Annotated in this window: 210 protein-coding genes, 3 tRNA genes, 1 pseudogene and 1 other annotated feature (2 of these 215 running past the window's edge); of the genes and pseudogenes, 78 read left to right on the top strand and 136 right to left on the bottom strand. The window is 71.8% G+C overall.

The genetic code is table 11. The features are described 5' to 3' along the window. The 3 genes from M4486_RS18325 to M4486_RS18315 form a co-directional block, all read right to left on the bottom strand. Positions 1–3140: the 5' portion of an alpha-mannosidase gene (locus M4486_RS18325; RefSeq protein WP_249478755.1), read on the bottom strand. 67 nt of this gene lie to the left of the window's left edge; the window shows 3140 of its 3207 coding nt (coding positions 1–3140); the start codon lies at positions 3138–3140; the stop codon falls past the left edge of the window. 81 nt (positions 3141–3221) lie between these two features. Further along, positions 3222–4076: a serine hydrolase domain-containing protein gene (locus tag M4486_RS18320; RefSeq protein ID WP_249478754.1), complete on the bottom strand. Its 855-nt coding sequence runs from the start codon at positions 4074–4076 to the stop codon at positions 3222–3224. Beyond that, the gene (locus tag M4486_RS18315) at positions 4073–4939 is read right to left on the bottom strand and encodes a serine hydrolase domain-containing protein (protein ID WP_249478753.1); all 867 of its coding nucleotides are present in this window, start codon (positions 4937–4939) and stop codon (positions 4073–4075) included. The genes M4486_RS18320 and M4486_RS18315 overlap by 4 nt, the downstream gene beginning before the upstream one ends. Positions 4940–5170: 231 nt before the next feature. Here M4486_RS18315 and M4486_RS18310 point away from each other — a divergent pair, with 231 nt between their 5' ends. The 13 genes from M4486_RS18310 to M4486_RS18250 all read left to right on the top strand — a co-directional run bounded on the left by M4486_RS18310 (position 5171) and on the right by M4486_RS18250 (position 18744). Next, positions 5171–5878 (top strand): L,D-transpeptidase family protein, encoded by a 708-nt coding sequence (locus M4486_RS18310; RefSeq protein ID WP_249478752.1) that lies wholly within the window; start codon positions 5171–5173, stop codon positions 5876–5878. A 160-nt stretch (positions 5879–6038) separates the two neighbouring features. Beyond that, positions 6039–6755 carry an FHA domain-containing protein gene (locus M4486_RS18305; RefSeq protein WP_249478751.1) on the top strand — a complete coding sequence of 239 codons (717 nt, stop codon included), beginning with the start codon at positions 6039–6041 and terminating at the stop codon, positions 6753–6755. 7 nt (positions 6756–6762) lie between these two features. After that, entirely contained in the window at positions 6763–7266 is a 504-nt protein-coding gene (locus tag M4486_RS18300) for an FHA domain-containing protein FhaB/FipA (RefSeq protein WP_200502629.1), read from the top strand. Continuing rightward, positions 7263–8570, top strand: a complete 1308-nt coding sequence (locus M4486_RS18295) for a Stp1/IreP family PP2C-type Ser/Thr phosphatase (protein WP_249478750.1) — start codon at positions 7263–7265, stop codon at positions 8568–8570. Before M4486_RS18300 ends, M4486_RS18295 begins: the two co-directional genes overlap by 4 nt. Further along, positions 8570–9991, top strand: coding sequence for an FtsW/RodA/SpoVE family cell cycle protein (locus M4486_RS18290; RefSeq protein ID WP_249478749.1), 1422 nt, complete (start codon positions 8570–8572; stop codon positions 9989–9991). Before M4486_RS18295 ends, M4486_RS18290 begins: the two co-directional genes overlap by 1 nt. Then, positions 9988–11433 (top strand): peptidoglycan D,D-transpeptidase FtsI family protein, encoded by a 1446-nt coding sequence (locus M4486_RS18285; RefSeq protein ID WP_239205375.1) that lies wholly within the window; start codon positions 9988–9990, stop codon positions 11431–11433. The genes M4486_RS18290 and M4486_RS18285 overlap by 4 nt, the downstream gene beginning before the upstream one ends. After that, positions 11430–12992, top strand: a complete 1563-nt coding sequence (locus M4486_RS18280; RefSeq protein ID WP_249478748.1) for a serine/threonine-protein kinase — start codon at positions 11430–11432, stop codon at positions 12990–12992. The genes M4486_RS18285 and M4486_RS18280 overlap by 4 nt, the downstream gene beginning before the upstream one ends. Then, positions 12989–15172 carry a Stk1 family PASTA domain-containing Ser/Thr kinase gene (pknB, locus tag M4486_RS18275; protein ID WP_283257945.1) on the top strand — a complete coding sequence of 728 codons (2184 nt, stop codon included), beginning with the start codon at positions 12989–12991 and terminating at the stop codon, positions 15170–15172. Before M4486_RS18280 ends, pknB begins: the two co-directional genes overlap by 4 nt. Continuing rightward, complete coding sequence (locus M4486_RS18270) at positions 15165–15818, top strand: anthranilate synthase component II (RefSeq protein WP_249478747.1); 654 nt, start codon at positions 15165–15167, stop codon at positions 15816–15818. Before pknB ends, M4486_RS18270 begins: the two co-directional genes overlap by 8 nt. Positions 15819–15993: 175 nt before the next feature. Next, positions 15994–16374, top strand: a complete 381-nt coding sequence (locus M4486_RS18265; protein WP_249478746.1) for a cell division protein CrgA — start codon at positions 15994–15996, stop codon at positions 16372–16374. Further along, positions 16371–17276, top strand: a complete 906-nt coding sequence (locus M4486_RS18260; protein WP_249478745.1) for an SGNH/GDSL hydrolase family protein — start codon at positions 16371–16373, stop codon at positions 17274–17276. Before M4486_RS18265 ends, M4486_RS18260 begins: the two co-directional genes overlap by 4 nt. 216 nt (positions 17277–17492) lie before the next feature. After that, on the top strand, positions 17493–18545 hold the full coding sequence (locus tag M4486_RS18255) for an LppM family (lipo)protein (RefSeq protein ID WP_249478744.1): 1053 nt from the start codon (positions 17493–17495) through the stop codon (positions 18543–18545). 126 nt (positions 18546–18671) lie between these two features. Then, a tRNA-Arg gene (locus tag M4486_RS18250) sits at positions 18672–18744 on the top strand. Here the strand turns inward: M4486_RS18250 and M4486_RS18245 are convergent. After that, positions 18710–19267: a hypothetical protein gene (locus M4486_RS18245; protein ID WP_249478743.1), complete on the bottom strand. Its 558-nt coding sequence runs from the start codon at positions 19265–19267 to the stop codon at positions 18710–18712. The two genes, M4486_RS18250 and M4486_RS18245, sit on opposite strands and share 35 nt — an antisense overlap. Before the next feature lie 299 nt (positions 19268–19566). Between M4486_RS18245 and M4486_RS18240 the strand changes: the two are divergent. After that, a pseudogene (locus M4486_RS18240) lies at positions 19567–20828 on the top strand (IS3 family transposase). Then, positions 19863–19997: a sequence feature (AL1L pseudoknot), on the top strand. (Overlaps the previous pseudogene by 135 nt.) Before the next feature lie 283 nt (positions 20829–21111). Here M4486_RS18240 and M4486_RS18235 read toward each other — a convergent pair. The 5 genes from M4486_RS18235 to M4486_RS18215 form a co-directional block, all read right to left on the bottom strand. Further along, positions 21112–22836, bottom strand: a complete 1725-nt coding sequence (locus tag M4486_RS18235) for a DUF2326 domain-containing protein (protein ID WP_249478742.1) — start codon at positions 22834–22836, stop codon at positions 21112–21114. Next, on the bottom strand, positions 22836–23066 hold the full coding sequence (locus M4486_RS18230; protein WP_249478741.1) for an ABC-three component system middle component 6: 231 nt from the start codon (positions 23064–23066) through the stop codon (positions 22836–22838). The genes M4486_RS18235 and M4486_RS18230 overlap by 1 nt, the downstream gene beginning before the upstream one ends. Beyond that, the gene (locus tag M4486_RS18225) at positions 23059–23847 is read right to left on the bottom strand and encodes an ABC-three component system protein (RefSeq protein WP_249478740.1); all 789 of its coding nucleotides are present in this window, start codon (positions 23845–23847) and stop codon (positions 23059–23061) included. The genes M4486_RS18230 and M4486_RS18225 overlap by 8 nt, the downstream gene beginning before the upstream one ends. Before the next feature lie 857 nt (positions 23848–24704). Next, on the bottom strand, positions 24705–25937 hold the full coding sequence (locus M4486_RS18220) for a Gfo/Idh/MocA family protein (protein WP_249478739.1): 1233 nt from the start codon (positions 25935–25937) through the stop codon (positions 24705–24707). Beyond that, positions 25927–26715: a ThuA domain-containing protein gene (locus M4486_RS18215; RefSeq protein WP_239205391.1), complete on the bottom strand. Its 789-nt coding sequence runs from the start codon at positions 26713–26715 to the stop codon at positions 25927–25929. Before M4486_RS18215 ends, M4486_RS18220 begins: the two co-directional genes overlap by 11 nt. Before the next feature lie 408 nt (positions 26716–27123). Between M4486_RS18215 and M4486_RS18210 the strand changes: the two genes are divergently transcribed. Continuing rightward, positions 27124–28278 carry an alpha/beta hydrolase gene (locus M4486_RS18210; protein ID WP_249478738.1) on the top strand — a complete coding sequence of 385 codons (1155 nt, stop codon included), beginning with the start codon at positions 27124–27126 and terminating at the stop codon, positions 28276–28278. A gap of 66 nt (positions 28279–28344) precedes the next feature. On the opposite strand, the gene M4486_RS18205 is transcribed toward M4486_RS18210, so the two are convergent. The 4 genes from M4486_RS18205 to M4486_RS18190 all read right to left on the bottom strand — a co-directional run bounded on the left by M4486_RS18205 (position 28345) and on the right by M4486_RS18190 (position 32292). Next, positions 28345–28812 (bottom strand): hypothetical protein, encoded by a 468-nt coding sequence (locus M4486_RS18205; protein WP_249478737.1) that lies wholly within the window; start codon positions 28810–28812, stop codon positions 28345–28347. Positions 28813–28928: 116 nt separating this feature from the next. Beyond that, positions 28929–30653 carry an FAD-binding oxidoreductase gene (locus M4486_RS18200; protein WP_249478736.1) on the bottom strand — a complete coding sequence of 575 codons (1725 nt, stop codon included), beginning with the start codon at positions 30651–30653 and terminating at the stop codon, positions 28929–28931. Further along, positions 30653–31510, bottom strand: coding sequence for a lysophospholipid acyltransferase family protein (locus tag M4486_RS18195; RefSeq protein WP_249478735.1), 858 nt, complete (start codon positions 31508–31510; stop codon positions 30653–30655). Before M4486_RS18195 ends, M4486_RS18200 begins: the two co-directional genes overlap by 1 nt. Before the next feature lie 2 nt (positions 31511–31512). Beyond that, positions 31513–32292 carry an SDR family NAD(P)-dependent oxidoreductase gene (locus M4486_RS18190; RefSeq protein WP_249478734.1) on the bottom strand — a complete coding sequence of 260 codons (780 nt, stop codon included), beginning with the start codon at positions 32290–32292 and terminating at the stop codon, positions 31513–31515. A 241-nt stretch (positions 32293–32533) separates the two neighbouring features. Between M4486_RS18190 and M4486_RS18185 the strand changes: the two genes are divergently transcribed. After that, entirely contained in the window at positions 32534–34777 is a 2244-nt protein-coding gene (locus M4486_RS18185) for an HAD-IB family hydrolase (protein WP_249478733.1), read from the top strand. Positions 34778–34801: 24 nt separating this feature from the next. Here M4486_RS18185 and M4486_RS18180 read toward each other — a convergent pair whose 3' ends face one another. The 6 genes from M4486_RS18180 to ppc all read right to left on the bottom strand — a co-directional run bounded on the left by M4486_RS18180 (position 34802) and on the right by ppc (position 42880). Continuing rightward, positions 34802–35611: an ABC transporter ATP-binding protein gene (locus tag M4486_RS18180; RefSeq protein ID WP_249478732.1), complete on the bottom strand. Its 810-nt coding sequence runs from the start codon at positions 35609–35611 to the stop codon at positions 34802–34804. 58 nt (positions 35612–35669) lie between these two features. Then, a complete protein-coding gene (locus tag M4486_RS18175; protein ID WP_429798310.1) occupies positions 35670–36728 on the bottom strand; it encodes a FecCD family ABC transporter permease in 1059 nt (352 codons plus the stop codon). After that, entirely contained in the window at positions 36725–37765 is a 1041-nt protein-coding gene (locus tag M4486_RS18170; protein ID WP_249478731.1) for a FecCD family ABC transporter permease, read from the bottom strand. Before M4486_RS18170 ends, M4486_RS18175 begins: the two co-directional genes overlap by 4 nt. After that, positions 37762–38823 (bottom strand): iron-siderophore ABC transporter substrate-binding protein, encoded by a 1062-nt coding sequence (locus M4486_RS18165; protein ID WP_249478730.1) that lies wholly within the window; start codon positions 38821–38823, stop codon positions 37762–37764. The genes M4486_RS18170 and M4486_RS18165 overlap by 4 nt, the downstream gene beginning before the upstream one ends. Before the next feature lie 304 nt (positions 38824–39127). Next, the gene (locus M4486_RS18160) at positions 39128–39913 is read right to left on the bottom strand and encodes a helix-turn-helix transcriptional regulator (RefSeq protein ID WP_249478729.1); all 786 of its coding nucleotides are present in this window, start codon (positions 39911–39913) and stop codon (positions 39128–39130) included. A gap of 138 nt (positions 39914–40051) precedes the next feature. After that, positions 40052–42880 (bottom strand): phosphoenolpyruvate carboxylase, encoded by a 2829-nt coding sequence (gene ppc / locus M4486_RS18155; protein WP_429798309.1) that lies wholly within the window; start codon positions 42878–42880, stop codon positions 40052–40054. A 615-nt stretch (positions 42881–43495) separates the two neighbouring features. Between ppc and M4486_RS18150 the strand changes: the two genes are divergently transcribed. Both M4486_RS18150 and M4486_RS18145 read left to right on the top strand, forming a co-directional pair. Further along, entirely contained in the window at positions 43496–43783 is a 288-nt protein-coding gene (locus M4486_RS18150) for a helix-turn-helix domain-containing protein (RefSeq protein ID WP_249478728.1), read from the top strand. Positions 43784–44227: 444 nt separating this feature from the next. Continuing rightward, the gene (locus M4486_RS18145) at positions 44228–44896 is read left to right on the top strand and encodes a type II toxin-antitoxin system HipA family toxin (protein WP_346731757.1); all 669 of its coding nucleotides are present in this window, start codon (positions 44228–44230) and stop codon (positions 44894–44896) included. A 326-nt stretch (positions 44897–45222) separates the two neighbouring features. On the opposite strand, the gene M4486_RS18140 is transcribed toward M4486_RS18145, so the two are convergent. Together M4486_RS18140 and M4486_RS18135 are read right to left on the bottom strand one after the other, a co-directional pair. Further along, a tRNA-Ser gene (locus M4486_RS18140) sits at positions 45223–45311 on the bottom strand. A gap of 162 nt (positions 45312–45473) precedes the next feature. After that, the gene (locus M4486_RS18135) at positions 45474–45965 is read right to left on the bottom strand and encodes a peroxiredoxin (RefSeq protein WP_249478727.1); all 492 of its coding nucleotides are present in this window, start codon (positions 45963–45965) and stop codon (positions 45474–45476) included. A 197-nt stretch (positions 45966–46162) separates the two neighbouring features. Between M4486_RS18135 and M4486_RS18130 the strand changes: the two genes are divergently transcribed. Beyond that, positions 46163–46885, top strand: a complete 723-nt coding sequence (locus M4486_RS18130) for an alpha-ketoglutarate-dependent dioxygenase AlkB family protein (RefSeq protein ID WP_249478726.1) — start codon at positions 46163–46165, stop codon at positions 46883–46885. A 77-nt stretch (positions 46886–46962) separates the two neighbouring features. On the opposite strand, the gene M4486_RS18125 is transcribed toward M4486_RS18130, so the two are convergent. Further along, entirely contained in the window at positions 46963–47289 is a 327-nt protein-coding gene (locus M4486_RS18125; protein WP_249478725.1) for an ArsR/SmtB family transcription factor, read from the bottom strand. A gap of 85 nt (positions 47290–47374) precedes the next feature. On the opposite strand from M4486_RS18125, the gene M4486_RS18120 reads away from it, so the two are divergent. Next, positions 47375–48640, top strand: a complete 1266-nt coding sequence (locus M4486_RS18120) for a sodium:proton exchanger (RefSeq protein WP_249478724.1) — start codon at positions 47375–47377, stop codon at positions 48638–48640. On the opposite strand, the gene M4486_RS18115 is transcribed toward M4486_RS18120, so the two are convergent. After that, the gene (locus tag M4486_RS18115; RefSeq protein WP_249478723.1) at positions 48603–50126 is read right to left on the bottom strand and encodes a lipase maturation factor family protein; all 1524 of its coding nucleotides are present in this window, start codon (positions 50124–50126) and stop codon (positions 48603–48605) included. The two genes, M4486_RS18120 and M4486_RS18115, sit on opposite strands and share 38 nt — an antisense overlap. A 117-nt stretch (positions 50127–50243) precedes the next feature. Then, a complete protein-coding gene (locus M4486_RS18110; protein WP_249478722.1) occupies positions 50244–50966 on the bottom strand; it encodes a M50 family metallopeptidase in 723 nt (240 codons plus the stop codon). A 278-nt stretch (positions 50967–51244) separates the two neighbouring features. On the opposite strand from M4486_RS18110, the gene M4486_RS18105 reads away from it, so the two are divergent. The 3 genes from M4486_RS18105 (at position 51245) to M4486_RS18095 (ending at position 57105) form a co-directional block, all read left to right on the top strand. Continuing rightward, entirely contained in the window at positions 51245–52786 is a 1542-nt protein-coding gene (locus tag M4486_RS18105) for a sodium:solute symporter family protein (protein ID WP_249478721.1), read from the top strand. 115 nt (positions 52787–52901) lie between these two features. Further along, positions 52902–55418 carry an excinuclease ABC subunit UvrA gene (locus M4486_RS18100; RefSeq protein ID WP_249478720.1) on the top strand — a complete coding sequence of 839 codons (2517 nt, stop codon included), beginning with the start codon at positions 52902–52904 and terminating at the stop codon, positions 55416–55418. A gap of 145 nt (positions 55419–55563) precedes the next feature. Next, entirely contained in the window at positions 55564–57105 is a 1542-nt protein-coding gene (locus M4486_RS18095) for a sugar porter family MFS transporter (protein ID WP_193636145.1), read from the top strand. Between the two features lie 105 nt (positions 57106–57210). Here the strand turns inward: M4486_RS18095 and M4486_RS18090 are convergent, their stop codons facing one another. The 9 genes from M4486_RS18090 to M4486_RS18050 form a co-directional block, all read right to left on the bottom strand. Continuing rightward, a complete protein-coding gene (locus M4486_RS18090; RefSeq protein ID WP_249478719.1) occupies positions 57211–58083 on the bottom strand; it encodes a Cof-type HAD-IIB family hydrolase in 873 nt (290 codons plus the stop codon). Positions 58084–58187: 104 nt separating this feature from the next. Next, a complete protein-coding gene (locus tag M4486_RS18085; RefSeq protein WP_249478718.1) occupies positions 58188–59147 on the bottom strand; it encodes a phosphoglycerate dehydrogenase in 960 nt (319 codons plus the stop codon). A 59-nt stretch (positions 59148–59206) separates the two neighbouring features. After that, the gene (locus M4486_RS18080) at positions 59207–59881 is read right to left on the bottom strand and encodes a GntR family transcriptional regulator (RefSeq protein WP_249478717.1); all 675 of its coding nucleotides are present in this window, start codon (positions 59879–59881) and stop codon (positions 59207–59209) included. A gap of 90 nt (positions 59882–59971) precedes the next feature. Then, entirely contained in the window at positions 59972–60844 is an 873-nt protein-coding gene (locus M4486_RS18075; protein ID WP_249478716.1) for a dihydrodipicolinate synthase family protein, read from the bottom strand. After that, a complete protein-coding gene (locus tag M4486_RS18070; protein ID WP_249478715.1) occupies positions 60841–61941 on the bottom strand; it encodes an Ldh family oxidoreductase in 1101 nt (366 codons plus the stop codon). The genes M4486_RS18075 and M4486_RS18070 overlap by 4 nt, the downstream gene beginning before the upstream one ends. Next, positions 61938–63281 (bottom strand): MFS transporter, encoded by a 1344-nt coding sequence (locus M4486_RS18065; RefSeq protein ID WP_249478714.1) that lies wholly within the window; start codon positions 63279–63281, stop codon positions 61938–61940. Before M4486_RS18065 ends, M4486_RS18070 begins: the two co-directional genes overlap by 4 nt. Before the next feature lie 153 nt (positions 63282–63434). Beyond that, entirely contained in the window at positions 63435–64250 is an 816-nt protein-coding gene (locus M4486_RS18060) for an amino acid ABC transporter ATP-binding protein (protein ID WP_249478713.1), read from the bottom strand. Further along, the gene (locus M4486_RS18055) at positions 64247–65812 is read right to left on the bottom strand and encodes an amino acid ABC transporter substrate-binding protein/permease (RefSeq protein ID WP_249478712.1); all 1566 of its coding nucleotides are present in this window, start codon (positions 65810–65812) and stop codon (positions 64247–64249) included. The genes M4486_RS18060 and M4486_RS18055 overlap by 4 nt, the downstream gene beginning before the upstream one ends. A gap of 172 nt (positions 65813–65984) precedes the next feature. Then, positions 65985–68525: an ATP-dependent DNA ligase gene (locus M4486_RS18050; RefSeq protein ID WP_249478711.1), complete on the bottom strand. Its 2541-nt coding sequence runs from the start codon at positions 68523–68525 to the stop codon at positions 65985–65987. 104 nt (positions 68526–68629) lie between these two features. Between M4486_RS18050 and ku the strand changes: the two genes are divergently transcribed. The 10 genes from ku to M4486_RS18000 all read left to right on the top strand — a co-directional run bounded on the left by ku (position 68630) and on the right by M4486_RS18000 (position 79223). Then, a complete protein-coding gene (ku, locus tag M4486_RS18045) occupies positions 68630–69619 on the top strand; it encodes a non-homologous end joining protein Ku (RefSeq protein ID WP_249478710.1) in 990 nt (329 codons plus the stop codon). Positions 69620–69894: 275 nt separating this feature from the next. Beyond that, the gene (locus M4486_RS18040) at positions 69895–70908 is read left to right on the top strand and encodes an ATP-grasp domain-containing protein (RefSeq protein WP_249478709.1); all 1014 of its coding nucleotides are present in this window, start codon (positions 69895–69897) and stop codon (positions 70906–70908) included. Further along, on the top strand, positions 70905–71816 hold the full coding sequence (locus M4486_RS18035; RefSeq protein ID WP_249478708.1) for a DUF1684 domain-containing protein: 912 nt from the start codon (positions 70905–70907) through the stop codon (positions 71814–71816). The genes M4486_RS18040 and M4486_RS18035 overlap by 4 nt, the downstream gene beginning before the upstream one ends. Positions 71817–71959: 143 nt before the next feature. Beyond that, positions 71960–73090, top strand: a complete 1131-nt coding sequence (locus tag M4486_RS18030; RefSeq protein WP_249478707.1) for an ABC transporter substrate-binding protein — start codon at positions 71960–71962, stop codon at positions 73088–73090. Beyond that, positions 73087–74175, top strand: coding sequence for a FecCD family ABC transporter permease (locus M4486_RS18025; RefSeq protein WP_249478706.1), 1089 nt, complete (start codon positions 73087–73089; stop codon positions 74173–74175). Before M4486_RS18030 ends, M4486_RS18025 begins: the two co-directional genes overlap by 4 nt. Continuing rightward, on the top strand, positions 74172–74984 hold the full coding sequence (locus M4486_RS18020; protein ID WP_249478705.1) for a heme ABC transporter ATP-binding protein: 813 nt from the start codon (positions 74172–74174) through the stop codon (positions 74982–74984). Before M4486_RS18025 ends, M4486_RS18020 begins: the two co-directional genes overlap by 4 nt. Next, positions 74981–76255, top strand: a complete 1275-nt coding sequence (locus tag M4486_RS18015; RefSeq protein WP_249478704.1) for an alpha/beta hydrolase — start codon at positions 74981–74983, stop codon at positions 76253–76255. Before M4486_RS18020 ends, M4486_RS18015 begins: the two co-directional genes overlap by 4 nt. Positions 76256–76378: 123 nt before the next feature. Further along, positions 76379–77002, top strand: coding sequence for a biotin transporter BioY (locus M4486_RS18010; RefSeq protein WP_249478703.1), 624 nt, complete (start codon positions 76379–76381; stop codon positions 77000–77002). Positions 77003–77235: 233 nt separating this feature from the next. Beyond that, complete coding sequence (locus M4486_RS18005; RefSeq protein ID WP_249478702.1) at positions 77236–78288, top strand: CobW family GTP-binding protein; 1053 nt, start codon at positions 77236–77238, stop codon at positions 78286–78288. Between the two features lie 83 nt (positions 78289–78371). After that, positions 78372–79223, top strand: coding sequence for a helix-turn-helix domain-containing protein (locus M4486_RS18000; protein WP_249478701.1), 852 nt, complete (start codon positions 78372–78374; stop codon positions 79221–79223). On the opposite strand, the gene M4486_RS17995 is transcribed toward M4486_RS18000, so the two are convergent. Further along, a complete protein-coding gene (locus M4486_RS17995) occupies positions 79133–80341 on the bottom strand; it encodes an MFS transporter (RefSeq protein WP_249478700.1) in 1209 nt (402 codons plus the stop codon). The genes M4486_RS18000 and M4486_RS17995 overlap by 91 nt on opposite strands. 143 nt (positions 80342–80484) lie before the next feature. Here M4486_RS17995 and M4486_RS17990 point away from each other — a divergent pair, with 143 nt between their 5' ends. From M4486_RS17990 to M4486_RS17965, 6 genes are all read left to right on the top strand, one after another. Further along, positions 80485–83817, top strand: coding sequence for a GH92 family glycosyl hydrolase (locus tag M4486_RS17990; RefSeq protein WP_249478699.1), 3333 nt, complete (start codon positions 80485–80487; stop codon positions 83815–83817). Between the two features lie 215 nt (positions 83818–84032). Next, the gene (locus M4486_RS17985) at positions 84033–84833 is read left to right on the top strand and encodes a hypothetical protein (RefSeq protein WP_249478698.1); all 801 of its coding nucleotides are present in this window, start codon (positions 84033–84035) and stop codon (positions 84831–84833) included. A 97-nt stretch (positions 84834–84930) separates the two neighbouring features. Further along, positions 84931–85794: a hypothetical protein gene (locus tag M4486_RS17980; protein ID WP_249478697.1), complete on the top strand. Its 864-nt coding sequence runs from the start codon at positions 84931–84933 to the stop codon at positions 85792–85794. Between the two features lie 301 nt (positions 85795–86095). After that, the gene (locus M4486_RS17975; protein ID WP_249478696.1) at positions 86096–87058 is read left to right on the top strand and encodes a hypothetical protein; all 963 of its coding nucleotides are present in this window, start codon (positions 86096–86098) and stop codon (positions 87056–87058) included. Positions 87059–87397: 339 nt separating this feature from the next. Continuing rightward, complete coding sequence (locus M4486_RS17970; protein ID WP_249478695.1) at positions 87398–88240, top strand: hypothetical protein; 843 nt, start codon at positions 87398–87400, stop codon at positions 88238–88240. Between the two features lie 321 nt (positions 88241–88561). Further along, positions 88562–89443 carry a hypothetical protein gene (locus tag M4486_RS17965; RefSeq protein WP_249478694.1) on the top strand — a complete coding sequence of 294 codons (882 nt, stop codon included), beginning with the start codon at positions 88562–88564 and terminating at the stop codon, positions 89441–89443. 164 nt (positions 89444–89607) lie between these two features. On the opposite strand, the gene M4486_RS17960 is transcribed toward M4486_RS17965, so the two are convergent. Beyond that, positions 89608–89695 (bottom strand) — tRNA-Ser (locus M4486_RS17960). Between the two features lie 169 nt (positions 89696–89864). Here M4486_RS17960 and M4486_RS17955 point away from each other — a divergent pair. The 3 genes from M4486_RS17955 (at position 89865) to M4486_RS17945 (ending at position 90805) form a co-directional block, all read left to right on the top strand. Continuing rightward, positions 89865–90224 (top strand): hypothetical protein, encoded by a 360-nt coding sequence (locus M4486_RS17955; RefSeq protein ID WP_249478693.1) that lies wholly within the window; start codon positions 89865–89867, stop codon positions 90222–90224. Between the two features lie 76 nt (positions 90225–90300). After that, positions 90301–90555, top strand: coding sequence for a hypothetical protein (locus tag M4486_RS17950; RefSeq protein WP_249478692.1), 255 nt, complete (start codon positions 90301–90303; stop codon positions 90553–90555). A gap of 13 nt (positions 90556–90568) precedes the next feature. Then, the gene (locus M4486_RS17945) at positions 90569–90805 is read left to right on the top strand and encodes a hypothetical protein (protein ID WP_249478691.1); all 237 of its coding nucleotides are present in this window, start codon (positions 90569–90571) and stop codon (positions 90803–90805) included. A 59-nt stretch (positions 90806–90864) separates the two neighbouring features. Here M4486_RS17945 and M4486_RS17940 read toward each other — a convergent pair whose 3' ends face one another. The 47 genes from M4486_RS17940 to M4486_RS17710 form a co-directional block, all read right to left on the bottom strand. Further along, entirely contained in the window at positions 90865–91233 is a 369-nt protein-coding gene (locus M4486_RS17940) for a hypothetical protein (RefSeq protein ID WP_249478690.1), read from the bottom strand. Further along, positions 91230–92180, bottom strand: a complete 951-nt coding sequence (locus tag M4486_RS17935; RefSeq protein ID WP_249478689.1) for a collagen-like protein — start codon at positions 92178–92180, stop codon at positions 91230–91232. The genes M4486_RS17940 and M4486_RS17935 overlap by 4 nt, the downstream gene beginning before the upstream one ends. After that, entirely contained in the window at positions 92173–92469 is a 297-nt protein-coding gene (locus tag M4486_RS17930) for a hypothetical protein (protein ID WP_249478688.1), read from the bottom strand. Before M4486_RS17930 ends, M4486_RS17935 begins: the two co-directional genes overlap by 8 nt. Before the next feature lie 39 nt (positions 92470–92508). Then, positions 92509–94206, bottom strand: a complete 1698-nt coding sequence (locus M4486_RS17925; protein ID WP_249478687.1) for a peptidoglycan-binding protein — start codon at positions 94204–94206, stop codon at positions 92509–92511. 82 nt (positions 94207–94288) lie between these two features. After that, positions 94289–95821, bottom strand: coding sequence for a hypothetical protein (locus M4486_RS17920; protein ID WP_249478686.1), 1533 nt, complete (start codon positions 95819–95821; stop codon positions 94289–94291). Continuing rightward, the gene (locus M4486_RS17915) at positions 95815–96921 is read right to left on the bottom strand and encodes a siphovirus ReqiPepy6 Gp37-like family protein (protein WP_249478685.1); all 1107 of its coding nucleotides are present in this window, start codon (positions 96919–96921) and stop codon (positions 95815–95817) included. The genes M4486_RS17920 and M4486_RS17915 overlap by 7 nt, the downstream gene beginning before the upstream one ends. A gap of 65 nt (positions 96922–96986) precedes the next feature. Further along, positions 96987–97892 (bottom strand): hypothetical protein, encoded by a 906-nt coding sequence (locus M4486_RS17910; protein ID WP_249478684.1) that lies wholly within the window; start codon positions 97890–97892, stop codon positions 96987–96989. A 12-nt stretch (positions 97893–97904) separates the two neighbouring features. Further along, entirely contained in the window at positions 97905–98711 is an 807-nt protein-coding gene (locus M4486_RS17905) for a hypothetical protein (RefSeq protein WP_249478683.1), read from the bottom strand. Further along, positions 98708–102427 carry a phage tail tape measure protein gene (locus tag M4486_RS17900; protein WP_249478682.1) on the bottom strand — a complete coding sequence of 1240 codons (3720 nt, stop codon included), beginning with the start codon at positions 102425–102427 and terminating at the stop codon, positions 98708–98710. Before M4486_RS17900 ends, M4486_RS17905 begins: the two co-directional genes overlap by 4 nt. A gap of 36 nt (positions 102428–102463) precedes the next feature. Continuing rightward, positions 102464–102622 carry a hypothetical protein gene (locus tag M4486_RS17895; protein WP_249478681.1) on the bottom strand — a complete coding sequence of 53 codons (159 nt, stop codon included), beginning with the start codon at positions 102620–102622 and terminating at the stop codon, positions 102464–102466. A 44-nt stretch (positions 102623–102666) separates the two neighbouring features. Next, a complete protein-coding gene (locus M4486_RS17890) occupies positions 102667–103161 on the bottom strand; it encodes a DUF7426 family protein (protein WP_249478680.1) in 495 nt (164 codons plus the stop codon). A gap of 76 nt (positions 103162–103237) precedes the next feature. Further along, positions 103238–103741 (bottom strand): phage tail tube protein, encoded by a 504-nt coding sequence (locus M4486_RS17885; RefSeq protein WP_249478679.1) that lies wholly within the window; start codon positions 103739–103741, stop codon positions 103238–103240. Between the two features lie 20 nt (positions 103742–103761). Then, a complete protein-coding gene (locus M4486_RS17880) occupies positions 103762–104196 on the bottom strand; it encodes a phage tail terminator protein (RefSeq protein ID WP_249478678.1) in 435 nt (144 codons plus the stop codon). Then, positions 104193–104537 (bottom strand): minor capsid protein, encoded by a 345-nt coding sequence (locus M4486_RS17875; protein WP_249478677.1) that lies wholly within the window; start codon positions 104535–104537, stop codon positions 104193–104195. Before M4486_RS17875 ends, M4486_RS17880 begins: the two co-directional genes overlap by 4 nt. 13 nt (positions 104538–104550) lie before the next feature. Further along, positions 104551–104871 carry a hypothetical protein gene (locus tag M4486_RS17870; RefSeq protein ID WP_249478676.1) on the bottom strand — a complete coding sequence of 107 codons (321 nt, stop codon included), beginning with the start codon at positions 104869–104871 and terminating at the stop codon, positions 104551–104553. Next, entirely contained in the window at positions 104868–105284 is a 417-nt protein-coding gene (locus M4486_RS17865; RefSeq protein ID WP_249478675.1) for a hypothetical protein, read from the bottom strand. Before M4486_RS17865 ends, M4486_RS17870 begins: the two co-directional genes overlap by 4 nt. A 125-nt stretch (positions 105285–105409) precedes the next feature. After that, entirely contained in the window at positions 105410–105724 is a 315-nt protein-coding gene (locus M4486_RS17860; RefSeq protein ID WP_249478674.1) for a hypothetical protein, read from the bottom strand. Further along, the gene (locus M4486_RS17855; protein WP_249478673.1) at positions 105721–106683 is read right to left on the bottom strand and encodes a major capsid protein; all 963 of its coding nucleotides are present in this window, start codon (positions 106681–106683) and stop codon (positions 105721–105723) included. Before M4486_RS17855 ends, M4486_RS17860 begins: the two co-directional genes overlap by 4 nt. A gap of 24 nt (positions 106684–106707) precedes the next feature. Then, positions 106708–107403, bottom strand: a complete 696-nt coding sequence (locus tag M4486_RS17850) for a hypothetical protein (protein ID WP_249478672.1) — start codon at positions 107401–107403, stop codon at positions 106708–106710. Between the two features lie 51 nt (positions 107404–107454). Beyond that, on the bottom strand, positions 107455–108546 hold the full coding sequence (locus M4486_RS17845) for a phage minor capsid protein (RefSeq protein ID WP_249478671.1): 1092 nt from the start codon (positions 108544–108546) through the stop codon (positions 107455–107457). A gap of 3 nt (positions 108547–108549) precedes the next feature. Beyond that, positions 108550–110139: a phage portal protein gene (locus M4486_RS17840; RefSeq protein ID WP_249478670.1), complete on the bottom strand. Its 1590-nt coding sequence runs from the start codon at positions 110137–110139 to the stop codon at positions 108550–108552. After that, the gene (locus M4486_RS17835) at positions 110126–111385 is read right to left on the bottom strand and encodes a PBSX family phage terminase large subunit (protein ID WP_249478669.1); all 1260 of its coding nucleotides are present in this window, start codon (positions 111383–111385) and stop codon (positions 110126–110128) included. The genes M4486_RS17840 and M4486_RS17835 overlap by 14 nt, the downstream gene beginning before the upstream one ends. Before the next feature lie 15 nt (positions 111386–111400). Beyond that, positions 111401–111895 (bottom strand): ParB/RepB/Spo0J family partition protein, encoded by a 495-nt coding sequence (locus M4486_RS17830; protein ID WP_249478668.1) that lies wholly within the window; start codon positions 111893–111895, stop codon positions 111401–111403. Further along, complete coding sequence (locus M4486_RS17825) at positions 111858–112178, bottom strand: hypothetical protein (RefSeq protein ID WP_249478667.1); 321 nt, start codon at positions 112176–112178, stop codon at positions 111858–111860. Before M4486_RS17825 ends, M4486_RS17830 begins: the two co-directional genes overlap by 38 nt. Continuing rightward, the gene (locus tag M4486_RS17820; RefSeq protein ID WP_249478666.1) at positions 112171–112557 is read right to left on the bottom strand and encodes a hypothetical protein; all 387 of its coding nucleotides are present in this window, start codon (positions 112555–112557) and stop codon (positions 112171–112173) included. Before M4486_RS17820 ends, M4486_RS17825 begins: the two co-directional genes overlap by 8 nt. 256 nt (positions 112558–112813) lie before the next feature. Then, positions 112814–113203: a hypothetical protein gene (locus tag M4486_RS17815; protein WP_249478665.1), complete on the bottom strand. Its 390-nt coding sequence runs from the start codon at positions 113201–113203 to the stop codon at positions 112814–112816. A gap of 128 nt (positions 113204–113331) precedes the next feature. Then, positions 113332–113610, bottom strand: coding sequence for a hypothetical protein (locus tag M4486_RS17810; protein WP_249478664.1), 279 nt, complete (start codon positions 113608–113610; stop codon positions 113332–113334). Next, positions 113610–113879 (bottom strand): hypothetical protein, encoded by a 270-nt coding sequence (locus M4486_RS17805; protein ID WP_249478663.1) that lies wholly within the window; start codon positions 113877–113879, stop codon positions 113610–113612. The genes M4486_RS17810 and M4486_RS17805 overlap by 1 nt, the downstream gene beginning before the upstream one ends. 23 nt (positions 113880–113902) lie before the next feature. After that, the gene (locus tag M4486_RS17800; RefSeq protein WP_249478662.1) at positions 113903–114370 is read right to left on the bottom strand and encodes a hypothetical protein; all 468 of its coding nucleotides are present in this window, start codon (positions 114368–114370) and stop codon (positions 113903–113905) included. Further along, positions 114367–114555, bottom strand: a complete 189-nt coding sequence (locus tag M4486_RS17795; RefSeq protein WP_249478661.1) for a hypothetical protein — start codon at positions 114553–114555, stop codon at positions 114367–114369. Before M4486_RS17795 ends, M4486_RS17800 begins: the two co-directional genes overlap by 4 nt. A 366-nt stretch (positions 114556–114921) precedes the next feature. After that, complete coding sequence (locus M4486_RS17790; RefSeq protein ID WP_249478660.1) at positions 114922–116022, bottom strand: hypothetical protein; 1101 nt, start codon at positions 116020–116022, stop codon at positions 114922–114924. Positions 116023–116128: 106 nt separating this feature from the next. Then, complete coding sequence (locus tag M4486_RS17785; RefSeq protein ID WP_249478659.1) at positions 116129–116311, bottom strand: hypothetical protein; 183 nt, start codon at positions 116309–116311, stop codon at positions 116129–116131. Continuing rightward, on the bottom strand, positions 116308–116598 hold the full coding sequence (locus M4486_RS17780; RefSeq protein ID WP_249478658.1) for a hypothetical protein: 291 nt from the start codon (positions 116596–116598) through the stop codon (positions 116308–116310). Before M4486_RS17780 ends, M4486_RS17785 begins: the two co-directional genes overlap by 4 nt. Further along, positions 116598–117035, bottom strand: coding sequence for a hypothetical protein (locus tag M4486_RS17775; RefSeq protein ID WP_249478657.1), 438 nt, complete (start codon positions 117033–117035; stop codon positions 116598–116600). The genes M4486_RS17780 and M4486_RS17775 overlap by 1 nt, the downstream gene beginning before the upstream one ends. Next, complete coding sequence (locus M4486_RS17770) at positions 117032–117217, bottom strand: hypothetical protein (protein ID WP_249478656.1); 186 nt, start codon at positions 117215–117217, stop codon at positions 117032–117034. The genes M4486_RS17775 and M4486_RS17770 overlap by 4 nt, the downstream gene beginning before the upstream one ends. A gap of 58 nt (positions 117218–117275) precedes the next feature. Continuing rightward, positions 117276–117464 (bottom strand): hypothetical protein, encoded by a 189-nt coding sequence (locus tag M4486_RS17765; RefSeq protein ID WP_249478655.1) that lies wholly within the window; start codon positions 117462–117464, stop codon positions 117276–117278. Further along, the gene (locus M4486_RS17760) at positions 117454–118020 is read right to left on the bottom strand and encodes a hypothetical protein (RefSeq protein WP_249478654.1); all 567 of its coding nucleotides are present in this window, start codon (positions 118018–118020) and stop codon (positions 117454–117456) included. The genes M4486_RS17765 and M4486_RS17760 overlap by 11 nt, the downstream gene beginning before the upstream one ends. After that, complete coding sequence (locus tag M4486_RS17755) at positions 118017–118526, bottom strand: hypothetical protein (RefSeq protein WP_249478653.1); 510 nt, start codon at positions 118524–118526, stop codon at positions 118017–118019. Before M4486_RS17755 ends, M4486_RS17760 begins: the two co-directional genes overlap by 4 nt. Next, complete coding sequence (locus M4486_RS17750; protein WP_249478652.1) at positions 118523–119479, bottom strand: hypothetical protein; 957 nt, start codon at positions 119477–119479, stop codon at positions 118523–118525. Before M4486_RS17750 ends, M4486_RS17755 begins: the two co-directional genes overlap by 4 nt. Beyond that, a complete protein-coding gene (locus M4486_RS17745) occupies positions 119476–119841 on the bottom strand; it encodes a hypothetical protein (RefSeq protein WP_249478651.1) in 366 nt (121 codons plus the stop codon). Before M4486_RS17745 ends, M4486_RS17750 begins: the two co-directional genes overlap by 4 nt. Before the next feature lie 92 nt (positions 119842–119933). After that, positions 119934–120359: an HNH endonuclease signature motif containing protein gene (locus tag M4486_RS17740; protein WP_249478650.1), complete on the bottom strand. Its 426-nt coding sequence runs from the start codon at positions 120357–120359 to the stop codon at positions 119934–119936. A gap of 55 nt (positions 120360–120414) precedes the next feature. After that, complete coding sequence (locus M4486_RS17735; RefSeq protein ID WP_249478649.1) at positions 120415–120966, bottom strand: single-stranded DNA-binding protein; 552 nt, start codon at positions 120964–120966, stop codon at positions 120415–120417. Then, complete coding sequence (locus M4486_RS17730; protein ID WP_249478648.1) at positions 120963–121325, bottom strand: HNH endonuclease; 363 nt, start codon at positions 121323–121325, stop codon at positions 120963–120965. The genes M4486_RS17735 and M4486_RS17730 overlap by 4 nt, the downstream gene beginning before the upstream one ends. Next, positions 121322–122128, bottom strand: coding sequence for a phage recombination protein Bet (gene bet / locus M4486_RS17725; RefSeq protein ID WP_249478647.1), 807 nt, complete (start codon positions 122126–122128; stop codon positions 121322–121324). Before bet ends, M4486_RS17730 begins: the two co-directional genes overlap by 4 nt. A 14-nt stretch (positions 122129–122142) precedes the next feature. Beyond that, positions 122143–123087 carry a YqaJ viral recombinase family nuclease gene (locus M4486_RS17720; protein WP_249478646.1) on the bottom strand — a complete coding sequence of 315 codons (945 nt, stop codon included), beginning with the start codon at positions 123085–123087 and terminating at the stop codon, positions 122143–122145. 99 nt (positions 123088–123186) lie between these two features. Continuing rightward, a complete protein-coding gene (locus tag M4486_RS17715) occupies positions 123187–123378 on the bottom strand; it encodes a helix-turn-helix domain-containing protein (RefSeq protein ID WP_249478645.1) in 192 nt (63 codons plus the stop codon). A gap of 57 nt (positions 123379–123435) precedes the next feature. After that, a complete protein-coding gene (locus M4486_RS17710) occupies positions 123436–123651 on the bottom strand; it encodes a hypothetical protein (RefSeq protein WP_249478644.1) in 216 nt (71 codons plus the stop codon). Positions 123652–123868: 217 nt separating this feature from the next. On the opposite strand from M4486_RS17710, the gene M4486_RS17705 reads away from it, so the two are divergent. Genes M4486_RS17705 through M4486_RS17695 form a run of 3 tightly spaced genes read left to right on the top strand, consistent with a single transcriptional unit; the run spans position 123869 to position 125824 of the window. Beyond that, a complete protein-coding gene (locus tag M4486_RS17705) occupies positions 123869–124288 on the top strand; it encodes a helix-turn-helix domain-containing protein (protein ID WP_249478643.1) in 420 nt (139 codons plus the stop codon). Next, on the top strand, positions 124230–124640 hold the full coding sequence (locus M4486_RS17700; protein WP_346731756.1) for an ImmA/IrrE family metallo-endopeptidase: 411 nt from the start codon (positions 124230–124232) through the stop codon (positions 124638–124640). Before M4486_RS17705 ends, M4486_RS17700 begins: the two co-directional genes overlap by 59 nt. Further along, positions 124637–125824 carry a tyrosine-type recombinase/integrase gene (locus tag M4486_RS17695; protein WP_249478641.1) on the top strand — a complete coding sequence of 396 codons (1188 nt, stop codon included), beginning with the start codon at positions 124637–124639 and terminating at the stop codon, positions 125822–125824. Before M4486_RS17700 ends, M4486_RS17695 begins: the two co-directional genes overlap by 4 nt. A gap of 197 nt (positions 125825–126021) precedes the next feature. On the opposite strand, the gene M4486_RS17690 is transcribed toward M4486_RS17695, so the two are convergent. Continuing rightward, the gene (locus M4486_RS17690; protein ID WP_249478640.1) at positions 126022–127404 is read right to left on the bottom strand and encodes an ABC transporter permease; all 1383 of its coding nucleotides are present in this window, start codon (positions 127402–127404) and stop codon (positions 126022–126024) included. A gap of 143 nt (positions 127405–127547) precedes the next feature. Here M4486_RS17690 and M4486_RS17685 point away from each other — a divergent pair, with 143 nt between their 5' ends. After that, positions 127548–128150: a TetR/AcrR family transcriptional regulator gene (locus tag M4486_RS17685; RefSeq protein WP_249478639.1), complete on the top strand. Its 603-nt coding sequence runs from the start codon at positions 127548–127550 to the stop codon at positions 128148–128150. A 111-nt stretch (positions 128151–128261) separates the two neighbouring features. On the opposite strand, the gene M4486_RS17680 is transcribed toward M4486_RS17685, so the two are convergent. Continuing rightward, positions 128262–129617: a glycoside hydrolase family 76 protein gene (locus tag M4486_RS17680; protein ID WP_249478638.1), complete on the bottom strand. Its 1356-nt coding sequence runs from the start codon at positions 129615–129617 to the stop codon at positions 128262–128264. A gap of 204 nt (positions 129618–129821) precedes the next feature. Here M4486_RS17680 and M4486_RS17675 point away from each other — a divergent pair, with 204 nt between their 5' ends. Then, positions 129822–130814, top strand: coding sequence for an NAD(P)H-quinone oxidoreductase (locus tag M4486_RS17675; protein WP_249478637.1), 993 nt, complete (start codon positions 129822–129824; stop codon positions 130812–130814). Positions 130815–130839: 25 nt separating this feature from the next. Next, positions 130840–133398, top strand: coding sequence for an excinuclease ABC subunit UvrA (locus tag M4486_RS17670; RefSeq protein WP_249478636.1), 2559 nt, complete (start codon positions 130840–130842; stop codon positions 133396–133398). A gap of 12 nt (positions 133399–133410) precedes the next feature. Here the strand turns inward: M4486_RS17670 and M4486_RS17665 are convergent, their stop codons facing one another. Together M4486_RS17665 and serS are read right to left on the bottom strand one after the other, a co-directional pair. Next, positions 133411–134298 carry an HAD family hydrolase gene (locus M4486_RS17665; protein ID WP_249478635.1) on the bottom strand — a complete coding sequence of 296 codons (888 nt, stop codon included), beginning with the start codon at positions 134296–134298 and terminating at the stop codon, positions 133411–133413. 121 nt (positions 134299–134419) lie between these two features. Further along, on the bottom strand, positions 134420–135682 hold the full coding sequence (gene serS / locus M4486_RS17660) for a serine--tRNA ligase (RefSeq protein WP_249478634.1): 1263 nt from the start codon (positions 135680–135682) through the stop codon (positions 134420–134422). A 389-nt stretch (positions 135683–136071) separates the two neighbouring features. On the opposite strand from serS, the gene M4486_RS17655 reads away from it, so the two are divergent. Together M4486_RS17655 and M4486_RS17650 are read left to right on the top strand one after the other, a co-directional pair. Beyond that, positions 136072–137601 carry an HNH endonuclease gene (locus tag M4486_RS17655; RefSeq protein WP_249478633.1) on the top strand — a complete coding sequence of 510 codons (1530 nt, stop codon included), beginning with the start codon at positions 136072–136074 and terminating at the stop codon, positions 137599–137601. A gap of 47 nt (positions 137602–137648) precedes the next feature. Then, positions 137649–138890 (top strand): diacylglycerol/lipid kinase family protein, encoded by a 1242-nt coding sequence (locus tag M4486_RS17650; protein WP_249478632.1) that lies wholly within the window; start codon positions 137649–137651, stop codon positions 138888–138890. Here the strand turns inward: M4486_RS17650 and pheA are convergent. The 4 genes from pheA to M4486_RS17630 form a co-directional block, all read right to left on the bottom strand. Beyond that, the gene (pheA, locus tag M4486_RS17645) at positions 138874–139833 is read right to left on the bottom strand and encodes a prephenate dehydratase (RefSeq protein ID WP_249478631.1); all 960 of its coding nucleotides are present in this window, start codon (positions 139831–139833) and stop codon (positions 138874–138876) included. The genes M4486_RS17650 and pheA overlap by 17 nt on opposite strands. 49 nt (positions 139834–139882) lie before the next feature. After that, entirely contained in the window at positions 139883–140455 is a 573-nt protein-coding gene (locus tag M4486_RS17640) for a GNAT family N-acetyltransferase (RefSeq protein ID WP_249478630.1), read from the bottom strand. Beyond that, complete coding sequence (locus M4486_RS17635; RefSeq protein ID WP_249478629.1) at positions 140452–141141, bottom strand: GNAT family N-acetyltransferase; 690 nt, start codon at positions 141139–141141, stop codon at positions 140452–140454. Before M4486_RS17635 ends, M4486_RS17640 begins: the two co-directional genes overlap by 4 nt. 67 nt (positions 141142–141208) lie before the next feature. Further along, entirely contained in the window at positions 141209–141508 is a 300-nt protein-coding gene (locus M4486_RS17630) for a Dabb family protein (protein ID WP_249478628.1), read from the bottom strand. A 249-nt stretch (positions 141509–141757) separates the two neighbouring features. On the opposite strand from M4486_RS17630, the gene M4486_RS17625 reads away from it, so the two are divergent. Together M4486_RS17625 and M4486_RS17620 are read left to right on the top strand one after the other, a co-directional pair. Beyond that, positions 141758–143959 carry a hypothetical protein gene (locus M4486_RS17625; protein ID WP_249478627.1) on the top strand — a complete coding sequence of 734 codons (2202 nt, stop codon included), beginning with the start codon at positions 141758–141760 and terminating at the stop codon, positions 143957–143959. Position 143960: 1 nt separating this feature from the next. Continuing rightward, on the top strand, positions 143961–146063 hold the full coding sequence (locus M4486_RS17620) for a hypothetical protein (RefSeq protein WP_249478626.1): 2103 nt from the start codon (positions 143961–143963) through the stop codon (positions 146061–146063). 65 nt (positions 146064–146128) lie between these two features. Here M4486_RS17620 and M4486_RS19890 read toward each other — a convergent pair whose 3' ends face one another. Genes M4486_RS19890 through M4486_RS17600 form a run of 4 tightly spaced genes read right to left on the bottom strand, consistent with a single transcriptional unit; the run spans position 146129 to position 149847 of the window. Beyond that, positions 146129–148018 (bottom strand): glycosyltransferase, encoded by a 1890-nt coding sequence (locus tag M4486_RS19890; protein WP_346731755.1) that lies wholly within the window; start codon positions 148016–148018, stop codon positions 146129–146131. Then, positions 148015–148845: a DUF5926 family protein gene (locus tag M4486_RS17610; protein WP_249478625.1), complete on the bottom strand. Its 831-nt coding sequence runs from the start codon at positions 148843–148845 to the stop codon at positions 148015–148017. Before M4486_RS17610 ends, M4486_RS19890 begins: the two co-directional genes overlap by 4 nt. Positions 148846–148855: 10 nt before the next feature. Then, positions 148856–149335 (bottom strand): DoxX family membrane protein, encoded by a 480-nt coding sequence (locus M4486_RS17605; protein ID WP_249478624.1) that lies wholly within the window; start codon positions 149333–149335, stop codon positions 148856–148858. Further along, on the bottom strand, positions 149332–149847 hold the full coding sequence (locus tag M4486_RS17600; RefSeq protein WP_249478623.1) for a DM13 domain-containing protein: 516 nt from the start codon (positions 149845–149847) through the stop codon (positions 149332–149334). Before M4486_RS17600 ends, M4486_RS17605 begins: the two co-directional genes overlap by 4 nt. Positions 149848–150048: 201 nt before the next feature. On the opposite strand from M4486_RS17600, the gene M4486_RS17595 reads away from it, so the two are divergent. Beyond that, positions 150049–150831 (top strand): response regulator transcription factor, encoded by a 783-nt coding sequence (locus M4486_RS17595; protein ID WP_346731754.1) that lies wholly within the window; start codon positions 150049–150051, stop codon positions 150829–150831. Beyond that, entirely contained in the window at positions 150825–151973 is a 1149-nt protein-coding gene (locus tag M4486_RS17590; protein WP_249478622.1) for a sensor histidine kinase, read from the top strand. Before M4486_RS17595 ends, M4486_RS17590 begins: the two co-directional genes overlap by 7 nt. 408 nt (positions 151974–152381) lie before the next feature. Here M4486_RS17590 and M4486_RS17585 read toward each other — a convergent pair whose 3' ends face one another. Next, positions 152382–152837 carry an Lrp/AsnC family transcriptional regulator gene (locus tag M4486_RS17585; protein WP_249478621.1) on the bottom strand — a complete coding sequence of 152 codons (456 nt, stop codon included), beginning with the start codon at positions 152835–152837 and terminating at the stop codon, positions 152382–152384. Between the two features lie 136 nt (positions 152838–152973). Here M4486_RS17585 and M4486_RS17580 point away from each other — a divergent pair, with 136 nt between their 5' ends. Together M4486_RS17580 and M4486_RS17575 are read left to right on the top strand one after the other, a co-directional pair. Then, positions 152974–154008 (top strand): ornithine cyclodeaminase, encoded by a 1035-nt coding sequence (locus M4486_RS17580; RefSeq protein ID WP_249478620.1) that lies wholly within the window; start codon positions 152974–152976, stop codon positions 154006–154008. Further along, positions 154005–155036, top strand: coding sequence for an arginine deiminase-related protein (locus tag M4486_RS17575; RefSeq protein ID WP_249478619.1), 1032 nt, complete (start codon positions 154005–154007; stop codon positions 155034–155036). Before M4486_RS17580 ends, M4486_RS17575 begins: the two co-directional genes overlap by 4 nt. Positions 155037–155052: 16 nt before the next feature. On the opposite strand, the gene M4486_RS17570 is transcribed toward M4486_RS17575, so the two are convergent. The 7 genes from M4486_RS17570 to M4486_RS17540 form a co-directional block, all read right to left on the bottom strand. After that, positions 155053–157209, bottom strand: a complete 2157-nt coding sequence (locus M4486_RS17570; RefSeq protein ID WP_249478618.1) for an iron ABC transporter permease — start codon at positions 157207–157209, stop codon at positions 155053–155055. 7 nt (positions 157210–157216) lie between these two features. Next, on the bottom strand, positions 157217–158302 hold the full coding sequence (locus M4486_RS17565; RefSeq protein WP_249478617.1) for an iron-siderophore ABC transporter substrate-binding protein: 1086 nt from the start codon (positions 158300–158302) through the stop codon (positions 157217–157219). 166 nt (positions 158303–158468) lie between these two features. Then, positions 158469–159374: an ABC transporter ATP-binding protein gene (locus M4486_RS17560; RefSeq protein ID WP_249478616.1), complete on the bottom strand. Its 906-nt coding sequence runs from the start codon at positions 159372–159374 to the stop codon at positions 158469–158471. Between the two features lie 135 nt (positions 159375–159509). After that, the gene (gene glsA / locus M4486_RS17555; RefSeq protein ID WP_249478615.1) at positions 159510–160487 is read right to left on the bottom strand and encodes a glutaminase A; all 978 of its coding nucleotides are present in this window, start codon (positions 160485–160487) and stop codon (positions 159510–159512) included. 115 nt (positions 160488–160602) lie between these two features. Further along, on the bottom strand, positions 160603–161442 hold the full coding sequence (locus M4486_RS17550) for a GNAT family N-acetyltransferase (protein WP_249478614.1): 840 nt from the start codon (positions 161440–161442) through the stop codon (positions 160603–160605). A gap of 11 nt (positions 161443–161453) precedes the next feature. After that, on the bottom strand, positions 161454–162782 hold the full coding sequence (locus M4486_RS17545) for a uracil-xanthine permease family protein (protein WP_249478613.1): 1329 nt from the start codon (positions 162780–162782) through the stop codon (positions 161454–161456). A 154-nt stretch (positions 162783–162936) separates the two neighbouring features. After that, positions 162937–164802 (bottom strand): DUF7937 domain-containing protein, encoded by a 1866-nt coding sequence (locus tag M4486_RS17540; protein ID WP_249478612.1) that lies wholly within the window; start codon positions 164800–164802, stop codon positions 162937–162939. Between the two features lie 221 nt (positions 164803–165023). Between M4486_RS17540 and argS the strand changes: the two genes are divergently transcribed. After that, complete coding sequence (gene argS / locus M4486_RS17535) at positions 165024–166763, top strand: arginine--tRNA ligase (protein WP_249478611.1); 1740 nt, start codon at positions 165024–165026, stop codon at positions 166761–166763. 151 nt (positions 166764–166914) lie between these two features. Further along, on the top strand, positions 166915–167619 hold the full coding sequence (locus M4486_RS17530) for a lysoplasmalogenase family protein (RefSeq protein WP_249478610.1): 705 nt from the start codon (positions 166915–166917) through the stop codon (positions 167617–167619). Between the two features lie 89 nt (positions 167620–167708). Here M4486_RS17530 and M4486_RS17525 read toward each other — a convergent pair whose 3' ends face one another. After that, positions 167709–168620 (bottom strand): alpha/beta hydrolase fold domain-containing protein, encoded by a 912-nt coding sequence (locus M4486_RS17525; RefSeq protein ID WP_249478609.1) that lies wholly within the window; start codon positions 168618–168620, stop codon positions 167709–167711. Between the two features lie 70 nt (positions 168621–168690). On the opposite strand from M4486_RS17525, the gene mtnN reads away from it, so the two are divergent. Next, complete coding sequence (mtnN, locus tag M4486_RS17520) at positions 168691–169470, top strand: 5'-methylthioadenosine/S-adenosylhomocysteine nucleosidase (protein ID WP_249478608.1); 780 nt, start codon at positions 168691–168693, stop codon at positions 169468–169470. A gap of 118 nt (positions 169471–169588) precedes the next feature. Here the strand turns inward: mtnN and M4486_RS17515 are convergent, their stop codons facing one another. Both M4486_RS17515 and M4486_RS17510 read right to left on the bottom strand, forming a co-directional pair. Further along, complete coding sequence (locus tag M4486_RS17515; protein WP_249478607.1) at positions 169589–171493, bottom strand: BCCT family transporter; 1905 nt, start codon at positions 171491–171493, stop codon at positions 169589–169591. 288 nt (positions 171494–171781) lie between these two features. Continuing rightward, positions 171782–172723, bottom strand: coding sequence for a phosphoglycerate dehydrogenase (locus tag M4486_RS17510; RefSeq protein ID WP_249478606.1), 942 nt, complete (start codon positions 172721–172723; stop codon positions 171782–171784). A 101-nt stretch (positions 172724–172824) separates the two neighbouring features. Here M4486_RS17510 and M4486_RS17505 point away from each other — a divergent pair, with 101 nt between their 5' ends. Further along, on the top strand, positions 172825–174654 hold the full coding sequence (locus M4486_RS17505) for an alpha/beta hydrolase (protein WP_249478605.1): 1830 nt from the start codon (positions 172825–172827) through the stop codon (positions 174652–174654). Between the two features lie 52 nt (positions 174655–174706). Here the strand turns inward: M4486_RS17505 and M4486_RS17500 are convergent, their stop codons facing one another. Both M4486_RS17500 and M4486_RS17495 read right to left on the bottom strand, forming a co-directional pair. After that, positions 174707–175465, bottom strand: a complete 759-nt coding sequence (locus M4486_RS17500; protein ID WP_249478604.1) for a class I SAM-dependent methyltransferase — start codon at positions 175463–175465, stop codon at positions 174707–174709. Continuing rightward, complete coding sequence (locus M4486_RS17495; RefSeq protein ID WP_249478603.1) at positions 175462–176316, bottom strand: sulfurtransferase; 855 nt, start codon at positions 176314–176316, stop codon at positions 175462–175464. Before M4486_RS17495 ends, M4486_RS17500 begins: the two co-directional genes overlap by 4 nt. A 36-nt stretch (positions 176317–176352) precedes the next feature. Here M4486_RS17495 and M4486_RS17490 point away from each other — a divergent pair, with 36 nt between their 5' ends. After that, positions 176353–177225 (top strand): NAD(P)-dependent oxidoreductase, encoded by an 873-nt coding sequence (locus M4486_RS17490; protein WP_249478602.1) that lies wholly within the window; start codon positions 176353–176355, stop codon positions 177223–177225. Here the strand turns inward: M4486_RS17490 and M4486_RS17485 are convergent. The 6 genes from M4486_RS17485 to M4486_RS17460 all read right to left on the bottom strand — a co-directional run bounded on the left by M4486_RS17485 (position 177210) and on the right by M4486_RS17460 (position 184730). Beyond that, positions 177210–178907, bottom strand: a complete 1698-nt coding sequence (locus M4486_RS17485) for an FAD-binding dehydrogenase (RefSeq protein ID WP_249478601.1) — start codon at positions 178905–178907, stop codon at positions 177210–177212. The genes M4486_RS17490 and M4486_RS17485 overlap by 16 nt on opposite strands. Further along, positions 178904–179212, bottom strand: coding sequence for a hypothetical protein (locus M4486_RS17480; RefSeq protein WP_249478600.1), 309 nt, complete (start codon positions 179210–179212; stop codon positions 178904–178906). Before M4486_RS17480 ends, M4486_RS17485 begins: the two co-directional genes overlap by 4 nt. Before the next feature lie 12 nt (positions 179213–179224). Further along, positions 179225–180529, bottom strand: a complete 1305-nt coding sequence (locus M4486_RS17475) for a TFIIB-type zinc ribbon-containing protein (RefSeq protein WP_249478599.1) — start codon at positions 180527–180529, stop codon at positions 179225–179227. Between the two features lie 166 nt (positions 180530–180695). Next, positions 180696–182003 carry an SPFH domain-containing protein gene (locus M4486_RS17470; protein ID WP_249478598.1) on the bottom strand — a complete coding sequence of 436 codons (1308 nt, stop codon included), beginning with the start codon at positions 182001–182003 and terminating at the stop codon, positions 180696–180698. 189 nt (positions 182004–182192) lie between these two features. Next, on the bottom strand, positions 182193–182792 hold the full coding sequence (locus M4486_RS17465; RefSeq protein WP_249478597.1) for a short chain dehydrogenase: 600 nt from the start codon (positions 182790–182792) through the stop codon (positions 182193–182195). A gap of 117 nt (positions 182793–182909) precedes the next feature. After that, positions 182910–184730, bottom strand: a complete 1821-nt coding sequence (locus M4486_RS17460; RefSeq protein WP_249478596.1) for an ABC transporter ATP-binding protein — start codon at positions 184728–184730, stop codon at positions 182910–182912. 111 nt (positions 184731–184841) lie between these two features. Here M4486_RS17460 and M4486_RS17455 point away from each other — a divergent pair, with 111 nt between their 5' ends. Beyond that, entirely contained in the window at positions 184842–185696 is an 855-nt protein-coding gene (locus tag M4486_RS17455; protein ID WP_249478595.1) for an arylamine N-acetyltransferase family protein, read from the top strand. 35 nt (positions 185697–185731) lie between these two features. On the opposite strand, the gene M4486_RS17450 is transcribed toward M4486_RS17455, so the two are convergent. Then, positions 185732–186412 carry a TetR/AcrR family transcriptional regulator gene (locus M4486_RS17450; RefSeq protein ID WP_429798308.1) on the bottom strand — a complete coding sequence of 227 codons (681 nt, stop codon included), beginning with the start codon at positions 186410–186412 and terminating at the stop codon, positions 185732–185734. 100 nt (positions 186413–186512) lie between these two features. On the opposite strand from M4486_RS17450, the gene M4486_RS17445 reads away from it, so the two are divergent. Together M4486_RS17445 and M4486_RS17440 are read left to right on the top strand one after the other, a co-directional pair. Further along, complete coding sequence (locus M4486_RS17445) at positions 186513–187340, top strand: sugar phosphate isomerase/epimerase family protein (RefSeq protein ID WP_249478594.1); 828 nt, start codon at positions 186513–186515, stop codon at positions 187338–187340. Further along, entirely contained in the window at positions 187337–188479 is a 1143-nt protein-coding gene (locus M4486_RS17440; RefSeq protein ID WP_249478593.1) for a Gfo/Idh/MocA family protein, read from the top strand. Before M4486_RS17445 ends, M4486_RS17440 begins: the two co-directional genes overlap by 4 nt. A 76-nt stretch (positions 188480–188555) precedes the next feature. Here M4486_RS17440 and M4486_RS17435 read toward each other — a convergent pair whose 3' ends face one another. The 6 genes from M4486_RS17435 to M4486_RS17410 all read right to left on the bottom strand — a co-directional run bounded on the left by M4486_RS17435 (position 188556) and on the right by M4486_RS17410 (position 194073). Continuing rightward, positions 188556–188930, bottom strand: coding sequence for a VOC family protein (locus M4486_RS17435; RefSeq protein ID WP_249478592.1), 375 nt, complete (start codon positions 188928–188930; stop codon positions 188556–188558). A 176-nt stretch (positions 188931–189106) separates the two neighbouring features. After that, entirely contained in the window at positions 189107–189793 is a 687-nt protein-coding gene (locus M4486_RS17430) for a response regulator transcription factor (RefSeq protein WP_249478591.1), read from the bottom strand. After that, a complete protein-coding gene (locus M4486_RS17425; protein WP_249478590.1) occupies positions 189786–190994 on the bottom strand; it encodes a sensor histidine kinase in 1209 nt (402 codons plus the stop codon). Before M4486_RS17425 ends, M4486_RS17430 begins: the two co-directional genes overlap by 8 nt. 57 nt (positions 190995–191051) lie before the next feature. Beyond that, positions 191052–191879: an ABC transporter permease gene (locus M4486_RS17420; protein ID WP_249478589.1), complete on the bottom strand. Its 828-nt coding sequence runs from the start codon at positions 191877–191879 to the stop codon at positions 191052–191054. A gap of 46 nt (positions 191880–191925) precedes the next feature. Next, positions 191926–192852 (bottom strand): ABC transporter ATP-binding protein, encoded by a 927-nt coding sequence (locus M4486_RS17415; protein WP_249478588.1) that lies wholly within the window; start codon positions 192850–192852, stop codon positions 191926–191928. Between the two features lie 90 nt (positions 192853–192942). Beyond that, complete coding sequence (locus tag M4486_RS17410; RefSeq protein ID WP_249478587.1) at positions 192943–194073, bottom strand: DUF998 domain-containing protein; 1131 nt, start codon at positions 194071–194073, stop codon at positions 192943–192945. A 41-nt stretch (positions 194074–194114) separates the two neighbouring features. On the opposite strand from M4486_RS17410, the gene M4486_RS17405 reads away from it, so the two are divergent. Next, positions 194115–195683 carry an amidohydrolase family protein gene (locus M4486_RS17405; protein ID WP_249478586.1) on the top strand — a complete coding sequence of 523 codons (1569 nt, stop codon included), beginning with the start codon at positions 194115–194117 and terminating at the stop codon, positions 195681–195683. A gap of 83 nt (positions 195684–195766) precedes the next feature. Here M4486_RS17405 and M4486_RS17400 read toward each other — a convergent pair whose 3' ends face one another. Continuing rightward, positions 195767–196243 carry an SRPBCC family protein gene (locus tag M4486_RS17400; protein ID WP_249478585.1) on the bottom strand — a complete coding sequence of 159 codons (477 nt, stop codon included), beginning with the start codon at positions 196241–196243 and terminating at the stop codon, positions 195767–195769. Positions 196244–196432: 189 nt separating this feature from the next. Between M4486_RS17400 and M4486_RS17395 the strand changes: the two genes are divergently transcribed. Continuing rightward, entirely contained in the window at positions 196433–196882 is a 450-nt protein-coding gene (locus M4486_RS17395; protein WP_249478584.1) for a hypothetical protein, read from the top strand. A gap of 34 nt (positions 196883–196916) precedes the next feature. On the opposite strand, the gene M4486_RS17390 is transcribed toward M4486_RS17395, so the two are convergent. Both M4486_RS17390 and M4486_RS17385 read right to left on the bottom strand, forming a co-directional pair. Then, the gene (locus M4486_RS17390; RefSeq protein ID WP_249478583.1) at positions 196917–198293 is read right to left on the bottom strand and encodes an MFS transporter; all 1377 of its coding nucleotides are present in this window, start codon (positions 198291–198293) and stop codon (positions 196917–196919) included. Beyond that, complete coding sequence (locus M4486_RS17385; RefSeq protein WP_249478582.1) at positions 198290–198733, bottom strand: MarR family winged helix-turn-helix transcriptional regulator; 444 nt, start codon at positions 198731–198733, stop codon at positions 198290–198292. The genes M4486_RS17390 and M4486_RS17385 overlap by 4 nt, the downstream gene beginning before the upstream one ends. A 121-nt stretch (positions 198734–198854) precedes the next feature. Here M4486_RS17385 and M4486_RS17380 point away from each other — a divergent pair, with 121 nt between their 5' ends. Beyond that, complete coding sequence (locus M4486_RS17380; RefSeq protein ID WP_249478581.1) at positions 198855–199463, top strand: cysteine hydrolase family protein; 609 nt, start codon at positions 198855–198857, stop codon at positions 199461–199463. A gap of 10 nt (positions 199464–199473) precedes the next feature. Here the strand turns inward: M4486_RS17380 and M4486_RS17375 are convergent, their stop codons facing one another. Further along, on the bottom strand, positions 199474–200424 hold the full coding sequence (locus M4486_RS17375; protein WP_249478580.1) for an amidohydrolase family protein: 951 nt from the start codon (positions 200422–200424) through the stop codon (positions 199474–199476). 43 nt (positions 200425–200467) lie between these two features. Continuing rightward, on the bottom strand, positions 200468–202612 hold the full coding sequence (locus M4486_RS17370; RefSeq protein ID WP_249478579.1) for a GxGYxYP domain-containing protein: 2145 nt from the start codon (positions 202610–202612) through the stop codon (positions 200468–200470). Between the two features lie 518 nt (positions 202613–203130). On the opposite strand from M4486_RS17370, the gene M4486_RS17365 reads away from it, so the two are divergent. Continuing rightward, positions 203131–203376 (top strand): hypothetical protein, encoded by a 246-nt coding sequence (locus tag M4486_RS17365; RefSeq protein ID WP_152351431.1) that lies wholly within the window; start codon positions 203131–203133, stop codon positions 203374–203376. Positions 203377–203404: 28 nt separating this feature from the next. On the opposite strand, the gene M4486_RS17360 is transcribed toward M4486_RS17365, so the two are convergent. Genes M4486_RS17360 through M4486_RS17350 form a run of 3 tightly spaced genes read right to left on the bottom strand, consistent with a single transcriptional unit; the run spans position 203405 to position 206490 of the window. Beyond that, complete coding sequence (locus M4486_RS17360) at positions 203405–204301, bottom strand: carbohydrate ABC transporter permease (protein WP_249478578.1); 897 nt, start codon at positions 204299–204301, stop codon at positions 203405–203407. Continuing rightward, the gene (locus M4486_RS17355; protein WP_249478577.1) at positions 204294–205208 is read right to left on the bottom strand and encodes a carbohydrate ABC transporter permease; all 915 of its coding nucleotides are present in this window, start codon (positions 205206–205208) and stop codon (positions 204294–204296) included. Before M4486_RS17355 ends, M4486_RS17360 begins: the two co-directional genes overlap by 8 nt. After that, positions 205198–206490 carry an ABC transporter substrate-binding protein gene (locus tag M4486_RS17350; protein WP_249478576.1) on the bottom strand — a complete coding sequence of 431 codons (1293 nt, stop codon included), beginning with the start codon at positions 206488–206490 and terminating at the stop codon, positions 205198–205200. The genes M4486_RS17355 and M4486_RS17350 overlap by 11 nt, the downstream gene beginning before the upstream one ends. Positions 206491–206839: 349 nt before the next feature. Here M4486_RS17350 and M4486_RS17345 point away from each other — a divergent pair, with 349 nt between their 5' ends. The 4 genes from M4486_RS17345 to M4486_RS17330 all read left to right on the top strand — a co-directional run bounded on the left by M4486_RS17345 (position 206840) and on the right by M4486_RS17330 (position 211568). Beyond that, positions 206840–207772: a serine protein kinase RIO gene (locus M4486_RS17345; RefSeq protein WP_249478575.1), complete on the top strand. Its 933-nt coding sequence runs from the start codon at positions 206840–206842 to the stop codon at positions 207770–207772. Positions 207773–207823: 51 nt separating this feature from the next. Beyond that, positions 207824–208231, top strand: a complete 408-nt coding sequence (locus tag M4486_RS17340) for an ArsR/SmtB family transcription factor (RefSeq protein ID WP_249478574.1) — start codon at positions 207824–207826, stop codon at positions 208229–208231. Continuing rightward, positions 208228–210123, top strand: a complete 1896-nt coding sequence (locus M4486_RS17335) for a heavy metal translocating P-type ATPase (RefSeq protein ID WP_249478573.1) — start codon at positions 208228–208230, stop codon at positions 210121–210123. Before M4486_RS17340 ends, M4486_RS17335 begins: the two co-directional genes overlap by 4 nt. A gap of 143 nt (positions 210124–210266) precedes the next feature. Continuing rightward, on the top strand, positions 210267–211568 hold the full coding sequence (locus M4486_RS17330; RefSeq protein ID WP_249478572.1) for an ABC transporter substrate-binding protein: 1302 nt from the start codon (positions 210267–210269) through the stop codon (positions 211566–211568). Positions 211569–211592: 24 nt separating this feature from the next. Here the strand turns inward: M4486_RS17330 and M4486_RS17325 are convergent, their stop codons facing one another. Beyond that, a complete protein-coding gene (locus M4486_RS17325) occupies positions 211593–212675 on the bottom strand; it encodes a hypothetical protein (protein ID WP_249478571.1) in 1083 nt (360 codons plus the stop codon). A gap of 64 nt (positions 212676–212739) precedes the next feature. Continuing rightward, positions 212740–213279 (bottom strand): TetR/AcrR family transcriptional regulator, encoded by a 540-nt coding sequence (locus M4486_RS17320; protein ID WP_246482953.1) that lies wholly within the window; start codon positions 213277–213279, stop codon positions 212740–212742. A 162-nt stretch (positions 213280–213441) separates the two neighbouring features. Here M4486_RS17320 and M4486_RS17315 point away from each other — a divergent pair, with 162 nt between their 5' ends. Beyond that, complete coding sequence (locus tag M4486_RS17315) at positions 213442–214977, top strand: MFS transporter (protein WP_249478570.1); 1536 nt, start codon at positions 213442–213444, stop codon at positions 214975–214977. On the opposite strand, the gene M4486_RS17310 is transcribed toward M4486_RS17315, so the two are convergent. Beyond that, complete coding sequence (locus M4486_RS17310; RefSeq protein WP_249478569.1) at positions 214940–215323, bottom strand: DoxX family protein; 384 nt, start codon at positions 215321–215323, stop codon at positions 214940–214942. The genes M4486_RS17315 and M4486_RS17310 overlap by 38 nt on opposite strands. Positions 215324–215415: 92 nt before the next feature. Continuing rightward, positions 215416–216099: a class I SAM-dependent methyltransferase gene (locus M4486_RS17305; RefSeq protein ID WP_249478568.1), complete on the bottom strand. Its 684-nt coding sequence runs from the start codon at positions 216097–216099 to the stop codon at positions 215416–215418. Between the two features lie 160 nt (positions 216100–216259). On the opposite strand from M4486_RS17305, the gene M4486_RS17300 reads away from it, so the two are divergent. Both M4486_RS17300 and M4486_RS17295 read left to right on the top strand, forming a co-directional pair. Continuing rightward, complete coding sequence (locus M4486_RS17300) at positions 216260–217621, top strand: glycoside hydrolase family 15 protein (RefSeq protein WP_249478567.1); 1362 nt, start codon at positions 216260–216262, stop codon at positions 217619–217621. A gap of 86 nt (positions 217622–217707) precedes the next feature. Continuing rightward, positions 217708–218601 (top strand): maleylpyruvate isomerase N-terminal domain-containing protein, encoded by an 894-nt coding sequence (locus M4486_RS17295; RefSeq protein WP_249478566.1) that lies wholly within the window; start codon positions 217708–217710, stop codon positions 218599–218601. 16 nt (positions 218602–218617) lie between these two features. Here the strand turns inward: M4486_RS17295 and M4486_RS17290 are convergent, their stop codons facing one another. Both M4486_RS17290 and M4486_RS17285 read right to left on the bottom strand, forming a co-directional pair. After that, a complete protein-coding gene (locus M4486_RS17290) occupies positions 218618–219430 on the bottom strand; it encodes an HAD family hydrolase (protein ID WP_249478565.1) in 813 nt (270 codons plus the stop codon). 19 nt (positions 219431–219449) lie between these two features. Continuing rightward, complete coding sequence (locus M4486_RS17285) at positions 219450–219974, bottom strand: DnaJ family domain-containing protein (protein ID WP_249478564.1); 525 nt, start codon at positions 219972–219974, stop codon at positions 219450–219452. Positions 219975–220219: 245 nt separating this feature from the next. Between M4486_RS17285 and M4486_RS17280 the strand changes: the two genes are divergently transcribed. Beyond that, complete coding sequence (locus tag M4486_RS17280; protein WP_249478563.1) at positions 220220–221143, top strand: phosphotransferase; 924 nt, start codon at positions 220220–220222, stop codon at positions 221141–221143. A gap of 11 nt (positions 221144–221154) precedes the next feature. On the opposite strand, the gene M4486_RS17275 is transcribed toward M4486_RS17280, so the two are convergent. Beyond that, positions 221155–221907 carry a YdcF family protein gene (locus tag M4486_RS17275; RefSeq protein WP_249478562.1) on the bottom strand — a complete coding sequence of 251 codons (753 nt, stop codon included), beginning with the start codon at positions 221905–221907 and terminating at the stop codon, positions 221155–221157. 97 nt (positions 221908–222004) lie between these two features. Further along, positions 222005–223129, bottom strand: a complete 1125-nt coding sequence (locus M4486_RS17270) for a GNAT family N-acetyltransferase (RefSeq protein WP_249478561.1) — start codon at positions 223127–223129, stop codon at positions 222005–222007. A gap of 185 nt (positions 223130–223314) precedes the next feature. Between M4486_RS17270 and M4486_RS17265 the strand changes: the two genes are divergently transcribed. Both M4486_RS17265 and M4486_RS17260 read left to right on the top strand, forming a co-directional pair. Beyond that, positions 223315–225585: an NADPH-dependent 2,4-dienoyl-CoA reductase gene (locus M4486_RS17265; protein ID WP_249478560.1), complete on the top strand. Its 2271-nt coding sequence runs from the start codon at positions 223315–223317 to the stop codon at positions 225583–225585. 130 nt (positions 225586–225715) lie between these two features. Beyond that, positions 225716–225899, top strand: the start of a protein-coding gene (locus tag M4486_RS17260; protein WP_249478559.1) for an HAD-IIB family hydrolase. The gene runs 638 nt beyond the window's last position; the window shows 184 of its 822 coding nt (coding positions 1–184); it begins with the start codon at positions 225716–225718; its stop codon lies beyond the right edge, outside the window.

Genomic DNA, 225899 nt, shown 5'->3' with positions numbered 1-225899 from the left:
GCCTCGGGCTCCTCGTCCTCCGCGCCCCGGACGAGCGGGGCGAGGTGCGCGGGCGCCTCGGGACCGAAGGGCCGCTCGAGGAGGTCGACGGCGGTGACGTCGGGTCTCCTCGTCCCCTCTCCGCTCGCCCCTGCTCCCCCGTCCGCTGCGGGGACGTCGAGCACGAGCGAGGCCCGTGCCCGCTCGCCGAGGGACTCGTAGACGCGCAGCACGAGGTCGCCGGATCGGTCCTCGGCGAGCTTCACCGTCTCGAGGAGCACGCCGGGCGCGCCCTCGATGCGGGCGAGCGGAGCGGCGGCCCGGGCGACGGGTGCGGGGACCCAGCGCTCGGGGAGGTTCGCGCGATATCCCTCCGTGATCGCGTCGACCATGTCGGCGCCGGGGCGCAGTGCGAAGCGCATGGAGTAGGCGCCGTGGTCGGCGCCCGGATCGGGGAACTGCGGGGACCGCACCAGGGTGGCCCGCACCGTCGTGGTGGTGCCGCCGTCGGCCTCGCGGACGGTGCGCAGCACGTCGTGCCCGTAGGTCGAGTCGTTGGCCAGCGCGACGCCGCGCCCGCCCTCGGCGACGTGCACGAAGCGATGGGCGCAGGTCTCGAAGCGCGCGGCGTCCCAGGAGGTGTTCACGGGGATGGGGCGGTCCACGTGCCCGAACTGGATCTCGCTGCTCATCACCTGGGCGCGCAGGTCCAGGCCGAAGCCGAGCTTGAGCGCCTTGCGGTGCTCGCGCCAGTCCAGGTCGATCGTGAGGTGCAGGGCGCGGTCGCCGGGGCGCAGCTCGAAGATCTTCACGATCTCGCTTCCCTCGCCGGTGACACCGCCCGACGCCCCCTCGGGCGCCGTGGTCGTGTACCGGTAGGTGACGCGGGCGCCCCCGGCGATCTCGTCGACCTCCACGGCCAGCGGCCGGTCGAGGTCGCGCACCACCTGGCGGTAGAAGGCGTCGATGTCCCACGCGTCCCACGCGTTGGGGGTGTCGCGGTGCAGCTGCAGGCGGGCACCGGAGTCGCCCGGGGCGATGGCCTCGCGGCCGCTTGCGCTGTCGATCAGGGAGACGATCTCCCCGCGTTCGTCGAGGATCGCCCGGACCAGGCCGTTGTCCAGGGCGATCCGCTCGCCGCGGCGCACGAGGGCCACGCCCTCGGTCTCCTGCACGGGGCGCCCCGCGGAGTAGGGCGCGATGCCCCGGCGGGAGGTGACGGGGGCCGTGTTCAGCAGGATCTCGTCCCCGGCGCGCTCCTCGCCCGTCCCGTCGGCGCCGCCGGTCCCCTCCGCGGCGGCCGCCCCGTCGGTCCCGGCGAGCGCCGCGAGGGCGTCGAGGGACACCTGCTCGGCGCGCGCCTGGATCGAGGCGTGGTTGCGCTCGGCGTCGCGGTGCACCCAGGCGATCGCCGACCCCGGGAGGATGTCGTGGAACTGCAGCAGCAGGGCGTCGTGCCACATGTCCTCGAGCGCGTCGTGAGGGTAGGGGGCGCCCGCGCGCACGGCGGCGAGGGTCGCGAGGTGCTCGGCCTGGTGCAGAGCCGCCTCGGTGCGCCGGTTGCCCTGCTTGGTCGCGAGCTGCGCGCTGTAGGTGCCGCGGTGCAGCTCGAGGTAGAGCTCGCCGGCCCAGACGGGCGGGGAGGGGTAGCTCTCGCGGGCGCGGGAGAAGAACTCCTCGGGGCTCGCGAACTCGACCTTCGGGGAGCCCTCGAGGTCGGCCGCGCGGCGCCCGGCCTCGATCATCTCGCGGGAGGGACCGCCGCCCCCGTCGCCGAAGCCGAAGAGGTCGATCGCGACGTCGGAGCGGCCCTTCTCCTTGAAGTTGCGCTCGAGGAACGCGAGCTCGGAGGGCTCGAGGGTGCCGTTGTAGGTGTCGGCCGGCGGGAAGTGGGTGAAGACGCTCGTCCCGTCCAGGCCCTCCCAGGCGAAGGTGTGGTGCGGGAAGGTGTTCGTCTGGTTCCAGGAGACCTTCTGGGTGAGGAAGTCCCGCTGCCCGGCGAGCGCGGCGATCTGCGGGAGCGCCGCCGAGTAGCCGAAGGAGTCCGGCAGCCAGGTCTGCGCGGTCTCGACGCCGAACTCCTCGAGGAAGAACCGCTTGCCGGCCACGAACTGCCGGGCCATCGCCTCACTCCCGGGCATGTTCGTGTCGGACTCGACCCACATGCCGCCCACGGGCACGAAGCGGCCCTCGGCGACCTTCTCGCGGATCCGCTCGAACAGGCTCGGGTAGTGCTCCTTCATCCACAGGTACTGCTGGGCGGAGGAGACGGAGAAGGTGAAGTCCGGCTCGGCGTCCATGAGCGCGATCGCGTTGGAGAAGGTGCGGGCGCACTTGCGGATGGTCTCGCGCACGGGCCACAGCCAGGCCGAGTCGATGTGGGCGTGGCCGGTGGCCATCACTGTGAGCGCCGAGGAGTGCGCGGGCCGCTCGAGGGCAGGGCGCAGGGCCTCGCGGGCGGCGTCGGCCGTGCCCGGCAGGTCGTCGGGGTCGGCGGCGTCGAGCGCCGCTTCGAGGGCGCGCAGGATCTCGGCCCGACGGGGGCTGGTCTCCGGCAGCTCGTGCATGAGGCCGTCGAGCGAGCGCACGTCCTCGGCGAGCGCGCGGATGCGCCGGTCGCTGCGCTGCACGTGGAGGGCGCGGATCGTGTAGAGGTCGCGCTCGGGGAGGGTCGCGGGATCGCCGAGGTCGGTGGGCGCGAAGGTCCAGCCGCCCGCGACGTCGGGGTTCGCCGCGCACTCGAGGAAGTGGTCGAGGCGCTGGCCGGGCGCGAGGGTCATGAACGCGTTCAGCGGATTGACGGCCTTGACGGGCTCGGCCTGCGGGGTGAAGACGAGCGCCTCGGACTGGAAACCGGGGCCGCCGGTGAAGTCGAGGTCGACGACGAGCTCGCACAGGTCCTCGGGCCGGTCCCACTGCGCGGGCACGGAGCCGGAGACGTGCAGCCAGAGCGTCGACCATGCGCGCCCCCAGCTCTGGCCCACCTCGATCGGGACGTACTCGGGCAGCGCCGCGATCGCCTCGGCGGGCGGGACCGGCTCCCCCGGCAGCGCGTGGGCGCGGATGCTGACCGGGACCTGCTCGCGCCGCCCTCCGCCGTCGAGATGGTCGCGGACGAAGCGGCGGATCCGCTCCTCGGTGAGGCGGGTGTCGTCGTGCATGTGCGAGCGCTCCTTCGCGGCGCGCAGGCGTCGCGGCGGTCGGAGGACGAGGGTCCCTCCGAGACTATCCGGAAGGCGGTGTCAGCGGGCGGGCGGGGCCCAGCGCGCGAGGATGTCGTCGCTCAGGCGCGGGAGCAGCTCGCGGTGGGTGTCGCAGAACTCGTGGTCGGTGCCGATGACGGCGGCGAGGTCGGCGACCGGGTCGACCCACAGGGCGGTGCCGAGCATGCCGAAGTGCCCGAAGGTCTCGGGGCTGCTCGTGGTCCCGGTCCAGTGGGGGCTCTTGGCGCCGCGCACCTCGAACCCGAGTCCGAAGGGGTTGGGGTCCTGCTTGCCGAACCCCGGCATGATGCCGACCAGCCCGGGCAGCTGCGGGGTGGTCATCTGCGCGAACACCTCGGGGCCCAGCAGCGTCGGCCGCAGCAGCTCGAGGGCGAGGAGGGCGAGGTCCGCGAGCGGGGCGAAGGCGCCCACGGACGGCGGACCGTCCCAGCTCAGGCGCTCCATGCCGAGCGGCTCGGCGATCTCGCCCGAGACCCAGTCCTCGAAGTCCCGGCCGACGGCGCGCGCGACGTGCAGCGCGGCCACGTCGATCCCGCGGTTGGAGTAGTGGCGCCGCTTCCCCGGCTCCTGCAGCACGCGGTCGGACTCGTAGAAGAGGCCGGAGGCGTGGCAGAGCACGTGCCGCAGGGTCGACCCCTCGGGGCCGACGGGGTCCGTCAGCGCGACCGCGCCGCGCTCGAGGGCGATCGCGCACGCGAACCCGGTGAGCGTCTTGCTCACCGAGCGCAGGGGGCGCACCTTCTCGAGGTCGCCCGCGCTCGCGCGCACTCCCTCGGGGCCGAGCACGATCGCGGCGGCCTCGAAGCCGAACGCGTCGAGCACGCCGAGGCCGTCGGCCCCCGGGGTCCGCCCGGCCGCCGGCCCTCCGCTCACGCGCCCAGCCCCCCCGCGTCGTGCCGGGCGAGCACGGCGTCGATCAGCGCGGGCCAGTGCGCGACGTGGGAGGGGCCGAACGGCTCCTCGCCGAGGAAGGCGAGGGCGAGCCCGCGGTCGGGGTCCAGGAGCAGGAAGGAGCCGGACTGGCCGAAGTGGCCGAAGCTCGCGGGCCCGCTGCGCTCCCCCGTCCAGTGCGGGCTCTTGTGGTCGCGGATCTCGAGGCCGAGCCCCCAGTCGTTGTGCTTCTGGCGCCCGTACCCGGGAAGCACCCCGGGCAGGCCGGGGAACTGCACGCCCGTGGCCTCCCGCCAGAGCTCGGGGCCGACGAGGGTGGGGGCGAGCATCTCGCCGCCGACGAGCAGGAGGTCCTGGACGCTCGCGCGGAACCCCGCGGCCGGCGAGCCCGATGCCTCGAGGTCGCGCAGGCCGAGCGGCCCGCAGACCTCGTCCTCGAGCCAGGTCTCGAGGTCCGTGCCGGTCGCCTCCTCGAGCGCCCGGCCGAGCACCTCGAAGCCGGTGTTGGAGTAGATGCGGCGGGAGCCGGGCGCGGCGAGCAGGGCCCCGGTGTCGAAGGCGAAGCCGGCGGTGTGGGCGAGCAGGTGGCGGATCGTGGCGCCCTCGGGGACCTCGGCGTCCGCTCCGCCGGCCAGCGCTCCCCGCGTCTCCTCGGGACCGACGGGCGCCTCGAGGTCGAGCAGCGCGCGGTCGACGGCGATCAGCGCGCCGAGGGCGGTGATCGGCTTCGAGACGCTCGCGAGCGGGTGCACTCGCGCGGCGTCGCCCGCGGTCAGCAGAGTGCCGCCGGCGCCCGCGACGCCCAGGGCGCAGGGGAAGGAGAAGGGTGCGAGGAGGTCGTCCACGGCCCCAGGTTCCCACACGCGCTCCCGCTCCCCCCACCCGCTCGCTCCCGCGTCCTCCACGCCGTCTGCGCCGGTCCCCGCCCACGTCAGACACCAGTTCCTTGACCTCTCTTTTGCTTTCTCTTGACCTGTGGCAGGCTGAGGCGCGTCCGCCCATCGGACATGTCGCGCATATCGCGACATCGCACCCACGGTGGCCCCCCGCGCCGTCTCTTACAAGGAGAGAGACAGATGACCCGCCTCGCCACCCCTCCCGTGCCCACCCGTCGGGCCCTGCTCGTCGGCGCACCCGTGCTCGCCGGCTCCCTGGCCCTGGGCACGTCCCCCGCCTCCGCGAAGGACCCGGTACTGCATCCGGGCGATCGCGGGAGCGCCGTGAAGACCATGCAGAAGGATCTCGCCGCACGCGGCTACTGGTGCGGCAGCGCCGACGGCAGCTTCGGGGCCACCACCACGCAGGCCGTCTACGCCCTGCAGAAGGCCGCGGGCCTCGCCAAGGACGGCGTGTTCGGGGCGAAGTCCCGCGCCGCGCTGAAGAAGGGCACCCGCCCGAAGCCGCGCATCACCTCGGGCACGGCCTTCGAGGTCGACAAGAAGAAGCAGCTGCTCTACTGCATCAGCGGCGGCACGCTGAAGTACATCCTCAACACCTCGACCGCCTCGGGGAAGAAGTACTACTCGGGCGGGCGCTGGAAGACCGCGACCACGCCGAGCGGGGACTTCAAGATGTACAGCTTCCCCTCGAGCGGCTGGCAGACGGCGCCGCTGGGCAGGCTGTACCGACCGGGCTACTACGACCGCGGCTGGGCCATCCACGGCGCCACCTCGATCCCGCCCTACCCCGCCTCCCACGGCTGCAGCCGCCTCTCGGTGGCCGCGACCGACATGCTCTGGAAGGGCGGCTGGATGAAGAAGGGCCGCCGGGTGCTCGTGCACTGAGACCCCCTCCCGACGGCCCCGCGAGGAGCGGGGGCGAGGTGCGCCTCCACACGACCTGCACACCTCGTCCCCGACCTCCCCTCCCCCTGATCGCAGTCGCACGGTGATGGCACGATACGATCGACCAGCACCACACCGTCTCGACAGCGGAGGATCGACCGTGGGGATCTTGGATCGGATCGAGCGCGGACTGGACCGCGGCGTCACGAGCGTCTTCACGTCCGGCCGCGGGCAGCTCAAGCCGCTCGACCTCGCCCAGGGGCTCAAGCGCGAGTGCGACGACCAGATCCAGGTCCTCGACCGCACGCGCACCATCGCCCCGAACGTCTTCACGATCTACCTGAACTCGGCGGATCATGAGCGCTTCTCCTCGTGGGAGGAGACGCTGCTCGAGGAGATGGAGCGCGTGATCCTCGAGCACGCGGAGAAGAACCGCTACGTGTTCGTGGGCGGCGTGAGCGTCTCCCTCGAGGAGGACGACGAGGTGCGCCCCGGCCGCTTCGAGACCGAGTCGCGCACCGAGCGCGGCACGGTCGCGCCCGCCACCGGCGCCGAGCAGGCCGCCGGCCCCGGCCACCCCATCGTCGAGATCGACGACCAGCAGTACCTGCTGACCGGCCCCGTCACCGTGATCGGCCGCGGCGGCGACGCGGACATCATCCTCGACGACACCGGCGTCTCCCGCCACCACCTCGAGCTGCGGGCCGACGGCGCCTCCCTCATGGCCACCGACCTGGGCTCGACCAACGGCACCTTCGTCGACGGCGAGCGCATCCGCACGCCCGTGACCCTGCAGGACCGCTCGTCGATCCGGATCGGCCGCACCCGCCTCACCGTGATCCTGCCCGCGCCCGCGCCGACGTCGGCGACCTGGTGAGCGCCGCATGAGCGAACTGACGATCCTCGTCCTGCGCGTCGCGCTGGTGCTGGGGCTCTGGCTCTTCGTCGTCGCGGTGCTGCTGATCCTGCGCAACGACCTCTTCGGCACCACGGTCGTGAACCGCGGCACGAAGCCGGACCCGCGGCGCGAGCAGCGCCCGTCGGCCGATCCCGCCCAGGCGGCCTCGCTGCGCACCGACCCCTCGGTGATCTCGACCGCGCTCGTGGTCACGGCCGGCCCGCTGCGCGGGACGACCCTCACCCTCGGCCGCACGCCCGTGCTCATCGGGCGCGCCCCCGAGTGCACGCTCGTGCTCGACGACGACTACGCCTCCAACCGCCATGCGCGCGTCTTCCCGCAGGACGACGAGTGGATGGTCGAGGATCTCGGCTCGACCAACGGCACCCTGCTGTCGGGGAAGAAGATCGAGGGCGCCGTGCCCTTCCGCCCCGGCGCGCAGGTGCGGATCGGCCGCACCGAGATCGAGCTGAGGCGAGGCCCCCGATGACCATCGCCCTGCGCTACGCGGCCCGCTCCGACGTCGGCCTGGTGCGCTCGAACAACCAGGACTCCGGGTACGCGGGCAGCCACCTGCTGATGGTGGCCGACGGCATGGGCGGCCACGCGGGCGGCGACGTCGCCTCGTCGATCGCCGTGGGCCGCCTCGCCCAGCTGGACACGGACACCCCCGCCTCGGACCTCGTGGCGAGCCTCGAGGAGACGATCCTCGAGGCCAACCAGCTGATCCTGCGCCGTGCGCGCGAGGAGCCTCAGCTCGCGGGCATGGGCACGACGGTCACAGCGCTGCTGCGCGCGGAGGGACGCTTCGCGCTCGCCCACATCGGCGACTCGCGCGCCTACCTGCTGCGCGACGACGAGACCGTGCAGGTCACCAAGGACCACACGTTCGTCCAGCGCCTCATGGACGAGGGCAGGCTGACCAGCGAGGAGGCCGAGCGCCACCCGCAGCGCTCGGTGCTCATGCGCGTGCTCGGCGACGTGGACGCGGACCCGGAGCTCGACCTCTCGATGCGCTCGGCCCGCGTGGGCGATCGCTGGATGCTGTGCTCCGACGGCCTCTCGGGCCTGGTCTCCCTCGAGACGATCCACGCGACGATGGACGGCGTCGAGGATCCCGACGAGTGCGCAGAGGCCCTCATCCAGCTCGCCCTCAAGGGCGGCGGGCCGGACAACATCACCTGCATCATCGCCGACGTCGTGGATCTCGACGACCTCCCCCGCAGCGCCGAGGCGCCCTCCACGAGCCCGCTCATCGTGGGATCGGCCGCGCGCACCCGCAACCAGCCCACGAGCGCCTCGGGACCGGCCGCCCGCGCCGCCGCGCTGACCCGCGTCGAGAGCCCCGAGCCGCCCTACTCCGACGAGGACTTCGAGGAGGAGCCGCCGCGGCGCGGCCCCTGGCCGGCGCTGGTGACTCTCGTGCTCGTGGTCGCCGTGCTCGCGGGCGCCCTGTGGGCCGGGTACACGTGGTCGCAGAAGCAGTACTACGTGGGGACCGACGGCGACAGCGTCGTCATCTACCGCGGCATCTCGCAGGACCTCGGACCGGTCTCGCTCTCCGACCCCGTCGAGGTCACCGACGTGCCCGTGGACTCCCTGCCCTCGATCACCCAGCAGCAGGTCACCTCGACGATCCCGGCCGACGACCTCGCCGACGCACAGGAGATCGTGGACCGCCTGGAGTCGCAGACCGCGACCACCCTGCCCACGACGCCGACAGAGGGCCCGACCCCGCCGGCGGACGACGCGAGCAGCGCGTCCCCGTCCTCCACGGCCGACGAGGGGGACTGATGGTCACCGTCGTCTCCTACACCGCCCGTCCGCGCCGCTTCCTGCAGGCGCTGCTGCTGCTGATCGCCGCGGGGCTCGGCGTGCTCACCTACGCGCTCGTGGGCCTGGGCCGCCACGGGGAGATCCCCGACGCCCTGCCCGCGGTCGCGATCGGCGCCGGCGTGATCGTGCTGGTCCTCCAGATCGCGGTGATGTGGCGCGCCCCGTACGCGGATCCGGTGATCCTGCCGATCGCGGTGCTGCTGAACGGCATCGGCGTCGCCATGATCTTCAGCTACGACACCGCGGTCACGAAGTACATCGGCACCACGGCGTCCTACGCCTCGCGCCAGCAGCTGTGGACGGTGATCGGCGCGATCCTGGCCGTGGTCGTGCTCATGGTGATCCGCGACCACCGGATCCTGCGCCGCTACATGTGGATCTTCGCGGTCAGCGGGGCGGTGCTCCTGCTGCTGCCCCTGGTCCCGTTCCTCACCGACGAGCAGTACGGATCGAAGATCTGGATCAGGATCGCCGGCTACTCCTTCCAGCCGGCGGAGCTCGCGAAGATCTGCATCGCGATCTTCTTCGCCGGCTACCTGGTCTCCCGCCGCGACACCCTCGCCCTCGCCGGGCCCAAGGTGCTGGGCATCCACCTGCCCCGCTGGTCGGACTTCGGGCCGATCCTCGCGGCGTGGGCCTTCTGCATCGCGATCCTCGTGTTCGAGACCGACCTGGGCACGGCGCTGATGTTCTTCGGCCTGTTCGTCGCCATGCTCTACGTCGCGACCGACCGCCTGAGCTGGCTCGTGATCGGCGCCGTGATGTTCGTGCCCCCTGCGATCTTCGCCGCGACCCTGCTGGGGCACGTGCGCACCCGCTTCACGTGCTGGCTGGACCCGCTGAGCAGCGAGAACTACGGCGCCTGCGAGCAGATCGCGCGCGGCCTGTTCGGCATGGCCTCGGGCGGGCTCGTGGGCAAGGGCCCCGGCGGGGGCCGGCCCGACATGGTGCCCTTCGGGCACAGCGACTTCATCTACTCCACCCTCGCCGAGGAGCTCGGCATGGTGGGCGCCTTCGCGGTGCTCCTGCTCTACATCCTGCTGGTCCAGCGGGCGATGCGCGCGGCCGTCGGCATCTCCGACGGCTTCGGGACGCTGCTCGCCGCGGGGCTCGGCTTCGTGCTCGCCCTCCAGGTGTTCGTGGTCGTCGGCGGCATCACCCGCGTGATCCCCCTGACCGGCCTCACCCTCCCCTTCCTCGCCTCGGGCGGCAGCTCGCTCGTGTGCAACTGGATCATCGTGGCGCTGCTGGTGCGGATGTCCGACGCCGCCCGTCGGCCCGCGGCCCGCCGCCTGGACGGCGAGGGCGCGCCGGCTCGCCGGCAGAAGGGTCCGAAGGACAGCGGCGAGCCGCAGCGAGCACAGGAGGCGATGTCGTGAACAAGCCCCTGCGCCATGTCTGGCTGGTGGTCGGCGTGCTGTTCGTGCTGCTCTTCGGCTCGACCACCTACTTCCAGGTGATCGATGCGAAGTCGCTGAACGCCAACAGCCACAACTACCGCACGGTCTACGCCCAGTACGACCGCCACCGCGGACCGATCGTGGTGGGCGGCGAGCCGATCGCCGAGTCCCATGCGACCGACGACGCCTACGGCTACCAGCGCACCTACGATCCCGGCTCGCTGTACGCCCCGCTCACGGGCTACTACTCCGTCCAGTACGGGTTCAGCGGTCTCGAGAAGTCGCTCAACGACACGCTCTCCGGGGAGTCCGACGCGCTCTTCTACCAGCGCCTGACGGACACCATCTCCGGGCGCGACCCGCAGGGCGCGACCGTCGCGCTGACGATCGACCCGGACGCCCAGGAGGCCGCCGCGAAGGCGCTCGAGGGACGCCGCGGCGCCGCCGTCGCGCTCGACCCCGAGACCGGCAAGGTGCTCGCGATGGTCTCGGCCCCGAGCTACGACCCCAACACCCTGGCGACCCATTCCGCGAAGAAGGCCGAGGCCGCCTGGAGCGAGCTGAACGACGATCCGGACCGGCCCCTGTCCAACCGCGCGATCGCCGGCGATCTCTACCCGCCCGGCTCGACCTTCAAGCTCATCGTCGCGTCCGCCGCCCTGGACAGCGGCGACTACACGAAGGACACGAGCATCCCCGGTCCCGGTTCGTTCACGCTCCCGGACACGCAGAGCACCCTGTACAACCACCCCAACCAGGGGAACACGGCCTGCGGGGCGGACGACTCCTCGACCCTGTCCGAGGCCCTGCAGCAGTCCTGCAACACCTCGTTCGCGAAGCTCGGCATCGAGCTGGGCCAGGACGCGGTGCGCAAGAAGGCCCAGGAGTTCGGCTTCGGCGACCGCCTGGAGATCCCGCTGTCGGTCACGCCCTCGTCGATGGGCGACGACCTCAACGACGCGCAGCTGGCCACGAGCTCGATCGGCCAGTACGAGGACCGCGTGACGCCGCTGCAGATGGCCATGGTGGCCTCGGCGATGGACAACGACGGCAAGGTGATGACCCCGCAGCTCGTCGACGAGGTCCGCACCCGCGACCAGTCGGTGATCTCGTCGTTCTCGGCCGAGCAGTACTCGCAGCCGCTGAGCGCCTCGAACGCCGCGCAGATGCGCGAGATGATGGTCTCCACCGTCGAGGACGGCACCGGCACCGCCGCGAAGATCGACGGCGTCGAGGTCGGCGGCAAGACGGGCACGGCCGAGTGGGGCGACGGCCGCACCCCGCACTCGTGGTTCGTCGGCTACGCCGACAGCGGCGACAAGAAGGTCGCCGTGGCCGTGGTCGTCGAGGAGGGCGGCTACGGAGCGGATGTCGCGGCACCGATCGCGCGCGATGTGATGAAGGCGGTGGTCTCGCAGTGAGGACCGGCAAGGGACTGGTGCTGGAGGGGCGCTACCGCCTGGACTCCCTGATCGCCACGGGCGGCATGGGAGAGGTGTGGAAGGGCTGGGACCAGGACCTGGATCGCGAGACGGCGGTCAAGGTGCTGCGCGAGGAGTACGCCTTCGACGAGGGCTTCCTCAAGCGCTTCCGCGCCGAGGCGCGCCACACCGCCTCGCTCAGCCACGACACGATCGCCGCGCTGTACGACTACGGCGAGATCGACGGCCGCGCCTACATCGTCATGGAGCTGTGCAAGGGACGGCCGCTCTCGGAGATCATCGAGGAGCACCCCGACGGCCTCCCCGAGGACCGCGTGGTCTCGGTGCTCATCGACCTCGCCCGCGCGCTCGACGCCGCCCACGCCAAGGGCGTGGTCCACCGCGACGTGAAGCCCGAGAACATCCTCGTGGACGACGCCGACGACTGGCACATGAAGATCACCGACTTCGGGATCGCCCGCAGCCAGGACCAGGCGCGGCTGACCAAGACCGGGCTCGTGATGGGCACCGCCCAGTACCTCTCCCCCGAGCAGGCGATGGGCAAGCAGGCCACCTCGCTCTCGGATCTCTACGCCCTCGGGATCGTCGCCTACGAGATGCTCGTGGGGCATCGCCCCTTCACGGGCGCCAGCCAGGTCGAGATCGCGATGGCCCAGGTGAAGAAGCAGCCGCCGGCGCTGCCGGAGTCGGTGAACCCCGACCTGCGGCACCTGGTGATGATGCTGCTCGCGAAGGCCCCGGCGAACCGTCCCCGCTCGGCGGCGGCGGTCGCCCGCATCCTCGAGTCGATCCAGCGCGGCGAGGAGCCGCGCTTCACGACCGGCGCGATCCCCGCGGGCGCCGCGGCCTCCGGCGCCTCGGCGGCCTCGGGCGCCTCCGCGTCCTCCGGGTCGACCGGGGAGAACCGCGCGGGCTCCGGGAAGCCGTCGGCCTCTCCCGTGGGCACGCGCACCGCGGCGATGCCGCTGCCGCGCACGCACCGCCGGCGCGGGATCCGTCATCGCTCGGGGACCTCGGGCCCGTCGGCCCTCTCGGGCGCCTCGGCGCCGTCGGCCTCCGAGTCCGGAGGATCGGGCGCTCGCGGGGCGGGCGCCCGCGCGGCGATGCCCGCCGCGGGTTCCTCGCGCACGTCGAGCGCCTCCCGGCTCTCGGGTCCCGGCTCTCCCGCCGGCCCCGCGTCCGTCGGCTCCCCCGCCGGCGCCCCGGGATCCTCGCCGGCCCCCGGCACCGGTGCCGGGACCGGGAGCGCGACTGCCGCGGGATCGCCGTCGGCCGACGGCGCGGGCGGTGGGATCTCCACGGCGCCCTCGGGCCGCACCGCGCGGTCCACGAGCACCGGTGCGCGGATCGGCCCGTTCACGGTGCCCGGCTTCGTGCTGCTGCTGATCGTGGTCGTGGTGGCGGCCGTCGCGATCGGGATGGGTGTGGGCATCATCCCCAGCGGCTTCCTGAGCGGCGGGGCCGCGCACGCGGCACATGCACGTACGATGTTCGCGTCGCCCCAGATCGGCGACTTGACGAGGACGGTAGGACAGTGAGCGAAGAGAACCTGATTCTGTCCGGGCGCTACGCCCTGGGCAAGGCTCTCGGGCACGGCGGCATGGCCGACGTGCACCTGGCGGAGGACCGCCGTCTGCACCGCACCGTCGCGGTGAAGATCCTGCGCACCGACCTCGCGCGCGACACGAACTTCCAGGAGCGCTTCCGCCGCGAGGCGCAGAGCGCCGCCGGCCTGAACCATCCCTCGATCGTCGCCGTGTACGACACCGGCGAGGAGCACGCCAAGGACTTCACCGGGCACGAGATCACGATCCCCTACATCGTGATGGAGTACGTGCGCGGCAAGACCCTGCGTGAGTACGTCGACCCCGAGCATCCGATGGACGTGGGCCAGGCGGCCACGATCATGCAGGCGCTGCTCTCCGCGCTCGAGTACTCCCACCAGCAGGGCATCGTCCACCGCGACATCAAGCCCGGCAACATCATGATCACCGACGACGGCGACGTGAAGGTCATGGACTTCGGCATCGCCCGCGCGGTGGCCGACGCGACCGGGATGACCCAGACCCAGGCGGTCATGGGCACCGCCCAGTACCTCTCCCCCGAGCAGGCCCGCGGGCAGCTCGTCGACGCGCGCAGCGACATCTACTCCGCCGCGTGCGTCTTCTACGAGCTCGTCACGGGGCGCCCTCCGTTCACGGGCGACAGCCCCGTCTCCATCGCCTACCAGCACGTGCGCGAGACCCCGGTCCCGCCCTCGCGGTACAACCCCGCGATCACGCCCGACGTGGACCGGGTGATCCTCACCGGTCTGGCCAAGGACCGCGAGACCCGCTACCCCTCGGCCACCGCCTTCGCGCGCGACATCGCCTCGGTGATCGCCGGCCGGCGTCCGCAGCTCGTGGCCGGGGACCCGCAGCCCACCTCCGACGCGGAGGCGACGACGGTGCTCAGCCCCGTCGACGACCGCACCGAGGCGCTGCCCGCGGCCGCGGGAGCGACGCAGACCCATCGCGCGCCGGTCGCGGCCGCCGCCGGAGCCGGAGCCCTCGGAGCCGGTGCGGCAGGTGCCGCGGGTGCGGGCATGCAGGGCGCCGGCTCGGCCGACGAGCCGGGCGAGGAGCTCGAGCAGAAGCCCAAGCGCCCCGTCTGGCTGATCGTGCTGATCATCGTGGCCGTGCTCGCCGTGATCGCGGCGGCCCTGGCTCTCTGGCAGCCGTGGAACACGGGCCCCAAGCAGGTCGCGGTCCCGCAGGTCGTCGGCATGACCGAGGCCCAGGCGAAGTCCGAGCTGGAGAGCGCGGGCCTCACGGGCACGTTCGAGAAGAAGGCGAGCTCCGACGTCGACGAGGGCGACGTCATCTCGACCGATCCCGAGGGCGACACGCAGGTCGACGAGCACACGGCCGTGAAGGTCGCCGTCTCCAGCGGACCCGAGCAGGTCGAGGTCCCCGACCTCGCCGGCATGGACCGCGACGAGGCGACGAAGAAGCTCGACGACCTGGGGCTCGGCATCGAGATCGGCGATCCCAAGGACGTCGCGGGCAAGAAGGCCGGAACGGTCGTCGGCCAGGACCCGGCCTCCGGCTCGAACGCGGAGGCCGGGGACACGGTCACCGTGAACCTCGCCTCGGGCGATGCGGAGCTGCCGGACGTCACCGGCCTCGACGAGGACACCGCGACCAAGACCCTCGAGGACCAGGGCTTCGAGGTCGATGCGACGACCAAGGAGTCCGACGACGAGGATCCGGGCACGGTCACCGGCCAGACGCCCACGGGCGGCGACGGGAAGACCGCGGAGGTCGGCTCCACGGTGCAGATCGTGGTCGCGAAGGCCCCCGGGAACATCTCGATGCCCAACGTCGTGGGCCAGACGGAGTCCGAGGCCCGCAAGACCCTCGGCGCCAAGAACCTCGGCGTGAAGGTCACCTACCAATCCGACGACTCCGTCGCGAAGGACACGGTCATCAAGACCGATCCCAAGCCGAACGACTCCGTGGAGCCGGGGACGACCGTGACCGTGTACGTCTCCACCGGACCGGAGAAGACCGAGGAGCCCTCGGACACCCCCACCTCCGAGACGCCGTCGGACACCCCCACGGACACCCCGTCGGACACCCCGAGCGACTCCGACACCCCCTCGGACAGCGACAGCCCGACCCCGTCGGACGGCGATGACGGCGACCAGGGCGATGATCAGGGCGACGACAATGGCTGAGCCCACCGCGCGGATCCTGGTGGTCGACAACTACGACAGCTTCGTCTTCACGATCGTCGGCTACCTCCAGCAGATGGGGGCGGCGACGACCGTCGTGCGCAACGACGAGGTGCCGCAGGGCGCCGACGGCGCGATCGACCTGGGCGGATTCGACGGCGTGCTGGTCTCCCCCGGCCCCGGGACTCCGTCGACCGCGGGGCGCATCCTCGACGTGATCGGCGCCTGTGCGGACGGCACGGTGCCGATGCTCGGGGTGTGCCTGGGCCATCAGGCGCTCGGCCAGTACTTCGGCGGCACGGTGGCCCACGCCCCGCAGCTCATGCACGGGCGCACGAGCGTGGTCGAGCACGAGGGCAGGAGCGTCTTCGCGGGCGTGCCCAGTCCCTTCACGGCCACCCGCTACCACTCGCTCACGGTGGTCCCGGAGACGGTGCCGGACGTCCTCGAGGTCACCGCCCGCACGGCCGACGGGGTCGTGCAGGGCCTCGCCCATCGCGAGCTCCCGCTGCACGGCGTGCAGTTCCACCCCGAGTCGGTGCTCACCGAGCACGGCCACCTGATCCTCGCGCGGTTCCTCGAGCTGTGCGACGGCGTCGACGCGCGCGAGCGCTCCCGAGGGCTCGCCCCGCTGCTCGCGCCGTCCTGAGCCGGACCGGCGGGACTCGGACCCCGCGGGCCCCGGCCGCGCCACCCCGGTCGCGCCACCCCGGTCGCGCCGTCCCGGTCGCGCCGTCCAGGCGGGCCTTATACGCTGGGGCGGACATCCCTCCCCTCGTCACCTCCCCTGACCTCGTCCCCCGTCGGAAACGGAGCAGCATCGCATGGCCGCAACCCAGCGCAGCAAGCGCGACCGGAAGAACGCGGACCCCGCGAAGCGCGCCAAGGGCGCCGAGCCCGCGAAGCGCGGCACGGCGGAGAAGCCCTCGACCGACGAGACCCATGAGAAGGCGAAGGACGCGATCTCCGAGCGCCGTCGGCCCGCCGCCGAGAGCACGGGTCGCGGCCGCCGCGTCGCCGCGCCCGCGGTCACCCCGAACTGGATCGCCCCGGTCGCGGTGGTCCTGCTCATCGTGGGCCTGATCTACCTGGTCACCTACTACCTCTCGAGCGCGACGCTGCCGCTCCCGATCGGTGACTGGAACCTGCTCGTGGGCTTCGGCGTGCTCGCCATGGGCGGCGTGACGCTCATGTTCTGGAAGTGAGCACTCCCCCACCGCTCCCGGAGCACGGCGCCGCATCGACAGAAGCCGCATCGACCGGTGCCGCATCGACGGGCACCGCACGATCCGCCGGTGCCGGAACAGCTCAGCCCTGGCACCGCTTCGTCGCCCTCGGCGACTCCTTCACGGAGGGCATCGGCGACCCCGATCCCGATGCTCCTGGAGGCCACCGCGGCTGGGCCGACCGCGTCGCCGAGGAGCTGGGCCGCTCGGTCCCGGGCTTCGAGTACGCGAACCTCGCGATCCGCGGGCGCCTCTACCAGGAGATCATCGACGAGCAGATCGAGCCCGCGGTCGCGCTCGAGCCGGACCTGGTGAGCATCTTCGCCGGCGGCAACGACGTGATCCGCGGACGCGACCCCGACGAGATCGCCGCCGCGATGGACACGGCCGTCGGCCGCCTCGCCGAGACCGGCGCGACCATCCTCCTGTGGACCGGGCCCGACGTCGGCTCCACGCCCGTGTTCCACCTGATCCGCGGGCGCACCGCGATCTACAACGAGAACATGCGCGCGATCGCGCAGCGCCACGGCGCCGCGGTCGTGGACCTGTGGTCGCTGCGCTCGCTCACGCACGAGGGAATGTGGGCCGAGGACCGCCTGCACTTCTCCCCCGAGGGGCATCTGACGATCGCCGCGCACGTGCTGGACACCCTGGGCGTCGAGCACACGCTGCAGCCCCATGACCTGGGCGACCCGACCGCGCTGCCGTGGCGCGAGGCCCGCCAGCAGGACCTGCACTGGGCGCGCGTGCACTTCGGGCCGTGGGTGGTGCGGCGTCTGCGCCGGCAGTCCTCGGGCAGCGCGGTGCGGCCGAAGAGGCCGTCGGCCGCACCGGTCTTCGGCCGGCCCATGCCTCCCGGCACCTCCGCCTCAGACCGGTAGGTCCGAGAGGCAGGTCCACCGGCGGACGGCACCTGCATGGGGCACCGGAGAGCGGCACGGCCCCGCCGCTGCGCCGGCCGATGGGTACTTCTCCCCACTGCGCTCCGCCACGAGGGCATCTAGCGTATGGGCAACGGGCCGCACCGAGCGCACTGGTCGGCGGCCCGCAGGCGCGGGGTCTCCGCGCCGCCCACCTCCTTCGACAACGGGGCCACCATGCACTCCCTCTCCCTGCGGCGACGGCTCGCCGCGCTCCTCCTCCTTCCCCTCCTCCTGCTCGCGGCCGGCTGCGCACGGGTGACCGCGGATTTCGACATCACCAGCGCTGACAGCTACGACCTCGACTTCGACATGGCCGTCGAGAAGTCATATGTCCAGAGCGAGTTCAACTCCGCCGACGAACTGTGCAAGGGCCTCGAGGACGAGGACTCCGGCGAGTTCGGTCAGGCGAAGTGGGAGCCCTACACCGAGGACGACATGTGGGGCTGCAAGATCTCCGGCACCGTCGAGAAGAAGGACTTCGGGTCGGGCTTCACGATCGACGAGAGCGACGGCGAGCTGCACCTGAAGACGTCGCCGGACTCCTCCTTCGATCCCTCGAGCAGCGGCTTCAGCGCGAGCGACCTCGACCTCACGGTCACCTTCTCCTTCCCGGGCAAGGTCATCGAGTCCAACGTGGGCACCGTCGACGGCAAGACCGTCACGATCACCGACGCCGGTGACATGAGCAAGGGCGTGGACATCACCGCGAAGGCCGGCGGCATCGGCGCGGGCCTGGTCATCCTCATCGTCGCCGTGATCGTCGTGCTGCTGATCGTGCTGATCATCATCGCGCTCATCGTGTTCTTCGTGGTGCGCTCGCGCCGCAGGAACAACGCCCAGGACAGCGCGGGCCCCGGCGGCTTCGGCGGACCGGCGGGCGGAAACGGCGGCTTCGGCAACGGCGGTGACTTCGGCGGGAACAGCGGGAACGCCGGGAACGCCGGCTACCCCGGCGGCTCCGGCTACCCGGGCGGCGGACAGGGCCAGGACCCGCAGCAGGGTGGCCAAGGTGAGCAGTGGAACCAGCCTCCCGGCCAGCAGAGCCAGCAGGGCCAGCAGTGGAGCCAGGCCCCCGGGCAGCAGGCGCCCCAGTCACCGCAGGGCCAGCAGCCGTGGAATCAGCCTCCGGCCCCGCAGGATCCGCAGGATCCGCAGAATCCGCAGGGTCAGCAGCCGGGGCAGGGATCCGACGGCGAGCAGCCGTGGAGCCGTCCGCCGCAGAACTGAGGCTCGGCGCGCGGGTGCGCGGTCACCCGTGACGCTCCTCGAGAGGCCGTGAGGCGGCTCACGGCCTCTCGATTGGCGCGGCGAACCGGTGCCGACTAGTATTACTGAGGTCGGTCACGCCGACGAGCGCCTGTAGCTTAACGGATAGAGCATCTGACTACGGATCAGAAGGTTGGGGGTTCGAATCCCTCCAGGCGCACCGTAGTAGTCGTACTCTGACCCCCGGCATGCGAAAGCATGCCGGGGGTCAGTGCGTTGAAGGGCTCGGCGAGTTCGACGACAGGCTGCTCGTCCTCGCCGATGGAGGTCTTCTCGAAGAGGGCCTCCTGGTTCGCCAGACGCTTGGCCGCGTCGTCTGACCGCCGGTACATCGTGGCACACTGGGTCATCAGATTCATGGCGCTGGCGAGGTACTTCCGCTGTCCGGCGTATTGCTCGTGATCGGCCGCGAGCTTGAGGTCGATCTCGGCCAGGCCGCTTCGGATCCGATCCTGGTGTCGTTTGAGCGTGTCGAGATCGATGGCATCAGCGAAGTGCCCAGCCAGAAACTTCTCACTCTCGGCCTCAAGACGCTGGCGCTGCGTGGTCAGCTCCCCTAGTTCCTGGGACCGAGACGACAAGCGCTCGTGGAAAGCGGCATCGACCTGCTTCGCCAGCGCCGAGTAGGTGGCCGCGCTGAGGCCGATCCTCTGATAGCAGGTGGCCACGAGGTCCTCAGCCACCGCGACGGATACCGCTTTGCGGTTGCAGGTGGTTCGCTTACTGGCCCGTCCGGAGCACACGTATTGGGCGTAGCGAATGCCCTGCTTATTCCGAGCGAAGTCCAGGTGCAACCGCGACGTTGCAGGTCGCGCAATACAGGATCCCCTTCAGAGGGTGGTCGTGCTTGCGCGACCGGACGCCGGCATGGGCCCGGGAGTCCAGGAGACGTTGCACGCGTTCCCACACCTCTATGTCCACGAGGAGCTGAAGCGTCCTGGGTTTGTTGGAGGCTCCTGGCCTTGGAAGCGAGGATGGAGATATGCCGAAGGAACTGGCGTCGAGGAAGCCGACGACGCGTCGCTACTCGGACGAGGAGAAGGCCGCCGCGGTGCGGATGGTGAGGACGCTGCGCTGAGCTGGACGTCACACAGGGGACGGTGCAGCGGGCGCGACGCAGCTCAGCTATGGGGTCGAGTCCGTGCAGATGTGGGTCAAGCAAGCCGACATCGACGACGGCCTCACCCCAGGCGTGAGCAGCGCGGAGGCACAGCGGGTGCAGGATATCGAGCAGGAGATCCGGGAGTTGGGCCGGGCGAATGAGGTGCTCAAGCGGGCCGCGTCTTTCCTCGGGGCGGAGCTCGACCGCCACTATCGGAAGTAGCCGCGTTCATCGACGCGAACAAGGACGACCTGGTCGACGGTCGCCGGCTCGGAGTCGAGCTCATCTGCAGACTGCTGCAGGTGGCTCCGAGCACCTACTACGCCGCCAAGACCCGTGCTCGGTCGGCCCGCGCCGTCCGCGACGAGGCGCTTGTCCCGCAGTTGGTCGAGCTCTGGGAGGCCAACCACCGCGTCTACGGGATCCGCAAGCTCTGGAAGGCCGCACGCCGGGCGGGGATCAATATCGGGTGAGAGCAAACCGCGCGGCTGATGCGCGCTGCCGGGATCGAGCGCGCCAGGCGGTCGAAGCGGGTCAAGACCACCAGGGCGGATCCGACATCGGCACGCCATCCCGACCTGGTGCAGCGGGAGTTCACCGCGACCGCCCCGAACCGGCTCTGAGCAATAGGCCTGACATTCGTGCCGACGTGGGCAGGTGTCACATACGTGTGTTTCATCATCGACGCGTTCAGTCGGATGATCGTGGGCTGACGGGTCGCGGCGCACATGCGCACCGAGATGGTTCTCGACGCGATCGAGATGGCCCGCTGGTCCCGCGGCCCCCACCACGATGATCTGCGGTGTCAGAGTGATGCGGGCTCTCAATTCACGTCGATTCGCTACGGCGAACGGCTCGCGGAGGTCGGCGCCACGCCGTCAATCGGGACCGTCGGCGACAGCTATGACAACGCCCTGGCCGAGACGGTCAACGGGTACTACAAGGCCGAACTCGTCCGCGGGCCGGCGCGATCGGGGCCTTGGAAGACCGTCGAGGACCTCGAGCTCGCGACCCTCGGCTGGGTGCACTGGCACAACACCGAGCGCCTCCAGGGCTACCTCGGCGACGTGCCGCCCGCCGAGTTCGAGCACGCGTTCTATCCTGACCAAGCCGACCGCGAGCAGCCGGCCGGAATCAAATAGCGCGAGTCTCCATCAGACCCACGGCGCTTCACCCTTGGCTCACGGCTTTGACCAGCAACTCAGGCTTATCGGCTCGTCCGGCCAACCGCGAGAGGCCCTCCCACTAACGCGAAGCAACTAAGTCGGAAGACTCGTAGGCGCGCATCCCCAGCACGCCTTTGTACCATTCGCGCTTCCTACCGCGGGAATCCCAGCACACTATCTTCCCTCCGTTCGCCGCCCAACGCGATCGTCCTCCGCCCGGCGGAACAACGCGGTCGCGGGAAAAGCGTAGCTCTCGCCCCTAGAACTCTCGCCCTATGAGACCGCCGACTTCGGTGTCCAAGACCGTGCGCACAACGCCCGCCTTGAACCACTCCTCGTCAAGCATCTCGTCAGGCACATCGTTGCTGTTGATGGTGCAGATATACTGCCCACCGGTGGACTCGACCATCGCCTGCGCGAAATGCAGCGCCCCCGCTCGTTGACGAGGATCGACGCCGTCGAAGACGGAGGAGTCGTGTACGAGGAAGTCGGGATGGTGGGCGGTCGTGATACCTTCTTCGAGCATTGTGAGATCAAAACAGAACAGGGTCATCCTGTCCACGCCGCTGCTCCCTGAGCCGGAGGCGCGTATTGCGAACTTGTACCCTACGTCGTCGACAGAAACGGTAAGGGCGGCGTCCTTGCCGTACAGCTCTCGCATCTTTTGACTGAACCGGTCGCTGATCCGGTCCAGCTTTTCGCGTGAGGTGGTCAAATATCGGGTCGCTTCGTTCCGCTTTGTGGACTGTTCGAGCTTGAGTTCCTCACGGCGCGTCACGACCTCTCGTGCTTGCCCGATCTGGAGGTCCAATGCGGCCATGCGAGCTTCGATGTCGCTGAGCTCGGCGCGCATCTCGTTCAACTCGTCAAGCGCGCCCCCAGCGTCAAGCGTCCGCAGAACGCCGTCGCGCTGCTCGTCGAGCCGCGATAGTTCTCCTGCGTGGGCAGCGATGCGCTCGTCGAGTGCTTCAATCTCGCCACGCAGAAACGAGCGGCGATTCGCCAAGAGTGCGGCGTGGAACTCGCGCACCTGACTGGCTTGGCGCCTAAAGCCGTCGGCAAGAATCGCGCCAGCCGCGCTGAAGAGTTCCTCGACCGGCAAGGAGTCGGCGTCGGTATCCTGCGTCTCAGATAAAGATGATATATAAAGCTCGCGCATCCGCCGGTTTACGACCGCCTGGTCCCGCAGACGACCAATTTGCGCCGTTAGCTCGTCGGCACGAGCAACCAGCGAATTCGGGTCCTCAAGGATACGAAACCCGGAGATGCGTTGCCTCCACTCATCGGCCTCGTTCTTCAGCGCAGCACGCTCCAGAACGAGCTCGTCTTCAGGCCGGAGCGTCGCGACCAGTCCCTCCTTGGACGCCGCTGTGATTGCCTTCAACTGATCTAATCCCTTTTTCACAGCTGCCAGCTCGTGGATTACTTCCCAATCCAATCCGAGCAGAAACGCAACATGTTCACGGCTGCTGGTCGCGCTCTGCTGCGCAATCACCTTCAAGGGATTCTTCGGGGTATCGGTCCGGATCACATACGAGAGAAGCGTGCGCACCGACAGCCCGCCGGTCACTTCCTGCTCGACGGGCTCCAACCGGAAAAGTGAGAGCCCCAGCAACTCTTTCCAGCTGTCAATAGTGATCTGGCCCTCCGAGAGCCACGGACCAATCACGTCACGCGCGGGACCCTCGGCTGAAATTGAGAGTCGACGGCCGCTTGCCAGCGAGCGCGTCGCGGTGACCGTACCTCCGAACATCTCCAGAGTCAGAGTGATCTCCCACCCGTCGTCGGCGAGAGGCCGCAAGCTGTGGTGGAGATTGCCGGCCAGGACGTAGTTCATCAGCATGAGCATCGTCGACTTGCCCCGTGCGTTGCGGCTGTCTTGGTCGGTCGAATCGTGAGCGCGATCGGCGATAACAGCATTGAAGCCGGGCTGGAACTTGATCGGCTTGAACTCTTCATGGTTCGCGCTCAGGCGGATAAACACTAGGCAACCCTCACCATCTGGTCGTCGTAGTCGAGGGCACCCGCGCCATAGAGGAAGGTCAGGGCTGTCACGAAACCGTCGTACGTCGACGCGGTAGCCGCTTGCCGGTGCTCGCCGTATAGTTGCCCAACGCTAAGCGTTCTATCACCCAAAAGAGCCAGCAGCGCAGCGGCTTCGCCGACGATAGTGCGCTCTAGTGGCGTGAACTTGTCCGGGAAGAATTCACTCACGTTCAAAGACCTCACAGATCTCGAACAGGTAAGCGATCACCGCGACCGCTGCTGCGCGCACTTGGGGACTGTCGCGCGGGCCAGCGTTCTCGATCGCGGTCTCGACGAGATAGTCGAACACCGCGTCCGGCTCGAGGTTCTCCGCGCGTGCAGCGTAGTAGTCGCTCTTGAACCGCGCGACCAGGCTGCGACCAAATGAGGGCGCCACAGAAGTTTGAAAACTGATGAACTCTTCGACACGTGCCGCCTGCGACAGGCCATCAGTGATTCGCTGCACAGATGTTTGACCCAGCTTGTTCAGCTTGATCTTCTCCCGCAGCGGAAGGGCTAGCTCGACACCGGGTTGCTGGGGCGTCACGGGCGTGCTTGCGATCACAGTGCACACCACCGTGAGTTCCTCGTATGTCACCTCACCGAGAGCGTTCCGCACGGCTCGCTCCACGGCAACCTCGTGTGAGCGCTTCGCTTCCAGCAGAAACTCGCGTGTATGGAACTCCAGTTGCGTGTCCACGGCGTCGTGATGCGGACCGCACAAGTAGACCAAATTCTCCGCCGAGCCACGCTCCTCTGGCGTCATGCTCGCGTCGTACCGAGGGCCACCAGGGCTTGCCGCAGCGATATGCGCAACCTTGCCAGTCGCCTTGGGGCGGTCTCCGTCGACCTTCGGATCAATCGTCAGATCCAGGCCGCAGCCTGGGTACGCGCACTTGTTGCCGCTTCGAGCGATGACTACCTTCTCCTGGGCCGGGGGCACACGGTCCCGCAGAGAAGTCTGAGCCATGGTCAGATCGTACCGGACGTGCGCAACAACCTGCCCGGGCGAACGCCGAAACGCCGACCTGGCTGACCGCGCACGACAACGATGTCATGTGGTACTTGTTGACCCATTCGGCCCAACGATGAGTCACGTCAATCTTCGGCCCATGCCAACCGCCGTTGCTGACAAGCGATCTCTCTCGTCGTCATGTTGGCGGCAATTAGCACGGAGTCCCCTGTACCCGCGATGCGCGAAGCGCCGGCAGCAGTGGAGCCCCGGAGCTCGATTTCCCGCGGCGTCGTGTACGAGGGGGTGGGGGTCGACGTCGAGCAGCGAGGTCGCCCTCTTATCGAGGAATCGCAGCTGGCGATCACCGCTGGCCCCGCCCGTCCGCGAGTACGCTCGCCGGGCCAGCAAACGCTGCATCATCAAGATGGCCCGTCGACTCATCGAGCGTCCGGACAACCAGCCGATTGACCGAGAAGGATAGCCAAGGCCCGTCTCATTTGGCTGCCGCGACTCCAACGTGCGCGAGGGGACCCTTCGTGTATTGCCAAACCGTCGTCCGATGAACACCGAACTTCTTGCAGATCGACCGCACGCTCGCCCCGCTCTCCCGAGTGGTTCGAATAGCGTCTATCTCCCTTGCAGCGAGAGGTGTTCGATTGCGTTTACTAGGGTCCGAGACCACCTCCGCATTCGGGCCGCCTACATCTTCCGACTCATCGGAGTTACAGAGTCTGGCCTGCTCCCACGCGGCAACCAGGCGTTCTAGCCGCTTGTGCGAGTTCCGATTGGGTCCACTTCCGCGCACCAGCGGAAAGGCCCCGTCACCTGCGGTGACGGGGCCTTTCGCATGTCCGGGCAGGTTTCCTTCGCCCTCAGCCCCGCGCGATCGCCTCGCGCACGCTGGGCCAGGACTGGAGGATGTCGCGGGCCTCGGGATCGTCCTCCGCGGCGATCGCCTCGGTGCGCGCCTCCTCGAGCAGCTCGTCGATCACCACGCGCGTGCCGCGGTCGACAGAGGCGACGGCGGCCTCGACCATCGCGAAGCTGAGAATGTTCTCGTGCACCTCGCACATGGGGGTGCGGCCTTCGCGCAGTGCGGTCACGAACTCGATGATCGAGGCGTCGATCTGGTCGGGCTCGGGCTCGGCGAGCGCCTGCTCGAGCGCCGTCTGCAGGGAGTGGGTCCGCTCCTCGTCCTCGGTGCCGAGCTGCGGCGCGCCCTTCCCGTCCCAGGTGGCCGTGCCCTGCTCGGCCCCGATGCGCCACTCGCTGTTCCAGTAGGTCGGCAGGCCGCGCGCGTTCCAGGTGCCGTTGTAGACGAACAGGGAGCCGCCGCTCATCTCGAAGGTGCAGCTCACGGTGGCGTCGCCCGCGTACACGCTCCACTGCGGGTTGGTGCCGTGCGCGGTCACCGCGAGCGGGTCCGTGCCGGTGATGTAGCGGGCCGTGTCGAAGGCGTGGATGCCCATGTCCCGCAGCAGCGGGTGCTGCTGGGTGGCGCGGAAACCCTCGTGCTCGGTGAACAGGCTGAAGAAGGCGCTGGTGAGGATCGTCGGCCCGTGCTCGGCGACGAAGCGCCGCAGCTCCCGCACCTGCGGGAAGAACCGGCGCGACTGGGAGACCATGAACGGCACTCCCGTGAGCTCGGAGTGGGCCATGAGGCTCAGCGCCTCCGGCAGCGTCTCGGTCACCGGCTTCTCGCCGAGCACCGGGATGCCCGCGTGCAGGGCCTTGCGGGTCACCGGGTGGTGGGCGACGGGGACCGTCGGGTCGATGAGGATGTCGGCCCCCACCTCGAGGGCGAGGTCCACGCCGTCGGTGCCGACGGCGACGGCCGAGGGGTCCTCGACGCCCGATTGGGCGATGGACTGCGCGGGCATGCCCTCGACGAGGTCGGCGACGCCCACGAGCTCGGTCACCGGGCTCGAGGCGATCACGCGCGCCCACCACTTCCCCATCCCGCCCGCGCCGACGACGACGGCCCGCAGGGGCCGCTGCCCCGCGGAGTTCGCGATCGCGGCGTTGGGGTCGGCGACGGCGTCCGAGGTGCTCGCCTCCGCGCGCGTCCCGTCGGCCGCTGTGCTCTCGCGCAGATCAGATGACACGGGTGATCTCCTCGCCCTCGGCGGTGCGGGCGCCCTCGCGGAACCAGTCCCGCGGAGCGTTGGCGATCTTGACCGCGGCGCGCTCGCGGTCCTCCTGGGGGCGGGCCCAGAGAGCGGCGTTGGCGAGCACGCGCTGGATCTCCGCCTGGTGGTAGACGGGGTACTCCTGGTCACCGGGGCTGAAGTAGAAGATGCGTCCCTTGCCGCGGTAGAAGCAGCAGCCCGAGCGGAACACCTCTCCCCCGCTGAAGGAGGAGATGAAGACCTGCTCGTCGGGCGCGGGGATGTCGAACATCTCCCCGTACATCTCCTGCCCGGGGATCACGATCGGGTGCGGCACGCCGCGGGCGATCGGGTGGGAGCCGCTCACGGTCCACACCCGCTCCTCGTCGTTGTCGTTGCGCCACAGCAGGTTGCAGGTGGTGCCCATGAGCAGGCGGAACGGCTTGGAGTAGTGCGCGGAGTGGAGAGGCAGGAAGCCCATGCCCTCGCGCACGTGGCGGACCACGCGCTCGGCGACCTCGTCGGGCACGTCCTGGTGCGCCATGTGGCCCCACCAGGTGAGGACGTCGGTGTTCGCGAGGACCTCCTCGCTGAGGGACTCCTCGATGTCGTCGAGCAGGGCGACGCGCACGTCGACGTCCTCGCCGAGCGCGCCGAGCGTGCTGGTGAGCGCGCCCGCGATCGTGGTGTGCATGCCCTCGGGGTAGAGCTCCTGGACTCTCTCGTCGACCTTCTCGTGCCGGTTCTCGCCGAACACGGTGATGCGCAGGGTCATCGCGCGACTCCTTCGTCTCATGGTGGTGGGGTGCAGTCGAGCTGCAGGGTGGAGTGCGGGCGTCGTTCCCGCCGGGGACTGCGGCAGCGCGTCTGCGTCACAGCTCCGTTCCCACGTGGTGACCATCGTAGGGTCGCGCCGCCCCCTCGGTGCACGGACCGTCCCCTGGGTGGGACGCGGCCCGCCGATCCCGGCGCCGATCCCCGCCCCGATCCCGGTCCGGGCCCGCCGATCCCGACACGCCGCGGCAACCAGTGACCCTTGCGCCCTCGTCCAGGGCGCGTGCAGGCTGACGTTGCCTCCGGCGAGCTCTTCGGGCCGCAGCGGACGGGTGCACGGCGTCGGTGCGCTCGCGCGGCGGTCTCCGGCCCGGCCACGGCTTCTCGTGCACCGATCACAGGAGATCCGATGAACTGCTCGTCCACTGCTCGCCCCTCCCGTCGTGCCCTCTTCACAGGCACCGCCGCTGCCACAGGCCTGATGGCGGCGCCGCTCGCCGCACCGTCCGCCGCGCGGGCCGCCGTGAGCGACCCCTACGACCCCTCGGCGTACACGGCGTCCCACGGCTTCACGTTCGCCGAGGGCTTCCCGGTCGCCATCCCCGAATGGCGCTCGATCGACTTCCGGGTGCATGCGCCGAAGATCCGCACCTTCCCGCCGTCGTTCCGCGTGACGCTCCCCGCCGGGTACGCCGACGAGCCGGACCGCGACTATCCCGTGCTCCTGCTGCTGCACGGACGCGGCGGGGACTTCACGCAGTGGTCCGCCGACGACACCGGCGAGCCCGGCGGCGACGGCGGCGGGGGCGGTCAGGCGATCTCCCGCACGGAGGACCAGGACGTCATCGTCGTCATGCCCGACGGCGGGGCCGGCTCGTTCTACTCCAACGCGAACGCACCGCTGCCCGGACGCGAGGCCGCGTGGGAGACCTTCATCATCGAGCAGGTCCTGGGCTTCGTGCACGACAGCTTCCGCACCGACCCGACGCGCATGGCGATCGCCGGGCTCTCGATGGGCGGCTGGGGCGCGCTCGCGCTCGGGCAGAAGTACAAGGACCTCTTCACCTCGATCAGCTCCTACTCGGGCCCCGGCGACTGCCGCCTGGACACGGACGACGGCAAGCTCGTCGCCTTCACGATCCTCGCCTGCCCGATCTTCGACGCCTGCAAGTACCCCGCCACCGCGAACGGCCCCGGCGCGACCTGGGGCCCGTCCATCGATCCGCCGATCGCCTCGACCTACGACCCGATCGAGAACATCGAGCGCTATCGCGGCAAGCGCGTGTTCCTCCGCAGCGGCGACGGCAACTGGATCGACTTCGTCGCCGCCCTCCAGGGCCACGGCGATCTGCTCGACCAGATCCGTCGGAAGGCGGACACGATCGGCGGGGACGTGATCGAGGGGCCCGTGCACCCCAACCTGGAGCGGTTCGCGGGCGCGCTGAGCGATGCGGGCATCGAGAACGACTACCGCATGGACAAGGGCCGCACCCACGACTGGACCCTCTGGCGCGAGAACTTCGCCGAGGACCTCCCCGGGATCATGCGGGCGCTCGGGGCCTGAGCCCCGGCGCGCACGCGGCGGCCGTCGAGCGGCGCCGCGTGCGGGCTCCGGACGCCGGGCCCCTGGTCAGTGCGCGGAGGCGATCAGCACGCCCGCGTCCTCGAGCGCGACGCGGAGGCTCCGGGTGGTCGAGTCCATGGTGCGGCGGGCTCGGCGCTCCCCCAGGATCCCGCCCAGGGCACGGGGACTCGCGTCCGACCACGAGCATCGCACCTCGCTGCGGGCCGGCGCGGCGCCCGCCGCGGTGGGCGCCGCGCCGCTCGCTCCGTCGTCCGACGGCCGCACGTCGACGCGCATCTCGAGGTGCTGTCCGCCTCCGGCGAGGCCGCCCATGAGCACGCTGCGTCCCAGCCGTCCGCGCTCGAAGACCTGGGAGACGCCGACGGGGCCGCGGGAACCGCCGCCCCGTGTATCGCCCTTAGGTTCTTCGCCGTCGCGCTCGACCTCGCGCCACCCGGCTGCGCGCAGAGGTGCGTCGACGAGCTCGACCGCGCGCTCAGGAGCGCAGCGGACGCGCCATGCTGCAGTTCCCATCGTCCCGGGCTCCTCCGTCTCCTCGCAGTTCGTGCCGCCGGTGCGGGATGCTCCGATGCAGAAGCGGCCGACGGCGCATCATGCGCCGTCGGCCGCTCGTCTTCGCGCCTTCGCCCTCAGGGGGTGACGACCTTGCCGGGGTTGAGGTTCCGGCCGGGGTCGTTCTGCGCGAAGAGGCCCTCGATGATGTGCTCGCCGAGCTCGCCGATGTCCTCGGTGAGCCAGGGCTGGTGCTCGGTGCCCACGGCGTGGTGGTGGGAGACCGTGGACCCGAGGTCCACGAAGGCCTGCTGCACGGCGCGCTTGGCGTTGTAGTACTGCTCGAGCGCCTTGTCCGGGCTCGTGTACTTCAGGGCGAAGGTGAAGTAGAGGCAGGCGCCCGAGTGGTAGCTGTGGGACATGTGGCAGAACATGAAGCCGGGCAGTCCCTGCTTCCGCTGCGCCTCGTAGAACGCCTCGTAGACCTTCGCGTGGACCTCGTTGATGTTCGACCAGGTCGCGCCGGTGTCGCAGACGTCGCCGAACACCTGGTAGCTGAGCAGGAAGTCGCGCAGGTACGGGGTGTCGAACTTCTTCTGGTCGTAGATCGCACCCGGTCCGGCTCCGAGCGTGATGCCGCCCGCGCCCTTGACCAGCTTCTTCACGACGGACTTCTGGTGCTCGACGGTCTCCTTGGTGCCCTCGAAGCACACGTAGGAGATGCTCATCTCCTCGCTCGTGTCCCAGCCCTTGGAGCGCAGGTAGGCGAAGAGTCCGTCCTGCACCTTCGCGGCGACCTTGCCCTTGGTCGAGGTGGGCTCCTTGACCATGGCGAGGCTGAACTCGGTCTCGGGGCCGTCGGAGAGCCGCGTGAAGGTGGGCGAGACGTCGGTCGAGCGGGCGATCGCGTGCATGCCGCGGATGCCGTGCTCCCAGTCGGGGTACATGTAGGCGATGACCTGGCGCACCTGCGGCAGGCGGTGCACCTGCACGGTGAGCTCGGTGATGATGCCCATGCGGCCCTCGGAGCCCAGGATCATCTCGTGGACGCTGGGGCCGGAGTCACGGCCGGGGATCGGGTTGGTGACGACGGTGCCCTCGGGGTGGACGACGCGCATGCCGCGCACGATGTCCTCGATGTCGCCGTACTTGTCGGACTGCATGCCCGAGGAGCGCGTCGCGGCCCAGCCGCCCAGCGTCGAGTAGGTGAAGGAGTCCGGGAAGTGGCCCATCGTCCAGCCCTCGGCGGCGAGCTGCTCCTCGAGGTCGGGCCCGTAGACGCCGGCCTGCACCCGCGCGAGACCCGCGGTGTCGTCGATCGAGAGCACCTGACGCATGCGGCCCAGGTTCACGGTGAGCACGGGGCGCTGCTCGGCCGGGTCGGGGGTGACCGAGCCGGAGATGCAGGAGCCGCCGCCGTAGGGGATCAGCACGAGGTCCTTCTCGATCGCCAGGCGCAGCAGGCCGGCGACCTCCTCCTCCGTGCCGGGGTAGACCACGGCGTCCACGAGGCGTTCGAAATCGCCCGAGCGCACATGGAACAGGTCCGGGAGGGAGCGGCCGAAGGAGTGCAGCACGCGGTACTCGTCGTCCGTGCGCACGTTCGCCTCGCCCACGAGCCCCACGATCGCCTCGCGCTCGGCGTCGCCCAGGCGCCCCGCGGGCACCTCGTGATCGGAGAGCTCGGGGTCGTCGAACTGGGTGACCTGCTCGAGATCCACGCCGATCTTGTTCTTCGCCAGCGGCGCGAAGGCGGGCTTGTTGTCGAAGCGGAAGCGGACGTCGTCCATGCCCCAGCCCCACCACTTGTGCCGGGTGACGTCGGCCGCGGTGAGATCGGCTGCGGAATGCGATGCGGTCATCAGTGCTCCTCCCGGGGTCCCGTGCGGGGGCCCAGGATCTGCTCGTAGTTGCTGTCGTAGAGGTCGACCACGGCCGCGCGCACGCGCTCCATGTAGTCGACGACGGATTCGCCGTCGCGGGCCATCATCGGGTCGCCGAAGACGACGCCGACCGGCGGGCGGCCGGGCTTGGGCCAGCTGCGGCCCTTGGGCATCGCCTCGTGGCCGCCGACGAGGGCGGCCGGGATGATCGGGACGCCGACGCTCGAGGCGAGCGCCGCGGCGCCGGGCTTGAACTCCCCCATGGTGCCGGTCTTCTGCCGCCCGCCCTCGGGGAACACGAGGATCGGGACGCCGCTGCGCAGCAGACGCCGGGAGAACCCGGAGTTCTTGCGCGAGCCGTCGCGGTCGATCGGGTACGCGTTGAACAGGAGGCGCACGAAGAGGCGCTTGTACCAGACGTGGAAGAAGTAGTCCGCGGCCACGCCCGTGGAGAGGTAGCGGGCCTGCGCCCAGGGCAGCCCCTCGGCGAGCATGGGCGCATCGAGGTGGCTCGTGTGGTTGGCGACCAGGACGAACGGCCCGCGCACGGACTTCACGCGGCGCGCGGTCGTCACGGTCTGGGTGACGTTGGCGCGCACCAGGCCGCGGAACAGGCCGCGCTGGAGCACGAAGCGCAGGGCCGCGCGGGCGCGCGAGCGGTACTTGCGGGTGTCCTCGTCCAGAGGGTCCCAGCCGAGGCTGCGGAGGCGGGAGGAGAGGGACTGGTCGTGGCGCGGATTCTGCGCCGACCTGTCGGCCTTGGCGTGCTTGTCCGCCTTCGCGGGCTTCTCGGCCTTCGCGGGCTCGTCCGCCTTCTCCGGCTGGTTGCCTGCCATGCTCAGCGCTCCTTGCTGCGCCGGGAGCTGAGCAGCGAGCTGAGACGGTGCACGAGCGGGCGCGGCAGCGAGCGCAGCAGCGCGGTGATGAGCTTCCAGCGGCCCCCGGGGATGCTCACGGCCTTCCCCTGGGCGACGTCCTTCAGGCCCTGCTCGGCGAGGTCGTCGGCGTCCAGCCAGAGGAACCCGGGGATCGAGGAGCCGCGGATGCCGGCGCGCTGGTGGAACTCGGTGCGCACCCAGCCCGGGGTGACGGCCGTGGACTGCACGCCGGTGCCCTCGAGCTGCACGCTCAAGGACTCGGAGTAGTTGGTCACCCAGGCCTTGATGGCCGTGTAGTTGTTCTGCGTGATGAAGGCGCTCACGGACGCGATGTTGATGATCCAGCCCTCGCCGCGCGCGCTCATCGCGCGTCCGGCGGCGCCGCCGAGCTTGAGGACGGCGCGCTGCATGACCTCGAAGCCGCGGTCGTGCTCGCTCAGGTCGGGATCCAGCAGCGAGGCGCGCACGGAGAACCCGGCGTTGTTCACGAGCACGTCGATCGCGGGGGCGGTGGTCGATTCGAGCCTGTCGGCGACCTTCTGCTGGTCGTCCCGATGGGCCAGATCGGCGACGAGGGTCTCGACCTCGACGCCGTGGCTCGTGCGCAGCTCGGCGGCGGCCTCCTGGAGGCGCGCGTCGTCGCGGGCCACGAGCACCAGGGCCACGCCGCGCCGGGCGAAGGCCCTGGCGAACGCCGCTCCGATGCCTGCGGTCCCACCGGTGATAAGGGCCCTGTGCATGCGGGCCACGATACATGGGCGAGGTGCTCCCACCGAGGCGGTCCGGGCCGTCGTGCGCGTCACGCGGCGGCGCGGACGACCTGTGGTCGAAGGCCCCATGCGCTACCGTCGGACGAGACCGTGCACGACGTCCGCCCGCGCCCCTGCGCGGTAGGGCACGCCCGCCGCGCCGGCGGGCGGAGGCCGGAAGACCCACCCGGCCGGGACGTCGGCCGCCCACCTGCATCTGAGGGAACACCGCATGTCCAACCCCACCCCGTCCCCCGAGCGCTCCGGCCCGCGCGAGATCCTGCTGACCGGTGTCACCGGCTTCCTCGGCCAGGCCGTCCTGCAGTCGCTCCTCGAGTACACCGACGACGTCCGCGTGACCGCCGTCGTGCGCGCGAAGGGGACGCTGACCGGTCGCAAGCGCCTCGAGGGCCTGCTGCGCAAGCCCGTGTTCTCCTCCTGGGCCGACCGCGTGGGCAAGGACACCGTGCGCGCGGCCTTCGACTCGCGCGTCGACGTGCTCGAGGGCGACCTGACCGCGATGCCGGCGCTCGACAAGAGCTACGACACGGTCATCCACTCCGCGTCCTCGGTGTCCTTCGACCCGCCGATCGACGACGCGTTCCGGACCAACGTCGGCGGCGCGCGCAACCTCTACCAAGCGCTCCTGGACTCCGGTCAGGACCCGCACGTCATCCACGTCTCCACCGCGTACGTCGGCGGCATCTCCAAGGGGCTGCGCCGCGAGGGCCGGCTCGAGCACGGCGTCGACTGGAAGGCCGAGTTCGAGGCCTCCCAGGCGGCGCGCCAGCGCGTCGAGGCCGAGTCCCGTCGGCCCGAGAACCTGCGCACCCAGATGCGCATCGCCCGTCTGCGCGACGGCCGCATGGGCCCCAAGGCCGTCGCCGCCGCCGCCGAGGAGGCGCGCAAGCAGTGGGTCGACGAGCGCCTCGTCGACTTCGGCCGCACGCGCGCGCAGTCCGTCGGCTGGACCGACATCTACACCTTCACCAAGGCGATGGCCGAGCGCGTCGCCGAGGAGATGTGGGCCGACGCCGGCCACCGCGTCTCCTTCGTGCGCCCCTCGATCATCGAGTCCGCGCTGCAGCGCCCCTACCCCGGCTGGATCGACGGCTACAAGGTCGCCGACCCGCTGATCATGGCCTTCGGCCGCGGCCTGCTGCCCGAGTTCCCGGGCCTCGCCGACTCGATCCTGGACATCATCCCCGTCGACTTCGTGGTCAACGTGATCGTGGCGCTCGCGACCCAGGACGTCTCCCGCCGCGGCGACGACGCCTACTTCCAGGTCGCCTCCGGCGGCTCGAACCCGCTGCCCTTCCACGAGATGGTCGACGCCGTGCGCGGCTACTTCGTCGAGCACCCGCTGCAGGACGACGACGGCAAGGACATCGTCGTGCCCGACTGGACGTTCCCGTCCGTCGACCTCGTCGAGCAGCGCTTCCGGATGAAGGAGATCGCCACCAAGGCCGGTCAGACCGTCGTCTCCCGCCTGCCCGCGACCCGCCGCACCCGCGAGTGGACGACGACCCTGCACCGCAATGCCTCGGGCCTGACCACGCTGCGCAAGTACATCGAGCTCTACCGCCAGTACACGAAGACCGAGATGGTCTTCGACGACGCGAACACCCGCGCGCTGCGCGAGGAGCTGCCCGCCGAGTTCCTCTCGACCCACGACTTCGACATCACGAAGGTCGACTGGGTCGACTACTTCCGGAACCTCCACCTGCCCGCGGTCACGGAGCTCACCAAGGCGTACTCGCGCGGCCGCGCCGCCGTGCGCGCCCGCCAGAACCGCCCCGCGCCGGAGATGAAGGAGGCGAGCGACGCCCTCGCCGTCTTCGACCTGGACGGCACCGTGGTCGGCGCCAACATCATCCAGCAGTACCTCTCGGTGGTGCGCGCGACCAAGCCGACCGCCTCGTGGCCCGGCGAGATCGGCTCCCTGCTGCGCTCGGTGCCCTCCTACCTGCGGGCCGAGAAGCGCGACCGCTCCGAGCTGATCCGCCTGGTCAACCGCCGCTACAAGGGCTACCGCCGCGAGGAGCTCGAGCAGCTGCTCTCCGGCAGCCTGGGCCGCTCGATCCGCTCCTCGATCCGCCCCGAGGCGCTCGAGCTCATCGAGCAGCACCGCCGCGCGGGCCACCGCACCGTGCTCGTCACCGGGGCCCTCGACGTGCTCGTCGAGCCGCTCGCCGGTCTGTTCGACGACATCGTCGCCACCCGCATGGACGTCACCTCCGACGGCGTGATGAGCGGCTACCTCGCCACTCCCCCGGTGGTCGACGAGGCCCGCGCCAACTGGCTGCGCAAGTACGCCGACGAGCACGGCGCCGACCTCAAGAAGTCCTACGGCTACGGCGACTCCCATGCCGACGCCTCCTGGCTCGAGCTCGTCGGCACGCCCTCAGCGGTCTCCCCCGATCTGGGCCTCTACTCCGTCGCCAAGAAGAAGCGCTGGTCCATCCTCGAGTGGTGAGGCGGGGCGCGGCCGGGGCCGCGCTCAGTCCTCGGAGACCCCGTGATGCCGGCCGATGGGCAGCATCATCGGGCTGCCGGAGACGGGGTCGCGGATCACGCGGTTCTCGAGGCCGAACACGGTCCTCACCGCCTCGGCGGTGAAGACCTCCCCGGGAGCGCCAGCGCCGTGGATCCGCCCGTGCTCCATCATCACCAGGTGGTCGGCGTACCTGGCGGCGAGGTTCAGGTCGTGCAGGACCATGACGATCGTGGTGCCCCGGCGGGCGTTGAGGTCGGTGAGCAGATCGAGCACCTCGACCTGGTGGTTCACGTCCAGGAACGTCGTGGGCTCGTCGAGCAGGAGCAGATCGGTGCGCTGGGCCAGGGCCATCGCGATCCACACGCGCTGACGCTGACCGCCGGAGAGCTCGTCCACGGGGCGCTCGGCGAGAGCCGCGGTCCCGGTCGCGTCGAGCGCCTCCGCGACGGCCTCGTCGTCGGCGGCCGACCATCGCGCCACCAGGCCCTGATGCGGATGCCGCCCCCGGGAGACCAGCTCGGAGACGGTGATGCCCTCGGGTGCGATCGGCGACTGCGGCAGCAGGCCCAGGGTGCGCGCGACCTGCTTGGCCGGCAGACGGTGGATCCGGGTGCCGTCGAGCAGCACCTGGCCCGACGTCGGCGCCAGCAGACGCGAGAGCACGCGCAGCAGGGTCGACTTCCCGCACGCGTTGGCCCCGATGATCGCCGTGATCCGCGCGGGCACCAGCTCGAGGTCGAGGCCCTCGATCACGCTGCGGTCCCCGTAGCCCGCGCTGAGGCCGCTCGCTGCCAGGGTGTGGTCCGTGGTCATCGTGGTTTGCCTCCTGGCGGGACGGGCGCGGGCCGGGGATGAGGGGCGCCGCCGGGCGTCATAGGGATCCGCCCGAGCGCTGGGTGCGGACGACGAGATAGATGAGGTACGGGGCGGCGAGCACGCCCGTCACCACGCCGACGGGGAAGCGGGTGCCGATCGCCCACTGCCCCACGAGGTCGGAGACGACGACCAGCAGCGCGCCGACCAGTGCGGAGGGCACGAGGAGCGAGGCCCCCGGGCCGACGATCCTGGCGGCGATCGGCCCCGCGAGGAACGCCACGAAGGCGATCGGGCCGGTGGCCGCGGTCGCGAAGGCGACCAGGCCCACCGCGGCGATCACGACCACGAGCCGCAGCCGTTGGACGCGCACGCCGAGGGCCGCGGCGGTGTCGTCGCCGAGCTGGGAGGCGGTCAGGTCCCGGGAGGCGGCCAGCAGCACGGGCCCGCCGACGAGGAGCGCGACCAGGACGGGACGCACATCGCCCCAGGCGGACCCGTTCAGGCTCCCGGTGAGCCAGCGCATCGCCTCCTGCAGGTCCCACTGCGCCGCACGGGAGAGCACGTAGCTGGTCACCGAGTCGAGCATGGCTGCCACCCCGATCCCGACCAGGATCAGGCGCGTGCCCGCCACGCCCTTGCGATACGAGAGCAGGTAGATCGCGAGGGCCACGGCGAGCCCGGCGAGGATCGCGATCACGGACACGGCGGGACCCGAGAGCCCCAGCAGCACGATGGCGACGACCGCCGCGGCGGACGCGCCCGCGCTGATGCCGATGATGTCCGGGCTCGCGAGCGGGTTGCGGAGCATCGTCTGGAAGGTGACGCCGCCGAGCCCGAAGCAGCAGCCCACGAGCACCGCGAGGACGGCGCGCGGCAGGCGCAGCGTGCCGACGGTGAAGGAGGCGCCGGGGACCTGCTGGCCGCGGACCACGCGCCAGATCTCCCCGGCCGAGTAGACGCGGTGACCGATCGCCAAGGAGGCGTAGAACCCGGCGGCGATCAGCACGACCAGCACGAGCACGGTCGCGGTGCGGCGCACGCGGCGACGGCGGCGCTCGGCGCGCACCCTCTCGAGCGTCGAGGGCGGAGGGGCCGAGGTGACCTGTGCGCTCACAGTGCCTTCACCTTCTGACGCCGCACGATGGCGATGAAGAAGGGCGCTCCCAGCAGCGCCGTGACGATGCCGACGTCCAGCTCCTCGGGGCGCGCGATGAGCCGCCCCAGCACGTCCGAGGCGAGCAGCAGGCACGCGCCCACGACGCCGCTGAACACCATCAGGGGGCGATGCCCGACGCCGACGAGCAGGCGGCACGCGTGCGGGACCACCAGCCCGACGAAGCCGATCGGTCCGCAGGCTGCGGTCACGGCCCCGCACAGGAGCACCGCGCCCAGGGCGGCGAGCAGCCGGGTCGCCAGCACGTGCTCACCCAGGCCGGCCGCGACCTCGTCCCCGAGTGCGAGGGAGTCCAGTCCGCGCGCGGTGACGAGTGCGAGCACGAGCCCGACGAGCAGGAAGGGCCAGATCTGATGGAGGGTCGCCCAGGTCGCGCCGCCCACCCCGCCGATCTGCCAGGACCGAGCCGATTCGGCGATGTCTCCGCGGGGCAGGACCACCGCGGTGACCAGCGATCCGAGGGCGGCAGAGGTCGCGGCACCCGCGAGCGCGAGCTTGAGCGGCGTGGCGCCGCCCTGCCCGAGGGAGCCGATGACGTAGACCCCGACGGCGGTGGCGCCCGCCCCTGCGATCGCGACCCACACCATGGTGCGGGCGTCCCCCGAGCCGTTGCCGAGTCCGAAGGCCGCCATGGCGATCACCACGGCGAGGGTCGCGCCGGTGTTCACGCCGAGGATGCCCGGGTCGGCGAGCGGGTTGCGGGTGACGCCCTGCATGATGCACCCCGAGATGCCGAGCCCCGCCCCGCCGACGAGCGCGAGCACGGTGCGCGGCATGCGCTTGGCGACAGCGGCCTGGTCGAACCCCTCTGGCGTCCCCCTCAGGGCCGCGAGGATGTCCTCGAGGCCCACCTGCCTGGACCCGAGGGCGACTGAGGCCAGGGCGAGGGCGGCCAGCAGGGCCAGGCACCCGAGCAGCCACAGCAGGCGCGTGCGCCGGCCCCGGCGGAGCGGGGCGAGCGTCGAGGACGCCGTCACTTCCCGGCGGCCTGCTCGAGCTCGTCGAGGTACCGGTCGAGCACGTACGAGATCGACAGCGGGGTCGGGTTCGCGGCGGTGCCGAACGGATCGTCCGAGGGCAGGGCCACGATCGCGTCGTTCTTCACGGCGGGGATCTGCGAGAGCACCGGATCGCCCTGCAGGGTCTTGACGAGCTTCTCGTCGCCGTAGGTGACGATGATGTCGACGTCGTCGAACACGTCCGCCTTCTCCGCGCTCACGCTGCCCGAGAACTCGTCGGTCTTCGCCGAGACCTCGGCGATGGACTTCGGCGTGGACATCCCCAGGTCCTCGAAGAACATCGGCCGCGTGTCATGGGCGGTGTAGAAGTTCACGACGCTGAGGTCCGAGGTGTCCACATGGGTGAGGAACATGGCCGACTTCCCCGTGACGCCGGAGTGCTTCTCCACCGCGTCGGAGATCTCCTTCTCGAGGTCGGCGATGAGCTTCTCGCCCTTGGACTGCATGCCCATGCCCTTGGCGCTGTACTCGATCATCTCGCGCCACGGAGTGCCCCATGCGACCTCCGGGTAGGCGATGGTCGGTGCGATCTCGCTGAGGGTGTCGTAGTCCTCCTGGGTGAGACCGGAGTAGGTCGCCAGGATCAGGTCGGGCTCGGTGTTCGCGACGGCCTCGAAATCGATGCCGTCGGTCTCGTCGAACAGGACCGGCGTCTCGGCGCCCAGCTCCTCGAGCCTGTCGCTCACCCAGGGCAGCACGCCGTCGCCGTCGTCGTCGCCGAAGTTCGCCGCGGCCATGCCGACGGGCACCACGCCCAGGGCGAGCGGCACCTCGTGATTGCCCCAGTTCACGCACGCGATGCTGGTGGGCTCGGCAGGGATCTCCGCGGTGCCGAGGGCGTGCTCGACGCTCAGCGGGAAGGCGCCGCCGCCGTCCGAGGCCTCGGATCCTCCCCCCGCCGATTCCGAGGCGTCGTCGGTTCCGGAGCAGGCGGCCAGGGCGAGCGCCGGCAGCGCGAGCCCGGAGCCGAGAAGAGCACGACGGCCGATGGCGGAACGGCGCGAGGAATGGGACATGGTTTCCTTTCGAGGGGTGACGAGACGCCACCGGGGCACGTCCCGGAGCGCGCGTGCGGGGCACGGCGAGCGGAACGGCGGAGTGCGGCGCGCGGCGCGCGCGGCGAGGTGGGCACGAGGCGCACCATCCCCCGACCACGGAGGGCGGAGTGAGGTTTGCCTTGGTCAGCGTAGAGGCTCGACTGGCCAGTCCGCAATCGCGCCATCGGGACATGGATGTCGCATCGCGGACACGATGATGAGCCTGGTCACGCGCTGCTTCCCGCGCCGCCGACCGCGCTTGCTGGCAGGCTGCGGCTGCGGCTCAGGGTTCGTGGAAGCGGGAGGGCGTGGTCCCCGTCAGGCGGCGGAAGGCCGCGATGAACGCGCTCGGGGAGCGATAGCCGACCCGCTCGCTCACATCGTCCAGGCGCGCACCCTCGGCGAGGAGGGCCACCGCGTGCTGGGCCCGCACGCGCGTGGCCCACGGCCGGAAGGCGTGCTCCGTGTGCGCGACGAAGGCACGGGTCAGGGTGCGGCTGCTCACGCCGAGCCGGGACGCCCACTGCTCGAGGGTCGTCCCGTCGGCGGGGTCGCGACGGAGGGCCTCGACGATCGGGCGCAGCTGCGGGTGCTCGGGCATCTGCACCATCAGGTCCTGCTCCGCGGGATGAAGGAGGTCCAGGACCATCGATTCGGTGATCAGCCGCGACGACTCCGCGAGGTCCTCTTCGCCGAGCCTGTCGAGCACGAGCAGCAGCAGCGGGGTGACCGCGATGCTCACGGCCCGATCGGCCAGGGCTCGGGTGCGCAGGCTGAACTGGGCGGCACGGTGCCAGGTGCCGCGCGGCGCCCACCCCGTGTGCGGCACGCCCGCCGGGATCCACAGACCCAGGTGCGGCGTGATGGTCCACGTCCGGGTGCCGATGGTCGCGGTCGATGCGCCGCGCGCGTTCCACAGCAGCTCATGGGTGGGGTGCGAGTGCTGCTCCCACGAGGTGTCCCGGCCCAGCTCCTCGCCCGCGTGGAGGATCTCGCGCGGGATGTCGACCGCACCCGCGGTGAGGCGCGGCAGGGTGCGCACCTCACGATCCCCGCGCGCCCCGGACATGGGACGGAGGATATCGCCGGCCTTCACGTCCCTGCACCTCGGACCGCGGCCGCGCCGCACGTGCTCCCGCGCCGGTCGACGTGAGGGCGGCGGATCACGATCATCGATCGCGCTCCGCCGCCCTCACGTCGCCGTCGCTCAGCCCGTGTTCTTCATCCCCGCGGCGATGCCGTTGATCGTGGTGAGCAGGGCGCGCTGGAGCTCCTCGGAGGGCTCCTCGCCGCTCTCGGAGACCGCACGGAAGCGCTGCAGCATCGCGACCTGCATGTAGTTGATCGGGTCGAGGTAGCGGTCGCGCACGGCGAGGGTCCGCTTGAGGATCGGCTGGCCGTCCAGGAGGTCGAGCACACCGGTGAGGCGCTCGACCTCGGCGACGGACAGCTCGTACTCCTCACGGATCCGCTCGAACAGCGGCCACAGGTTCTCCGGCACGAGCGAGTGCACGTAGTGCGCGGCGATGTCCATGTCGGTCTTCGCGAGCGTCATCTCGATGTTGCTGATGACGGTGCGGAAGAAGTGCCAGCTGCCCAGCATCTCGTGCAGGTCGTCCTCGAAGCCGGCCTCGCGGGCCGCCTTGAGGCCCGAGCCGACGCCGAACCAGCCGGGGACGATCTGGCGGGACTGCGTCCAGCCGAACACCCACGGGATCGCGCGCAGGCCGTCGAGGCCCTTCTCCGAGGTGGTGCGCTTCGAGGGGCGCGAGCCGATCTTGAGGTCGCCCAGCTGCTCCACGGGCGTGGAGGTCACGAAGTACTCGGGCAGGTCCGGATCGTCCGCGAGGGTGCGGTAGCGGGCGAACGCCGCGTCGGAGACGTGCTCCATCACCGAGCCGAAGCGCTCGAGCTGCTCGGGAGTGGTGCGCGGCTCGGTGTGCAGCGCCGTGGCCTGCAGGACGGCCGCGATCGTGAGATCGAGGTTCTCCCGCGCGAGCACCGGCAGCGTGTACTTGTCGGAGATGACCTCGCCCTGCTCGGTGAACTTGATGGTGCCGTCGAGCACGCCGTAGGGCTGCGCGAGGATCGCGTCGTACGTCGGGCCGCCGCCGCGGCCGACGGAGCCGCCGCGCCCGTGGAAGAGGCGCAGAGTGACGCCGTGCCGTGCCGCGACGTCGCGCAGGGTGCGCTGGGCCTGGTGGATCTCCCACTGCGAGGTCACCACGCCGGACTCCTTGTTGGAGTCCGAGTAGCCCAGCATGATCTCCTGCCGGTCGCCGCGCAGCCGCACGATCTCGCGGTAGGCGGGGTTGCTCAGCAGCTCCTCGAGGATCTCGCCGGCGTGGCGCAGCTCCTCGACGGTCTCCAGCAGAGGCGCGAAGTCGAGGTCCGCGCGCTTGTCGTCGGCGCTCGAGAGGTCGATGACGCCCGCCTCGCGGGCCAGCAGCGCGACGCCGAAGATGTCGTCGGCCCCATGGGTCATGGAGACGATGTACGTCTGGATGACGTCGGTGCCGTAGCGCTTGTGGGCGTTGCGGATCTCGGTGAACACGCGGTAGGTGCCGGCGGTCGAGTCGTCGAGGATCGAGTCCTCCTCGGCGAGGGAGGCCCCGTACATCGGCCGACGGCTCGTGAGCTCCGAGCCCAGCACCTGGCCGCGCTCGGCGCGGCTGAGCTCGCCGTAGGGACGGTCGAGCTCGCCGAGGCGGTCGAACATCGCGGCGAGCACGTCGTGGTGCTTCTCGGAGTGCTCGCGCACGTCGAGCGTGGCGAGGGTGAGGCGGATGCCGGCCAGCAGGTTCAGGGCGACGGCGATCGCCCCGTCGGCCGCGCGGCGGCCCTTGTGGCGGGACAGGGCGTCGCGCACCACCTGGACGTCGTCCAGGAGCTCGTCGGCCGAGAGGTAGTCGCGACCGTGCACGTGGGCGGAGCCGTCGCGCATGCGCTCGCGGGTGTGCTCGAGCTTGGTGCGGATGGCGCCGAGCTTGAGCCGGAAGGGCTCGGCGGCGTACATCCGCTGCTGCTCCTCGTCGACGGAGCCGCCGGCCTCGACGTCGGCGTCGATCGAGGCCTGCAGCGCGTCGTCCTCGCCGATCAGGGTCGAGGACTCGGAGAGATCGGCGATGAGGTCGGTGACGATCTGCACCGACACGTCGATGGCGGCCTCCGCCTGCAGCCCGAGCACCTCGCGGGTGACGTCGGCCGTGACGTACGGGTTGCCGTCGCGGTCACCGCCCATCCAGGTGCCGAAGCGCAGGGGGACGGCGCGCTCGGGGAGGTCGGCGCCGTGGGCGCGCAGCTCCTCGCGCAGGTCGTCGATGAGACCCGGCATGGTGTGGCGGTAGATGCCGCGCAGGTAGTACAGCGCGTTGCGGGACTCGTCCTGCGGAGTCGGCTGGGTGCTGCGCAGCTCGTCGGTCTGCCAGAGCATCTCGATGAGCTCGGCGAGGTGACGGTCCTGGCGGCGGCGCTCGGGCGTGCCCTCCTCCGTCTCCTCGGCCAGCAGGTCCGAGACGTTGCGCAGCTTGGTGAGCACCGCGCGGCGCGAGGCCTCGGTGGGGTGAGCGGTGAAGACGAGCTCGATGTCGAGCGAGTCGACGGCCTGCTGCAGCGCCTCGGCGCCCAGGGTCTCGTGGATCTCCGCGACGGTGCGCGGGATCCAGGACTCGCTGGTCGGGTTCTCGTCGATCGCACGGACCCGGTACAGCTGCTCGGCGGCGTTCGCGAGCAGGAAGTACTCCGTGAAGGCACGGGTCAGCTCGGTCGCCTGCGTGTGCGGCAGCTCGGCCAGGCGCTTCTGGATGGCCTGCGCCTCCGCGGCGTCGCCGGAGCGCTTGGCCTCCTTGGTCTGTCGGCGCACGTCCTCGACGAGGTCCAGCAGGCCCTGGCCGTGCTGGTCGGCGAGCGTGCGCCCCAGCAGCGTGGACAGCCTGCGGACGGTCGCGCGCAACGGCGCATCGATGTGCGGATCATCGCTGACAACGGGGAACTCGCTGGTCAGCGTGGGAATATGGATGCCACCTGTGTCGGACACCAGGCCTCCTGCTCCTGCCTCGGCGCACGCCCGACGACAGCAGCCGACGGCCGTGTCGGCTCTGAACGGTCTGGGTAAGAGTACAGGCGCGTCCCGACAGGCGAGCAGTCGTCTCATCCGGCGGGGGCGGGAGCGCCCGGACCGTGCCCGACGTGCGGGGCGGACCTGTGTGCGGACCAGCGAGCGTGTCGGCGTACGGGCGACCCGCCCCGGGACGATGAGAGGGACACCCGGTCGACCTGTCCCCCTCGAGCACGAAGCAGAACCGCCTCACCTACCCGCAGACGTCCCCGGACCGGGGCCACGTCGATCATCGTCACCCGCCGATCGCGGCAGGTCGCATCCGAAGGTGACGCGACCACTGCATGCGAAGCGAGGTCAGTCTGATGCAGAACATCGGACCGACCCCGACTCGTACCGCACGTGAGCCTCGGGCCGGCTTGCTGCTCTTCACCTCACTGCCCCGAAGACAGCCGAGCACATTCCCGCGAGGATCGCCGACAACCCGCGGTGCGCCGACCGATCCACCCCCTCAGACCTACTAGTTATGTATGCGTTCCTGGACGCAACGCTCAATAACGTCTAGGATCGAAGACGTAACCAGGAGGTGAAGACGTGAGTGGGTACAGGATCGAACGTGAACTGACCGAGCTCGGCGAGAACGTGCGCGGCTGGCGGATGGTGCTCGGCCTGAAGGCCCAGCAGGTCTCGGAGCGCGCAGGGATCTCCCGCGCCACGCTGTACAAGATCGAGAAGGGCGACCCGGGAGTGAGCTACGGGAGCGTCGCTCAAGTGCTCCGCGCCCTCGGCATCCTCGAGCAGACGGTGACCGCCACGGACCCTCTCGGCAGCGACATCGGCCGCCTGCGGGCCGAAAGACTGTCCAGGAGGCGAGCGCGATGAGCGCCGAGACGACCCTCGAGGTGCATCTGGAGGACGCACGGGAGACGTCCCTGGCAGGTCGGGCCCACTTCACGCGCCATCGGGGACAGGTCTCCACCACGTTCCTCTACGACCCCGACTACCTTGCCCGAGGCGGCATGAGCATCGACCCTGCACTCCCCCTGGTCACGGGTGCACAGCACCAGGTCGGTCTCGTCCGCGCCTTCGGCTACAGCGCTCCGGACCGCTGGGGACAGGGGCTCATCGAGAAGGCGGAGCGGGCACGCGCCAGGAGTGAGCACCGGGCACCCCGACGGCTGGACGACCTCGACTGCCTTCTCGGAGTCAGTGACGACACCCGCCAGGGTGCTCTGCGCTTCCGGCGGCCCGCCAGCAGTACGTTCCTCGGTCCACCCGCTACGGTGCCGTCGCTCATCTCGCTGCCGACCCTGCTGCACGCCTCCGATGAGCTCGCACGGCGGCGACCAGTGGGACGTCATGGCGTGGGAAGCGACGGCCCTCGACCTCATGGAGAGGGCTGGGATCCGGACCCCCACCAGGCGTCTCACCCGGGTCGGTGACCGAGGCGTGCTGCTGCTGCGGCGCTTCGACAGGAGCTCAGAGGGCCGGAGGATCGGCTACATCAGCGCGATGACCGCGCTGGGCGCAGCGGACGGGGATCATCGCGACTACACCGAGATCACTGAGGCAGTACGGGATCTGTCGGCGTCACCACGCTCGGATCTCAGCGAGCTGTTCGCGCGCGTGGTCACCAGCGTCCTGGTCGGAAACACGGACGACCACCTCCGCAACCACGGCTTCCTGGCAGTCGGCGATTCGTGGACACTGAGCCCAGCGTTCGACGTCAACCCGACCCCGGAACCGTGGCGATCACGTTCGACCACGATCCTGGGTGCCGATGCGCTTCCCGACGAGGCCGAGGTCCTGCTGGACTTCGCGGAGGAGTGCGACCTGACCGCCTTGCAGGCTCGTCGCTCGATCAGCTCGATCACCACCGCCGTGAGCGCATGGCGCGGGGTCGCGCGCGGCAACGGGATCGCCGAACAGGAGATCGCCCGTATGGCCGAGTCGATTGAACCGAGGATGCGAGCCGTCGCTGCTGCTGCCGGGTGAATCACTGGGGAGCGATCGAGGGCGTCCGATCATCGGACGACGAATCCCAAGTGCGACGAGACCTGACACTCCAGCAGCCCCGTGGGTACCAGGGGCCGCAGGAGGCCGTCGACGTCCGCGCGAGAGACGCGAACAGTGCAGCGCACCGCACGCTTCGGGGAGATGTCGTAGGCCTGGAAGTTGCCAGACGGGTCGGGTCGCGCCGGATCCCTGCCAGATTGAAGCAGGTCAGCGAGGGGTCATGAGCGCTGTCGCGAATCTCGTCGGGCACGACAAAAGGGCCGCTGATCGGACGTTTCGCCTGATCAGCGGCCCTTTTCGACCGGCGGAGACGAGAGGATTTGAACCTCCGAGGCGGTTTTTGCCGCCTACTCCCTTAGCAGGGGAGCGCATTCGGCCGCTCTGCCACGTCTCCTCGCGCACCGGGTGCGCGGTGCGCGACCTGCGGCGTTGATCAGGAACGGATCGAGATCAGCGCTGCGTGCACGCAACGCCGTTCATCGTAGCGGAGGGCGTACGGGCCAGCAAAAGGGCCGACGGCGGATCGGGCGCATGTCACGTCCGCCGGCGCCCGACCTCAGAGCCCGAGCTTCGCCTGCAGGTCGGCGATCTGCTTGGGCGTGCCCACGCGGTACTTCACGTAGGTCAGCCGCCCCTCGGCATCGATCGCGAACGTGGAGCGGATGACGCCCTCGACGATCTTGCCGTACATGTTCTTCTCGCCGAAGGCGCCGTAGGAGCGCAGCACGTCCTTCGACTCGTCGCTCGCGAGCGTGTACGGCAGGCCCTGCTTCGCCGCGAAGGTCTTCAGGTCCTCGATGGCATCCGGGGAGATGCCGACCACCCGGTATCCCTGGCCGGTGAACATGTCGTGGTGATCGCGCAGGTCGCAGGCCTCCTTCGTGCACAGGGACGTGTTGGCCGCCGGGTAGAACCAGATCAGGGCTGGCGTGCCGCGCAGGTCGGCGAGGCTCACGCGGCCGCCGTCGGCGGTGGGCAGATCGAAGTCGGGGGCCATGTCGCCCACGGCGAGCTTCACGGGGCCGCCTGCGGCGGGGGTCGTCGGCATGGGTGCGTCTCTCCTGGGTGGTCGGGCCGACGGGTGGCATCGCCCTCGTGGACGGGCGGCGCGGGCGGGGTCGGCAGGGTCGCTCTGGTCCCGCCACTGTACGGAACCGGCGGGTGGCACGACGGGCGCGGAGGCGCCGTCGGCCCGGTCCGAGGGGTCGGCGGACACCGTCGGCCCGATCTGCGAGGATCGGCGACATGGATGCGCAGCACGAGGACGGCTCCCTCTTCGGCGACGACCTGCTCCCCCGCCCTGCGAGGGTGCTCGGACCGGGGGCGGTCTGGGTGCCGGGCTTCCTGCGCCTGGACCAGCAGGCGTGGATCTCCGCGCGCTTCGAGGAATGGGCCGAGGGACCCGTGCCGCCGCGCTCCCCGAAGGTGCGCGGGCACGAGATGAGCGTGCGGACGGTGTGCCTCGGCTGGCACTGGCGGCCCTACGCCTATTCACGGGAGGCGGTCGACGTGAACGGCAACCGCGTGCTGCCGTTCCCGGACTGGATGACCCGACTGGGCCGTTCGGCGATCGCGGCGGCCGCGGAGCACGATCCCGAGCTCGCCGACGCACCCACGCAGCCGGGCATCCCCGACCGCCTCTACTCCCCCGACACGGCCCTGGTGAACCACTACACCGCCGCGGCGAAGATGGGCATGCACCAGGACAAGGACGAGCGCTCGCTCGCGCCCGTGGTCTCGCTGTCGATCGGCGACGCGTGCACGTTCCGCTTCGGCAACACCGAGGCGCGCACGAAGCCGTACGAGGACATCACGCTCGAGTCCGGGGACCTGTTCGTCTTCGGCGGGCCCGCGCGTCTCGCCTTCCACGGCGTCACCAGGATCCAGCCGGGCACGGCCCCGGAGGGCTGCGGAATCACGGAGGGACGACTGAACATCACGCTGCGGGAGACCGGGCTCGAGGGCTGAAGGCTCCCGTCGGCCCCGTCTCCTCCGCCGCCCTGCTCTTCCGCGCTCCGCTCCCCCTGCCGCGTCGACCGCGCCGCCTACTCGCGGACCGGATCCGGGGCGAGGGTGCCGTCGGGGGCGATGTGCTCGAACATCTGCTGCACGACCATCACCACGTGGGGGTCGTCGACCGTGTAGAAGAGGCGGCGGCCGTCGCGCCGCGCGGAGACCAGGCCAGCCAGGCGCATCTTGCTGAGGTGCTGGCTGGCGGTGGCGACGGTGATGCCCGCCTCGTGGGCGAGGGCGCTGACGTCGAGCTCGCCGGCGACGGCGAGGGCGACGAGGTGCAGGCGCGTGGGAGAGCTGAGGAGCGCGAAGGTGCGCGCCACGGTCTCCAGCTGCTGCCTCGTCGGTTCAATGCCCATTAATTCATTGTGTCACCGTTCTGCGTCCCACCACACACGATTCGACACTTGCATACCTGCCTAAACGTCTGACAGTGTGTCGGGCGTGCTGAGATCGATCCGCCCCGCGCTGCTGTGCTTCCTCGTCGCAGTGCCCGCGCTCGTGGTGCGCCTGGGCGGCATCGAGACCCCCGCGCTGCTGGGGCTGCTCGTCTTCGGCGGAGCCGTGGTCGCCGCGGCGTTCGTGCTCGCGTGGGCGGCCGAGGCCGCCGAGGTCGACATCAGCGGCGGGCTCGCGGTCGCGATCCTCGCGATCATCGCGGTGCTCCCCGAGTACGCCGTGGACCTCTACTTCGCCTTCCGTGCGGGCTCCGAGCCGGACTACGTGCAGTTCGCCGCCGCGAACATGACCGGCTCCAACCGTCTGCTGCTGGGGCTCGGCTGGCCGGTGGTGGTGCTGGTGAGCGTCGCGATCGCCTCGCGCCGTTCGGGGCGCACCGTGCGCGAGGTCGTCCTGGATCCCTCACATCGCCTCGAGCTGGGCTTCCTGCTGATCGCCTCCCTGCTCGCCTTCGTGATGCCGCTGACCGCGACCATCAGCTGGATCCTCGGCGTGGTCCTGCTGGCCTGGTTCGTGTACTACCTGGTGCGGATCGCGCGCGGCGGGGCCGAGGAGGAGCCCGACCTGGTGGGCACCGCCGCCCGCATCGGCGCTCTTCCCCAGCGCACCCGACGCCCCGTGGTGATCGCCCTCTTCGTCGTCTCCGCGCTGATCATCCTCGCCTGCGCGGAGCCGTTCGCCGAGGCCCTCGTCGCCTCCGGCAGCACGCTCGGGATCGACCAGTTCCTGCTCGTGCAGTGGCTCGCGCCGCTCGCCTCCGAGGCGCCCGAGTTCATCGTCGCGATCATCTTCGCGACCCGCGGGAAGGCCGCGGCGGCCCTGGGCATGCTGATCTCCGCCAAGGTCAACCAGTGGACGATGCTCGTGGGCAGCCTTCCCATCGCCTACGCGCTGGGAGGCGGCAGCGGCACCCTGGCCCTGGACCCGCGTCAGGTCGAGGAGATCCTGCTGACCGCCGCGCAGACCATGATGGGCGTCGCCCTGCTGCTGGGCCTGCGCTTCCCCCGCTGGGGCGCGATCACGCTGCTCGCCCTGTTCGCCGTGCAGTTCGCGGTGCCCGGGACCCACGGCCGCCTCATCCTCTCCGCGGTCTACCTCGTGGTCGCGCTCGCCCTGTTCGTCCTGCACCGCCGCGGGATCCTGCCCGCGCTCACCGCCCCCTTCCGCCGGGACCCCGAGGGGCCCGACGGGGGCTCGGACGACGAGGGCCCGGTCATCCGCGCCGGTCGCCTCGACCCTGCCGGGCGATGACCCCGAGGTCCGTGCGGACCCACCAGTCGCCGCTCGCGCGGCGCTCCGCGCGGCTCGCGTAGCGGTAGTCGAACAGCCGCACCCGCAGTCCCGTGGGCGCGGTCCCGTCGAAGGGATCCGCGCGCAGCAGGCGTCGGATCTGCGGATCCCCCTCGAGCAGCTTCGTCAGCAGCGCGACGAACCAGGGGTCGGCGCCGGGTCGCAGGGCGAGGAACCACATCAGCCAGTCCAGTCGCAGGTGGTAGGGCGCGAACTGTCGGGAGCGCCGTGCGAGGGGGCCCGGTTTGCCGGGGAAGAGGTAGGGGTGCCACTCCTCCTCGCCCGCGGCATCGGGGTCCTCGGCGAGGGTCCCCTCGATCTCGACCTCGTGGCGCCGCGTCGTCATCGACCCGAAGGCACCGTAGGCGTTCACGAGGTGCCACCTGTTGAAGCTCGCGTTCATGAGCTGGTGCGAGGAGAAGAGGTTCTTCAGCGGCTTCCCACTGAGGGCGACGAGCCCCGCGAAGACCGCGAGCACCAGCACGTGCCACCACAGGGGCGAGGAGGCGAGGACGCCGCCGTCGGAGGCTCCGCTCCCCTCCCCGGGGCCGTGGGGCAGGCCCCATCCGGGCCAGGGGCCGCCCGTGATCCAGCGCAGGAACGGATCGCTGATCGCGCTGAAGGCGACGAGGATCGTGAGCAGGTTCAGCCAGGCGAAGTTCCCGGTGAGCATGAGGAAGAGCTGGGTGAGGATCACCAGGCTCGCACCGATCGAGGCGAGCGGCTGCGGGAGCAGGATCAGCCAGATCGCGCCCAGCTGCACCACGTGGCTGCCCAGGGTCTCGAGCCGGTGCCACCAGCGGGGCATGAGGTGCGCCCGTCGGCTCAGCGGGCCCGGCATGGGCTGGGTGAGGTGGTGGAAGTCCATCGCGGTGAGGTCGCGCCAGGCGGGATCGCCGCGCATCTTGATCATCCCGGCGCCGAACTCGAGGCGCAGCAGCATCCAGCGCAGGAACAGCAGGATCAGCAGGGGCGGGGCGACCGCGTCGGACCCGAGGAAGCCGACGACCGCGCCGCACTCCAGCAGCATCGACTCCCAGCCGAAGCCGTAGAAGACCTGGCCCACGGAGTGGATGGACAGATAGAGCCCCCACATCACGAGGAAGACGGGGATCGTGGTCCAGGCGGGGCCGAGCTGCGGGAGACCGAGCACGCACGCCGCGCCGAGGAGCATTCCGATCGCGCACATGATCCGCAGCAGGCGATCGCTGTAGGGGGTGCGCGAGAAGCGGAAGAGCGTGGGGCCCCCGCGGATGCCGCGCTGCTCGAGCCGGGCGAGGTACCGCGGGGCGGGCAGCAGGCCGCGCTCCCCCAGCAGCGCCGGGAACTGCCTCCAGGTGGAGGCGAAGGCGATCACGAACACGAGGGCGACGCCGCGCATGATCACCTCGCGGGCGATCGTGTACTCGCGGGCGTCGAGCAGCGAGAGCCAGGCGTGCAGATCCATCGAAGTCACCTCGGTGCCATCATCCGCCCCTCGTGCCAGGGCGTCGAGGGCGGTCCGACGGGCCGAGGGCCGCCGCGCCGAGCGGCCGCCGTGCCGAGCGACCGTCGGGCCGACGCATCACCCCAGCGCGCGCAGCAGCACCGCCCCGGCCCACCATGAGCACAGCGCGAGGACCAGCACGTAGCCGGCGTTCCACGCCCCTGCGGGCACGCCCGTGAGCTGGGCGAGCTGCTGGGGATCGTCCTGGCGACGACCACCGGTCATCACGGTCCCGAGGTGCCGCCAGGCGCCGAGCAGGAGCAGCACGCCGAGGGCCAGGACGAGAGCGCCCGGTCCGAGCGCCCCTCCCCACCACCACACGGCACCCACGATCAGGGCGCTCACCAGGACCGTCACGACCGTGTGCAGCGAGCGGGAGAACACCAGCGACACGACGAGCATCACGAGCGCGACGGCGAGCGCCGTGCGCGCCCAGCCGCCGAAGGCGATCTGGATGAGCAGCGCCCCCACCAGGGCGGGCATCGGGTACCCGGCCCAGGCGGAGAGCACGCGGCCCGGTCCCGTCGGCCGCCCCACGGTCACCGCGTGGCCGGACATGTCCCCGCTGACCACGAAGCCGGTGAAGCGCCTGCCCACGAGGATGCCGACGCCCGCGTGCCCGAGCTCGTGCACGACCGTCACCGCGAGGCGCGCGAAGCGCCAGACGGTCGGGACCGCGACGGCCGCGAGGGCCACGGCGATCGCCGCGAGCGACCACCAGCCCTGCTCGGGCGGGGTCGCGGGCAGGCTGCGCTGCCACGCCCCGGAGAGGGCCTCGGAGAGAGCGGTGCCGATGTCCACGCCCGCCAGCATCCCAGGCGCAGCTGGGACCGGGCCGAGGCGCGGACGGCGCGCCGACCGGTGTCGCGACACCGCGGCGGGCCGACGGGCCCTGCGGCAGACTGGCCGACGAGAGACGGGTCACCCCCGCCGGACAGCTCTCGCGCCCACGCCGTCGGCACGCTATCGTCACCGGCGCGGCAGGACATCAGACGTCTGATGACAGGGGTGGTCCCGCCGCGCACGATCAGCGTCGATCGCCCCGTCCGGCACGGGGCCCGAGACCCTGGAGGGATTCCGTGGAGACCACCGGACTGGGCGCCCTGAACTGGGCGGTCATCATCATCTATCTGCTCGCGATGCTGGGCGTGGGCGTGTACTTCACGCGCCGCGCCTCGAAGAGCACCGACTCCTACTTCCGCGCCCAGGGGCGGATCCCGGCGTGGGCGGCGGGCTTCAGCATCTACGCGACCACGCTCTCGGCGATCACCTACATGTCCACGCCCGAGCAGGCGTACCTCAGCGACTGGTCGTACGCCGCCGGCAACCTCGCGATCTTCGCGATCGTGCCGGTCCTGATCTGGTTCTACATCCCGTTCTTCCGCAAGCTCAACGTGGTCACGGCGTACGACTACCTCGAGGAGCGCTTCAGCCCGGCGATGCGCCTGATCGGCTCGCTGATGTTCGTGCTCTTCCACATCGGCCGGATCGCGGTCGTCATCTACCTGCCCACGCTCGCGATCTCCTCGGTCACCGAGATCAACCCGGTGCTGGTGGCGGCCCTCGTCGGCATGCTCTCGATCATCTACACGTTCCTGGGCGGCATCGAGGGCGTGATCTGGGCCGACGTCATCCAGGGGATCATCCTGCTGCTGGGCGCCGTCGTGATCATCGGCTGCGGCCTGTTCTCGATCGACGGCGGCCTCGGGACCGTGGCGAGCGACGCCGTCGCGGACGACAAGCTGATCTCCGGCAAGGACTGGGACCTGGGCGGGATGCTCGGCGCCTCGATCCCGATCATCTTCATCGGCTCGGTGTTCACGAACCTCTACCAGTACACGGGCAGCCAGGACGTGGTCCAGCGGTACCAGACCACTGCGAGCAGCCGGGAGACGGCCCGTTCGCTGCTGACCAACGGCGTGCTCTCGCTCGTCACGATCCCGCTGTTCTACGGCATGGGCACCCTGCTGTACAGCTACTTCAAGCACACGAGCCCGCTGCCGGACTCGGTGAACACCTCCGCGATCGTCCCCTACTTCGTGGTGCACGTGCTGCCCGCCGGCGTCTCGGGCGTGGTGCTCGCGGCGATCTTCGCGGCGGCCCAGTCCACGCTGTCCTCCTCGCTCAACTCGATCTCGGCCTGCCTCACGGTCGACGTGTGGGACCGCTTCCTGGTGCGCCGCGGTGCGAGGAGGTCGTCCGTCGGCCTCGCCCGCGCCATCATCATCGTCGCCGGGATCATCGGCACGGGCGCGGCGCTCTACCTCGCGAGCACCGATCAGGCGGAGACCTGGAACCTGTTCCTCTCGATCCTGGGGCTGTTCGGCACCCCGATCGCCGCGGTCTTCGCCCTGGGCATCTTCACCCGGCGCGCGAACGCCGTGGGCGTCATCGCGGGACTGGTCGTCGGCTCGATCGCCGCCTGGATCGTCCAGGACTCGGGCTCGACCCCGTTCATGGTCGCGTGCTTCGCCTTCGTGGGCACCGTGGTCGTGGGCTACCTGGTCTCGCTCGTCCGGAACGCGATCCGTCCCGGCGGCGACGGGCACGACATCCGGCCGCTCACCATCTTCGGCACCAGGAGCACCTACGTGCGCCGCACCCAGGACGCGAGAGGGTGAGGCGGGAGAGGGTAAGGCGGCAGCGCGAGGGCGCGAGGGCGCGAGGGCGCAGCCGGGGGCCGACGGGTCCTGCTGACCTCGTCCGCGCCGGCGGCGAGGCCGATAGCGTGATCCGGTGAGCCCTCACCGGATCCCCCGCCCCAGCAACATCGAGGTGCGCGGCGCGCGCGTGCACAACCTCCGGGACGTCGACGTCGACGTGCCGCTGGACTCACTGGTCGCGATCGCCGGGGTCTCGGGCTCCGGCAAGTCCTCCCTCGCCCTCGGCGTGCTCTACGCGGAGGGGTCGCGCCGGTACGTCGAAGCGCTCTCGACCTACACCCGTCGGCGCATGGCCCAGGCCCCGCGCGCCGCGGTCGACTCCGTGACCCACGTGCCCGCGGCGCTCGCCCTGCGCCAGCGGCCGGCGGTGCCCGGAGTGCGCTCGACCTTCGGGACCTCCACCGAGCTGCTGAACGTGCTGCGGCTGATGTTCTCGCGCCTGGCCTCGCACCTGTGCCCGAACGGCCACCGGGTCCCGCCGACGATCGACGTCGCCGCCGAGGTCCCGTTCTCCTGCCCCGTCTGCGGCGCCGAGGTGCACGCCCCGGGCGCGGAGTCGCTCGCCTTCAACTCCGAGGGCGCGTGCCCGCGCTGCGAGGGCATCGGCACGGTCCGCGAGGTCGACGACGCGGCGCTCGTGCCCGACCCGTCGAAGACCCTCGACGAAGGGGCCGTCGCCCCCTGGCAGATGTTCGGCTTCAACGTCCAGCCCGACATCGCCCGCGAGTTCGGGGTGCGCACGGACGTGCCCTTCCGGGATCTCACCGAGGGCGAGCGCGAGATCGTGCTGGACGGCCCCGAGGAGAAGAAGCACATCACGGTGACGTCGAAGAAGGGCGTGCACGACCTCGACTTCACGTTCCGCAACGCCCGCCTCACCGTCACCGAGGAGCTGCGCCGCGCCGACACGGAGAAGCGCCTGGCCCGCGTGAGCCGCTTCCTCGTGGAGACCGTGTGCCCCGACTGCGAGGGGACGCGCCTGTCCCCCGCCGCGCGAGCTCCCCGCATCGGCGAGCTCGGCCTCGCCGACGCCACCGCCCTCACCCTGGACGGCCTCCTGGCCTGGGCCCCGACCGTGATCGACCCGCTGCCCTCCGACATGCACCCGATGGCCCGCGAGCTCGTCTCCCAGCTCACGGGCATGGCCGACCGGCTCGTGCAGCTGGGCCTCGGCTACCTCTCGCTGGACCGCGCGGGCTCCTCGCTCTCCACGGGCGAGCGCCAACGGGTCCAGCTCGCGCGGGCGGTGCGCAACCGCACCACGGGCGTGCTCTACGTGCTCGACGAGCCCAGCATCGGCCTGCACCCCTCGAACATCGACGGACTGCTCGCGCTGATCGGGGACCTCCTGGCGGACGGCAACTCCGTGCTCCTCGTCGACCACGACGTGCAGGTGCTGCGCGAGGCGGACCACCTGATCGAGATCGGACCGGGATCCGGTCGCGAGGGCGGCGAGATCACCGCGAGCGGGAGCATCCGGCAGGTGATCGGCTCGGGGGCCTCCCGCCTCGCCGGCTTCCTCGACGGCAGCGCCGACGTGGTGATCCGCGAGCAGGCGTCCCCTGCGGAGACGTTCGCCCGGGGGACCATCGCCATGACCACGAGCGCCCTGCACACGGTGCAGCCGCTGTCGGTGCGCATCCCGCTCGGCCGGCTCACCGCGGTCACCGGGGTCTCGGGCTCGGGCAAGACCACGATGGTGCTCGAATCCCTGGTCCCCGCGCTGCGGGCGGCGACGACGAGCGGGGCCGGCCTCCCCGGCCACGTGCGCACGCTGGATGCCGCCGGGATCCGCCGCGTCCACCAGATCGACGCGACCCCGATCGGCGTGAACATCCGCTCGACCGTCGCCACCTACAGCGGGGTCCTGGACGACCTGCGCCGCGCGTTCGCGCGCACCGCCGCAGCGAAGGAGGCGGGCCTGGGCGCGGGCGACTTCTCGTACAACACGGGGTCGCTGCGCTGCCCTCGCTGCGAGGGCACCGGGCGCGTGGTCCTGGACGTGCAGTTCCTGCCCGACGTCGACATCGACTGCCCGGAGTGCGAGGGCACACGGTACGCGCCGGCGGCGGAGTCCTATCCGCGCGACGGGGTCTCCCTCCCCCACCTGATGGGCCTCACGGTCCGGGAGGCGATCGAGGCGGTGGGCGACATCCCCGCGGTGCGCAGGCGCCTGCAGGCCCTCATCGACCTGGGTCTGGGGTACCTGACGCTCGGCGAGGACACCCCGGCGCTCTCCGGCGGCGAGGCGCAGCGTCTCAAGCTCTCGGCGCACATCGACCGCGGGCAGACCGACGCCCTCTTCGTGTTCGACGAGCCCAGCGTCGGCCTGCATCCCCTGGACGTGCGCACTCTGCTGCACGTGCTCGACCGCCTGGTGGGCAACGGCGCGACCGTGGTGGTGATCGAGCACGATCTCGACATGATCGCCAACGCCGATCACGTGATCGACATGGGGCCCGGCGGCGGAGCGGCCGGCGGCAGGATCGTCGCGACCGGCGCCCCTCAGGAGCTGGCCGAGGATCCCGGCACCGCGACAGGTCGCTTCCTGCGCACGCACCTGGAGCACGGAACGGGCACGCGCGGCTGACGCGACTCCCCGGTGACTGCCGCGTCACGCCGCGGGAGCGCAAGGGCCCTCGCGGACCCGCGCGGACCGCCGGATTCCGGACATCTCGCCCCCGTCGGCTCCTCCGGCGCCACGGGCGCGCCGGTCGAGGAGTACAGTCCCGGCCGTGTCGAATTCACCGGAGAATGCAAGCGGCCCCGTCCCGGATCCCACAGGGCGCCCCGATCATGCCTCGACCCCCGACGGGGCGCCGCCCGGAGGCGGCGTGCTGGCCGCACTCGACGCGCGGGACGTCAAGGGCCTCTACCTGTACCTCGCGGTGCTCGCGACGATCGGCGGGTTCCTCTTCGGCTTCGACTCCTCGAACATCGGCTCCGCGCTCGTGTTCCTCCCCTTCGACCTGGGGTCCTGGGGCACGGGCATCACCGTCGCCGGCGCCTCCCTCGGTTCCTTCGTGGGCGCGCTGCTCGCGGGCCCGCTGACCGACCGCTTCGGCCGCAAGTCCCTGCTGCTCGTGGACTCCGCGCTGTTCGCGCTGGGCTCGATCATCTCGGCGCTGGCCCCGGAGGCGACCACCCTGATCATCGGCCGCATCATCATCGGGCTGGCGATCGGCGCGGACTCCGCGATCGCGACCGCCTACATCGCCGAGTTCGCCCCGAAGAAGCGCCGCGGCTCCCTCGCCGTCATCCAGCAGTGGATGATCACGATCGGCATCCTCGGCGCGTACGTCATCGCCGTGCTGCTGCTCAAGGCGTTCCCCGACTCCGCGGTCACCGTGGACTGGCGGATCATGCTGGGCGTCGGCTTCATCCCCGCGATCCTCTCGCTGCTGCTGCGCGCGCGGATGCCCGAGTCCCCGCGCTGGCTGCTCGAGCGCGGGCGTGAGTCCGACGTGCTGACGGCGATGCGCAAGCTCGACATCCAGACCACCGCCGAGCAGGTCCACGCGGAGGCGCTCGCCGTCCAGGAGCGCGTGCGCCGCCTGGCGAACACGACCCTGTGGACGCCCGCCGTGCGGCGCGCACTGGTCGTGGTCTGCGTCTTCTTCGTCTTCCAGCAGATCACCGGCATCAACGTCGCCTTCTACTACGGTCCCGAGCTGCTGGGCCCGTACTTCGGCACCGACGCCGGGAACCCCGTGGACGCCGAGATCGCCGGCGTGATGGCCGCGGGAGTGCTCGCGATCGTCAACGTGCTGGCGACCTACTTCGCGTTCCGCTGGATCGACAAGCTGGGCCGGCGCAAGCTCTCCATCGGCGGCTTCGGCTTCATGATCGTCTTCCTCGTGATCGGCGCGATCGGCAACGCGACCCTCACGGGCACCGCGCAGCTGGTGGTCCTCATGATCACCTTCGCGCTGTTCATCTCGAGCTTCGCGATCGGCGTGGGCGGCACCGGCTGGCTGCTGCAGGGCGAGATCTTCCCGACCGCCGTGCGCGGTCGCGCCGCCGCGATCGCGGCCGCCGTCAACTGGCTCGCGAACTTCGTGCTGGTCGTGGCGTTCCCGCCGCTGCGCGACGGCCTGGGCCTCAGCTGGGTGATGATCATCTTCGCGGTGCTGTGCCTGCTCGGCGTGCTGTTCGTGCACCGCTTCCTGCCGGAGACCAACGGCAAGGGGGCCGACGAGTCGATCCTCCTGTTCGAGGGCCCCGTGAACCGCGAGGATCCCTCGCAGCCGTCGACGGCCCCGGCCGCGCTGCGCTGAGGCGCGGCACGGCAGGCCCCGCGGGCCGGCCCCGCGAGCAGGCCTCCCCGCCAGCGGGCGCCGCCGGCAGCAGACGTCTCCGCCGGTGCGACGGCCCCGGCGGGATCAGCCCAGCAGACGCTCGAGCACGCGCACCACGCCGTGCTCGGCGTTGCTGGGCGCGGAGTACCTCGCGGCGGCGGTGATGCGCGGGTGGGCGTTGGCCATCGCGAACGACCACTCGGCGACGTCGTACATGGCGAGATCGTTGAGGTAGTCGCCGAACACGGCGGTCTGCGCGGCCGTGATCCCGAGCCCCGCCTGGAGCGCGAGGATCCCGCGGCCCTTGTCCGCCTCGGGGTTCATGACATCGATCCAGTGCGCGCCCGAGACGACCACCTGGTGGGTCTCGGCCAGGTCGGAGAACTCGGCGGAGGTGGCCTCGGCGTCGGCGAAGTCGTGGATCGCGAGCTTGAGGACCTCGCCCTGCACGTCGTCGAGGTCGGGGACGATCTCGAGCCGGTGGTAGTACTTCCGGGCCTCGGCGAGGAATGCCTCGTCGTCCCGCTCGACGTACGCGGTCTCGACCCCGCAGACCACGAGGCCGAGGTCCAGGCCGCCAGCGACGAGCTCCCGCACGCGGGCGATGACGCGCGCGGCCGTCGGCGCGTCGACGGTCGTGGTCGCGACGACCTCTCCGTCGTGGACGACGAGCGTCCCGTTCTCGGCGACGTAGGTCTCGATGCCCGGAGCGGTGCCGTTCTCGGCGCCGAAGGTGGCGCGCAGCGTCGCGAGCTGGCGTCCGCTCGCGGGCACGAACTCGATGCCCTGGGCGCGCATGCGCTCCTGCAGCGCCCAGAAGTCGCCGGGCACCTCGCCCTCGGGCGTCAGCAGCGTTCCATCCATGTCGGCGACGACGAGGCGGATGTCGTGCGGGCCGTCCTGGATCTCGGACCAGGGCTGGGCGGGCGAGGTGGCGGCAGTGGGAGTGCTAGGCACGGGATCGCTTTCTGCGGAGGCCGGAAGTGCATTCACGGAGTCGACCTCCGCTGTTCAGACCGTAGAGGACCCTCGCTGGGTGCCGCAGCAGTCTCCCGCCCACCTCACAGGGCGTTCGCCGGCTCGCGACCGCTCACGAGGTCGATGATCGCCTGGGCATTCGCCTTCGAGATCGCGCCGTAGGCCTCCCTCGACTCCGCGGCCATGTGGTTGGTCGCCAGCACGCGCGAGTGGCGCGTGAGCGGGTGTCCAGCGGGCAGCGGCTCCGTGGAGAAGACATCCAATGCGGCTCCGGCGAGCTCTCCGCTCTCGAGCGCGGTCAGCAGGGCGTCCTCGTTCACGAGGGCGCCCCGCGCCGTGTTGACCAGGACGGCGCCGTCCCGCAGGGAGTGCAGGAAGTCCGCATCGACTGTGCCCACGGTCTCCGGCAGGACAGGCAGGTGCAGGGAGAGGACCTCGCTGCGCGCCAGGAGCTCCTGGCGGGCCACGAGCTCGACCCCCAGTCGACGGGCGGACTCCTCATCCGGGAACGGATCGTGTGCGATCACTGTCCCGCCGAAGGCGACGAGCTTCTGCGCCACGAGTTGCGCGATCCTGCCGAAGCCCAGCAGACCGACGGTCAGCGCGGAGATCTCCCGGCCGGGGAATCGGCTCCAGTCCCCCTCGTTCGCGGCGCGCTGGCCCTGAGCAAGGTTCCGCAGCGCGGCGATCATCAGGCCCACCGTGAACTCGGAGACGGCGCCCGCGTTCCCGCCTGGGACGTTGGTCACGACTATGCCCCGCGCCCGCGCGGCCTCGAGATCGATGTTGTCGACCCCGACGCCCTGCTTGCACAGGATCCGCAGCGAGGGCAGGGCATCCATCAGCGTGTCAGTCCACTCCTCGAGTCCGACCACGGCGGCGACGGCCTCGGCACCCAGGGTGCGGACCTCGTGCTCCGTCAGCGGGCGGTCGTGGGGATTGAGGACGAGCCGGAACCCTGCGTCTGCGAGCGCGCGGGCACCCTCGGCGGAGACGTTCTCGTAATCGGAGGGGCAGGCCAGGACGATGGGGGCTGTGCTCATGGGGTGAAGGCTCCTTCGTAGACGGTGCGCCCTTGGACTGTCACCGCCCCGGGCCCCGGTCAGGAACCGTCGGAGTGTGCCCAGACCTGTTCGAGCGCAGTGATGATGCGTCGACGCGAGCCGTCGAGGTGCTTCTCGAGCACGTCGACGGCTCGGCGCTCATCTCCCGAGGCGATGACCTCTAGAAGAGTCGAATGATCCACGACGACGGGCTCGAGGTCGCCGTCGATGCTGTTGGTGATCGCGAGGATGCAGGCGAAGAGCGGCTCGATCTGCTCCCACAGCGCGAGCAGTCGCCGATTTCCCGAGGTCTCGTAGAGGGCGCGATGGAAGGCGAGGTCGCTCGTCGCGAAGGCGTCGACGTCGCCGGTGCTGCCCCGCATGGTCTCCACACTCCGATGCAGCGGGCCCAAGCCGCCCTCCGCTCGGGCGCGGCACACCTCGGTGACCGCGACGGTCTCCAGGCCGCGGCGGACGGCATAGAGGTCGCGAACCCCGTCGGGCCCCAGCCCGATGACCCGAAGACCTCTGCGTCCCACCGGTTCGATCAGCTGCTCGATCGAGAGGATGCGCAGTGCATCTCGCACGGGTCCGCGGCTGACGTCGAACTCCTCTGCGACTCGGTCCTCCACGAGGTGCGTCCCTGCAGGGATGCTCCCTCGCACGATCCGATCTCTCAACGTCTCGGCGAGCCGAACTCCGATGGGGACGCTGCGCAGCCGGTTCTGGTGCATGGGTGCCTCTCCGCTCGACGGTCCGGACTACCGTAGCCCGTCGCACGAAGGCATCATCACCGGCCCTGCCCTCTCGCCCAGGCCTCCGCGTCACGAGAGCCCCGAGAACGACCTGACGAGGTCGGCGAGCTCCGGCTCGGGTCGGTCCAGGGCCATACGGCTGGTCCCGGCTTCGACGCCGCGCGCCGCCAGCCCCGCCTTCATCCGCTCCGGGTCGCCCCGGATCAGTTCGACAGCACGGTCGACGCCGGACTGCAACGACTTCAGCTCGTCGTCAGCGGCGCCCGCGGAGAGCGCCTCCGCGACGGCCACGAACGGTTCGGGCAGCACCGAGGCGACGCCGGAGATCACACCGTCGATCCCACGCGAGGTCACGCGCGCGATCTCAGCGTCCGATCCGGTGAGCAGCTGGAAGTCCGCCGGAACGGACTTGCGCAGGGAGGCGACGTGCTCGAGCGTCTCTCCGCTGACCTTCGCACCGATGATCCCGGGAATCTGTGCGATCTGGGCGAGCTGATCACTTCCGACTGCGTTCCCCGTCCTCGCCGTGAAGAGGTAGGCGAAGACTTCGAGCCCCTCGGCGGCGGCCGCCGCCTCGCGGAAGAAGTCGACGACGGCCGTCGTGCTCGCGGGCAGATAGTAGGGAGTCAGGACCGCGACGGCGCGTGCACCGGCGCCACGGGCGTCATCGATCAATTCGCGGACCTGGTGGATGCTCGGTGCTCCCACGTGCACCACCACCCGGCGGTCCGCGAGCACCTCGAGGCTCAGTCCGGCGAGCGCTCGGCGCTCCTCGCGGGAGAGCGAAGGGAACTCGCCCGTCGTTCCCAGGACGAAGGAGCCGTCGACGCCGGAGTCCCGGATGAACTCCAAGATCCTGCGCGAGGCATCGAGGTCGACGGCACCGTCGGCGGTGAAGCCCACCGGGGCGGCCGTGAGGATGGTCGGTCGGGTCGTGGTCATGGAGTCTCCTCAGATGTGGACGTGGAGGGGTCGGTTCCGCGCTCGAGTGCCTCGAGCGCGCGGCGGGTCTCGCCGGGAAGCGTCACCGTGCCGTCGGCACGCCGCCGAGCTTTGCGCTCGACGTCGCCGGGAACGAGCGCACCGTCGGCACGGATCGCATCCGAGAGGCGCGTGGTGCGTTCGGCATACTCGTCGCCGCGATCGCTGAATGCGGCGACGTCGAGCGCGATGATCGTGACGCCCCCGGTGCGGCGCCCGCCCTCGTCCGCACCGCGGACCTGAGCGAGGCCGTTCAGCTGCGGTGCGGCGGCATCGGCGTGGGCGAGACCCCCGAGCAGCGCTGCGGACAGAGCGAGCCCGTATCCCTTGTGACCGGACCCGGGGCCCCCGAGCGGAGTCAGCGTGCCACCGTCGAGGAAGTCCTGCGGAGACATGGATGGCGCGCCGTGGCGGTCCAGGAGCGCGCCCTCCGGGACGTCCTCGCCGCGTGCGAGGGCTGCGTGGACTTTGCCCTCGGGAATCACGGACATCGCGGCATCGAAGATGATCGGCGCGTCCGCACCGGGGTAACCCATCGCCCACGGATTGGTGTTGAGGAAGGGAAGGCCGGTGGAGCTCCCGAAAGGAGCCATGGAGCCGATGCCGGGGCCAGCTGCCGCAGCGACGATGATCGAGACGAGTCCGAGGTCGGCGAGCCGCTCCGCGTACTCGCCGAGGCGGCCGATGTGGGTCGCATCCCGGATGGCGACGGTGGCGACTCCGTGCTCACGTGCGGACCGGGCGGCGACGTCGACGGCCGTGGCCGCCGAGAAGTGCCCGAAGCCATGGTGCGCATCGAGGACCGTTGCTGCTCCCGACCGGTTGACGACTGTGGGGCGACCCGCTGGATCGATGCTGCCCTCATCGATTTCCCTCGCGTACTGCGCCATGCGCAGGACGCCGTGGCTCGCGTGGCCGGACTGCTCCGCGCTCACCAGGTGGAGGGAGACCTCGGCGGCGACGTCTGCCGGGCTCCCGAGGTTCTCGAGTATTCGTCGCAAACGGTCCTGGAGCTCATCGACATCCAGTTCCACGGCCCGGCGGTCGTCGTCCGTCATGCGCCCACCGCCTGCGGCGAGGTCGAGCGCAGCGGCTCGATCTTCGGCATCACGAACGCATAGTTCGCGGCCCCGAGCAGGGCGACGACTCCTGCGATGACCAACGGGATCGCGAAGGACGACGTCACACCGGTGATCACACCGATCAGGATCGGCGAGACGATGCCCGCGCAGTTGCTCGCGGCGTTCTGGATTCCTCCCAGTGAACCCACATGAGCGTTGACCGGGGCGACGTCGGCGGGCAGACACCATACCGAGGCTGCCGCGAAGGTCGAGGAGAAGTAGGACAGCGAGAGCGCGAGCAGCGCGGTCGACACCGTCGGTGACAGCACCGCGAGCATGATCACCGAGGTGCCCAGCAGCCCACCGACGAGGCAGATCTTGCGAGCGCGGCTCACCGGCACCCCTCGTCGGACGAGTCGATCGGAGACCAGCCCGCCCGTCCATCCGCCGAGCATCGATGCGATCCCGGGGATCATTCCGATGAAACCGAACTTCAGCAGGCTGAGGTCGTAGGTGCGCACAAGATACGTGGGGAACCAGGTGATGAAGAAGTAGGCCACGAAGTTGATGCAGAAGAAGCCGATCATCATCGACCAGACCATCCGGTGGCGGAAAAGAGAGCGCCAGGGCACGGTCTGCTGGGAATCAGCATCTCTGTTGGCCTCCTCCTGATCGGCCTCGATGTACTCGAGCTCCTCGCGGCGCAGCCGGCGCGAGGCACGCGGATCGCGGTACAGGAACCACCAGGCGATCGCGTACATGATCGCGACCGCACCCGTCACGTAGAAGGCGCTGCGCCAACCCGCCCACGTGATCAGCAGGGCGACGAGCGGGATGCACAGCGTGGACCCGATCGGGTTGCCGTTGTTGAAGGTCGCGGAGGCAAAACTCCGCTCTGAGCGGGGGAACCACCGGGACACCACTTGGGCCGAGGCAGGGAATGCAGGGCTCTCGCCGATACCGAGCAGCAGGCGCAGCACGATCAGGGAGACGAGACCCCAGGCGAACCCCATCAGTACGGTCACGAGGCCGAAGCAGAGCGCGGACGCACCGATCATCACGCGGGGCCCGATGCGTCCGGCCAGATAGCCGCTGGGCAATTGGAATGTCGCGTAGGTCCAGAAGAACGCAGACAGCGCGACACCCGTTGCAGCCTCTGCCAACCCCAGGTCGTGCTGGATGTCCGGGAGGGCGACGCTGATCGTCGCTCGATCCAGGTAGTTCACCGAGACGCCGAGCGTCACGAGAGCGAGCACCGCATATCGGTATACGCCGACTTTCGGGCGCCCCGCTCGGCGCGCACCGCGCGCATCGTCTTCCGTGGCCACGGATGCCATACCGGTCACTCCCTTGTTCGTCGGTATCCCGTTCGTTAACGGTAAACGGTAGACGGTGAGTGTGCAAGAGGCACCGGACGCACCGCGGCCCCCGCACCGGTGGGTGCGGGGGCCGCGCTCGTGCACCGGGTCGGTGCGGAGGTCGCCGTGTGCTCAGAGCACCTTGGCCAGGAAGTCCTTGAGCCTCTCGCTCTGCGGATCGCCGAAGATCTCCTCGGGCGTCCCGGCCTCGACGATCACGCCGCCGTCCATGAAGATCGTGCGGTTGGAGACCTCGCGGGCGAAGCCCATCTCGTGGGTCACCAGGATCATGGTCATCCCGTTCTCGGCGAGGTCGCGGATCACCTGGAGCACCTCGCCCACCATCTCGGGGTCGAGCGCGCTCGTGGCCTCGTCGAAGAGCATCACCTCGGGCTCCATCGCGAGCGCACGCGCGATCGCGACGCGCTGCTTCTGCCCGCCGGAGAGCGAGGCCGGCTTGGCGTCGGCCTTCTCGGCGAGCCCCACCCGGTCCAGGAGGGTGCGGGCGCGCTGGTCGGCCTCCTTCGCGGAGCACTTGCCCAGCTGGATCGGCGCGAGCGTGATGTTCTCGAGCACGGTCATGTGCGGGAAGAGATTGAAGTGCTGGAAGACCATGCCGATCCTCTGGCGCACCTCGTCGATCTTCACCTTCCGCCCCGAGAGGTCGGCGCCGTCGATCACGATCGACCCGCCCGTGGGGTCCTCGAGACGGTTCAGGCAGCGAAGGAAGGTGGACTTGCCCGACCCCGAGGGGCCGATGATCGCGACCACCTCGCGCTCCTTTACCGTGAGGTCGATGCCGGTGAGCACCTCGTTGTCGCCGAAGCTCTTGCGCAGCCCCTCGACGACGATCTTCTCGGGACGCTCGCCCGCATCCTTCGTCGCGCCGGAGGCACCCGCGCCGTCGCGGGCGCCCGTCTGCCCGCTCGGACTCGTCTGCTCGCTCATACCGCGTACTTCCTCTCGAGTCGCTGCGACAGCAGGGTGAGCACCGTGATCACCGCGAAGTACAGGAACGCCACCACGACCAGCACCTGCGAGGACATGTAGGTCGTCGCGATGATCTGCCGGGACTGGTAGGTGAGCTCTGCGAGCCCGATGACGCTCAGCAGCGAGGTGTCCTTCAGCGTGATGATGCCCTGGTTCACGAAGGTCGGGATCATGATCCGGAAGGCCTGCGGGAGCACGACCTTCTGCATGGTCTTGCGGTGGCCCAGGCCCAGCGATCGGGCGGCCTCCGTCTGCCCGGAGTCGACGGCCTGGATGCCGCCGCGGATGATCTCGGTCATGTAGGCGCCGGTGTTCAGCGTCAGCGTGATCGCACCGGCGACGAACGGCCCCATCTTGAGCTCGGGGAACATCTGCGGGATCGCGAAGAAGATGAAGAACGCCTGCACCAGGATCGGTGTCCCGCGGAACACGTACACATACGCGGTCGCGACCCAGCGGAAGGGAGCGAAGCGCGCGAGGCGGGCGAAGCCGAAGATGATGCCGAGCACGAAGGCCAGCACGAGCGCGACCACCGTGGACAGGAATGTGAGCCACACGCCGTGCAGCAGCTGCGGCCAGTAGTCCGTGATCACCGTGAGCACGGAGCGGTCGGGCTTCTGCGCCTGCTCACCGCCGCCGTCGCTGCCCTGGGCACCGACGTACTTCTCGACGATCTTGTCGTACTCGCCGCTCTTCTTGAGGTTCTTCAGCCCCGCGTTGAACTTCTCGCGGAACTCCGCGTTCTTGCCCTTGTTCACGGCGGCGCCGAAGTCGCCGCCGCCCTGCGGGTCACCGACCTGCTTGAAGCCGGATCCCTGGGTGATGCCGTAGGCGATCACCGGGTAGTCGTCGAAGTAGCCGACCGCGTGCCCGGACTTCACCGCGTCGACCACGTCGGTGGTCTCCTGGTAGGTGTCGACCGTGTAGCCGTACTTGTCCTTGTTCTCCTCGGCGAAGTCCTTGCCGGTGGTGCCGTTCTTGACCGCGACCGTCTCGCCCTTCAGCTGGTCGAGGGAGGAGATGTCGCTGCTCTCGGGCACCGCGAACTGCACGCCGCCCACGAAGTAGGTGTCGGTGAAGTCGAAGGACTCCTTGCGCTCGTCCGTGATGGTCATGCCCGCCATCACGGCGTCGACCTGGTTCGAGGACAGCGCCTGGACCGCCGCGTCGAAGCCGAGCGGGCGGATCTCGACCTCGAAACCCTGGTCCTTCGCGATCGCGTGGAGCAGGTCGATGTCGATGCCCTCGAGGTCGCCGTCGGAGCCGGTGTACTCGAAGGGCGCGTACGTCGTGTCGGTGCCGACGACGTACTTCTCCTTCGGCTCCGCGTGGGCGGGCTGCGCGCTCACCGCGGCGGTGAGCGCGGCCATGAGCAGGACCGCGAGCAGTGCGATCCAGCGCAGCGCGGGGGGCCGGGCTCCGGCGGGCGGAGGCGCGAGGGCGGCCGATGCGGTGCGCGGCGGAGCCGCTTCGGGTGACGCAGGCGGGATGCCTGGGGCGGGCGGGGAAAGGGGCGACACCGGTTCCTCCTCGGACCTCGCGGCGCCGCCCGGGCATCGGTGCCCCGTGGGGGCCCGCACGGCTGCGAGCCCGACGAAGGCGGCACGTGCGATGTTGTCGTGACGTGTCGTACAGCACGTGCACCATAGCAAGGCGTGCGCAGGGGCCCTTTCGCAGGATCCCGCGCAGGGATCAGGACTCCCAGCGCACCTCGTCGGCGTCCTTGTCGGGACGCCACCCCCTCCACACGGGCTGGCGCAGCCTGTCGTCGGGGGTGCGCTCGGCATGGCGCACCTCGCCCACGAGGTCGGCGCGCACCCAGTGGGCATCGCGGGCGTCGGCGCTCGGGACGCCGCTCACCGGCGGCGTCTTCCGCGCGCGCGAGCGGAGGCGCTCTCGCGCGTGCTCGAGGTCGTCCTCGCTGAACCCGGTGCCCACGCGGCCGACGTAGTGCAGATTCCCGTCCTCGTCCGGGACGGCCAGCAGCAGGGAGCCGATCCCGCCTGCGCGTGCGCCCCGGCCTTCGCGCCAGCCCACGACGACGACCTCCTGGTGGTGGGCGTTCTTGATCTTGATCCAGGTGCGGGCACGGCGCCCGGGCTGGTAGACGCTCGATTCCTTCTTCGCCATCACGCCCTCGAGCTGGAGCTCCTGGGAGACGGCGATCGCGTGGTCGACGTCCCCATGGTCCGCGTGCGGGAGCTTCACGTGCTCGGTGGGGTCGACGGCCGCGAAGAGGGCCTCGCGCCGTTCCCTGTACGGCGTGCGCAGCAGCGACCTGCCGTCGGCCTCGAGCAGGTCGAAGACCATCAGGTGGACCTCCGTCTCCTTCTGCGCCCGCTCCACGTCGCGCCGGGACGTCAGTCCCAGACGTCGCTGGAGGCGCGAGAACGAGGGCCGGTCGTGGGAGTCCAGGGCGACGATCTCACCGTCCAGGACGATGCGTCCCGTCCCGGAGCCGGCGCCGCCCACCGCGTCGGCGAGCTCTCCGAGCTCGGGGAAGGCGGCGGTGACGTCCTTGCCGCCGCGGCTGGTCAGGCGCACACCGGCCGGGGTGATCGTGGCGATCGCGCGCACACCGTCCCATTTCATCTCGAAGGCCCAGTCGTCCTCGTCGATGTCCTCGCGCGCGCCGAGCGTCGCGAGCATCGGGCTGATCCGGTCGTCGGCGTCGGTCTCCTCGTGGGCACCTGCCGATCCCTCCTCGGGCTGGTCCTTCATGAGGTGCAGGAGCCAGTCGGCCTTCGCCTTCTCCTTCGCGGCCGCGCTCCTGGCACCGCGGCCCATGCCTCCCGTGTGGATGAACGCGAAGCGGCGCGGCACGCCTCCGAGCCCTCCGTCCTCGCGTCCGCGGCAGACGGCGATGACCTCGCGCCCCTCGCGCCACTTCTCGATCTCGACGAGGCCGCTGTCCCAGATGGTCACCTCTCCCCCGCCGTACTCGTCCTCCGGGATGCTCCCCTCGAAGGTGCCGTACTCGAGCGGATGGTCCTCCGTCTGCACCGCCAGCCGGTTCACGTCCGTCTCGAGCGGCGGTCCCTTGGGGACGGCCCAGGAGACGAGCACCCCGTCGTGCTGGAGCCGGAAGTCCCAGTGCAGGCTCGAGGCGTGGTGCTCCTGGATCACGAACATCGGGTCCTCCGCCTCGAGCGCGCGCCGCACGGCATCGGCCCGCCCCTGCGGCCCTTCCCCTGCCGCATCGGGGACGGGCTCCGGAGTGCGGCGCGCGTCGCGCTTGGAGCGGTATGTGCGCAGTCGATCGTCCGCGGCCCCGGCCGACGCCTCGTCGTCGGCCGGCGCCTCTCCCCCGGCCGACGAGTCGTGCTGCTCGAGGCCGAGCGCCGCGAGGGGATCGGTGCCGTCCTCGATGCGCGCGAGGACCTCCTCGAACCCGAGCTGGGCGAGCGAGGAGCCCTCGATCTCGTCCCAGGTGCGGGGCGCGGCGACCGTGGGACGCTCCCTGCCGCGCAGGGAGTACGGGCACACCGTGGTCTTGTGCCCGTTGTTCTGCGACCAGTCGACCAGGACCTTCCCTCGGCGCAGGGACCTTTTCATGTCGCTGACCACTTGGTCGGGGTGCTCGTCCTCGAGGGCTCGCGCGAGACGGTGCGCGACCTCGGCGACCTCGTCGGCGGCGGAGGTCCCGTCCAGCGGGGCGTAGAGGTGGATCCCCTTCGAGCCGGACGTCACGGGATAGGAGTCGAGTCCCATCTCGTCCAGGAGCTCGCGGCACCACAGCGCCACCTGGGCGCAGTCGCCGAGACCGGCGCCCTCTCCCGGATCGAGATCGAGCACGAGCCGGTCGGGGCGGGCCGGCTCGCCCTCGGCGTCGAACCGCCACTGGGGGGTGTGGATCTCGAGGGCCGCGAGCTGGGCGAGCCACACCAGCACGGCCGCCTCGTCCACCAGGGGGTAGGTGGAGATGCCGTCGTGGTGCTCGAGGTCCGCTCGCGGCACCCAGTCGGGCGCGGAGTCCTCGAGGTCCTTGCGGAAGAAGACCTTGCCCGGATGCTCAGCGGTGCCGACCCCGTCGACCCATCGCTTCCGCGTCGCCGGTCGGCGGGCGGCCTGCGGCACCATCACCCCGGCGGCACGCCGGTAGTAGTCGATGACCTCGCCCTTGGTGGTCCCGGTCGAGGGATACATGACCTTGTCGAGGTGCGTGAGCCGCAGCGTGCGGCCGTCGACCTCCACCTTCTGCTCCCGTGCGGACTTCTGCTCCCGTGCCGACATGGCTCCACTGTTGCGCGGATCACCCGCCCTGTCACGGGCGAGCCCGGCCGCCGCTGCGCGAAGGGCCTCTGGCCGTGGGCGCCCGGGAGTGCTGTGATGGTGCGATGCGCGCGATATGGAGCGGTGAGATCACGTTCGGGCTCGTGAACGTGCCGGTGAAGCTGTACAGCGCCACCCGGTCGCACGACGTCTCCTTCCATCAGGTGCACGACGAGGACGACGGGCGCATCAGGTACGAGCGGCGCTGCGAGGTCTGCGGCCGCGTGATCGACTACGACCACATCGAGAAGGCCTATGCGGAGGGCGACAAGACCGTCGTCCTCACCGACGAGGAGCTCGATGCCCTCCCGGCGGAGGAGGACGACGAGATCGACGTCGTGCAGTTCATCCCGCGGGAACAGGTCGATCCGCTCCTGCTGGGCACGGCCTACGTGCTCGAGCCGGTCGGCAGATCGCCGAAGTCGTACGTGCTGCTGCGCCGGACGCTCGAGCACAGCGAGCGCACCGCGATCGTCACCTTCACGCTGCGTACGAAGACGCGCCTGGGGGTGCTGCGCTCCCGCGGGCGCCTGCTGACGCTCCAGACCATGCGCTGGCCCGAGGACGTGCAGGACGTGGACTTCCCCGCCGCCCGCAAACGGCCGAAGATCACCGAGAAGGAGCTGGACATGGCCGGTGCTCTCGTCGACCGGTTCAGCGGCGACTTCGAGCCCGAGAAGTACTCCGACGAGTACCAGGAGCAGCTGCACGAGCTCATCGAGGACAAGCTCGAGCAGGGGGAGTCCGTGGACACCGACGAGACCTTCGGCCGCGAGCGGGAGGAGCACGCCGAGAAGGAGCAGGGCGGCAAGGTCATCAGCCTGATGGACGCGCTCGAGCGCAGCCTCCAGAAGCGCGGGTCCACGGGATCGGAGGGCTCGTCGTCGGGAGCGAAGAAGTCCACTGGCGGTTCGAAGAAGCCCGCCGGGGCCTCGAAGAAGTCCGCCGCAGGGTCGAAGAAGCCCGCAGGAGGATCGAAGAGATCGGCGGGGACGTCGAAGACGTCCTCCTCGAAGAGCGCATCGGCCTCCGGGAAGAAGCGGAAGTCCTCGTGATCGGTGGCGCGGTGCGCCGCGCGAGGAACCCCACATTCTTCAACCCCTGCGCTCTGCTTATGGCACCCATAAGCTAAGTTCGGAGAACACGATCACTGCCGCCCCGGCACGTCCGGGCGCGGGCAGGCGCATCCACGCACCGATCGTGTGCGCGTGGACCGGGGCGTCCGCAGATGACGCGGGATGTCCGTGATCCACCGCGCGACCCGAGGGAGGGCTAGCGTCGGCCCACCCGTTGCTCCGGCAGGTCCAGAGCTCGACGTCCAGGAGGCCCGATGTCCGACCCCGCATTCCCGACCGCATCCGCGGCCCCGTCCCTGCCCGTGGTGCCGGCCGCTCCGGCGGTCCACGTGCTGCACGACAACCCGGAGTGGATCGCCCCGTTCACCGCGGCCTTCGAGGCCGTCGGCGTGCCGCTGATCGAGTGGCCGCTCGACGGCGGGGTGCTCGATCTCGACGCCGAACCTCCCCAGGGCGTGTTCTGGTCCCGTCTGAGCGCCTCGTCCCACACCCGCGGCGCGCCGCACGCGAAGGACGTCGCGCGCGGCGCCCTCACCTGGCTCGAGTCCTGGGGGCGACGGGTGGTGGGAGGCTCCCGCGTCGCCGACCTCGAGGTCTCGAAGATCCAGCAGCACGCGGCGCTGCGCCACGCGGGCTTCGACGTGCCGCGCACGATCGCCGTGCACGACCGCGACTCGCTCGCCGATGCCGCACGCACCCTTCCCGCACCCTTCATCACCAAGCACGACCAGGGCGGCAAGGGCCTGGGGGTGCGCCGCTTCGAGGACCACGAGTCCTTCGAGGACTACGTGCGGGGCGCGGACTTCGAGGAGAGCGCCGACGGCATCACCCTGCTGCAGGAGCTGCTGGTGGCCCCCGAGCCCGTGATCACGCGCGCGGAGTTCGTGGGCGGCCGCTTCGTGTACGCGGTGCGCGTGGACACCTCCGGCGGATTCGAGCTCTGCCCGTCCGACGCCTGCGCCCTGCCCGGGACCCCGACGCCCCCGAGCTTCCGGCTCGATCGGTCGATCGCCGCGAGCACGCCCCTGATCCGGCGCTACGAGGAGCTGCTGGCGGACCTCGGGATCGAGATCGCGGGCATCGAGTTCCTCACCACGACCGATGGCCGCACCGTCACCTACGACCTCAACACGAACTCCAACTACAACGCGGAGGTCGAGCGCGAAGCGCCGACGCCCGCCGTGCGGCAGGTCGCGCGCTGGTTCGGGGAGCTCCTGGACGCCGAGCGCGGCACGGTGCCGCTGGACGTCGTGCGGGGCGCCGCATGAGCGCCGCACCCAGGACCGCCGCCCGGACCGCATCCGGGCCCGCCGCCACCGCGGCCTTCACGCAGGAGTGGACCGCCTGGCACGAGGCGCACGAGAGCTCGCGCACGGAGCCGCTCGGGATCCTCGCCGCCACCGGACTGCACTGGCTTGGCCGCACGCGACTGCGCGCGCCCGGCGTCCCGGGCGCCTGGTCCGTCGGCCCCCAGGGCCCGCTGGTCGAGCTCGCCGAGGGCGAGGTCCTCACGGCAGGGGACGAGGAGCTGCGCGGCACCCGGCAGCTCGCACCGCTCATGCACGACGGCACCGTCCTGCTGCGCTTCGTCGATCGGTCGGGCGGCGCGGGCGACAGCGGCACGAGTGGCGGTGGGGCGAATGACGGCGGCGTCGACGGACTCGCGGAGGTCTCCCGGCGCGGCAGCGGCGTCATGCTGCGACCCCGTCGCGCGGACAGCCCCTACCTCGCCTCCTTCACCGGGACGAAGGCCTATCCCGCCGACCCGCAGTGGGCGATCGACGCTCGCTTCGTCGCCGATCCTGCGCCCGCCGCACGCCGGGTCGAGGCCGTGCTGCCGGGCATCCAGCACACCTTCTCGAGCCCGGGCCGTCTCGAGTTCGAGCGCGACGGGCGCACCCACCACCTCACGGCATTCGCGGGCGCGGACGGCGCGCTGACGGTCCTGTTCCGGGACGCGACCAGCGGGATCACGACCTATGCGGCGAGCAGATCCCTCACCGTCCCCGCCCCGTCGGCCGACGGCTCCGCGGTGCTCGACTTCAATCGCGCGGTGAACCTCCCGTGCGCCTACACCGATTTCTCGACCTGCCCGGTGCCGCCGCGGGAGAACACGCTCCCCTTCTGCGTGGACGCCGGGGAGAAGGTGCCCGCCGCCCGCGCGAGCGCGGCGTGAGCGAGCCGTCGGCCCGGCGGCGGCCCGGGGTGTGACCCCTGCCGCCGCCGGGTGACGCTCCCCTCATATCGTGATCTAGTAGACCCTGCACGCCTACTTAGGCGTACCTGAGTATCCGCCTAGTTCACCCGAAGGACCGTTCTGTGACCTCGTCGCGCCCGCTCCCCCGCACCTCCTCCCCCGAGACCTCCGTCCGTCGTCCGCTCGCACGGCGCTCCCTGCTCGGGATCGCCCCGTCGGCCGCGGTCCTCGCCGCGCTCACCGCATGCGGTGCGGGCAGCCAGTCCGCCGAGGACGCGGCCTCGGACGGCGGCTCCTCCGACGGCGGCTCCGGCTCCGCGGCCGGCGGCGCGCAGGGCGCTCCGTCGGACCTGCCCGAGGGCTGGACCTGGGTGGAGGGCACGGATCTGCCCTCGGCGTCGGCGACCCCGGAGCTGCCGGTGACGGTCACCGACGGCACGGGCGAGAAGGTCGAGGTCAAGGACATCTCGAAGATCATCGTCGGCGGCGAGGACGTCGCCGACATCCTCGCGGCGCTGGGCCTGCAGAAGAACATCTATGCGGCCCCCACGAACTCTGTCGCCCAGGCCGCCCTCGATGCGCCCGAGCACTACGAGTTCAGCCAGAAGACCGGCGTCGAGGGCCTGCTCAGCGTCAAGGGGACACTCTTCATCGGCAACAACGTCAAGCGCCACGGCAAGCCCGCGGCCCAGTTCCGGGAAGCCGGCGTGGACGCCGTCGTGGTCGACGACCAGCAGCCCATCGCCGACAAGATCCGCGCCGTCGCCGAGTACGTGGGGGCGAAGGACGCGGGCGAGGAGCTCGCGAGCACCGTCGAGGACCAGCTCGACCAGGCCGCGTCCGACGCGAAGGGCACCGGCATCGACGGCCTGCGCATCCTCGCGGTGACCTCGAGCGGCGCGGGCGGCGCGAACGCCGTGGTCGGCACCGGCACGGCCGCCGCAGACATCATCGAGGCCGCGGGCGCGACGAGCGTCGGCGTCGAGGAGGGCCTGCGCGGCTACTCCGTGAAGTACAGCGACGAGGGCCTGCTGGACACGAAGCCCGACGTCATCCTCACGGGCGACGGCGATCTCGAGGAGTGGGGCGGGCTCGAGGGCTTCCTCTCCGCCTTCCCCACCCTCGCGCAGACCCCCGCGGGCACCTCGAACACGTTCTTCCTCATGCCCAGCGAGCAGATCAAGGTCAGCGGCGTGGGCGTCGGCGCCGGTGCGATCGCGCTGGTGAAGGCCCTCGCCGCCGTCGCGAAGTGACCGCCGCCGAGGACACCGCCGGGTCCGCCCCGCGCCGCGCGGCGCGCGAGCGGACCCGGCGCCTGCCGCTCGCGATCGGCCTCCCGATCGGCGGCGCGGTGCTGCTGGTCGCGATCGTCGTCTCGATCGGGACGGGCCCCATCCAGCTCAGTCCGAGCACGGTCCTCGGCGTCGTCTGGCACGAGATCCTCGGGCAGGGCGCCGCGCGCCCGCCGCTCGAGACCACCGTGGTGATGGACCTGCGGATGCCGCGCGTGCTGTTCGGGGCGCTCTCCGGGGCGGCGCTCGCGGTCTCGGGTGCGGCGCTGCAGAGCCTGTTCCGCAACCCGCTGGCCGATCCCGGCATCATCGGCGTCAGCGGCGGCGCCTCCACGGGCGCGGTCGCCGCGATCGTGCTGCTGCCTCCGCTGACCGGTGCGGCGGTCGCCTGGGTGGTGCCCGCTGCGGCCTTCGCGGGCGACATCCTCGCCACGACCCTCATCTACGCGCTCGCCCGCCCGGGCATGGACTCGGGCACCGCGCGGCTGCTCCTCGTGGGCATCGCGATCGGCTCCGCCTTCGCGGCCGTCACCGGGTTCCTCACCTTCGCGGCCGACGACGACGATCTGCAGACCGTGGTGTTCTGGCAGATGGGCTCGCTGGGCGATCTGGACTGGATGAAGCTCGCGATCGGCACGCCCGTGATCCTCGTCGGCGTGGTGGTGATGATCCTGCTCTCGCGACGCCTGGACCTGCTCACGCTCGGCGACCGTCAGGCCCACCATCTGGGTCTGGACGTGTCCACGACCCGGAAGATCGTCATCGGCACGACGGCCCTGCTGACCGGCACGAGCGTCGCCTTCGCGGGCACGATCGGCTTCATCGGCCTCGTCGTCCCGCACATCGTGCGCCTCATCTGCGGCCCCGCGCACCGCGGGGTGCTGCCGATGTCGGCCGTGATCGGCGCGCTGCTGATCGTCGTCGCGGACACGCTCTCGCGCACCGTCGCTCCTCCCGCCGAGGTGCCGATCGGCCTGTTCACGGCGATCATGGGCGCCCCGTTCTTCCTCATGCTCGTGCTGCGCTCGCGGACGGTGCGGCTGTGAGCGCGCAGACGGGGACGCACGCCGGTGCCTCGACGGCCGGTGCTCCCGCGACCGAGCCGTGGATCCGCGTCGAGCAGGCCGGCTTCGCCATCGGGGGCGCGGTGCTGCTGCGGGACGTCGAGTTCTCGGCGAGCGGAGGCGAGCTCGTGGCGCTCGTCGGCCCCAACGGCGCCGGGAAGTCGACGCTCCTCTCCCTGCTCTCGGGCGATCAGCGGCCGACGAGCGGCCAGGTGCTCCTGGACGGCACGCCGACGGCGGACTGGCCGGCCAAGGCCCTGGCCCGGCGCCGTTCGGTGATGACACAGCACCACAGCCAGGCCTTCTCCTTCACCGTGCGCGAGGCCGCGGCGATGGGCCGCGCCCCGCATCCCATCGGCCCGGATGACGACGCCCTCATCGAGCGCTGCCTGCGCGAGGCGGACGTCGACGCCCTCGCCGGGCGGGACGTCACGACGCTCTCGGGCGGCGAGCTCGCGCGGACCGTGTTCGCCCGCGTCCTCGCCCAGGACGCCCAGGTGGTGCTGCTCGACGAGCCGACGGCCGCTCTGGACCTCCATCACCAGGAGGTGCTCATGGCCCGGGCGCGCGAGCTCGCGCAGGAGGGCCGCTGCGTGCTCGTGGTCCTCCACGACCTCACCCTCGCCGCGCGCTGCAGCGACCGCATCGCCATGTTCGACGGCGGGCGCCTGGTCGCGCTCGGACCGCCCGAGGACGTGCTCACCCCCGACCGGATCCGCGAGGTCTACCGCCACGAGGTCGCTGTGCTCGAGCATCCGACCTCCGGCCGGCCCCTGGTGGTGCCGCTGTGAACGCGCAGGAGCCGGCGCTCCGTCCCGCCGGCGACGCCCAGCGCTCCGAACTCGCGGCCCTGCTGTCCGGGCCCGAGTGGGAGCCGCTCCCCCGGCCGACGGACGCCCCCGTCCAGCGCGTGCGCGTCGTGCGGGCCGAGCAGCATCCCGCGGCGTCCGCGCCCGGCGGCGCGGCCGTCGAGGTCCTCGCACGCGAGGACGATCGCGCGATCGTCCGCCTGCAGCACCGAGCGCCCGGCGCACGGGCGGTGGCCGCGCAGATCAACGGCTGGTGGCACCCCGATCCCCCCGACGGCCTCGACCTCATTTCCCAGGGGGACGGATGGTTCACGGGCGTGCTCTCCGTCCCCGGGGACCTCTGCGCCACGATCTCCTTCCTCGAGCACCAGGGGGACGACGGAGCATCGGCCGAGCCGCCGTGGTGGAGCGACGGCCTCAAGGGGAAGCGGACCGGGGCGCCGTCGCGACCACAGGCGCGGCCTTCCGGCTCCCTGGTCCTGGACCTGGTCCGCGACCGGGTCGGCGACTCGCACGCTCCCTCCAGCCTCCCCGTGCACGAGCTGGCGACGGCCGCGGGCGAGCCGCGCACGCGCTGGTGCACGATCGGCGTCGACAGAGGGAACGGCGAGGAGGGCGAGGACGGCGAGGAGGGCGCGGACGGCGCGCTCCCGCCGTCGGTCCTGCCCCTGCTCGTCGTCACCGACGGGGAGGCGCATCTCGATCGCCTGGACACCCCGGGCGTGCTCGCCGAGGCCGTCCGGGCCGGCGAGCTGCCGCCGCTGCGCGCCGTGTTCATCGACGCGTGGCCCGAGCGCGCCCGGGACCTGGGCGTGCCCGGCGGACAGGCCGCATGGATCGCGGACACCCTGGTGCCGCGCCTGCGCCCCACGCCCGATCCGCGGCGCACCGTGGTCACAGGATCGAGCTTCGGGGGTCTGACCTCGCTCTTCGCCCTCGCTCGGGCACCGCACAGGATCGGCGCCGCCATCGCGCAGTCGGTCTCGCTCTGGCGCTATCCCCACCTGGCACTCGCAGCTCCCCTGCGCGCAGCACTCCGCAGCACGGCCCCCGGGAGCGTGCGCATCCGCCTCCACGCCGGACACTTCGAGGGGACGATGGGCGAGGCGGCGCGCGAGCTCGCGGACGCCGTGTCCGACGGGACCGGCGCCACGATCCCCGTGCGCATGCATCGCGGAGGCCACGACTGGGCCTGGTGGCAGCCCGCGATGGTCGAGGAGCTCGCCGCCCTGCTCACGCCCGCCCGCCCCTGACCACGCCTGATCGCGACTGATCGCGACTGACCGCACCCGCGGCCCCACGTGAACGCGCGGCCCGCGCGAGGGGCCGGTCGCACTACCATGGCCGCTCGTCCGTTTCCCGGAAGAAGGAGTCCCGTGACCGCCGCAGCCCTCTCCCCCCGGCACCCCGTCCTCGCCGATGCTCTGAACCGACATCGCTCGCTGGGGGTCGATGCCGCACTGGTCATCGCCGGAGCCGCGATCGTCGCGCTGCTGGCCCAGGTCGAGATCCCGCTGCCCGTCGTCCCGATCACGGGCCAGACCCTGGGCGTGCTCCTCGTGGGCGCGGCACTCGGCGCGCGCCGCGGAGCCGCAGCGCTGACCGCGTACATGGTCGCCGGCCTCGCCGGAGCCCCGGTGTTCGCGGGCTTCAGCGGCTCCCTCGCCGCCGTGATGACCCCGAGCTTCGGGTTCATCCTGGGCTTCATCCCCGCCGCGTACCTCGCGGGCTGGTTCGCCGAGCGCTCGTGGGACCGCCGCTCCTGGAAGGCCTTCGCCGGCTTCGCCGCCGCGAGCGTCGTGCCCTTCCTCGTGGGCGTGCCCTACATGGCCTGGATCCTGAACGCCGTGATGGGCGCGAGCACCGACCTCGGCCAGATCCTGGCCCTGGGCGTCACGCCCTTCATCGCGGGCGGCGTCGTGAAGGCCGCGATCGCCGCGGTCGCGATCCCGCTCGCCTGGCGCGGCGTGCGCGCGATCGATCGTTCGCAGCGCGACTGATCATCTCCGCGCCGCGGCCCTGCGCCGCGCCGGATTCCGAGGCCCCGCGGGTTCGCCCGCGGGGCCTCGTGCGTCTCAGGGCCACCCATCTTGTTGATAATGTTTCTCATCAAAGAGCGGTCGCGCCGGTCCGTACGCACCCGCACCTGCGGACGCGGCCCCGTCCCGGCCCGCATCGCACCCGCACCACACCACCCGTTCCACTCCGCCCACCCCGCACCAGGAGGACGCCCGTGCCCGTCGGCCCGTCGGCCCCGCAGCCCGTTCCCGTGATCGCCCTGACCGGGCACCTCGGAGCGGGGAAGACGACGGTGCTCAACGCTCTGCTGGCGGCGCCGGGCGCGCGCCTCGGCGTGATCGTCAACGACCTCGGCGAGATCAACGTGGACGCGGCGATGGTCACCGGCCAGGTCGACGACGCCGCCTCGATCGCCGGCGGCTGCCTGTGCTGCCTGCCGGACTCGACGCCGCTGGACGATGCCCTGGAGAGCCTGTCCCGACCCCGACTGGCCCTCGACGCCATCGTCATCGAGGCGAGCGGAGCCGCCGAGCCGCTCGCGCTGGGGCGCATGATCCGCTTCTCCTCCGCCGAGCGCACGCGACTGGCGGGCGTGGTCGAGGTGGTCGACGCCGAGACGTGCTTGGAGACCATCGACCCCGGTGGGGACGGACCGCACCCGCGCCCCGCGCCCGCCCGGTACGCCGCCCCCTCGCTCGTGCTCCTCACCAAGACCGACCTGCTGCCCGCGCAGCTCGCCGCACGGCGGATCGAGGCGATCACGGCCCGCGTCCGCGAACGGAGCGAGGACGCGCACGTCCTGGCCGTCCCCCACGGAGGGCTCGACCCGGCGCTGCTCCTGGACGTCGCCCGGTCGGAGGACCCTCCGGACCAGCTTCCGCTCGCAGCACTCGCGCGGGAGGAGCGCGCCCGGCACGTCCACGAGCACACGGATGCCGTCACGGTGCATGCCCAGGGCCCGGTGGACCCGTCGGCCCTGGCCGATCTGCTCGAGGACCCGCCCGAGGGGGTCTTCCGCCTCAAGGGCATCATCGCCGTCGCCGGGCCGCGCGAACCGCGGCGCTTCGCACTGAACCTCGTGGGCCGACGGATGCATGTGGCGACGGCGCCGCCGGAGGGCGAGCATCCCGAGGGGCTGGTCGCGATCGGCATGCACCTCGACGAGGTCGCGGTCCGCGCCCGGCTCGCCGCCGCGCTCGCCCCGTGCGCGCATCCCAGCGCCGCGGGCATGCGCCGCCTCCTGCGGCTCAAGCGGCTCAGCGCCTGAGCGGCGCCGACGACGGGAGCCGGGGAGGGACGCGGGCCGAGGCCCCGGGGAATTCTCGCCGCCTCCCCCTCGTTCGTCATGCCATGGACGTGTCCGATGGTTCGACGGCGGAAGCCTGGGTCCTCGCCGCCTCGCGCACGGTGCGGCTCGCCCCGAGCGAGGTCCTGCCTCCTCACCGCACCTCCCTGTGGCTGCTCGTGCGCGAGGGCGCAGTCGAGGTCGCCGGACGCACGGGGCCCCAGCGCCTGGAGCGCGGGGACGCCGCCTACCTCCACCATGCCCGCCTCCACCCCGTCCGCGCCCTCTCCGCCACCTCCCTCGCCGTCGCCGACCTCCGCCGCCTCGGGAGGAACCCACCGGCCGCCCCGCTGATCGCACGCGACTTCGCCGCCCGTCAGAACGGCGCCGTCGCCCTCCTGGACCTGTGCCCGATGCGACCGGAGACGGCCGCCGTCCGACCTCGGATGACCACCGCATACGGCGAGATCCTCGGTTCGGCGATGCTCACCGAGGCCGGCGGCGCCGTGCCGTCGACCGCGGCGGACCCGATCGTCCACCGCGCGGCGGGAGCGATGGACAGCGACCCGCTCCACGGCTGGACGCTCGCCGAGATCGCCGCCCTCGCGCACGTGGGCACGACCGTCCTCGTGGAGCGCTTCCGGCGCGCCACGGGACTCAGCCCGATGCAGTACCTGCGTCGACTGCGCCTCGAGCAGGCCATGGACGAGCTGGGCCGGACCGACGCCCCGCTCGCACGCGTCGCGAGCACGGCGGGATACGGGTCCGTCGAGGCCTTCGTGCGGGCCTTCCGCGCGCACACGGGCTGCACGCCGGGCCGCTGGCGTCAGTCAATCCGGGGCCGCACCGGGAGCACGGTGAACACGAGCGCGGCGAGCACGGCCGCAACCGCGCCGAGCCGCAGCGCCGCCGGATAGCCCGCGCCGTCGACGAGGGCGCCACCGAGCACCGCACCCACCGTGATGGCCGTCTGGAAGGCCGTGACCTGCAGCGAGACCGCGGCCTCCGCACTGTGCGGCTCGACCGCCGTCACCCACAGCTGGGTGGTCACGGGGATCATGTTGAAACCGACGCCCCAGGCGACCGCCCCGAGGACGAGCAGCGGCGCATGGTCGGCGGAGGCCACCGTGAACAGGGACACCGCGAGGATCGCCGGGGCCGCCGCCGTGGCCCAGCGCAGCCAGCGCGAGAGGTATCCGCCGACGAGGTTCCCGACCAGTCCGCCGATGCCCCAGGCGAGCAGGATCATCGCGACGGACGCGGGCGCGACCTCGGCGATCGCGAGACGGATGTAGGGGTAGGCCGTGAAGTTCGCGAGCGCCGCGAGGCCCACGCCCACGATCCCGGCCATCAGGAGCCTGCTGCGCAGCACCTGTTTCATCATCGCGATCCCCGCTCCGGGCAGCGCCGGCACCGGTGGCAGCACGGCACGCAGCACGAGCGCGGAGAGCACGCTGACGGCGGCGATGATCGCGAACACGGCGCGCCACCCCACCAGGTCGCCGAGCACCGAGGCCAGCGGCACGCCCACGATGGTCGCCGCGCTCGTGCCGAGGGCGAGGGCGGTCGAGATCAGGGCGGGCCGCCCCGTCACCCGCACGCCGATGGAGAAGGTGAAGGACCAGTACCCCGCGATCGCGACCCCGAGCAGCACCCGGGCCAGCAGCACGAGAGGGAGCCCCGGTGCGACGACCACCACGAGGTTCGAGACCGTCGCGAGGGCGAGCAGGGCGAGCAGCACGGCGCGGCGCTCGGCGCGGGGAAGGATCGCGGCGATCGTCGGGGCGGTGAACGCGCCCGCGAGGGCCGTCGCGGCCACGGCCAGTCCCGCGCGCCCCTCGGTGACGCGGAGGTCCGACGCCATCTGCGGGAGCACCCCGGCGGGCACGAACTCCGAGCCGACGAGCGCGGCGGTGCCCGTCGAGAGCGCGAGCGCCGTGATCAGGGCGCGCCGCCGCGCGACCCGGGGCTCGGCATCGGCTCGGGGTTCGAGGGGCTCGGTGACGTCACGGCGGTCATGGGTCGAACAGGTCATGTCCCGAGAATCCCCGAGCGCGCGTCGCCCGGGCTGACCGCACGGCCGCAGGGGCTGACCGCGGGACCGGAGTCCTCCTCGGCGCGCCGACCAGCGCGTGGGAGGACGCAGGCAGGAGGGTGTGACCTGCGTAGCATGGCGGGATGATCCTCACCCCCGGAGGCGGGCCCGTCGGCGGCCCCACCAGTCGCGATGCCGCAGGTCTCCTCGCCCCCGAGGCGGTGCGTGCGCAGTTCCCCGCCGGCGAGCGCAGCGAGGCCCCCTTCCCGTTCACCGACCGCGCCCTCGACCCCGTGCTCCACGTGGTCGCGCCCGGCGAGCGCCTGCACGTCTTCGTGTATCCGGAGCTCGACGACGCCCTCACCTGGGGCGCGACGCATGTGGCGGTGGACCTGGAGCTCTCCGACGGCACCCGCCTCTCCGAGCTCGGCGCACCCGATCAGTACGGGACCCCGATCGACGCCGCCGCGCAGGGCGCGGCGAAGATCCTGTACGCCGACCAGTGGAACGACGTGCAGGTCGATCTCGCCCCCGCCGTCGGCCGCACGATCGTGGGCGTGCTGGTGGTCGCCGATCCGCCCGCCGGGGCCGGGGCCGGGGCCGCCCTCACCGCCTGGTTCGACCCGCCGCGCATCGAGCCGATCCCCACCGACCCGCCCGTCGACGATCCCGTGGCCTGGGTGGACACCCGCCGCGGCACGAACGCCTCGGGCGACTTCTCGCGCGGGAACAACCTGCCGATCACGGCCTGGCCGAACGGCTTCGCGTTCTTCACACCGATGACCGACGCACGCTCCCTGCGATGGCCGTACCAGTACCAGCGCGCGAACGATGCGCAGAACCGTCCGCGGCTGCAGGGGCTCGCCGTCTCGCACCAGCCGAGCCCGTGGATGGGCGACCGCAATCAGCTGATCATGATGCCGCTGACGGGTTCCGACGCGACTCCCGCCGGGCGCTCCCGCGCCTTCACCCACGAGGACGAGACCGCCCGGCCCGACCTCTACGCGGTCGCCCTCGAGGACGGCACGCGGCTGCGCCTCGCCCCGAGCGACCACGGCGCCGTGCTCGAGGTGACCTTCCCCGAGGCGGGCCGCCGCCGCGGCCTGCTCCTCGAGGGGGCCGACGAGAGCACGCGCCTCGATCTCGCGGGCGCGGTGTTCGACGGGACCTTCGCGGGCTGGGTCGACAACGGCACCGACGGCGAGGAGCGCTCCGCGGGACGCTCGCGGATGTTCGTCGCCGGAACCCTCGACCCGCTGCCCGAGCACGTCGGGCCCGCCGGCGGGGACTTCGCGAGCGCGCGCGTCGCGACCTTCGCCGACGACGTCCGCACGGTGACCGTGCGCCTGGCGACCAGCTTCATCGGCGTCGAGCAGGCCCGGCACACCCTCGACCTCGAGCTCGCGGGCCGCGACCTGCGCACGATCCAGCGCGCGGCCCATGCCGCATGGACCGAGCGCCTCGGGGTGATCGGCGTCGAGGGCGCGACGGCCCCGCAGCGCCGCACCCTGTACGGGAGCCTCTACCGCCTGAACCTCTACCCGAACTCCCAGCACGAGAACACGGGCTCGGCCCGCGATCCCCGGCCTATGCACGCCTCACCGGTGGCGCCCACGCGCGGCGAGGTCACCGACACGCGCACGAACGCCCAGGTGATCGCCGGTGAGCTGTTCGTCAATCATGGTTTCTGGGACACCTACCGCACCTGCTGGCCGGCTTTTGCGCTGCTGTACCCGCAGCTCGCGCCGCGGCTCGTCGACGGCTTCGTCCAGCACTACCGCGAGGGCGGCTGGATCCCGCGCTGGTCCTCCCCCGGCTATGCGGACTGCATGACCGGCACGAGCTCGGACGTCGCCTTCGCCGACGCGCAGGTCAAGGGCGTCGCTCTGCGCGATCCGCTCGCGACCTACGAGGCGGGCCTGCGCAATGCGACCGTCGCCTCCCCGGATCCGCTGGTGGGCCGCAAGGGGGCGGAGCGGGCGATGTTCACCGGGTACGTCGACACCGACACCCCCGAGTCGGTGTCCTGGACGCTCGAGGCCCACATCAACGACCAGGGTCTCGCCCGCCAGGCGAGACTCCTCGCCGAGGCCCCCGAGATCTCCGAGGCCTCGGCGGACTCCGGGTCGCACGGGCTGTCCGAGCAGCGGCGCCGCGCCCTGCGTGAGGAAGCGGATTACCTCGAGGCGCGCAGCGCCGGCTACGCGCTGCTGTTCGATCCGGCGATCGGCTTCTTCCAGGGCCGACGGTCCGACGGCGCCTTCGCGCAGAGCCCCGAGCAGTTCGACCCTCGCGACTGGGGCGGCGACTTCACGGAGACCGACGGCTGGAACTTCGCCTTCCACGTGCCGCACGACGGCGCGGGTCTGGCCGCGCTCTACGGGGGCCGTGAGCAGCTCCGCGCGAAGCTCGAGGAGTTCTTCGCGACGCCCGAGACGGGCCGACGCCCCGGCACCTACGGCGGTGTCATCCACGAGATGCACGAGGCGCGCGCGGTGCGCATGGGTCAGTTCGGCATGTCCAACCAGCCCAGCCATCACATCCCGTTCCTGTTCCACCACGCCGGCGCGCCCCATCGCGCGCAGGAGGTGGTGCGGGAGGTGCACCGGCGCCTGTTCACCGGGGAGCAGATCGGGCAGGGGTACCCGGGCGACGAGGACAACGGCGAGATGAGCGCCTGGTGGCTGCTGACGGCGCTCGGGCTCTACCCGCTGCAGCTCGGCACCGACGTGTACCACCTGGTCGCACCGCTGTTCGACGTCGCGCACGTGCGGCCCCTGGGCGGCGAGGAGTTCACGATCCGCGTCGAGGACCAGGCGATGGACCATCCGTACATCCAGGCGGTGCGGCGCGAGGGCACGCTGCGCTCGACCTCCTTCCTGCGCCACGGCGACCTGCGCGGCGAGATCCGCGTGCAGCTGGGCGCCGAGCCGGGACCGTCCGATGCCCCGCCCGACTCCCCGACGCCGCCCGGCGAGGCCCCACGCCCTCTCGTCGACCTGCTCGCCCGGGACCCGGAGGATCCGCTCCTGGACGACGACTCCCGCACGGAGACCGTGCTCGAGCCCGTCGACGGCGAGATCATCATCGACCTTCCGCTGACGGCTCCGTCGCCGGGTCGCCCCTTCCCGCGCTTCCTCACACTCACCTCCGGTGCCCACGAGGGTCAGGATCCGTCCTCCTGGCGCCTCGAGGTGTGCGAGGACGACGAGAAACCCGGAACCGAGGAGGCGTCGGCGGATGCTCCGGGAGACGGGGACGCTCGAGCGTCCGCGGCCTGGCGGGTCGTCGACGAGCGCTCGGGCGAGACGTTCCGGTGGCGCCGACAGACCCGCCCCTTCGCCCTGCCCGACGTGCGAGGCGCCGACGGTTCGCCCCTCTCGGGTCCCGTGCGCTTCCGGCTGGTGCTCACGGGCGCGCGCTCCCCCATCGCTCTCGCGCAGATCGAGCTGCTGGCCCCTGCGCCGCTGCGCTGAGGTCCAGCGCCGCGGCGTCGGCCCCGCCGTCGACTCCTTCCGCGCGACACGCCGAGCACAAAAGAAAGTTTCTTACGTTGACCGGCCGGTTTCCGGAATGTTCACTCGCTCGGTCTTGACCCTCGGTCACGCTTTGGCAAAGGGTTGGTCATGGAAGCGGCGGCACGGGCGGATCGCTCCCGTCGACACCGGACCAGAACGAGGAGTTGAGTTCCTTGTCCACCGACACCACGCAGCACGACATCAGTCGCGGATCCTTCCTCCGCGGGGCACTCGCGGCAGCCGGCGGCATCGCCGGGATCGGCGCGGCCACGGCAGCGGGCGCCGCCCCCGCCGGGACGTCGCCCGCGAAGGCCGACGGCGACTTCACGGTTCCCGCGAGCTGGGACCAGACCGTGTTCGGCACGGGGCTCGGGAACGGCAAGAAGGTCTACATCGACGGCCTGAGCGTCCTCTACCAGGAGGGCACGCCCACCACCCTGAGCGCGAAGGAGGTCGAGGCCCAGTTCGCCGGCACCCTCCCCCGCGGCGCGAAGGAGGGCGAGATGTTCACGGCGAAGTCCACGGGATCGCTCGACCTCGACGGGGGGTCGATCCTCGTGCGCCTCAACGGGGACAAGGGCACGCGGGTCGACGCCGAGGCGTACCTCGTGCGCACGGCGAACCCGAAGGCCCACGGCGTGATCACGAAGATCGACGTCCCCCACGTCACGCCCCTCTACCTCCCGCAGAAGGCGCACCTGGCATGGAGCACGACGCGGATCGACGATCCCGCCTCGGTCTCGACCAAGGACGCCCGCGAGCAGCTCGGGAACGCCCTCGCCTGGTGCTACCAGACGAACGGGGAGCCGCAGGTCGACACGAAGGACGTCAAGGTCTTCGACGACGGCGTGCACATCACCGGCTACGCGCGCTGGATCCCGGACATCGGCCTGGGCTTCCAGCCCTACTACGGCATCGCGCTGCCGACGGCATCCGGCTGGAGCTACCTGTTCAGCAGGCTGCCCGGCAAGTGATCCCCGGGCGGGCGCCACGACGGCAGCCCGTCGACCTTCCCCACCTCCCACACCATCCGGCGACACGCATTCGGACCAGTTCAAGGAGCTGAGGACCATGTCCATCACCCGGAGCACCACCACCCACCACACCATCAGCCGGGGCGCCTTCCTGCGCGGCGCGGCCCTCGCGGCCGGCGGCGCGATCGGCACGGCCGGCCTGGCGACCGCCACCGGCAGCCGATCCGGAGGACTCGCGAGCGCATCAGCGGCCGGGGATTCCTCCCCCGTGCCCCCGTTCTTCGAGGGCAGCGTGTTCGGCGACGCCCTGCACGATCGCGCGGACGGCTACATCGCGAGCTTCGAGGACCTCTACCCGGAGAACGAGAACGTCGAGGGGAGGACGGGCCGGGTGACCTCGCTCAGCGCGAAGGAGCTCGCCGGCATCATGAGCATCCGGATGTTCGAGCCCGCGGACAACGAGAGCGGCGAGACGTTCACCCCGAAGGTCGCCGAGGGCATCGGCCTCGATGAGGCCACGGCCGTGCGCTTCGTCGGCGACCAGGGGTCGGAGCGCGTCGGCAGCGCACGCCTGACGCGCACCGCGAACGACCGCTCCAGCGGCGTCCTGCTCACCATGACGCCGCGCGGCCATGAGCCGTTCGAGTACCCGGCCGGCGCCCGCCTGTGCTGGACCAGATTCCTGGACGCGAAGTCGCCGAAGGGCGTCTCCACCGCGGCGGCGACGGAGATGCTCGAGAACGCATACGGCTTCAGCTTCGCCGAGGAGGGGACGAACCCCACCAGGACGCGCTCCGTGAAGGTCTTCGACGACGGCCTGCACATCCGGGGCGAGGCCCGCTACGGCACGAGCGGTCCGTGGACCACGTGGCTCGGCGTCGCGCTCCCGGCCGACCCTGGCGCCGCACACCCGGGCGAGGACGGCTGGAGCTACCTGTTCGGCATGGTCCCGAAGGGCTGAGGACCCCGCCGGCACCCCGCATCGCGCGACACCCCGGCGCCGCGCAAGACCGACCGGGCGCCCCTTCCCTGCGGGAGGGGCGCCCGTGTCGCGGCGCTTATGTAAGTCACTTCGATGCGACACGCCGAGCGTGGAACTCATTTCGCACCTCTGGCCTGCGAGAACCGACTCGAGCCCACATTGAGGGGTTGACGGCAGTAAAGCACAGGTAAAGGGTTGGTCACGTTCATGGCACAGCGCGGCGTCGGACCACCCGGCGGGCGCGGCCGACGCTCTTCCCCATTCCCGGAGAGGTCCCACCATGTCCACCCAGCCCACTCGGCCCCTCGAGCCCACAGAGCCCACCGACCCCGCCCCGCGCACGCATCCCACGCAGCACGATCCGTCCGCGCCCCTCGCCTCGAATGCACCTCCCGCCTCGACCGGCGTCCATGGCGCCCCCAGCATTCCCCGCAGCTCGCTCCTGCGCTCGGGCCTCGCCCTCGGCGCCGGAGCCGTGGGCGCCGCGATCGTCGGCAGCGGCGCCGTCGGCACCCATGCGATCGGGTCCGACGCGGGAGCAGCCCCCGTCGGACCCGCGCCCCTGGCGCCGGCCGCCCGACCCGCCCTTCCGGAGGAATGGAAGGACACCGTCCTCACCCAGGACCTCCCCTCCGAGCAGGACGGCTACATCGCGTGCTTCACGACGCTCTACATCGACGGCCCCGTGAAGTCGGTCAGCGCGAAGCGCATCGCCGGGGCCGACGGCATCGCGAACTTCATGTCGCAGGGCACCGGCAGCCAGTCCGAGGGCTTCACGCCGCATGTCTCCGGACCGGCGCGTCTGGACGGAGGCCCGGTGGTCCTTCTCCTCCTCGGCGATGCCGGCTCCGAGGTCTGGGCCGAGGTCCAGCTGGTGCGCACCGCGAACCCCGGAGCCCGCGCCCTGCTGCTGCACGTGCTCGGCTCCTCGGGCTGGTCGATCGCTCTGCCGAAGGGGACCCCGATCGTCGGCGATCTCATCCAGAAGGACTCCCCCGGACTGGTGTCGAAGAAGGATGCGCGCGGCGCGCTCGCCGACGGCGTCTCGATGAGCTTCCACCCCGACGGCGACAACCCGGCCCGCATGGACCACGTGCAGGTCCTGGACGGCGGCCAGCACATCACCGGCGGCGTGAGCCATCCGGTGAGCGGGGACCGTGTGCACCACGACTGGTACGGCGCGGCGGTCGGCGGCGACGGCGGATGGTTCTACCTCTGCGCGCAGCTGCCCGACGAGAGCTGAGGCGTCGCCCCAGCGCGTCATCCCGCACGCGCCGACCCTCCCTCGAGCGCGCGGGCACCCGACCACTCGGGCGCCCGCGCGCTCCGCTGCGGCACCCGTCGTGGGACACCCCGGACCCTCGGGCGAGCCACGCAGCAGACACGTTCCTGCGCAAGTCTGTTCGATGCGACACGCCGAGCATGGAACTAATTTTGTATCTCTGACCTGCAACGACGCGGATTCCACCGCGAGGCGGGTTGACGAGAGTCAAGCCCTAGTAAAGGGTTGGTCATGTTCACGACGCGGGTCGCACCCGGCCCGGCCGATGATTCCATCCCCCACGACATGAGAGGCATGGTCATGCCCACCGAACTCCGCACCCGCGCCATCTCCCGCGGCACCTTCCTCCGCTCGGGCCTCGCTCTCGCAGGCGGCGTCCTGGGCGCCACCGCACTCGGCAGCGGACCGCTCGGCGCGACGGACGCCGAGGCCGCCACGTCGGGCGCGGGCGCATCCGCCGCACCGGCGAAGGCCGCATCGCCCGTCCAGCTGCCCACGAGCTGGAAGAGCACCGCCTTCACCGCACCCCTGCCCTCCACGCACGACGGATACATCTCGAGCTGGACGGCGCTGTACGGGGCGGGCCCCCTCACGTCGCTGAGCGCGAAGAAGGTCGCACAGGCGGATGGCATCTCGAACTTCCTGCCCTACGGCGAGTACGAGCAGAAGGAGCGCTTCACCCCGCACGTCGCCGGCACCGTCCGCCTCGACGGCGGCCCCGTGCGGATCCGCTTCGTCGGGAACAAGGGCAGGAAGTTCACGGCCGAGGTGCACCTGTTGCGCTCCGCGGACCCGAAGTCGCCGGCGCTGCTGCTGCACGTGCTCGGCAAGAGCGCGACCTCGCTCGTGCTGCCGAAGGGGACGCCGATCGTCTGGGGCACTCCCCCGGCCGCGTCGCTGTCGAAGGTGACGACGGCCGACGTCCGCGAGGTGCTGGAGCAGGGCGTCGGCTTCAGCTTCGGCGAGGACGGCCCGAACCCCGCGCACGCGAGCGGCGCGACCGTGCTCGACGGCGGTCGGCACATCGTGGGGAGCGTCCGCTTCCCGACGCACGGCACCCGCGTGACGCGCCGGTGGTTCGGCGCCGCGGTGCGCGCGGACGGCGGCTGGACCTACCTGGTCGCCGAGCTGCCGAAGAGCTGACGGCCCCGCCGCAGACCGCCGAGGCGCCCACGCGCCCGGCCCATGATCGTCGTGCCCGGTTCCTGCCCACCGTCGGGGGGGCGAGAGGGAGGAGCCGGGCACGACTCTTCCCCGTGGCGTCTCCTTACGCAGAAGTAAGCTCGTTTTGCCACGGCGATTGCAAAACAAATTTCTTACCTATGGCCTGCAGGTTTACCCTGTGGCCCCGATTCACCCCTTGACGTCCGGTCAAGCGTTGGTAAAGCCTGAGTCATGCACAGGGCGGGTCTCCGGGACGGAGGGTCCGCCGCACCGGAGTCCGAGACCGAGGAGTGGTTCTCGATGACCACCATCCGCAGCACGCGTGCCAGCAGCACGCGATCCAGCACCGCAGCCCACGACGGCACGCCATCCGTCGTCACGCGAGGCACGTTCCTGCGCTCCGCGATCGTGGCGACCGGGGGCCTCGTGGGCCTGGGAGGCCTCGCGACCTCCGCACAGGCCGCGGGGACCGCCGGCGCGACTCCGGCGAGTGAGACCGGGGAGCTCGAGCTCCCGGAGTCGTGGGAGGACACGGTGTACTTCGAGCCCCTTCCCACCGAGGACCAGGGCTACATCGCGAGCTTCACGACGCTGTACGGCCACGCGCCCGTGGACCTCACGAAGAAGGAGCTCGAGGAGGCCGACGGCATCGTCAACTTCCGCGCCTACGGCGACGACGACGGGAGCGGCCCCACATACACGCCGTCGGCGAGCTCGGGCATCTCCGTCGGCGGCGATCCCGTCGAGATCCTGTTCACGGGCTCCGACAACTCGGAGCTCATGGCCGAGGCCCACTACGTGCTCGGCACCGATCCGGAGAATCCCGGGATCCTGCTGCACGTGCTCGGCACGAAGCACTGGTCGATCCGCCTGCCGGAGCACACCGACTTCGCCTGGGACTTGGTGCAGGTCGACTCGCCCGCGCTGGTCACCCAGGACAACGCGGAGCAGGCGCTCTGGAACGCGGTCTCCATGGGCTACGCCGAGGAGGACGACGGCGCCTTCGAGACGACGATCAAGCACGTGAAGATCGTCGACGGCGGGGACGGCATCTCCGGCTGGACCCTCACCAACGGCGCCACGGATCCGGAATGGACCCTGTGGTACGGCACCGCGATCGGCGGCGACGGCGGCTGGTCGTACCTGTTCGGCAAGGTGCGCACGGACGGTGCGCTGCACTGAGCACATCGACCGGCGGGCACTGATCTTCCGACCGGCATCGAGGGGGACTGCCGATCTCGGAAGCGGAGCGGCCCCGCCGCCCATCACGGGCGGCGGGGCCGCTTCATGTCCCGCGAACGATCTCGCACGGGATCCGCGCACGATGCCCCGAGACATCACCACGGCGGAGGGAGCGGGATTCGAACCCGCGGTACAGGGTCACTGCACAGTGGTTTTCAAGACCACCACATTCGGCCGCTCTGTCATCCCTCCAGTGGGTCCCGGTGCTGGTCACGGGCATTTCCGTACCAGCGCCGGGTCCCGACCGCCCCGAGTTGATCACGAGATGAACACATGACCCCTCCGGGTCGGCCCCGCACGAGGGTACCGCGACCCCGGCCGGAGACGCCCACCCGTCGGCCCGATGGGCCACACTCTCCCCATGGACCCACTGCGCGCCCGCTACCCCCGCTACTTCGCGTATGAGGATCTGCTGTCCGCCGCGGAGCGCGTCGTCTCGGGCTACCGGCGGACCGTGGACGGCGGGACGCCCGTCGAGTTCACGCACAGCCACCGGGACGCCTCGCTTCCCGAGGAGACGGTGCGCGTCACCGTGGACGGGGAGCACCTGGACCTCACCGTGGACGCGTGGATCGGGCAGCTCGACTCCGCGGAGCCGTACGTCCTCGCGTGGGTGAGCGCCCGGGTGCACCTTGCGGGCGCTCGGCTCACCACCTCGCGGGGGCGGCCGGATCCGTACTGGAAGGACGCTCTGCGGGAGGCGAATCCGGGGCGGAGATAGTTACCCAACGGGGTTGCGTACCCAACTGCGGGTGTGTATCGTGGTCTACATCAGCCGCACCACCAAGGAGCACACGATGACCACCACAGCCATCCTCACCGCATACCAGCACCTCGCCGTCGCGATTGACATCCTCCCCACCGGTCGCACCCTCTCCGAGAAGTACGCCCCCGCGATCCTTCGACACCTCGCCACCCACGAGGCCGACGAGGCTCACCGCGCTGCACGAGATCTCGCCGCCGCCATCGAGAACGCGCTCGACGACACGGTCAGCGCCCAGGAGCGCGACTGGATCCTCGAGAGCCTCAGCGACGCCTACAAGACCATCTGAACAAGGAGTCGACGTGTCGACCTACACCACCGAGGACTTCCTAAACCAACTCGAGGCCTGCGCCGCCGAAGTCGAGGAAGCCCAGAAGGATCTGGACGAGGCTCGCCAGGAGCGTGACGAGCAGATCCGCTCCGCCATCACCCACGGCGTCACCATGTACGCGATCGCGAAGCGGACGGGCCTCTCCGAGCAGGCCGTGGCGAAGATCCGCGACCGCGCCCGGACGATCGACGCACGACCCCGGACGTAAGAAAGCGCCCCCACTCCCCAGCCCGTAGGCCGAGGGTGGGGGCGCATTCATGTGCGGGGTCACTCCGCGAGGTGCGTGTGCTCCTGGCTGTTCTCACCGGCACTGCCGGACGAGGCTGTCCCGTCCGGGACGGCCTTCCCGATGATCGCGTACGCGGCGCGCGAGGCGACCGCGACCGCCGCCACGATGACGACGCCGGTGGACACCACGTCCGCGAGGCCGCCCGGGATGCCGACGACGACACCCGACACGATCACGGCCACGAGGCCGAGGACGACCGCGATGCCGACAGCGACGAGCTGCGTGGCCCCGGAGGACCAGTGCGCGCGCTTCGCGATCTGGGTGAGGACGGACGCGACGACGCCGAGGATGACGACGACCGCGCCGATGGGGGACATGTCCGCGAGGGACGCGAGCGCTTCGCTCATGGGGTGTTCTCCTGTTCGGTGGGTGCTTCGGTGGGTGAGGCCGTCGGGGCCTCGGTCTGCTCGACGCGGCACGGGCCGGTGACGGTCTTCGTCGTGCCGTCGGTGTACGTCACGGTCCAGTCGTCGGACTCGCCGCACGCGACGGAGGCGATGCCGCGGCCGGTCTTTCCGGTTGCCCCCGTGTCGCCCTTGGGCCCGGGGACCGTCGAGTCCTTCCCGTCCTTGCCGGCGGGTCCGGTCGCTCCCGTGTCGCCCTTCGGGCCGGTCACGGAATCGCCCTTGTCACCCTTCGGTCCGGTGATGGACTTCCCGTCGGCACCCGCCGCTCCGGTGTCGCCCTTCGGGCCAGCCACCGTGGAGTCGGCACCGTCGTCGCCCTTCGGTCCGGGGACTGTGGAGTCCTCGCCCTTCGGCCCGATCGGACCCGTCGCCCCGACGGAGCCCGCGGCCCCGTTGACGCCCGGGTCACCCTTCGGCCCCGGCACGCCCTGGATGGACTCACCGTCTGCTCCGTCGGTCCCGTCGCGGCCCGGTCGGCCGTCGGCCCCGTCCGCGCCGGGGATGCCCTGCGGCCTCTGCGCGCCCGGCGCTCCCTGCTCTCCCTGGACGGGCTCCGACGGCTGCGAGGTCGCATCCTCCGAGGCGTCCGCGCAGACGCGCTTCCCGCGGGCCGTGGACTGGTCCACTTCCCCGGATCGGCAGAGCTCGGACACGGACCGGGCCGTGTCCTTCTTCTCCTGCGTCGCGTCCGCCGCGACCGTCTGCGCCTGGGCGTTCTCTGCGCGGGCCTCGCGGGCCTGCCAGAACGACAGGCCCGACACGACCAGGGCCACGACCGCCGCCGTGATCGCGACGGCCCGGACGATCGCGGCGCGCCGATCGGACCGGTGATCCTCCTCCGCAACCGAGCGGAGCTCGGGGTCTCGGATCGAATGAGGGTCAGACATAGCGGGCCTCCCGCCATCCGGGGACCGGCTTGATGCCGTTGTCCTTGAGCTGCCAGTAGTAGGAGTGCCGCTCGCCGTTCGCGAGGCGGAGCTCCTCCTCCAGGAGCGCGATCTTCGCGTCCCGCTCCTGGACGTCCTTCTTCTTCTCCTCCAGCCGCTCGTCGGCGGCCTTGAGGGCATCGTCCCGGCGTGCCCGCTTGCCCTTGTCGATCCGGTTCATGACCCACACCACTCCCCCAGCGAGCGTGGACAGGAACACGCCGAGCGGGCCGAGGGAGTCCCAGTCCATGCCACGCTCCTCACCTCCTGCCGACGCACGGCGTCCTCGTCAGATCAGCCATGCCGCATAGAACGTGGCGGGGCCGATCTTGCCGTCCACGGTCAGCCCGGCGGCCTGCTGGATCTTCCGGGCGGCCTGGTCGGTGACGGGGCCGAACCGTCCGTCGGCCTTGAGGCCCACCTTCTTCTGCCAGGCCTTGAGACCGCGCGCGCCGGAGGAGGTGCCGGTGCCGGTGATGTCCCCCGGGTTCAGGGAGTTCGGCATCTTCCCGGAGACGGACTCCATCTTGTCCTCGTCGCCGTAGTAGCACAGGTGCTCGGCGGTGCGGAGGAGCGGGAAGTCGGGCAGGTCCTTGAGCTTCATCAGGAGGTCCTTCCCCTCGGGCAGGGTGACCGAGGACGTGGTGGGTGTGGTGGTGGCCTTCGGTGCCGCGCCCCCGGCGAGCTCGAGGAGCCGGGCGACGGGGAACGCGCCCGGGTCCCAGTGCTCGTTGTGGGGCACGTGGGTGTGGCCGAGGACGCCCCGGTACTCCTCCCATTCGTGATCCGTGAGGCGCTGCGGCGCGGTCGCGTACGCGGCGTTCGTGGTGGGCCACGAGAGGAGGCCGGTCTCCAGGGGGATGCCGTGGGCGGCGTGGACCCAGGCGACGACGGCGGCGAGGGCCTCCAGGTCGTCGTCGTCCGCGTCCTCCGTGAAGAACAGGCCGTGCTTCTCCGCGTAGTCCGCATCACAGGAGCCCACGAACTCGATCTGCACGACCCCGGCGTTGTTCGTCTCCACCGTCCCGGAGGGGTGCGCGAGGGCCTTGGACGCCTCGGTGGTGGGGATGTGCTGCCGGATGTGGTCCGAGTCCGCGGGGCCGGGCTTCACGGTGAAGTGGGGGGCCATGGAGCCGCCGGAGTAGTCGGTGAAGCCGGAGCCCTCCGTGGTGTGCAGGACGAGCTTCCCGACGGTCTCCTTGTGCGGGTTCCCGTCCCAGGTCTGGGAGGTGTCGGCGCCGGGCATCCAGCCCGGGGTCGCTGCGGCGTCCTGGACGGGGGTGGAGGACTCCGCGGTCACGGACTCGGCAGGGGCAGCCGCCTCCGGGGCGGCCTCAGCTTTTCCCGCCAGGATCGCCGCCTGGGTGTCGGGGCCGGGGATCCCGTCCGCGGTGAGCCCGTGGGCCTTCTGCCACGCCTTCACCTTCGCGCACGTCCCGGTCCCGAACTTCCCGTCCGCGGTGACGCCCAGGGCCTTCTGGAGCTTCTCCATCGGCACCGTGCCCTCGGCCTTGAACCGGTCCAGGCTGGGCTGGTAGACGAAGTGCCAGCCCTCGCCCAGCTTCCGGCCCTCATCCCACGTCCACCCGTACGCGCGCCCGTTCTTCTGGACCCACGCCTGGATCTTCGACGGGTACAGGTCAATCGCGTGCCCGGTCCCGTGGTTCGAGTGGCCCGGTGACGCGGCCGCCGGGAAGCCGGCCCGCTTCGCCCACGTGGACCCGTCCCAGGACCGATCCGTCGAGAGGGAGCGTCCGCGGTGCACCCGCCGGTAGTAGCGCTTGAGGATCGCCACCTGCTCCGAGAGGGGCCGGTAGGCGTCATACAGCTGGAAGTTCTGGCCGGTGTGCGCCACGGCGCGGATCAGCATCCGGCCGAGCGAGGCGGCGGCGCCGTCCTCCAGGTACTCCTGCCGGCCGGCGTTGGACCATGAGGTGGGGAGGGCGGTGAGCGCGGACGTGGGCAGTTGCCCGTTCGCGTATGCCATGGGGGTCTCCATTCCGCCCGCACGCGGGCATGAGTAGAGCCCCCACCGGATGGTGAGGGCTCGGGTGTGGGGTGAGGCGGGGTCAGGCCTCCAGGGCCGTGAGGCGGGCCTCCAGGGCGTCCATGCGGGCGTCCTGCGCGGCGAGCTGCTCGGCCTGCTCCCGGAGCTGGGCCTCCTGCCGCTGGATCACGACCTGCTGCGCGGCACAGAACCGGTCATACGCGAGGGACTCCGGGCGGGCGTTCCCGTCCTCGTCCTCGGAGTAGACGACCAGCTCCGTGAGGCCGAGCTCGTCCACCTCCTCCGCGATGAACCCGACGTAGTAGTCACCGTTCGGCTCACCGTCGATCAGCCCGTCGCCGTTGCCCACGCGGGGCTTCCAACGGCGGGGCTGGAGCGCGAGCACCGTGTCCGGGTCCGGCGCCCAGTCCGAGACGTGCTTCTTGTACCGGCGGGAGGACGTGGACCGGCCGAGGGTGCCCGCCGAAGTGACGTACACGTTCGAGGACGTGCCCGAGTAGGTGCGGTGGTAGATCGGTGGGGCGACCACGCACCCGGAGCCTTTGGAGTCGTTGCGGAGGGCCATGGTCGCGTTCTCGCCGCGGAGGTTCAGGCCGCCATTGCCCCAGTACACGATGCCTGGGGTGGCGATCTCCGATCCGGCGACGACTCCCTGCGCGACGTCCAGGGAGCCATTCGTCACGGTCAGCCCGTCATCGGCGATGACTCCCGAATGGTGTGCGCCGCGAATATGTATCGGCTCACGCACATTCGCGTAGGAGTCGCGGTAGATGCCGGCCGTGTCCGAGGTGTGCCTGCCATCGTCGGTGAAGAACACTCCCCCGGCCCCGAGCGCCGTGGTGGGCTCGATGAACACGCCTCGGTTGTTGTCGTCCATCGCTCGGAGCGGGGCGGCGATGTCCACCGATCCGTCGTTCGAGTTCAGCTGGAACGTCTTGTTGCCGCTCTTGTCCCAGCCGCGGATGCCGTTGGCCTGGTCGATACGGATGGCTCCGCCCACCGCGGTCTCCGAGGTGCGGACGATGCCGCCGATGATGTCCGATCCCGTGATCCGGTTACCAGACACCTCCTGCGCCAGCACCTCCCCGGTGACGTTGACGTTCGCGAAGTCGACTGTACCCGTGAACACACCGTCTGTGCCGACGAGCTTACCCTTCACGTTGATCTGGTCGACCACGGTCTCCCCGAGGAGCGTGGCATGGTTCAGGATCGCCTCATCCGTGACCACCAGAAACTTAGTCTCCGTCGTCATAGCCTGGACGATGGCCTCCGCGAGGTCGGCAGACGGGTCGTCCAACCGCGCCTTCGTCTCGTCTGCCGTCTCCTGGGCGTCCTCGATGCGCTCGGCGGCATCCGCGAGGGTGCCCTCCGCGTCGTCCAGCCGCCCACGTGCGTCCGCCAGGTCGGCGTCCACGTCGCGGATCGACACGACCGCTATGCCGTCCCCGCGCGTCCACGTGACGTTCCCGGCGGTGCCGAGGTCCTTCACACCAGCTGTCGGGGTGTTCTTCGCGCGCGCCGCGGCCGAGAGCTTCGCCATCAGGTCGGCCATGGCCGTCGCCTGGTCCGGGTTCAGGTTGAGCCGCTTCACCATTCGTATGCCTCCGTGAGCTGGTCCTCCTGGCACTCCACGTCCACCACGTCCGAGCCCAGGTCGTACTTGCAGGAGATGAGGCGGAGCCAGTGGTCCCCGTCCGGTACGGACATGAGACCGCCCGTGGTGACCTGTGCGAGCTCCCCGCACCACCAGGAGCCGATGGGCTGCCGGAGCGGGTCCGCGCGGACCGTAAGGGACACCTGGTCCAGGGACCGATCCGACAGGGCGCCCTTCGCCTTCGACGCGAGGAGCGCCGTCCCGGTCTCGTCCTCCGCGTCCGTGTCGGAGATGACCGACTCCACCAGCGGCATCCACTGGGGGATGGTCGCCACGTCCGCCTGCGCGAGGGTGATCCCCGCACCCTCCCCCGCGCCGGTCGCGTACACGCGATGCGCGAGCTGCGTGGCATCGGAGGTGACGGAGACCGAGGACACGTCGGTCCGTGCCGAGGTCGCGTCCCACTGGATGCTCCGGGTCTGCGGGAGGGTCTGCTGGGCGTCCGTGCCGACGATCAGCCGCCACTGGAACCGGGTGTGCTCCTCGTCCGCCCACTCCGGGCGGAACTGGAGGTCCGGGCCGCCGATGACCTCGGTCAGCTCCTGGAGGCGCTTCCACGCCCCGTTGTTCGCGACGTTGAAGCCCTCGTAGGTGCGCTCGTGGTCGCCCCGCTCCGTGCGGGACGGGAGGACGATGGGGAGGTGCCCGGAGCGCTTGATGTCCGTGGCCCGGTAGACGACCTCTGCGGCGATCGCCCGGAACGACCGGTCCGATACGGCGACGTTCGTGGCGCGCATGTCTGCGGCGTCCTCCGCCGTGTAGTCCTTCGTGAGGACCACGCGAGGCTCGAGGAGCCAGGACACGCCCTTGGCCTGGAGGGTGAGGGTGTCGTTTTCCAGGTCCTCCTCCGGGTGGGCCGACGTGATGGGGCACGCCGAGACGATCCGCTCCTCCATGGACGCATCCGTGTACGTGACGAGGACGGTGCCGGACAGGTACTGCCACCAGGACTCGTCCACGCCCGCGAGGTCGGACCGAGCGAACGTGATGTCCAGCTCGTCGTGCCCGTTCAGGGTGTGGGTCAGGGTCCCGGCGGACACCGTGAGAGGGGTCCCGCGGGCGCCGGACATGGTGTGCCCGAGGTACGCGCGCCACTCCCCGCCGCTCACTCGATCGCCCCCACGTCCATCACGGACAGGGACGTCGCCGGCCAGTTCTCCTTGCCCTGGTACCGGATCACCGGATAGTCCTCGTCAGGGTGCGAGGTGCCGACGAGGCCGCGGGTCCGGTACAGCTTGATCCTGTGGGTGCCGGCGCGGAGGTTGAACGTCGCCCGGTTCTGCTTCACCTCGGCGTAGTCCTCCACGCCGAGGACGATCGTGCGGGCCAGCTCGGAGTCGATCTCGAACTCCCAGATGTAGGACGCCCGCTTGCCGACGTCCTCACCACGGTTCGCAAAACGCTTCATCTCGTAGCAGACCTGGAGGCCCATATCCACGCGCCGATCGGACTCCAGGGTGAACGTGAGCGTCCCCATGAGCTTCCGCGGGTCGGTCTGCTTCGCCCTGTCCGCCGCCGACTGCTTCCAGTACGCGACCAGGCCCATGGACGCCCCGAACAGGGGCGCATAGGTCCGGTTCCCGAGGGTGGACGCGGCCGCTGTCGTCGCCGTCGCGTTCGCCGGCACCCGGTACACGTCTAGGAGTGCGGTGCCGGCCGGCTTGGAGCCCGCCCGGACCTGCACGGCACCTTCGTCGGTCACGTAGATGTAGTCGTCGCGGGTGCCCGACGTGGGCGCGTCCGGTGTCGCCACGGTCGTCGCCGCGAACGGGACAGCGATGGTCTGTGCCTCCCCGCCCGGGAAGATCGCCACGCCGTCCTCCACGGCGTACTCCATGCTGGAGGTGCCGGAAACGACGGCGCCGCGCACCAGCGCGGGACCCTGCGACCGGTACAGCGACCAGATCCACCGCTGCATGTCCTCCGGAGTCGAGCCCTCGAAGATGGGCATGGTCTCCGGTGTGGGCTCTTCCCCCACCTGGATCGGGGGCTTGCCGATGCCGTGAGTCATGAGGCTGTCTCCTTAGACGTAGGGATCCCGCTGGTGGGTCTCCAAGTAGCCCGTGCCGCCCTGGAGGGCGGACAGGCGGGGGGTGTAGGTGTCGCCCGGCTCTAGAGGCATCCACTGCCGGGTGCGGGCCTGGTTCGTGAGGTTCGAGGCGCCGACCCAGACGGTGCCGGTCTGCTCGATCCGCACGGGCTGCCGGGCATCCGTGGGCCACGGCCAGAGGATCGTCCGGCCGGCCGCGGTGATCTGCACGCCCCCGGGGAAGTCCCCGACGATGTACATGGTCGGATAGGACATCTGCGTGCCCTGATTCGTGACCGGCTGGTCCGCGTCCACCGCCGTCCCGTAGGTGAGGACCCCAGGAGCCCCGAACAGGGGGAACGCGAGGCCGACACCGATGCCGCCCGGGAAGGAGTAGGACACCCGGTCCGGGCCATACAGGAACGGATCCACCGAGTAGAGGGACAGCTCCCAGGACGCATAGAACACGGACATGGGCCTGAACGTCACCTGGTCAATGAGCTGCACCTCGGAGGACAGCTCAAACCCGCCGTTCTCGATCACGGCAGTGGACGACCCGCCGTCGCGGAACAGACCTGCCAGGGTGTTCCTGGCCTGCATCTGCTCCGCGGCGGAGGTCGTCTCCACGCGGCCCGTGACCTTGACCGTGCGACCCTGCGCGCGGCCCTTCCCGCCGAGCGCGCCGTGGCGGAGCCGCTCCACGGAGGGCACCTGGAACCCGGGCGAGTCCAGGAGGCCCTCCGTGCCCAGCACCTTCCAGGCGCCCCCGTTGAGGGGCATCCCGCCGATGGTCGCCTTCATCCTCGGACCGCCTCTCGCATGGATCGGATCATCCTGTTCTGCACGCGCTGCGCGGCGACCTCCGCGGCCTCACCGCCCACCTCGTGGAAGTGGTTGGTCACCGAGACGGCGCCGGACTGGGCCACGTGGTCCCGGGTGTCGCGGGCGTTCTTCACCTGCTCGCCGCCACGGAAGCGGACGAGCTCGGGCCCCTGCTCCCCGACCATGTGCCAGCCCGGGGTCGCGTTGAGCGTCCCCGAGGCGTACCCGCGGCCCATGAGGTCCCCGAGGACGCCGCCGCGCTTGTACGCGACGTGCACGTGGTTGTGGTGGATCCGGGCGAGGGTGCCGCTGTTCGCGTACTGCCGGCCGCCACGGTGGACGTTCCGGGCACCCGCCGGGGTGTAGAGCAGCTCGGTCGGCTTGGAGTTGGCCAGGATGTAGTTGAAGAACCGCATCTCCTGCGGGGTCTCCCAGCCGTTCGAGTAGTCCCGGGCACGGTTCTGCGCGTGCATGGACAGCGACCCGGAGGACGTCCTGGCGCCCGGCCGGTAGCCGGAGGTCATCGTCAGCCCGAACCGCTTGGCCACGGACGACGCCCACCCGAGGGACCCGCCCTTGCCGGTCCCCGCCGGGACCCCGCCGGGGGTCTCGTCGTTCTTCCCCTTGAGGAAGTTCCCGATGCCGGACGCAACCTTGTTGATCGCGGCCTTCCCGAGGTCGGTCATGAGCCCGGCCGCGGGAGTGCCGCCCAGGAGGTCCTTCGCGAACGTCTTGAACACGCCCAGCGGGTCGGACACCACGTCCTTCACCCAGGAGGCCTTGTCCTTGAGCCAGTTCGCGCCCTTGGACGCCTTGTCCTTGATCCACGAGAGGACGCCGCCGCCCGCGTACGCGTGACGGCCCGCGCTCGCTGCCCCGTACACGCCTCCGGTGGAGAACGCGTCCGAGAACGTCTGCCCGTTGACCGCGGCAGCGTTGAGGCGTGCCACGCCCCTCGGGCCACCGACTGCGCGGGTGAACTCGGGGCGCATGATCGCCTCGCCACCGGACAGGTCCAGGCGGCCCAGGCTCGGGGAGTAGAACGAATGGACGTCGCGGCCCGGCGTGTACCCGGGGAGGACACCACCGGATGCGAACCCGGCGGACACCTCGGACAGCTTGCCCACGCCGAACTTCCCGGCGATCTTGTTGAAGTTCTTGACGATGCCCTTATTGATCACCGTGTCCACGACGAACTTGATAGGGGCCTTCGCCTTGGCCTTCACGCCGTCCCAGGCCTTGCCGACCGCGGACTTCATGGTCTTGAACGCGGACCCGATCTTGTCCGCGGCCGACTTGAGGCCGCCGACCACGGTGTCCTTGAACCACGAGTAGACGGGCTGGATCACGTTGGACCGGACGGCCTTCCAGATGCTGGACAGTTTGTCCTTCATCGCCTGGAACTTGGAGCGCACCTTCCCGAGGGCGGTGGTGAACCCGGCGACCACGGTATTCTTGAACCAAGAATAGACCGGGGAAATGATCGTATTCCGGACGGCCTTCCAAACCGCGGAAAGCTTCGACTTGAGGAACTCGAACCCGGCCTTAACGTTGTCCACCGCGGTCTTGAACCCCGCGACCACCGTATTCTTGAACCACGAGTAGACGGGCGCGATCACGTTGTTCTTGATGGCGCCCCAGACCTCGCTGAGCTTCCGGTGGAAGATGACGAATCGGCCCTTGATGTAGCCGATAACCCGCTCGAACAGGGGAGCCACCGTGTCCCGGAACCAGGCCACCACTGGAGCGATGATCTTGTCCCGGATCGCGGACCACGTCTCCAGCAGCTTCCGCCGGAGGAGGATGAAGCGGCCCTGGACGTACCCGATGACCTTCTGCAGGAGAGGCCACGCCGTGTTCTGGAACCAGGAGACGACCGCGCCGATGGCGGACTTGATCGCATTCCAGACGGGCAGGATTACCGACCGGTAGAGCCAGGTGAAAACAGGCGCCAGGACGTTCCGGAAAACGGCCACCCACATGTCGATGTAGGTCATGACGACCGCGACGACGACGGCGATTGCGACCTTGATTCCGGTCCACACTGGCTGGATCACGTTGGTGTACAGCCACTGCGCGGCGGTGGCGATGGCCTGCCAGGCGGCCGCGAGCGCAGGGACTAGGGTCCCGGTCACCCAGCCCGCCACGGCGCCGACCGCGGCGCGGATGCCCTGCCAGACTGGGACGAACACGGACTGCCAGAGCCAGATCGCGGCGGCCGAGATGCCGTCCCAGGCGGCCTGGAGGATCGGGACGAGGGTCCCGGTGAACCAGTCCGCGACCGCGGCGGCGGCGGCCTTGATGCCGCCCCACACGGACGCCCAGATCTTCCGGCCCGTCTCCGTCTTGGTGAAGAACAGGATCAGGCCCCCGACGAGCGCGGCGATCGCCGCGATGACGATGCCGATGGGGTTCGCCGTGAGGGCGGCGTTCCACAGCCACGAGGCGGCCGCCGCGACCTTCTGCGCGCCCGCGGCGATCGTCGTGATCGCGGCCCATGCTGACGTGGCCAGGTTGACCAGGCCGATGATGCCCGCGAGCGCACCGAGGGCCACGACGATCGGGCCGACGAGCGGAGCGATCGCGCCCAGGCCGTTGAGCAGCGGAGTGATCCACTCGACCGCGGGGGCGGCCATCTCCATGAGCGTGGTCTGGATCTGCCGGCCGAACTTCTTGAGCTTCGCGCCGGCGGTGTCGCTCATCGTCTTGGCGGCCTTGTCGGTCGCCCCGGCCGTGTCCCCCAGGGAGTCCTGGGCGCCGGACAGGGCTCCGAGGAACCCGGGCAGCTGGTCCTTGCCAATGTCCTCGATCTGCGTGCCGAACAGGCCGGAGGCGAGGGACGCCTGCTTGGCGGGGTCCTTCACGTCCAGGAGGGAGTCCGCGATCGTCTGGGTGGCCTTCTTCGCCTTGTCCCCACCGGCCAGGAGGTCGTTCGCGACCTGCTCCCCGTCGAGGCCGAGCGCCTTGAGAGCGTCCTGGGCGCCCTTGTCGCCCAGGTCCGTCGCGCGGATCCCGAACTCCTTGATCGCGTCGCCGGCCTTGTCGATCGAGATTTCACCGCCGGCAGCGGCCTCGGACAGGATCGACATGGCGTCCTTGCCGTCCATGCCGACCATGGCGAAGTGCTTGGAGTATTCGTCCACCGCGTCCATGAGGGGCTCGACCATCTGCGGGCCGGCCTTCTGCGATGCGGCGGTGAGGAGGTCGAACGCCTCCTGCGGGTCCTTCGCCAGCCCGTTCTTGACGAGGATCCCGGCGGTCTTGGCGGAGTCCCCGACGTCGGTGCCCATGACCTTGGAGAACTGGAGGGCGGACCGGGACGCGGCCTCGATATCGGACTGGGAGGCGTTGCGGAGGTCCGAGAACGCGCCCATCACGGAGCCGGTCGCGTTGGACACGTCCTCCATGGACTCGCCCAGGCCCTCGCTGTAGAGCTTCCCGGCGACCTTGCCGGACACGGCCGCCTGGTCCTCGGTGAGGCCGAGCTGGGCGGCAGTCTGCGCGTTCGCGGACTGGAGGTCCATGCTCGACTTGAAGCCGGCGGCGAGAGCGGCACCGGAGAGGCCCCCGGCGATCGCTCCCGCCTTCTTCCAGTCCTTGGACTTGAGCTGCCCAAGCGCGTCCTTCACGTTGTCCGAGAACCCGGCGATGTCCAGGCCCAGGTACCCGTTCAGCTCACCGATCGACAGCGCCATACGGCCGCCCTCCGTCCTCGGGCGGCAGCCCGTTCGCTATGTCCCCGAGGTGCCTCGGGTGTTGTCTCCGTAGATGGCCCGGTGGAGCCGGGTGGTGGACTCGGTGAGGAGCTGGACTATGCGGACGGACAGCCAGCGCCAGGTGCGCTCATGGATGATCGGTCCGCCGAGGTCGGCCCCGTAGACCTGGTGCATGTCCGCCTCGATCAGCGGCCAGTGCTCCAGGAGGCGACCCCAGGTCAGCCCGCGGCCTTGCGCGCGCTCCCGCTCGGCTTGCGACGGGTACTCGTACCACTCCCAGAGGCCGGTCGCTTCGTCGTACTCGCCCCGCCCGTACGGGTCTTGGGCGCCCGACGCTGCGCCCGGTTGGGCTCCGGTGCTTTTCCCCCCGCGGCCCAGAACTCGGCGGCCATGTCCTCGCCGTGGACGTTCCAGAGGATCGCGGTGATGGCGGCCAGGCGCAGCCGCGGGTAGGAGATGCCGTCCGACAGCATCTCGTCGTACGCGTCGCCCAGGACGTCGGGGTACAGCTCCAGTTCCTCGGCGTCGGAGATGAGCTCCTGCACGTCCTCGTCCGAGGCGCGGTTGTTCTGGGCGTCCTCGGTGACCTCCAGGATTCGCTGGAGCTTGAGGCCGAGCTGGGCGGACACCGCGGGGATGCGGTAGTCCTTGCCATTGATGGGGAGGACGAGCGAGTCGTCCAGGAACTGGTCTAGGTCCTTGAATGCGGACATGGGGTGCGGTCCCTTCGTGGTGCTGCGGATGGTGGGGTGCCGCGCGGCCCCGACGAGGGGGCCGCGCGGTCAGGGGTCACTCGCCCGTCGGGGGCTCCTCGGCGGTCTCCGCGGGGTTCGCGATGGTCTCCCGCTTGCCGGTGCCGGTCAGGGTGATCGTCGCGGTGGACAGGTCCGTGACCGATCCGCCGTCGTCCGAGAACCCGGCCTGCGCGCGGCCCTGGTAGGCCTCGTCGCCGCCGTCGCGGTTGTACCAGCGGACGAGCACGGTGCCGTCGATGCCGAACTGGTCGGAGGCGGTGCGCACGACCTCCTGGCCCGGGTCGTAGGCCTTGTCCGCGGACATCTTGCGGAGGGCCTTGACCTCCAGGGACCAGGACTGCCCGGTGCGAACCTGCGAGGTCCAGCCGTCCGAGTCGTAGTCCGAGTCGTCCTCCAGGTTGTCCTCCTTGCCGGGGGTCAGCTCCTGGACGCCGCGGAGGCTGATCCACTCCTCGGTCTCCGGGTCAGCGGAGCCGGGGAGAACATCGACCTTGAACTTGCGGGCGAGCGTGCTCACCTTGTCTGCGGTGGTAGCCATGGGTGGCTCTCCTTCGTGTGTCAGAACGGCCTGTGCCGTGTCGGGGTGTGGGTCTGCATGTAGTAGGTGTCGGCTTGCTCCCAGCGCCGGTTCCCGTCCTGCCCGAGGGGGGCCGAGACCTGGCGGTGGCATTCGATGACGGGCACGCCGCCGAGGTCGCCCGTCCACGCCTGGAGGACGTCGAACACGGCGCCGGAGGTCGCCCACGTCGTGCGGGGGTCCGTGGTGCCGCGCACCCGGACCTGGACCGCGATGGTGGAGTCCGAGAACGCGGGGTCGTCGGTCACCGTGTAGGCGGTGAGGGTGACCACGCGGTCAGGGGCCTCGGGGACGGCGGCCATGGCGATCACGGGGCCGGGACCGGTGAGGGCACCGGACGGCGACCAGGACGCGATGCCCTCCCCGTCGAGGAGGACGGCGAGGCCGGTCACGATCGCCTCGTGGGTCGTGGTCACAGCGCCCCCTTGATCGCGTCCGCGATGATCCGGCGGACCATCTCCTGGTTCGATGCCAGGGCGTTCTCCAGCCACTTCGCGGTCCTGCCGTCCTTGTGGTGGAGGGTCATGTCCTCGTGCTGCCGGACGGCGTACGGGGTGTCGTAGGAGATGACCGCGCGGAGCTCCCCCTCGTCGGCCGACGCCCGGCCAGACCGCTGGAGGGTGCCCTCCTCGTGGGGAACCTTGTCGTTCGCCTCGGCGAGGACCGCCTCCGCCGCGAGGGCGAGACCACGCGCGGCAGCCGCGCGCACCGCCTCGTCCACCGGGTCACCAGCCGAGAACGTGAAGTCCTTGGACACGGTGTGCCTCCGATCAGGTGAGGGTGGCCTCCACATGGGAGGGGAGGCCGAGGGCTTCGCCATCCCGCCGGTTCGCGCCGATCACCTGGGCGTCACGCTTACGGAGGTGCACGACGGTGCCGACGGTGAACAGGTCCGCCGCGTCCAGCGGCGCGTAGACCGTGGTGGAGGAGACGACTTCGGTGCCCTCCGTGTCGCGCACGAGCTGGAGGGTGTCGTCCACGAAGCACGCGATCGGGTCCGACGTCGGGGCGTACGTGTCGCCCCACGCGCCGGCCCCCTGGAACGTGTCCACGGTGACCTGGTGAATGAACATGGACGAGAGCTCGCTCATCCCGTCACCCACACGCGTCGGTGCCGGACAGCGGCGTCCAGGAGGGATGCCGCCGTGGGCGTGAGCGTCGAGACCGCGGCCGCCTTGTCGTCGGCCGCCCGGGCCGATGCCTGGTAGGACAGGGACGCGGAGCCGATGGACTTGGAGGCGACGACGCCGCCGGTGCTCGTGCCCGCGACACCAGCCGAGGGGTCGATACCGAGAGCGGACCACGCGGCCACCTGGGTCACCACGGCCACCTTGAACGCGTCCGCGATCGCCTCGTCCAGCGGGTAGCCGTCGGAGTCGGTCGCGTAGAGCGCGGTGCGGGTGTAGCCCTCCACGAGCGCGGAGGCGTAGACCAGCTGGGCGTCCACGTCGCCCTGGGGCTCGAGGCCCTGGGGCAGGTCGTCCTTGGTCGCGTAGATGCGCATGGGTGCTCCGTTCTGTGGAGGGTGGACGGCGGGGCTGGCAGGCGCCGCCATGGCAGCCAGGGAGGGGTCCTGGCCGGTTGCGCCTTCACGGGTCCGCTCCCGCGCCCCGCCGTCCGGTCTGAGGGTCAGGCCTCGGTGGCCTCCGGGTCGGGCTCCTCGGTCTCGGGCGGCACCGTTCCCGGCTGCCACTCGGCCGTGTGGGCCTTCTCCGCCGAGTCCTGCTCGGCAGCGTCCGAGGACACCTCGCCGGGCCGGATCGGGCGGACGTCCTGCCGGCCGTGGATCCCCGGGGAGACGACCGAGGGACCGTGCGGGTTGCCGAGCTCGCCCGGCTCCCCCGCGTTGGTCGGCCCCAGGTAGTCGCCCTCCGACGGATCCACGGACCCGTCACGGGGCAGCGCCGGCAGGGTGAGCGGGTAGTCCCGCGGGTCCGCGCTCACGAGGCGGTCACCTGGACCTTGGTGAACACCGCCGCGGCCTTCGTCGCCTTGAGAGCGACGCCGACCGGCCCCATCTCGACCTCGCCCGTCTTGACGGCGCCCGCGGTCGTGAAGTCCGGGGCGTACGCCTGGATGACGGAGGAGCCGACGGTGGAGACACCGTGGAAGCCGTCGAGGCCCATGCGGACGGCGTACAGCGCCACCTGCTTGGACGACTCGGGGATCACGGCCTCCGCGGAGCCGGCCTTGAAGCCGGCATCCATGAGGACGGCGTTCCCGTAGGTGGCGAGGGACGTACCGCGCGGGCCGACCTTCTCCACGTACTGGTTCGCGAACCGGGACGCGGCCTTGATCATGTTGATGGCCTTGCGGTTGGACAGGATGACGCCGGCCTCACCGTCGAGGAGCGAGAGGAGCTCGTCCACGTCGGTGAGGATCTGGAACGCCTTGGCCTGGTCCATCGCGCCGGACCAGTTGTGCACCGAGGTGTCCTCGGTGCTGGTCCCGGTGAGGGACTTCTTGAGCCCGTCGAACGAGTCCTTGTAGGTGCCGGTGGTCGCGGCGGCGTCACCGTTGATCACGGCGTCACCGAACAGGGCCTGCGCGGCCTTGACCTTCTGGCTGGACTGGAGAGCGACCTCGCCAGTGGCGGACGCGCCGACGCGCGACAGCACACGGTCGATCTGGTAGGCGCCACCGAGGACGGCCAGCTGCGTGGACTTCTGCTCGGTGGTCACCTCGTCGGGCGCGTACTCGGTGTTGAGCGCGCGGAACTGCGCCGACGGGGCGGTGACCAGGCGACGGTACGAGTAGGACAGGGTGGCTCCGCCTCCGGCGGGGTTCACCACGTCATCGAACACGATCTGGTCCAGGAGGGGGTTGGTACGGAACTCGTCGATGACGGCGGCCGAGTACGCGCTGGTGGCGTTCTGTGCGGCCTGCTCCAGAGTGACAGGCATGGGGTTCTCCTTCGTGAGGGTGGGTCAGTGGGCACCGTCGGCGGCGAGGCCGTCCGCGATGCTCATGCCGGGCTTGTACTTGCTGGGTGCGCTGTCACCGGTCCCGCCGGTGAAGTCAGCGCTGCTGCGTGCCGCCGCCTGGGTGGACGCGAGTCGGGGGGTGTCCTTGATCGCGTCCCGGATCGCTCCGGTGATCGCGTCCTGGTCGGACGGGTCCAGGTCGGTGAGCCGGTCCAGGAAGGACCGGGAGTCGAGGAGCGCGGCGGCGTCACCGCCGACGGCAGGTGCGGCGCGATGCACGGCGAGCTCGACGCGGGCCTGGCGGGCCTCGGTCTCAGCCTTCTCGCGGGCAGCGGATGCTGCCTTGAGTGGGTCCTCGTCGGCGTCCTCGCCCGTGTCGATGCCAGCGGCCTTGAGGACGGCGCGGAGCTTCGCATCAGCCTCCTGCCGCTCTGCCTCCCGGGAGGTGCGGTGCTTCGCGTTCTCCCGGCGGAGACGCTCGATTTCCACGTGCGCCTTCTGCGGGTCCCTCCAGGGGCTCTCCTCGGCCTGCTCCTGCTCGGCCGCCTTGTCCTGCGCCTCCTGCGTCTTGCGGAGGTCGGCGGGGGTCGGGGTGGTCGGGGGCGTGTTCGTCGCCTGGGTGGACGCCTGCGCGTCCTGGGGCGCGCTCTGCGCCCCATCGGTGGTGCCGCTTTCGGTGGTGCTGGCCTCGGTAGCCATAGGACCCTCCTGGGGTGATCGCCCCGCGCCTGGCGGGGATGGTGTTGTCGGTCAGCGAGCCGTGAGGCTCGTCCGGTACGAGAGCGACTTCCGGCCGTTCTCCTCGCGCCACGCCTTGAACTGCGACTGGCGGGCACGGAGCTTGGTACGGGTCCGCTTCGCCTCCGGCGAGTCCGGCCCGTAGAACGCGGCGTCCATGTCGGCGCGCCGCTTCCACCCGCGCACCTGCCGCTCGTAGGAGCGCTGCCGCTGCCGGGTCTCGTAGACCTTCGGGTCAGCCGGCGCCGCCTTCGCCCGAGACGAGTGCCCGGGCAGGTACAGGCCCACGGTGTGCGTGCAGTTCGGGTGCTGGAACCCTGCCGCGCGCGCCCGGTCGATCGTCCCGGCGACGCGCACCCCATCCGAGAGGCGGCCGCTCGTGCGTCCCGTGAGGGACAGGACGCGGCCTTGCCACGGCGAGCACTCCGGGCAGGACTCCGGGGACGTGGAGACCTTCACGAGGTCCTGCCCGAGGTCCTTGAGCTGGTCCGTGTGCCCGGCGATCGCGGCCTGCCCGGCCGTGGTGCGAGTCGCCATCTCCGCGTAGGACGCGAGGTCCCAGCGGCGGCCGGACCGGTCACGGAACGCCCGCACGCCCCGGTCCGCGTACTTGCCGAGGGCGGAGCGTGCCGCCTCCCGACGGGATGCCGTGCCGGTGAGGACCTGCGCGGCGGTCTCCGCGGTGACGTCCTGGTACATGTCCGAGACGGCGCGGACCACGCGCGGGGCAGCGCCCGCCTGCGTCGCCACGAGGGACTCCACGAGCGCCTGCACCGCCTGGGAGGCGTTGATCCCGCCGAGGGGCTCCGGGACGATCCCCAGGCCCTTCACGTCGAGGTGCGCCGCCGTGAGGCCCTGCTGGTAGGCCTCCGCGATCACGCGCTCGAACAGGGCCGGTGCGGCCTCGTCCAGGCGCCGCATGTACCGGTCCAGCTCCTGGAGGACACCGGGGAGCTCGGCCGCCTTCTGCTGCGCCCAATCCGGGGCGTCCAGCCCATCCGCGAGACGCCGGGTGATCACGCGGACCGCGTGGTCCTCCGCTGCCTCGTAGATGAGGCGGACGCGCTGGGCGACCTCGCGGGCCATGTCGGGAGACGCGGGCATGGGTCACTCCTCGCCGGTCGGCTCCTCGTCGGGCTCGTCTGCCGTGGGGAGGCCGGCGCCGAACGCGCCGAGGTACTCGGGATCCGGGGCCGGCTCGCCCGCCTCCTCCTGGATGCGGGCCACCTCCTCGTCCACCTCGGTGTCCGACCAGTCCGGGTGGACCATCTGCACGCGCGTCTTGACCGACGCGGCCATGGCCTGCGAGAGGAGTTGCGCCGTGCGCGCCAGGGTCTCCTGCGAGTCCTGGATGGTGTTCCCGAACTGCACGGAGACCGGCAGGTCCGTCTTGACGTTCGACCGGAACACCGCCCGGTCAATCGCCAGGCTCTTGTCGGCCAGGGCCGTCAACGCCTCCTGCCATGCCCGGATCTTCCGGTCGCGGGTCGTGTAGGTCCGGGACTCACGGGAGCGGACCTCCGTAGCCGTCAGTGCGCCGCCGTCGCTGTTCTCCCCGAACGTCTGCGCGGAGTAGCCGGCGCCCGCGATGATCTGCTTATACAGGCCAGCCACGGTCCGCTCGTGCTGCTCCACTCGAATGTCGAACTGCACGGCCTTGATCGGCAGGCCACCATCGGAATCCATCGCGGACGGGGGCGTGTTCACGCCCTCGTAGACCTCACGGTCCAGGTCGAGGGTCGCGCCCTGCCCGGGGCCGTTGTCGTCCAGGAGAGCCTGGGAGGCGACGATGCGGGCCTTGCCGATACGGAGGTCCCGCATCCACGACGACCACGCCTCGTCGTACTGGTCGAGGAGATCTTCCACGCCGTCCAGGTCGGAGCGGCCGAGGTTCGCGCCGATCGGGTGCTCCCGCCAGTCCCGGTTGGGGATCTGGTTGGGGACGTACACGACGGCGAGGCCGGGGGTGAGGGTAGAGACCTGGGAGTCGGCATCCACGACGTCCGCGAACCCGGCGGTTGCGTTGGCCTCGGTGAGGGGGACGACGCGCCCCAGGGCGACGTCGGTGCCCTGGTAGAGCTCGTGGCGGACGATGCCGATGCCGTCCTGGTCGGTCTCGTGTCGTTCGAGGTGTCGCCACACGGTGCCGCCATCGCGCTTCACCGTGGCCCAGAACGTGACAGCGACCAGGCGGCCCCACCGGAACTCCGGGATCGCACGGTCCGCGTCCACTCGGGTGATGAACGGGTGCTGTGCGATGCTCTGGTCCCAGGCGACGCGGAGGTACACGCCACCGAGCGCCGCCGCGAGCTCTGCGGCCGCCGCGAGGACGTTGTGCGCGCCCTCGCCCATGATGAGCTCCAGGCGCTCCTGGGTCGTGTCGTCGTCCACGGTGAGCATGGGGGGCTTGCCGAACAGGAGGTCGGCCGATGCCTGGCACAGCTCCGAGGCGACGGGGACGTGGATCTTCGTCTGGGGCCGGGAGGTCTCCTCCTGGGTCTGTCCCCAGAACCAGCGGCGCACCGCACCCGCCACAGCACCGAACACGCCCTGCCGGCGGAACGGGGACTGCGTGGTGTCCTGCGTGTACAGGGTGGACAGCTTCGCGGTATCGCCCGAGTACCAGGCAGACCAGCGGGCCATCGCCGGAAGAATCTCCGCGAGCTCCTCCGGGGGCCACGCGTCACGCTGCGGCATCTTGTGACCTCCTGGTCCATTCGTCTATCCACGGCCGCCAGACGGTCTCCGTGGTCGTGATCGCGTACCGCATCGCGTCCAGCGAGTGGTCCGCGACCTTGAGGGGCTTGTCCTCGCCCTTTTCGGTGGCCTTCGGGTCCCACGCGTAGGAGGGGGCCTCCTCGATCACGCCCGTGCACCGGTCGCTGATGTGGAGGGCGCCGAGGGTGAGGAGGGAGGCGACGGTGCGGATGCCGTAGGCCACGTGGTTGTTGCCGTCCATGACGCGGCGTTCCCCGTCCAGTCGCATCTGGACCTTGAGGGAGGCGGCGGCGGGGTCGAGGATCAGCCACTCGGGGGTGAGGTCGGGCTGATCGGGTAGGTGGGGCTCGTGGAGCCAGTCGCGGACCTGCGCCGAGATTTGCGCGTCGGTGAGGCGACGGCCGGTCACGGATGGGTCGTGCCGCCACTCGTCCACGAGGTAGAGCGTGTCGTCCTCCCCCAGGCCGAGGAGTACGGCCGAGGACGGGTTGGTGGTGCCGTAGTCCATGCCGGCGGCGAGGAGGCGCCGCATCCGCGGCAGCGTCTCCCAGGGGATGACGTGCTGGGCAGGGTCCCAGGAGTCGTAGATCGCGCCCTCCGCGCTGACCCACTCCCCGAGGATGAACCGGCGGTACCAGAGGCCCGTGAACTCCCGCTTCTTCGCCTCCACGTACTCCGCCGACAGGGCGGGGTTGTCGTCCATCGTGAAGTGGAAGATCCGCCAGTCTGGTAGTGCGTCCAGGCGGTTGAGGTAGCGGCGGCGGAGCCAGTGGGACTGGCTGTCCGGGTTCGTGGTGAAGAACAGGGTGGCGCCCGGGATGGACAGGCGGCCGAGGAGCTGCACGAACGTCTGTTCCGGCATGAGCGTCGCCTCGTCCACGTAGGCGCCGGCGAGGGTGAGGCCACGGATCACGGCCTCCGAGCGCTTGTCGGAGAACCCGACGAGCTGGACCTCGCGGCCCATGATCCACGCGACGTTGGACCCGCGGGTGTGGCGGACGATCGACGGGTGCAGGTTCACGAGGGGGTCCAGGACGTTCCGCTGGATCGTCGTCAGGGTCCATCCGAGGATCGCCAGATGCCCCTCCGGGGAGGCCATCGCGTACTCGGAGAACCGGATCAGGGAGGCGATGGTCTTGCCCGACCGGATGGAGCCCTCCCAGCCGTTGACGGCGCCGGTGGACTCGAGGATGGATGCCCGCTGGGCCGTGGACAGGCCAGGCATCGCGTCCCCCTCCGGTCAGTCCCCCTGGTTCAGGTCGTAGCCGCACGACGGGCAGAGGCGCTCCGTCGGGCCGGACGGTGTGGGGGTCGGCTTCTCCGGTGGGCCGGCGAGGTCGCGGAGGAGGTCGTCCAGGTCGTCGCCGTCGTAGCCGGTGCCCGCGTACCCGTCGAGAGACTGGAGCATGACCACGAGCGCGGCCGTGTCGTAGTCCGCGAGGTCGCTGGTGCGGTTGTCCGCGAGGGCGATACGGGTGGCGGCGTCATCGTCCAGGTCCAGGAGGATCGCGGGGACCGTGGCCATGCCGAGCTGCTGGGCGGCCTGCGCCCGGTGGTTCCCGGCGATGACCTCCAGCGGCCGGCCCGTGAGCGTGCCCTGGTTGACGATGATCGGCTGGTACACGCCGTTGGTCCGCATGGACTCCACGACGGCGCCGACGTCGCCCTGGCGGGGGTTGCCCGGGAGGAGCGCGAGGTCAGCGACTGGTACGTGGTGGATGGTGAGGTCGTGCACCTGCTGCCTCCTCCCGGGAAGTGAGGGGGGCGGTGAAGCCGTCGGCCATCGCGGCGAGGCGCTGCCTGAGCTCGGCGTCCACGGCCCGCGGCACGGGCGTGCGGTCCATGATCGCCTCGCCTTGGTCGTTGACCGACGCGATGGTCGTCTCCACGGGCAGGGGGAACGGGACGTGCATGGTGCCCTCCGCGAGGACGTCACGCCGGCCGAACAGGCCACGGCCCACGCGGGGGATCCGCACCCGGTACTCGATGATCACGGGAGTCTCGACGTGCTCACGCATCCGGGGCCTCCTCGCGCTGGATGAGGGTGGACAGGAGCGACGCGGCCTCAGCGACCCCGGCGCCCTGCTGGGGCGTGTACAGGCCGAGGAGCTTGGCCTGCTGGTCGTTGGCCTTGAGGATCACGTCCGCCGAGCGGGGGTCACGGATCGTCTCCATGTGGGCGCGGACGATCATCTGGCCGCGCTGGAGGATCATGTCTCGCGCCAGCTTGAGGTTCTCGTCCTTGTGTTCCAGGGCCTGCTTGTTGACGATCCTCGCCACCGTGGACTTGGACAGGTGCATCTGCTCCGCGACCTTCGCGTAGGCGAGGCCGGAGGCTGCGAGCTGGTAGACGCGGAGGTCGCGGTCCTCGCGTTCGATGGATCGTCGTGTGGCCATGGGTGCGTTCTCCGTCTAGGAATGACTGGAGCCCACCACCCGGGTGGGGTGATGGGCTCGTGTGCGGCGCCTGGCCGCTCATGGGGTTGGTGCGGCCGCCCGGCCCGTGCCCCGAGAGATAGGCGGGCCGGGCGGCCTGCTGGTGTCGTGCCGGGGAGCGCCCGCCGAGGTGCTCGACCCAGTAGTGACCAGTCGATCAGAATCTACAGGTGATCGTGCGTCTACGCAAGTCGTCATGCGCACCCGCACGGCGTGGTCAGAACTTCTTGGAGTCCGACCCCAGCGCCTTGTCCACCGTCGCGGACATGTCCAGGTCCGTCGTCACCGCCACGAAGTCATCCCCCTCCGCGGCGATCCCGTGCTCCATGGCGTCCTTGAGCTCGTCGCCCTGCTCCTTGAGGACGTCCGAGTCGCCTGCCACGACCATGACGAGCTGGGCGTCCCCGTCCACGTTGCACACGGACCCGGTGTAGTCGCCATCGGAGTTGGTCTCCCAGTCGCACTCGGCGCCGGCGTCGGTGATCTTCTGCTGGTAGTCCTCGGACACGCCGAGGTGGTCGTAGGGCTCCTCTCCCCCACAGGCTGCGAGGGCTGCGGTGGCGGTGAGGACGGCGGCGGTGGCGGCGATTCGGCGGATGGTGTGCATGGGGTGCTCCTTGAGGGGGTGATGCTGGGAAGTCACAGCGACTTTCCAGGGTGCCAGGTGGGTGGGACGCACGAGGGCTGGCGGGGTCACGATCGCGTTGCGGTGTCCCGCCGCATTGCGTCCCGTCGTCAGGTGGTCGGCTTGTAGGGGTTCGGGGTGAAGGTGAGGGGCGCGTATGGGGCGTCGAGTGCGTGGTCGTGCCAGCCTGCGCTGTGGCCCTTCCCCCACGCCTCGGCCTGCGCCTCCCGCACGATGGGCAGGACAGCATCGGCCAACTCCTCTGCCTCGGACCACTCGCGGTCGCACGTCGGGTCATCCGGCGCGCACCTGCACGGGTAGTTCATCGCCAGGAACGGCTGGATTCGGGCCGCGATCCTCCCGCGCAGGTCGGTCGGTTCTGTGGTCATCACTCGGTCTCCCTCACGTTGGTCACGTCGCGTCCGGTGAGGACGCCGCTCTGGTTCGTGAGACTCTTGCCCAGCAGGCCCACGGTCATGCCGAGTCGCCAGATCATGCCGCCCCGGCCCGGCTCGATGAGCGTCGGGCCCTCATCGGAGTAGTCGACCTTGCCCTTGATGAGCGCGGCGATCTGGCCGATGTTCTCCTTGGTGATCGTGGCGACGGTGACGGTCCTGACCGTCGTCACCTCGTAGGTCTTGAACGGGCTGTCAGTCATCTCGCTTCTCCTCGTCTCGTCGGTCATCGCTGGGCCTCCCTCGCGGCGGTCAGGGCACGGATCGTGTCGCAGGGGTAGTCCACCTCGTGGGCGTACCCCCAGTCCTCCATCCAGTCCTGGTCCTCCACGGCGTGGATCACGTCCTCCGATGAGCACTCGGCGCAGAACCGGCGGAGCACTATGCGCTCATCGTCGTCGCCGTACACCCACGTGCCGTTCGCGCTGTCCAGCTCGTAGACGATGACCTCGCGGTGGAGGTCGCGAACGATGCGCTCGGCGTCGGTCGGCGGGAGGGACGCGGCCCACGCGCGCACTGCGCCGGGCTGAACGGTCTCGATCATTTCAAGGAGTCGCGAGGTGAGGATGGTCGTGGCGTGGGCGTCGTCCATGTTGTCGTGGCCGAGATGGACGCCGATGCTGTCCTCCTCGTCGCGTCGGATCACGAGTTCCATAGAGTGCGTGTCGATCTGCCAATCGTGGGTCGGGTTCATCGTTCGTTCTCCTTCTCGGTGTTCCGGTGCACTGGGCACTCGGGGTTCGGTTCCATGTCGAGGTACGCCGGGATGTGCGGCTCACCTGGGATGCGGACCTCGGTGACGTGGCACGTGCAGTCCGCGCAGACGTGGGTCATGTAGTGGTACGGCGTCACGCCGCAGTGAGCACACTGCTCGCTCATCGCTCCTCCTCGGGTGCGAGTCCCACAGCGGCCAGGGCGTGCGCCAGGGCCTCGGCGTGGGTGGGGTGCCAGGAGAACGTGCGGTTGGTTCGAGGTCCGTGGTGCCGGATCGTCTGCCAACCGAAGTAGTTCCGGCACTTCCTGACCTCCACCCTCTCGGCGCGCTTCACGATGCACCGTCCTCGATCGGAGGGGTTTCCCTGCACCGTGAGCACAGGTCGCCCCACTTGTCCGCGATGAACCATCCCCGCTCACGCATCGCGGCAGGAGACGGGAGCAGGGACTGCTGGTATGCGAGGTCGCCGCTGGTGGCCCCGCAACGGTCACAGATCCACGTCCAGACGGGTCGGGTGGTGTGCGTCCGGGTCATCGCTCGCCCTCACCGTCCTCGGGTGCGCGGACGCCACGCTCGGCCAGGAATTCGGCGAACTTGCCCCGGTCTTCCTGATCGGTCGCGAACCACTCATCCAGGACGACCTGGATGGCCTCGGCTCCCTCGGGTCGCTTCGGGGTCGGCGGGTCCAGGAGACGACGCTCGATGGCGCCCCCGGGGATTCGCACCTCGCAGCTCAGCGGACCCGCCGCCGTGCGCCGCATGTACGGCCCATCCGCGACGCGCTCCAGGTACTCCGCACCCTCGGGGATGGTCCCATCAGCGGGCACGTGCGCGGCCTCCCACGCGGCGTCCAGATGGTCGCGGGCGGTCATGGCTGCGGTGCGGTCCTTCGACCCCCAGAGCACTGCGTTCAGTTCGGCCTGTAGCCGCGCGCGCTCAAGCTCGGTCTTAACCGCGCGGGCCTTCCAGCCCGCCGCAACGTCGTTGCAGTGCTGCCCGCCGCGGATCGCCCGCATGACGAGTCCGTCCTCGTCGTGGATCTTCCGGGTGAGGTGTCGCGCGGTCTCCTTCCATAGGGCCGCGGACGCCTCGGCGTCATCCGCGCGACGGGCCTGCTCCTGCTCGTTGGCCTCCCACTCGTCCTTCTCACGGACGGCGGTGCCGTACTGCTCGCGCAGATCTTCGAGCGCGGCTTCGGCCTCCGCCGCGCGGGTGCGCTCACGCTCGGCGGCTTCCTGCCATTCAGCGCGCAGACGCTCCGCGTGAGCCTCGCCAGCGCGCGCAAGTCCGAGCGCTTCGGCCTCGTCGCCCGTTGGGGCCGGGGCGGCAGACAGGGCGGCGGTGAGGATCTCCCCTGTGTAGCTCCGCCACTCGGTGCCGCCCCACCAGGGGGCTGGCATGGACTGCCCGGCTGCGTCCATTGCGGCCTGCACCATCTTGTCGGTGACCGTGGACGGCAGGGACTCGGAGAGCGGGGACCAGCCAGCGGCAGCCATGCTCTCGTCGGACTCCCAGACCGGGTACCCGCTCGTCCTCCACTGGACGGAATCGCCCCCGGCGCGCGCGGCGATCCTCCCGTCCGGGTGAGTCGCGAAGCGGGCAGTGCGGAAGTCGTCTGCGGTGTGGGTCATTTCTTCCTCCTGGTGATGATGTGATCGGCGGCCACGAGGACCATCACGATCAGGCCCCCGACGATCGGGAAGATCCCGAACGCGTAGACCAGGGCGGTCAGGACGCTCACGGGTGCTCCTCGTTCCAGCGGCCCGGGGTGAACCGGGAGGGGGTCCAATCAGCGGCCTCGGAGCAGTCGGGCTCGTGGCCCTCGATGCGGTCGCAGTACGGGCACGCGTCCGCCGGCGGCTCCGGTGGGGTGAGGACTTCCGGGTCTTGGTAGGTGATGAGGTCAGGGATCGGGGTCATGACCTCGCCCCCTTCCTGAGCTTGTCGATGAGCGACTCCAGGTCGTCGGCCGCCGCCTCCGCGTCGTACGCGGCGGAGCTCGCCCGGCCGGCGGCCTCCTCGGCGTCGGAGATTGCCTCCCCGAGCTCGTCGAGACTGACGGCACCCTCGGGGATGAGGTCGAGGATCGCGGCCGCGGGGACGGTGATGACTCCGTAGCGGCCGGCGTTAGCTGCGAGGAGACGCAGGTCCTCGATTGAGTCCACTGGATCGACGCCCGTATCGCGCCCGCGGAGCTTGCGCGCCATCACGAGAGCACCTCGAACGCGAACGTCCCGGCGTCGCCCTCGACGGTGGCCGCGCCCTTCGTGCGGATCTTGTCCGCGGCCGTCTTGGCCTTCGCCCGGGAGGCGTAGCCGTTGTCGGTGAGGTAGTAGGCGACCCCGAACTTCGCGGCCTCCTCCAGGTCCGTGAAGCGGCGGGTGCGCTCGCCCTGGGGTCCGGTGATGCGGAGTATGGCCATGGCCCCTCCTGGCAGGAACGTGGGGTTCTTGATGTCGATGACATGGGCCTTGATGTGGCCCTGCCACAGGTCGGGGTCCGTGCGCGCGTCGTCGCTCCAGGGCATGGCCCACCAGAGGCGGAGCTTCGGGGACTGGGCGCTGATCTGCCAGGTGCCGGGGTGGCCGTCGATCTGGCATATCTGGCCGGCCTTGGGTGCGAGCAGGGGCGGGATGGTGCTCATGCCGCCTCCTCGAACATCGCGGCGGCCTGGTAGGTGGTCACGTGGGCGCGGTCGCAGAGCTCGAACCAGTGCGTGGAGCACAGGCCGTAGGCGACGCGGCGGGCGCGGCAGCAGTAGCGGGCGCATCGGGCGTGGTGGTGCATGAGGGCTCCTCGTTGTGTGTGCGGGCGCATCTTCTTCATGCGTCTACGCATACTCTAGGGCAGTCCATGCGCTCGCGCAAGTCTGCATGCGTGGACGCTAGAGCCCGTACGGCGAGGAGACCCCCAGCACCCTCGCCAGCTCCAGCACCTCCCCCAGCGACACCCGCCGCCGACGGGCCGTCCCGTACGCGCACAGCCGCCCGTCACGGACCCACTGGCCGATCGTCCACGCCGACCGGCCCACCGCCTCCCCCGCCGTCGCGGTGTCCACGAGGTCACGAGGCATGACGCACCGCCTCGACCGTCGAACGCTCACCGCACCGGGTGCACTCCAGTGTCCCGCCCACAGAGCGGAGGAACTGCCGGCGGTGGCAGGCGGGGCAGATCATCGCCCGTACGCCCGGCGTGCCCTTCGGAATGTCCGTGATCGCGACCGCGCGGTGCACGAGCGCCTCCAGGTCTCCGAGGAGGACCGGCGCCCGGTACGAGCGGCGGAGGGCGTCCTGGGTGTCCAGGAGTGCGCGGGCGGTCCCGTCGATCGTCACGGGCAGCCTGGGGGTGCCGAGGCCGCGGAGGGCGTCGGCCAGCGCCGTGTAGAGCTCGCCGCGGACCTCCACGGCCGCGGGGTTGATCGGCAGCCCCGGGGCGGTGGTCCCGCGGACCTGCTCGCCGTAGCGGCCGCGCTTCCCGATCGCGGACTCCAGGTCCGCCTCCAGGCCGTCGCACCGGCCGAGGAGGTCCAGGAGTCGGGGCCAGCATCGGGGGTCACCGTTCTTGCCCTTGAGGCACAGGGTGCCGTTCATCGTCGGGGCACCGCAGTACCCGCACCTGGGGGCGCTCATGCCGTCCTCCCGATCTGCTCGCGACCGGAGGACATGCCGCGCGGCTGGTGCTCCTCGATGACGAGGGGGCGACGGCTGGCGGGCAGCTCGCGCCGCTCCAGCTTGGCGTTGGGATACGCCGCGGAGATCTGGTGGTCCGCCAGATCCATCGCCTGCTCCGGCGTGCACCCGTCCCCGATCGCGTGCTTCGCGGACCGGAGCCACTCCGGCCACCGGCCGGGCGGCAGACCATCCGGCGGGGTGAGGGCGTGGTCCCCGGCGGCCTTCACGCGCTCCTCGCGGAGGACCTTCACCTCCGCGATGACGTGGCCGGGCTGGAGGACCTGGAGCTGGGGACGGCGGACGATGCGCAGAACAGCCGCCTCGGCGTCCTCGTAGCGGGTCTCCCCCAGGATCTGCACCCACGCCGCCAGGCGCGGGTCCTGCATGGACGAGAGCCCGGGGAACCGGGTGTCGGCGCCGGCGGCGATGGTGAGGAGTTCGGCCATCTGGTCGATGCGGATCATGCGAGCCTCCTGGCTTCGGGGTAGGGCTGGGTGGGGAGCTGCTGGGTGTCCTCGGCGGCACGGGCCGCGCGGAACTGCTGGACGACGGAGAGGGACTGGGCGAAGCCGTCACGCGGTGCGGGCCCGCCTCGGGACGGGAGTGGTCCGTTCTCCCAGCAGTGGCCGCTGAGCCACGTGGCGGGGAGCTTCGTGTAGGCGTCGGAGCGGTTCGGGTCATCCCGGTACCGCTCGGCGCCTTCGATCAGGACGTCGTTGGACACGGACCGGCGCGCCGTCTTCCAGGGGCTGAGCGCCTTCCGCTTGTCGTCCTTGCGGGGGTAGGCCCTCCACCACGTCTCGAACTCGTCCGGGTACACGAACGCGCGGCTCTGCCGCGTGGAACCGGCGGAGGAGCTTGTAGTAGAGACCTCTCGGTCTCGTTCTCGTTCTCGTTCTAGTTCGCGTTTGTTCCTGCTTCCGGCCTGGACCAGCGGGAACAGTCCGTCCGAGGGGGTCTCGGCGGGCTGCTGCACGTGGCCCATGGAGGGGGTCTCCGGGGTGGTGTGCTCCCCCGTTGTTCGCGCTTGTTCGTCGCTTGTTCGGGGGGTGTTCCCGTTTGTTCCTGCTTTCTTCTGTGACCTGCGCTTTTCGGCCGACCTGCGGCCTGCTTCGGCTCGTTTCTCGGACACGTCGCGGTCCTTCGCCAGGCTCTCCTGGCGCTCGTCCCAGTCGTGGAACAGGTAGTCGGTGCCGTCGCGGTCCCAGAGGCCGGAGGAGACGAGCTCGGCAGCCTCGTCGGCCGTGCCGTCGAAGATGAAGAGCAGGTGCCCGGGGATGCGGCCGTACGTCTTGGACTCCTTGGACCAGGAGAACGAGGACGTCCACAGCGCCTTCCCGCCCTTGGACAGGCCCACCCACTTCTCGTGTCGCCAGAGATCGCCGTAGACCTTGCCCCATGGCACGCCGCCGCTCATGCCGGCCTCGTGCCGACGAGCAGGGCCACGAGGTCCCGGACGGTCATGGTCACGTACTGGTCGGCCGGGTCCGCCGTTCCGCGGCGCTTGTGGACCACGAGACCGGCCACGGCATCGTCGTTGCCCATCTCCACGTGGGACTCGTGGACCCACCCGGCAAGGTCGGTGCGGGCCACGTCCTTGCACTCGATGACGACCCGGCCGCCGAGGACGGCGCGCACGCCGCCCACGTCGCCGCGGTCCTTCGCCCCGTGCTTCACGCGCCGGTCGATCCGGTCATCCACGGTCGCGGCGAGGTAGTCCGCTACCGACCGCTCGAACCTGGTGCCGGCGGCGCGCGCGCTCGCTCGTGAGCGTCCCATGGGGTCCTCCTTCTCTCGTGTGGGTGCTGCTGTTCGCGTGCCCCGGCTCGGTCGTGAGCCGTCGCCGCCCTGCGCGGGGCCGGGGCGGTGGGTCAGGTGGTGGTACGCGCCGCTCGGCGCGCCCGGTAGGTGCGCTGCCTCTCGCGCTCGCAGACTCGGCACCGGAGGCGCCCAGACCGGAGCACGAGCTCCGAGTTCGGGTGACCGTGGAGGCACTCCCCGAGCGGCCAGTCCCTCCCGGCCGTGCGCCGGGCGTTCTCGTGGTTCGTGACCATGCGGAGGTGCTCGCGGCGGACGCACCGGCGGTTCTTGCACAGGTGGTCGATGGTGAGCCCGCCGGGGATCGGCCCCTGCCAGTACGTCCACGCCGCTCGGTGCGCGGTCGTGGTCGCGGAGTGCCGCACGCCCTCGTCGTCCAGCCACGCCCACGACTTCTGGGCGTACCCGTGGGAGCCGACCGAGTACGTGGACACGTAGCACCCGTCCTCGTCCTCGACGTAGGCGTGAGCGGCCGCCATCGCGGCACCGTGCGGGATCGCGTGCCGAGTGACCGGAGCGTGCCGGGAGCGGGCCTCAGAAAGGAGGTTCCGAGTAGTCACCGGTCCCACCTCCCTGGGGTGCGTAGCCGCCGCCCTGCGGTGCGCCCTGGCCGGGCTGTGCGGCGTCGGGCCACGTCTGCCCGCCCTGGGGCTGCCCGGGGCCGGAGAACCCGCCCTGCTGACCCTGCGGCGCCGCGTACGCCTGTCCCCCGCCCTGCTGTCGGTTGACCTTGACCGGCTTCGCGGTCGCGTACCGGAGCGACGGGCCGATCTCCAGCACGTCCAGTTCGATGGACGTGCGCTGGTTCCCCTCCCGGTCGGTGAACGACCGCTGGCGGAGGTGGCCCTGGGCGATGACGCGGGAGCCCTTCTCCAGGGACTCCGCGACGTTCTCCGCGGCGTCGCGCCACGCGGACGAGCGCAGGAACAGGGCTTCCCCGTCCTCCCACTGCTGGGACTGCCGGTTGAACGTGCGCGGGGTGGACGCGATGGTGAAGCCGGCGACGGCGATGCCGGCCTGGGTGAAGCGCAGCTCCGGGTCGGCGGTCAGGTTGCCGACGACGGTCACGATCGTTTCGTTGCTCATGCGGTGGTCTCCTTCATGGGGTGGGTGGTGAGGCTGGTGGAGCCGTCGGGGAGGAGGTAGACCTCCCCGCGCGGCGTGGTGATCGGGACCTCCGCAGGGGTGAGGATCCCGAGGCGGCGGACCATGAGGCCCGCCGCGTAGGCCGCCGCCGGGTGGGCATGGACCCAGCCGTGGCAACCCGTGGTCCCGGAGCCGCACAGGAGGACGAGGTTCGCCGGGCTGTGCGGCGAGTCCCCTCCCCTGCCCTGCCGGTGGTGGATGGACCCGCCCGCGGTGTAGACGCCGCACCGCTGGCACTGGTCCCGGTCCCTCCACCGGACGAGCTCGGCCACGTCCCGGGGGACGCGGGGCCGAGTCACGCGGCGGCCTTGAGGTCGGCGCCCCGCTGGGCGAACGCGGCCCGGAGGCCCTCATCCACGGCGTGCGCGGCGGCGGCGTCCTGCCACACGGCGCCGAGGTCCTGCACCGTCGCGGCCTTCGCGATCCGGTCCAGCCACTGCGGGGAGTCCTCCACGACCTCGGCGTCGATTACGGCGTCCTCCTCGCCGGGCTCCGCCATGCGCTCCTCGTGGACCTGGGCGGCCTGCTGGGGCTGCCCCGCCTGGTCCATCTCGTCCGTGGAGTACAGGCCGGACAGATCCTGCGGGAACGCCTTGCGGAGCGCCAGCATCTCGGCGCACTTCGCGATCATCGTGGCGGGCATCTTCTGCCACATGGGCCCGCCCGCGTTGTACTCGGAGAACCGGGCGACGCCGTAGACGGCCTCACGGAAACCGGTGCGGTACACGCCGACGCGGGCAGCCGCAGGGGCCTCCTGGTCCAGCCACACGTCCAACCACTCCCGGCCGTCCGCGGTCCACTGGGCGGCGGTCTGCCCCTCGTACTGGCCGGAGCGCTCCGCGATCAGGCGGGCGCCGTCGATGGAGACCTGGATCCCCCAGCGGCCCTTCCGGCAGATCGCGTAGATCTGGCGGGCGATGGGATCCAGGCCCGTCCGGCGGCAGTGCGCCAGGAAGGACTCCACGGTCGCGCGCGGGGCGAGGTCCATGCCCCCGCGTGGGTTGCGGGTGATCAGCCCGGCGGCCTCCACGAGGGCGGCCTCCTGCTGCGTCCAGTCGTTCGGGTCCCCACTCTCGGGGAGGGCGAGCTCTCGGGTGCTCATGTCTGCTGTCTCCTTCACTTCACGAGGAACTGGCGGCCGGGCTTGCCGGCCTTCATGTAGTCGTCGGGGTTGATGCCGTCGGCGCGCATCGCGTCCTTGTCGAGCGACGTGCGGGGCTTCGTGGGCTTCCACGTGACGAGCTGCGTGCCGTCGCGGGAGCGGAGTACCTCCGCGCCGCCCATGGCCTCCTGGACGATCGCCTCGGCGGCCTTGACCTCCTCCGCGATGTACTTGGCATCGGCCTTGAGGGTCGCGAGGCCCTGCACGGTCTCGGACAGGTCGTCCCACGGGTCGATGACGACCTCGGTGCCGTCGGCCGGGGGCACGTAGGCGATCTCCCGGGACGGCTCCGGGGTGTCGTCCGGGGCGCTGCCGTCCTGCACGGTCGCCCAGAAATCGGCGGCCAGGTCCGCGAGGGTCTCGATCAGTCCCTGGTCCGCGTCGTACGGGCCGAGGATGAACGGCACCCGGTCCACCTCCGCGATGAACCAGAGGACGGTGCGGCCGGTGACGTAGGCGTACCAATGGGCCTGGACCCACGCCTTCGGGTGGACACGACCGGAGGTCCACCAGTCCACGGCCTCGGCGCGGCCCCCGGTCGTCTTGATTTCCAGGAGGCCGTCGGTGCCGACGAGACGGTCCGGGTTCGCGAGCGCCCAGGGGCGGTCCTTCCGTGCCCACGTGCCCGTGTTCCGGACCTTGAGCCCGGTCTCCCGGGTGAAGCGGTCCGCGAGGGGCTTCTCCCGCTCGTGGCCGTGGTCGAACAGTGCCTGGAGCGCCGGGGACACCTCCTCCTTGGATGCCAGGCCGCGCTTCTCCCGCCAGAGGCGGAAGCGGGACGTGGTGCCGAGGAACAGATCGGCGGCGTTGGTGCCTCCGAATCCGGCGGTTCGCTGGTCCTTCCACTGCTCGGTGCCGTCGGCAGCGGCGGGGAGGATCTGGCGGGCGGTGGCGGTCATGACCGGTTTCCCTTCCGGTAGTAGGTGAGGACCTCGCGCCAGGCGGCGCCGAGGAGGAGCAGGAGGGCGATGGCACAGGCGGCGTCGTAGCCGTTGAGGTCAGGCACTGGTGGCCACCTCGCTCTGGTCCAGCCACTCCTGGAGGGCGTCGGCGCGGTAGCGGACGACGCGGCCCCGCTTGATGAACGGGGGGCCGGTGCGCTTGTAGCGCCAGCCCTCGAGTGTCTTGGGCTTCACGCCGAGGTAGGTGGCGACCTCGGCGGGGGTCATGAGTGCTGTCACGGCGGGCATGTAGACTCCTTGGTGTGTGTGGGGCGCCCTCGGTCATTGGCCGGGGGCGTTCTGCTGTCACTGCTTGACGAGCAGGTCGTCCATGGATCGACCGGGGAACGCGGTCTTGAGGCCGAGGTAGAACCGCTCTCCTGGGGCCTGCGAGCCGCTCAGAACGCGGTAGACGGTGGCCGAGTTGACCCCCATGCGCTTCGCGAGCGCGTTTCGGGAGCGGATCCCCTCCGCGGCCATGTAGTCGTCAAGGACCGAGCGGTTGATGCGAAGTCGAGGCATGACACCTCCTCTCGTGGATGCTGGTGCGCATCGGGCTATGCGTCACCGCATACGCTACAGCCTCCGATGCGATCGCGCAAGCGATAGGTGCGTGCGCGCATACCTAGAGGTAGAGGCCTGGTCCTCGGCCGAAACGTGCCCCGCCCTGGCGGTTCACCCCGGCCCGCCGCCCGTTTGGGGGACGTCAAATGTATGAGTGCGCGCATACGATCCACGCATGGACTCATTCACTGACTACCTGGCCGAAATCACCGGCGGCGCCTCCCAGGCAGCCATCGCCCGCGTCGCAGACCTCGACCAGTCCAACGTCTCCCGATGGCGCAAGGGCGCGAAGCCCTCCCCGGAGGCCGTGATCCGCATTGCCCACCACTACGGCCGGCCTGTCCCAGAGGCGCTATATCGTGCCGGTCTCGTGTCAGAGGAGACCGCGAAGCGGCTCCGCGTCACCGATGCCCCGGGGCTCTCCAGCTACCCGTACCCGGCCCTCCTCCGCGAGCTCGGGCGCCGCCTGGCGCACGCAGAGCACACCCCACACACAATCCAGTCCCCCGCGGACTACGGAGAGGAGCCCTCCCCCGATGACTACGACCTCGCTGCCGGGACCGCCGATGGTCCGATTGATCGACCTCGCTCATGACCATGGCATCCGCATCTGGTGGCGGCCCATGGACGGCCGGGATGGCCAATGGTCACTGCGCCACCGGTCGATCTGGCTGGACCCCCGCATGACCGCCGTGCAGTCTCGCTCCGTGCTCGCTCACGAGCTCGGCCACGCGACCTACGGAGACGACGGCCCCCAGCCGCCGCACATTGAGGAGCGCGCCTGGCGGTTCGCCGCCCGCCTCCTCGTGCCCGGCATGGCCTACGAGCAGGCCGAGACGATCGTGGGATGCCATCCCGGCGCCCTCGCGGACGAGCTCGGCGTCACCCGCCCCGTCGTCCTCGCCTACCGGGAGGTCCTCGAGCATCGGGAGTTGATGTGCGCATGAGGGACACCGCGAACCCGAAGGTCAAGCAGTACACGGACGCGCGGACGGGGAAGCCGCGCTATCTCGTCCGGTACCGGAAGCCCGACGGCCGACAGTCCATGAAGCGCGGGTTCCCCACGAAGCGGGACGCGGAGGCATGGCTCACGGACGCCGAGGGCGCGAAGCGGCGCGGCGAGTTCGTGGAGGTGTCCGCCGGCCGGATCCACCTGGCCGAGCTCGCGGACCCGTGGCTGCGGGCGAAGCGCACCCGCGTGAAGCCGTCCACGCTCGATGGGATCGAGGGGGCATGGCGGATCCACGTCCGCCCCCGGTTCGGCCGTACCTCGGTCGCGCGGATCCTGCCCTCCGAGGTGGAGGCGTGGATCGCGGACCTCGTGGATGCGGGGAAGTCCCCGACAGTCGTGCGGCGCGCGCACGCCGTGCTCGCCCAGATGCTCGACACCGCCGTGCGGGATCGCCGGATCGCGGTGAACCCGGCGCGCGGGATCACGCTGCCCCGCGCCCGCTCGTCAGCCCACCGGTACCTGTCGCACCTGGAGGTCCGCTCCGTCGCGGAGCGCGCCGGGGAGCACCGCACGCTCGTCTACCTCCTCGCCTATGGGGGGCTGCGGTGGGGTGAGGCTGCCGCGCTGCGCGTGATGGACGTGCAGGGCGCGAGGGTGCGGGTGGACCGCGCCGTGGTGCCCACGCGGAACGGGTGGAAGGTGGGGACGCCGAAGACCCACGAGCGGCGCACCCTGTACCTGCCCGGGTTCGTCGCCCGGATGGTCGCGGACGAGACCGAGGGCCGCGACCCCATGGCGCTCCTGTTCCCGGCCCCGCGCGGGGAGTACCTCCGGACGCCGGGGCGCGTGCGCCGGGGCCGCCGGCTCTGGTGGCAGGCCGCCCTTGAGGACGCCGGGGTGGACTACCTCCGGATCCACGACCTGCGGCACACGGCCGCGTCCCTCGCCGTGCAGTCGGGGGCGCACGTGAAAGCGGTGCAACGGATGCTGGGGCACCGCTCGGCGGCGATGACGTTGGACCGGTACGCGGACCTGTGGGACTCGGACCTGGACGCGGTGGCGGGGTCGCTCGACGCTGCGCGCACGGCGGCGCTGGCCGCTCACGGATTGAACACAGGCGACGGCGAGGACGCCGGGGCCTCGGAGGGTTCGGGAGTGGTCGTCCCCCTGCACGGGTGACCCGATCCGGCCGTGACCTGCGGTGTCCGGATGGATTTCAAGACCACCACATTCGGCCGCTCTGTCATCCCTCCCGGCGGCGGACCCACGGGCCTCGCCGCCAGGAAACCTTATCGGATGATGGCTGCGAGGCCGGGGCCGTCGACCGGGGGCCGGCGGCCCGGCGGCCCGGCGGCCCGGCGGCCCGGGCCGCACCTTCAGGCCGCCGCCGGCTCCTGCTGCGCGTCGCGCCGGCTCGGCTCGCCCTTGTGGGCGTGCCCTCCCGTGCGGTGGTGACCGAGGATGATCAGCAGAAGGCCCACGACCACCCAGCCGCCCAGGACGAGCCAGGGCTGCACGAGGCTCGCGTCGGGGAAGTAGGAGAGGTCCCGCACCAGGGTCCCGGTCGCTCCGGGCACGAAGAGCTGACCGATCTCGCCGAAGGGACCGGGCAGGAACTCCTTCGGGGACTGCGCGCCGGAGATCGGGTTGCCGATGAGCATCGTGATCAGAGCGCCGACGCCGATCCCCGCACCGCCGATCAGACTGTTCAGCCCCACGATGAGCCCGACCGTGCCGGCGAGGCTCAGCGTGACGGCCGCCCAGAGCTCGAAGGCGGGGGCCGGGGCGAAGCCGAACCAGGCGTCGAGGATGAGCACCATGGCGAGCCCGCCGACCACCGCGTAGACCACGACGCCGAGCAGTCGACGCCAGCTGCCCTTGAGCCCGAAGGACATGAGAGAGCCGCCCACGATGCCGCCGATGGTCAGCGGCAGGGAGGCCACGGCGAGGCCTGCGCCCTGGGGGTCGTCGTCGGAGAGCGGCACGACGTCGGTGATCGTCGGACCCTGGAGACCCGCCTGCGCGGCGCCGATGATCGAGCCGAGCTGCTTCTGCATCTGCTCCTGCATGGCCGAGGGGTCGCTCGCCTGCTGCGTCTGCTGGTCGCCGGACTGCTGGGAGGACCCGTCGGACATCTTCTCCTGCGCCTGGGCGAGAACGGCCTGTGTCTGTGCGGCGACGATGCTGCGCCCGGTCTGGCCGAGCATCGTGGAGACCGAGGTGTTCGCCGCCGAGGCGGTGAGCACCTCGAGCTTGTCGTCCTTCGAGGCGGGCAGCACGAAGGCGCCGTAGGCCTCGCGCTCCTTGATGTGCGTCACCGCGTCCGAGCGGTCGTCCACCCGCGTGAACTCGAAGGGCAGGTCCTGGCCGTTCTTCTCCGCGGCATCGCCGACGGCCTGCGTGAAGTCCTCGAAGTCCGACTGGGAGGCGACCACGTCGACCGTGACGTCCTTGGCCTTCGACTCGTAGGTGGGCCAGAGGAAGGCCAGCAGCACCACGGTGATCAGGGCGGAGGCGATGAGACCGAGGCCGACGGCCTTCCCCCACGGCGTGGGGGCGGGCTTGGAGGGTGCGTCGTCCGAGCTCGCGGCGGCGTCGACCGGCGCGACGGGTGCGGCCTCGTCCTGGGCCGACGAGGTCTGCGACGAGGCCGACGACGACTCCGGCGCGCGGTGGGTCGCCTCCTCGTGCTGCTGCGCGGCGGCGTCGCGCTGCTGCTGCGCCGACACGTCCTTGCGGTGCGTGTGCTCCTGAGCCATGCATCTCCCCTGATCTGCTGTCGAACGGCCACCACCGGGCCGACGCCGGGTTCCGGGCGGACCGTTCTTCGAATGAACGTTCTGAGTATGAGGTCTGTCCCGCGGACGCACAACCAGAATGACCGTTCTCTATGATGGGCATCATGCCGAGGATCACCGAGGAGCGCCGTGCCGCCCAGAGAGCACGGATCGTGGAAGCGATGCGGGACGCCGTCCGCGAGAAGGGCATCAGCTCGGTCTCGATGTCCGAGGTCATCGAGCGCTCGGGGCTCTCCGCCGGGGCGATCTACGGATACTTCCCCTCCAAGGACGACATCCTGCTCGCCGTCGCCGAGGGCCTCGCGGCCGATCGCCGCACCGAGCTCGAGCGCGTGATCGCCTCCTCCCCCATCCCTCCGCCCTCGCAGGTGCTGCGTCTGCTGCTGACGACGATCCCGGAGTTCGCCCGCGACGGCACGCTGGTGCTGCAGGTGTGGGCCGAAGCGGCTCGCGACCCGCGCGTGCGCGAGGTCTTCGTGGGCGTCCTCTCCACACTGCAGACCACGATGGAGGAGTATCTGACCTCCTGGTTCACCCAGGAACAGCGCCCGGACCCGACGGCCGACGCGCGCGCCTCGACGCGCGTGATGGCCGCGCTCGTCCAGGGCTTCCTGGCGCAGTCCGCGCTGCTCGAGCAGACCGACGCCGTCGCGTTCTCGCGCGGCGTCGCAGCCCTCCTCGGCGAGGAGCCGACGGAGGTGGACTGATCCGACCCGCGACCCCGTCGTCCCGCAGTCCCTCAGCCCTTCGGCCCCGCTGTCCCGCCGACCCGCAGCCCCTCGCCCCCGCAGCCCCTCAGCTCTGCAGTCCTCGCGCTCTCAGCACAGCAGGCGCGCGTGCTTCTCCCCGATGGCCGCGACGGCCAGCGCCCGCGCATAGCCCGCCTGGTCCAGCAGGTGCAGACGGTCCCCGCCCTCGCGCTTCTCCCCGTCGTAGAGGTCCGTGCCGGGATCGCGGCGCGACCACAGGCGATCGGCATAGGCCTGGGCGATCGCACGGCCGGGGATCCGGTCGCCGATCACCGCCTGCGCCATCACCAGGTTCGCGGTGAGGATCGCGGCGAACTGCAGGGGCTGATCGTCCAGGCCGCCGCCGTCCTCGAAGGGCGCGTATCGGCGCACGACCGCATCGGCGAGGTCCACGGCCCGGTCGCGGTGGGCCCGTCGCCCGGTGATCTCGAAGAGCAGGGCCTCGGTGCCCAGCGGCACCCCCTGGTTATAGCTCCAGAAGGTCCTGTCGATGGTGCCGTCGGGCGCGATGTTGTCCCAGAACAGCCCCTCGTCGGCCAGAAGGGCCCCGCGGGCCCAGGACACCCAGCGCTGCGCGTCGCGGAGCATGGTCGCGTCCCCCGTGATCTGGTGCAGTCGCAGGGCGAGCTTCGCCGAGGGGACGGTGGAGACGGTGTTGCGACCGCTCTCGTCACCGGCCTGGGTCCAGAAGATGCCGCCGGGGCTCGGGGCATCGGGGTCGGTGTCCTCCCCCGAGCGCAGCAGCTCGAGGATCGCCCGCGCCCGCTCGAGGTTCCCGCGCCCGCCGCCGGCGATCAGATGCTCCTCGACGTCCTGCAGGCCCACCCAGGCGTTGTCGTCGTAGTACATGTCACCGTGCGGGCCCTGCTCCCGATCGCACGCGGCGGTGCACCCGGGCAGGCCCGTCTCGCCGCCCGCCGCGTACCAGTAGGCCTGCTGGGCGTCCTCGAGCGCACTGCGGAGCCGGCGGTCCTGCGCGGGTTCGGAGGCGAGGGCGTAGGAGAGCTCGCAGGCTGCGGAGCGGGCCTGGGACAGCGGCCAGCAGTAGGAGAAGTCGGGGTCACCGTCGCGGCGGGGATAGAGCTCGGAGAGCATCGGGCTCGGCGCGGGGAGCGAGAAGTTCAGCTGCAGCGCGCGGACCGCACGGCGTGCGCGTCGACGGCGCTGACCCGTCGAGAGGCGATCCCCGGATCTCTCCGGCCGATGCGGCGAGGCGGGGGCTGGACCGCCCGTCGTGGCAGCACCGCCCGTCGGGGCCGCGCCCGCCGCCGCGGCCGGCAGCAGGGCGCCCGCGCACACCGCGGCTCCCAGCAGGGCGCGGCGGCCCGGATGGCGGCTGGGATTCCGGCCCGGACGGCCGCCCGCGCCGGCGGGCTCCTCGGCTCGGGGATCGTGCGGGGCGGGGTCGAAGGTCTGATCTGCCACGGCGGACTCCTCATCGAGTGCGCGGCGCACGGCCGGGCGCCGCATCGCCGCTCACGCTAGCGACCCGTCGGCCCGAGGTCCCGGCTTCGGGGGAACCGTTCCGATTCGTACCGATACGCGGGTGCTCGGATCGGGGCGCGGAGAGGCCGGCTTCCCGTGGCCCGGCATCGGCCGACGCCGCGCCCGCCGCGTACCGTGGATCCCATGCGCGCGATCACGATCACCGAGGACCACCGCCTCCAGCTCAGCGACATCCCCGAGCCCGTGCCCGCCGACGGCGAGATCCTCGTGGACGTCGTCGCGACCGGCGTGAACCGCGCCGACCTCGCCCAGACCGCCGGGCACTACCCTCCGCCTCCCGGGGCCTCGGAGATCCCCGGCCTCGAGGTCTCCGGTCGGCGCCGGGACACCGGGGAGGAGGTCGTCGCGCTGCTGGCCGGCGGCGGATACGCCGAGGTCGTCGCGGTGCCCGAGGCGCAGGTGCTGCCCGCCCCGTCGGCCCTGGACCTGCACGACGCCGCCGGTCTCATCGAGGTCGCGGCGACCGTCGTCTCGAACCTCGTGATCGAGGCGGACCTGCGCCCCGGCGGCCGCACGGACAACCCGTGGCCGCGCCTGCAGGGCGAGCCCGCTCCCGGCCCGCAGACCCTGCTGGTCCACGGCGGCACGGGCGGCATCGGCTCGTTCGCGATCCAGTTCGCCCACGCGCTCGGCGCGCGGGCGCTCACGACCGTCGGCTCCGACGACGCCGTGCGCACGGCGCAGGAGCTCGGCGCGGACCTCGCCTGGAACCGGCACACGACCGACGTCCCCGCCGCAGTGGGCGAGGCCGGCGGAGCCGACGTGATCCTCGACGTCGTCGGCGGGCCGACCCTCCGCGACAACGTCGGGATGCTGCGCGAGCACGGCCGTCTCGTCGTGATCGGCACGATCGGCGGGCCCCGCGGCGAGCTCGATCTCGGCGCCCTGATGGGCCGTCGGGCCCGCGTCATCGGCACCACCCTGCGCTCGCGACCGGTCGCGGAGAAGCACCTCATCGTGCAGCTCACCCGCGAACTCGTGTGGCCGATGCTCGAGGACGGTTCTGTGCGCCTGCCGGTGCAGGCACGACTCCCCCTGGCCGATGCCGAGAAGGCCCACCAGATCCTGAAGGACGGCGGCCACCTCGGCAAGGTCATCCTCGACGTCAGGGACTGACGGCCCGCCCTGTTACGGTCCGACCATGCCCGATGCCCACGATGACCTGGTCCGCGTGCATGACGCGCACCTGCACAACCTGCGCCATGTGAGCACGTCCTTCCCGCGGGGGACGCTCGTCGCGTTCACCGGCGTGTCCGGTTCGGGGAAGTCCTCCCTCGCCTTCGGCACGATCCACGGCGAGGCGCAGCGCCGATACCTCGAGTCGATCGCTCCGTTCGCACGCCGCCTCATCGGCAGCGCGATGGACCCCCGGGTCGAGAGCCTCCATGGGCTGCCGCCCACGGTCGCCCTCGAGCAGCGCACCAGCGGCGGCGGCGCACGCTCCACCGTCGCCACCCTGACCACGCTCTCCCACGCGATCCGCCTGCTCTACGCCCGCGCCGGCGAGCATCCCGCCGACGTCCTCACCCGCGGCCACCCCGCTCACGGCGGCCGGCTGCTCGCCGAGGCGTTCAGCCCGAACACGACCGAGGGCATGTGCCCCGTCTGCCGCGGCACGGGCGTGCTGCACGAGCCCACCGAGCGCTCGATGGTCCCCGACCCCTCGCTCAGCATCGACGACGGCGCCATCCAGGCGTGGCCGGGCGCCTGGATGGGCAAGAACTTCCACGACATCCTCGCCACCCTCGAGGTCGCGCCGATGGACGTGCCCTGGCGCGACATCCCCCGTGAGGCGCGCGAGTGGATCCTGTTCACCGACGAGCAGCCCGTGGTCACCGTCCATCCGGTGCGCGGCGTCGACCAGGTCCAGCGCACCTACGAGGGCCGCTGGCAGTCCGTGGCCCGCTACCTGCGGCACGCGGTCTCCGCGGCCGGTTCCGAGAAGACCCGCGAGCGGGCCCTGCGCCACCTCGACACGTCCCTGTGCCCCGCGTGCGAGGGGCATCGTCTCCACGCCGACGCCCTGCGCGTCACGTACCTGGGTCTGCCGATCTTCGACCTCCTCGCGCGCAGCGCGCAGCAGGTGCTCGCGATGTGCGAGGAGCGTGCGACGCAGCTCGGGATGGAGCACGGCACGGAGGATGCGGCCACCGACCGCGACGACGTCTCCCCCGAGGCGGAGGCCGAGCGCCTGCTGCTGCCGAACCTGCTGCCGGTGCTGCGCACGATGGTGGGCCTCGGGGTCGGGCACCTCACGCTGGACCGGCCGGCGCGCACCCTGTCCACGGGCGAGCTGCAGCGTCTGCGCCTCGCCTCGCAGCTGCGGGCGGGCCTGTTCGGCGTCGCCTACGTGCTCGACGAGCCGTCGGCCGGACTCCACCCGAGCGAGAAGGGGATGCTGCAGGACCTCTTCGACCGCTTCCTCGAGGAGGGGAACTCGGTGCTGCTCGTCGAGCACGACATGTGGCTCATCGAGAAGGCCGACTGGGTGATCGACATGGGCCCCGGGGCGGGCGTCGAGGGCGGCAGCATCCTGCATTCGGGCCCGGTCGCGCAGCTCGCGGACGCCCCCGGGTCCCGCACGGCCGCGCACCTCGGCCGACCCCTGCCGCCCCTGCGCACCCGCGATCAGTCCCGCCGGCCGACGGGCGGACTGCTCCTGACGGGCGTCGAGGCGCGGACGATCCATGACATGGACGTCGAGGTGCCCCTGGGCTCCTTCACGGCGATCACCGGCGTCTCCGGTTCGGGGAAGACCACGCTGATCAGCGACGTCATCGCGCGGGTCCTCGCCGGGACGGTCCGCACCAGCGTGGACGACGACGAGGACGAGGTGGGCGGTGCGGAACCCGACGCCCAGCTCCCCGGCGCCGAACGGCCTCCGCGGGTCCGGGAGGTCCGCGGTGCGGAGCAGATCGACCGACTGGTGCGGATCACGCAGAAGCCCATCGGGCGCACTCCCCGTTCATGCCTGGCGACGTACACGGGCCTGTTCGACAGGGTGCGCCGCCTGTTCGCGGACACCGACGAGGCCCGGCGGCGCGGCTGGGGCGTCGGCCGCTTCTCCTACAACGTCACCGCGGGCCGCTGCCCCACCTGCCAGGGCGAGGGCCAGATCGAGGTCGAGCTCGTGTTCCTGCCCGGCACCTTCACCCCGTGCCCCGACTGCCACGGCGCCCGGTACACGGACGAGACCCTCGAGGTCACGTGGAACTCGCTGACCATCGCCGAGGTCCTGGACCTCTCGGTGCGCGAGGCCCGCGGGGTCTTCGCATCCGACGCCCGCATCATGCGCGCCCTCGATGCCCTGGAGGCGATCGGACTGGGCTACCTCACGCTCGGCCAGAGCGCCACGGAGCTCTCCGGCGGCGAGGCGCAGCGCATCAAGCTCGCGACCGAGCTGCAGCGCACCGCGCGCGGGCACACCGCCTACCTCCTGGACGAGCCGACCGCGGGCCTCCATCCGGCGGACGTGGACCTGCTGGTCGCCGAGCTGAACAGGCTCGTGGACGGAGGCTCGAGCGTCATCGTCGTCGAGCACGACATGCGCGTGGTCGCGCAGGCGGATCACGTCATCGACCTGGGTCCGGGCGCCGGCGAGGACGGCGGGAGGATCGTCGCCTCGGGCACCCCCGCGCAGGTCGCGCAGTGCCAGGGCTCGGCGACGGGGCGGTGGCTCGCCGCGCACACCGCGGGCTGAGGGGACCCTCGCTCAGTCGACCACGGTGCGCAGGACCTCGGCGGCCCCGTCGTTCCAGACGTCGAGGGTGACGAGGTCCGCGCTGTCCTTGACCCCGTCGACCGCCTGGCCCATGGCGATGCCCACGCCGGCCCAGCGCAGCATCTCGACGTCGTTGAAGCCGTCGCCGATGGCGACGGTGTGCGAGGTCCCGATGTCCAGGCGCGAGCGCACGGACTCCAGCGCGGTCGCCTTGGAGACGCCCGGCGCGGCCATGTCGAGCCACGCCGTCCAGCCGATCGCGTACTGCACACCGTGGACGCCGGACTCGTCGATGAGCTGCGCGAACTCCTGCGGGGTGAGGTCCGGGACGTGGACGACCACGCGCACCGCCTCGAGGACCAGCAGCTCGTCGAGGTCGGTGGGGATCGCCTCGACGCCGAAGCTCGCGTCCTGGAACCCGGGCGTCGCGTAGAAGGCGCCGTCGACGGTCTCGACCGCGTAGTGGGCGTTCGGCGCGACCTCGCGCAGGGTGCGCAGGGCCTCCTCCGGCTGGAAGGCGCGGGTCTCGAGGACGCGCCATCCCTCGTCGGCCGACGGGTCGAGCTCGATGGTCACAGCGCCGTTCGAGCACACCGCGTACCCGCGCTCGACGCCGGCCATGCGGGCGATCGGGAGGGTCGCGCCGAGCGAGCGCCCGGTCGCGATCACCACGCGCTGCGCGGACGCCGCGGCGACCAGGGCGTCGTGCACGCCGGGCGACATCTCGCCGTCGTGGTCCACGAGGGTCCCGTCGACGTCGAGGCCGAACAGGACGCTGCCGTCCTCGGCGCCCCGCAGGGGCGCGAGCGCCTCGCCCAGCCGGGTGCGCACGTGCTCGACGCGGGCGATGCGGTCGTTCTCGGTCTCCGTCACGGTCATGGCCTCGAGCCTGTCAGGTGCGTCTGACGAACGGGTGAAGGGCAGGCGACGCAGGCCCCTGCCCAGGCGCCGGAGCGCGCTCGGCAGCAGCCCCGAGGTGCGGGAGCGTCCGCGCCCCATATCAGGACTGCACCTCGAAGACCTCGCGGCCGCCGAGGTACGGGCGCAGGCCCTCCGGCACCACCACGGACCCGTCGGCCTGCTGGTGGTTCTCGAGGATCGCGACGATGAAGCGCGTGGTCCCGAGCGTCCCGTTGAGGGTCGCGACGGGCCGCAGCCCGTCCTCGGTGCGCTCGCGGATGTTCAGCCGGCGCGCCTGGAACTGGGTCGTGTTCGAGGTCGAGGTGAGCTCGCGGTAGGTGTCCTGGCTGGGCACCCAGGCCTCGCAGTCGAACTTGCGGGCCGCGCTCGTGCCGAGGTCGCCGGCGGCGGTGTCGATGATGCGGTAGGGCACGTCGATCTTCGCCATCATCTCCCGCTCCCAGTCCAGCAGGCGCTCGTGCTCGGCGTAGGAGTCCTCGATCCGGCAGAACGAGAACATCTCGACCTTCTGGAACTGGTGGACGCGGATGATGCCGCGGGTGTCCTTGCCGTAGCTGCCGGCCTCGCGGCGGTAGCAGGTCGACCAGCCGGCGTAGCGCAGCGGCCCGTCGGAGAGGTCGAGGATCTCGTCGCGGTGGTAGCTCGCGAGCGCGACCTCGCTCGTGCCCACGAGGTAGAGGTCGTCGTCCTTGTCGAGGTGGTAGACCTCGTCGGCGTGCTCGCCGAGGTAGCCGGTGCCGTCCATCGACTCCGGGAGCACCAGGGTGGGGGTGATCATCGGGGTGAACCCGGCCTTCGTGGCCTGGTCGATCGCCGCGTTGAGGATGGCGAGCTCGAGCTGCGCGCCGATGCCGCGCAGGAAGTAGAAGCGGGCGCCGGAGACCTTCGCCCCGCGCGCCATGTCGAGCGCGCGCAGGCCCTCGGCGATCTCGAGGTGATCCTTCACGGGGAAGTCGAAGGTCGGGTTCTCGCCCACGACCTCTCGGACCACGAAGTCCTCCTCGAGGCCCTCGGGGGCGCCCTCGGAGATGTTCGGGATGACCCGGAGTGCGGCCTCGCGCTCGTCGGCCGCGGTGTGGGCCTCGGCCTCGAGGTCCTTCACGCGAGCTGCCAGGTCCTTGACCTGCGCGAGGAGCTGCTGCTTCTCCTCGCCCTGGGCCTTGGCGACCTGCTTGCCGAAGGCCTTCTGCTCGGCGCGCGCGTTCTCGAAGGACGTGGTCGCCTCGCGCCAGCGCGAATCGGCCGCGAGCACGGCATCGACGGTGGAGGGGTCGCGCCGACGGGCCTTCTGTGCGTCACGGACCAGGTCGGGGTTCTCGCGCAGGAGCCGCAGATCGATCATGCGCTCCAGGGTACCGGGGCTCGGCGGCGCTGCCGTGCGCCGAGGACGGGATGGGATGCGGGGAACAGGTCGGCGCGGCGGGGCGAGGGGCGAGGTGAGGGGCGGATTCGCAGCGACGGCCCGCGGCGGATCCCGCGCACGCGTTCGATCCTGTGGCCGATTGTGGAGGACTGGCGGACGGCAGGTCAGAGGCTCGTCTCGCCGCACTGCGCCCGTTTTCTCCGAGTTATCCACATTCTCCGCGGCGCTGTTCCCATGGGCGTGGAGGGTCCGTAGGCTCGAGGTCTCAGGTGTATCGCCGCAGGTGAAGTGGGATTTATGCGTGTCCACCGCGCGGAGCGGCGAGCACGAGGGACCGATCTGGAACAGGACCTGGAGGGGAGGTGTGGATGATGACGTCGACGGCGACGCGCGGTGCGGAGACCGCTGGGCCCTCGCTGGGGCTGGTGCGATCGGAGGATCCGGCGCAGCTCCTCGCCCAGGCCCATGCCACGCTCGCGCGGGCGTTCTCCCTCCTGAGTCCCGCGCCGGATGACGACTCGGGCGCATCTGACTCCGCGACGCCGATCGGCATCGATTCCCTGCTCGCGTCGATCGAGATCAGCGAGCGGATCCTCGCCCTGGCGGGTGCGACCCAGATGAGCGCATCGGTCGCCTTCCGCGCCAGGCGCATCGCCCAGCAGCGGGCCGACGGCGTGCCCCGCAAGGACCTCGGCAAGGGCGTCGCGGAAGAGATCGCGCTCGTCCGCCGCGCCTCGCCCGCCCGCACCCGGAACCATCTGGCTCTCGAACGGGTGGTCGTCGAGTCGATGCCGAGGACCCTGGATCTCCTCGCGCGCGGCGAGATCTGCACCTGGGCGGCCGATGAGGTCGCCAAGGGCGTCATCTGCCTCGACGACGAGGACCGCTCCCGCGTGGACCGCGACATCTCCGCCCAGCTGCCCGAGGTCTCCCCCACCCGTGCCGGCGTGCTGGCGCGGGCGCGCGCCGACGAGCTCGACCAGGCCGCAGCCCTCGCCCGCCATGAGCGCGAGGTCTCCGAGCGGCACGTCTCGCTCCGACCCGCCTCCGGCTCCACCGTGCGGCTGAGCGCCCTGCTGCCCCTCGCCCAGGGCGTCGCCATGTACAAAGCGCTGGACCAGGCCGCCTCGACCGCCCGCTCCCAGGGCATCGAGGGCACCCGCGGCCAGCACATGGCCGACGCCCTGGTCGCCCGCGTCACCGGCCAGGAGGAGCCGGAGAGCACGAGCGTCGAGATCCAGTTGATGATGACCGACAAGGCGCTGCTGGACGAGGCCGACGACGTGGCCTGGATCGACGGTCACCCCGTGCCCGCCGGCATCGCCCGCCGCTTCGCGCTCCACGGCGACCCGGAGGACGACACCACCGCGCAGCGCTTCGTGCGCCGCCTGCTCACCGACCCGATCAGCGGACGCCTCACCGCGGCCGACGAGACGCGCCGCCGCTTCTCCGGCCCCGACCGCCGCTTCATCGAGATCGCCGACCAGCGGTGCCGCACCCCCTGGTGCGAGGCGCGCATCCGCCACATCGACCACGTCGAGAGCTACGCCGACGGCGGCGCCACCCGCATCGACAACGGCGCAGGCCTGTGCGAATCGTGCAACTACCTCATGGAGACCCAGGGCTGGATCGAGCAGATCGGGACGGGCGCCACCGACGGGCACGACGGGTCGGGGCCACCCGATGAGTCCGAGGGGCCCGAGCCCCCTCCGGATCGCACCCTCCGTCTCACGACTCCCACCGGCCGCACTTTCAGCGGCGCTCCTCCCCCGCTGCGGTGGCCGCGACCTGACCTGGACGTGGGCTCGCAGGACGAGGACCACTCAGAGCATGACCACTCAGGCGAGCACCGCTCAGAGAAGGACCGGCTCGCCAGCCCTCCGGGGCCCGGCGGCTGAGTGCTGCCCGTCGCTCATCGCACCATCGGCCCAGGTAGTCTCGGCCCATGGATCTGAGCACCACCCTCGCGATCGTCTCGATCGTCCTCAGCGTGATCGTCGTCGTGCTGCTCGCCGTGGTGCTCGTGCACGTGCGCGCGCAGCGCCGCCAGGTCGATGATCTCGCCCGCGCCCGCGCGGACCGAGCAGTGCTGGCGAACGAGGGCCCGTCGTTCACCCACGTGGCCGTGGTGATGAATCCGTCCAAGCACGACGATCCCGAGCAGTTCCGCGAGCGACTGCGCACGATCGCCGAGCGGCTGCTCGGCATCGAGCTGCACTTCCACGACACCACGCGCGAGGACCCCGGCCGTGGCCAGGCCGAACAGGCCCTCACGGACGGCGCCGACCTGGTGATCGCGGCGGGCGGCGACGGCACGGTGCGCGAGGTCGCCTCGGCACTCGCCCATTCCGGTGTGCGGATGGCGATCCTGCCCGTGGGCACCGGCAACCTGCTCGCCCGCAATCTCGACCTCCCGCTCGACGACCTCGAGAAGGCGCTGCGGGTCGCCCTGCTGGGAGCCGACAGCATGGTCGACATGGGCTGGATGCGCACCGGCGGCTCCTCCTCGGAGATCTCGACGGCTCAGAAGCGGGCGTTCCTCGTGATCGCCGGTGTGGGCGCGGACGCCGAGGTCATCGGCGCCACGAACCCGAAGATGAAGCGACGCATCGGCTGGCCCGCCTACGTGGTCGCGGGCCTCGACAAGATCGCGGGCCGCGCGTTCTCCGCGCGGATCACGACCCCCTCCGGCCACAGCGTCGACGTCGATGCCCGCACCGTGCTGATCGGCAACGTGGGGCGTCTGCCCGGCGGCATCGTGCTGATGCCCGACGCGACGGTGGACAATCATCGCCTCGACGTGCTCGTGCTCTCCTGGCGCGGCGCCGCGGGACTCAGCCAGATCATCGCCCGTCTCGTCCAGCCCGCGCTGCACCCCAAACCCCAGCTCTCCACGATGGAGCAGGCGCTCACCACGAGCGTGAGCGTGGTGACCACCAAGCCGCAGCCCGTCCAGCTCGACGGCGACACGGAGGGGAAGGCGACCCACCTGCTCGCCGAGGTCGATCCCGGCGCGCTGATCATGCGCACGCCCGCCAGCGTCGCGGACCGCGCGGTCGAGACCGACAGGCAGCAGGTCGGCCCGCACGTCACGGAATCGGATCAGATCGACGGCGGGGAGGACCCGATGGACCCCAAGGACTCCGAGCCGGCGCCGTCGGACACATCCGTCACGGGACGGGCGTGATCATCCTGCTCAGCTCGCCCACCCAGCGGCTCGCGTCGTCGTAGGAGTCGTCGGCCGTGGCGACATCGACCGTCGAGCGCTGCCGGTCCGCGCGCGGGTAGGACCCCAGGTAGATGACCTGCGGGCACATGCGGTGCAGACCGCGCAGTGCGCTGGCGACGCGCCGGTCCTCGAGATGGCCCTCGGCGTCGATGGAGAAGGAGTAACGGCCCAGGGCGTCGCCGATGGGGCGGGACTCGATGCGGGAGAGGTTCACGCCGTTGGCGCTGAACTGCTCGAGCATCTCCAGCAGCGCGCCCGAGCGGTTGTGCGGGAGGTGGACGACGAGCGTGGTCTTGTCCGCCCCGGTGCGCGCGGGGATCCGGCTGTTGCGGGTGACGATGACGAAGCGGGTCTGAGCGCCCTTCGTGTCCTCGATGCCGCGCGCGAGGACCTGGAGCCCGAAGTGCTCCGCGGCCAGCGGTGAGCAGATCGCGGCGAGACCTTCGGCCTCCTCCTCGCTCGACTCGGCGATGGCCCGCGCCGCCGCGGCGGTCGAGGAGGCCGGCTCGATCGCGGCGCCCGGCAGGTTCTCGCGGATCCACCCCTGGACCTGCGCCTGCGCGTGGGTGTGGGAGGCGACGGCGCGCACCTCGGACAGGTCCATCTGCCGCTTGGCGGCGAGCACGAAGGTGATCGGGACGATCTGCTCGGCGACGATCGTGATGCGGTCGTGCGAGGCGAGGACGTCGAGCGTGCCGGACACCCCGCCCTCGACCGAGTTCTCGATCGGCGCCGTGATCGCGTCGATGTCACCGCCGACGAGCGCCGCGGTCGCGGTCGCGACCGACGTGAAGGGGATCAGCTCGGCCCCGGCGCGCAGGTCTTCGGGCGCCTCCGCGAGGGCCTGCAGGAGCGCCTGGTGGGTGAAGGTGGTCTCGGGGCCGAGGAATCCGTACCGCATGGCTGCAGGGTATCCGCGGAGGGCGTGCGGCGTGGGCGCGGTCCAGGGCTCAGCGGCCGGGTGCTCCCTGCGCATCCGGCTCCTGCGGCCAGGGGCCCGGCCCGAACCAGTACCGCCTGTGCTCGCCGATCGAGCTCTCGTACTGCCCGCCGTTGCGCTCGATCGTGCGTCGCGAGGCTTCGTTGGTCTCGGCGCAGCAGACGAGCACGGGATCGATGCCCAGGCCCGCGGCCTCCGAGAGGCCGACGGCGAGCGCTGCGCCCGCGACGCCTCGACGGCGGGCGGAGGGCCGCACCGAGTAGCCGATGTGCCCGCCCTGGGTGAGCAGGAACCGGTTGAGGTGGTGGCGCAGGGCGAGGAATCCGAGCAGTGGCCCGCCATCCGCCCAGGTCTCGTCGACGATCCACCGGTACGAGCAGTGCACCCGCTCGGGCGCTGGAGGGGTCGACGTGTTTCCTTCGGCGAGGCGCTGCTCGATGTAGCGCGCGAACTCCTCGGGCGCGGGTTCGGGGGTCGAGTCCGTGACATAGCCCGAGCCGTCGATCGGCCCGTCCTCGAAGTCCCGCAGGCACGCCGCCCAGGACTCGAAGCGGGCGGGGTCGGGGGCGGTCAGCCGGATCATCGGGCCAGCGTAATGGGGCCGTCGCGGCCGTCTTGGTCGTCGCGGCCGCCGTGCTCGAGGTCGAGATCGCGCTCGAGACCGAGATCGAGTTCCCAGCGTTCGACGCTGCGACCCGGGTCGCCGGGGTGGCGCTCGCTCCGGCCCGTCGGCCGTGCGCCCGCTCCCCTCGCGACGTGCTGGGACGCCGCGTTCTCCGGCGCGATGCGCAGGACGAGCGTGCAGATGCGCGCATCGGACTCCGCGGCCTCCCGCAGCGCGCGAACGATCGCGGCGCCCCACCCGTGCCGTCGATGCGGAGCGAGCACCCAATAGCTCATGTCCGCCTGCCCGCGCTCGAGGCCGGGGCCGAGCAGGTGCAACCCTCCCCCGCCGACGATCTCGCCGCGGGCACTGGGGGCGCCTGCGCCGGTGCCCGCGTCCGTGCCCGCGTCCTTGGCGGTGTCCGTGTCGGAGTCGGCGCTGCCGTCGGCGACCTGGCGCGCGGCGAACTCGCGCAGGGGCCCGTCCGCGCTCCACCGCTCCGCACGCTCGAGGAACTCCGCGAGCTCTCCGGGCTCCCAGCGGCAGCCGAAGACCTCTTGGGCGAGAGCGCGGTCCTGACCGGCGAGGATGGCGCCGGCATGCGACCTCCCGAGGCGCTCGAGGCGCACGGACCCGTCGCGCCGACCCGCATCCACCCGTCCCACCGGACCCTCAGGACCCTCCGGCCCCACCGGACCCACCGGACCCACCGGACCCACCATCAGAGCGTGGTCATCCCTCGAGGGGGACGAAGTCGAACTCCTGGAACGCGGCGACCTCGGTCTTCCACCGGCGTGCGACGAAGCCCTGGTGGTCAGGGTGGGCGTCGTAGGCGGCGTACGCGTCCCGGTCGGCGAAGCGCATGGCGAACTGGAAGCGGAAGTCGCTCTGCTCCCCGACCTGCCGTGACGCGGTGAACTCCTCGACGCCGGGGACCGCGGGGAGGATGCGTCGCGCGTCGTCGAGGAAGGCCTGCTCCTCGCCGGAGCCGGGCTCGTGCGCGAGGGTGAAGCAGACGGTGTGGAGGATCATGCGGGGCTCCTCGGAGGTGGGCCGAAGCGGAGGTCGGCGAAGCGGAGATGGGCGAAGCGGAGATGGGCGAAGCGGAGATGGGCGAAGCGCACGTCGGGCACGGATCGCCGGTGATCCTGGGCAATCTACCGGCCTGCCTGCCGCTGCCACCGCGCGGTCTCACGCGGCGCCTCGCGGACTCGCCGCGCGCCGCCTCGCCCGGAGCAGCAGTGTGAGCGGCCGCCCCGCGTCGCCTTCTACGATCATCCGGTGACCTTCCCTCCGTCGGCCATCCGCCCGAGCTCGGCCCCGGCACGCGCGCCCCGATGCCTCGACCGCGCCACCCGCCCGTTCGCGCTCGCCCTCGCGCTCGCCCTGTTCGTCTCCGTGCTGCTTCCTGCGCTCGCCCCCGCGTCGGCCCGAGCGGACGCCACCGCAGCACCCGCCGCGCAGGGCCCCTCGGAGCAGCCCGTCGAGCTCGTCCTCGCGACCGCGGGGCTCAACTGGGAGGACGTCTCCGAGGCGACCCCGCACCTCATGTGCCTCGCCGAGCGCTCGGGGACCGCCGCGATGAGCGTCGGCTCGATGACGCCGCTGACACCCACGCGCCGCCAGGGCATGGAGACGCTGACCAGCGGTTATCTGGGCCTCGCATCCCAGTCCCACCGCACCTCCCGCTCACCACAGCCCGCAGAGGACCTGGTCTCCGCGCTGCCCGACGCCCCCGAGGTCGTCTCCCTGGACTCGCTGCCCGCGCGCGGCGCGGACGAGGACCCCGTCGACCCCGGCTCGGCGCGCGGCCGCGCCCTCGCCGCGCTCGACGAGGAGGTCGGGAAGCAACTCGATGCCGTCGGCGGCTGCGACAGCGCATCGATGGGGCGGGTGCTGCTGGTCTCCGTCGCCCCCTACGATCCCGAGGACTCCGCAGCCGTCGAGGAGGGCCGCTCCCCCGCGCCCGGACCTGACAGGCTGCAGGTGGTGATGGACTCCGGTTTCGCGAGCGGCTCCCTGACCAGCGGATCCACCCATCAGGAGGGGGTCGTGCTGCTCACCGACGTGGTGCCGACGATCCTCGCGAGCCACGGGGAGAGCGCCCCCGATGCGCTCCCCGGGCAGGTCTTCGAGGGCACGCCGGCGAGCGCCGACGGGTCTGCCGGCGACGAGTCGGGGGCCGACGGGTCGAGCACCGACGCGTCGGGCACCGACGGATCCGATGCCGTCGTCCGCGACACCGCCGGCGTCCGCCTCGCCACCGACCGCTCCGCCGCGAACGTGCTGGTCGACGGCGCGACGTGGTGGGCGCTGGGGTCCTGGCTGGTCCTGCCTGCACTCGGTCTGCTGGTGCTGCTGATCCCCCGCCTCGCGGGGCGCCGTCGGCTGTCCGCCCTCGGGCGCGCCGCGGCGGTGTGCCTTCCCCTCGGGCCGGCGGCAGGACTGCTCGCAGGAGCCGTGCCCTGGTGGAGGGCCGCGCACCCCGCGCTCGCACTCACCGCCGTGGTGTGGGGATTCGCCCTCGTGCTGTCGGCGATCGCCCTGCTCGGTCCCTGGCGCCGTGTCCGGTACGGACCCGCAGGGGCCGCGGGGGCGCTGCTCGCCCTGGCCATCCTCGCGGAGTCCGCGACCGGCTCCCAGCTGCAGCTCGGCTCCCCGCTCGGGGCGCAGGCGATCCGCGGCGGACGCTTCTACGGGATCTCCAACCATCTCTCGGGAATGGTGCTGGCGGGCACGATGATCGCGCTTCTCGCCGTGTGCGCCCGGCTCACGCGTCCGCGCTCGCGCGTGCTCGCGGTGATCGGGATCGGGATCGTGGTGATGGGCGTCAGCGCGGCGCCGACGATGGGCGCCGACTTCGGCGGCGTGCTCGTGCTGGTGCCCGCGCTCGGACTGCTCGCGCTCATGCTGAGCGGGATCCGGGTGCGCTGGTGGCATCTGCTCGCGGTCGGCGGGGCGGCGGTGGTGGCCGTCGGAGGCGTCTCGGTGCTCGACTGGCTGCGCCCGCCCGCGCAGCGCACGCATCTGGGACGGTTCGTGGACCAGGTGCTCTCCGGCGAGCTACTCGACGTGGTCGCCAGCAAGGCGCAGCAGAACATCGACCAGGTCACCACGTTCTGGCCGCTGCTGGGTGTGCTGCTGGTGGCCGCCGTGCTCTGGCTGTGCTCGCTCGTCCCCTCCCGCACGCGCATGCGGCGCCTCGCGGCCTTCGACGCCCGGCACCCCGCCGCCCGGCCCGTGCGCATCGCGCTCGGCGTCGGCGCCTGGATCGGCTACGCGACGAACGACACCGGGGCGATGCTGCTGCTCGCCGCGCTCGCGGTCTCACTGCCGCTGATCGCGGCGATGCTCCCGGATCCTGCGGTCGGCGCGCGCGGCGAGACGCGCGGAGACGGCGCGCGCAGCGACGCCGACGCACGCGGACAGGTCGGCGCGACCGACGGTGAGGCTCCTCCCGGGACGGCCGCATACCATCGCTGACGTGCTCTTCCCCCGTCGGCCCCTTCCACGCGCGACCCTCCGCGCGAGCGCACGGACGCCCTCGAGAACCGCGCGACGCGCCCTCCCCCGTCCGATCGTCCTCGCCGCGCTGTGCGCGCTCCTGGCGACGGCGGCCACCCTCCTGGGACCGATCGGATCTGCACGGGCGGACGACGGAGCCGACGCAGGGGCGTCGACCGCACCGGTCCGCATGGCCCTCGTGACCTCGGGGCTGACCTGGGAGGACGTGTCCGAGGAGAAGACGCCGCACCTGCAGTGCCTCGCCGGGAACGCTGGTGTGGGAGCCATGAACACGACCTCGACCACCGTGGTCTCCACGAAGCGGCAGGGCGAGGAGACGCTGCGCACCGGCTTCCGCGGGCTCGCCGCGATGGCTCCGGCGAGCGCCGGTGTCCCGAATCCGCCCGTCGACCAGCTCGCCCGCATCCCCGGTGGCACCACCGAGATCGACGCGAGCGAGGACGTCCCCGTCGGCCGCATCAGCGCGGCGCTCGACGGCGATGGCGCAGGAGACGACGGCTCCGGGGTCCTCCTCGTCGATCTCGGCTCGGCCACCTCCTCGGATCTCGCCGCGCTGGACGAGCGCGCCGGGGAGGTGCTCGACGCCGCGGGCGGCTGCGCGGCCGGCTCCGCGGATCTTCCCCGCACGCTCCTGGTCTCCGTCGCGGCGACCGACCCGGTCGATCCCGCCGCCGTCGAGACCCAGGGGTCGATCGCCTCGCGCACCGCCGGTCTGCAGGTCGCGATGGACACCGGCCGCCCCGGCGAGGCGCTGTCCAGCGGATCGACGCATCAGAACGGGCTCGTCGTGCTGACCGACGTGCTGCCCACCGTGCTCGAGAGCCACGGCGTCGAGCCCACGCTCACCCTGCCCGGGCAGTCCTTCGAGGGGGCGGACACCCGCGTCGGCCCCCAGCAGCTCGCCCTGGACCGTTCGCTCGCCGCTCGGCTCGTGGACGGCGCGTCGCCGCCCGCGTTCCTCTCCTGGCTGTCGTTCGGGGCCGCCGGGCTCGTCCTCCTGCTGATCGGCCCGCTGCGCCGCCGTGATCGCGTGCGGCATCTGGCCCGCTCGCTGCTCGCGATCGCCCCGCTGTGCTTCCCGGTCGCGCTCATGTCCACGCTCGTGCCGTGGTGGCGGGCCGAGCATCCGGCTCTGGCGCTGACGGGCGTGGTGTGGGCCGGGTCGGCGGTGCTGGCCGCCGTGGTCCTCGCCGGGCCCTGGCGGCGATCGCGCTTCGGCCCTCCAGGGGTCTCGTTCTCGCTGGTCGCAGGGCTCATCCTGCTGGAGTCGGCGCTCGGCTCGCCGTGGCAGACGGGGTCGCCTCTGGGCGCGAACGCCATCTCCGGGGCGCGCTTCTACGGACTCTCGAACCACCTGTTCGGCATGGTGCTCGCGGGCACGCTCGCCGCCCTGGGCTGTCTGTTCACGCGCGTGCGCGCCCCGCGCGCCCGGGTGATCGCGACGGTGACGACGGGCGTCGTGGTCTCGGCGGCCTGCGTCGCCCCGTCGATGGGCGCCGATTTCGGCTCGATGCTCGTGTGCGTGCCGACGTTCGGGCTGCTCGCCCTGCTCGTCTCCGGGATCCCGCTGCGCTGGTGGCACGTGCTGGGGCTGTATGCGGCGGGTGTGGTCGCCGTGGTCGGGGTGTCGGTGCTCGACTGGCTGCGTCCGCCCGCATCGCGCTCCCACCTGGGTCGATTCATCGACGACGTGCTGTCGGGCGGGCTCGGGACCGTGGTGCTGCGCAAGCTGGGCCAGAACCTGCAGATGCTCGTGGACTTCCCGGGGCTCGCGCTCGTGGTGCTCGCGGCGCTGCTCGGCTCGGTCGCGATCCTCATGCCGCGTCGCCTGCACTGGCGGGCGCTCGAGCAGCTGGACCAGGAGCATCCGAGCGGCCGCACGGTGCGGATCGCGCTGGTCGCGGGCGGATGGCTGGGCTACGCGGTCAACGACACGGGCCCCGTGCTGATCGCCGCCGTGCTGGGCCTCAGCGTCCTCGCTCTCGCGGCCGTGCTGCCTGCCCGGGAAGATGCGCCGGGCGGCAGGGTGGAGCAGCGAACGGGTGGAGCGCCGAGCAGGTGAGGCGCCGCGCAGCGTGAGCGGCTCCGGCTGACCCTGCTGACCTGAGCCCGCGCCTCGGGTGGGCCTCAGTCCTGGTGACCGCGATCCCGCTGCCCCTCGGCGTCCGCCTCCTCGACGGCCGACTGGACCACGAGCGAGGTGTACTCGCCGGCGTCCATCGGCAGCTCGATGCGCTCGGGCACGCGCGGCACACTGCGCTGGAGATGCGCGGCCATGATCACCGCGTGCTCGGGAGCGAAGGGTCCGTCCACGGGGGCCTCGTGCATGCGTCGTCCCAGTTCATGGAGATCGGAGCCGGCGAGCAGCACGACGTCCTCGGGCTCGAACGGCCCGTCCACGGGCAACGCCCGCAGGTCCGCGTCGAGGGCCGCGATGTCGACCTGCTCGAGCTCGCGCGCGTCCTCGGCGTCGAAGGGCCCCGAGGCGGGCAGGTCCGCGAGAGTGCGGGCCGACGGGGCGTCGCCGGACGACTCGTCCGCGGAGTCGGGGGCCGACGGGGATTCGGGGACGGTCGCGCTCGTCGGCTCCGGCTCCGGCTCCGGCTCCGGCTCCGGCTCCGGCTCCGGCTCCGGCTCCGGCTCCGAAGAATTCTCGTCCACGTCTGCTCCCGCGGACGACGCCATTCCCCAGGCGTCGACGTCATCCGGATAGTTCGTGGGTGCGGGACGCGGAAGCGTGGGCTCCGCCGCTGCCTCACGATCGCTCGCGGCGGCAGGATCGGTGTCGTCGATCAGCTCCGTCGTCTCTGACGGTGGGGCCTCGTCCACCGGCTCGACCTCCTCGGCCGGCTCGGACGGCTCAGACGGCTCAGACGGCTCAGACGCGGCGAACGGTGCGACCTCGTCGGCCTGCTCCGCGGCGTCCGTCCGGTCGGCCTCGTCGGCCCGCTCCGCCTCGACGTCCTCGACGTCCTCGACGTCCTCGACGTCCTCGACGACACTGTCCCTCGCATCGTCGTGCGCTGCGTCCTCGGTGTCCGCGTCGGTCTCCTCGAGTGCCACCGGCGCCGGAGCCGATTCGTCCGCGACCACCGAGTCCTCCGCGAGCATCGGCTCCTCCGCGACGGGCGACTCGTCGGCGACGACGACAGGATCCTCGGCGTCGACCGCCATCTCGTCCGCGACCTCCGGCGGGTGCACGGTGCGGCGGCGCAGCAGCGCGCGTGTGACATCGCGCAGCTGGGCGGCGCGGTGCAGCTGTCCGGAGAGGTCCTTGCCGGTGGCGCGATGGCGCAGCTCGCAGGGCACCTCCTTCACCCAGAACCCGCCGGTCAGCGCGTCGATCGTCAACGACGTCTCCACACCCCACCCGGGGGCGAGCGGCTGGCACGCCTCCCAGGTCTCGCGGGTGATGCAGCGCGTGCCCGAGAGCGGCTGCTGCGGCTCCCAGCCGGTGATGCGGCGGATGCCGTTGCGGGCGGTGCGCACCACGATCCCGAAACCGGCGGCGCCGTTCTGCGGGGGCAGCAGGGCGATCGCCATGTCGACGCCGTCGTCGAGGACGGCGTCCACGAGCGGGGCGGCGTTCTCGGCGCTGTCCTCCATGTCGCCGTCGAGGAACAGCAGCGCGCGGGACATGAGGTCCGACGGGGAGATCACGGGCAGCGGGCCCGTGTGGCCGGGCATGCGCGGCTCGGCGTGGAGCTCCTCGCGGAAGTCCACGCCGCCGTCGGCCGCCTCGGTGTCCTCGCGCATGGCGATGACGCGCGCGCCGGTCGCCATCGCGGCGGCCTTCCCGCGGTTGGTGCGGTGGCGGACCACGAGCGCGCCAGCGCCGGTGGCGACCGCTGCGGTCGCATCGCTCGAGCCGTCGTCGACGACCACCACGGTGTCCACGCGGTCGATGCGCTGGGCGGCGCGGATCGTCGCCTCGATGCGGTCGGCCTCGTCCTTGGCGGGGATCACCACGGCGACCGCCGTGGGACGGTCCGCCGCGAGCGGCCCCGCCGCGCTCATCGCAGGGTCACCTGGCGCGCGACGATGCCGCCCCGGGCGCGCCGCTCCGCGACGGTGAGCGGTGCAGTGGTCTCGAGCGCCTCGAGGAAGCGGGCGCTGAACGCCTCCGCCCGGGCCTCGACGCCCTCGGCCCCGAAGCCGGAGGGCAGGTCCCAGACGGGGATGGTGAGGCCCTCGGCGCGGAAGGAGCCGACGTACTTCGTGCCCTCGTCGATGCCGGACTCACGGCGCGCGTGCAGGCGGGCCACGGCGTCGACGACGCGGTCCTCGTCGGCATCGAGGACCCAGCGCAGGTGCTCCTTGGGGCCGGCGTCGACCCAGTAGGCGTGCTCGAGGCCCGCGACGGGACGGGTCGGCATGATCTTCTCGTTCGCCTCCCGCAGGGAGGCCTCGACCTCGGCGGTGCGATCGGCCTCGGGGTCGACCCAGAACTCGAAGGAGTCGTGGACCTCGATCGCGAAGTCGCCGTCGAGGTCCAGCACGTCCTGGAGGCGCGGGGAGTCGTCCTCGAGGGCGACCGTGGGGACCGGCGATCCGGGCTCGAGCGCGAGGGCCTGCACGATCGCCTGGCCGAAGGCGCGCGAGAGGTCCCCGCCGGGGACGCTCGCCTGCAGGCCCACGACGACCGAGCCGTCGGAGCGGCGGATCGCGGGCCAGTTCATCGGCAGGATCGTGGCGAGGGTGACGGCCTCGCTTCCATATTCGGCGGTGGTCCGCGCGCTGATGGTCGCGGCGGGGATCAGCTGGCGCATCGCCACCAGATCCTGCTCCTGCGGCAGACCCTCGAAAGGACGGCGGACCAGCGCGTCTCGTGAGCTCGTCGACATGCGCGCCAGTCTACCGATGCGTCGGCCCGACGGAGGAGCGGGGCGCGCGGGCCCGTACCGGGCCCCGTGCCAGGCACAGCACCACGGCGCCGAGCAGCATCATCACGGGATACTGCACGACGAGCTGGTCGGACATCCAGTACAGGGCGAGCGTCGCACTCGAGGCGAGAGCGAGCAGGCGCCTCCCCCAGCCCAGCGCGAGCCCGGCGCCGAGGGCCAGTTCGAGAACGGGGATGCCGATCCCGAACGCGCCGGACAGCGGGGCCATCACGTGCTCCGCGAACAGGCCGAACACTTCGGGCACGCGCGGATCGGACCGCGCCCCCTCGACGACCAGGCCGATGTCCGCAGCGCCGAACCCGGCATGCACCTTCACCGCGCCCTCGACCAGCCAGAGCGCGGCCAGGACGAGGCGCGCGACCAGCGCCGCGCCGACGGCGACCGACGCGGCGCGCCCACTCCAGTGCGCCCGCTCGCTCCCAGGGCTCACGACAGCGCGGCGCTGCCGAACACGGCCTTGGCCTTGTCGCAGTGGACGACCACGTGGTCGTACTGCGAGAGATCGACGCCCTCGACGGAGAACGTCTGCTCGGCCGAGTCGTACGCGACGTCGCCGAGCTCCATCCCCGAGCCGACGGCGGCCTCGTCGTCGCCCTTCGCGAGATAGAGGTGCAGGTCGGGCCCCTCATCCGAGGAGAATCCGCTGAGCATGAGCTTCCCGTCCTCGATGCTCACCTTCCCTGCGACGCTCTTGCCGTTCGCCCCGGCGAAGCTGCCGTGCGCCATGGACATGGCCATGTCGCCGCCCATGTCCCCTCCGCCGTCGGACGCCATGCCTGCGTCGCCGCCTCCGTCGCTCGTCCCCATCGCCGACGAGCCGTCCTTCGCCGCGCCGTCGTCCATCGAGCCGCCCGAGCCGGAGCCGCAGGCGGCGAGGCCGGCGGCGAGCGCGAGTGCTCCGGCGCCGAGGGCGGCGCGCTGCAGGGTGCGGGTGATGCGCATGGGAGTTCCTCCTGTGTCGAGGGCCGGGATGCTGCCCGGCCCGGGCGTCGGCCCGATGCCGACCCCGATGACGACCAGTCGATCCGGCGCGTCGGCCGCGGAGAAGGAGGATGACGGCTCCGTGAGCGCGATGACGGAACCGTAAGGGCGCGTGACGGATCCGTAAGGTCCGCGGCCGATCCCTGCGCCTACGCTGGCTGCGTGGCCGGCAGCGAGAGGACGAGCGCGGGCGCACGGGTGATGATCGTCGAGGACGATCCGGCCGTGCGCACGGTGGTCGGCGACCATCTGCGGGCGGCCGGTCACCGGGTCGAGCCCTTCGCGGCGGGAGATGCGGCGTGGGAGGCGATGCGCACGCGGCTCCCGGACGTGATCGTGCTGGATCGGATGCTGCCGCGGCTCAGCGGCGACGAGCTGTGCCGCCGGGTGCGCGGGATCAGCGACGTGCCGATCCTCATGCTCACCGCGCTGGGCACGGTCGACCACCGCATCGAGGGGCTCGAGCACGGGGCCGACGACTACCTGCCCAAGCCCTTCTCCCTGCGCGAGCTGCAGCTGCGGCTCGAGGCCCTGCTGCGTCGGCGCCTGCCCGATGCGGCGCCCGTCGCGTTCACCGCCGGCGCGTTCCGCGTGGATCCGGCGCATCGGCGGCTGCGGATCGGCGATCGTGAGATCGCGCTGACCTCGCGCGAGTACGAGCTGTTCCTCTTCCTGTTGGGTCGCGAGGGCCAGGTGGTGCGGCGGGACGAGATCCTCCGTGAGGTCTGGGGCTGGAGCGAGGGCGACGCCTCGACGGTGACCGTCCACGTGCGCCGCCTGCGCGAGAAGATCGAGCCCGACCCGACGACCCCGCGGTTCCTGCGCACCGAGTGGGGCGCCGGGTACCGCCTGGAGACGGGGGACGCCGCGTCGACGCGACGGGCTCAGCCGCCACAGACGGCACGGCCGACTCCCCCGTCGCGATCGTCGGGGCCCACGTGCTGAGCGCGATCGACTACCTGCTCATCGTCGCGACGACGATCGTGTGCACGGGCGTCGTGATGGGCGGCGCCTGGTGGGCGCTGCATCTGAACCGGCGCGGCAGCATCGTCTCGCAGACGGTGATCCTGCTGGTCGCGACGGTGCTCTCGATCGCGGCGACGACCCTCGCGGTGCTCGTGGAGATGTACTTCACCGCGCACGACCTCACGGTGCTGGCCTGGGTGCTCGCCGTCTCCGGACTGATCTCGATCGCGGCCGCGCGCCTGCTGCTGGGCCGGCGGGTGCGCACCTCGATCACGGCTCTCGCGGACTCGGCGCGGCGGCTCGGGGACCGCGCCGGGGCCGGGGCCGGCGTCGAGGCCGACGGTCCCGGCTGGAGGGAGTTCGAGACCCTCTCCGCCGAGCTCGAGGAGACGTCCCGCCGGCTCAGCTCGGCCCGCGCGGAGATCGAGGCGCTGGACGCGGACCGTCGGCAGTCGATCGCGTGGATCTCCCACGACCTGCGGACCCCGCTCACTGGTCTGCGCGCGATGGCCGAGGCGCTCGAGGCGGGCACCGCCGATGATCCTGTCGCCTATGCGCGCGGCATCCGCGGCCGGGTGGACACCCTCAGCTCGATGGTCGAGGACCTCTTCGAGCTCTCCCGCCTGCAGTCCGGCACCCTCGTGCTGCGGCGGGAGACGGTCGAGCTCCTGGACCTCGTCTCCGACGCCGTGGCCGACGTGATGCCCGTGGCCCAGCAGCGCGGCATCCGGATCGTGCACCGCGGCATCGAGGGCCGCGTGCTGCGGGCGGATCCGCGCGAGCTCACCCGCGCGCTCGCGAACCTCCTCAGCAACGGCGTGCGCCACTCCCCCGAGGGCGGGGAGATCGTGGTCTCGGCCGATGTCCTGCCCCGCGACCGACTGGTCCTCAGCGTCCTGGACCAGGGGCCGGGCGTGGCGAGCGAGCACATCGGACGGATCTTCGAGGTCGGCTGGCGCGAGGATCCCGCGCGCACGCAGTCCGACGACCTCGGCGGATCCGGCGGCGCGGGCCTCGGTCTCGCGATCGTGCGCGGCATCGCCGAGGCCCACGGCGGCGACGTCTCGGCGCAGCGGGTCGACGGCGGCTTCCGCCTCGACCTCGTGCTGCCCGCGGGGTGAGCTCGAGCTGCGCTCGGGAGAACACGCCGCCCCTCTGCCGGCACCGGTGGAACCCGTGACGCACGCTCCTGTTGATCCCGTGCCGCCCGCTCCTGAGAATCCCGTGCCGCCCGCTCCCGTTAATCCCTTGCCGCCCGCTCGAGTCCGGTCCTACGCTCGTCGGACACAGGGAAGGAGGTGATCCGACAGATGAAGTTCTCTCGGACATGTGAGGTGGCTCGCCGCTGAGGCGGCCATCGACCTGACCGGCGGCAACGCCGCCGACCACCAGATCGAGGGACGTGCAGCGAATCCCACCGAGCTGCCCGGACCCGCAGGCGCCGGACCCCGTCCATCCGGCAGGCGCACGAGCGCAGCCTGCGGGTCCGCCCATGCCCGGGCCACGACGACGACGTCGTCCCGGCTCCCTCAGCGCACCACCGAGCTGAGCAGCAGGCTCGTCTCCGAGTTGACGACGCCCTCGATGCCGCGGATCCGGCGCAGCACGCCGTCGAAGGCCGCGAGGTCCTCGCAGGCGATCTCGGCGACCAGGTCCCAGCCGCCGTTGGTGGTGTGGAGGTTCTGGATCTCGACGAAGCCGCGCAGGGCGTCGATCGCTCGATCCGTCGTGCGGCCCTCGACCTCGATGAAGGAGATCGCGCGCACGGGCGCCGCCTGCGCGTAGTCGCGCACGCGCACCGAGAAGCCGACGATGACGCCCCGGGCGGTGAGCTTCTCGATCCGGTGCGAGACCGTGGCCCGCGAGACGCCGAGCCGCTGCGCGAGCGAGGCGATCGGCGCGCGGCCGTCGGTGCGCAGCGCCGCCAGCAGCCGCCGGTCCAGATCCGTCAGCCGGTCCGCAGAGCCGTCCCGTGCAGTGTTCATGCGCAGAATGCTAGATCCCGGCTCGCAGACTGCGCATGCACTTGGCAGATCTCGCGCGATCCTGCTCTTCCGCCTGCCATCTGCGAAATCTACTCTGAGCTTCACCAGGCACACCGCGAGAGACGGAGCGATGACGATGACGCAGCTGCTCGACGTGGCGAACATGGCCCGCTGGATCGTGCGGGACGGCGCCCAGAACATCCTCACCACCATGGTCGGCTACCTCGACCACGACTTCCGGCGCTGGCAGAGCTTCGAGCGGATCCCCCGGATCGCGAGCCACACGCCCTTCGGCGTGATCGAGCTGATGCCGACCTCCGACGGCGAGACGTACGCGTTCAAGTACGTCAACGGCCACCCCTCGAACCCCGCGCGCGGCTTCCAGACCGTGACCGCCTTCGGCGTCCTCGCCGACGTCGACAACGGCTACCCCGTGTTCCTGTCCGAGATGACGCTGCTGACGGCGCTGCGCACCGCGGCCACCTCCGCCCTCGCGGCCCGCACCCTCGCCCGGCCCGACTCCCGCGTGCTCGCCCTCATCGGCGCGGGCTCGCAGTCGGAGTTCCAGGCCCTCGCCTTCCGCGGGGTCCTCGGCATCGAGGACCTGCGCGTGTTCGACGTCGACCCCGCGGCGGTCGACAAGGTGCGCCGCAACCTCGAGCCGCTCGGCTTCCGCATCCACGACGCGGCGACCGCCGCCGAGGCGGCCGAGGGCGCGGACATCATCACGACCTGCACCGCCGACAAGGCCCAGAACCGGGTCCTGGACCTGGCCGACGTGCGCCCCGGCGTGCACGTCAACGCGATCGGCGGCGACTGCCCCGGCAAGACCGAGCTGGACCCGCGGATCCTCGAGGCCGGGGACGTGTTCGTCGAGTTCACGCCGCATACCCGCATCGAGGGCGAGATCCAGCAGATGCCGGAGGACTTCGCCGTCACCGAGCTCTGGGAGGTGCTCACGGGCACGGCCGCGGGGCGCACCTCGCCCGAGCAGATCACCGTGTTCGACTCGGTGGGCTTCGCGATCTCCGACTTCTCGGGCCTGCGCTGCGCACGCGACGCGACGAAGGGCACCGACCTGGTCTCCGACGTGGACCTGGTGGCCTCCCCGAGCGACCCGAAGGACCTGTTCTCGCTGGTCAGCTCGCTGTCTCCGGTCGGCGGGCGATGAGTGCCCCGGCCCTCGCCGGCGCTCGGACGTCGCCCTCGCTCCCCGTGCAGTCCCCGTCGCGGGCCCTGCTGGTGCGGCCCCACCACTTCACGGCGAACCCGGAGACCGCGCTCGACAACGCCTTCCAGTCCCTCGGCGCCGCGCGGGCCGTGGATCCCGTCGTCCTCGCCCGGCGGGCGTACGACGAGGTGGGGCGCCTCGCGGACGCGCTCGACGCGGCGGGCGTCGCGGTGACGATGTTCGACGACCCGGGCACGGCGACCCCGGACAGCGTGTTCCCGAACAACTGGCTGAGCACGCACGCGGACGGCACGCTCGCGCTGTTCCCCATGTATGCGCCCAGCCGCCGCGCCGAGCGCCGCGCGGACATCGTCGCCGCCCTGCGCACCCGCTTCCACGTGCGCAGGGTCGTCGACTACTCCGACGGCGAGGCCGATGCGCGCTATCTCGAGGGCACCGGGGCGATGGTGCTCGACGACGTCACGCGCACGGCGTTCGCGTGCCGCTCGCGGCGCCTCGACGAGACGCTGCTGGCGGAGGTGTGCGCGGATCTCGGTCTCGAGCCCCTCGTCTTCGATGCGGCCGATGCCGCGGGCGTGCCCGTCTATCACACGAACGTGCTGATGAGCGTGGGGGCCGAGGTCGCCCTCCTGGGTGCCTCGATGATCCGGGACCCGGCGCGGCGCGAGGCGGTGCGGGAGCGTCTGCGTGCGGGCGGCAGGGAGGTCGTCGAGCTCGACGAGGGCCAGGTGCGGGCCTTCGCGGGGAACTGCCTCGAGGTCGCGGCGGATGCCGGCCCGTCGGCTGCCGGTCCGGCGGGCGGCGCCGCAGGCGGCGCCGCGAGTGACGCCGCGGGCGAGCGCTCGCTGATGATGTCCGCGACCGCCGCGGCGGCGCTCACCCCGGATCAGGTCCGCCGGATCGAGCGCTCGTGCCGGGTGCGCGCGGTCGAGGTGCCGACGATCGAGACGGCGGGCGGCTCGGTGCGCTGCATGATCGCCGGGATCCACCTGGCGCCGCGCGTCTGAGCTGCTCGCCGGCTCCTCACGCGCGCGAGCGCCAGAGCAGCCACACGAAGTAGGGCGCCCCGATGATCGCCACCACCAGCCCTGCGGGAACCTGGGCGGGGGCGATGAGCGTGCGGCCGATCGTGTCGGCGATGCTCACCAGCAGCGCGCCCAGCAGCATCGCGACCGGCACGGAGCGCACGTGCCGCGCGCCGACGAGGGCCCTCGCGAGGTGCGGGGCGACGAGCCCCACGAACCCGATCGTGCCCACCGCGATGACGCTCACCGAGGCGAGCACGGCCGCGCACGCGATCACCGCGAGACGGGTGTGCTCCAGGCGCACGCCGAGGATCCGCGGGGAGTCCTCGTCGAGCGCGAGCAGGTCGAGCTCGCGCGAGCGGGAGAGCACGAAGGGCGCGATGAGCACGAGGGCGATCGCGACGATCGCGACGTCGACGAGGCTGCGGCCGTAGGTGGTGCCGGAGAGCCAGGTGAGCAGGCGCGGCGTGTCCCACGGGTTCTGCCACAGCAGCAGGAACGTGGAGAGGGAGGAGAGGGCGAAGCCCATGCCGATGCCCACGAGCACGAGGCGCTCGGGACGGATGCCGCGCCGCCAGGCCAGCAGGTAGATGACGGCGAAGGTGACGAGGCCGCCGACGATGGCGGCGCCCACCATCACGGGCCTGCTCGCGCCGCCCGCGCCGCCGGCGCCGATCGCCAGCACGGCGCCCAGGCCCGCCCCGGCGGTGATGCCGAGGATGCCGGGCTCGGCGAGCGGGTTGCGGACGGTGGACTGCACGACGCTGCCGGCGAGCGCGAGGGACGCCCCGCCCACGATCGCGGCGGTGGTCCTCGGGAGGCGCTCGTCGAGCGCGAACCGCACGGGCGCCGGCGCCGCGTGCTGGATCCACAGGAGCACGTCGCCCGTGCGCAGCCAGAGGCTGCCCGCGAGCAGTCCGACGAGTGCGGCTCCGGCGAGCGCCGCGAGGACGATCACGCCGATCACGAGGGCGCGCCTTCCGGAGCGCGGCGGGGTGCGGGCCTGCGGCGGCTCCTTCGCGGGCCCCGAGTCACGCAGCCGACGGGCCAGGACGATCATGATGATCGCGCCCAGCAGGGAGGTCGCGATGCCGGTGGGGATCTTTGCGGCGGCCTCGGCGCCGGCGATGCCCCGCAGCAGCGCGTCGGCCGTGATGACGACGAGCGCACCCAGGAGTCCCGAGGCGGGGACGAGCAGCACGTGGCGGTGGAGGGCGGGCAGCAGCACCGCGAGCAGGCGGGCGAGTACCGGCGCGCCCAGTCCCACGAAGCCGACGGGTCCGGCGACGGTCACGGCGATCGCGGTGAGCAGCACGGCGCCGAGGATCCCGAGCACGCGGGTGCGGCGCACGGGGATGCCGAGCGAGGAGGCGGCGTCGTCGCCCAGTCCCAGGATGTCCAGGCGCCGGGAGATCAGCAGCATCACCACGAGCACCCCGGCGATCACCGGGATGGCGCGCAGGGAGGCGTCGAGGTTCAGCTGGGCGAGGGAGCCGCTCCCCCACGCGAACAGGCCCGTGGTCTGCACCTCGAAGAGGATCAGCAGGGCGGAGGTCGCGGCCTGCAGGGCGAGCGCGACGGCGGACCCGGCGAGCACGAGCCGGGTGGTGGAGGTCCCCGCACCGCCCGAGATCGCGAGAACGAGGCCCGCGGCGGCAAGCCCGCCGGCGAAGGCCACGGCGCCGGAGGCCCAGATCGGCACGGCCAGTCCGAAGGCGGCGACGGCGACGATCGCGAGGTAGGAGCCGGCGGTCACCGCGAGGGTGTCGGGCGAGGCGAGGGCGTTGCGGGAGATGGACTGCAGGACGGCGCCGGCCGCGCCGAGAGCGAAGCCGACGGCGATCCCGGCGAGCAGCCGCGGCAGGCGCGAGGCCGAGAAGATCGCGGAGACGGGGACGCCGCCCTCTCCCGCCCGGTCGGCGGGCTCCGCCCCGACGGCGGCGCGCAGCAGGTCCCCGAGGCCGACGCCCGAGGTCCCCTGGGTGAGGTGCCAGGCGCCGACGACCACGAGCACCACGGCGAGCACGACGAGCCCGCCGCCGCCCGCGAGCAGCGCGCCGACGCCCGGGCGCCGGGGCGCGGCCGGGGCCGGCGTCGCGGCCGGGGTCCGCTCCGCGCCCTCGGGGGTGGTGGTCGGGCTCGCCGTGGGGCTCACGGGCGGGTCACTTCGTGAGCGCGTCGACGTAGGCGTCGACCGCCTGCTCGGAGGTGCGGGGGCCGCCGAAGGTCCAGATGCTCGAGGGGAACGGGTGGGCGCGGCCGTCCTCGACGGCGGGCAGCGAGGTCCAGATGTCGTTCTTCTCGAGCTCGGTGACGTAGTTGCCGGCCGGGTCGTCGGTCGACGTGTAGAAGAGGTTCGCGTCGCCCACGGAGGTGAGGCCCTCGATGTCGGTCTGGCCGAGCCCGTAGATCGCGTCGGTCTTCCCGGTCCAGGCGGGCTTCAGCCCGAGCTGCTCGCCGAGCGCGCTGAACAGTGCGCCCTTGCCGAAGGGGCGGATGGAGACGTTGCCGCCGTCGACCCAGCCGTCGAAGTAGACGAAGTCGCGCGTGGGCAGGTCGACGTCCGCGACCTTCTTCTTGGCCTCGGCGAGGTGCTGGTCGAACTCCTGGAGGACCGCGTCGGCCCGCTCGGTGCGGCCCGTCGCCTTCCCGATCAGGGAGAACAGGTCCTTCATGTTCCCGATGGGGTCCTTCGCGTCGGCGCCCTGGGTGGCGAGCACGGGCACTCCGCGCTCCTCGAGCTGGCCGATGATCTCGTCGTCCTTGCTGGAGGCCTCGACGATGATGAGGTCGGGGTTCGTGCCGTAGAGGGTGTCGAGGTCGGGCTCGCCGCGCTGGCCGACGTCGGTGACGCCGTCGGGCAGCTTCTCGGCGGTGTCCCAGGTGCTGAAGCCCTCGGCGTCGGCGACGCCCACGGGGGTCACGCAGAGGCTGAGGAGGTCCTCGGTCTGCTGCCATTCGAGGACGGCGACGCGCTTCGCGGGCTCGTCGAGCTTCACGGTGCGGCCGAAGTCGTCGGTGAGCTCGACGGGGCCGGTCGCCGTCGAGGTGGAGTCGTCGGCGCAGGACTCGGACACGGCGGAGGCGTCCTTCGTGGCGTCCGTGGACGCCTCGACGTCGGTGGTGCCGCAGGCGGCGAGCGAGAGGGCCGTGAGGCCCAGGGTGAGGACGGCGCCGAGGCGGCGCAGCGGGGACGGGCGCGACGAGGCGGACGTCGGCGCGAGGGTCCTGAGCGAGGTGGTGGTCATGGTTCTCCGGGGGATGACGGCCGGGCGGCCGGGTGGGCGGGACGGTGTGCGGCCGGGTGGCGGCTGCGGCGGGGCGAAGCGCGGGGTGGGGCGGGGCGAAGTGTGGGGCGACGCGGGACCGGGGTGCAGAAGGGGGTGCGGGGGCGGCGCTCGGGACGACGGGAGTTCAGCGGGCGCGCGGGCGTCGCTCGGCGACCTCGATCCGGCGGCGTCCGCTGGCGGGATCGGTGCTGGTCTCGATGGGTATCTCGTAGACCTCGCTGAGATGCTGCGAGGTGAGGACCTCGTCGACGGTGCCGGCGGCGTGGACGTCGCCGCGGCGCAGCAGCACCACGCGGTCGGCGATGCGGGCGGCCTGGGCGAGGTCGTGCAGGACCACGCCGATCGCGGCGCCGTGCTCGGTCGCGAGGTCCTTCACGAGGTCGAGGGTCTCGATCTGATAGCGCAGGTCGAGGTGGTTGGTGGGCTCGTCGAGCAGGACGATGCCGGTGTCCTGGGCGAGGCAGGAGGCGAGCCAGACGCGCTGGACCTCGCCGCCGGAGAGCTCGCCGACGCCGCGCGCGGCGAAGGCCGCGGTGCCGGTCAGCTCCATGGCGCGCTCGATCGCGGCCTCGTCGGCCTCGGAGAGACCGGCGAAGCGGCGGCGGTGCGGGTGACGGCCGAAGCCGACGACCTCGCGCACCGTGAGGCCCTGCGGGGTGCCGCGGCTCTGGGAGAACAGGGTGAGGGTGCGCGCGAACTCCTTGGCGCCCATCAGCACCGCGTCGCGCTCGGCGATGCGCACCTCGCCACGGGTCAGCGGGTGCAGGCGGGAGACGGCGCGCAGCACGGTCGACTTGCCGCTGCCGTTGGGGCCCAGCAGAACGGTGACCTCGCCGGGGCGGATCTGCAGGTCGACGCCGTGGACGACCTCGCTGCGGCCGTAGCGCAGCACGAGGCCCTCGGCGTCGAGCCGGCGCGCGGGGTCCAGGGGTGCGGGGTTCCGGGAGGTCTCGCCCGGTCCGTCGGCGGCGAGGTCCTCGGCGGGGACGGCGCTCTCCTCGACGGCGGTCGATCGGAGATCGGTCGTCATGAAGGAGAGCCTAACCGTGCCCCATGTCCGACCACACCCCCGGACCGCCCTCAGAGCTGTGCACTGCGGCACAGCGGGAGGGCGAGGGAGCGAGGGACGCGGCGGGGAGGCGAGGGCGCGAGAGGGACGGCGCCCTCAGTGCTCCCCGCTCACCTCGACGATCTCGGCGGCGCGGCGCTCGAGGTCCATGGGCTCGACGCCGTCGAGCATGTGCAGGGCGAAGTCCTCGCTGAAGCGCTCGAACAGGAGGGTGCCGCGCACGGAGTTGCCGTGCAGGTCCAGCTGCGGGGCGTAGGTCGCGATGCCGAAGCGGGAGGGCAGCGCGGCGATGATGCCGCCGGCCACCCCGGACTTCGCGGGCAGGCCCACGTCGCTCACCCAGTCGCCCGCGTTGTCGTACATCCCGCAGGTGAGCATGACGGAGAGGGTCTTGCGGGCGGCGACGCGGGAGAAGACCTCCTCGCCCGTCAGCGGGTTCGTGCCGCCCGAGGCGAGGGTCGCGGCCATCACGGCGAGATCGGTGACCGAGGCGAGGACCGCGCACCCCTCGATGTACCCCTCGACGACCTCGTGGGCCTCCTCGGTCATCGAGCCGGCGGCCCGCAGCATGTACGCGAGCGCGAGATTGCGGTCCGCCGTGCGGGCCTCCTCGCGGCGGGTCGCCTCGTGGAGGGCGAGGGTGTGCCCGGCGGCGGCCTCGAGCACGGAGCGCAGGCGCTCGGTGCGCTCGCCCTGGGTGGGGCCGAGCATCGCGTGCGTGCGGATCGCCCCGATGTTCACCAGCGGGTTCTTGGGCTTCTTCGTCCACACGTCGAGGCTGAGGGCGTTGAACTGCTCGCCCGTGGGCTCCTCGTCGACGATCGAGTTCACGTACTCGAGGCCGTGAAGGTCGATCGCGGCGCCGTAGGCGAAGGCCTTGGAGATCGACTGGATCGGGAAGCAGTGGTCGGTTCCGGCGGTCATGATCTCGCCGTCGGTCATGCACAGGGCGACGCCGAGGTGGTCCTCGCGGGCACCGGAGAGGCGGGCGAGGTCGGGGACGTCGCCGTCGGGCACGGCGGAGCCGAGGACGTGCATCTGCCGGTCGAAGTAGGTGCTGAGCGCGCTGGTCACCCTTCGGACCGTACACGGGGCGCGGCGAACTCCCCAGCCCGGCGCTGCGGGCGGGCCGGCGGGGCGGTGAGGACCGGCGGTGCGGGCAGGCGATCGCGCCCGCCCCGTCGGCACCTCAGTCGGGCTGCACGCTCGCGAGCGCCTCCTCGAGCACGGCGAGATCCTCGGGGCGCACCGGTCGGGCGTGCTCGGGGCGGGGGCTCAGCAGCCGACGAGTGACGTGCACGGGCACCTGGGCGAGGCCGAGGCGCAGGGCGACGGCCACGCGGTGGTTCCCGTCGAGCGTCGCGAACTGCTCGTTGAAGGCGAGGTCGAGCGGGGTGCGGATGCCGTGGTCGCGCGCGTCGGCCTCGATCGCATCGAGGTGCGAGGGGGTGTCCAGATGCGGGGAGCCGACGACCTCCCGGTCCACGGCCCGATAGCGGGCGACGAGCGCGGTGGGCAGCAGCACGGCGGGGAGGGCGCGGCCCGAGCGGCGCTCCATGACGAGCTGCGCGGGGTCCTCCGGATCCGCTCCGATCTCCCCGAAACCGCAGCGCTCGTAGACCCGTCGAGCGGCCGGGTTCTCCCGCATCACGTGCAGCCGGAGCCGCACCCCGGGAAGGTGCTCCTCGGCCCAGTCGATGCAGGCGTCGATGAGGGCCCGGCCCGCACCGGTTCCGCGCGCCTCCGGGGCGACCCACACCGAGACGATCATGGCCGGCTCCCCCGGCACCGTCGCGGGGACGACCCGAGCGATGCCCCGTGGGGCCTCGCCGCCCTCGGGGGTCGCCAGGATGCATGCGCCGAGCCCGAGGAAGCGGTCCCAGTAGGTCGGATCCTCGCGCTCGCGCTCGAGGGTCCCCTCGTAGGTCGATCCGAACGCCTCGGGATCCTCCTGCAGGGTGCGCAGGCGCAGGGTGCGGACCAGGTCGCGGTCGGCGGGCGTGGCGAGGCGGGTGAGCGGGGCCGTCATGTCGTCGCTCCTCACCGCTCCGGGTCGACGGGCCGCGTCTGCTCGTGGTCCGTCGGCGCCGCTGCTGCATCGGCGGGCGCCGCCGCCCGGTCCGTCCCGGTCAGCCGTCCGATCCCGGCCATCAGGTGGTAGATGACGAGCGCGGCGAGGGTGCCCAGCGCGATGCCCGTGAGCTGGATGCCGCCGAAGGTCCAGGTGACGTTCGCGATGCCCACCACGAGGGCGACGCCCGCGGTGATCTGGTTCTTGGGGCGGGAGAAGTCGACGTTCCCGTCGACCCACATGCGCACGCCCACGATGCCGATGAGCCCGTAGAGCACGAAGGTCACGCCGCCCAGCACGCCCGGCGGGATCGTGTTGATGAGGGCGCCCACCTTCGGGGAGAGCGAGAGCAGGATCGCGACGACCCCCGCGACCCAGTAGGCGGCGGTCGAGTACACGCGGGTCGCGGACATGACGCCGATGTTCTCGCCGTAGGTGGTGGTCGGCGAGCCCCCGAAGCAGGCCGAGAGCGCCGTGGCGATGCCGTCGGAGGCGAGCGTGCGCCCCACCATGTGGTCGAGGTTCCGCCCGGTCATCAGCCCCACGCTCGTCACGTGGCCGACGTTCTCCGCCAGCAGCACCACGATCACCGGCAGGAACATCGGCAGCAGCGAGAGGTCCAGGGTGGGGTGGTGGAACTGGGGCAGCCCCAGCCAGTGCGCCTCGTGGAAGGCGGTGAAGTCGACCTCGCCGCGGGCAACGGCGACCAGGTACCCGATGATCACGCCGAGCAGCACGGAGACCCGGCCCAGCATGCCCTTGAACAGCGCCGTGCACAGCACCACGGCGAACAGGGTGATGGTCGCGGTGACCGCGGACTTCTGGAAGTTCCCGTAGGCCGTCGGCGCGAGGTTGAAGCCGATCAGGGCGACGATCGACCCCATCACCACGGGCGGCATGAGCAGCCCGATCCAGCGCGTGCCCACGGCCTGCACGAGGAGCCCCAGCAGCGCCATCGCGATGCCGATGACGAGCACCCCGCCGAGGGCGGCGGACATCGACCCGGCCTGCGTGGAGGCCGTGATCGGGGCGATGAACGCGAAGGAGGACCCCAAGTAGCTGGGCACGCGGTTGCGGGTGATCGCCAGGAACAGCAGGGTGCCGATGCCGCTGAACAGCAGCGTCGTCGAGGGCGGGAAGCCCGTCAGCAGCGGGACCAGGAACGTCGCGCCGAACATGGCGACCACGTGCTGGGCGCCGATGCCGATGGTCAGCGGCCACGCCAGGCGCTCCTCGGGGCGCACGATCGCATCGGGGGCGACGGAGCGGCCGTCGCCGTGCAGGGTCCAGACGGGCATGGGTGCTCCAGGGGTCAGGAGGGCGGGTCGGGGACGGTCGGCGGGTCAGCGCGGTCGGCCGGCGGGCCGGCGCGGGCGGCGGATCAGCGCGACCGGAGCGGGTTGCGCACCGGACCAGCGCGCCGACCGCCGGGTCAGTGCGCTGGGCACAGGATCAGCGCCGTGCGGCTCCGGGGAAGACCTTGATCCGTGCGCGCTCCGCGGAGACGTCGGGGATCAGGTCCGGCGAGGCCGCGGTGGCGGGCTCGTTGCGAGTGCGGAAGTCGGCGAACATGCGGCTGAGGTCCGGCGCGCCGTACTCGTCGCGCACAGGGGCGGGCACGGTGAGCATGAGGGCCGCGACGACGCCGACGGCGAGCGCGACGCCGCCGGTCATCAGCCCCGCCCCGGCACCGGTCGCGAGCGAGTTCACGATGACGTCGAGGAAGCCGACCACGAGCATGACGACGCCTGCGATGACGGCGCTCGAGCGGGCCACGTCGGCCGGACGCTCGAGCAGCGAGCGGCGCGCGAACAGCGAGATCGCGACGAAGCACGCGGAGATCACCGCATCCATCACGTGGATGACAGGCCCGCCCATGCCCGCTCCCCCGATCGCGGCGACGGCGGCGATCAGGTTCCACACGATCGCCGCGGCGTGCATGATCGCGCCGAACTCGAAGGCGCGCACGGCGTAGACGATCCAGTCCACGCGCTGGAAGTTCAGCGGCATCGTGCGCACGAACGAGCGCGAGACCATCACGCCCCAGGCGGCGAACACGAAGGGCAGGTAGACGAAGTCCGTGGCGAACGAGGTGGGGGCGGCGAACTCGAGGCGCAGGGAGTTGTCGGCGATCGCGAGGATCACCAGGCCCGAGGCGGCGCCCGCGCAGAACACGAACCAGGAGCGGTCGCGGCGCAGCGCCGCGCCGATGAGCAGCGTCAGCAGCAGCGCGGAGACGAGCGCGCTCGCGAAGGTGATGAGCGAGTACGCCCAGCCGGTGACGAACACGCGGCCCACGAGCATGACCACGGCGAACACGAAGGATGCCGCGGCGGCCAGGGCGATCGCGGCGATCACCGTGCGCGAGCGGCGCCGCGCGAGCGCCGAGGGCAGATAGCCCTCGTGGGCGCGCGGCTCGATGCCGACCACGGCGCCCGCGAGCAGCAGGGAGACCCCGGCCCCGAGGCCGAGGGGCGGCCCCTCGGGCAGCGGGGAGAACATGACGGGGATCGAGGTCACGAGGTCGGCGATGATCGTGCCGACGGCCACCAGCAGCACGGGCGCGAGGCCGATCACGCGGACGGTCCGCACCAGCCGCAGCGGCGAGGACTTCGGCAGCCAGCGCAGCACGAGGACCACCACGAGCACGAGCAGGCCGAAGCCGACCGCGATGCGGCCGATGAGGTCCACCGGGGTGTACCCGGCGTGGGTGAAGGAGGTAGAGAGGGCCGCGACCAGGCACACGAACGCGGTGACGTCGCGCAGGGCGTCGAAGGCGCCGAGGTCGGCGAAGCGCGCGGGGATCGCCGGGGAGCGCCCCGGGGCGTCGGCCGCGTTCGGCGTCGTGCCCGAGCGCGCGTAGGTCGCGGAGGAGCCGCGTCCCGCACCCGGGGAGCCGCCGACGGGCGCGGGGGCGTCCTCGCCGCGCGGGGCGAGGGAGCCGGGGTCCTCGTCGGTGCTCTCGCGGGTCCAGTTCGCGTCGTCCCCGGCATCGGTCCCGACGTCCGTCCCGGCATCGGTTCCGGCGCGGTTCCCGCCGGTCGCGCCGTCCTCGGGGACCTCGCCGTCCTCGTCGAGCGCGGGGAGCGCGCCGGTGCGGGTGTCGCGGAGGTCGTCGCCCGTCTGCCCGTCCTCCTGTGCGCCCGCGGGCCCCGCCGGGCGCACGGGCCTGCGGTGCCGCGGGTGGCCGGCCCGCTCGGCGGCGAGCAGCTCGACCTCCTCGCGGCCGGGAAGCTTCTCGGTGGGGACCGTCCCGGGATCCGCGGAGAAGATCCAGTCCTCGTCCCCGCCTCGTGAGCCACGGCGGTCGCGCGCCATCCGGTCCCTCCCTGCTCCTCGACCCTGCGGCCCCGATCCTGCCCGATCCGTCGTCCTCGGACGACGCCGGGCTCCAGAGCCTTCTGCGGGCCGATTCTAGGCGGGGAGGCCGTGCGTCCGTCCGGGGCGCGCCGTCGGCCGACGGGCCGGGAGCGTGGCCGCGGTCGCATGCCTGCTCGCGGGCGTGCTCCCCCGGGCCGTGCCTGGGTACGCTGGGAGGCATGCCAGCACCCGAGCTCGCGCTCACCGAGCGCTTCCAGTCCGCCTTCGCCCAGGCCTTCGGGGAGGAGTTCCGCGACGCGGATCCGATCATCCGCCCCTCGCAGTTCGCCGACTTCCAGTGCAACGCGGCGATGGGCCTCGCGAAGCGCGTGGGCGCGAAGCCCCGGGACGTGGCCCAGCAGATCCTGGACGCCGTCGACCTCACCGGCCTCGCCGAGACCCCGGAGATCGCGGGGCCCGGCTTCCTCAACATCCGCCTGCGCACGGACTGGATCGGGAACCAGGCGGCCGAGCTCGCCGCCCCCGAGTCGCACCTGGGCATCCCCGCGCCCGATCACGCCGACACCGTGGCCATCGACTACTCGGCGCCGAACGTCGCCAAGGAGATGCACGTCGGCCACCTGCGCACCACGGTCGTGGGCGACGCCCTCGCGCGCACTCTCGAGAAGCTCGGTCACACCGTCGTGCGCCAGAACCACATCGGCGACTGGGGCACACCCTTCGGCATGCTCATCGAGCACTTGCTGGACGTGGGCGAGGACGGCGACGAGGCGAAGCTCCTGGAGAGCGACCCGAACGCGTTCTACCAGCACGCCCGCGCGAAGTTCGACGGCGACGCCGCCTTCGCGGACCGTGCGCGCTCCCGCGTGGTCACCCTGCAGGCCGGGGACCGGCAGACCCTGGAGATCTGGACCCGACTGGTGGAGCTGTCCAAGCAGTACTTCCACCGCATCTACGACATGCTGGACGTGACCCTCACGGACGACGACCTCGCCGGGGAGTCCAGCTACAACGACCAGCTCGAGATCGTCGCGAAGCAGCTCGAGGCCGACGGGCTCGCCCGGATCTCCGACGGCGCGCTGTGCGTGTTCCCCGAGGGGTTCATCGGCCGCGACGAGAAGCCGCTGCCGCTGATCATCCGCAAGTCCGACGGCGGCTACGGGTACGGCACGACCGACCTCGCGGCCATCCGCCACCGCATCCAGGACCTGCGCGCCGACCGCATCGCCTACGTGATCGGCTCCGCGCAGGAGCTGCACATGAACATGGTCTTCGAGACCGCGCGCGAGGCGGGCTGGCTCACGGACGACGTCGAGGCGACGCACGTGAAGATCGGTTCGGTGCTCGGCGAGGACGGGAAGATCCTGCGCACCCGCTCGGGCAGCTCGCTGCGCCTGATGTCCCTGCTCGAGGAGGCCGTGCAGACCGCCCGGGGCGTCATCGACGAGCTGCGCCCCGACCTGCCCGAGGACGAGCGCGCCGAGATCGCGCACGCCGTGGGCATCGGCGGCGTGAAGTACGCGGACCTCTCGACCGCGCACGACTCCGACTACGTCTTCGACCTCGAGCGGATGCTCGCCCTCACCGGCAACACCGCCCCCTACCTGCAGTACGCGGTCGCGCGGATCCGCTCGATCTCGCGGCGCGCCGCCGAGCAGGGCATCATCGCCGGCCCGGCCCCGCGCGTCGAGAACGACGCCGAGCGGGCGCTCGCCCTCGAGCTGCTGCAGTTCGGCCCCACGCTGGTCCAGGTGGGCGCCGCGTACGAGCCGCATCGGCTGTGCGCCTACCTGTTCTCCCTCGCGCAGGCCTTCACGGCCTTCTACGACGCGTCCCCGATCCTCAAGGAGTCCGACGACGAGGTGCGCGGGGGGCGGCTCGCGCTGGCCGAGCTCACCGAGCGGGTCCTCGTCGAGGGGCTCGACGCCCTGGGGGTGCGCGCGCCCCAGCGCATGTGAGGACCGGCCCGGGAATCCGGCATGTCCGGTCATGGGTGCATGTTCACCGGCGTCGTGACGGAACCGTGTCCGTTCGTGACCGAACCGTGTCCTGCTGCGGTACAGAAGTCGCTGGTCATCACGCGCCGGCGCTTCGTAACCTGTGACGGTGGTGAGAAGCCGGAGGACGCATGCGGCCGCGTGGGCGGTCTACATCGTCGCGGCCGTCCTGCACATGATCGCCCTCGTGACGAACACCGGTGCCCTCGCGCTGGCCACCAAGGCCCTGCTCGCCCCCGCGCTCATCGTCGCGGTCCTCAGCGCGCTCTCGCTCACCCAGCGCATGGCCAAGCGCCTCACCTTCGCGCTCGCCCTGGCGTTCCTCGCCGACATCGCCCCGGGCTTCACGCCATGGGCGCACGGCGCGACCTCCGTGCTGTTCCTGCTCGCGCTCGTCGTCTACGCGGCGACGCTCGCCCCGTACTGGCTGCGTGAGCTCGACGGGCTGCACCTGCTGCTCGCGATCCCCTACGGCGGGGTCGTCATCGGACTGTTCCTCGCGTGCGCGGGCGGTGCCGGGAGCCTGCTGCCGCTGCTGGTCGTCTACGCGCTGGTGCTCGCCGCCGTCGCCTTCCTCTCGGCCGGCGTGAACCCGCTGACCTGGATCGGCGGCACCCTGCTGCTGCTCTCGAGCTCCGTGCTGGGCATGTCCTGGTTCCTGCCGGGCGCCTGGATCCCCGAGTCCGACCTGTGGGTGATGGGCTCCTACATCGCGGGCAACGCCCTGCTGGTGCTGGGGCTGCTGCGCACCGTGCCAGCGCGCCGCTGGGCCCCTCAGCCCAGCAGCGGCGCCTCGCTCGTGATCATCGAGGGCTGATCACCGCGGGTCGACGCCCGCTCGTTCGACGGGTCGCTCCCCCGGACGGGACGGTCGCCGACCGGCACGCCAGTCGGCCGGCCAGCCGCTCAGTCCGTGCCCAGCGCCTTCGCGATCGCCGCACGCTGCTCGGTGAGCAGCCGCCCCATCTCCTCGCCCGGACGCAGCCCCGAGAGGAACGCGAGGCGCCCGTGGATCTCCCGGTAGGAGACCTCGGGGCCCGCCTCCTCGAGCTGCAGGCGCAGCACGCGGGCATCGGTGAGGAAGATGTCGTCCGTGCCCACGCTGAGGTGGATCGGCGGGAGGTCGTGGAGGTGTGCGTTGACCGGGGAGAGGTCCTGGTCGTCCAGGGGCGTGCGGCCCGCGTAGGACTGCGCGGCGAGCGTGAGCAGGCGCCGCTCCTGCGGGAAGTCCCGACGGCCGGTCTCGGTCATGCCGGTGTTGGCGAGCTCGAGGTCCGTCCAGGGGGACATGAGCACGAGCAGCGCCGGCTCGGGGATGTCTGCCAGCGGCCCGACGCCGTCGCGGATGCGACGCACGACGGCGAGCGCGAGCGCGGCCCCCGCGTTGTGGCACGAGAGCACCCACGGCGCCTCGCCGAGCGCGCCGGAGCCGGCGAGCTGCGCGAGCACGGCCTCGACGTCCTCGAGCGCGACGGGATGCTGGTGGTCCGGCGCGGTGCGGTAGTCGACGAGCAGTCCCGCGCACTGCTGGGCGTCGGCCTGCCGGGAGAGCCACCCCCAGTCGCCCGGGAACGGGCCGGAGAGGAAGGCGCCGCCGTGCAGGTGGACGATCACACCGTTCGAGGCGTGGTGGCGGTCCAGCCAGACGCAGCGGGTGCGGTCGATCATCTCCACGTCCACCGCGTGGCGCTTGAGGACCCCGCCCCCGGGCATCGGGCGGCGGGCCTCACGCAGCGTATGGGTGTAGAAAACCTTCGGCAGAGGCAGCCGGCGCAGGGTGCGTCCTGCCATGATCGCGGCGTCGCGGATACGACTCATCACGTCTCCTGTGCGGTGGGCTCGGTCCCCTCCAGCCTAGCGACTCCGAGCCGCAGGTAGCCTGCACGTCATGACGTCCTCCACCACACCCTCGGGCGCGCACTCCCCCGCCGCCGAGCGCCCGGTCCTGCGCGGGAGCGGGCCGGTCCTGATCCTCGCCGCGATGGACGAGGAAGCCTCGCCGCTGGTCGAGCGCATGCTCTCGCCGCGCCGCGCGGACCTCCCGCTGTCGGCCCCGGCCCACGCCTGGGCGGGGACCCTGGGCGGGCTCGACGCCGTGGTCGCGACCAGCGGGATCGGCATCAGCGCGGCGACCTCCGCGGCGACCTGGGGCATCCTCACCCAGCATCCGCGTCTGGTGATCAGCGCGGGCTCGGCGGGCGGCCTCGCCTCCGGGATCGGCGTGGGCACGCTCGTGATCGGTGAGTCCTTCACCTACTCGATCGCCGACGCGACCGCCTTCGGCTATGCGCCCGGCCAGGTGCCCGGCGGCCCCGAGCGCTTCCGCACCGATCCGCGCCTGGTGGACCTCGCGGCGCGCGCGGCCGAGGACACGGCGACCGCGCACGGCGTGCGCCGCGGCCTCATGCTCTCCGGCGACGCCTTCGTGACCGCCGAGATCGCCGCGCCCATGCGCGAGCGCTTCCCCGGCGCCCTGAGCGCCGACATGGAGTCCACGGCGATCGCCCAGACCTGCTCGTCGCTGGGGGTGCCGTTCCTCGCGATGCGCGCGATCTCGGATCTCTGCGGGCCCGCGGCCGACGAGCAGTTCCATCTCGAGCTCGACGTGGTCGCCGAGACGTCGGCCCGCGCGGTCTGCCGGCTGCTGGAGGACGTGGCGGCGGGCTGAGCCGGCCGGGCCCCCTTCTCCCCACCCCGCACGTGCAGGAGCCCCCGATCCGCAGCGGCGGATCGGGGGCTCCTGTGCGTCCGGGGGATCCCCTCGGACCGGGCTCGGGCTCAGGCGCTCAGCGCTCGTCCGTGCCCTTCTCGTCGGCGTCCGCCGGGGCGTCGCTCGGAGCATCGCTCGAGGCGTCGGCCCGATGGGTGTTCTCCCCGTCGGCGCCGGCGTCCCTCGTCGGGGTCCCGTCGGACTTGCGTCCGGTGGGCACGAGCTTCGGCTCGCTGTCGGAGTCCGAGGGCGCGGAGTGGGTGCGCAGCTGGAACACCTCGCCGTCGTGCATGTCGATGCCGGCCGAGACCGAGTCGACGAGCACGGCGCGCGCGAGGCGGTTCTGCAGCACCAGCGGGTCCTTGGACATGTCCTTCCAGATCGAGATGCACAGCAGCAGCATCACGATCACGAAGGGCAGGGCGGAGACGATCGTGATGTTCTTCAGACCGTTCAGCGCCTCCGCGGGATCATCGCCGCCCGCGAGCAGCATGACCGCCGCGACGGCGCCGGTGGCGACGCCCCAGAAGATGACCTGGAACTTGCGCGGCTCCTCGGCGCCGTTCTCGGCGAGACCGCCCATGACGATCGAGGCGGAGTCCGCGCCGGTGACGAAGAAGATCGCCACCAGGACCACCGAGAGGACGACCAGCACGATGTAGATCCAGTGCGGGACCGGCATGTGGTTCAGCAGGTCGAACAGGACGGTGTCGAAGTTGATGTCGTCGCCGGTCTGGGCGAGCTTCTTCGCGGTGTCGCCCGCCTGCTCGGCGCGCTCCTGCAGGCCGATGGCCCCGCCGCCGAAGATCGCGAACCACAGGATCGAGATGCCCGAGGGCACCAGCAGCACGCCGGTGACGAACTGGCGCACGGTGCGGCCGCGGGAGATGCGGGCGATGAACAGGCCCACGAAGGGCGACCAGGAGATCCACCACGCCCAGTAGAAGACGGTCCAGGTGGACAGCCAGCTCTGCACGTCGCCGCCGCCGTTCGCGGAGGTGCGCGATGCCATCTGCGGCAGGTCCTTGATGAACTCGCCGATGGTGGACGGGATGATGTTCAGGATGAACAGGGTGGGCCCGCCGATGAACACGATGACCGCCAGCAGCACCGCGAGCACCATGTTGATGTTCGAGAGCATCTGGATGCCCTTCTCGATGCCCGAGACCGCCGAGGCCACGAAGCACGCGGTGAGCACCGCGATGATGATCACGAGGATCGGGCTGGTCACCTTGTCCATGAGGCCGGAGGCGGTGATGCCGCCGCCGATCTGCAGGGCGCCCAGGCCCAGGGAGCAGGCGGAGCCGAACAGGGTCGCGAGGATCGCCAGGATGTTGATGATCTTGCCGCCGACGCCGTTCACGGCGCGCTCGCCGAACAGGCCGGTGAACATCGAGGAGAACAGCTGGGAGCGGCCCAGGCGGAACGAGCCGTAGGCGACGCCGAGGCCCACGATCGCGTACATCGCCCACGGGTACAGGGTCCAGTGGAACGCGGTCTGGCCCATGGCGGTGGCGGCGGCCTGCGCGGCCTCCGGCTCGACCGTGTTGGGCGGCGGGGAGAGGTAGAAGAACAGCGGCTCGCCCACACCGTAGAAGATGAGGCCGATGCCCATGCCGGTCGCGAACATCATGGCGATCCAGGAGCTGGTCTTGAACTCGGGCTCCTCATCGTCCTTGCCCAGCGGGATCGAGCCGAAGCGGCTGAAGGCGACGACGATGACGAAGACGGTGAACACGGAGCCGGCGATGACGAACAGCCAGCCGAAGTTCGACATGGTGCCGTTGAGAAGATTGGTCGCGACGCCGCCGAGGCCCGCGGGGCTGATGACGCCCCACAGGACGAACGCGATCGCGAGGACGGCGGCGGGGAAGAAGACGAACTTGTCGAGCCCCTTGCGGCGGGGCGGCGGGTTCTCGGCAGAGGCCTTCGCGGCATCGAGCTGCTCGAGGAGCTGATGGGTATCGGTGTCGCTGCTCATACAGGGGTCTGCGGCCAGGAGGCGCGGCCGCATGTCCTTTCGTACGGTGGGGGCGAGGGACAAAAGCCCTTCACTTTAACCCGCGAGCCGGTGCGGGGCCCGGGGCGTGGACGCCGGGAGGCGATGGCCTGAGCCCCTGGGGGCCGACGAGCGCCAGCACATCGGCCCCTCCGACGCGTCCGCCCATCCGTGCAGGTGGGACGGGCGGACGACGGCTCGCGCACCGCTCCCGGGCGGCGATATGGGGCGAGGACGATCGGCACCGGGCGCGCGGGCCGACGGTCGGGCTCAGCGCGCGGTGGTGTGCAGGATCTCCTCGCCGAGCGTGAGCGAGCGGACATTCCGCGCGATCCTCTCGTCGGCGCCGACGGGACGCCCGCCCGCGCCGTGCGGCGTGATGAGCAGCCGCGGCGCTCCCCACAGCGGGTCGTCGGCCGGGAGCGGCTCGGGATCGGTGACGTCGATGCCTGCGGCGCCCAGTCGCCCGTCCTCGAGGGCGTCGAGCAGGGCGTCCTGGTCGACGGTGGCCCCGCGCCCCACGTTCACGAGGATCGCGTGGTCCGGCAGCGCGTCCAGCACCTCGCGGCCGACGGCTCCCGCGGTCTCCGGTGAGGCCGGGAGGATGTCGACGAGGACGTCTGTCCCCGGCAGGGCGGACATGACGTCGTCCGCGGCGATGACCTCGAAGCCGGAGCGCTCCCCCGCACTGCGGGCGACCCCGCGCACGTGCGCGCCGAGGGCGGCGAGGATCAGGGCGAGGGTCTGCCCGATCTCGCCGAAGCCCCAGATCAGCACGCGGGCGTCGAGCAGGGTGGTGAGGCGGCCCTCGGGGTGGAGGGGCTGCAGGCCGCCGAGCTCGCGCGACCACTCGTGATGCTCCTGGGCGATCCGCGCCTCGGGCAGGCGCCGCACGAGCGTGAGCAGCAGGGCCAGGGCGTGCTCGCTCACGGTGCGCGAGTGCAGGCCCGCGCCGGTCGCGATCACCACGTCGTCGGCGAATCCGGCGGCGAGGATCCCGTCGACCCCGGCGGCGAGGGACTGCACGAGGCGCAGGGAGCCCAGGTCGCGCGCGGCGGACTCGAGATGGCGGCGCGAGGAGCCCCAGACCACGAGGACCTCGGCGTCATGGTGCTCGGCGGGGATCGGCTCGCGGGCGTCGACGACGACGGCCTCCCACCCCTCGGGCAGGGCGGGGTCGAGCTCCATCGTGTCCGGCAGCAGGATCTTCATGGCACAAGGCTAGGACGTCGGGCGCGCGGGCGCGGGCCCGACGTCGGATCCGGACACCGCATCGCGCAGAGCCTGCCGGTCGGGAGCACTAGCCTGGGTGCATGCGCATCGGTTCGGCACTCCGCCCCACGCGCGACCCCTCCCCCTCGTCCTCGCGGCGCCTGCTGCGCGCTCTCGGCCGCCTCGCGCGCACCGTCCATGCCGACGTGGCGCCGCGGGCGACGCGCCGCATGATCCGCCGCGCCGCGGGCCGCGTGGCGACCACGACCCCGCTGAGCGCCTCGGGCTTCCTGGGCGCGAGCATGGCCGGCTGGATCGCGACCTCCCCGAGCCTGCTGCCGCGCACCTGGTGGATGTGGGCGGCGAACTACGCGCTGTCCACCACCTACGGCTACACCTCGGGCGTGGTGCTGGGCCGCGGCGGCCGGATGCTCGTGCGTCGCCTCCCCCATCCCGCGGCGCGCGAGCCCCTCAGTCCGCGGCGCCGGGAGATCCTGCGCTGGGGCGGCGCGGCGGCGCTGGTCGGCATCACCGCCTACTCGTGGACGCGGGGTGCGCTGCGGCAGCGGGAGATCAGCGTGCTCGTGGACCGCGAGCCGAAGAACCTCGCCACGCATGCCGTCGGCACCGCCGCGGGACTCGGGATCTTCGCCGGCGTGCTCATGGCGTCCCGTGTCGTGGGCGCGACGGCCCGCCTGTACCGGCTGCTGCTGCGCGCCTATCTGCCGCCGCTCGCCGTCGGCATCGGCTCCGCCCTGCTCACCTCGGCGACGCTCGCGGTCGCGATCGACCGCCTGGTGCGCGGTCAGGTGCTCGAGCGGATGATCGAGCGCGCCGAGCAGGCCAACCGGCTGCTCTCCCCCGATCTTCGGCGTCCCGCCTCCGAGCTGGTGTCCGGGTCGATGGCCTCGAACGAGAGCTGGGAGTCCCTGGGCGCCGCGGGACGGCGCATCGTCTCCTCCGCGGCGAGCGCCGAGGAGATCGCGCAGGCCACAGGGAGGAGCGCGCGCACGCCCATCCGCGTGTACGCGGGCAAGCGCTCGGACCGCACGCTCGAGCAGACCGTCGCGGCCGTGGTCGCCGAGCTCGACCGCACCCGCGCGTGGGAGCGCGAGGTGCTCGTGCTGTTCACGGGGACGGGCACGGGGTGGCTGCAGGAGTGGGCGCTGTCCTCGGTCGAGTTCCTCACCGGCGGCGACTGCGCGACCGCCTCGCTGCAGTACTCGGTCTACTCGAGCGCCCTGAACTACGTGCTGGACCGGCGCACCCCGCAGCGTGCGGGACGTCTGCTGTTCGAGGCGGTGCGCGGGAGGCTCGACGCGATGCCCCCGCACGAGCGCCCGCGTCTGTTCGCGGCCGGAGAGTCGCTCGGCTCCTTCGCCGGCCACGCGACGTTCGGCGACGTCTCGGAGATGCTCGCGCGCATCGACGGCGCGGTGTGGACGGGCACCCCGGGATTCACGCCGATCTGGCGCGAGCTCACCGAGGCACGACGGCCTGGCACGCCGGAGATCGCACCGGTGGTGGGCGACGGCGAGCACGTCCGCTTCATCACCGAGCCGGCCGATCTGCATCGCCCCTTCCACGGCCGCGGCCCGGCCTTCGGGCCCTGGCTGCCCCCGCGCGTGGCCTACGTGCAGCACGCCTCGGACCCTGTCGTCTGGTGGCAGCCGTCCCTGCTGGTGAGGAAGCCCGACTGGCTGCGCGAGCGCGTGGGCAGGGACGTCACCGGCGCCGTGGGCTGGGCGCCGTGGATCACCTTCTGGCAGATCGCGGCGGACATGCCGCTCTCCGCCGAGGTCGACGGCGGCCACGGCCACAGCTACCACGAGGAGGTCGTGCTGGTCTGGGCCGCGGTCCTCGGCCTCGACCCGTCGGTGGACAGAGGGCGTGTGGTGCGGGCGATCCAGCAGCGGCTGGGGGCGGGGTGAGGGCGTCCGAGTTCGACGCATGGGATCCAGGGCGGCTCGGAGGCCGCACGGGTCAGGGCTTCTCCCCGACGACGTAGACAGTGCAGGCGGGAAGCACCAGGTGCTCGTCGTTCCCGGTGCGGGACCGGAACTCGTCGTCCGCCCGCTCTCTCGCCTCCTGATCCTGCGCCAGGTACGCGGCACCGGCTCCGCCGATGCCGGCGCGGAGGCCGGACCACAGGTCGTCCGGGGCGGTGTCCCACTCCCAGCTCAGCTCCCGCGCCGTCCGGGGCACCAGGCCAGCCCCGCGGGCGAGGTCCGCGAGGCCCTCCGGAGTGCGCGGGAAGTCGAGCGCAGGCGGGAGGCGCTCGGAGGGCACGTGGACGAAGCCCGCGGCGTCGAAGCATTCGCCGACGAGCGCCTGCCACCCCGCGCCCCCGGTCGGCCAGATCGTCATCGCGACGCGGCCGCCGGCACGAGTCACCCGCGCGAGCTCGGCCACTGCGTCCGCCGGGCGGGCGACGTGGTTGATCACGAAGTTCGCCACGACGGAGTCGAAGGCGCCGTCGGCCAGCGGGAGATCGGGAAGAGCCCCCTCGAGCACCTCGCCGCGGATGCGCTCCCGCGTGCGCGAGACCATCTGCGGATCGGCATCGACGGCGGTCATCGAGCTGCCCTCCGCCTCCGCCCGTTCGGCGAGCTCGCCGCTGCCGCAGCCGACGTCCAGCATCCGAGGCCCGTCGGCGTCGGAGAGCAGCGCCGGGATCGTGCCGGCGCACAGGCGGGCGAACGATCTCTCGTAGGCGTCCGCGACACCGCCCCAGTCCCTCATGCGCCGGTCGCGACCTCGCGGCCCGCGTCCGCGCTCCACTGCGACCACGAGCCGGGGTACAGCCGCGCGCCGGTGAAGCCGGCGCGCTCGAGTGCCAGCAGGTCGTGGGTCGCGGTGACGCCGGAGCCGCAGTAGACGATGATCTCGTCCTCGCCGCCCACGCCCGCGGACTCGAAGCGCTCGCGCAGCGCCTGCGGGTCGCGGAACCGCCCGTCGGCCCCGATGTTCCCCGCGAACGGGACGTTGATCGCACCGGGCACGTGACCTGCGCGCGGGTCGACGGGCTCGGTCTCGCCGCGGAACCGCTCGGATGCGCGGGCGTCGATGACGACCGAGCCCTCGCTGCCGGCAGCGGCCTCGACCTCGTCGGCCGTCGCGGTGACGCCCCTCCCCCACGAGCGCGGGGTGAACGTGGCGGCGTCCGGTGCCGGGTCCTCCGTCGAGAGCTCGCCGCCGTCGGCCGTCCAGGCGCCGAGCCCACCGTCCAGCAGCGCGGCGTCCACGCCGAGGGCGCGCAGCATCCACACCAGGCGCGAGGCCTGCGAGCCGTCGGTGTCGTCGAGGGCGAGCACGGTGACGCCGTCTCCGATGCCCGCCGCGCCGAGGGCGGCGGCGAAGTCGGCGGGGTCCGGCAGCGGGTGGCGCCCGGCGTCCGGTCGTGCGGGAGCGGCGAGATCGGCGCCCAGGTCGATGTACACGGAGCCGGGCACGTGGCCGGCGAGGAAGGTCGAGCGGTCCTTGGACCCGTCGAGCGCCCAGCGCACCTCGGCGACGCGCACCCCAGGCTCCTCGCGCAGAGCTCGGAAGCGATCGATGTCGATGACCGGGGGCAGGGCGGGCGCGGAAGTCATGGATGCCACTCTAGGAGCAGTGCCAGACTGTCGGGTATGAGGATCGCATTCCTGGGCACCGGACGGATGGGCACGGAGCTTGCCCTGCAGCTGCTGGGCGCGGGCCACGAGCTCGTGGCCTGGAACCGCACCCGTGAGCGCACGCGGATCGTCGAGAAGGGCGGAGCCCGCGTGGTCGACGCCCCCGAGGAGGCCGTCCAGGGCGCGGACGTCGTGGTCACGAGCCTGTTCGGCCCTGCCGCCGTCCGCGAGGTGGTCACCGGCCCGGGTCTGATCCCGGAGGACGTGACCTGGGTCGACACCACGACCGTCTCCCCCGCCGACGCCGATGAGTTCGCCGGCGCGGTCGCCTCCTACGTCGCCGCGCCCGTCGTGGGAACGCTGGGCCCGGCGCGCACGGGCATGCTCGGGGTCTACGTGGGCTCGGCCGACGCGGACCGCCGGGCGCAGGTCGCCGATCTCGTCGCTCCGTGGGCGGACCCCGATCGCCTGGTCCAGGTCGGCTCGGGCCGAGAGGCCGCGACCGGCAAGCTGCTGGCGAACCTCGCGCTCGCCGTGAGCGCGCAGGGGCTGAAGGAGGCGCTCGCCCTCGGCGCGGCGTGCGGCGTGTCCGACGAGGCGACCCTCGACATGCTGGGCTCGACGGGCCTCGCGTTCATCGCCGGCATGAAGGGGCCGTTCGTGCGCGGCGAGCGCTCGACCGAGGGCGGCGACTTCACGGTCGACGCGATCGCGAAGGACGCACGCCTCATGCTCGACACGGTGGCGGACACGGGAGAGGACGAGGACCTGCCGGCGCTGCACGCGGCCCTGGACTCCCTCGAGGGACAGCAGAAGGCGGACCGCGGCGAGCACGACTTCTCGGCCATGTTCGTGCACGACGGCCCCGGGGATCAGCCCAGCTCCTGAGCGATCCCCCGCCCGGCCTGTCGGCCCGAGAAGAGGCATCCGCCCAGGAAGGTGCCCTCGAGCGCCGAGTTCCCGTGGTAGCCGCCGCCCCCGAAGCCGGAGGCCTCACCCGCGGCGAACAGGCCGTCGAACGCGCCGCCGCCCGCCGCGGGCGCGCACTGCACGCGGCCGTCGAGGTCGGTCTCGAGGCCGCCGAGGGTCTTGCGCAGCAGCACGTGCAGGCGCACCGCGATCAGGGGACCCGCCGCAGGATCCAGCAGGCGGTGCGGGGCCGCGGTGCGGATGAGCCGGTCGCCGACGTAGCGGCGGGCGCCGCGGATCGCGGTGATCTGGGTGTCCTTCGCGAAGCGGTTCACGACCTCGGCGTCGCGGGCCCGGATCTGCGTCTCGAGCCGCTCGGCATCCACGAGGTCCTCCCCCACCAGGGCGTTCATCTTCTGCACGAGGCCGGGGACGTCACTCGCGGTCACGAAGTCCTCGCCGCGGTCCAGAAAGGCCTGCACGGGCGGCGGCGCCCCGGGCCGCACCCTCCCCAGCACCGCGCGCAGGTCCTTGCCGGTGAGATCGGGATTCTGCTCGCTCCCGGAGAGCACGAACTCCTTCTCGATGATCCTGCGGGTGAGCACGAACCACGAGTGCTCGCCCCCGCGCTCGCGCAGGATCCGCAGCGTGCCCGTGGTGTCGAAGCCGGGATAGGCGGGAGCGGGCAGCCGCTCCCCGCGCGCGTCGACCCACAGCGACGAGGGGCCGGGGAGGATGCGGATCCCGTGCCCTTCCCACACGGGATCCCAGTTGCGCAGCCCCTCGGTGTAGTGCCACATGCGGTCGGCGTTGATCCAGTGCGCGCCGGCGTCGCGCGCCATCACCATGCCGGCGCCGTCGACGCTCGCGGGCACACCGCGCACCACGTCCCCGGGCATGGTGCCCAGGCGCTGCGGCCACAGCTCGCCCACCAGGTCGGGGTTGCCGCCGATGCCTCCGGTGGCGAGCAGCACGGCGCCCGCGCGGGCCTCGAACTCGCCCGTCGGCCGACGGGTCGAGGCGACCCCGCGCGGCGTCGCGTCGGCCTCCAGGACGTGCCCGCGCACCCCGACCGCACGCCCGTCCTCGAGGATCAGCGCCTCGACGGCGTGGCGGGTGCGCAGGCGGATCCGCCCGCTCTCGCGGTGCGCGGCGAGGCGGCGCAGGAACGGCTCGAGCACGCCGGGTCCCGTGCCCCAGGTGACGTGGAAGCGGGGCACGGAGTTGCCGTGGCCCTCGGCGGTGCCGTCGCCGCGCTCGGCCCAGCCGACGACGGGGAAGAACCGCACGCCCATCCCGTGCAGCCAGGCGCGCTTCTCCCCCGCGGCGAAGCGCAGGTAGGCCTCGGCCCAGGCGCGGGGCCAGTGGTCCTCGGGCCGCTCGAAGCGCGCGGAGCCCATCCAGTCCTGATGCGCCAGCGCGAGGGAGTCGCGGATCCCCAGGCGGCGCTGTTCGGGGCTGTCCACGAGGAACAGTCCGCCGAAGCTCCAGTGCGCCTGCCCGCCGAGGTCCGCCATGCCCTCGCGCTCGAGGAGCAGCACGTCGTGCCCGGCGTCGGCGATCTCGCAGGCGGCGACGAGCCCGGCCAGGCCCGCTCCCACGACGATCGCGTCGGCCGCGAGGTGATGTGCCGCGGGGCGAGCGGCGTGCGGGGTGCTCACCGCACCTCCAGCCGTCCCACGCGCTGCAGCGGATCGTCCTGGTTCGCGCCCGACATCGTGGCGCTGCGCTGGCGGTTCTTGTCGCCGACGTGGTGGTCGAAGGCCTGGAGGTTGCCGACCTGGATGTCGGTCTCGCGCTCGAAGCCGAACCGCTTGTCCTTGTTGCGGTAGTAGCGGTAGATGCCGCCGTAGATCGCGCCGAACACGGCCGGTCCCACGACGAACGGGAGCGCGAGGGCGAACAGCCCGCCCTCGGAGCTGCCGCCGTCGGCCAGCAGCACCTGCGCCGCCAGGATGGTGTCCATGGCCTGCTCCTCTCAGAATCCCTGGGTGAGGAAGACTCCCCAGCCCACGACCGCCGCGGCGGCGGTCGCGACCGCGCCGCCCGCGCAGGCCAGGCTGAAGATCCGCGGATGGGACACGGGGACGGACCCCATGGTCTTGCCGGTGCGGCCGTTCACCGCGATGTAGTGGACGTAGCTGCCCTTCGACGTCTGCTGGTAGTAGCTGTACAGCCACACCGGGACGTACATCGTGATCCAGCGGGTGCCGCGGATCGCGACGCCCTCGCGCTCCCAGCGCACGCCGCGGTCGTACTGGGCGATCGTGGGACGCGCCTTCTCCCGCGCGATCGTGAGGAACTTGTCCTCGACCCGCTCGTCGAGGTCGTCGATGTCCAGGTCGCGGCGCTCGGAGGTGAAGCGCGAGAGGTAGTTCGGGTTGAACACGAGCGCCTCGCGGGTGTCGTACGGCTGGACCGCGTCGAGGATGTAGTTGGTCGCGGCCGAGGAGTCGGTGCGGTCGTACTGCCGCGAGGAGCCGGCCGTGAGGTCGTTGACCAGCACGTCGAAGCTGCGACCCAGCTCGTGGACGCTCGCGTCCCAGTAGCGCTCGGAGACCGTCTGGTCCTTCCCGACGCGGCGCTGGACCGTGTAGGTGCGGGTGGTGATCTCGCCGGTGCCGCGCAGATCGGTGTGCAGGTTGCCGTCCACCACCATGTAGGGCATGTAGACGCCCTTGACGTTGTCCGGCACGAACTCCTTGACGAAGGTGCGATTGGCGAAGGTGCGGCGGGAGTCGACGAACTTCTTGATCTGCTCGACCGCCTGCTCGCGGGTGAGCGTGAAGGGCAGCACCGCGTCGGGGACGGCGCCGTTGGGGATCTGATGGTTGATCGAGAGCACCTGGCGGCACCAGTGGCAGCGGGCCTGCAGGGTCTCGTCGGACTTCACGACGATCTCGGCGCCGCAGCCCTGGCACTTGATGGTGACCATCGAATCGCCGGCCTGGACGTCCTGCGCGCCGGAGGCGACATGGTCGCCGCGCAGCTCCTGGATCGGTGTGTCGAGGTGGAACGCCTTCTCGGCGTTGTCCTCGTTCCACTCGTTGCGGCAGTAGTCGCAGACGAGCGCACGGGACTCGATCCGGTAGTGGACGTCGGAGGACCCGCAACGCGGGCACTTGTCCAGCCCGTGGCTCTTGCCCCGATCGGTGTCGATGACACGGTCGCCCGATGTGGCCTCGTCGATCGCGTCCTGGATCTGCTCGGCGGGGGCGGGCGGAGGAGGCTGCGCGCCAGGGGCCGACGGCGCCTGCTGCGTCGGAGCGGGAGGCTGCTGCACCGGCGGCTGCTGCTCCGCCGGGGGCTGCTGGATCGGAGGCTGCGCTCCCGGCGCAGCGGGCGGAGGCCCCGCGGGTCCGGTCGGACGCGCGGGGTCACCGGGCTGCTGGCTCATCGCGGGTCTTCCGTGGTCTGGTGTCGAGGTGCCAGGGGGGCCGACGGCCGGGTCAGAGACCCAGCGCCTTCTTCTTGGCCGCGTCGTAGTCCTCCTGCGAGATCAGCCCCTGGTCCAGCATCTGCTTGTACTGGCCGAGCTTGGCGACCGGGTCGTCCGCGGCCGGAGCGGAGCCGGCGGCCCCGTCGGCCGGAGCCCCTCCGGAAGCGCCTGCCGAGGCTCCCGCGGCCTGGGCCTGGTCGGGCTCGCCAGCGGTCTGCTGGCCCTGCTGCTGGTTCTGCTGGCCCTGCTGCTGACCCTGCTGGTTCCCGAAGTTCAGTCCGGGAGGGGTCTGGGCCTGCGAGGGCTGCACGATCCCGCCGGTCGCGTTCATGCCCATGCCCATCATCGCGAGGCCCTGGCCGCCGCCGTTCTCGCCGGCGCCCTGGACGCCGCGGGCGACGGCCTGGTTCATGAAGGACTGCGAGCGGTTGCCGGAGAGGGCGTCGGCCTTCTGGACGTCGTTGAGTAGCGCGCGGGTGTTCTGGTCGTACTCGATCGAGGCGATCGCGACCTTCACGATCGCGAGGCCGCGGTCGCTCGACCAGCGGTAGTCCTCCTCGACGACGGCCGCGAGGGACTGCGCGAAGCCGACGGCGTCGGACTGGATGCGGGTGATCCGGTTCCCCTTGTCGGGGTCGTTCGTGTAGCGGGAGAACGCGGCGGCGAGCGAGGACACGACCTCGCGGAACAGCTGGTTGCCGGCCGGGTTGTCCGGGTCGGAGAAGTCGAAGACCCCGGCGTTCTCGGTGATGAACGAGGCGGGCACGTAGTTGTGCACGAACAGCAGCGGGTCGAGGATCCGCATCGTGTACGAGCCGCGGGCCAGCGCCCCGACCTGCGCGTTGAGGTAGGCGTCGTCCCAGTAGATCTCCGACTGCGTGCCGAAGCGGTTGTCGGGGATCTCCTTGAGGTTCACGAAGAACGCGAGCTGCTGGGAGGTGGGGCGGCCACCGAACTTGAAGCGCTCCCAGCTCATGCCCACGGTCGAGGACATCACGTCGTCCCCGGCGAAGACGGACTTCGAGTCCGGCGCATCGCCCTGGAACTCGTAGCCGCCCGCCTCGGTGATGAAGCCGGTCGCCTTGCCGTCGAGCACCGTCACCAGGCCGTAGCCCTCGGGCACGAGGATCCGGGAGCCGTTGGTGATGATCGACTGCGAGCCGCGCACGTTCGAGCCGCGGCCGGCGTTGGTGCCGCGCGGGACCGCGGGGAACAGGGCCGCCGTCGCCGGGAGCCCGTCGGGCACCGTGAGGAAGTCCTTCCACTGGTCGGCGAACATGCCGCCGATGGCGCCCTTGAATGCCTGGATGAAGCCCATGCTGATCTCCTTCGTCCCCCGGGAGGCCGGTCGTCATGTGATGCGGACCATGCTATCGACCGCCCTGAGCAGGAGCTGTGGAGTTCCCGAAGAAGGGGCTGTGCGGGGCGGCGCTGCCGGGCATCCGGCGCCCGGCGGCGCGCGCCCCGCATCCGGAATCCGGCATCCGACCTCCGGCCTCCGCGGGGATCAGACCGAGAAGATCTGCCCCGTCTCCACGCCGTCGACCGAGCGGACGACCGCGCGGGCCGCCTCGGCGACGGGGGTCTGCGGGAAGCCGGGGAAGCTGGAGTGGTAGCCGGTGGCCTCGGCGATGACACTGGGGCTCACGGTGTTGATGCGGATGCCGCGGGGCAGGCCGACGGCGGCGGCGATCGCGAACGAGTCCAGCGCGCCGTTGGCGACCGACGCGGCGGCGCCGGTCTCGATCGGCTCCGCGGAGAGGACTCCGCTGGTGAGGGTGAACGAACCGCCATCGCGCACATGCGCCGCGCCGAGCGTGACGAGGGCGATCTGGCCGAGGGCCTTGTCCGCCACGCCGTCGCGGAAGTCGTCGAGGGTGAGCTCGGTGAAGGGCTTGAAGGCGACGACGCCGGTGGTCGAGACGACCGCGTCGACATCGCCGATGCGCTCGAAGAGGGCCTCGATCGAGGCGGGGTCGGTGAGGTCGACGTGCTCGCCGCTGCTGCGCGAGGCCCGGATGACCTCGTGGCCTGCAGCTTCGAGTGCGGAGGCCGCCTCCGATCCGATGAGTCCACGGGCTCCGACGACGAGGATGCGCTTGGTCATGTGCTGGGGTCCTTTTCTTCCGGTCTGCTGTCGCGTCCATTCTTGCGCGCGGGCGGCTGGTGTGGGTCGGGCCGTCCGGGCGGCTGCAGGACCGCCGCATGCCCCGTCCGCCTCGCCCTAGGCGCGGAAACCGAACCTCGCCAGATCCTTCTTCCGTCCCGAGTCCTGCAGCGACAGGAGCTCGGCGTAGATGCCGCCGGATGCCGCGAGGTCCTCCGGGGCGCCGATCTCGTCGACGTGCCCGTCGCGCAGGGTGACGATGCGGTCCACGCTCGCGATCGTCGAGAGGCGGTGGGCGATGATCAGCGAGGTGCGTCCGGCCATGAGCTCCTCGAGCCCGGCCTGCACCTGCCGCTCGGCCTTGGTGTCCAGGGCCGACGTCGCCTCGTCGAGCACGAGGATCGGCGCGTCCTTGAGCATCGCGCGGGCCACCGCGATCCGCTGGCGCTGACCGCCGGAGAGCCGCAGCCCGCGCTCCCCGATCACGGTGTCGTATCCGCCGGTGAAGCGCTCGATGAAGCGGTCGGCGTTCGCACGGCGGGCGGCCTCGCGGATCTCCTCGTCGGACGCATCGGGCCTGCCGTAGGCGATGTTCTCCCGGATCGTGCCGGAGAACAGGGCGGCGTCCTGGAAGACCACGCCGATCTCGCGGCGCAGCTGGCCCAGCGGCAGGTCCGTGAGGGGATGGCCGGCGATGTCGACGCGTCCGGTGCGGGTCTCGTAGAGGCCGAGCAGCAGGTTCACGATCGTGGACTTGCCGCCGCCGGACTCGCCGACCAGGGCGACCTTCTCCCCGCGCGCGACGTCGAAGGAGACCCCGTGCAGGACGTCCTCGCCGTTCTCGTAGGCGAAGCGGACGTCATCGAAGGCGATCATCGGTGCGCCGAGGACGGGCACGGGCAGATCCTCCGCCTCGAGGCCGTCGGCGCCGGGTGCGGCCGCCACGTGCGGGGTGCGCGGATCCACGGGCGTCTCCATGACGCGGAAGTAGTCGCGGGAGCCCGCGATCGCACGCTGGGACGAGTCGATCACCCAGCTCATCGACTGCACGGGGTCGCGTGCCATGTTCATCAGCTGGATCAGCAGCACCATCTGGCCCAGCGAGAACTGGCCGCGCGCGGTGAGCACGAAGATGATCGCGTAGATCGCGAAGAAGATGACGTTCAGGACGCCGCGGCGCAGCACGTCCATGCGGTGCCAGTGGGCGGACTGCTCGGAGGTGAGATCGTCGGTCGCCTCGAAGCGCCCCCGGAAGCCGTCGAGCTCCGAGCGCTCGCGCACGAAGGACTTCACGACGCGGATCTGGCCGATGACCTCGGCGAAGCGCCCGCCCGCGTGGTCCACCTGCTCGTTCTTCGCGCCCTCGAGCTTCTGCCACTTCTTCGAGGTCAGCGCGGTCAGCCACACGTAGACCGGGAAGATGACGAGCAGCAGCACCGCGAGCGGCCAGAAGTAGAAGGCGGAGATGCCCAGGACCGCGAAGGTCGTGATGAGCATCGTCGCGAAGGAGTTCGAGAAGGTCTTCGCGAAGTTCGAGACCTCGGCGATCGAACGGTTCAGGCGCGAGACGATCGTGCCGGTCAGCTCGGTGTCGAACCAGCGCTGCGGCAGGGCGAGCAGCTTGTCGAAGTAGCGCACCGAGAGGATCGTGCGCAGGCGGTTGCTCATGCGGTCGCCGTAGTAGCCGCCGAGGTTCGACAGAAGCGTGTTCGCGAGCTCCGCGAGCAGCAGCGCGAAGGCGAGCCAGAGCACGGTGCGGGTGGCGGAGGCGGCGTCGATGCTGCCGCCCACGGCACCGGTGACCACGTCGGTCGCGTGACCGATGATGAAGGGGACGGCGAGGCCGGTCAGCGCGGTGACGACCGAGCAGAGGACGATGAGGAGGTAGAGCGGGGACAGCTCACGGGTGAAGCGCACGATGCGCACGAGGGACGACACCGTGTCAGCCTAGGTGCCGGGCTCCTGGGGGGACCCGCCGCTCCGCTACCAGCGAAGCCCCGGACAGATCCCGCCGGCCTCGCCCACGAGCCGGGCTTCTAGGCTGGACGCATGAGCCGCGACTCGATGACTCCCGCCCCCGACCCCTGGCATGTCTCCGACGTCGACGTCGATCTCCACCTCGAGCTCCTCGGGCTCGAGCGCTCGGAGCCGGACCTCGCTCTGCTCGCCGAGCTCCATCGCCGGCACGTGCACACGTTCCCCTTCGCGAACGTGGACGTGCTCCTGGGCGATCATCCGGGGGTGGCGCCCGCGACCGTGTCCCGCCGGCTGCTGGTCGAGCGCACCGGCGGGTACTGCTTCGAGCACGCCCAGCTGTTCGCCGCGACGTGCGAGTCGCTCGGGTTCGCGGTGACCCGGCGCCTGGGGCGCGTGCACAGCCCGGTCAACACCCGCACCCACATGGCCGTCGAGGTGCAGATCGAGGACACGAGGCTGCTCTGCGACCCCGGTTTCGGGCTCTCGATCACCGAGCCGATGCGGATGTCCGACGGCGCCGTGCGGCACGAGGCGCACGGCGAGTACTCGCTGCACCGCGGCACGGCGGGCGGCGCGGAGACCTGGGAGCTGCGTCGCAGGGACAGCACCGCCCACGTGATCGACACCCTGCCCGTGGTGCCGGCCGACGTGCGCGGCGGCCACGTGATCACGTCGAGGGACCCGGATTCGGGCCCCTTCACCCATCACCTGATCGTCTCGAGGTTCATGGAGGAGGGCCACTTCAGCCTCGCGGACACGGCGCTGACCATCCGCCGGGAGGGTGACCCCACCGAGCGTCGCGACCTCACGCCCGCGCAGTCCGTGGACACCGCACGGGGCCTCGGGGCCTCCATGACCCCGGACCGGGCCGCGACGCTGCGCCGACTCCTCGAGCAGAACGTCGGCGAGGACGGCTCCGCGGACTGACGCGGGGCCGGGTTCGCAGCGTCAGGGCCGCAGGGTCAGGGTCGCAGCAGAGTGCGGAAGGCGCTCAGCGTGCCCTCGAGATCGATGTCGGGCTCCAGCAGCCACTGGATCTGCAGGCCGTCCGACGCCGCCACGAGCAGGGCCGCGATCTGCGCGGGATCGACGTCGGAGCGCAGCTCCCCCGCCTCCTGCTCGGCGCGCACCCGCGCCTCGAGCGCGACGCGCAGGTGCGCGAAGCGTGAGGTGAAGTAGTCCTTCGCCTCGGTCGACCGCGCCTCGAGCGAGGCCGCGACGAGCGTCGAGTACAGCTGCACGAGGCCGGGCACCTCGAGGTTCTGCACGGCCGCCTGCACCATGACGTCGACGGCCGACGAGGGCTCGGGCAGGTCCGGGTCGTCGTCGCGCGCGGCCTCGGCGTGGGCGTAGACCGCCACCAGCAGCTGCTCGAGGGAGTCGAAGTAGTGGCGCAGCGCCGCGTGCGAGACGCCGATGGCCTCGGCGATGCGGCGCAGCGAGGTGCCGTCGGTCCCGCGCTCGCGGAAGACCTCGATGGCGCGGTCCAGGATCTGGCGCCGTCGGGCCATGCCCTTGGCGTAGGCGCCGGGCCGGCCGATGGTCGCCTGCTCCTCGACGTGCGCCTCGGCGGGCGCGTCGTGCGCCGGGTCGGGCCGCCCGGGAGCCGCGTCGCTCCCCTCGCCCTGCTCGCTGCTCGTCATGGCCCGCACCATACCCCGAGAAAACCTCCACACGGTACTTTTCCGTGCTAGCGTGGCGCCGTACGCACCCATCACCACTCCTGAAGGAAAGAAGGGCACCGTGGCTCTCCCCCTCGGCTCCGTGCAGCTGTACACCCTTGCTCAGCAGTTCTCCGACGACATGGGCGGCTCCCTCGACAAGCTCGCCGCGATCGGCCTGAAGAACGTCGAGGCATTCGACTTCGTGCGCCGGCCCCGCGAGATCCGCTCCGCGCTCGACGCGAGCGGCCTCGCCTCCCCGACCGGCCACGCGCCGCTGCTCTCCGACGAGCTGTGGACCCCGGACGGCTCCATCCCCACCCCCGCCAACGAGGTCGTCTTCGAGGCCGCCGCGGAGATCGGGATGACCACCGTCATCGACCCCTTCGTGCCCGTCGAGCGCTGGCTCACGCAGGACGGCGTCAAGGACATCGCCGAGCGCCTGAACGCCGCCTCCGAGACCGCGAAGACCTTCGGGCTGAGCGTCGGCTACCACAACCACGCGCAGGAGTTCCTCGCGAGCTTCGACGGGAAGACCGCGTACGAGTACATGGTCTCCCTGCTCGACCCGAGCGTCGTCATCGAGCTCGACCTGTTCTGGGCGATCGTGGGCGGGCAGAACCCGACCGAGCTCGTGCGCTCGCTCGGCGACCGCCTCGTCGCGGTCCACGTGAAGGACGGCGTCCCGCCGCAGGGCAACCCCTTCGCGCCCGACGCCCCCGACTTCGACTCGGCGAGCCTCGACCAGCGTCACCCCGGCGAGGGCGAGGTGCCCACCGAGGACGCCCTGAAGGCCGCCGGCGACTCCCTGAAGTACGCCGTCATCGAGTACGACCACACTCCTGGCGACGTCTTCGAGGACGTCGCCGCCAGCTTTGCCTTCCTGCGCGACGGAGGATTCATCGCATGAGCACCACCCGCAGCACCGGCGGCCCGATCGGCGTCGGCTTCATCGGCGTCGGCGTCATCTCCGACACCTACCTGGAGAACCTGAGCTCGTTCCCCGACGTCGAGGTCCTGATCCTCGGAGATCTCGACGTGGAGCGCGCGAAGTCCCAGGCCGCCAAGCACGGCGTCCCCGCCTCCGGCACCGCCCAGGACGTCCTGGACCACCCGGACGTGCAGGTCGTCGTCAACCTGACCATCCCCGCCGTGCACGCCGAGGTCTCCGCGAGCGCGATCGCCGCCGGCAAGCACGTGTGGACCGAGAAGCCGCTGGGCCTGGACCGCGCGTCCACCGCGCAGCTGCTCGAGGACGCGAAGGCCAAGGGCCTGCGCGTGGGCTGCGCGCCCGACACCGTGCTGGGCCCGGGCTTCCAGACCGCCAAGCGCGAGATCCTCAAGGGCACCATCGGCACGCCGCTGTTCGCCCAGACCTCCATGCAGTGGCAGGGCCCCGAGGTCTTCCACCCGAACCCCGGCTTCCTCTTCGCCAAGGGCGCGGGTCCGCTGCTGGACATCGGCCCGTACTACATCACGGCGCTCGTGAGCCTGTTCGGCACCGTGGACAAGGTCGCGGCCATGGGCCTGCGCGCGCAGCTCGAGCGCACCATCCAGGTGGGCGACCGCGCCGGGGAGACCTTCCCCGTCGAGGTGCCGTCCACGCTCTCGCTGCTCACCAGCTTCGAGGCCGGCCAGCAGGCGAACTCGCTGGTCAGCTTCGACTCGCCGCTCGCCCGCCAGGGCATCGTCGAGATCCACGGCACCGAGGGCTCGATCTTCCTGCCGGACCCGAACATGTTCGAGGGCTCGATCTCGTACGTGAAGCCCTTCGAGTCCTTCGGCGAGGCGCCGCCCGTCCAGGAGCGCATCGAGATCCCGCAGGAGGGCACGGTCACCGGCCGTGGCCTGGGCCTGCTGGACATGGTCCGCGCGATCGCCGAGGACCGCCCGCACGTCGCGAGCGGCGAGCTGGGCTACCACGTCCTGGACATCATGCTCTCGGCCGAGGAGTCCGCGGCCAGCGAGGAGTTCGTGGCCGTGAAGAGCTCGGTCTCCGAGGTGCCGACGGTCCCCGTCGACTTCGACCCGTTCGCGTCGACCATCTGACCCACGGCAGCACACACGGCCGGGCGGCGCGCCTTCGCGCGTCGCCCGGCCGTGTCATGCGTCCGGCTTCAGTGGTTCAGAGGTATGGACGCGTGATGAGCTCCAGATAGTGGCCAGAAGGGTCCAGGAGATAGACGCCACGGCCCCCATGCTCCGTGTTGATCTCTCCGGGACGGGTCCTCGTGTGGTCCGCCCAGTGCTCGCGCCCGCTCGCGCGGATCGAGGCGAGAGCGCGGTCGAAGTGCTCGTCGTCCAGCAGGTATGCGTAGTGCTGAGGCGGGAAGTCGATCGGTGGGGCGGCGAACTGGAGCAGCACGCCGTTGCCGATGATCAGGTTCTGGAACACGCCCCAGGAAGGGGCCTCCTCCGCTTCCAGCAGGTCGCGGTAGAACGAAGCGAGTCCCTCAGGGTCGCGAGTGGCGATGATGGTGTGGTTGAAGTGCGCGGTCATGGTTCTCCTCGGTCGGTGCGCGGGGTCGGGTAGGTCGACGGCGTGCGCACGACGGGAGGGGCGCGGATCAGGGACCGACCAGGTCGCCTGTCCGGGAGCGGCCGCAACGGGCCTGACTGGTCATCATCGTCGGCGACTCTACGGCGGCGACTCCGGGCCGTCCATACCTCGTCCCGCTACAGCCACCCGTTGTCGGTGGCGCGGCGCACGGCCTCGGCGCGATTGGCGACGCCCAGCTTCCCGATCGCGCTCGAGACGTGGTTGCGCACCGTGCCCTCGGAGAGGAACACCCGCGCGGCGACGTCGGCCGTCGAGCCGCCGTGCGCGCAGGCGCGCAGCACCTCGGTCTCCTTCGCCGAGAGCGGGTTCGGTCCCGCGGCCAGCGACTGCGCGGCGAGCTCGGGGTCGACCACGCGCAGCCCCTGGTGGACGCGGCGGATCGCGTCGACGAGCCGCTCCACGGGGGCGTCCTTGACCATGAAGCCGTCGGCCCCCGCCTCGAGGGTGCGGCGCAGATAGCCTGCGCGGCCGAAGGTCGTCAGCACGATGATGCGGGTGCCGGTGCCCCGCAGGCGCTCGGCGACCTCGAGCCCGTCCGCCGGCCCGGCCTCGCCGTCCGCACCGGTGCCGGCGGGCATCTGCACGTCCAGCAGCAGCACGTCGGGATGCTGCGCCGCGACGGCGGCGAGGGTTCCGGCGCCGTCCGCGGCCTCCGCGACCACCTCGATGTCGGCCTCGAGGCGCAGGAGGGCAGCGAGGCCCGAGCGCAGCAGGGCCTGGTCGTCGGCCAGGGCGATGCGGATCGGGGCGCCGGGTGCGCCGGGAGTGGCGAGGGCGCCGGGTGCGGCGGGCGCGTCAGGCATGGGGGGCTCCTTCGTCGAGCGGCCGACGGGCGGGCGCGAGGTGCGCCGTGATCACGGTCCCCGTGCCGTCCTCGCCCGGGGAGACCACGAGCTCTCCCCCGCTCTCCTCGACGCGGTGGGCGAGGCCGTCCAGGCCCGAGCGGCTGCGATCGCGCGGGATGCCCACGCCGTCGTCGGCGACGCTCACGCAGTCCTCGTCCACACGGATCGTGCAGTGCGTCGCGCGGGAGTGGCGCACCACGTTCGTGATGCCCTCGCGGATCACGTATCCGAAGAGCTCGGCGCGGGCGTCGTCGAGCTCGGGCAGCGCCGCGGGGACGTCGGCCTCGATGCCGGCGGCGGTGAGCACACTGCGGGCCGAGGCGATCTCGGTGGCGGCGCGCACCTCCTGCATGCCGCTCACGGTCGCGCGGACGTCGGCCAGGGACTGGCGGGAGATCCGCTCGACCTCGGAGATCTGGGCTCGCGCGGCCTCAGGGTCCGATTCCAGCAGCCGCTGGGCGAGCTGGGCGGAGACGGTGATGGTGGTGAGCGAATGGCCCAGGATGTCGTGGAGGTCCCGGCCGATGCGCTCGCGCTCGGCGGCGACGGCGAGGACCGCGTTGCGCTGCTCCGCGCGCGCGAGGCGCTCGGTGAGGATCTCGCGCTCGATCCCGTACCCGACGCCCAGGGAGATCATGAGCCCCACGAGCGCGAGGATGATCGAGATGTACTGGCCGGTGAGCACGGCGAGGAGGCAGACGGCGAGGGTGAGCGGGAGGATCACCACCCGGGCGGTGCGCCAGGGCAGCGCGATGGTGTGCGCGATCTGCACGAACATCACCATGTAGAGGACGTTCACGCCGATCGCCGGGACGAACAGGGCGACCAGCAGCCACACCACGGCGATGTACCCGTACCCGAAGCTCGGGCTGTACGCCTTCACCCCGGGCAGGAGGAGGAAGGCCGCGCTGAAGGCGAGGGACAGCACGATGATCGCCGTCGTGCGCACCGGGGTGGGATGGTCGAACGCCGGGATGATCACGAACAGCATGAACAGCAGCGAGGGCGCCGTGTAGAACATCGCGCCCGATTCGACCGCCGCCCGATACAGCCCGCGCAGCGTGCGCGGATGCTGCTCGTCGCAGCGTTCGAGGGGCGGTGCGGTCGCGGCGAGATCGGGCCCGCGGCGCGCGGAGCCGGTCAGTCGTGCTGGCGCCATGGGGTCTCCTCCTCGCGGACTGGCACCGATTCTTCCAGCATTCCTCCGCCGTGCCGCTCAGCGGCGCGAGGCGGAGCGCGCCGCGCGCCCCAGCAGCAGGGCCGCGATCAGCGCGAGGCCGAGGGTCCAGGCGGCGAGGGTCACGAGGCCGCGCATCGGGAAGTCCTCGCCGATGATGCCCCAGGTGCCCAGCTCCCCCACCCAGTACGTCGGGGTGAAGCGGGAGATGGACTGCAGCCAGCTCGGGAACATCTCGTAGGGGAACCAGAGCCCGCCTGCGACGGCGAGCAGCATCATGCCGATCGTGGTCGCGGCGCCGACGGCGCTGGGCTTCAGGGCGAGGCCGACGACCAGGCCCAGCAGCACGAGCGGCAGCATGCCGATCCACAGGGCGAGCAGCGAGCGCACGGCCTCGAGGGCGTCCAGATGGATGCCGGCGACGAGCGCGCCGGCGAGGTAGACGCCGATGAGCGCGGGCAGCACGACGGCCATGGCGGCGACCATCTTGCCGAGCACGAAGCTGCGCGGGGTGAGGCCCGCGACCATGAGCTGGCGCAGCCAGCCGTTGGTGCGCTCGAGCTGGATGATCGCGCCGGCGTTCACCGCGGCGCCGAGTCCGCCGTAGGCGGCCATGCGCACCATGATGAAGGTGCCCACGGTCTCGCCGCCCTCGCCCATGGCCTCCTTCCCGAAGATCTCGTTGAACATCAGGAACATGAGGATCGGGAGGGCGACCGTGAAGAACAGGAACATGCCCTTGCGCAGGGTGGTCGTGGTGGAGGCGAGCGCGAAGCGCGTGGTGCGCCGCAGCTGGCTCGCAGGGGCCCCGCGACTCGCGGTGGCGGCTGTCGACGGAGCATGGACGGCGGTGGATGCGGTGGTCATGGCGTCTCCTGGAGGGTGGGGCGGGCGGGGAGCTCTGGGGGTGCGTTCAGTGGGACGTGAGCGCGAGGAAGGCGTCCTCGAGGCTCGGGGTGGTGACCTCGACGTCGCTGATGGCGGGCAGGCCCGCACCGGTGAAGAGCCCGCGCAGGGTCGCGTCGGAATCCGCGGTGGCGAGGCGCAGGCGGCCGTCCTCGAGCACGTCGACGCTGGTCACGCCGTCGAGGTGGGCGAGGGGGCCGGCGGCGGCGCGGTCCGGCACGCGCAGGGTGATCGCGCGTCCGCCGATCCGGGCCTTGATCTGCGCGCCGGTGCCGTCGGCGACGATGCGCCCTTGGTCCATGACGACCACCCGACCGGCCTGCTGGTCGGCCTCCTCGAGGTAGTGGGTCGCGAAGACGATGGTGCGGCCGTCGGCGGCGACGTGGCGCATGCGCTCCCAGAAGCGTCGACGGGTCTCGACGTCCATGGCGACGGTGGGCTCGTCCAGCAGGATGACCTCGGGGTCGGGCAGCAGGGCGAGGGCGAAGCGGACGCGCTGCGCCTCCCCGCCCGAGAGCTTCGAGGTGCTGCGGCGCAGCAGGGAGGAGATGTCGGCGCGCTCGATGACCTCGTCGAGCGGGAGCGGGTGCGCGCAGACCCCGGCGACGAGGTTCAGCATCACCCGCACCGGGGTGTCCTCGAGGAGGGCGCCGTTCTGGAGCATCGCGCCGACGAGGCCGCGGCGCGCGGCGTCGGTGGGGGTGGTGCCGCAGATGCGCACCTCACCGGCGTCCGGGGTCGCGAGGCCGAGCATCATCTCGGTGGTCGTGGACTTGCCGGCGCCGTTGGGGCCGAGCAGCGCGAGGATCTGGCCGCGCGGGACGGCGAGGTCGAGGTCGTCGACGGCGGTGAGGGAGCCGAAGGTCTTGGTCAGGGCCCGGCAGTCGATCGCGGGCCGGGGTTCCTGGGACGGGGCCGGGGTCGTCTCGTTCATGGCTCCAGCCTCCGCCGCGCCGGGGCCGCGGGCCCATCGGTCGCCGTCACGTCCCTCCCATGACAGCTGTCATGGGAGAGGCGGAGGAGCTCAGTCCGCGGCGGGCAGGCTGCGCACGGCCGCGGAGACGGTGCGCACGAACAGCACGAGCCAGGCCATGACGGTCGCGGCCGCGCCCATCTCGAACGCCGTGAGGTTCAGGTACCCCGCGCCCTTCCACAGCATCAGCAGGGCCAGCAGCGCGATGATCACGCCCACCGTGACGGCGAGGAAGCTGCCGGGCAGGCGCCGGAACAGCACCGGGAAGCCCACGAGCGCGGTGGCGAAGACGAGCACGATGCTCTGCGCGGCGGCATCGTGCCAGGTCCGCTCGGCGTCGATCGGGATCAGGGCCACGGCGATCACGAGCAGCCCGAGGACGATGAGCGCGAGCCGCACGAGCGTGGCCCGGGAGCGGGTCTGGCCGGTCGCGCGGCACCAGAGGGCGACGTCGTGGCCCACGAAGTCGCCGATCGCGGCGAGCGCGAGCCCCGCCAGCAGCAGGGTGAGGTTGAAGGTGAGTCCGTCCCGGCCCGAGCCGAGCGCGGAGAAGTGGTGGTGCCACCAGTGCGGGTCGCTCGCGCTCAGCGCGGCCGCGAGCGCACCGGTCACGAGGAACGCGGCGAGCAGCACGGACAGGGACTCGCTGGTGAGCGCGAGAGCGCTCTCCACGCAGGCGTAGGCGCAGGCAGCGGCGGTGATGGCGACCCACACGGCGCCGGTCCAGCGGTCCAGGGCGAGCCCCAGGAAGGCCGAGGCGAACACCCCGTAGAGGGCGCTGCACAGCAGGAAGGCGAACACCGCGTGGAGCGCGCCGAGGGCGAGGATGTTGGCCGCGCAGCGGACCCGGGAGATCTCCCGCAGCCAGGGCTGGCGGCGCGGGGTGATCGTGAGACCGGCGAGGACGAAGCCGAGCAGACCGGCGCCCATCCCCGCGTACGCCGCGACCTCGCCGATCGAGCCGCGGCCGAACAGCGGGAGCGTCGTGCGCAGCGAGACCAGGCCCAGTCCGAGACCGAGCACGGCGGCGCCCGCAGCGCACCACAGAGCTGCCGTCTCGTCGCTGGAGGCCTCCGGCGCGGACGCGGGGGTCGGGTCGGGCGCGGCGGTCGCGGTCTGGTCGGGCGCGGTGGTCGGCTCGGGGGCGGGCGCGGTGGTCGGTTCGGGGGTCTGCTCGCGCATGCCTCGATTCTCCCCCGCGCAGGGGCGGATAGGCTCGCCGCGTGCTCGTCCGTGATCTGCGTCTGCTGTCGCCCTCCCCCGCATCGCCCGTGTCGATCCGTCTGCGTGACGAGGTGATCGCGGAGATCGGGGCGGATCTCGTGCCGTCCCCGGGCGAGGAGGTCCTCGAGGCGGGCGGGGCCCTCGCGGTCCCCGGCCTCTGGGACCACCACGTGCACGTGGGCCAGACCGCCCAGGGCTACGCGCGGCTCGACACCTCAGGGCTCGCCTCGGTCGACGAGGTGCTGCGGGAGGTCGCCTCCGCGATCGCCTCCCGTCCCGCGGGCGCCGAGGCGCTCATCGGCTTCGGCCACCGTCTCGTGGACATGGCGGGCGATCCCACGGTGGCCGGGCTCGACGCCGTCGCCGGGGAGCTGCCCGTGGTGCTGATCGGCGGCGACGCGCACCACGCCTGGATGAGCTCGGCCGCTCTGCGCGCACTGGGCCTGCCGCCGCGACGCGGGATCGTGGCCGAGGACGAGTGGTTCGACGCCGTCGCCCACCTCGACGACCTCCCGGGCGTCGCGGCGCACCTCGAGGCCGGGGTCGGGAAGCTCCAGGAGAACGCGCTCGCGCGCGGGATCGTCGGCCTCACGGACATGGAGTGGGCGGACAACGCGTCCCTGTGGGCCCGGCGCGAGGCCCGGATCCGGGTGCGCACGGCCACCTACGCCTCCGGGCTCGATGGCGTCCCGGGGCCCACGGGCACGCCGATCGGCGGCTCGGGGCTCGTGACCATGGGCCCGCTCAAGGTGATCGCCGACGGCTCGCTCGGCTCGCGCTCGGCCTACTGCCGCCACCCCTACGCGTTCTCCGGGGAGGCGGGGGCCCACCCGCTCGGCGGCGGATACGGGGTGCTCAGCCACATGGCCGACGACCTCGCGGCGCTGCTCGCGCGGGCCGACGCGCGCGGGCTCGAGGTCGCCGTGCACGCGATCGGCGACGCCGCCGCCGCTGTGGTCCTGGATGCGCTCGAGGAGGCCGCCGCGGGTCGCGAGAACGGGGGCGTCGGCGGGCGTCGGGGCGGCCCCAGGATCGAGCACGCCCAGCTGCTGGCCGACGAGGACGTGGCGCGGATGGCGGCGCTCGGGGTGCTGGCCTCGGTGCAGCCCGCCCATCTGCTCGACGACCGCGACCCCACCGAGGAGGTCTGGCCGGGCGACGCGCAGCGCTCCTACCGCTTCCGCGACCTTCTCGACGCGGGCGTCGACCTGCTCATGGGCTCGGACTCCCCCGTCGCCCCCGTGGATCCCTGGCTCGCCTTGTCCGCGGCCGTCCACCGCAGTGCCGACGGGCGCGAGGCGTGGTTCCCCGCCCAGCAGCTGCAGCCCCTCGAGGCGCTCGCCGCCTCGACCGACGGGGCCGGGGTCCGGCCCGTGGTCGAAGCGCACGCGGACCTGGTGCTGCTGGAGGATCCGGTCGACGGGGAAGGGCCCGGGCTCTTCACCGACGTGCCGCGCGGGGCCGACGGTGTCTTCGTGGAATCCGCGGCGCGGGAGGCCGCGGCGCGTCTGCGGGAGGTGCGGCCGCTCGCGACGATCGTCGACGGGCGGATCGCCTTCTCGCGCTGAGCGCGGGGCGATCAGCGCGGGCGATCAGCGCGGGGAGGTCACAGCGCGCGAAGGTCGGCGCAGGCAGGCCAGCGGGCGGGCCCTCAGTCGTCCTGTTCGAGCAGCGCCGCCAGCCGATCCACCGAGGCCCTCAGACTGGCCTCGGTGGTGCGTCGGGCGCGCTCCTCGCGGACGGGGTCGTGCAGGTCGGTCCAGTCGTAGGTGTGGATGACGCGGGTGCGGCCCTCGCCCAGGGGTTCGAGGTCCCAGCGCCAGAGGTGACCGGGCGGCTGCTCGCCCTCAGGTGCGGGGAGCCAGGCGATGCGCAGGCCCTCGTCGAAGTCGACCACGTGGTTCTCGCGCACGGCGCCGGTGGTCAGCGTCATCGCGAAGACATCCCCGACGCCTCTCACGCGCTGGCCGGAGGCGGCCTCGGCGAGGTTGTCGTTGCCGTCCCATGCGGTCTGCAGCGCCGGGTCGGCGATGTGCTCGAAGATCACGCCGGGAGCTGCCGCGATCACGCGACTCGCACTCACCACGCGCGGGGCCGTCTCGGCGGGATCGTTCTGCGTCTCGTCCATGGCGCACATTCTGCCCTCCGGGCGAGCCCGCCGCCTCGGGGCAGCCGCCCGCGCGGGGTTCTGCGTGTCCACTGTGCACACCATGTCGGCATCTTCCGGGCAAGGGGTCTACAGTGCCGCACTGTGACCCGGGTCGCCCTCCGCGGCGGCCCGCCCGCACCACAGCCACGACCGGAAGGAGTGTGCCCCATGGACACCACGACGGACGCCAGCACTGCGACGCAGCCCCACACCCTCGAGCTGTCGAGGCTCCGGGGCTACCGGGTGCGCGAGATCGGCTTCGTGCTGGGCCGCCTGCGGATCCGTTTCGAGTCCCCCACGGGCTCGAGCGAGCAGCCGCTCCTGGAGTGCCTGGTGATGCCCACCGTGCTGAAGGAGCACTCGATCGTCTCCTCCGACGACGAGCGCTGGGCGGGCGCCCTGCGCGCACTGATCGGCCAGGACGTCACCGACACCTACGAGGAGCAGGGCATCGGGCTGCGCCTCGAGCTGACCTACGGCTCGCTGCGCATCCACCCCCGCCCCTCCCAGCGCGACGGCACGGCCGTCGCCCGTCTGAGCGACTTCGGGGACGGCGCGCACAAGGAGTGGACCTCGGGGGTCGACTGCTTCGCGGATCTGCACCGCGAGCTGCGCTGAGGACCGAATCGCCGGAGAGGCCCGGCCCGCCGGCTCAGTCGCCGCGGGCCGCCCTCCCGCCCAGCGTCCTGTCGGCCACCGCGAGCACGAGCAGGAGCACGGCCGCCGCGAGCATCACCAGCCCGAGGTCGTGCATGCCCCCGGTGTCGGCCCGTCGGCCGAAGAGCACACCGCTCGCCGAGGACGAGCCGATCGCGCCGAGGTACATGAAGGTGCGCAGCAGTCCCGCCGCCGCTCCCATCTGCTCGCTGCGCGCCTGCCGGTAGACGGCGTTCTGGTTGGCGAGGTTCAGCAGCCCCTGCGGGATGCCGAGCACGACGGCGATCGCGAGCAGCAGCACGAGCGGCGAGCGGTCCCCGAGCGCGAGCACCATGGCGCACGCGAGGATCTGGGCGAGCGAGCCGACGATCAGCTTCCCGCGCAGCGCCTCGCGCCGTCCCGTGAGGGCGACGACCGCGATGCCGACGGCGAAGGTGGGCAGCAGCACGAGACCGGAGAGCGAGGGGCTGAGCCCGCGCGCCTCCTGCATCCACTGCGTGAAGCCGTAGATGTACCCGTAGCTCACGAGCGCCGCGAGCACCGAGCGCAGGTAGGTGCGCACGAGCGCTGGACTCGCCCGCAGCATCCGCACGTCGATGAAGGGGTCGGCCCGCCGCAGCTCGCAGATCCAGAAGCCGGCGCCCGCAGCGAGCACGGGCACGAGCAGCCAGAGCCGCCCGACGGACGGGCTCATGACCAGGAGCAGCAGGCTCACCAGGGCGATCGTGAAGAGCACGATCCCGACCACGTCGATGCGTGCGCGGCCGACGGGCCGGCGGCTCGGCGGCAGGTAGAGACGGCCCAGCACGAGCCCCGCGGCGCCCAGCAGCACGTTGATCGCGAGCGTGCTGCGCCAGCCGCCCGCGTCGATGAGGACTCCTCCGAGCACCGGCCCGATCACCGAGATGGTCTGGGTGGTGATGCTGAGCGCGCTGAGCACGGCGGCGGGGCTGTCCACCCCGGTGCGATCGCCCTCGTCGCGGATCAGGCGCATCGCCGAGGGATAGCCCGCGCAGGTCCCGAAGCCGAGCACCACGCGCGCGGCCACCAGCACCCAGATGTTCGGGGCGAAGGTGCCGATCACCCCGGCGAGCAGGGTGAGCGCGGAGCCGATGAGGAACATGCGCCGGGCGCCGTAGGCGTCGACGAGACGCCCCATCAGCGGCTGGCCGACGGCGGTGGCGAGATACAGGCCAGTGATCAGCCAGGTGGTCTCCCGCGCGGGCGCGCCGAGCGCGATGCCGATGGGCACCAGCGCGACGGCGATGATCGAGGAGTTGATCGGGTTCAGGATCGACCCGAGCATCATCGGGGACAGCAGCCGGCGATCGAAGCGATCCGGGGGCGAGGGGCGGCGGGCGATCGCCGTCATCGCTGCAGCAGGCGCTCGAGGAGGGCGGCCGCGGCGATGAGCTGCGCGCGCTCGTGCTCGGTGAACTCCTCGGTGAGGCCCTGCTCGAGCCAGGCCTGGCGCATCCCGCGAGCGCCCTGCACGTAGTCGAGGCCCGTCTCGGTGACGGCGATGATCTGGCGACGGCCGTCGGCGGGATCGGCCGTGCGCTCGATGAGGCCGGCCTTCGCGAGAGCCGCCACCGTCACCGCCGCGGCCTGGGCCGAGATCCGCTCGGCCTGGGCGAGGGAGGCGCCCGAGTCGGCGTCGCCGCGCACGAAGAGGGTGAGGGCGGAGGCCTGCGCGGGCGTGAGGACATCGCTGCCGGAGACCGCGAGAAGGCGGCGCCGCAGCCTGCCGACGACCCCGCGCAGGGCGTGCGCGGCCTCCGCCGAGGAGGCCGGACGATTTGCTGGATCCATACCGTCAACGTACATTGATCAATGTTCGTTGAGCAAACCTGGTCCTGACCGTCACCGAGCGGGCCCATCGCCCCCCTCCACCGCGACCACCCAGTCCACCCCGACCGAGGAGCACTCCCCCATGACCTCCACCGCGACCACCCCTCACGAGACGCCGGGCTCCGCACCGCGCACCGTCCTGCTCGCCATGGACTTCCAGCACGGCATCGCCGACCGCTTCGCCGGCACCGGCGTCCTCGAGCACGCCCGCGCCGCCGTCGAGGCGGCGCGGGACGCCGGCATCCCCGTGGTGTGGGTGCGCGTGGCCTTCCGCCCCGGCTACCCCGAGATCGCACCGACCTCCGGCTTCGCCGGCATCTCGGCCCGCGCGGGCGAGAACGGCATGACCGAGGACTCCCCCGCCACGGCGCTCCACGAGGCCCTCGCCCCACGCCCGGAGGAGCCGGTCGTGATCAAGCGCCGGATCAGCGCGTTCACCGGCAGCGACCTCGAGGTGCTGCTGCGGGGCATGCAGGCCGAGTCGCTCGTGCTCGCCGGGATCTCCACGAGCGGCGTCGTGCTCTCGACGCTGCGCCAGGCCGCGGATCTGGACTTCCGCCTCACCGTGCTCGCCGACGCGTGCGCCGACCCCGACGAGGAGGTGCACCGCGTGCTCACGCAGAAGGTGTTCCCGCGTCAGGCGGCGGTGACGACCGTCGACCAGTGGGTCGACGGGTTCGCCGGCGCCTGAGCCCGCGCGCTCACGCCTCGCCCAGGAGCGTCTCCGCGTTGCGGGTGGTCAGGCGCCGCCAGCTGGTCGCGCCGAGGGGCGGGGCCGCGCGGTCGATGCTCTCGATCTGCGCGTCGACCGCGGGCGCCGGGGTCCAGCAGGAGTCGCTGCCGTAGAGCACGTGCTGGGATCCGGCGACGTCCACCAGCAGCGGCGCGGCGTGCGGGAAGGGCGTCCCCGCGAGGTCGAACCAGAGGCCGCGCAGCGCGTCGGCGAAGGGCGTGCCGCCCAGCCCGAATCCGCCCTGGAAGAGGGCGACCCGGTCGGACAGCAGGGCGAGGGAGGCCCCGGAGTGCGGGACGATCACGCGCAGTCCGGGATGGCGGTCCAGGGCGCCCGCGAGCACGAGGTCCACGATGCTGCGGGTCGAGTCGGCCATGAACTCGAGCATCGGACGCGGCCGGCCGAGGTCCGTCCCGTCGGCCCCGACGGGCGAGGTCGGGTGCACGAACACGATCGCGCCCGCCGCCTCGAGCTCCGCCCACAGCGGCTCGAGCGCCTGATCGCCCAGGTACTGGCCGCGCGCGTTCGACTCGAGGATCACCCCGCGCGCACCGGGCAGCGCGAGGGCCCGACGGGCCTCGACGCGGGCCGCGTCGACATCGGGCAGGGGCAGGGAGGCGAAGAAGGAGAGGCGCTGCGGATGCTCGGCGACGAACGCGGCCGCGGCGTCGTTCACCGCGCGGGCGAGCGAGGCCGCGGACGCGTCGTCGCCGAAGTGGACGCCGGGCGAGGAGATCGAGAGCACCGCGTGCTCGATGTCGCGGCGGTCCATGTCCTCGATCTGCGAAGCGAGGTCCCACTGCGGCCACCCGGGCATGCCGTCGGGGTGCTCGATCCCCGCGGCGCGGGCGGCGGCGACGTAGTCGTCGGTGACGAAGTGGGCGTGGACGTCGATCAGGCGATCTGCGGGAGCGATCATGGCGGGCAGGGTACGCCCGCGGCGACCTCTGCCGCCGGTCGACTCAGGCGGTGCGCGCGAAGAGGTCGAAGAACTCGTCGGCGAGCACGACCTCGACGTCCTCCGGGAGGCTCTCGACGAGCTCCTTCACGTCCGACGGGGTCCAGCTCCAGGCGTTGATGAGCCCGGCGATGAACAGCGGCCCGCCCTTCTCGTCGGCCCCGTCCGCCCCGCGCTCCTCCTCGATCTTCGCGAGCAGCTCCTCGCGGTAGGTGTCGACGCCACCCGCGGGATAGAACGTGCCGAGCAGCGGGACGGCGGCACCGGGGTCGCTGATCGCGCCCTTCTCGTCGGTCTGCATGATGCCGCGCAGCTCGACGTTCTTCGCATAGGACTCGAGGACCCAGTCGGGAAGGGTCGGCGAGGGCTTCCCGGACTCGGGCGTCGAGTAGGCGTAGACGACGTCGAGCCCGGTGCGGGACTGGTAGCGGCCGGAGGCCTTCGTGAAGACGTCCAGCTGGTCCTTCGGCCAGGAGTCGCCGTAGGTGTAGCCCGCGCCGGAGGGGCCGCACACCAGGAAGTCGTTCTCGGTGGCGGTGCGCTGGAAGTGGTGGAGCAGGGCGGGGCCGATGTCCTCGAGGAGAGGGGTGATGGTCCAGTTCATGGGCACGGACCCGCGGGCGGGATCGTCCCAGAGCTCGCGCATGTGCCGCTCGCAGAACTGGATGTTGTCGCCCTCGCCGAAGGTGAGAGTGAGGTAGGTGCGGTCGTTCACGCGGCCCCGCGAGGGCTTGGTGGGCCGGGCCCGGGTCGTGGCGGGGATGCCCGACAGCACGCTCGCGTTCATGTAGTAGTCGGCGGCGACGACGATGACGCCGTGGGTGCTGCACAGCTCGACCCCCGACCATTCGCCGTCCACGTCGTTCGCGAACCATCCCGCGTAGACGGTGCCGGGGTCGACCTTCGCGAGCAGCTCGGAGAACTGGCTGCCGCTGTCGCCCGAGGGCGGGAGCCACGTGATCAGCGCGCTCGTGGCGATCGCGAAGTCGCGGAAGGAGGAGAAGGGCTCGACGCGGGTGGGCGCGGTCCCGGTCGTGGAGACCAGGTACTCGTTCTCGAGCTCGAGGTCGATGCTCACGGCGCTCGCTCCGGCCGGCACCTCGAAGCGGTAGATGAAGGAGGAGCCGCCGTCGGCGAAGCGCAGTCCGTCCTTGGTCTGGGAGCCGCTGCCGTCGAAGAGGAACTCGGCCTCGGCGTCGGTGCCGGGCACGAAGTCGGCGGTCTGCTCGCCGTCGACCGTGAGGGTCGCGTGGTGGAGGGCGGGGCCCCAGCCGTCCTCGGGGAAGGAGTCGGACAGGCGCACGAAGACCTCGCCGTCGCCGACCTGGCCGGTGAGGTCCACGGTCTGCGTGCCGAGGTTCGAGGAGTCGGTGACGCGCTCCTTCTCGCGCAGCAGCTCGGTCCATTCCACGCCGTCGACCTCGACCGTGTGGGTGGGCGGGAGGCCGACGAGGACCTTGTGGGTGCTCTTCTCCCAGAGGTGGTCGGTCGCGTACGCATAGATCGCGGCGGGGTCGTCGTCGAAGCGTCCGCGCAGGTCCTCGATGACCTTCAGGTGATGCTCGGAGGCCTGGTCGGCGGTCGCGACGACGGCGCCGCGCTGGGCGGCGATCGTGGTGGCGAGGTTGATGGTGTCCGGTGCGTCCATGTCGTAGACGACGGCGCCCGAGATACGGCGGCGGAAGCGGCCGACGAGGTCGAGCGGGTGCTTCTCGTACCGGGTGCGCGCGGGCAGATCGGGGATCCAGGTCTCGTCGACGTCGTCGGCGATGAGGTACAGCTCGGGGCGCTCGCGGTTCACCAGGCCCTGCAGGGTGATCAGCAGCAGACGGTCGAAGCCGTCGAGCTTCCGCATGTCGCCCACGCGCACCGTGCTCGCGGCGCGGTCGAAGGTCGGGAAGAGGCGCCCGCGCTCCCAGTGCACGGCGGGGGCGGATCCGCCGTGGTGACCGCCGTGGTGACCGCCGGCGGGAGCCGGGCCCGCCGCGTCGGCCGACGGGGCGCTCATCGAGAGAGCGGCGGCGCCCGCGGCGCCGATGCCGCCGGCCAGCGCCGTGCGGCGGGTGAACGAGCGGGACGCCGACGGCGCGGTCGCCGCCGGGTCAGGACGGGAGGAGAGGGCAGGGCGGGGCAGATCCACGGTCATCATCGACTCCTGTGGCAGGTGGGGGATCTGCACTGTAACCGCGGGATGCCCACGTGGGAAGGGTGGGTCGGGGGCACGAGACGGCGGGTGGGGCGGTTCGCCGGAAAGGTCCGCGAAGAGTTCGGAACCGATGGACCCGCCAACCCTCCCCACACCCCCGCCGTCCACATCGTCGCGTCACAGGGCGCACACCGTGGGCACCCTGGGCATTCGAGACGAGCCGCCTCGCCACTCCATGTCAAGCCACCCTTGACAGTTCGTCCAGTCGGCAGAAGACTCGTGTGGACATCACGGCATCGGCCCGCCGACACGGAATCGACGACCTCGAGATACGCCATGCCTGGCGGAACGCCTGCGACTCGTCGAGTACGAGTACCGCGGAGAGGATCGTCTCCTGGTCATCGGCCCGGATCGCCACGGGATGCTGCTCGAGATGGTCGCGCTTCCCACGGACGCCCCAGCCCTCGTCATCCACGCAGACCGACTTCGCCCGACCTTCTACGACCACCTGAGGTGATCGCATGGCATTCGACCCCGCTCACAGGACGACGGCGAACGGCCTCGACTCTCTGGACCCCCTGACGACTCCATCGCAGGATGCAGAACCCTTCCGTCGGATCCTCGCCGCGCGCGAGGGACTGGTGCGCGCAGAACGGGAGCTGCGGGATGCTGTCGCCACCGCACGGGACACAGGGATCTCCTGGACCGTGATCGGTGCGGCCCTGGACACCACCCGCCAGGCGGCGCAGCAGCGGTTCGGCCGCTGAGACCACCGTGCTCGCGCGGTTCCAGTGCTCACCCCTTCATGCCCGAATGGGCGAGCCCCTCCACGACGCGGCGCTGCAGCACGATGAACAGGATCATCAGCGGCAGCATCGCCATGAAGCTCGCGGCCATCATCACCGGGTAGTCGGTCGTGAACTGGCCCTGCAGGGACGTCAGCCCCACGGCGAGAGTCGTCTTCTCGTCGTAGGTGGCGGCGACCAGCGGCCACATGAGGTCGTTCCACGAGGCGAGCGCGGTGAGGATCGCGACCGCGCTGAGGGCGGGTCCCGAGAGCGGGAACATGATCCGCCAGAACGTCTGCCACGGGTTCGCGCCGTCCAGGCGCGCCGCCTCCTCGAGGGAGGCGGGCATCGACAGGAAGTGCTGGCGCATGAGGAACGTGCCGAACGCGCTGAAGACGCCCGGGGCGGCGATCCCGGCGATGGTGTTGAGCAGCCCCAGGTTCTGGATCACCCCGTACTGCGGGATGAGGTAGATCTGGTACGGGACCATGAGGATCGAGAGCACCAGCGCGAACACGAGGTTCTTCCCGCGGAACCTCATCCGCGCGAAGGCGTAGCCGGCCAGGGTGCACAGCAGCAGCTGCCCGATCACGCGGGCGATCGTCACCAGCGCCGTGTTCACGAACTGGTGCAGGAAGGGCACCTGCTCGAAGACCGCGGGATAGTTCTTCCACTGCGGCGTCGCGGGCAGCCAGCTGGGCGGCACCGAGGTGACCTCCGCCTGCGTGGACAGCGACATGTTGATCTGCCACAGGAACGGGAACACCATGAGGATCCCGCCGATCAGCAGCACCGCATGGGTCGCCCATCGGGGCCGACGGGCGCGCGGCCTCGAGCGGGCACGGTCGGGTGCGGTCGTGCGGGCTGACGTGCGTGCGGTCGTCGGCGCGGGCGTCTCACTCATAGTGGACCCACCTCCTCTGCAGGCGGAACTGCAGCAGCGTGAACGCTCCGATGATCGCGAGGATGAGCAGGGCGATCACGGAGGCGTAGCCCTGGTTGTTCTGGCGGAAGGCCTCGGAGTAGAAGAGGTACACGAGCGACTGGGTGTCGGCCATCGCCGGGTTGGCCTGGCCCATCATCGCGAAGAGCAGGTCGAACAGCTGGAAGCCGTTGATCGCGGTGATGATGGACAGGAAGAAGATGCTGGGCGTCAGCAGCGGCACGGTGACCGAGAAGAACTGGCGCACGGTGCCGGCGCCGTCGAGCTGCGCGGCCTCGTACAGCTCGGCGGGGATGCCACGCAGCCCCGCACCCAGGATGATGATCGCGAGCGGCAGGCTCGACCACAGGCCCACGATCGAGACCGCGAGCAGGGACCACCAGGGAGCGGTCACCCAGTAGGGGCCGTCGATGCCCACGAGAGAGAGCACCCAGTTGACCAGGCCGAACTCCTTGTTGAAGATCATCCGCCACACGAGCGAGACGGCGACCGGCATCGAGACGGCGGGCAGGAAGAACAGCACCTGGTAGAGGCGGGCGAAGCGCAGGCCCTTCTGGTTCAGCAGCGAGGCGATGCACACGGCGAGCGGGATGCCGCACAGCACGATCACCGTGTAGATGAGAGTGTTGAGGACGGCCCGCGGGATGAAGGAGTCCTGGAGCAGCTGCGCGAAGTTCGCGAGTCCGTTGAAGGTGCGCCCGCCGAAGGGCCCGAACACCGTGAAGGAGTTGATGAGGGTCGCGAGGATCGGCCAGAAGTAGAAGACGGCGACGCCGATCAGCAGGGGGCCGAGGAACACGAGCGGCCACCAGCCGTCGGTCCCTCCGCGTCTGCTGCGCGGCGCTGCCGAGGCGGTCTCATGACTCATCGGCGAGCACTCCGTCCATGCGATCGGCGAGATCCTCCGCGGTCTCGACGACATCCCCGGGGCCGCCGACGATCTTGGGGAGCAGGAGCTCCTCGAGCTGGTTCCAGGCCGAGGTGTTCTGCGAGACCGGGTAGGGCAGGGCGGTCTTGGCGGCGTCCACGAAGAGTTCGAGGTCGAATCCCGGGAGGGCGTCGAAGAAGCTGTCGTTGGTGCCGATGAACGCGGGGTTCGCGGCGCCCGCGGCGCCCTGGATGCGGGCCGCCTTCTCGGACCCCAGGAAGGACAGGAACGCCGAGGCGGCGGGCTTGTGCGTTCCGTGCGCGCTCATCGCATAGCCGATGCCGTGGATGACATTGCCCTCCTGCGTCCCGTGCAGCAGCGGGGCGGCATCGATCTGCTCCTTGACCACGGAGTCCTGCAGCACGGCCGCCTGCCAGTTGCCGGAGGTCATGAGGGCCGCGCGGCCGTCGCTGAAGAGGTCCTGCGGACGATTCTCGGTGGTGTACCGGACGTCGGGGGCGATGTCGTCGTCGATCATCCCGCGCAGGAACTCGAAGGCCTCGAGCGTCCCGGGGTCGTCGTACCCGGAGGTCGTCTTGTCCTCGGAGACGATGAAGCCGCCGGCCTGCAGTGCGAGCGGGTAGATGTAGGCCTGGGTCTCGATGCCGCCGGGATTTCCCCAGATGCGGTCGGACCGCAGTTTCCGGGTCACCTGCTCGGAGGCGTCGCGGTACTGCTGCCAGCTCCAGGAGCCGTCGGGCGCGTCGACGCCCGCCCGGTGCAGCAGCTCCCGGTTGTACCAGAGGCCGATGGTGTCGAAGTCCTTGGGGATCGCGCAGGGCTTCGCGTCGTACGTGTAGAGGTCGACGAGGTTCTCGGGATAGTTCTTCGGGTCGAACCCCTCGAGATCGCTGAGGTCCTGGAGGAGTCCGTGGGAGGCGTAGAGCTCGAAGTTCGGGCCGTTGATCCAGAACACGTCGGGCAGGTCGTCGCCCGTGGCCTGGATGCGCAGGCGCTCGAAATAGCTCGCGTAGGCGGCGATCGACATCGTCACCTCGATGCCGGGGTAGTCCTCGTGGAAAGCGTCGATGATCTGCTGCATCGCGGGGGCCTGGGCGGCGTCCCAGATCTGGAAGCTGATCGAGTCCTTCGCGCTCCTCGCGGCCATCGCGCCGAGCTCCGGGGAGGCTCCGCCGCCTCCCGAGGAGCATCCGGAGAGCGCGAGCGCTCCGCCTGCCGCGGCGAGGCCTGCGGCTCCTAGCAGGGTGCGTCTGCTGGTCACGCCCACTCCTTCGTGCTCATGGTCCGGCGATCGTGAGGACGGCGCCGACGACGGATCCACCGTAGGGCATCACCGGAGTCCGCGTGAATCGCTTCACCTGTGGTGATACGGCCGGCTCCCAATAAATCTCTCGACCCCGCTCCCCCGCCCGCCGTACGGTGCTGCTCAGCGTCGGCCGCCATGCGCCGACCCCGAGGGGAGGAGGACCCGATGGTTGCCACCGTGCTGACCCCTGCCGTCCTCCGCTCCACCTCGACCTGCTGACCCCGCACAGCCCGCGCACGACGCTCTCCTCCGCGGTGAACCCCGCGCCGCCGGGCCGCAGGTCCCCACCTCGGGAGAACCCCACATGGCACCGTCCTTCGACTGGGACACCTTCTATACGACCTCTCTGGTCACCGCCGGCGTGACCGACGACGACCTCCCCTGCGACCCCGACGAGCCCGGCCCCGACCAGCGCTGGTCCACCTGGCCCGAGACCGCCCACACCCTGGACCGCGGCCCGCAGCCGTTCCCCGCCTGGGTGGTCCAGCACGAGGGAGCGATCGACACCGAGCTCGGCGTGCTGAAGACCGGCAAGGAAGCCGACGCCTTCCTGCTCGAACGCGCCCTGCCTCCTGACCTCCGCACGGGCGCGACCGGCGAGGCGATCCTCATGGTCGCCAAGCGCTACCGCACCGACGAGCACACCTCCTTCCACCGCTCCGCCCAGTACACCGAGGGCCGCCGGGTGACCGATTCCCGCGAGGGCCGTGCGATCGCGCGCGGCAGCGCCTTCGGCAAGCGCGCGGCCGCCGGGCAGTGGGCGCGCGCCGAGTTCGACACCCTCTCCCGGCTGCACGCCGCCGGTCTCGCCGTGCCCTACCCGGTGCAGATCCAGGGCACCGAGGTGTGCATGGAGTTCATCGGCGTCGGCGGGGCGCCCGGCGAGCACGTCACGCCCGTCGCCGGGCCCCGGCTGCACGAGCACCGGCCGTCGGCCGAGCGCGCCGCGCAATGGGCCCAGGAGCTGCACGGCTTCGTGCTGCGCCTCGCGGAGCTGGGGCTCGTCCACGGCGACCTCTCGGCGTACAACGTGCTGGTCGATCCGCGCAGCGACAAAGAGCGCCTGGTGGTGATCGACGTGCCCCAGGTGATCGATCTGATCGCGAACCCGAACGGGCCGGACTTCCTGCGCCGCGACTGCGAGAACGTGTGCACCTGGCTGCGCGCCCACGGGGCCGATCCGCGTGACGCGGACGCCGAGAGCTGGTGGACGGAAGCGATGGCGCGGCGCGGATGAACGAGGGCCGCGATCTGGACTCCGTCCGCTTTCCCCCTCTACTATCTTCGTATGCGCGAAGATACGAAGAGATGCACGTTCGACGAGCACAGCCAGTACGCCGACCTCGCGGCGGAGGTGTTCTCGCTGCTCGCCGACGCCACCCGGGTCCGGATCATCCTCGCTCTGCGCGGCGGCGAGCTCACCGTCAACGACCTCGCCGAGCGGGTCGGCAAGTCGCCCACGAACATCTCGCAGCACCTCGCGAAGCTGCGCTGGGGGAAGGTCGTGCAGGCCCGCCAGGAGGGCAACCGCGCCTACTACAGCCTCATCGACGAGCACGCGCGCCAGCTGGTCACCCAGGCCGTCATGCAGGCGCAGCACGTGGTCGGCGGGGTCCCGGAGCACCATCGCGAGGATCTCGCGGGCGGCGCCTGCCCTGGCGGCGGGACCGGCCGAGCGACGGGTGAGGGCGCATGAGCGCCAGTCCCCTGCTCTCGCGGATCGAGCGCACGGATCTCGCGCGCACCGCCTTCGTCGCGGCGTGCGCGATCGCGACGGCCCTGCTGCCCGCGTGGCCGCTCGAGCGGGTGCCGCTGGTCGCCCTCGTCGGCCTCGTGGTGGGGCTCTGGCCGATCCTGCGCGAGGCCTTCGAGGACGTGCGCGCGCGACGCATGAGCATGGAGCTGTCGATGCTGCTGGCGATCGCGGCCGCAGCAGCCATCGGCGAATGGGTGACGGCCCTGATCATCGCCGCTTTCGTGCTCGCAGCCGAGATCCTCGAGGACCTCTCCATGGACCGCGGGCGCGAGGCCCTCACCGACCTCATGTCCTTCCTGCCCGAGACCGTGCAGGTGAGGCGCGGCGGTGCCGGGCGCTCCACGGGTGGTCAGGCCGACATCCGGGAGGTGCCGCTCGCCGAGGTCCGCGTCGGCGACACGGTGCTCGTCTCCCCCGGCGGGCGGCTGAGCGTGGACGGCACCGTGGTCGCGGGGGCCTCCGCCGTGGACGCCTCCCGCATCACCGGGGAGTCGCTGCCGGTGGACGTCGGCCCCGGGGACGACGTCCACGCCGGATCGGTGAACCAGATGGGTGCGCTCGAGGTGCGGGCCGAGCGAGTCGGCGAGGACTCCTCGTACGGCAGGATCGTGCGGGCCGTGCGGGAGGCGCAATCGACCCAGGCTCCGGCGCAGCGCCTGGCCGACCGCCTCGCCGCCTGGCTCGTCTACATCGCGCTCGCGGGCGCCATGGTCACCTTCCTGCTCACGCGCGACCTCACGGCGACGATCTCCGTGATCCTCGTGGCCGGCGCCTGCGGGATCGCCGCCGGCACGCCGCTCGCGGTGCTCGCCGCGATCGCACGGACCGCCCGCACCGGCGCCTTCGTCAAGGGAGGCGCGCAGCTCGAGGCGCTCTCCGCGGTGGACACGGTGGTCTTCGACAAGACCGGCACGCTGACCAGTGGCGATCTCCAGGTCGTGTCGATGCGTCCGGCGCACGGGGTGTCCGCGAAGGCGCTCCTGCGCCTCGCGGGCAGCGCGGAGCTGTATTCCGAGCATCCTGCGGGCCGCGCACTGGTCCGGCGCGCCCGCGAGATGGGGATCGAACTGGACGCGCCGAGCGACTTCACCGCGCTCCCCGGGCGTGGGATCCGGGCCCGGGTCGCCAGCGCACTGGTGGAGATCGGCAGCGGCGAGGGCTCGAGGATCCAGGTGCGGGCCGACGGGGAGCTGCGCGGCTCGATCGAGCTCGCGGACACCGTGCGCCCCGGCTCCGCGCACGCCATCAGCACCCTGCGCAGCCACGGGCTGCGCGTGCTCATGCTGACCGGAGACGATCCGGGGACGGCCCGCGTGATCGGCCGGGAGCTGGGCATCGAGGAGGTCGAGGCAGGTCTGCTGCCAGAGCAGAAGCTCGCCAGGATCGACGCGGAGATCGCCGCCGGGCACCGTCTGGCGATGGTCGGAGACGGCGTGAACGATGCCCCGGCGCTGCTGCGGGCCGACGTCGGGATCGCGATGGGCAGCGGCACCGACGTGGCGCAGGAATCAGCGGGCGTCGTCCTGATCAGCTCCGACCCGGCGGATCTCGCGCGCACCCTGCTGATCGCCCGCCGCGCGCGGCGCATCGTGCTGGCGAACTTCGTCGGCACGATCGCCGTGGACCTGCTCGGGATCGTCCTGGCCGCCGTCGGACTGCTGAACCCACTGGCCGCGGCGCTCGTGCACGTGGGCAGCGAGACGGCGTTCATCCTGAACTCCGCGCGGCTGATCCCGCGCAGGAGGGCTGGGGTCGGGGCCGGCGACCCCGACCCGAGCAGCGATGCGCGCACCATGGCCCACGCAGGCGCTCAGGACTCGGCCCGTCCTTGATGATGCCCGGGCGATCGACCATGCTCGGTGCATGGGGAGGCGCCGATGCTTCCTCGTCCGCGGACTCGCCACGACCGGCGCCGCATGATCGAGACGACTCCGGCACCGACGCCGGCACCGCCCTCTTCGAAACGGAGCCCCGAATGCTCACCCGTCGCCAGACCCTGCTGCTGATGACCGCTCTGGGTCCGGCGTCGGCACTGAGCGCCTGCGGGCCGAATCTCCCCTCGAGGTCGAACAGCGATCCGAACACCGTGCGCACCTACTGGTGGGGCGGGGACCTGCGCCATGAGCTCACGCAGAAGGCGCTCGGGCTCTTCAAGGACGCGCACAGCGGCATCACGGTCACGCCCGAGTACAGCGAGTGGACCGGGTACTGGGACAAGCTCGCGACCCAGACCTCGGGCGGGAGCATGCCGGACCTCCTGCAGATGGACGAGAAGTACATCGACTCCTACGGGACCCGCGGCGCCCTGCTCGATCTGGAGACGCTCGACGACGTCCTCGATCTCTCCGACATGGAGAAGAGCCTCCTCGACACGGGACGGCTCGAGAACGGGACGCTCGTGGGCGCGCCGCTGGGCACGGGGATCCTGTCGGTCGGGGTGAACACCGACATCCTCGAGGCGTCGGGGGTCGACGCGCCCGAGGACACGTCGTGGACCTGGGACGACCTCATGCAGACGTCCGCGCAGATCAGCGAGTGGGCGGCCGACGAGGGCAAGGACATCGTGGGCCTGGACGGCTTCGGGCAGGGCGGCGACCAGCTCGCGGCGTGGGCGCGCCAGTCCGGAGAGCAGGTCTTCCCCCGATCCGACGAGACCCTGGTCAGCCTGGACACGATCGCCTCGTTCCTGGACTACTCGAAGAAGCTCGTCGACGCCCGCGCCGTCCCCTCCGTCTCTGCGCAGATCGAGGACACGGCGGCGGGCGTCGAACAGGGGCTGTTCGGCACCGGAAGATCAGCGTTCCACCTGCAGTTCCACACGCAGATCCAGACGTTCCAGACCTCCTCGAAGGCGCACATGACGCTATGGCGCCTGCCCGCGCTGACCAGCGGCAGCCCCCAGATGGTGAACAAGGCGTCGATGTACTGGTCGATCTCGTCGCGGTCCCGGTCCGCGCAGAACGCGGGCATGCTCATGGACTTCCTGCTCACCGATCCCGGCGCCGCCAAGGCCCTGAAGATCGAGCGCGGGGTGACCGGGTTCCCCGCCGTGCAGGACGAGATCGAGCCCGACCTCGACGAGATCGAGACCATCTGCCTGGACTTCGCGCGCGACATGCAGAAGGAGGTCGCCCCCACTCCGCGGGTCACACCCACCTCCGGTGTCGGCTTCTCCGACGACTTCACCCGGCTGTCGCAGGCCTACTACTTCGGGAACCAGTCCCTCGACGACGCCGCCCAGTCGATCCTCAGCTCGGTGCAGGGCATGCAGTCCTGACCTCCGCCGCGTCGGCGCCGACCGTCACGAGCAGGGATCGACGGACCGGCCCTCGCCTGTCCCGCCGGTCTCGGCTGACTCCACAGCGCCGTCCTCACGCCGGCGCGATCGGCTCCCGCCCCGTGTCCGCGAGATGACGACGACCCCCATCGCCGCGAGCGCGATCAGGCCCGCGCACCACTGCAGGGGCCCCGGCGGCGCCGTCATCCCGAGGAGGGTCGAGACGACGCCGACGAGGATCGGGACGACGAGTCCCAGGAGCGCGTTGAAGGTCGCGCCCGCGCGCACGATGATCCGGTGCTGCAGCAGGTAGACCGGCACGTAGACCACGATCCCGAGCACCACCAGCACGAGCAGTGCGCGCAGGGTGAGGCGATCCCCGCCGAGCATCGCTGCGGCGGCCCAGAGCATCAGCGGGACCACGCCGATCGCGTGGATCGGGAGGATCCTGCGCGCCATGGACCCGTTGAACCCACGATTCGCGCGGGAGAAGGCGACGCCGTACCAGGAGATGAGGAGCATCGCCGCGAGGGCGCAGACCGCACCGGCGAACGGATGCCCGCCACCGCCCTCGCCACCGGGTCGCGCCGCGACGTAGAGAGCGGTCGCGACGACCGCGGCGAGCGTGGCCACGACCTCGCGGCGGTGTGCGCGCGCCGGCCCGCTCGCGGCCTCCATCGCCATCACCACGGCCGGACCGAGCGTGAGGATCAGCGCGGGCATGTCGGGACCGGCGAGGGCGATCGCTGCGGTCGAGGCGATCGTGTACCCGGTGACTCCGGTGAGCGCGAGCAGCACCGTGGTGCGCGCCGGCATCGCCGGCACGGCAGGCGCCGTCGGCACGGCGGGCACTGCGTCCGCGGACGACGCGGCGTGGCCCTGCTCGCCGCCCGTCCGCCCCCTGCGGGAGGCGAGAGAGGCGAGCACACCGAGGCCCATGACGACGAAGACGCTGCGGCCTGCGGAGACGAGAGGGACCGGGGCATCCTGCAGCGCGATGGCGACGAGGATCCAGGTCGAGGCGAGCAGCAGGACCAGCGCGAGGGCCGACAGCAGCAGTGCGCCGCCCACCTCGCGCTCGGTCGCGGGCGGCCCTGCGGCCCTCACGTCGGAGCCCTCCTCACGCCAGACCCGAGCTCACGCCGCGCCCGTGCTCATACCGCGCCCGCGTTCACGCCGTGCCGTCGCGCAGCTGCGCGACGACGCCGAGCAGCCCCTGCATGGCCTTCGCGCGCACGGCGTCGCCCGCCTGGAACGCGGGGTCGAGGACGGCGTTGTAGTAGAGCCCGTCGCCGATCAGCATGATCGCCTCGGCTCGGGCGTCGTCGCCGACCTCCTCGCGGATCAGCGCGAGCCAGCCCTCGCGCATGTCGGCGAAGGCCTGGTGCACGGGGGCGTCGTCCCTGCCGGAGAGGCGGGTCGCGGCCACGAGCGTGCGGTCGAACGGGGTGTCCTCGAAGACGGAGGTGCGCACGAAGTAGGCGGAGGGGCCGTCGGACGCCTCGGCCATGAGCTCGACGTCCTGCGCGGCGCGCTCGCGCATCCGCTCGGCGAGTCCCTCCACGAGGGCCCGCTGGGAGCCGAAGTGGTAGAGCAGCCCGCCCTTGGAGACCCCGGCCTGAGCGGCGACGGCGTCGAGGGTCGCGGCGCGCTCCCCGTCGCGGATGAGGATCTCCTCGAGGGCGTCGAGGACGTCTTCACGTGCGGACATGACTCACACCATAGGCCCCGCTGTTTACTGTACCGTCTGGACGGTTTAGTCTGGAGCGGTCGACGCGAGGCGCCCTGTGCCCGTCGACCCCGCATCTCGCGCGACCCGCACACTCTGCATCCACCGCATCCCGCGCACCCGCCGCACCGAAGGAGGAAGACCATGACCATCACGAGCCCCATCCCGGTGATCGGCACGTCGACCTCGCCGCGACGGCGCTGGGCCGCCCTCGTGGTGCTGATGCTTCCCGTGCTGCTGGTGTCGGTGGACAACACCGTGCTGTCCTTCGCGCTGCCCGCGATCTCCGAGTCGCTGCGGCCGTCGGGGACGGCGCTGCTGTGGATCGTCGACATCTATCCGCTGCTGCTGGCCGGCCTCCTGGTGCCGATGGGCAGCCTGGGCGACCGCATCGGCCGCCGTCGGCTGCTGCTGATCGGCGCCGCGGGCTTCGCAGCAGTCTCCGCACTCGCGGCCTTCGCGCCGAGCGCCCTCGCGCTCATCGGCCTGCGCGCGGCGATGGGTCTGTTCGGCTCCATGCTCATGCCCGCGACGCTCTCGCTGATCCGCAACATCTTCGAGGACCCGCGCGAGCGCCGCACCGCGATCGCGCTGTGGGCGGCCGGGTTCTCGGGCGGCGCGGCGCTGGGCCCGATCCTGGGCGGCTTCCTGCTCGAGCACCTGTGGTGGGGCTCGGTGTTCCTGCTGGCCCTGCCGATGCTGGTGCCGCTGCTCGCGCTCGCGCCGATCCTCGTGCCCGAGTCGCGCGACCCGCAGCCGGGCCCCGTCGACCCGCTGAGCATCGTGCTGGTGATGGCGACCATGACGCCCTTCGTCTGGGCGATCAAGACCGCGGCCGACGCGGGCGTCTCCCTCCCCGTCGTGCTGGCCGCGAGCATCGCCGTGCTCGCGGGCGTCGCCTTCGTGCGCCGCCAGGTCACGCGCGAGCAGCCCATGCTCGACGTGCGCCTGTTCACCATCCCCGCCTTCAGCGCCTCGGTGACGGCGAACCTGCTGAGCGTGTTCTCGCTGGTCGGGTTCCTGTACTTCCTCTCCCAGCACCTGCAGCTCGTGAGCGGTCGCTCCCCCATGCAGGCGGGTCTGCTCCTGCTGCCGGGGCTCGTGGTCACGATCGTGGCCGGCCTGCTCGTGGTGCGCGTGGTGCCGCGGGTCCGCCCCGCTCACGCGATGGCGGCGGGACTGCTCATGAACGCCGTCGGCTACGGGATCGTGCTGGTCACCGGCACGGCCGGGTCCGACGGGGCGCTCGTGCTCGCCTTCGCCGTGGTCGGTGCGGGCGTCGGCACCGCGGAGACCATCTCGAACGACGAGATCCTCGGCGCCGTTCCTGCGCGCAGGGCGGGCGCGGCCTCGGCGATCTCGGAGACCGCCTACGAGACGGGCGCGGTGCTGGGCACGGCGATCCTCGGCTCGATCCTCAACGCGGCCTTCCGCGCGCATGTCGAGGTGCCGACGGCGCTGAGCGGCGGAGCGGCCGACGCCGCCGGGCAGACCCTGGGCGGCGCGACCGACGCGGCCCGCTCGCTGGGCGGCGCGACGGGCGAGGCGCTGCTGAGCTCGGCCCGGGAGGCCTTCGACTCCGGCGTCGCCTATACGGCGGGCGTGGGCGTCGTGCTCATGGTGGCCGCCGCCGCGATGGTGGTCATCGCGATGCGGGAGCGCCGTCCCGCGCGACGCTGAGCCCCTGGGCGACCAGCACGCCCTGCAGCGGCAGGCGCCCGACGGCGATCGCCCGCTGCACCGCGGAGGCGTGCCGGGAGTCCCACGCCATCTGCACGTTCGCGGGGAACACCGCGACGAACAGCGCGACCGAGGCCGCCCCGCCCAGACGCCGGGTGGCGGGCGCCGCCAGCAGCCCGGCGACCGCGAGCTCCGCGACGCCCGAGGCATAGGTGTAGGAGCGGGCCCTTCCGGGCAGCACGGGCGGCACGATGCTGTCGAAGGGCGCCGGCCTCGCGAAGTGCATGACCCCGGCTCCGGCGAGCAGGACGGTGAGGAATCTGCGGGTGCGCGCGGGGTGGCTCATCGCCCCAGGCTATGCCCGCGGGACGGCCGCGCGGTACAGGGGCCGGCCGCGTGGTGCAGGGCCCGACGGCGCAGGGCCCGACGCCGCCGGGTTCACACGGGCCGGGTCCATTCGAGGGTGTGGCGGAAGGCCAGGCGGCGTCGCGCCCTCAGCCCCGGGAGGATCGGGGCGGCCCGTCGCACGATCTCGTCCAGCGGGATGCCGGGGTCCTTGATCGGGGGCTCGTCCCCGTCGTCGACTCCCGGGCCCCGTCGCGCGGGCCAGGGGTGCTTCACCGCGCCGATCAGCGGATTCGTCACCATCGACGCCATCTCCCAGGCCTGGTCGCGCACCGAGGCGGGCGGTGCGAGGCCCACGCAGAGGAAGCGCCCGCCGGGGGCGAGGAGATCCCGCACCCGAGTCAGCGCCTGCTCGAGGTCCAGGTGATGCAGCACCGCGATCATCGTGATCAGGTCGAAGGGCCCCTCGAGGTCCTCGAGGCGCGTGTCCAGGACGTCCACCTGCGGGAGGTCCGCCGTGCGTCGTGCAGCGGCCTCGCGCATCCCGGCGTCGCGGTCGATCCCCGCGACGCGATCGAACCAGGGCGCGAGCTCGGCGAGCAGCCCGCCGCGTCCGCAGCCGACGTCGAGCGCCGCGCGCCGACGCTCCGGCAGCTCATGCAGGATCCAGCCGTGGAAGTGGTCGTTGTGGCTCCACGGGTGCCGGGCGTTCAGGTCGTGCATCACCCGCGACGCAGCGGTGCCGAGGCGGGAGTCGAGGTGATCGCGGAGGCCCATGCGGTCCTACGGTACGTCCCGTCGTCCGCCGGGCATCGACCGTCGCCCGGCCGTCGTCGGCGATCCGCTCGCGCCCGTCTGCCGCGCCTCTGCCCCACCGTCCCGACGCGCGCGGACCACGGCTCTCCGGCATACTGATCCGAGCAGGGAAGGGGGCTCGATGACGCATGACTCCGCGCTCCCGGACACCCCGACACCCCGGCCCACGCGCCGCCGCGCGCTGCAGACCCTCGGTGCAGGGGGCGCCGTGATCGCCCTCGGCGGGCTCGGCGCCGGGGCGCACCGCCTGCTCAGCGCGCATCTGCCGGGCAACGCGGAGATCTCGTTGTACTCGAGCACCGTGGCCGTCGACGGGGATGGCCGGCGCACCCTCCTCGCCCCGCCGTCGGGCTCGGGCTCGGCCGGATCAGCCGACTCCTCGCCCCGCCTCGAGCCCGGCACCCGGCTGCTCGCGGGGACACCCGCCGACTCCCCCGCCGCCCGCCGGGCCGACTCGTTCGTCGGCCGCGCCGAGACCTGGCTCGCCGAGGTCCCCGACGACTTCGCCGATCTCGCGCGCAGCGCGGTCTGGGACCTGTGGACGCTCAGCGACGGCCTGCCGGCCCCGGTCGCCGGCTGGTCGACGAGCTGGCGCTACATCTGGCCCCGAGACACCGCCTTCTGCGCGGTCGCCCTCGCGCGCATCGGCCATGCGGACACGGCCCTGGACCACCTCGCCCATCTGCAGGATCTGCAGTCGGCCGACGGCTGGTTCGAGGCCCGCTACTCGCCCACCACCGGCGAGGCCCCGGACGAGCGCCCCCGCCAGTTCGACGGCACGGGCCTCGCGCTCTGGGCCGCCGCCGAGGTGATCGGCACGCAGTCCGGGAGCGCCCGGGCGTCGGCGCGACGCCGCCTCGATCCCCTGCTCATGACCAGCCGCGACGCCCTGCTGCGCGCCACCGACCACGGCACCCAGCTGCCGCCGGTCTCCCCCGACTACTGGGAGGTCAGCGAGCGCGCGGTGACGCTCGGGATCATGGCCTCGACGCTCGCGGGCCTCGAGGCCGCCGGGCGGCTCGACGGGGAGGGAGCCGAGAGGGACGGGGCGGAGGCATTCCGCCGCGTCCTCGTCACCTCCTTCGGCCCCCATGGCTTCCAGCGCCGAGCCCGCAGCGGCGGCGCCGACTCCGCCCTCGCCTTCCTCGATGCGACCGGCAGCCACGGCATCGTCGGGCCCGACCAGCTGCGCGCGCTGCGCACATCCCTGGCACGGCCCGCGGGCGGCATCGCCCCCGGTGCGCGCTGGCGCCGCGACGGGGTCAGCTGGACGCCCTCGACCTCGCTGCTCGCCCTCGGCCTCGCCCGCGCGGGCGACGCCGACGGGGCGCGCGACCTGCTCGAATGGCTCGATCAGCACCGCACGCGGGACGGGTCGCTGCCGGAGAAGGTTCTCGCCGACGGCTCGCCGGCCGCGGTCGCCCCGCTGGCCTGGACGGCGGCGAACGTCCTGCTCACGCTCGACGCGCTCCGCGAGAGCTGATCACCCGGACCGCGGCGCCGCCCCGGGGCGGAGGGGCGGGCCGGATCTCCGTTGCCCGCTGTCCCGCGGAGTGATTGACTGGTCGTATGACTCAGGCCACAGACCTCATCGCCGAGGAGGCCGAGCGCTTCGCCGACGCCCTGCGCGGACCGGACCCCTCCGCCCCCGTTCCCACCTGTCCCGACTGGACCTCCGTCGATCTGCTGTGGCACCTCACCGAGGTGCACGAGTTCTGGGCCGGCGTGCTGGGCACCGGCGCTCTCACCGAGGACGACGCCGACGCGGTCGACGCCGCGCAGGCGCCGCGCCCCGAGGGCCCCGGCGCCCGCAACCAGCTCGTCGAACGGCGCGAGCAGGCGACCGCCGCGCTCCTCGCGCAGCTCACCACGCGCGGCGGCGCCGAGGCCTGCTGGTCGTGGTTCCCCGCCGACCAGACCGTCGGCTTCACCCGGCGCATGCAGGTGCACGAGGCGACCGTGCACCGCGTCGACGCGCAGCTCACCGCGAACCTGCCCGTCACCGCGATCAGCGAGGACGTCGCGACCGACGGCATCGATCACGCGGTCGGCGTCATGTGGGCAGCGAGCTGGGACTGGATCCCCGAGTGGGCGGAGGTCGAGCCGCTCGCCGTGCTCACCCTGCAGGTGCGCGACGGCCAGGGCGACGGGACCGGCGCGGGCATCGAGGTCGAGATCGCGCGCTGGCACGGGACCCGGCCGCGCGACGGTAAGGAGCTCTCGCAGCTGCTCGGCCGCCCGCTGTCCGCCGGAAGCCAGGGCAGCAGGGACGCGTCGTCCGACACCGTCGGCGCCCTGCCCCGCGCGGTCGCGAGCGGTCTCGCCCCGGCGCTCTACCTGTGGCTGTGGGGCAGGGAGCGTGCGCTGGACGTGCTCGAGGACGGCCAGCAGAGCGTCGACCTCACGGGGGATGCGGCGGCCGTGCGGGCGGTGCGGGAGCGCGTCGCCCAGGGCGTGGACTGAGCGCGAGCGGGCGCGTTCACGCGCCTGCGGGCTCGGGCAGCAGGCTCTCGAGGGCCTCGGCGACGCCGTCGGCGCTGTTCTCGGCGCACACGCGATCGGCGACCGCGAGCACGTCCGGATGGGCGTTCGCGACGGCCCAGCCGGTGCCCGCCCACTCCAGCATGGGGATGTCGTTGGGCATGTCGCCGAAGGCCCAGACCTCGCCCGCGCTGATGCCGAGGTCCGCGCACCATGTCTCCAGGGCCCGCGCCTTGGTCACGCCCGACGGTCCGATCTCGGCGAGACCGCCCTCGCACGAGGTCGACAGCAGCGCCATGTCCCCGAGCAGCACCCGGACCCTCGCCAGGAACTCCCGCTCCCCCAGCTCGTCGCTGCGGGCCAGGAGCTTCCCCACAGGGCCGGGGACCTCTTCGATCGGGCCGACGGACGCCGCCTCCGTGCGCAGCACACCCGCCGGGGTGCCGCCCAGATAGTCGGGTTCGCGGTGCGCGCCGCCGGCGAGCTCGGCGCTGAAGCGGATGCCGGGGATCTGGCGCAGCCGCGCCGCGATCTCCTGCACCGTTCCCGGCGCGATCGCGTGGTGGCTGCGCACGCGCCGGTTCGCCGCGTCGTAGACGAAGGCGCCGTTCAGGCAGAGCACCACGCCGTGGGCGCCGGTGATCCCCGCCAGCGCGTCGACCCAGCGCGGCGGGCGTGCCGTGACCAGCACCGTCTCGATCTCGTGGTCCCACAGGGCCCGCCAGGTGCGGGCGGTGCGCTCGGTGAGGGCGCCCGCGTCGTCGAGCAGAGTGCCATCCAGATCGGAGGCGACCAGACGGACCGGGGACATGCCCCGAGTCTACGGGCGACTACGGCCCGGCGGGCGTGCTCGGAGAGGTCTCGTGACCCGCGTCCCTCCGGCCCAGGATCCTGCGCCACCAGGAGGTTCGCCGCGGTGACGCGGCGGCCGACGCGCGGTCCGCCTCGAACTGCGCGCGCTCCTGCTCCGCCCGCGCCGTGCGCAGCTCCAGCCAGCGCGCCAGCGCCTCGTCGGTCTCCAGGGTCGGGGAGATCATGCGGGCCATGGGGTGTTCGAGCCGGTCGTCCATCACCCGCTTCGTGAAGTCCTCGGCGTAGGCGCGGACCGCCGCCTCGTCGGGGAGCTCGACCAGGGTCTCGTCGCGCGCCGCGTACTCGCGTCGCAGCACCACCACCGTGGGCAGCATCGCGGACGGATCGACCTCGCCCTCGGCGATGCGCTGCTTGATCCACCAGTCGGGGTCGTGATGGGTGGGCAGCTTCAGGGGCTTGCCGCTGCCGGGGAGATCGTCGAAGTCGCCGCGGGCCATGGCCTCCTCGATGGCGCCGTCGACCCATTTGCCGTCCCGGATCATCTGAGCCTCCTCGCGGGTGGGTGCACTCTCTGCTGCTCGCGTCGCGTCGTCGCGCCTCGGGTGCATCCTCGTGTCCGATCCTCTCGCGGCGTCGAGCCGGAGTCCAGGGAGGCTGGTCGAGGCGTCGGCGAGGGGCCCATCGAGCATCTGGCGGGTGCCTGTCGGGGATTCGTCGGACTGCGCGTGATCGCGCCCGGTGGGATATCCGATGGACCCGCGACATGCGGGTCCGTAGCGTCCGCGGGGTGAGCGTGCACGAGGACGAGATCCCGCTGACGGCCGAGGTCGTCGCCGAGCGCCTCGTCGCTCAGCGACCGGATCTCGCGGAATGTCCACTCCGCATCCTGCCCGCGGCCGGCACGACCAGCCACATCGTGCGGATCGGCGACTCCCTCGCGGCCCGTTTCCCCCGTCGGCGGGGCGAGGTGGAGCAGGTGCGTCGGGATCTCGAACGGGAGCAGCGCGCGATGGCGGAGTTCGCCCGTGCGAGCCCGCTGCGCGCGCCCGTCCCGGAGGGGGTGGGAGATCCGGGGCCGGGGTTCCCGCTCCCCTGGACCCTGCAGACCTGGGTGCCCGGGACCTCGGCGACGCCGCGCGGGCTCGAGCACCGCGCCACCATCGCCCGCCAGCTCGCCGCACTGATCGGGACACTGCGCGACGCGGACCCTGGTGAGCGCCGGTTCTCCGGGAGCGGCCGCGGCGGCCGCCTGGCGGACCACGACGACTGGGTCGCCCACTGCCTGCACCGCAGCGAGCACCTGCTTCCCGTCGACCGGCTCCGCCGGATGTGGGAGCGCGCCCGCTGCCTCCCGCGCGAGGACCCCGACGCCCTGTGCCACGGCGACCTGATCCCCGCGAACCTCCTGGTCGATGGGGTCGACGGGACCGGCACCGCACCCCGCCTGGTCGGTGTGCTGGACACTGGTGGATTCGGACCCGCCGATCCCGCACTGGACCTCGTGGTCGCCTGGCACCTGCTCGATGCGGAGAGAAGGTCGGTGCTGCGCGAGCAGCTGAGGGCATCCGATCTGCAGTGGGCGCGTGGGGCCGCCTGGGCGCTCGAGCAGGCGCTGGGACTGGTCTGGTACTACGAGAGCACGCTGCCGGCGATGGCCGACCTCGGCCGCACGACGCTCGGGCGGCTGCTGGAGGACCCCGTGCTGGCGTGACGCGAGACGGATCAGGCGAGGAGCCCGTCGCGCCGGGCGCGACGCAGTCCCTCCAGCCCCATCACGACGAAGGCGGGCTTACGGAGGATCTGCTCCCCGAGCCGGTTGCCCTCGGCGGGCGCGAGGCGGGCCGCGAGATCAGGGCGCAGGGTGCGCAGGAACCCCTCGGCGCGCACGGAGTGCAGGGGGTCGCTCGCGAGCACGATGCGATCGGCGTCCTCGAGCAGCGGGAGCACGTTGCGCACGTTCTGCCAGGTGGTGACGCTCTCATCCTCGAGGACGAGGGGCCCGGAGTAGCCGCGCTCGGCGCGTGCGAAGCGGGCCATGTGCTCAGCCTCGGAGATCTCTCCGTGCACGGCGCCGCCGGCCAACACGAGCAGGCTCCTGGCTGCCCGCGGGTCCCGGGAGCGCAGGCCCACGTCGACCCGCCAGCGGTTCACCGCGTTGATGCGGCGGCCGGGATTGCCGTAGCCCAGCACCACGATGACCTCGCGGAAGGTCTCGCTCTCGCCCCTCGGGCCCTCCCCCGTCGGCCCTGCGCCCGTCGGTCCGTCTCCCAGCTGCGCGCGCTCGGCACGAGCCGCGCGGGCGGAGAGGATCTCTCCCGCGGCGAGGACGCCGGCGGCGAGGAGCACGAGTCCCGCGCCGACGACGGGCAGGACCGCGACCGGCCGCGCACCGACCGGCGTGCCGCGCAGCGCGCGCCGTTCACGGCGGGCGCTGCGTCGGAAGCAGCGGGGGCGGACCTGCGATGCGGAGGGCACGCAGTGATCGTACGGTCGCGATCCGGGGCCGACGAGGGTGTTCAACCCTCGTTCACCTGTGCATCAGGCACCCGTGGCGGTCGGGGTAACGGCGGTCTCAGCCGCGGGCGGGAGGGACAGAGGTGACGGGATCCCGAAGCTCATCAGCCCGCGTCTCGTCGACCCGCTCCCCGTCGGCCCCGCCGACCCGTGCCTCGCCCTGGAAGCCGATCTCTCGGAAGGCGATCTCGTAGCCGAGCTTCTCGTTGATGCTGATCATCCAGGGGTTCACGTGCGAGTTCCAGGTGACCAGGCGCTCGAGGTCGGGGAACGCCTGCGTGAGCCGACGATGATTGGCGACCTTCAGAGCGAGGCCCAGGCGATGGCCGCGGTGGCCGGGCATGACCAGCGTGTTCTCCTGCCAGCCGACCGTCGTGCCCGCCGAGCCCTGGACGTGGATCTCGCTGTGGGCGGCGATGGACCCGTCGGGCGCCAGGGCGACGGCGATCAGCACGCGGGTGCCCGCGTCGGCCCGGCGCTTCTCGAAGGTGCGGATCCGCTCGGGCGTGTACTGCGGCGCCTCGTACTCGAAGTCCTCGTCGGGGTCGTCGAGATCGAGCTGGCGCAGCACGATGCCGAACGAGGCGAGGTGCTCCTCGGGAATCGCGTCGTCCCACAGGCGGATCTCGTACCCGTCGGTCTTCTCGGCGGCCTCGGCGGCGAGCTCGTCGAGCAGAGACGTCGGGACCGGGAGGGCGAGGGTGCGGCAGACGCCCATCGTCCTGCGCTCCAGGCCGAGACGCGCGGCGATGCGTCGGGTGGGCAGGGCCGGGTCGTCGGGGTCGCCCTCGGCGGGGATCTCGCCCCAGTAGGACACCTGATGACGGCCGGATGCGGCGATGGCGGGCAGCAGGGCCTGCTCGATCATGGCGGTCGCGACGCCGTGCCCGCGATAGGCGGGGTGGACGACGAGCCCCAGGTCGACGGCGTCGAGGTTCTCCTTCCGTGCCAGGTGGACCGTGCACAGGCCGACGACGCTCGCGCCGCCGTCCATCGGCTCCACCTCGGCGACCCAGCGATGCACGGTCCAGTAGGGGGTGTCGGCGAGGATCGCGCGGCGCTGGGCGACGGTGTGCTTGTCGACCGCGCCGAAGAGGTCGCGGTCATTGGCCTCGTCGAGCGCGTTCAGCTGCTCGAGCATGCCGGGCTCGTCGACGTTCAGCGGGCGGACGGTGATCTCCATGAGCGCCAGTCGACCACGCGGTGAGCAGGGCGTCCACGGAATATCGGTGGTCCGGCGCGGGCGTGACACCGTCGGTGTCTCGTGGTCCCGCGGGACCGATGCCGCAGGTAGCCTGTCCTGACGCCCGACGCCGTCGTCCAGACGTCATCACGTGCCGCCCCCACGTCGGACCACTGGAGGTCCCCATGCCCGAGCTCGCCCAGGGCTCCTTCCCGCATCTGCTCTCGCCCCTGGATCTGGGCCCGTTCACCGTGCCGAACCGGCTGGTCATGGGGTCGATGCACGTCGGTCTCGAGGATGAGGAGGCCGACGCCCCGAAACTCGCCGCGCACCTCGCCGAGCGGGCCCGCGGTGGCGTCGGGCTGATCGTCACGGGCGGGTACTCGCCGAACCTCAGCGGACGCCTCACCCCGCACGGTGCGCAGATCCGGCCGCGCCGGATGGACACGCACCGCCTGGTCACGCGGGACGTCCACGAGGCGGGCGGACGCATCGTCCTGCAGCTCCTGCACGCGGGCCGGTACTCCTTCCACCCCCTCGCGGCGGCACCGTCGGCCGGGAAGTCCCCGATCACCCCGTTCCGCGCGCGGGCGCTCACCCGCGCCGGGGTGCGGCGCACGATCGCCGACTTCGCGCGGGCCGCGCGGGCGGGCGTCGAGGCCGGGTACGACGGCGTCGAGATCATGGGGTCCGAGGGATACCTGCTCAACCAGTTCCTCGCCCCGCGCACCAACCGCCGGCGCGACCGCTTCGGCCGCACCGCCGAGGACCGCCGCGCCGTGCCGCTGGCCGTCGCGACCGCCGTGCGCGAGGCGATCGGCCCGCGCGCCCTGCTCACCTACCGCATCTCACTGCTCGATCTCGTGCCCGAGGGCCAGGACTGGGAGGAGACGCTCGCGCTCGCCCACGCGCTCGAGGAGATCGGCGTGGACGTGCTCTCCACCGGGATCGGCTGGCACGAGGCCCGCGTCCCCACGATCGCGACGTCCGTGCCGTCGGGCGCGTTCGTCGAGGTCAGCCGACGTCTGCGGACGAGCGTCGACGTGCCCGTGGTCGCCTCGAACCGCCTGCACGACCCGCGCCTCGCCGAGTCCGTGATCGCCGACGGGTCCGCCGACCTCGTCTCCATGGCGCGCCAGCTCCTCGCCGATCCGCAGCTGCCCGCGAAGCTCGCGAGCGGGCGCGAGCGCGAGGTCGTCTCGTGCATCTCCTGCAACCAGGCGTGCCTGGACAAGGTGTTCTCCGGCGAGCGCGCGAGCTGCCTGGTGAATCCGCGCGCCGCCCGCGAGACCGAGCTGACCCTGCTGCCCGCGCCGGTGCCGCGCCGACGGCAGGTGGCGGTCGTCGGCGGCGGACCGGCAGGGCTCGAGGCCGCCGTCGCCGCGGGCGAACGCGGCCACGTGGTCACCCTGTTCGAAGCGTCCTCGCAGCTCGGGGGCCAGTTCCTGTTCGCCTCCCGCATCCCCGGCAAGGAGGCGTACGCCGAGGCGCTGCGCTCCTGGCAGTCGCGGCTCGCCGCCGAGGGCGTGGACGTGAAGCTCGAGACGCGGCCCGACGCGGAGGCCCTGCGCGGCTTCGACGACGTCATCATCGCGACCGGGGTCCGTCCGCGCGTGCTGGATCTCCCCGGATTCGCGACGGCGGAAGGACCGGCGGCGCGCGACGGCGCGGACGGAACGTCGACGAACGAGGCCGGGGCCGAGGGCCCCCAGGTGCTGAGCTACGCCCAGCTGCTCTCGATGCCGCGCCACGAGGCCCTCGCGGCGGTCGGCGAGCGCGTCGCCATCATCGGCGCCGGCGGCATCGGCGTGGACGTCGCCGAGTTCCTCACCGCCCCCGAGCCGTCCCTCACCGAGGACCCGCCCGCCTGGCGCGAGCGCTGGGGAATGGCCGATCCGGCCGCGTTCCGCGGAGGCCTCGCCCCGTCGGCCGCATCGACACCGACCACGCCGTCCGCCGGGCTCGCCCCGTCGGCCCTCGCCGTCGCGGACCCTCCCCAGGCGGAGGCGACGTCCTCCGTTGTGGCCGATCCCCACGCAGCACCGGCCCGCCCCCGCGAGGTGCACCTGCTGCAGCGCAAGAGCTCGAAGATCGGGAAGGGACTGGGCCGCACGACCGGCTGGGTGCACCGCGCCGAGCTGCGCCACGCCGGGATCATCGAGCACCGCGGCGTCGCCTACCGCAGCGTGGACGCCTTCGGTCTGCACGTCACCGAGGGACAGCCCGAGGGCCGGCCCGAGGAGCAGGACGCGGAGTCCCGGGAGCGCGTGATCGCCGTGGACACCGTCGTGATCTGCGCGGGCCAGGTCTCCGAGCGAACCCTCGCCGACGAGCTGCTCGCCCTGCAGGGCGAGGATGCGCCGCGCGTGCATGTCATCGGCGGAGCCGACGTCGCCGCCGAGCTCGACGCCGAGCGCGCCATCCGCCAGGCCGTCGAGACCGCCGCCGCGCTCTGAGGCCGCCGCCGGGCCGAGGTCGGCCGGGCGGGTCCGGCCCGAGCTCGCGCAGGCGGTCACGTCCGCCTCTTGCTACCGTGCTGATCGGCGCTCTCGCGCCGCATCCAGTCCCCGTGGAGGAGATCCCGCCATGCCCGCTGCCGCCTCCCCGCGGATCGTCCTCACCGACTTCGACGGCACCTTCGCCGACCACGGCGTCGTGCCCGAGTCCCACATCGAGGCGACCCGACGTGCCCGCGCGAACGGGCACACGGTGCTGCTGAGCACGGGGCGCGCGATCTGCATGGTGCCGCGCGCCGTGCGCGAGCTCTTCG

Origin of the sequence: Brachybacterium kimchii (assembly GCF_023373525.1) — a bacterium.
Lineage (GTDB): Bacteria > Actinomycetota > Actinomycetes > Actinomycetales > Dermabacteraceae > Brachybacterium > Brachybacterium kimchii.
This window is presented reverse-complemented; position numbering and strand designations above follow the sequence as displayed.

What these genes read in the sequence shown, in the direction of transcription:
- M4486_RS17395 (WP_249478584.1), top strand. Translation starts at nt 196,433, where the DNA reads ATGGACACCACGACGGACGCCAGCACTGCGACGCAGCCCCACACCCTC.
- M4486_RS17775 (WP_249478657.1), bottom strand. Translation starts at nt 117,035, where the DNA reads ATGAGCACCATCCCGCCCCTGCTCGCACCCAAGGCCGGCCAGATATGC.
- M4486_RS17610 (WP_249478625.1), bottom strand. Translation starts at nt 148,845, where the DNA reads ATGTCGACGAGCTCACGAGACGCGCTGGTCCGCCGTCCTTTCGAGGGT.
- M4486_RS17765 (WP_249478655.1), bottom strand. Translation starts at nt 117,464, where the DNA reads ATGCCTCGTGACCTCGTGGACACCGCGACGGCGGGGGAGGCGGTGGGC.
- M4486_RS17470 (WP_249478598.1), bottom strand. Translation starts at nt 182,003, where the DNA reads ATGGGCTTCATCCAGGCATTCAAGGGCGCCATCGGCGGCATGTTCGCC.
- M4486_RS18200 (WP_249478736.1), bottom strand. Translation starts at nt 30,653, where the DNA reads ATGACCGCATCGCATTCCGCAGCCGATCTCACCGCGGCCGACGTCACC.
- M4486_RS18050 (WP_249478711.1), bottom strand. Translation starts at nt 68,525, where the DNA reads ATGTCGGCACGGGAGCAGAAGTCCGCACGGGAGCAGAAGGTGGAGGTC.
- mtnN (WP_249478608.1), top strand. Translation starts at nt 168,691, where the DNA reads ATGACGTCCTCCACCACACCCTCGGGCGCGCACTCCCCCGCCGCCGAG.
- M4486_RS17900 (WP_249478682.1), bottom strand. Translation starts at nt 102,427, where the DNA reads ATGGCGCTGTCGATCGGTGAGCTGAACGGGTACCTGGGCCTGGACATC.
- M4486_RS17720 (WP_249478646.1), bottom strand. Translation starts at nt 123,087, where the DNA reads ATGACCGCCACCGCCCGCCAGATCCTCCCCGCCGCTGCCGACGGCACC.
- M4486_RS17700 (WP_346731756.1), top strand. Translation starts at nt 124,230, where the DNA reads ATGACTACGACCTCGCTGCCGGGACCGCCGATGGTCCGATTGATCGAC.
- M4486_RS17885 (WP_249478679.1), bottom strand. Translation starts at nt 103,741, where the DNA reads ATGGCTACCACCGCAGACAAGGTGAGCACGCTCGCCCGCAAGTTCAAG.
- M4486_RS17380 (WP_249478581.1), top strand. Translation starts at nt 198,855, where the DNA reads ATGACCTCCACCGCGACCACCCCTCACGAGACGCCGGGCTCCGCACCG.
- M4486_RS17265 (WP_249478560.1), top strand. Translation starts at nt 223,315, where the DNA reads ATGCCCGAGCTCGCCCAGGGCTCCTTCCCGCATCTGCTCTCGCCCCTG.
- M4486_RS18295 (WP_249478750.1), top strand. Translation starts at nt 7,263, where the DNA reads ATGACCATCGCCCTGCGCTACGCGGCCCGCTCCGACGTCGGCCTGGTG.
- M4486_RS18225 (WP_249478740.1), bottom strand. Translation starts at nt 23,847, where the DNA reads ATGGCTCAGACTTCTCTGCGGGACCGTGTGCCCCCGGCCCAGGAGAAG.
- M4486_RS18180 (WP_249478732.1), bottom strand. Translation starts at nt 35,611, where the DNA reads ATGACCACGGACCACACCCTGGCAGCGAGCGGCCTCAGCGCGGGCTAC.
- M4486_RS17500 (WP_249478604.1), bottom strand. Translation starts at nt 175,465, where the DNA reads ATGAGGGACTGGGGCGGTGTCGCGGACGCCTACGAGAGATCGTTCGCC.
- M4486_RS17815 (WP_249478665.1), bottom strand. Translation starts at nt 113,203, where the DNA reads ATGCACACCATCCGCCGAATCGCCGCCACCGCCGCCGTCCTCACCGCC.
- M4486_RS17400 (WP_249478585.1), bottom strand. Translation starts at nt 196,243, where the DNA reads ATGGACGAGACGCAGAACGATCCCGCCGAGACGGCCCCGCGCGTGGTG.
- M4486_RS17835 (WP_249478669.1), bottom strand. Translation starts at nt 111,385, where the DNA reads ATGCCTGGCCTGTCCACGGCCCAGCGGGCATCCATCCTCGAGTCCACC.
- M4486_RS17745 (WP_249478651.1), bottom strand. Translation starts at nt 119,841, where the DNA reads ATGGGACGCTCACGAGCGAGCGCGCGCGCCGCCGGCACCAGGTTCGAG.
- M4486_RS17955 (WP_249478693.1), top strand. Translation starts at nt 89,865, where the DNA reads ATGGACCCACTGCGCGCCCGCTACCCCCGCTACTTCGCGTATGAGGAT.
- M4486_RS17430 (WP_249478591.1), bottom strand. Translation starts at nt 189,793, where the DNA reads ATGCCTGACGCGCCCGCCGCACCCGGCGCCCTCGCCACTCCCGGCGCA.
- M4486_RS17810 (WP_249478664.1), bottom strand. Translation starts at nt 113,610, where the DNA reads ATGACCACAGAACCGACCGACCTGCGCGGGAGGATCGCGGCCCGAATC.
- M4486_RS17795 (WP_249478661.1), bottom strand. Translation starts at nt 114,555, where the DNA reads ATGAGCGAGCAGTGTGCTCACTGCGGCGTGACGCCGTACCACTACATG.
- M4486_RS17975 (WP_249478696.1), top strand. Translation starts at nt 86,096, where the DNA reads ATGTCCACCCAGCCCACTCGGCCCCTCGAGCCCACAGAGCCCACCGAC.
- M4486_RS17495 (WP_249478603.1), bottom strand. Translation starts at nt 176,316, where the DNA reads ATGACTTCCGCGCCCGCCCTGCCCCCGGTCATCGACATCGATCGCTTC.
- M4486_RS18265 (WP_249478746.1), top strand. Translation starts at nt 15,994, where the DNA reads ATGGCCGCAACCCAGCGCAGCAAGCGCGACCGGAAGAACGCGGACCCC.
- M4486_RS17805 (WP_249478663.1), bottom strand. Translation starts at nt 113,879, where the DNA reads ATGACTGACAGCCCGTTCAAGACCTACGAGGTGACGACGGTCAGGACC.
- M4486_RS17970 (WP_249478695.1), top strand. Translation starts at nt 87,398, where the DNA reads ATGCCCACCGAACTCCGCACCCGCGCCATCTCCCGCGGCACCTTCCTC.
- M4486_RS17685 (WP_249478639.1), top strand. Translation starts at nt 127,548, where the DNA reads ATGCCGAGGATCACCGAGGAGCGCCGTGCCGCCCAGAGAGCACGGATC.
- M4486_RS17870 (WP_249478676.1), bottom strand. Translation starts at nt 104,871, where the DNA reads ATGAGCGAGCTCTCGTCCATGTTCATTCACCAGGTCACCGTGGACACG.
- M4486_RS17440 (WP_249478593.1), top strand. Translation starts at nt 187,337, where the DNA reads ATGAGCACCACCCGCAGCACCGGCGGCCCGATCGGCGTCGGCTTCATC.
- M4486_RS18145 (WP_346731757.1), top strand. Translation starts at nt 44,228, where the DNA reads ATGAGCTCGCACGGCGGCGACCAGTGGGACGTCATGGCGTGGGAAGCG.
- M4486_RS17515 (WP_249478607.1), bottom strand. Translation starts at nt 171,493, where the DNA reads ATGAGCAGCGACACCGATACCCATCAGCTCCTCGAGCAGCTCGATGCC.
- M4486_RS18040 (WP_249478709.1), top strand. Translation starts at nt 69,895, where the DNA reads ATGTCCGACCCCGCATTCCCGACCGCATCCGCGGCCCCGTCCCTGCCC.
- M4486_RS18080 (WP_249478717.1), bottom strand. Translation starts at nt 59,881, where the DNA reads ATGCACCAGAACCGGCTGCGCAGCGTCCCCATCGGAGTTCGGCTCGCC.
- M4486_RS18060 (WP_249478713.1), bottom strand. Translation starts at nt 64,250, where the DNA reads ATGAGCGAGCAGACGAGTCCGAGCGGGCAGACGGGCGCCCGCGACGGC.
- M4486_RS17345 (WP_249478575.1), top strand. Translation starts at nt 206,840, where the DNA reads ATGGCACCGTCCTTCGACTGGGACACCTTCTATACGACCTCTCTGGTC.
- M4486_RS17490 (WP_249478602.1), top strand. Translation starts at nt 176,353, where the DNA reads ATGAGGATCGCATTCCTGGGCACCGGACGGATGGGCACGGAGCTTGCC.
- M4486_RS17465 (WP_249478597.1), bottom strand. Translation starts at nt 182,792, where the DNA reads ATGACCAAGCGCATCCTCGTCGTCGGAGCCCGTGGACTCATCGGATCG.
- M4486_RS17415 (WP_249478588.1), bottom strand. Translation starts at nt 192,852, where the DNA reads ATGAACGAGACGACCCCGGCCCCGTCCCAGGAACCCCGGCCCGCGATC.
- M4486_RS17305 (WP_249478568.1), bottom strand. Translation starts at nt 216,099, where the DNA reads ATGGGCCTCCGCGATCACCTCGACTCCCGCCTCGGCACCGCTGCGTCG.
- M4486_RS17320 (WP_246482953.1), bottom strand. Translation starts at nt 213,279, where the DNA reads ATGTCCGCACGTGAAGACGTCCTCGACGCCCTCGAGGAGATCCTCATC.
- M4486_RS17855 (WP_249478673.1), bottom strand. Translation starts at nt 106,683, where the DNA reads ATGCCTGTCACTCTGGAGCAGGCCGCACAGAACGCCACCAGCGCGTAC.
- M4486_RS17980 (WP_249478697.1), top strand. Translation starts at nt 84,931, where the DNA reads ATGTCCATCACCCGGAGCACCACCACCCACCACACCATCAGCCGGGGC.
- M4486_RS17630 (WP_249478628.1), bottom strand. Translation starts at nt 141,508, where the DNA reads ATGATCCTCCACACCGTCTGCTTCACCCTCGCGCACGAGCCCGGCTCC.
- M4486_RS17910 (WP_249478684.1), bottom strand. Translation starts at nt 97,892, where the DNA reads ATGACTCACGGCATCGGCAAGCCCCCGATCCAGGTGGGGGAAGAGCCC.
- M4486_RS17575 (WP_249478619.1), top strand. Translation starts at nt 154,005, where the DNA reads ATGAGTGCCCCGGCCCTCGCCGGCGCTCGGACGTCGCCCTCGCTCCCC.
- M4486_RS17950 (WP_249478692.1), top strand. Translation starts at nt 90,301, where the DNA reads ATGACCACCACAGCCATCCTCACCGCATACCAGCACCTCGCCGTCGCG.
- M4486_RS17315 (WP_249478570.1), top strand. Translation starts at nt 213,442, where the DNA reads ATGACCATCACGAGCCCCATCCCGGTGATCGGCACGTCGACCTCGCCG.
- M4486_RS17390 (WP_249478583.1), bottom strand. Translation starts at nt 198,293, where the DNA reads ATGACGGCGATCGCCCGCCGCCCCTCGCCCCCGGATCGCTTCGATCGC.
- M4486_RS17560 (WP_249478616.1), bottom strand. Translation starts at nt 159,374, where the DNA reads ATGACGACCGATCTCCGATCGACCGCCGTCGAGGAGAGCGCCGTCCCC.
- M4486_RS17790 (WP_249478660.1), bottom strand. Translation starts at nt 116,022, where the DNA reads ATGACCCACACCGCAGACGACTTCCGCACTGCCCGCTTCGCGACTCAC.
- M4486_RS17370 (WP_249478579.1), bottom strand. Translation starts at nt 202,612, where the DNA reads ATGATGACCGTGGATCTGCCCCGCCCTGCCCTCTCCTCCCGTCCTGAC.
- M4486_RS17665 (WP_249478635.1), bottom strand. Translation starts at nt 134,298, where the DNA reads ATGACCGTGACGGAGACCGAGAACGACCGCATCGCCCGCGTCGAGCAC.
- M4486_RS17375 (WP_249478580.1), bottom strand. Translation starts at nt 200,424, where the DNA reads ATGATCGCTCCCGCAGATCGCCTGATCGACGTCCACGCCCACTTCGTC.
- M4486_RS18190 (WP_249478734.1), bottom strand. Translation starts at nt 32,292, where the DNA reads ATGCACAGGGCCCTTATCACCGGTGGGACCGCAGGCATCGGAGCGGCG.
- M4486_RS18115 (WP_249478723.1), bottom strand. Translation starts at nt 50,126, where the DNA reads ATGGATCTGCACGCCTGGCTCTCGCTGCTCGACGCCCGCGAGTACACG.
- M4486_RS17640 (WP_249478630.1), bottom strand. Translation starts at nt 140,455, where the DNA reads ATGATCCGGCTGACCGCCCCCGACCCCGCCCGCTTCGAGTCCTGGGCG.
- M4486_RS17940 (WP_249478690.1), bottom strand. Translation starts at nt 91,233, where the DNA reads ATGAGCGAAGCGCTCGCGTCCCTCGCGGACATGTCCCCCATCGGCGCG.
- M4486_RS18290 (WP_249478749.1), top strand. Translation starts at nt 8,570, where the DNA reads ATGGTCACCGTCGTCTCCTACACCGCCCGTCCGCGCCGCTTCCTGCAG.
- M4486_RS18085 (WP_249478718.1), bottom strand. Translation starts at nt 59,147, where the DNA reads ATGAGCACAGCCCCCATCGTCCTGGCCTGCCCCTCCGATTACGAGAAC.
- M4486_RS17920 (WP_249478686.1), bottom strand. Translation starts at nt 95,821, where the DNA reads ATGGTGAAGCGGCTCAACCTGAACCCGGACCAGGCGACGGCCATGGCC.
- M4486_RS17565 (WP_249478617.1), bottom strand. Translation starts at nt 158,302, where the DNA reads ATGACCACCACCTCGCTCAGGACCCTCGCGCCGACGTCCGCCTCGTCG.
- M4486_RS17930 (WP_249478688.1), bottom strand. Translation starts at nt 92,469, where the DNA reads ATGGACTGGGACTCCCTCGGCCCGCTCGGCGTGTTCCTGTCCACGCTC.
- M4486_RS18070 (WP_249478715.1), bottom strand. Translation starts at nt 61,941, where the DNA reads ATGACGGACGACGACCGCCGGGCCGTGGAACTGGATGTCGATGAGCTC.
- M4486_RS18185 (WP_249478733.1), top strand. Translation starts at nt 32,534, where the DNA reads ATGTCCAACCCCACCCCGTCCCCCGAGCGCTCCGGCCCGCGCGAGATC.
- M4486_RS17925 (WP_249478687.1), bottom strand. Translation starts at nt 94,206, where the DNA reads ATGGCATACGCGAACGGGCAACTGCCCACGTCCGCGCTCACCGCCCTC.
- M4486_RS18160 (WP_249478729.1), bottom strand. Translation starts at nt 39,913, where the DNA reads ATGTCCGGGGCGCGCGGGGATCGTGAGGTGCGCACCCTGCCGCGCCTC.
- M4486_RS17895 (WP_249478681.1), bottom strand. Translation starts at nt 102,622, where the DNA reads ATGCACCAGGTCTACGGGGCCGACCTCGGCGGACCGATCATCCATGAG.
- M4486_RS18255 (WP_249478744.1), top strand. Translation starts at nt 17,493, where the DNA reads ATGCACTCCCTCTCCCTGCGGCGACGGCTCGCCGCGCTCCTCCTCCTT.
- M4486_RS17710 (WP_249478644.1), bottom strand. Translation starts at nt 123,651, where the DNA reads ATGCCTCGACTTCGCATCAACCGCTCGGTCCTTGACGACTACATGGCC.
- M4486_RS18065 (WP_249478714.1), bottom strand. Translation starts at nt 63,281, where the DNA reads ATGGCATCCGTGGCCACGGAAGACGATGCGCGCGGTGCGCGCCGAGCG.
- M4486_RS17365 (WP_152351431.1), top strand. Translation starts at nt 203,131, where the DNA reads ATGGCATTCGACCCCGCTCACAGGACGACGGCGAACGGCCTCGACTCT.
- M4486_RS17450 (WP_429798308.1), bottom strand. Translation starts at nt 186,412, where the DNA reads ATGACGAGCAGCGAGCAGGGCGAGGGGAGCGACGCGGCTCCCGGGCGG.
- bet (WP_249478647.1), bottom strand. Translation starts at nt 122,128, where the DNA reads ATGAGCACCCGAGAGCTCGCCCTCCCCGAGAGTGGGGACCCGAACGAC.
- M4486_RS17410 (WP_249478587.1), bottom strand. Translation starts at nt 194,073, where the DNA reads ATGCGCGAGCAGACCCCCGAACCGACCACCGCGCCCGCCCCCGAGCCG.
- serS (WP_249478634.1), bottom strand. Translation starts at nt 135,682, where the DNA reads ATGATCGATCTGCGGCTCCTGCGCGAGAACCCCGACCTGGTCCGTGAC.
- M4486_RS17770 (WP_249478656.1), bottom strand. Translation starts at nt 117,217, where the DNA reads ATGAAGAAGATGCGCCCGCACACACAACGAGGAGCCCTCATGCACCAC.
- M4486_RS19890 (WP_346731755.1), bottom strand. Translation starts at nt 148,018, where the DNA reads ATGAGCGCGGCGGGGCCGCTCGCGGCGGACCGTCCCACGGCGGTCGCC.
- M4486_RS17510 (WP_249478606.1), bottom strand. Translation starts at nt 172,723, where the DNA reads ATGAAGATCCTGCTGCCGGACACGATGGAGCTCGACCCCGCCCTGCCC.
- M4486_RS17480 (WP_249478600.1), bottom strand. Translation starts at nt 179,212, where the DNA reads ATGGACACCATCCTGGCGGCGCAGGTGCTGCTGGCCGACGGCGGCAGC.
- M4486_RS17580 (WP_249478620.1), top strand. Translation starts at nt 152,974, where the DNA reads ATGACGCAGCTGCTCGACGTGGCGAACATGGCCCGCTGGATCGTGCGG.
- M4486_RS17965 (WP_249478694.1), top strand. Translation starts at nt 88,562, where the DNA reads ATGACCACCATCCGCAGCACGCGTGCCAGCAGCACGCGATCCAGCACC.
- M4486_RS17330 (WP_249478572.1), top strand. Translation starts at nt 210,267, where the DNA reads ATGCTCACCCGTCGCCAGACCCTGCTGCTGATGACCGCTCTGGGTCCG.
- M4486_RS17340 (WP_249478574.1), top strand. Translation starts at nt 207,824, where the DNA reads ATGCGCGAAGATACGAAGAGATGCACGTTCGACGAGCACAGCCAGTAC.
- M4486_RS17600 (WP_249478623.1), bottom strand. Translation starts at nt 149,847, where the DNA reads ATGCGCATCACCCGCACCCTGCAGCGCGCCGCCCTCGGCGCCGGAGCA.
- M4486_RS17865 (WP_249478675.1), bottom strand. Translation starts at nt 105,284, where the DNA reads ATGCGCATCTACGCGACCAAGGACGACCTGCCCCAGGGCCTCGAGCCC.
- M4486_RS17695 (WP_249478641.1), top strand. Translation starts at nt 124,637, where the DNA reads ATGAGGGACACCGCGAACCCGAAGGTCAAGCAGTACACGGACGCGCGG.
- pheA (WP_249478631.1), bottom strand. Translation starts at nt 139,833, where the DNA reads ATGCGGTACGGATTCCTCGGCCCCGAGACCACCTTCACCCACCAGGCG.
- M4486_RS18205 (WP_249478737.1), bottom strand. Translation starts at nt 28,812, where the DNA reads ATGGGAACTGCAGCATGGCGCGTCCGCTGCGCTCCTGAGCGCGCGGTC.
- M4486_RS17995 (WP_249478700.1), bottom strand. Translation starts at nt 80,341, where the DNA reads ATGACCTGTTCGACCCATGACCGCCGTGACGTCACCGAGCCCCTCGAA.
- M4486_RS17285 (WP_249478564.1), bottom strand. Translation starts at nt 219,974, where the DNA reads ATGATCCGGGACGGCAAATGGGTCGACGGCGCCATCGAGGAGGCCATG.
- M4486_RS17735 (WP_249478649.1), bottom strand. Translation starts at nt 120,966, where the DNA reads ATGAGCAACGAAACGATCGTGACCGTCGTCGGCAACCTGACCGCCGAC.
- M4486_RS17550 (WP_249478614.1), bottom strand. Translation starts at nt 161,442, where the DNA reads ATGACGGCCCCGCTCACCCGCCTCGCCACGCCCGCCGACCGCGACCTG.
- M4486_RS17420 (WP_249478589.1), bottom strand. Translation starts at nt 191,879, where the DNA reads ATGACCACCGCATCCACCGCCGTCCATGCTCCGTCGACAGCCGCCACC.
- ku (WP_249478710.1), top strand. Translation starts at nt 68,630, where the DNA reads ATGCGCGCGATATGGAGCGGTGAGATCACGTTCGGGCTCGTGAACGTG.
- M4486_RS18215 (WP_239205391.1), bottom strand. Translation starts at nt 26,715, where the DNA reads ATGACCCTGCGCATCACCGTGTTCGGCGAGAACCGGCACGAGAAGGTC.
- M4486_RS18270 (WP_249478747.1), top strand. Translation starts at nt 15,165, where the DNA reads ATGGCTGAGCCCACCGCGCGGATCCTGGTGGTCGACAACTACGACAGC.
- M4486_RS17290 (WP_249478565.1), bottom strand. Translation starts at nt 219,430, where the DNA reads ATGTCCCCGGTCCGTCTGGTCGCCTCCGATCTGGATGGCACTCTGCTC.
- M4486_RS17540 (WP_249478612.1), bottom strand. Translation starts at nt 164,802, where the DNA reads ATGGCGCGCGACCGCCGTGGCTCACGAGGCGGGGACGAGGACTGGATC.
- M4486_RS17820 (WP_249478666.1), bottom strand. Translation starts at nt 112,557, where the DNA reads ATGGCCACACGACGATCCATCGAACGCGAGGACCGCGACCTCCGCGTC.
- M4486_RS17705 (WP_249478643.1), top strand. Translation starts at nt 123,869, where the DNA reads ATGGACTCATTCACTGACTACCTGGCCGAAATCACCGGCGGCGCCTCC.
- M4486_RS17675 (WP_249478637.1), top strand. Translation starts at nt 129,822, where the DNA reads ATGCGCGCGATCACGATCACCGAGGACCACCGCCTCCAGCTCAGCGAC.
- M4486_RS18310 (WP_249478752.1), top strand. Translation starts at nt 5,171, where the DNA reads ATGACCCGCCTCGCCACCCCTCCCGTGCCCACCCGTCGGGCCCTGCTC.
- M4486_RS17840 (WP_249478670.1), bottom strand. Translation starts at nt 110,139, where the DNA reads ATGCCGCAGCGTGACGCGTGGCCCCCGGAGGAGCTCGCGGAGATTCTT.
- M4486_RS17650 (WP_249478632.1), top strand. Translation starts at nt 137,649, where the DNA reads ATGGATCTGAGCACCACCCTCGCGATCGTCTCGATCGTCCTCAGCGTG.
- M4486_RS17270 (WP_249478561.1), bottom strand. Translation starts at nt 223,129, where the DNA reads ATGGAGATCACCGTCCGCCCGCTGAACGTCGACGAGCCCGGCATGCTC.
- M4486_RS17435 (WP_249478592.1), bottom strand. Translation starts at nt 188,930, where the DNA reads ATGACCGCGCACTTCAACCACACCATCATCGCCACTCGCGACCCTGAG.
- M4486_RS17780 (WP_249478658.1), bottom strand. Translation starts at nt 116,598, where the DNA reads ATGGCGCGCAAGCTCCGCGGGCGCGATACGGGCGTCGATCCAGTGGAC.
- M4486_RS17785 (WP_249478659.1), bottom strand. Translation starts at nt 116,311, where the DNA reads ATGACCCCGATCCCTGACCTCATCACCTACCAAGACCCGGAAGTCCTC.
- M4486_RS17690 (WP_249478640.1), bottom strand. Translation starts at nt 127,404, where the DNA reads ATGGCTCAGGAGCACACGCACCGCAAGGACGTGTCGGCGCAGCAGCAG.
- M4486_RS17425 (WP_249478590.1), bottom strand. Translation starts at nt 190,994, where the DNA reads ATGGCGCCAGCACGACTGACCGGCTCCGCGCGCCGCGGGCCCGATCTC.
- M4486_RS17360 (WP_249478578.1), bottom strand. Translation starts at nt 204,301, where the DNA reads ATGAGTGAGACGCCCGCGCCGACGACCGCACGCACGTCAGCCCGCACG.
- M4486_RS17715 (WP_249478645.1), bottom strand. Translation starts at nt 123,378, where the DNA reads ATGCCCGCCGTGACAGCACTCATGACCCCCGCCGAGGTCGCCACCTAC.
- M4486_RS17800 (WP_249478662.1), bottom strand. Translation starts at nt 114,370, where the DNA reads ATGAACCCGACCCACGATTGGCAGATCGACACGCACTCTATGGAACTC.
- M4486_RS18075 (WP_249478716.1), bottom strand. Translation starts at nt 60,844, where the DNA reads ATGACCACGACCCGACCGACCATCCTCACGGCCGCCCCGGTGGGCTTC.
- M4486_RS17545 (WP_249478613.1), bottom strand. Translation starts at nt 162,782, where the DNA reads ATGCCCGTCTGGACCCTGCACGGCGACGGCCGCTCCGTCGCCCCCGAT.
- M4486_RS17295 (WP_249478566.1), top strand. Translation starts at nt 217,708, where the DNA reads ATGACTCAGGCCACAGACCTCATCGCCGAGGAGGCCGAGCGCTTCGCC.
- M4486_RS17505 (WP_249478605.1), top strand. Translation starts at nt 172,825, where the DNA reads ATGCGCATCGGTTCGGCACTCCGCCCCACGCGCGACCCCTCCCCCTCG.
- M4486_RS17525 (WP_249478609.1), bottom strand. Translation starts at nt 168,620, where the DNA reads ATGAGTCGTATCCGCGACGCCGCGATCATGGCAGGACGCACCCTGCGC.
- M4486_RS17845 (WP_249478671.1), bottom strand. Translation starts at nt 108,546, where the DNA reads ATGCCCGCGTCTCCCGACATGGCCCGCGAGGTCGCCCAGCGCGTCCGC.
- M4486_RS18210 (WP_249478738.1), top strand. Translation starts at nt 27,124, where the DNA reads ATGAACTGCTCGTCCACTGCTCGCCCCTCCCGTCGTGCCCTCTTCACA.
- M4486_RS17655 (WP_249478633.1), top strand. Translation starts at nt 136,072, where the DNA reads ATGATGACGTCGACGGCGACGCGCGGTGCGGAGACCGCTGGGCCCTCG.
- M4486_RS17385 (WP_249478582.1), bottom strand. Translation starts at nt 198,733, where the DNA reads ATGGATCCAGCAAATCGTCCGGCCTCCTCGGCGGAGGCCGCGCACGCC.
- M4486_RS17300 (WP_249478567.1), top strand. Translation starts at nt 216,260, where the DNA reads ATGACGCATGACTCCGCGCTCCCGGACACCCCGACACCCCGGCCCACG.
- M4486_RS18035 (WP_249478708.1), top strand. Translation starts at nt 70,905, where the DNA reads ATGAGCGCCGCACCCAGGACCGCCGCCCGGACCGCATCCGGGCCCGCC.
- argS (WP_249478611.1), top strand. Translation starts at nt 165,024, where the DNA reads ATGCCAGCACCCGAGCTCGCGCTCACCGAGCGCTTCCAGTCCGCCTTC.
- M4486_RS17670 (WP_249478636.1), top strand. Translation starts at nt 130,840, where the DNA reads ATGCCCGATGCCCACGATGACCTGGTCCGCGTGCATGACGCGCACCTG.
- M4486_RS17850 (WP_249478672.1), bottom strand. Translation starts at nt 107,403, where the DNA reads ATGGCTACCGAGGCCAGCACCACCGAAAGCGGCACCACCGATGGGGCG.
- M4486_RS18000 (WP_249478701.1), top strand. Translation starts at nt 78,372, where the DNA reads ATGGACGTGTCCGATGGTTCGACGGCGGAAGCCTGGGTCCTCGCCGCC.
- M4486_RS17335 (WP_249478573.1), top strand. Translation starts at nt 208,228, where the DNA reads ATGAGCGCCAGTCCCCTGCTCTCGCGGATCGAGCGCACGGATCTCGCG.
- M4486_RS17755 (WP_249478653.1), bottom strand. Translation starts at nt 118,526, where the DNA reads ATGATCCGCATCGACCAGATGGCCGAACTCCTCACCATCGCCGCCGGC.
- M4486_RS17455 (WP_249478595.1), top strand. Translation starts at nt 184,842, where the DNA reads ATGAGCCGCGACTCGATGACTCCCGCCCCCGACCCCTGGCATGTCTCC.
- M4486_RS17585 (WP_249478621.1), bottom strand. Translation starts at nt 152,837, where the DNA reads ATGAACACTGCACGGGACGGCTCTGCGGACCGGCTGACGGATCTGGAC.
- M4486_RS17740 (WP_249478650.1), bottom strand. Translation starts at nt 120,359, where the DNA reads ATGGCGGCCGCTCACGCCTACGTCGAGGACGAGGACGGGTGCTACGTG.
- M4486_RS17890 (WP_249478680.1), bottom strand. Translation starts at nt 103,161, where the DNA reads ATGTCCGCATTCAAGGACCTAGACCAGTTCCTGGACGACTCGCTCGTC.
- M4486_RS17935 (WP_249478689.1), bottom strand. Translation starts at nt 92,180, where the DNA reads ATGTCTGACCCTCATTCGATCCGAGACCCCGAGCTCCGCTCGGTTGCG.
- M4486_RS17990 (WP_249478699.1), top strand. Translation starts at nt 80,485, where the DNA reads ATGATCCTCACCCCCGGAGGCGGGCCCGTCGGCGGCCCCACCAGTCGC.
- M4486_RS17310 (WP_249478569.1), bottom strand. Translation starts at nt 215,323, where the DNA reads ATGAGCCACCCCGCGCGCACCCGCAGATTCCTCACCGTCCTGCTCGCC.
- M4486_RS18130 (WP_249478726.1), top strand. Translation starts at nt 46,163, where the DNA reads ATGGATGCGCAGCACGAGGACGGCTCCCTCTTCGGCGACGACCTGCTC.
- M4486_RS17760 (WP_249478654.1), bottom strand. Translation starts at nt 118,020, where the DNA reads ATGAGCGCCCCCAGGTGCGGGTACTGCGGTGCCCCGACGATGAACGGC.
- M4486_RS17825 (WP_249478667.1), bottom strand. Translation starts at nt 112,178, where the DNA reads ATGCGTGAGCACGTCGAGACTCCCGTGATCATCGAGTACCGGGTGCGG.
- M4486_RS18165 (WP_249478730.1), bottom strand. Translation starts at nt 38,823, where the DNA reads ATGTCCCATTCCTCGCGCCGTTCCGCCATCGGCCGTCGTGCTCTTCTC.
- M4486_RS17750 (WP_249478652.1), bottom strand. Translation starts at nt 119,479, where the DNA reads ATGAGCGGCGGCGTGCCATGGGGCAAGGTCTACGGCGATCTCTGGCGA.
- M4486_RS18300 (WP_200502629.1), top strand. Translation starts at nt 6,763, where the DNA reads ATGAGCGAACTGACGATCCTCGTCCTGCGCGTCGCGCTGGTGCTGGGG.
- M4486_RS18195 (WP_249478735.1), bottom strand. Translation starts at nt 31,510, where the DNA reads ATGGCAGGCAACCAGCCGGAGAAGGCGGACGAGCCCGCGAAGGCCGAG.
- M4486_RS18135 (WP_249478727.1), bottom strand. Translation starts at nt 45,965, where the DNA reads ATGCCGACGACCCCCGCCGCAGGCGGCCCCGTGAAGCTCGCCGTGGGC.
- M4486_RS17905 (WP_249478683.1), bottom strand. Translation starts at nt 98,711, where the DNA reads ATGAAGGCGACCATCGGCGGGATGCCCCTCAACGGGGGCGCCTGGAAG.
- M4486_RS17355 (WP_249478577.1), bottom strand. Translation starts at nt 205,208, where the DNA reads ATGAGTCATGAGACCGCCTCGGCAGCGCCGCGCAGCAGACGCGGAGGG.
- M4486_RS18125 (WP_249478725.1), bottom strand. Translation starts at nt 47,289, where the DNA reads ATGGGCATTGAACCGACGAGGCAGCAGCTGGAGACCGTGGCGCGCACC.